206 protein-coding genes and 1 riboswitch (2 of these 207 only partly in view) are annotated in these 230,686 nt (G+C 50.7%); of the genes, 56 read left to right on the top strand and 150 right to left on the bottom strand.

Going from position 1 to position 230,686, the window contains the following annotated elements:
• From ACEN86_RS18260 to ACEN86_RS18405, 30 genes are all read right to left on the bottom strand, one after another.
• Nucleotides 1-303: the 5' portion of a TIGR03826 family flagellar region protein gene (locus tag ACEN86_RS18260; RefSeq protein ID WP_495631908.1), read on the bottom strand. It extends 111 nt beyond the left edge of the window; the window shows 303 of its 414 coding nt (coding positions 1-303); the start codon lies at nt 301-303; its stop codon lies off the left edge, out of view.
• Between the two features lie 540 nt (nt 304-843).
• Nucleotides 844-1,662, bottom strand: a complete 819-nt coding sequence (locus ACEN86_RS18265) for a ComFC family protein (RefSeq protein ID WP_495631909.1) — start codon at nt 1,660-1,662, stop codon at nt 844-846.
• Nucleotides 1,659-3,809, bottom strand: a complete 2,151-nt coding sequence (locus tag ACEN86_RS18270) for an ATP-dependent helicase ComFA (protein WP_495631910.1) — start codon at nt 3,807-3,809, stop codon at nt 1,659-1,661. Before ACEN86_RS18270 ends, ACEN86_RS18265 begins: the two co-directional genes overlap by 4 nt.
• A 210-nt stretch (nt 3,810-4,019) precedes the next feature.
• Complete coding sequence (locus ACEN86_RS18275) at nt 4,020-4,439, bottom strand: hypothetical protein (protein WP_495631911.1); 420 nt, start codon at nt 4,437-4,439, stop codon at nt 4,020-4,022.
• Between the two features lie 216 nt (nt 4,440-4,655).
• Nucleotides 4,656-5,384, bottom strand: coding sequence for a response regulator (locus ACEN86_RS18280; protein WP_127198398.1), 729 nt, complete (start codon nt 5,382-5,384; stop codon nt 4,656-4,658).
• A gap of 1 nt (nt 5,385) precedes the next feature.
• Nucleotides 5,386-6,549 carry a sensor histidine kinase gene (locus tag ACEN86_RS18285; protein ID WP_127198399.1) on the bottom strand — a complete coding sequence of 388 codons (1,164 nt, stop codon included), beginning with the start codon at nt 6,547-6,549 and terminating at the stop codon, nt 5,386-5,388.
• Nucleotides 6,550-6,599: 50 nt separating this feature from the next.
• A complete protein-coding gene (locus ACEN86_RS18290) occupies nt 6,600-9,302 on the bottom strand; it encodes a stalk domain-containing protein (protein ID WP_495631912.1) in 2,703 nt (900 codons plus the stop codon).
• A 412-nt stretch (nt 9,303-9,714) separates the two neighbouring features.
• Entirely contained in the window at nt 9,715-13,365 is a 3,651-nt protein-coding gene (locus ACEN86_RS18295) for an S-layer homology domain-containing protein (RefSeq protein WP_495631913.1), read from the bottom strand.
• 258 nt (nt 13,366-13,623) lie between these two features.
• Nucleotides 13,624-14,826, bottom strand: a complete 1,203-nt coding sequence (gene metK, locus ACEN86_RS18300) for a methionine adenosyltransferase (protein ID WP_433944340.1) — start codon at nt 14,824-14,826, stop codon at nt 13,624-13,626.
• Nucleotides 14,827-15,026: 200 nt separating this feature from the next.
• The gene (locus ACEN86_RS18305) at nt 15,027-15,308 is read right to left on the bottom strand and encodes an alpha/beta-type small acid-soluble spore protein (protein ID WP_495631914.1); all 282 of its coding nucleotides are present in this window, start codon (nt 15,306-15,308) and stop codon (nt 15,027-15,029) included.
• A gap of 114 nt (nt 15,309-15,422) precedes the next feature.
• A complete protein-coding gene (locus ACEN86_RS18310) occupies nt 15,423-15,962 on the bottom strand; it encodes a hypothetical protein (protein ID WP_495631915.1) in 540 nt (179 codons plus the stop codon).
• A 133-nt stretch (nt 15,963-16,095) separates the two neighbouring features.
• On the bottom strand, nt 16,096-18,756 hold the full coding sequence (locus ACEN86_RS18315; protein ID WP_495631916.1) for a hypothetical protein: 2,661 nt from the start codon (nt 18,754-18,756) through the stop codon (nt 16,096-16,098).
• A 335-nt stretch (nt 18,757-19,091) separates the two neighbouring features.
• Nucleotides 19,092-21,845, bottom strand: coding sequence for an Ig-like domain-containing domain (locus tag ACEN86_RS18320; RefSeq protein WP_495631917.1), 2,754 nt, complete (start codon nt 21,843-21,845; stop codon nt 19,092-19,094).
• A 501-nt stretch (nt 21,846-22,346) separates the two neighbouring features.
• Entirely contained in the window at nt 22,347-22,688 is a 342-nt protein-coding gene (locus tag ACEN86_RS18325) for a hypothetical protein (RefSeq protein WP_495631918.1), read from the bottom strand.
• 172 nt (nt 22,689-22,860) lie between these two features.
• Nucleotides 22,861-26,808 (bottom strand): S-layer homology domain-containing protein, encoded by a 3,948-nt coding sequence (locus ACEN86_RS18330; protein WP_495631919.1) that lies wholly within the window; start codon nt 26,806-26,808, stop codon nt 22,861-22,863.
• Nucleotides 26,809-27,015: 207 nt separating this feature from the next.
• Nucleotides 27,016-28,140 carry a glycosyltransferase family 4 protein gene (locus ACEN86_RS18335; protein ID WP_495631920.1) on the bottom strand — a complete coding sequence of 375 codons (1,125 nt, stop codon included), beginning with the start codon at nt 28,138-28,140 and terminating at the stop codon, nt 27,016-27,018.
• A gap of 112 nt (nt 28,141-28,252) precedes the next feature.
• Nucleotides 28,253-29,011 carry a WecB/TagA/CpsF family glycosyltransferase gene (locus tag ACEN86_RS18340; protein ID WP_495631921.1) on the bottom strand — a complete coding sequence of 253 codons (759 nt, stop codon included), beginning with the start codon at nt 29,009-29,011 and terminating at the stop codon, nt 28,253-28,255.
• Nucleotides 29,012-29,017: 6 nt separating this feature from the next.
• Nucleotides 29,018-30,154: a polysaccharide pyruvyl transferase CsaB gene (csaB, locus tag ACEN86_RS18345; protein WP_495631922.1), complete on the bottom strand. Its 1,137-nt coding sequence runs from the start codon at nt 30,152-30,154 to the stop codon at nt 29,018-29,020.
• Nucleotides 30,127-32,157 (bottom strand): DUF5693 family protein, encoded by a 2,031-nt coding sequence (locus ACEN86_RS18350; RefSeq protein WP_495631923.1) that lies wholly within the window; start codon nt 32,155-32,157, stop codon nt 30,127-30,129. The genes csaB and ACEN86_RS18350 overlap by 28 nt, the downstream gene beginning before the upstream one ends.
• A 119-nt stretch (nt 32,158-32,276) precedes the next feature.
• Nucleotides 32,277-34,001: a phospho-sugar mutase gene (locus ACEN86_RS18355; RefSeq protein WP_495631924.1), complete on the bottom strand. Its 1,725-nt coding sequence runs from the start codon at nt 33,999-34,001 to the stop codon at nt 32,277-32,279.
• A 27-nt stretch (nt 34,002-34,028) separates the two neighbouring features.
• On the bottom strand, nt 34,029-34,466 hold the full coding sequence (gene fabZ / locus ACEN86_RS18360) for a 3-hydroxyacyl-ACP dehydratase FabZ (protein ID WP_251376427.1): 438 nt from the start codon (nt 34,464-34,466) through the stop codon (nt 34,029-34,031).
• 426 nt (nt 34,467-34,892) lie between these two features.
• Nucleotides 34,893-35,093, bottom strand: a complete 201-nt coding sequence (locus ACEN86_RS18365) for a DNA-directed RNA polymerase subunit beta (protein ID WP_495631925.1) — start codon at nt 35,091-35,093, stop codon at nt 34,893-34,895.
• Between the two features lie 12 nt (nt 35,094-35,105).
• Nucleotides 35,106-35,927: a flagellar hook-basal body protein gene (locus ACEN86_RS18370; protein ID WP_495631926.1), complete on the bottom strand. Its 822-nt coding sequence runs from the start codon at nt 35,925-35,927 to the stop codon at nt 35,106-35,108.
• Between the two features lie 10 nt (nt 35,928-35,937).
• Nucleotides 35,938-36,813 (bottom strand): flagellar hook-basal body protein, encoded by an 876-nt coding sequence (locus ACEN86_RS18375; RefSeq protein WP_495631927.1) that lies wholly within the window; start codon nt 36,811-36,813, stop codon nt 35,938-35,940.
• 908 nt (nt 36,814-37,721) lie between these two features.
• Entirely contained in the window at nt 37,722-38,720 is a 999-nt protein-coding gene (locus ACEN86_RS18380) for a rod shape-determining protein (protein ID WP_495631928.1), read from the bottom strand.
• A gap of 316 nt (nt 38,721-39,036) precedes the next feature.
• Nucleotides 39,037-39,321: a sporulation transcriptional regulator SpoIIID gene (spoIIID, locus tag ACEN86_RS18385; protein WP_127198417.1), complete on the bottom strand. Its 285-nt coding sequence runs from the start codon at nt 39,319-39,321 to the stop codon at nt 39,037-39,039.
• 158 nt (nt 39,322-39,479) lie between these two features.
• Nucleotides 39,480-40,220 carry a peptidoglycan DD-metalloendopeptidase family protein gene (locus tag ACEN86_RS18390; RefSeq protein ID WP_495631929.1) on the bottom strand — a complete coding sequence of 247 codons (741 nt, stop codon included), beginning with the start codon at nt 40,218-40,220 and terminating at the stop codon, nt 39,480-39,482.
• 97 nt (nt 40,221-40,317) lie between these two features.
• Entirely contained in the window at nt 40,318-41,892 is a 1,575-nt protein-coding gene (gene spoIID / locus ACEN86_RS18395) for a stage II sporulation protein D (protein ID WP_495631930.1), read from the bottom strand.
• A gap of 277 nt (nt 41,893-42,169) precedes the next feature.
• Nucleotides 42,170-43,516 (bottom strand): UDP-N-acetylglucosamine 1-carboxyvinyltransferase, encoded by a 1,347-nt coding sequence (gene murA, locus ACEN86_RS18400; protein WP_495631931.1) that lies wholly within the window; start codon nt 43,514-43,516, stop codon nt 42,170-42,172.
• 314 nt (nt 43,517-43,830) lie between these two features.
• Nucleotides 43,831-44,088 carry a DUF1146 family protein gene (locus tag ACEN86_RS18405; protein ID WP_495631932.1) on the bottom strand — a complete coding sequence of 86 codons (258 nt, stop codon included), beginning with the start codon at nt 44,086-44,088 and terminating at the stop codon, nt 43,831-43,833.
• Between the two features lie 339 nt (nt 44,089-44,427).
• Here ACEN86_RS18405 and ACEN86_RS18410 point away from each other — a divergent pair, with 339 nt between their 5' ends.
• Nucleotides 44,428-45,123, top strand: coding sequence for a copper homeostasis protein CutC (locus ACEN86_RS18410; RefSeq protein ID WP_495631933.1), 696 nt, complete (start codon nt 44,428-44,430; stop codon nt 45,121-45,123).
• Between the two features lie 130 nt (nt 45,124-45,253).
• On the opposite strand, the gene ACEN86_RS18415 is transcribed toward ACEN86_RS18410, so the two are convergent.
• From ACEN86_RS18415 to ACEN86_RS18490, 16 genes are all read right to left on the bottom strand, one after another.
• A complete protein-coding gene (locus ACEN86_RS18415; protein ID WP_495631934.1) occupies nt 45,254-45,667 on the bottom strand; it encodes a F0F1 ATP synthase subunit epsilon in 414 nt (137 codons plus the stop codon).
• 171 nt (nt 45,668-45,838) lie between these two features.
• Nucleotides 45,839-47,239, bottom strand: a complete 1,401-nt coding sequence (gene atpD, locus ACEN86_RS18420; protein WP_495631935.1) for a F0F1 ATP synthase subunit beta — start codon at nt 47,237-47,239, stop codon at nt 45,839-45,841.
• A gap of 92 nt (nt 47,240-47,331) precedes the next feature.
• A complete protein-coding gene (gene atpG / locus ACEN86_RS18425) occupies nt 47,332-48,198 on the bottom strand; it encodes an ATP synthase F1 subunit gamma (RefSeq protein ID WP_495631936.1) in 867 nt (288 codons plus the stop codon).
• 175 nt (nt 48,199-48,373) lie between these two features.
• Complete coding sequence (gene atpA / locus ACEN86_RS18430) at nt 48,374-49,888, bottom strand: F0F1 ATP synthase subunit alpha (protein WP_495631937.1); 1,515 nt, start codon at nt 49,886-49,888, stop codon at nt 48,374-48,376.
• A 24-nt stretch (nt 49,889-49,912) separates the two neighbouring features.
• The gene (locus ACEN86_RS18435; protein WP_495631938.1) at nt 49,913-50,452 is read right to left on the bottom strand and encodes a F0F1 ATP synthase subunit delta; all 540 of its coding nucleotides are present in this window, start codon (nt 50,450-50,452) and stop codon (nt 49,913-49,915) included.
• Entirely contained in the window at nt 50,449-50,937 is a 489-nt protein-coding gene (gene atpF / locus ACEN86_RS18440; RefSeq protein WP_495631939.1) for a F0F1 ATP synthase subunit B, read from the bottom strand. The genes ACEN86_RS18435 and atpF overlap by 4 nt, the downstream gene beginning before the upstream one ends.
• 120 nt (nt 50,938-51,057) lie before the next feature.
• A complete protein-coding gene (atpE, locus tag ACEN86_RS18445; protein WP_127198428.1) occupies nt 51,058-51,282 on the bottom strand; it encodes a F0F1 ATP synthase subunit C in 225 nt (74 codons plus the stop codon).
• A gap of 78 nt (nt 51,283-51,360) precedes the next feature.
• A complete protein-coding gene (gene atpB / locus ACEN86_RS18450; RefSeq protein WP_495631940.1) occupies nt 51,361-52,179 on the bottom strand; it encodes a F0F1 ATP synthase subunit A in 819 nt (272 codons plus the stop codon).
• A 30-nt stretch (nt 52,180-52,209) separates the two neighbouring features.
• Nucleotides 52,210-52,590 carry an ATP synthase subunit I gene (locus tag ACEN86_RS18455; RefSeq protein ID WP_127198430.1) on the bottom strand — a complete coding sequence of 127 codons (381 nt, stop codon included), beginning with the start codon at nt 52,588-52,590 and terminating at the stop codon, nt 52,210-52,212.
• Nucleotides 52,583-52,837, bottom strand: coding sequence for an AtpZ/AtpI family protein (locus tag ACEN86_RS18460; RefSeq protein ID WP_495631941.1), 255 nt, complete (start codon nt 52,835-52,837; stop codon nt 52,583-52,585). Before ACEN86_RS18460 ends, ACEN86_RS18455 begins: the two co-directional genes overlap by 8 nt.
• Nucleotides 52,838-53,018: 181 nt before the next feature.
• Nucleotides 53,019-54,158, bottom strand: coding sequence for a non-hydrolyzing UDP-N-acetylglucosamine 2-epimerase (gene wecB / locus ACEN86_RS18465; RefSeq protein ID WP_495634348.1), 1,140 nt, complete (start codon nt 54,156-54,158; stop codon nt 53,019-53,021).
• Nucleotides 54,159-54,339: 181 nt separating this feature from the next.
• Nucleotides 54,340-54,969 (bottom strand): uracil phosphoribosyltransferase, encoded by a 630-nt coding sequence (gene upp / locus ACEN86_RS18470; protein ID WP_251376447.1) that lies wholly within the window; start codon nt 54,967-54,969, stop codon nt 54,340-54,342.
• 308 nt (nt 54,970-55,277) lie between these two features.
• On the bottom strand, nt 55,278-56,525 hold the full coding sequence (glyA, locus tag ACEN86_RS18475; RefSeq protein WP_495631942.1) for a serine hydroxymethyltransferase: 1,248 nt from the start codon (nt 56,523-56,525) through the stop codon (nt 55,278-55,280).
• A gap of 178 nt (nt 56,526-56,703) precedes the next feature.
• Nucleotides 56,704-57,291, bottom strand: a complete 588-nt coding sequence (locus ACEN86_RS18480) for a TIGR01440 family protein (protein ID WP_495631943.1) — start codon at nt 57,289-57,291, stop codon at nt 56,704-56,706.
• A 182-nt stretch (nt 57,292-57,473) separates the two neighbouring features.
• Nucleotides 57,474-57,555: riboswitch (ZMP/ZTP riboswitch) on the bottom strand.
• Nucleotides 57,556-57,616: 61 nt separating this feature from the next.
• Nucleotides 57,617-58,201 (bottom strand): low molecular weight protein arginine phosphatase, encoded by a 585-nt coding sequence (locus ACEN86_RS18485; RefSeq protein WP_495631944.1) that lies wholly within the window; start codon nt 58,199-58,201, stop codon nt 57,617-57,619.
• A 59-nt stretch (nt 58,202-58,260) separates the two neighbouring features.
• On the bottom strand, nt 58,261-58,821 hold the full coding sequence (locus ACEN86_RS18490) for a manganese efflux pump MntP (RefSeq protein ID WP_495631945.1): 561 nt from the start codon (nt 58,819-58,821) through the stop codon (nt 58,261-58,263).
• A gap of 214 nt (nt 58,822-59,035) precedes the next feature.
• Between ACEN86_RS18490 and ACEN86_RS18495 the strand changes: the two genes are divergently transcribed.
• Complete coding sequence (locus ACEN86_RS18495) at nt 59,036-59,488, top strand: DUF2269 family protein (RefSeq protein ID WP_495631946.1); 453 nt, start codon at nt 59,036-59,038, stop codon at nt 59,486-59,488.
• Between the two features lie 50 nt (nt 59,489-59,538).
• On the opposite strand, the gene ACEN86_RS18500 is transcribed toward ACEN86_RS18495, so the two are convergent.
• From ACEN86_RS18500 to ACEN86_RS18575, 16 genes are all read right to left on the bottom strand, one after another.
• Complete coding sequence (locus ACEN86_RS18500) at nt 59,539-60,399, bottom strand: DUF72 domain-containing protein (RefSeq protein ID WP_495631947.1); 861 nt, start codon at nt 60,397-60,399, stop codon at nt 59,539-59,541.
• 34 nt (nt 60,400-60,433) lie between these two features.
• Nucleotides 60,434-61,561, bottom strand: coding sequence for an L-threonylcarbamoyladenylate synthase (locus ACEN86_RS18505; protein ID WP_495631948.1), 1,128 nt, complete (start codon nt 61,559-61,561; stop codon nt 60,434-60,436).
• Nucleotides 61,562-61,813: 252 nt separating this feature from the next.
• Complete coding sequence (spoIIR, locus tag ACEN86_RS18510; protein WP_495631949.1) at nt 61,814-62,557, bottom strand: stage II sporulation protein R; 744 nt, start codon at nt 62,555-62,557, stop codon at nt 61,814-61,816.
• 186 nt (nt 62,558-62,743) lie between these two features.
• Complete coding sequence (locus tag ACEN86_RS18515) at nt 62,744-63,925, bottom strand: FtsW/RodA/SpoVE family cell cycle protein (RefSeq protein ID WP_495631950.1); 1,182 nt, start codon at nt 63,923-63,925, stop codon at nt 62,744-62,746.
• Between the two features lie 292 nt (nt 63,926-64,217).
• A complete protein-coding gene (gene prmC / locus ACEN86_RS18520; RefSeq protein WP_495631951.1) occupies nt 64,218-65,114 on the bottom strand; it encodes a peptide chain release factor N(5)-glutamine methyltransferase in 897 nt (298 codons plus the stop codon).
• A gap of 3 nt (nt 65,115-65,117) precedes the next feature.
• Nucleotides 65,118-66,185 carry a peptide chain release factor 1 gene (gene prfA, locus ACEN86_RS18525; RefSeq protein WP_127198443.1) on the bottom strand — a complete coding sequence of 356 codons (1,068 nt, stop codon included), beginning with the start codon at nt 66,183-66,185 and terminating at the stop codon, nt 65,118-65,120.
• A 456-nt stretch (nt 66,186-66,641) separates the two neighbouring features.
• Nucleotides 66,642-67,742: a redox-regulated ATPase YchF gene (gene ychF, locus ACEN86_RS18530; protein WP_127198444.1), complete on the bottom strand. Its 1,101-nt coding sequence runs from the start codon at nt 67,740-67,742 to the stop codon at nt 66,642-66,644.
• 210 nt (nt 67,743-67,952) lie between these two features.
• The gene (gene fni / locus ACEN86_RS18535; RefSeq protein ID WP_495634349.1) at nt 67,953-69,023 is read right to left on the bottom strand and encodes a type 2 isopentenyl-diphosphate Delta-isomerase; all 1,071 of its coding nucleotides are present in this window, start codon (nt 69,021-69,023) and stop codon (nt 67,953-67,955) included.
• Nucleotides 69,024-69,401: 378 nt separating this feature from the next.
• Nucleotides 69,402-70,886 carry a phytoene desaturase family protein gene (locus ACEN86_RS18540; RefSeq protein WP_495634350.1) on the bottom strand — a complete coding sequence of 495 codons (1,485 nt, stop codon included), beginning with the start codon at nt 70,884-70,886 and terminating at the stop codon, nt 69,402-69,404.
• The gene (locus ACEN86_RS18545; protein WP_495631952.1) at nt 70,883-72,229 is read right to left on the bottom strand and encodes a glycosyltransferase family 2 protein; all 1,347 of its coding nucleotides are present in this window, start codon (nt 72,227-72,229) and stop codon (nt 70,883-70,885) included. Before ACEN86_RS18545 ends, ACEN86_RS18540 begins: the two co-directional genes overlap by 4 nt.
• Nucleotides 72,229-72,975 carry a lysophospholipid acyltransferase family protein gene (locus ACEN86_RS18550; protein ID WP_495631953.1) on the bottom strand — a complete coding sequence of 249 codons (747 nt, stop codon included), beginning with the start codon at nt 72,973-72,975 and terminating at the stop codon, nt 72,229-72,231. The genes ACEN86_RS18545 and ACEN86_RS18550 overlap by 1 nt, the downstream gene beginning before the upstream one ends.
• Nucleotides 72,962-73,726 carry a carotenoid biosynthesis protein gene (locus ACEN86_RS18555; RefSeq protein ID WP_495631954.1) on the bottom strand — a complete coding sequence of 255 codons (765 nt, stop codon included), beginning with the start codon at nt 73,724-73,726 and terminating at the stop codon, nt 72,962-72,964. Before ACEN86_RS18555 ends, ACEN86_RS18550 begins: the two co-directional genes overlap by 14 nt.
• The gene (locus ACEN86_RS18560) at nt 73,717-74,637 is read right to left on the bottom strand and encodes a phytoene/squalene synthase family protein (RefSeq protein WP_495631955.1); all 921 of its coding nucleotides are present in this window, start codon (nt 74,635-74,637) and stop codon (nt 73,717-73,719) included. Before ACEN86_RS18560 ends, ACEN86_RS18555 begins: the two co-directional genes overlap by 10 nt.
• Nucleotides 74,625-76,106, bottom strand: a complete 1,482-nt coding sequence (locus tag ACEN86_RS18565; protein ID WP_495631956.1) for a phytoene desaturase family protein — start codon at nt 76,104-76,106, stop codon at nt 74,625-74,627. The genes ACEN86_RS18560 and ACEN86_RS18565 overlap by 13 nt, the downstream gene beginning before the upstream one ends.
• Nucleotides 76,103-77,653 carry a phytoene desaturase family protein gene (locus ACEN86_RS18570; RefSeq protein ID WP_495631957.1) on the bottom strand — a complete coding sequence of 517 codons (1,551 nt, stop codon included), beginning with the start codon at nt 77,651-77,653 and terminating at the stop codon, nt 76,103-76,105. Before ACEN86_RS18570 ends, ACEN86_RS18565 begins: the two co-directional genes overlap by 4 nt.
• A gap of 194 nt (nt 77,654-77,847) precedes the next feature.
• The gene (locus tag ACEN86_RS18575) at nt 77,848-78,762 is read right to left on the bottom strand and encodes a MerR family transcriptional regulator (RefSeq protein WP_495631958.1); all 915 of its coding nucleotides are present in this window, start codon (nt 78,760-78,762) and stop codon (nt 77,848-77,850) included.
• A gap of 226 nt (nt 78,763-78,988) precedes the next feature.
• On the opposite strand from ACEN86_RS18575, the gene ACEN86_RS18580 reads away from it, so the two are divergent.
• A complete protein-coding gene (locus tag ACEN86_RS18580; RefSeq protein WP_495631959.1) occupies nt 78,989-80,509 on the top strand; it encodes a phospholipase D family protein in 1,521 nt (506 codons plus the stop codon).
• A 148-nt stretch (nt 80,510-80,657) separates the two neighbouring features.
• On the opposite strand, the gene cls is transcribed toward ACEN86_RS18580, so the two are convergent.
• Nucleotides 80,658-82,166, bottom strand: coding sequence for a cardiolipin synthase (gene cls / locus ACEN86_RS18585; RefSeq protein WP_495631960.1), 1,509 nt, complete (start codon nt 82,164-82,166; stop codon nt 80,658-80,660).
• A gap of 196 nt (nt 82,167-82,362) precedes the next feature.
• Here cls and ACEN86_RS18590 point away from each other — a divergent pair, with 196 nt between their 5' ends.
• From ACEN86_RS18590 to ACEN86_RS18610, 5 genes are all read left to right on the top strand, one after another.
• Complete coding sequence (locus ACEN86_RS18590; protein ID WP_495631961.1) at nt 82,363-82,989, top strand: TetR/AcrR family transcriptional regulator; 627 nt, start codon at nt 82,363-82,365, stop codon at nt 82,987-82,989.
• Entirely contained in the window at nt 82,986-83,318 is a 333-nt protein-coding gene (locus ACEN86_RS18595) for a DMT family transporter (RefSeq protein ID WP_495631962.1), read from the top strand. Before ACEN86_RS18590 ends, ACEN86_RS18595 begins: the two co-directional genes overlap by 4 nt.
• Nucleotides 83,319-83,323: 5 nt before the next feature.
• Complete coding sequence (locus tag ACEN86_RS18600; RefSeq protein ID WP_495631963.1) at nt 83,324-83,638, top strand: DMT family transporter; 315 nt, start codon at nt 83,324-83,326, stop codon at nt 83,636-83,638.
• 93 nt (nt 83,639-83,731) lie between these two features.
• Nucleotides 83,732-84,664: a TetR/AcrR family transcriptional regulator gene (locus ACEN86_RS18605; protein WP_495631964.1), complete on the top strand. Its 933-nt coding sequence runs from the start codon at nt 83,732-83,734 to the stop codon at nt 84,662-84,664.
• A 30-nt stretch (nt 84,665-84,694) separates the two neighbouring features.
• A complete protein-coding gene (locus ACEN86_RS18610; protein ID WP_495631965.1) occupies nt 84,695-88,045 on the top strand; it encodes an efflux RND transporter permease subunit in 3,351 nt (1,116 codons plus the stop codon).
• A 250-nt stretch (nt 88,046-88,295) separates the two neighbouring features.
• Here ACEN86_RS18610 and ACEN86_RS18615 read toward each other — a convergent pair whose 3' ends face one another.
• On the bottom strand, nt 88,296-88,991 hold the full coding sequence (locus tag ACEN86_RS18615) for a TorD/DmsD family molecular chaperone (RefSeq protein WP_495631966.1): 696 nt from the start codon (nt 88,989-88,991) through the stop codon (nt 88,296-88,298).
• Between the two features lie 295 nt (nt 88,992-89,286).
• Here ACEN86_RS18615 and moaA point away from each other — a divergent pair, with 295 nt between their 5' ends.
• Nucleotides 89,287-90,294: a GTP 3',8-cyclase MoaA gene (gene moaA, locus ACEN86_RS18620; protein ID WP_495631967.1), complete on the top strand. Its 1,008-nt coding sequence runs from the start codon at nt 89,287-89,289 to the stop codon at nt 90,292-90,294.
• 98 nt (nt 90,295-90,392) lie between these two features.
• Here moaA and mobA read toward each other — a convergent pair whose 3' ends face one another.
• A complete protein-coding gene (gene mobA, locus ACEN86_RS18625; RefSeq protein WP_495631968.1) occupies nt 90,393-91,037 on the bottom strand; it encodes a molybdenum cofactor guanylyltransferase in 645 nt (214 codons plus the stop codon).
• 159 nt (nt 91,038-91,196) lie between these two features.
• Here mobA and ACEN86_RS18630 point away from each other — a divergent pair, with 159 nt between their 5' ends.
• The 3 genes from ACEN86_RS18630 (at nt 91,197) to ACEN86_RS18640 (ending at nt 94,071) form a co-directional block, all read left to right on the top strand.
• Nucleotides 91,197-92,414, top strand: coding sequence for an MFS transporter (locus ACEN86_RS18630; protein ID WP_495631969.1), 1,218 nt, complete (start codon nt 91,197-91,199; stop codon nt 92,412-92,414).
• Between the two features lie 148 nt (nt 92,415-92,562).
• On the top strand, nt 92,563-93,564 hold the full coding sequence (locus ACEN86_RS18635) for a LacI family DNA-binding transcriptional regulator (RefSeq protein ID WP_495631970.1): 1,002 nt from the start codon (nt 92,563-92,565) through the stop codon (nt 93,562-93,564).
• An 81-nt stretch (nt 93,565-93,645) separates the two neighbouring features.
• A complete protein-coding gene (locus ACEN86_RS18640; RefSeq protein WP_495631971.1) occupies nt 93,646-94,071 on the top strand; it encodes an SRPBCC family protein in 426 nt (141 codons plus the stop codon).
• Nucleotides 94,072-94,186: 115 nt separating this feature from the next.
• On the opposite strand, the gene ACEN86_RS18645 is transcribed toward ACEN86_RS18640, so the two are convergent.
• Together ACEN86_RS18645 and ACEN86_RS18650 are read right to left on the bottom strand one after the other, a co-directional pair.
• Nucleotides 94,187-94,789, bottom strand: a complete 603-nt coding sequence (locus ACEN86_RS18645; protein WP_495631972.1) for a nitroreductase family protein — start codon at nt 94,787-94,789, stop codon at nt 94,187-94,189.
• Between the two features lie 212 nt (nt 94,790-95,001).
• On the bottom strand, nt 95,002-96,690 hold the full coding sequence (locus ACEN86_RS18650; RefSeq protein WP_495631973.1) for a glutamine--tRNA ligase/YqeY domain fusion protein: 1,689 nt from the start codon (nt 96,688-96,690) through the stop codon (nt 95,002-95,004).
• Between the two features lie 203 nt (nt 96,691-96,893).
• On the opposite strand from ACEN86_RS18650, the gene ACEN86_RS18655 reads away from it, so the two are divergent.
• The gene (locus ACEN86_RS18655) at nt 96,894-97,367 is read left to right on the top strand and encodes a low molecular weight protein-tyrosine-phosphatase (RefSeq protein WP_495631974.1); all 474 of its coding nucleotides are present in this window, start codon (nt 96,894-96,896) and stop codon (nt 97,365-97,367) included.
• A 96-nt stretch (nt 97,368-97,463) separates the two neighbouring features.
• On the opposite strand, the gene ACEN86_RS18660 is transcribed toward ACEN86_RS18655, so the two are convergent.
• The 9 genes from ACEN86_RS18660 to ACEN86_RS18700 form a co-directional block, all read right to left on the bottom strand.
• Complete coding sequence (locus ACEN86_RS18660; protein ID WP_495631975.1) at nt 97,464-97,985, bottom strand: GNAT family N-acetyltransferase; 522 nt, start codon at nt 97,983-97,985, stop codon at nt 97,464-97,466.
• A gap of 201 nt (nt 97,986-98,186) precedes the next feature.
• Nucleotides 98,187-99,215 carry a LacI family DNA-binding transcriptional regulator gene (locus ACEN86_RS18665; protein ID WP_495631976.1) on the bottom strand — a complete coding sequence of 343 codons (1,029 nt, stop codon included), beginning with the start codon at nt 99,213-99,215 and terminating at the stop codon, nt 98,187-98,189.
• Nucleotides 99,216-99,417: 202 nt separating this feature from the next.
• Nucleotides 99,418-100,251 carry a carbohydrate ABC transporter permease gene (locus tag ACEN86_RS18670; RefSeq protein WP_495631977.1) on the bottom strand — a complete coding sequence of 278 codons (834 nt, stop codon included), beginning with the start codon at nt 100,249-100,251 and terminating at the stop codon, nt 99,418-99,420.
• Nucleotides 100,251-101,093: a carbohydrate ABC transporter permease gene (locus ACEN86_RS18675; RefSeq protein WP_495631978.1), complete on the bottom strand. Its 843-nt coding sequence runs from the start codon at nt 101,091-101,093 to the stop codon at nt 100,251-100,253. Before ACEN86_RS18675 ends, ACEN86_RS18670 begins: the two co-directional genes overlap by 1 nt.
• An 80-nt stretch (nt 101,094-101,173) precedes the next feature.
• A complete protein-coding gene (locus tag ACEN86_RS18680; protein ID WP_495631979.1) occupies nt 101,174-102,559 on the bottom strand; it encodes an ABC transporter substrate-binding protein in 1,386 nt (461 codons plus the stop codon).
• A 295-nt stretch (nt 102,560-102,854) separates the two neighbouring features.
• Nucleotides 102,855-104,072 (bottom strand): MFS transporter, encoded by a 1,218-nt coding sequence (locus ACEN86_RS18685; RefSeq protein ID WP_495631980.1) that lies wholly within the window; start codon nt 104,070-104,072, stop codon nt 102,855-102,857.
• 217 nt (nt 104,073-104,289) lie between these two features.
• Nucleotides 104,290-106,362 (bottom strand): molybdopterin-containing oxidoreductase family protein, encoded by a 2,073-nt coding sequence (locus ACEN86_RS18690; protein ID WP_495631981.1) that lies wholly within the window; start codon nt 106,360-106,362, stop codon nt 104,290-104,292.
• A gap of 233 nt (nt 106,363-106,595) precedes the next feature.
• Nucleotides 106,596-107,429, bottom strand: coding sequence for a formate/nitrite transporter family protein (locus ACEN86_RS18695; RefSeq protein ID WP_495631982.1), 834 nt, complete (start codon nt 107,427-107,429; stop codon nt 106,596-106,598).
• Nucleotides 107,430-107,653: 224 nt separating this feature from the next.
• Entirely contained in the window at nt 107,654-109,015 is a 1,362-nt protein-coding gene (locus tag ACEN86_RS18700; RefSeq protein WP_495631983.1) for an FAD-dependent oxidoreductase, read from the bottom strand.
• A gap of 413 nt (nt 109,016-109,428) precedes the next feature.
• Between ACEN86_RS18700 and ACEN86_RS18705 the strand changes: the two genes are divergently transcribed.
• A complete protein-coding gene (locus ACEN86_RS18705) occupies nt 109,429-110,088 on the top strand; it encodes an SDR family oxidoreductase (protein ID WP_495631984.1) in 660 nt (219 codons plus the stop codon).
• An 87-nt stretch (nt 110,089-110,175) separates the two neighbouring features.
• On the opposite strand, the gene ACEN86_RS18710 is transcribed toward ACEN86_RS18705, so the two are convergent.
• The 3 genes from ACEN86_RS18710 to ACEN86_RS18720 all read right to left on the bottom strand — a co-directional run bounded on the left by ACEN86_RS18710 (nt 110,176) and on the right by ACEN86_RS18720 (nt 112,520).
• Complete coding sequence (locus ACEN86_RS18710) at nt 110,176-110,586, bottom strand: YjdF family protein (protein WP_495631985.1); 411 nt, start codon at nt 110,584-110,586, stop codon at nt 110,176-110,178.
• Nucleotides 110,587-110,817: 231 nt separating this feature from the next.
• Nucleotides 110,818-111,615 (bottom strand): hypothetical protein, encoded by a 798-nt coding sequence (locus ACEN86_RS18715; RefSeq protein ID WP_495631986.1) that lies wholly within the window; start codon nt 111,613-111,615, stop codon nt 110,818-110,820.
• Nucleotides 111,616-111,656: 41 nt separating this feature from the next.
• The gene (locus tag ACEN86_RS18720) at nt 111,657-112,520 is read right to left on the bottom strand and encodes an ABC transporter ATP-binding protein (protein ID WP_495631987.1); all 864 of its coding nucleotides are present in this window, start codon (nt 112,518-112,520) and stop codon (nt 111,657-111,659) included.
• A gap of 651 nt (nt 112,521-113,171) precedes the next feature.
• Here ACEN86_RS18720 and ACEN86_RS18725 point away from each other — a divergent pair.
• Nucleotides 113,172-113,561, top strand: coding sequence for a MerR family transcriptional regulator (locus ACEN86_RS18725; protein ID WP_495631988.1), 390 nt, complete (start codon nt 113,172-113,174; stop codon nt 113,559-113,561).
• Between the two features lie 30 nt (nt 113,562-113,591).
• Here the strand turns inward: ACEN86_RS18725 and ACEN86_RS18730 are convergent, their stop codons facing one another.
• From ACEN86_RS18730 to ACEN86_RS18755, 6 genes are all read right to left on the bottom strand, one after another.
• Nucleotides 113,592-113,936 (bottom strand): DUF3243 domain-containing protein, encoded by a 345-nt coding sequence (locus ACEN86_RS18730; protein ID WP_495631989.1) that lies wholly within the window; start codon nt 113,934-113,936, stop codon nt 113,592-113,594.
• 88 nt (nt 113,937-114,024) lie between these two features.
• The gene (locus ACEN86_RS18735) at nt 114,025-114,951 is read right to left on the bottom strand and encodes a M15 family metallopeptidase (RefSeq protein ID WP_495631990.1); all 927 of its coding nucleotides are present in this window, start codon (nt 114,949-114,951) and stop codon (nt 114,025-114,027) included.
• 210 nt (nt 114,952-115,161) lie between these two features.
• The gene (locus tag ACEN86_RS18740; RefSeq protein ID WP_495631991.1) at nt 115,162-116,778 is read right to left on the bottom strand and encodes a DEAD/DEAH box helicase; all 1,617 of its coding nucleotides are present in this window, start codon (nt 116,776-116,778) and stop codon (nt 115,162-115,164) included.
• Nucleotides 116,779-116,960: 182 nt separating this feature from the next.
• Nucleotides 116,961-117,599: a ThuA domain-containing protein gene (locus ACEN86_RS18745; RefSeq protein WP_495631992.1), complete on the bottom strand. Its 639-nt coding sequence runs from the start codon at nt 117,597-117,599 to the stop codon at nt 116,961-116,963.
• A gap of 67 nt (nt 117,600-117,666) precedes the next feature.
• Nucleotides 117,667-118,500, bottom strand: a complete 834-nt coding sequence (locus ACEN86_RS18750; RefSeq protein ID WP_495631993.1) for a uroporphyrinogen-III synthase — start codon at nt 118,498-118,500, stop codon at nt 117,667-117,669.
• A 195-nt stretch (nt 118,501-118,695) separates the two neighbouring features.
• Nucleotides 118,696-120,699 carry a methyl-accepting chemotaxis protein gene (locus ACEN86_RS18755; RefSeq protein ID WP_495631994.1) on the bottom strand — a complete coding sequence of 668 codons (2,004 nt, stop codon included), beginning with the start codon at nt 120,697-120,699 and terminating at the stop codon, nt 118,696-118,698.
• A 310-nt stretch (nt 120,700-121,009) separates the two neighbouring features.
• On the opposite strand from ACEN86_RS18755, the gene ACEN86_RS18760 reads away from it, so the two are divergent.
• Together ACEN86_RS18760 and ACEN86_RS18765 are read left to right on the top strand one after the other, a co-directional pair.
• On the top strand, nt 121,010-121,792 hold the full coding sequence (locus ACEN86_RS18760) for a SpoIID/LytB domain-containing protein (RefSeq protein WP_495631995.1): 783 nt from the start codon (nt 121,010-121,012) through the stop codon (nt 121,790-121,792).
• A gap of 74 nt (nt 121,793-121,866) precedes the next feature.
• Nucleotides 121,867-122,496, top strand: a complete 630-nt coding sequence (locus ACEN86_RS18765; protein WP_495631996.1) for a hypothetical protein — start codon at nt 121,867-121,869, stop codon at nt 122,494-122,496.
• A 72-nt stretch (nt 122,497-122,568) separates the two neighbouring features.
• Here ACEN86_RS18765 and ACEN86_RS18770 read toward each other — a convergent pair whose 3' ends face one another.
• Nucleotides 122,569-123,321, bottom strand: coding sequence for a winged helix-turn-helix transcriptional regulator (locus ACEN86_RS18770; protein WP_495631997.1), 753 nt, complete (start codon nt 123,319-123,321; stop codon nt 122,569-122,571).
• Nucleotides 123,303-123,692: a Fur family transcriptional regulator gene (locus ACEN86_RS18775; RefSeq protein ID WP_495631998.1), complete on the bottom strand. Its 390-nt coding sequence runs from the start codon at nt 123,690-123,692 to the stop codon at nt 123,303-123,305. The genes ACEN86_RS18770 and ACEN86_RS18775 overlap by 19 nt, the downstream gene beginning before the upstream one ends.
• A gap of 178 nt (nt 123,693-123,870) precedes the next feature.
• Here ACEN86_RS18775 and ACEN86_RS18780 point away from each other — a divergent pair, with 178 nt between their 5' ends.
• Nucleotides 123,871-124,101 carry a YczF family membrane protein gene (locus tag ACEN86_RS18780; RefSeq protein WP_495631999.1) on the top strand — a complete coding sequence of 77 codons (231 nt, stop codon included), beginning with the start codon at nt 123,871-123,873 and terminating at the stop codon, nt 124,099-124,101.
• Between the two features lie 18 nt (nt 124,102-124,119).
• Here ACEN86_RS18780 and ACEN86_RS18785 read toward each other — a convergent pair whose 3' ends face one another.
• From ACEN86_RS18785 to ACEN86_RS18795, 3 genes are read right to left on the bottom strand one after another with little or no spacing between them, the layout of a single operon-like run.
• Entirely contained in the window at nt 124,120-125,586 is a 1,467-nt protein-coding gene (locus ACEN86_RS18785) for a GerAB/ArcD/ProY family transporter (RefSeq protein WP_495632000.1), read from the bottom strand.
• Nucleotides 125,587-125,590: 4 nt separating this feature from the next.
• On the bottom strand, nt 125,591-126,808 hold the full coding sequence (locus tag ACEN86_RS18790) for a Ger(x)C family spore germination protein (RefSeq protein WP_495632001.1): 1,218 nt from the start codon (nt 126,806-126,808) through the stop codon (nt 125,591-125,593).
• Nucleotides 126,805-128,682, bottom strand: coding sequence for a spore germination protein (locus ACEN86_RS18795; RefSeq protein WP_495632002.1), 1,878 nt, complete (start codon nt 128,680-128,682; stop codon nt 126,805-126,807). Before ACEN86_RS18795 ends, ACEN86_RS18790 begins: the two co-directional genes overlap by 4 nt.
• A gap of 213 nt (nt 128,683-128,895) precedes the next feature.
• Here ACEN86_RS18795 and ACEN86_RS18800 point away from each other — a divergent pair, with 213 nt between their 5' ends.
• A complete protein-coding gene (locus ACEN86_RS18800) occupies nt 128,896-130,452 on the top strand; it encodes an FAD-dependent oxidoreductase (protein WP_495632003.1) in 1,557 nt (518 codons plus the stop codon).
• Nucleotides 130,453-130,555: 103 nt separating this feature from the next.
• Here ACEN86_RS18800 and ACEN86_RS18805 read toward each other — a convergent pair whose 3' ends face one another.
• Nucleotides 130,556-131,068 carry a hypothetical protein gene (locus ACEN86_RS18805; RefSeq protein ID WP_495632004.1) on the bottom strand — a complete coding sequence of 171 codons (513 nt, stop codon included), beginning with the start codon at nt 131,066-131,068 and terminating at the stop codon, nt 130,556-130,558.
• A 195-nt stretch (nt 131,069-131,263) separates the two neighbouring features.
• Between ACEN86_RS18805 and ACEN86_RS18810 the strand changes: the two genes are divergently transcribed.
• From ACEN86_RS18810 to ACEN86_RS18820, 3 genes are read left to right on the top strand one after another with little or no spacing between them, the layout of a single operon-like run.
• Nucleotides 131,264-131,590 carry a PadR family transcriptional regulator gene (locus tag ACEN86_RS18810; RefSeq protein WP_495632005.1) on the top strand — a complete coding sequence of 109 codons (327 nt, stop codon included), beginning with the start codon at nt 131,264-131,266 and terminating at the stop codon, nt 131,588-131,590.
• Nucleotides 131,587-132,180: an HAAS signaling domain-containing protein gene (locus tag ACEN86_RS18815; protein WP_495632006.1), complete on the top strand. Its 594-nt coding sequence runs from the start codon at nt 131,587-131,589 to the stop codon at nt 132,178-132,180. The genes ACEN86_RS18810 and ACEN86_RS18815 overlap by 4 nt, the downstream gene beginning before the upstream one ends.
• A 2-nt stretch (nt 132,181-132,182) precedes the next feature.
• On the top strand, nt 132,183-133,025 hold the full coding sequence (locus ACEN86_RS18820) for a DUF4097 family beta strand repeat-containing protein (RefSeq protein ID WP_495632007.1): 843 nt from the start codon (nt 132,183-132,185) through the stop codon (nt 133,023-133,025).
• 129 nt (nt 133,026-133,154) lie between these two features.
• On the opposite strand, the gene ACEN86_RS18825 is transcribed toward ACEN86_RS18820, so the two are convergent.
• A complete protein-coding gene (locus tag ACEN86_RS18825) occupies nt 133,155-133,607 on the bottom strand; it encodes a hypothetical protein (protein WP_495632008.1) in 453 nt (150 codons plus the stop codon).
• Nucleotides 133,608-133,926: 319 nt separating this feature from the next.
• Here ACEN86_RS18825 and ACEN86_RS18830 point away from each other — a divergent pair, with 319 nt between their 5' ends.
• The 5 genes from ACEN86_RS18830 to ACEN86_RS18850 all read left to right on the top strand — a co-directional run bounded on the left by ACEN86_RS18830 (nt 133,927) and on the right by ACEN86_RS18850 (nt 137,436).
• Entirely contained in the window at nt 133,927-134,595 is a 669-nt protein-coding gene (locus tag ACEN86_RS18830; RefSeq protein ID WP_495632009.1) for a DNA-3-methyladenine glycosylase family protein, read from the top strand.
• 157 nt (nt 134,596-134,752) lie between these two features.
• Nucleotides 134,753-136,045, top strand: coding sequence for an ArnT family glycosyltransferase (locus ACEN86_RS18835; RefSeq protein WP_495632010.1), 1,293 nt, complete (start codon nt 134,753-134,755; stop codon nt 136,043-136,045).
• Nucleotides 136,042-136,752, top strand: coding sequence for a glycosyltransferase family 2 protein (locus tag ACEN86_RS18840; protein WP_495632011.1), 711 nt, complete (start codon nt 136,042-136,044; stop codon nt 136,750-136,752). Before ACEN86_RS18835 ends, ACEN86_RS18840 begins: the two co-directional genes overlap by 4 nt.
• On the top strand, nt 136,749-137,096 hold the full coding sequence (locus tag ACEN86_RS18845; RefSeq protein WP_127198493.1) for a DUF2304 domain-containing protein: 348 nt from the start codon (nt 136,749-136,751) through the stop codon (nt 137,094-137,096). Before ACEN86_RS18840 ends, ACEN86_RS18845 begins: the two co-directional genes overlap by 4 nt.
• Nucleotides 137,080-137,436, top strand: a complete 357-nt coding sequence (locus ACEN86_RS18850) for an EamA family transporter (RefSeq protein ID WP_495632012.1) — start codon at nt 137,080-137,082, stop codon at nt 137,434-137,436. Before ACEN86_RS18845 ends, ACEN86_RS18850 begins: the two co-directional genes overlap by 17 nt.
• 341 nt (nt 137,437-137,777) lie before the next feature.
• Here the strand turns inward: ACEN86_RS18850 and ACEN86_RS18855 are convergent, their stop codons facing one another.
• Nucleotides 137,778-140,009, bottom strand: a complete 2,232-nt coding sequence (locus tag ACEN86_RS18855) for an MMPL family transporter (RefSeq protein ID WP_495632013.1) — start codon at nt 140,007-140,009, stop codon at nt 137,778-137,780.
• A 282-nt stretch (nt 140,010-140,291) separates the two neighbouring features.
• Here ACEN86_RS18855 and ACEN86_RS18860 point away from each other — a divergent pair, with 282 nt between their 5' ends.
• Nucleotides 140,292-140,933 carry a TetR/AcrR family transcriptional regulator gene (locus ACEN86_RS18860; RefSeq protein ID WP_495632014.1) on the top strand — a complete coding sequence of 214 codons (642 nt, stop codon included), beginning with the start codon at nt 140,292-140,294 and terminating at the stop codon, nt 140,931-140,933.
• Nucleotides 140,926-142,458 carry a DHA2 family efflux MFS transporter permease subunit gene (locus ACEN86_RS18865; RefSeq protein WP_495632015.1) on the top strand — a complete coding sequence of 511 codons (1,533 nt, stop codon included), beginning with the start codon at nt 140,926-140,928 and terminating at the stop codon, nt 142,456-142,458. Before ACEN86_RS18860 ends, ACEN86_RS18865 begins: the two co-directional genes overlap by 8 nt.
• A 280-nt stretch (nt 142,459-142,738) precedes the next feature.
• Here the strand turns inward: ACEN86_RS18865 and ACEN86_RS18870 are convergent, their stop codons facing one another.
• From ACEN86_RS18870 to pdaA, 4 genes are all read right to left on the bottom strand, one after another.
• Nucleotides 142,739-144,625 carry an ABC transporter ATP-binding protein gene (locus ACEN86_RS18870; protein WP_495632016.1) on the bottom strand — a complete coding sequence of 629 codons (1,887 nt, stop codon included), beginning with the start codon at nt 144,623-144,625 and terminating at the stop codon, nt 142,739-142,741.
• On the bottom strand, nt 144,622-146,472 hold the full coding sequence (locus tag ACEN86_RS18875; RefSeq protein WP_495632017.1) for an ABC transporter ATP-binding protein: 1,851 nt from the start codon (nt 146,470-146,472) through the stop codon (nt 144,622-144,624). Before ACEN86_RS18875 ends, ACEN86_RS18870 begins: the two co-directional genes overlap by 4 nt.
• Nucleotides 146,473-146,516: 44 nt before the next feature.
• Entirely contained in the window at nt 146,517-146,990 is a 474-nt protein-coding gene (locus ACEN86_RS18880; RefSeq protein ID WP_495632018.1) for a MarR family winged helix-turn-helix transcriptional regulator, read from the bottom strand.
• A gap of 290 nt (nt 146,991-147,280) precedes the next feature.
• Nucleotides 147,281-148,120 (bottom strand): delta-lactam-biosynthetic de-N-acetylase, encoded by an 840-nt coding sequence (gene pdaA, locus ACEN86_RS18885; protein ID WP_495632019.1) that lies wholly within the window; start codon nt 148,118-148,120, stop codon nt 147,281-147,283.
• 191 nt (nt 148,121-148,311) lie between these two features.
• Here pdaA and ACEN86_RS18890 point away from each other — a divergent pair, with 191 nt between their 5' ends.
• Nucleotides 148,312-149,334: a site-2 protease family protein gene (locus ACEN86_RS18890; RefSeq protein WP_495634351.1), complete on the top strand. Its 1,023-nt coding sequence runs from the start codon at nt 148,312-148,314 to the stop codon at nt 149,332-149,334.
• Between the two features lie 66 nt (nt 149,335-149,400).
• Here the strand turns inward: ACEN86_RS18890 and bcaP are convergent, their stop codons facing one another.
• Nucleotides 149,401-150,801, bottom strand: a complete 1,401-nt coding sequence (bcaP, locus tag ACEN86_RS18895) for a branched-chain amino acid transporter BcaP (RefSeq protein WP_495632020.1) — start codon at nt 150,799-150,801, stop codon at nt 149,401-149,403.
• Nucleotides 150,802-151,123: 322 nt separating this feature from the next.
• A complete protein-coding gene (cidR, locus tag ACEN86_RS18900; protein ID WP_495632021.1) occupies nt 151,124-152,017 on the bottom strand; it encodes a cidABC operon transcriptional activator CidR in 894 nt (297 codons plus the stop codon).
• A 124-nt stretch (nt 152,018-152,141) separates the two neighbouring features.
• Between cidR and ACEN86_RS18905 the strand changes: the two genes are divergently transcribed.
• The 5 genes from ACEN86_RS18905 to ACEN86_RS18925 all read left to right on the top strand — a co-directional run bounded on the left by ACEN86_RS18905 (nt 152,142) and on the right by ACEN86_RS18925 (nt 156,648).
• On the top strand, nt 152,142-152,519 hold the full coding sequence (locus ACEN86_RS18905) for a CidA/LrgA family holin-like protein (protein WP_495632022.1): 378 nt from the start codon (nt 152,142-152,144) through the stop codon (nt 152,517-152,519).
• Nucleotides 152,516-153,202 carry a CidB/LrgB family autolysis modulator gene (locus ACEN86_RS18910; protein ID WP_495632023.1) on the top strand — a complete coding sequence of 229 codons (687 nt, stop codon included), beginning with the start codon at nt 152,516-152,518 and terminating at the stop codon, nt 153,200-153,202. The genes ACEN86_RS18905 and ACEN86_RS18910 overlap by 4 nt, the downstream gene beginning before the upstream one ends.
• A gap of 212 nt (nt 153,203-153,414) precedes the next feature.
• Nucleotides 153,415-154,371, top strand: coding sequence for a carbohydrate ABC transporter permease (locus tag ACEN86_RS18915; RefSeq protein WP_495632024.1), 957 nt, complete (start codon nt 153,415-153,417; stop codon nt 154,369-154,371).
• On the top strand, nt 154,368-155,195 hold the full coding sequence (locus tag ACEN86_RS18920; protein ID WP_495632025.1) for a carbohydrate ABC transporter permease: 828 nt from the start codon (nt 154,368-154,370) through the stop codon (nt 155,193-155,195). Before ACEN86_RS18915 ends, ACEN86_RS18920 begins: the two co-directional genes overlap by 4 nt.
• 70 nt (nt 155,196-155,265) lie before the next feature.
• The gene (locus ACEN86_RS18925; RefSeq protein WP_495632026.1) at nt 155,266-156,648 is read left to right on the top strand and encodes an ABC transporter substrate-binding protein; all 1,383 of its coding nucleotides are present in this window, start codon (nt 155,266-155,268) and stop codon (nt 156,646-156,648) included.
• A gap of 162 nt (nt 156,649-156,810) precedes the next feature.
• Here the strand turns inward: ACEN86_RS18925 and ACEN86_RS18930 are convergent, their stop codons facing one another.
• Genes ACEN86_RS18930 through ACEN86_RS18940 form a run of 3 tightly spaced genes read right to left on the bottom strand, consistent with a single transcriptional unit; the run spans nt 156,811 to nt 158,645 of the window.
• Nucleotides 156,811-157,008 (bottom strand): hypothetical protein, encoded by a 198-nt coding sequence (locus ACEN86_RS18930; protein WP_495632027.1) that lies wholly within the window; start codon nt 157,006-157,008, stop codon nt 156,811-156,813.
• A complete protein-coding gene (locus tag ACEN86_RS18935; RefSeq protein ID WP_495632028.1) occupies nt 157,001-158,080 on the bottom strand; it encodes a hypothetical protein in 1,080 nt (359 codons plus the stop codon). Before ACEN86_RS18935 ends, ACEN86_RS18930 begins: the two co-directional genes overlap by 8 nt.
• A gap of 10 nt (nt 158,081-158,090) precedes the next feature.
• Nucleotides 158,091-158,645, bottom strand: a complete 555-nt coding sequence (locus ACEN86_RS18940) for an NAD(P)H-dependent oxidoreductase (protein ID WP_495632029.1) — start codon at nt 158,643-158,645, stop codon at nt 158,091-158,093.
• 146 nt (nt 158,646-158,791) lie between these two features.
• Between ACEN86_RS18940 and ACEN86_RS18945 the strand changes: the two genes are divergently transcribed.
• A complete protein-coding gene (locus tag ACEN86_RS18945) occupies nt 158,792-159,433 on the top strand; it encodes an HlyD family secretion protein (protein WP_495634352.1) in 642 nt (213 codons plus the stop codon).
• 9 nt (nt 159,434-159,442) lie between these two features.
• Nucleotides 159,443-160,990 carry a DHA2 family efflux MFS transporter permease subunit gene (locus ACEN86_RS18950; RefSeq protein ID WP_495632030.1) on the top strand — a complete coding sequence of 516 codons (1,548 nt, stop codon included), beginning with the start codon at nt 159,443-159,445 and terminating at the stop codon, nt 160,988-160,990.
• A gap of 259 nt (nt 160,991-161,249) precedes the next feature.
• Here ACEN86_RS18950 and ACEN86_RS18955 read toward each other — a convergent pair whose 3' ends face one another.
• Nucleotides 161,250-161,459 carry a GyrI-like domain-containing protein gene (locus ACEN86_RS18955; protein WP_495632031.1) on the bottom strand — a complete coding sequence of 70 codons (210 nt, stop codon included), beginning with the start codon at nt 161,457-161,459 and terminating at the stop codon, nt 161,250-161,252.
• A 16-nt stretch (nt 161,460-161,475) separates the two neighbouring features.
• Nucleotides 161,476-161,805 (bottom strand): DUF6054 family protein, encoded by a 330-nt coding sequence (locus ACEN86_RS18960; protein WP_495632032.1) that lies wholly within the window; start codon nt 161,803-161,805, stop codon nt 161,476-161,478.
• 159 nt (nt 161,806-161,964) lie between these two features.
• Here ACEN86_RS18960 and ACEN86_RS18965 point away from each other — a divergent pair, with 159 nt between their 5' ends.
• The gene (locus ACEN86_RS18965) at nt 161,965-162,468 is read left to right on the top strand and encodes a ferritin (protein ID WP_495632033.1); all 504 of its coding nucleotides are present in this window, start codon (nt 161,965-161,967) and stop codon (nt 162,466-162,468) included.
• A gap of 79 nt (nt 162,469-162,547) precedes the next feature.
• On the opposite strand, the gene ACEN86_RS18970 is transcribed toward ACEN86_RS18965, so the two are convergent.
• Complete coding sequence (locus ACEN86_RS18970; RefSeq protein ID WP_495632034.1) at nt 162,548-164,026, bottom strand: diguanylate cyclase domain-containing protein; 1,479 nt, start codon at nt 164,024-164,026, stop codon at nt 162,548-162,550.
• 198 nt (nt 164,027-164,224) lie between these two features.
• On the opposite strand from ACEN86_RS18970, the gene ACEN86_RS18975 reads away from it, so the two are divergent.
• A complete protein-coding gene (locus ACEN86_RS18975; RefSeq protein ID WP_495632035.1) occupies nt 164,225-164,647 on the top strand; it encodes an RrF2 family transcriptional regulator in 423 nt (140 codons plus the stop codon).
• A 63-nt stretch (nt 164,648-164,710) separates the two neighbouring features.
• Nucleotides 164,711-165,355, top strand: a complete 645-nt coding sequence (locus tag ACEN86_RS18980) for a nitroreductase family protein (protein ID WP_495632036.1) — start codon at nt 164,711-164,713, stop codon at nt 165,353-165,355.
• A 203-nt stretch (nt 165,356-165,558) separates the two neighbouring features.
• Here the strand turns inward: ACEN86_RS18980 and ACEN86_RS18985 are convergent, their stop codons facing one another.
• Nucleotides 165,559-166,503, bottom strand: coding sequence for a DMT family transporter (locus ACEN86_RS18985; RefSeq protein WP_495632037.1), 945 nt, complete (start codon nt 166,501-166,503; stop codon nt 165,559-165,561).
• Nucleotides 166,504-166,755: 252 nt separating this feature from the next.
• Between ACEN86_RS18985 and ACEN86_RS18990 the strand changes: the two genes are divergently transcribed.
• The 5 genes from ACEN86_RS18990 to ACEN86_RS19010 all read left to right on the top strand — a co-directional run bounded on the left by ACEN86_RS18990 (nt 166,756) and on the right by ACEN86_RS19010 (nt 170,605).
• Entirely contained in the window at nt 166,756-167,838 is a 1,083-nt protein-coding gene (locus ACEN86_RS18990; protein ID WP_495632038.1) for a suppressor of fused domain protein, read from the top strand.
• 112 nt (nt 167,839-167,950) lie between these two features.
• Nucleotides 167,951-168,733 carry an N-acetylmuramoyl-L-alanine amidase gene (locus tag ACEN86_RS18995; RefSeq protein ID WP_495632039.1) on the top strand — a complete coding sequence of 261 codons (783 nt, stop codon included), beginning with the start codon at nt 167,951-167,953 and terminating at the stop codon, nt 168,731-168,733.
• Nucleotides 168,734-168,749: 16 nt separating this feature from the next.
• On the top strand, nt 168,750-169,070 hold the full coding sequence (locus ACEN86_RS19000) for a hypothetical protein (RefSeq protein ID WP_495632040.1): 321 nt from the start codon (nt 168,750-168,752) through the stop codon (nt 169,068-169,070).
• Between the two features lie 64 nt (nt 169,071-169,134).
• The gene (locus tag ACEN86_RS19005) at nt 169,135-169,632 is read left to right on the top strand and encodes an RNA polymerase sigma factor (RefSeq protein ID WP_495632041.1); all 498 of its coding nucleotides are present in this window, start codon (nt 169,135-169,137) and stop codon (nt 169,630-169,632) included.
• Complete coding sequence (locus ACEN86_RS19010; RefSeq protein WP_495632042.1) at nt 169,625-170,605, top strand: anti sigma factor C-terminal domain-containing protein; 981 nt, start codon at nt 169,625-169,627, stop codon at nt 170,603-170,605. The genes ACEN86_RS19005 and ACEN86_RS19010 overlap by 8 nt, the downstream gene beginning before the upstream one ends.
• A 38-nt stretch (nt 170,606-170,643) precedes the next feature.
• Here the strand turns inward: ACEN86_RS19010 and ACEN86_RS19015 are convergent, their stop codons facing one another.
• The 12 genes from ACEN86_RS19015 to ACEN86_RS19070 form a co-directional block, all read right to left on the bottom strand.
• A complete protein-coding gene (locus tag ACEN86_RS19015) occupies nt 170,644-171,606 on the bottom strand; it encodes a GGDEF domain-containing protein (protein WP_495632043.1) in 963 nt (320 codons plus the stop codon).
• A gap of 23 nt (nt 171,607-171,629) precedes the next feature.
• The gene (locus ACEN86_RS19020; RefSeq protein WP_495632044.1) at nt 171,630-172,538 is read right to left on the bottom strand and encodes an EAL domain-containing protein; all 909 of its coding nucleotides are present in this window, start codon (nt 172,536-172,538) and stop codon (nt 171,630-171,632) included.
• A gap of 120 nt (nt 172,539-172,658) precedes the next feature.
• Complete coding sequence (locus ACEN86_RS19025; RefSeq protein WP_495632045.1) at nt 172,659-173,246, bottom strand: hypothetical protein; 588 nt, start codon at nt 173,244-173,246, stop codon at nt 172,659-172,661.
• A complete protein-coding gene (locus ACEN86_RS19030) occupies nt 173,243-174,073 on the bottom strand; it encodes a hypothetical protein (RefSeq protein ID WP_495632046.1) in 831 nt (276 codons plus the stop codon). Before ACEN86_RS19030 ends, ACEN86_RS19025 begins: the two co-directional genes overlap by 4 nt.
• 11 nt (nt 174,074-174,084) lie before the next feature.
• Complete coding sequence (locus tag ACEN86_RS19035; protein ID WP_495632047.1) at nt 174,085-174,297, bottom strand: hypothetical protein; 213 nt, start codon at nt 174,295-174,297, stop codon at nt 174,085-174,087.
• Between the two features lie 139 nt (nt 174,298-174,436).
• Nucleotides 174,437-175,285: a collagen-like protein gene (locus ACEN86_RS19040; RefSeq protein WP_495632048.1), complete on the bottom strand. Its 849-nt coding sequence runs from the start codon at nt 175,283-175,285 to the stop codon at nt 174,437-174,439.
• A gap of 216 nt (nt 175,286-175,501) precedes the next feature.
• Nucleotides 175,502-175,972 carry a YfbM family protein gene (locus ACEN86_RS19045; RefSeq protein ID WP_495634353.1) on the bottom strand — a complete coding sequence of 157 codons (471 nt, stop codon included), beginning with the start codon at nt 175,970-175,972 and terminating at the stop codon, nt 175,502-175,504.
• Nucleotides 175,973-176,012: 40 nt separating this feature from the next.
• Nucleotides 176,013-176,258 carry a zinc ribbon domain-containing protein gene (locus tag ACEN86_RS19050; RefSeq protein ID WP_495632049.1) on the bottom strand — a complete coding sequence of 82 codons (246 nt, stop codon included), beginning with the start codon at nt 176,256-176,258 and terminating at the stop codon, nt 176,013-176,015.
• Nucleotides 176,248-176,814, bottom strand: coding sequence for a VanZ family protein (locus ACEN86_RS19055; protein ID WP_495632050.1), 567 nt, complete (start codon nt 176,812-176,814; stop codon nt 176,248-176,250). The genes ACEN86_RS19050 and ACEN86_RS19055 overlap by 11 nt, the downstream gene beginning before the upstream one ends.
• Nucleotides 176,815-176,901: 87 nt before the next feature.
• Complete coding sequence (locus tag ACEN86_RS19060; protein ID WP_495632051.1) at nt 176,902-177,366, bottom strand: hypothetical protein; 465 nt, start codon at nt 177,364-177,366, stop codon at nt 176,902-176,904.
• A 318-nt stretch (nt 177,367-177,684) separates the two neighbouring features.
• Nucleotides 177,685-178,311: an HD domain-containing protein gene (locus ACEN86_RS19065; protein WP_495632052.1), complete on the bottom strand. Its 627-nt coding sequence runs from the start codon at nt 178,309-178,311 to the stop codon at nt 177,685-177,687.
• Nucleotides 178,312-178,350: 39 nt separating this feature from the next.
• Nucleotides 178,351-178,950 carry a hypothetical protein gene (locus ACEN86_RS19070; protein ID WP_495632053.1) on the bottom strand — a complete coding sequence of 200 codons (600 nt, stop codon included), beginning with the start codon at nt 178,948-178,950 and terminating at the stop codon, nt 178,351-178,353.
• A gap of 91 nt (nt 178,951-179,041) precedes the next feature.
• Here ACEN86_RS19070 and ACEN86_RS19075 point away from each other — a divergent pair, with 91 nt between their 5' ends.
• Nucleotides 179,042-179,545, top strand: coding sequence for a GNAT family N-acetyltransferase (locus ACEN86_RS19075; protein ID WP_495632054.1), 504 nt, complete (start codon nt 179,042-179,044; stop codon nt 179,543-179,545).
• A gap of 110 nt (nt 179,546-179,655) precedes the next feature.
• On the opposite strand, the gene ACEN86_RS19080 is transcribed toward ACEN86_RS19075, so the two are convergent.
• The 6 genes from ACEN86_RS19080 to ACEN86_RS19105 form a co-directional block, all read right to left on the bottom strand.
• Complete coding sequence (locus ACEN86_RS19080) at nt 179,656-180,120, bottom strand: GNAT family N-acetyltransferase (RefSeq protein ID WP_495634354.1); 465 nt, start codon at nt 180,118-180,120, stop codon at nt 179,656-179,658.
• Between the two features lie 73 nt (nt 180,121-180,193).
• Complete coding sequence (locus ACEN86_RS19085) at nt 180,194-180,643, bottom strand: GNAT family N-acetyltransferase (protein WP_495632055.1); 450 nt, start codon at nt 180,641-180,643, stop codon at nt 180,194-180,196.
• A complete protein-coding gene (locus ACEN86_RS19090) occupies nt 180,640-180,948 on the bottom strand; it encodes a YciI family protein (RefSeq protein ID WP_495632056.1) in 309 nt (102 codons plus the stop codon). The genes ACEN86_RS19085 and ACEN86_RS19090 overlap by 4 nt, the downstream gene beginning before the upstream one ends.
• A gap of 21 nt (nt 180,949-180,969) precedes the next feature.
• The gene (locus ACEN86_RS19095) at nt 180,970-183,747 is read right to left on the bottom strand and encodes an S-layer homology domain-containing protein (protein WP_495632057.1); all 2,778 of its coding nucleotides are present in this window, start codon (nt 183,745-183,747) and stop codon (nt 180,970-180,972) included.
• A 65-nt stretch (nt 183,748-183,812) separates the two neighbouring features.
• Complete coding sequence (locus tag ACEN86_RS19100; protein ID WP_495632058.1) at nt 183,813-184,202, bottom strand: tautomerase family protein; 390 nt, start codon at nt 184,200-184,202, stop codon at nt 183,813-183,815.
• Nucleotides 184,203-184,251: 49 nt separating this feature from the next.
• Entirely contained in the window at nt 184,252-184,776 is a 525-nt protein-coding gene (locus tag ACEN86_RS19105; RefSeq protein WP_495632059.1) for a YfiT family bacillithiol transferase, read from the bottom strand.
• 197 nt (nt 184,777-184,973) lie between these two features.
• Here ACEN86_RS19105 and ACEN86_RS19110 point away from each other — a divergent pair, with 197 nt between their 5' ends.
• The 4 genes from ACEN86_RS19110 to ACEN86_RS19125 all read left to right on the top strand — a co-directional run bounded on the left by ACEN86_RS19110 (nt 184,974) and on the right by ACEN86_RS19125 (nt 187,867).
• The gene (locus ACEN86_RS19110) at nt 184,974-185,129 is read left to right on the top strand and encodes a hypothetical protein (protein WP_495632060.1); all 156 of its coding nucleotides are present in this window, start codon (nt 184,974-184,976) and stop codon (nt 185,127-185,129) included.
• 155 nt (nt 185,130-185,284) lie between these two features.
• Nucleotides 185,285-186,208 carry a GNAT family N-acetyltransferase gene (locus ACEN86_RS19115; RefSeq protein WP_495632061.1) on the top strand — a complete coding sequence of 308 codons (924 nt, stop codon included), beginning with the start codon at nt 185,285-185,287 and terminating at the stop codon, nt 186,206-186,208.
• A 352-nt stretch (nt 186,209-186,560) separates the two neighbouring features.
• Complete coding sequence (locus ACEN86_RS19120; RefSeq protein ID WP_495632062.1) at nt 186,561-187,406, top strand: alpha/beta fold hydrolase; 846 nt, start codon at nt 186,561-186,563, stop codon at nt 187,404-187,406.
• Nucleotides 187,407-187,411: 5 nt separating this feature from the next.
• Nucleotides 187,412-187,867 (top strand): PAS domain-containing protein, encoded by a 456-nt coding sequence (locus ACEN86_RS19125; protein ID WP_495632063.1) that lies wholly within the window; start codon nt 187,412-187,414, stop codon nt 187,865-187,867.
• 252 nt (nt 187,868-188,119) lie between these two features.
• On the opposite strand, the gene ACEN86_RS19130 is transcribed toward ACEN86_RS19125, so the two are convergent.
• From ACEN86_RS19130 to ACEN86_RS19160, 7 genes are all read right to left on the bottom strand, one after another.
• Entirely contained in the window at nt 188,120-190,015 is a 1,896-nt protein-coding gene (locus tag ACEN86_RS19130; protein ID WP_495632064.1) for an amino acid ABC transporter ATP-binding/permease protein, read from the bottom strand.
• On the bottom strand, nt 190,012-191,745 hold the full coding sequence (cydD, locus tag ACEN86_RS19135) for a thiol reductant ABC exporter subunit CydD (protein ID WP_495632065.1): 1,734 nt from the start codon (nt 191,743-191,745) through the stop codon (nt 190,012-190,014). Before cydD ends, ACEN86_RS19130 begins: the two co-directional genes overlap by 4 nt.
• Nucleotides 191,745-192,761 carry a cytochrome d ubiquinol oxidase subunit II gene (cydB, locus tag ACEN86_RS19140; RefSeq protein WP_495632066.1) on the bottom strand — a complete coding sequence of 339 codons (1,017 nt, stop codon included), beginning with the start codon at nt 192,759-192,761 and terminating at the stop codon, nt 191,745-191,747. Before cydB ends, cydD begins: the two co-directional genes overlap by 1 nt.
• Nucleotides 192,748-194,151, bottom strand: coding sequence for a cytochrome ubiquinol oxidase subunit I (locus tag ACEN86_RS19145; RefSeq protein WP_495632067.1), 1,404 nt, complete (start codon nt 194,149-194,151; stop codon nt 192,748-192,750). The genes cydB and ACEN86_RS19145 overlap by 14 nt, the downstream gene beginning before the upstream one ends.
• A 510-nt stretch (nt 194,152-194,661) precedes the next feature.
• Complete coding sequence (locus ACEN86_RS19150) at nt 194,662-195,375, bottom strand: nitrous oxide-stimulated promoter family protein (protein ID WP_495632068.1); 714 nt, start codon at nt 195,373-195,375, stop codon at nt 194,662-194,664.
• Between the two features lie 200 nt (nt 195,376-195,575).
• Nucleotides 195,576-197,267 (bottom strand): ABC-2 transporter permease, encoded by a 1,692-nt coding sequence (locus ACEN86_RS19155; RefSeq protein ID WP_495632069.1) that lies wholly within the window; start codon nt 197,265-197,267, stop codon nt 195,576-195,578.
• 5 nt (nt 197,268-197,272) lie between these two features.
• Nucleotides 197,273-198,058, bottom strand: coding sequence for an ABC transporter ATP-binding protein (locus ACEN86_RS19160; RefSeq protein ID WP_495632070.1), 786 nt, complete (start codon nt 198,056-198,058; stop codon nt 197,273-197,275).
• Between the two features lie 284 nt (nt 198,059-198,342).
• Between ACEN86_RS19160 and ACEN86_RS19165 the strand changes: the two genes are divergently transcribed.
• Both ACEN86_RS19165 and ACEN86_RS19170 read left to right on the top strand, forming a co-directional pair.
• Nucleotides 198,343-199,593 (top strand): ArnT family glycosyltransferase, encoded by a 1,251-nt coding sequence (locus tag ACEN86_RS19165; protein ID WP_495632071.1) that lies wholly within the window; start codon nt 198,343-198,345, stop codon nt 199,591-199,593.
• A gap of 111 nt (nt 199,594-199,704) precedes the next feature.
• Nucleotides 199,705-202,077 carry a stalk domain-containing protein gene (locus tag ACEN86_RS19170; protein WP_495632072.1) on the top strand — a complete coding sequence of 791 codons (2,373 nt, stop codon included), beginning with the start codon at nt 199,705-199,707 and terminating at the stop codon, nt 202,075-202,077.
• A 168-nt stretch (nt 202,078-202,245) separates the two neighbouring features.
• On the opposite strand, the gene ACEN86_RS19175 is transcribed toward ACEN86_RS19170, so the two are convergent.
• Both ACEN86_RS19175 and ACEN86_RS19180 read right to left on the bottom strand, forming a co-directional pair.
• Nucleotides 202,246-203,148 (bottom strand): LysR family transcriptional regulator, encoded by a 903-nt coding sequence (locus tag ACEN86_RS19175; RefSeq protein ID WP_495632073.1) that lies wholly within the window; start codon nt 203,146-203,148, stop codon nt 202,246-202,248.
• A 93-nt stretch (nt 203,149-203,241) separates the two neighbouring features.
• Nucleotides 203,242-203,535, bottom strand: coding sequence for a hypothetical protein (locus ACEN86_RS19180; RefSeq protein WP_495632074.1), 294 nt, complete (start codon nt 203,533-203,535; stop codon nt 203,242-203,244).
• Between ACEN86_RS19180 and ACEN86_RS19185 the strand changes: the two genes are divergently transcribed.
• Nucleotides 203,514-204,515 (top strand): YeiH family protein, encoded by a 1,002-nt coding sequence (locus tag ACEN86_RS19185; protein WP_495632075.1) that lies wholly within the window; start codon nt 203,514-203,516, stop codon nt 204,513-204,515. The two genes, ACEN86_RS19180 and ACEN86_RS19185, sit on opposite strands and share 22 nt — an antisense overlap.
• A 395-nt stretch (nt 204,516-204,910) precedes the next feature.
• Here ACEN86_RS19185 and ACEN86_RS19190 read toward each other — a convergent pair whose 3' ends face one another.
• The 5 genes from ACEN86_RS19190 to ACEN86_RS19210 form a co-directional block, all read right to left on the bottom strand.
• Nucleotides 204,911-206,515 (bottom strand): response regulator, encoded by a 1,605-nt coding sequence (locus ACEN86_RS19190; RefSeq protein ID WP_495632076.1) that lies wholly within the window; start codon nt 206,513-206,515, stop codon nt 204,911-204,913.
• Nucleotides 206,496-208,361, bottom strand: a complete 1,866-nt coding sequence (locus tag ACEN86_RS19195) for a sensor histidine kinase (RefSeq protein WP_495632077.1) — start codon at nt 208,359-208,361, stop codon at nt 206,496-206,498. The genes ACEN86_RS19190 and ACEN86_RS19195 overlap by 20 nt, the downstream gene beginning before the upstream one ends.
• A 304-nt stretch (nt 208,362-208,665) precedes the next feature.
• Entirely contained in the window at nt 208,666-208,842 is a 177-nt protein-coding gene (locus ACEN86_RS19200; protein WP_495632078.1) for a hypothetical protein, read from the bottom strand.
• 70 nt (nt 208,843-208,912) lie between these two features.
• Entirely contained in the window at nt 208,913-209,641 is a 729-nt protein-coding gene (locus ACEN86_RS19205; RefSeq protein ID WP_495632079.1) for a DUF6081 family protein, read from the bottom strand.
• A 68-nt stretch (nt 209,642-209,709) separates the two neighbouring features.
• Nucleotides 209,710-210,630, bottom strand: a complete 921-nt coding sequence (locus ACEN86_RS19210) for a prenyltransferase (RefSeq protein ID WP_495632080.1) — start codon at nt 210,628-210,630, stop codon at nt 209,710-209,712.
• A gap of 255 nt (nt 210,631-210,885) precedes the next feature.
• Here ACEN86_RS19210 and ACEN86_RS19215 point away from each other — a divergent pair, with 255 nt between their 5' ends.
• Entirely contained in the window at nt 210,886-213,255 is a 2,370-nt protein-coding gene (locus ACEN86_RS19215; protein ID WP_495632081.1) for a putative bifunctional diguanylate cyclase/phosphodiesterase, read from the top strand.
• A gap of 117 nt (nt 213,256-213,372) precedes the next feature.
• Here ACEN86_RS19215 and ACEN86_RS19220 read toward each other — a convergent pair whose 3' ends face one another.
• Nucleotides 213,373-214,353 carry an aldo/keto reductase gene (locus ACEN86_RS19220; RefSeq protein WP_495632082.1) on the bottom strand — a complete coding sequence of 327 codons (981 nt, stop codon included), beginning with the start codon at nt 214,351-214,353 and terminating at the stop codon, nt 213,373-213,375.
• Between the two features lie 86 nt (nt 214,354-214,439).
• The gene (locus ACEN86_RS19225) at nt 214,440-215,315 is read right to left on the bottom strand and encodes a GNAT family N-acetyltransferase (protein WP_495632083.1); all 876 of its coding nucleotides are present in this window, start codon (nt 215,313-215,315) and stop codon (nt 214,440-214,442) included.
• A 228-nt stretch (nt 215,316-215,543) separates the two neighbouring features.
• On the opposite strand from ACEN86_RS19225, the gene ACEN86_RS19230 reads away from it, so the two are divergent.
• Nucleotides 215,544-216,752: an ArnT family glycosyltransferase gene (locus ACEN86_RS19230; RefSeq protein WP_495632084.1), complete on the top strand. Its 1,209-nt coding sequence runs from the start codon at nt 215,544-215,546 to the stop codon at nt 216,750-216,752.
• A 214-nt stretch (nt 216,753-216,966) separates the two neighbouring features.
• On the opposite strand, the gene ACEN86_RS19235 is transcribed toward ACEN86_RS19230, so the two are convergent.
• The 8 genes from ACEN86_RS19235 to infC all read right to left on the bottom strand — a co-directional run bounded on the left by ACEN86_RS19235 (nt 216,967) and on the right by infC (nt 228,279).
• Nucleotides 216,967-220,353 carry a GH36-type glycosyl hydrolase domain-containing protein gene (locus ACEN86_RS19235; protein WP_495632085.1) on the bottom strand — a complete coding sequence of 1,129 codons (3,387 nt, stop codon included), beginning with the start codon at nt 220,351-220,353 and terminating at the stop codon, nt 216,967-216,969.
• Nucleotides 220,354-220,385: 32 nt separating this feature from the next.
• Nucleotides 220,386-222,566, bottom strand: a complete 2,181-nt coding sequence (locus ACEN86_RS19240; RefSeq protein WP_495632086.1) for a glycoside hydrolase family 3 N-terminal domain-containing protein — start codon at nt 222,564-222,566, stop codon at nt 220,386-220,388.
• Between the two features lie 300 nt (nt 222,567-222,866).
• Nucleotides 222,867-223,856 carry a LacI family DNA-binding transcriptional regulator gene (locus tag ACEN86_RS19245; protein ID WP_495632087.1) on the bottom strand — a complete coding sequence of 330 codons (990 nt, stop codon included), beginning with the start codon at nt 223,854-223,856 and terminating at the stop codon, nt 222,867-222,869.
• Between the two features lie 19 nt (nt 223,857-223,875).
• The gene (locus tag ACEN86_RS19250) at nt 223,876-224,694 is read right to left on the bottom strand and encodes a carbohydrate ABC transporter permease (protein WP_495632088.1); all 819 of its coding nucleotides are present in this window, start codon (nt 224,692-224,694) and stop codon (nt 223,876-223,878) included.
• A 48-nt stretch (nt 224,695-224,742) separates the two neighbouring features.
• Complete coding sequence (locus ACEN86_RS19255; RefSeq protein WP_495634355.1) at nt 224,743-225,633, bottom strand: carbohydrate ABC transporter permease; 891 nt, start codon at nt 225,631-225,633, stop codon at nt 224,743-224,745.
• 117 nt (nt 225,634-225,750) lie between these two features.
• Complete coding sequence (locus ACEN86_RS19260; RefSeq protein ID WP_495632089.1) at nt 225,751-227,010, bottom strand: sugar ABC transporter substrate-binding protein; 1,260 nt, start codon at nt 227,008-227,010, stop codon at nt 225,751-225,753.
• Nucleotides 227,011-227,411: 401 nt separating this feature from the next.
• A complete protein-coding gene (locus ACEN86_RS19265) occupies nt 227,412-227,615 on the bottom strand; it encodes a cold-shock protein (RefSeq protein WP_068620988.1) in 204 nt (67 codons plus the stop codon).
• A gap of 190 nt (nt 227,616-227,805) precedes the next feature.
• Nucleotides 227,806-228,279: a translation initiation factor IF-3 gene (gene infC / locus ACEN86_RS19270; protein WP_495632090.1), complete on the bottom strand. Its 474-nt coding sequence runs from the start codon at nt 228,277-228,279 to the stop codon at nt 227,806-227,808.
• Between the two features lie 65 nt (nt 228,280-228,344).
• Between infC and yxiS the strand changes: the two genes are divergently transcribed.
• Complete coding sequence (gene yxiS / locus ACEN86_RS19275) at nt 228,345-228,653, top strand: protein YxiS (protein ID WP_495632091.1); 309 nt, start codon at nt 228,345-228,347, stop codon at nt 228,651-228,653.
• A 6-nt stretch (nt 228,654-228,659) separates the two neighbouring features.
• On the opposite strand, the gene ACEN86_RS19280 is transcribed toward yxiS, so the two are convergent.
• Both ACEN86_RS19280 and ACEN86_RS19285 read right to left on the bottom strand, forming a co-directional pair.
• On the bottom strand, nt 228,660-230,630 hold the full coding sequence (locus tag ACEN86_RS19280; RefSeq protein WP_495632092.1) for a GTP-binding protein: 1,971 nt from the start codon (nt 230,628-230,630) through the stop codon (nt 228,660-228,662).
• 13 nt (nt 230,631-230,643) lie between these two features.
• Nucleotides 230,644-230,686, bottom strand: the end of a protein-coding gene (locus ACEN86_RS19285; RefSeq protein ID WP_495632093.1) for an SUI1 family translation initiation factor. Its footprint extends 434 nt past the window's final position; the window shows 43 of its 477 coding nt (coding positions 435-477); its start codon lies off the right edge, out of view; it ends in the stop codon at nt 230,644-230,646.

Below are 230,686 nucleotides of genomic sequence, written 5' to 3' on the forward strand. Positions count from 1 at the left end.
TCGTGTACGGCAGCCGTCACACATATTCCCATCCCGGATTAGAATCCCGCATACCTCACAGGGATACATCACATTCGGATTATTCTCGACCGAAATCCGGCCCTCTTTGATAAACTTGGTGATCTGCTTGATCGATACCTCTGTTGCCTCAGAAAGCTCATGAATGCTTGAGCCTTTATTCTCGCGAAGATATTTGAAACAGCGTTCATATTCTTCTTCAATCGCCTTAATACAGGCGGAGCATATATTCTTGAAGTTCTTGGCGTACAGCTTCCCGCAGCGAGGGCAATTGTCTAGATTCATGGAAATTACCTCTTTCGTTTCATTCTACTGTAAAATAACGCGGCTCACAAATTCCAATTAGTTCTATATACAGAGGACAAAAAAATAAAAAACGCTTAAGAAACGCTTGTTATTCTACAGATTACCTAAAATTACAACACCCGTCTATGCTTTATGTAAATAAAGCTGACTCTTCAACTATTAAAAATGCCCCACCAGCATGTCTAGTAGGGTAAGCATGCTTCTCAAAGTAAACTCAAGGCTACTTCTTCAGCAAAAGTCTCGGATATATTATATATCGGCAAAAACATCTAATAATTAATGATAATCTCTTCAATTCCTACTCAATTTTAAAAAGGTGCGCAGCATGAGCACAAATCCCACACTCATGTTCAGTTTGCGTGTGTTCTTCTAATTTTTTATTACGACGGAGGATTTGATTTAAGATACGTCTTCAACGATGTAAGTTATCTGCGCTGCGAATGGAACTCATCACAGGTATGATCATATTGGCCTTCTCCTGAATATTCAGGGGCTTTCGCGAGGATACATCGCCTTGGCTCATGATCTCGCCCAGGTCAGGCAGTAAATTTCTGCAGTTATTCCCGCCTCACGGCAGGTGGTCAGAAGAGCTTCCGAGCAATATCCAACTGTACTTCCCGTCGTATAAATATCGTCCACCAGCAGAAGTCTGAGCAGAGAGTCCTGTTGTGTTGACTCCCGGTTCCTTCTCCTATGTAATATGGACAATGCAAGGTCTTCCATCTGCGGCAGCGTACGGAATACGCCTTGCATACTATGAAGCCTCTGCCCCCTTCCCTTGAGGCTCATCTTCTCCGTATCACGCGTACGCTCGAGCAGGTCGATGAGCGGTACCCGTGCCGCGGCGGCTGCGCCTGAACCGAGCAGCTCCGCCTGGTTGAATCCGCGTTCAGCCAGCCTCTGGCTGCTTAGCGGCACATAGGTCACAGCGTCGATTCTCCAGTCCCTGCCCATTCCCTGGGCAGATACCATCTCCGACGCCAGTATCTTGTAGGCTTGGCCCATCATTCGGGCCAGCACAGGGGCATAAGCTTCGCGGCCGCGGTATTTATACTGCGCGAGCCACTCGCGCATCCTCGAATCGTAAGCTACTGCGCTGCGATTCAGGATGAAGGGCCTTCTCGCCACTCCAGGACGGGTACAGTCCGGACAGCCGATATGACGCCCGCATACCGGACAGCGCGGATGGCATATCCAAGGGATCTCCGCCGCACAGGTCCGGCACACTTCGGTGTACTGCCGATTCCCAGTCTGCATAGGTCTCCCGCACGCCAGGCAGATCTGACCCTTCGGGGCAAGAAGCTGATGCAGCGGAGACAAGAGACGACTGAGGTTCATGACAGCCCCTCCTTCGTCCTCGGTTTCAGATAACCGCTGCGCTTTGCTAATCGATTCATTGCCTTGATCTGATGTATAGCCCCTCGCTGGGAGGACGTCCACTGCGGGGAGGCAAAGATGACACTTCCATCCGGGTCCTCCTTGGATCTTCCCGCCCTGCCAGCCATCTGTACAAGCGAGGCTTCATCGAAGAGTCCGCTGTCCGCGTCAAGAATAAATACATCACTTCGCGGAACCGTGACGCCCCGCTCCAGAATAGTCGTAGTCAACAGTACACGAATCTGGCCCGAGCGGAAGGCTAGAACCTTGTCCGCCCGGCCTACATCCTGGGAAGACGTCCCGTCCACCGGGATCCCGCTGCCGAGGGCGGCTTGTAATATAGCTGTCAACGGTTCAATTTGACGAATGCGCGAGACAAAAACAAACACCTGGGCACCGCGGGCCACGGACTGTCTGAGTGCTTTAACGAGCTGCAAGGGCAGGCGCCTTCTGCTTAAGCAGCGCTCAACCGGTTCCGTCTCCACGTGGCGGGGAACCGGGAGGGGATGACCATGGTAGCGCGCAGGTACCTTGGCGTGCGGCAATCTTCCCGAAGCAGCTGCACGCTGCAGCAGCCGTGGCGGTGTTGCCGACAAGAAGATGAAGCTTCCATCCGGCTTACAGCTGTTCTCTGCGCCGAAGGCCAGCATGGGATCATTATGGTACGGGAAGGCATCCAGCTCGTCGATAATGACGAGATCAAATGCTTCATGGTAGCGCAGCAGCTGATGAGTTGTCGCCAGTACCAGACGGCTCGCCTCCCACCTATCCGTACTTCCTCCATAAAGCACAGCTACGGGCTCATCCGGGAACGCCTTGGCGATCCGCGGCGCCAATTCAAGCACCACATCTCTTCTAGGCGTAGCGACCAAAGCGCGTCCGCCCTGATCCAGCATATAGCGCAGCAGCGGAAAGATCATCTCCGTCTTGCCTGCGCCGGTCACGGCCCAGAGCAGGAACTGCGGCGGCCTGCTGACCGCCAGCCGCTCATTAGTCTGCGACCGCTCCTTCGCCTGGTGCTGCTCCTTCGCCTGACGGCTGTCCGCTGGTTCAGCTGCCCCTGCCATAGCTGCAGGAACCTCATGTATACGACGGCTTAGTACCGTTGCCGTTCTGAGTAGGCTTGACCTCGGCGGCGCTCCTGCGCCATGGCGCCGCCCGACTGAGCAGCCGCCTCCGGCAGGCCGCTCGGCCAAGAACCGCAGCGCGGCGGAAGCCGCCTCGCGCTGCGCGGGGCTAAGCCCCCACCGGTCCAGCTGGGCACCGGTGGGGGCTGTTCCTCCGGCCGCGCGGATGCCCGCGGCTTCTACCTGCGCGCCGCGCAGCAACAGCGCGCAGGCCCGGCTGCGCCCGAGCGCGAGGCAGGCCTCGCAGTAGGCGCAGGCCTCACTGCCGCACGAGGCGCAAGGCGCCTCGGCGAGTGCGGCGCTTCCGCAGCGGCGGCAGCGCGGGGGCTGCCCGCGGCGCAGCAGGCTGCGGCTTACGGCCGGAGCAACGCCGGCCGTAAGCTGCACTTCGCCAAGCAGATGCGCCAGCTGCGCGGCTCTCTGCCAGCCGCCTGCGAGCTGCGGCAGGCGGCTCATAAGCAGCTGCTTCAGCTCAGGCACGAGCAGCGAGCGCCCTTGCAGCGCCTGGGCGAACTGCCCGGCGTCTTTTAGATCATGGCTCCATTCCCTCATGGAGATAGAATCTCCCCGCTGGCACAGGATCCTTCCGGCGGGACTGTAGCCCTGATCCTTCATCCACAGCCAAATGGGCTGGATTCCGTCACTTCCTGGAGTCCAGCTTCTATCTGCACCTCTGTCCCTCCTCGTACTGAATACTGACTTTCCCCTTCCTCCCGCTCCCCTCCCTTTCACTCTCGTCTCCATTCGCTTGAGACAAGCAATCCACTCTGCAGGCCCATATCTATCCATCTCTGAATTACACTCCATATCGTCACGTAATGATACAGCCTTCCCCAAGGAGAGTTCACGTGCAAGTAGCAGCAGACACTCAGCATCACTATCTCTTCTAAATGTCCACCATAGCAGATCAGTCTCGATATCTAGACTAATGTAGCACTCCCATCCTCTCTGTCTACGAACCATATACAGTGAAGCTTTCATCTTCTTCCCCCCTTATCCCTAAGTTACATCTATATAAAACGTTGGCTAAAAGCTCATTCTCTGGACCCTGCCCGCTTAAATAAGAGGAACGCCTCCCTTTCTCCGCACACAAAAAAGCACACTCCGGGCCGCAGCCTCATGAGTGTGCTTCACACTGAATTATCATATAACGGAGCTTGCCCTTTCAGGGGCCAGCGCTTTTGGAAACGTTTAAACATGGACATATGGAATTTTGGCCGCCTCCATAGGCACTCTTAGATCAATAAGAAGTGCAGTCTCACCCTCAACCTGAGCTGCCTGCCGCCTCATATCGTCTTCACCTTGTATTCCGGATAAGCCATACACCGAGAGCTCCAGTTCACCTGAATTCTTGATTCGCTGGGTTATGGCCAAGGTGTCATCTTCCGACCCTTCGTCAAATACCGTTATCCGGCAGTCCCTTCCTCTTAGCCGGGCATACCAGGAGATCGCCCGAAGATACCACTCCATTTGCTGCCCATGATTGCGGGTTACCAGAATATAATGCTCCCGACCGGGCGCTCCAGCCCGACCAGAGACATACATTTTATGCATAAGATGCACCAGCACTGCGGCTAGACCATAACACAAAAAGATCCACACAGGAACCACCCTGCTCACCTCCTTATAGCGACAATATATGCCGCCATAAGGCTGTCGGTTCCACGTAATGCTGAGCAAATGCCCAGTTCCCCGGACAATCCGGCTATTACCCCCAGTTCCCCTTGAACCGGGAGGAGGACGTAGGCTGACTTATATAAATCCACAAAAATTCATATGCCTCATAATGCAACTCTGCTAAATCAAGCTCTTAGATGCAGGTATGTATTAGAGGGTTACCCATCCATACTTGATTGCATTAATAACAGCCTGAGTCCGGTCGTCCACTTCCATCTTCTGCAGAATGCTGCTGACATGGTTCTTAACCGTTTTCTCACTGATGAAGAGGAATTCCCCAATCATCTTGTTGCTGCGTCCTTCGGCCATTAATCTCAGCACCTCAGCCTCACGGCGGGTTAGCGGATTATCATCGCCTGCTACAAATTTCACGCCGGCTTCACGGATCGCACCGTCCTCAGCAATGGCTCCAGTCTCGTTCAAGTATTCCATCCGGCGAAGCTGGTGAATCAGCTTGCCCGTTACTTTAGGATGGATAAAGGCATGGCCTTCGGCTACAGAACGGATCGCATTAATCAGCGATTCAGCCTCCATATCCTTCAACAGGTAGCCTGTCGCCCCTTTGCGAAGGGTTTCAAATACATAACTCTCATCATCATGAATAGAGAGAATGATAACTTTAATCTCCGGTAGAGAGGCGCGAAGCTTCTCAGTAGCATCCACCCCGTTAAGAAGCGGCATATTAATATCCATCAATACAATTTCAGGATTAAAACGCTGGCAGCAATCCAACACCTGGGTGCCGTCACTGCACTCGCCTACAACCTCAATATCTTCTTCCATGTTCAGAATCCGCTTGAGGCCCTCCCGAAACAGTTGGTGATCGTCAGCTAAGAGAACTTTGATTGGTCGTTTGCTAGTATAAATTAGGTTATCCATCCTATTGCTCCTTTCTCTTCTCTACGTTAGTCGGGATATGAATGATGATTTTGGTACCCTGGTTCTCGGCGGATTCAATCTCCATTCTTCCTTCCAGCAGTTCAACACGCTCGCGCATGCCGATCAGCCCGAAATGAGAATGCTCCTTGGTCTTTTGCTCCAGGGATTCCACTCGAAATCCAAGACCATTATCCTGTACCACAATTTTGATCATTTGAGCCTGGTAAGTGATCTCCACCCCAACAAACGTAGGGTAAGCATGCTTTGCCGCATTGGTGAGGGCTTCCTGCACCAACCGGAAAATGGCTGCTTCCATGGCGGAAGACAGGCGCTGCTCTTTCCCTCTGGTCTCGAAAGTTGCACGAATTTTCGATTTTTCTTCATAGTCATGAACGTATTTACGGAGAGTCGGAATCAGTCCAAGGTCGTCAAGTGCCATAGGCCGGAGATTGAAAATAACTTTGCGCATCTCTTCCAGGCTGGCACGAACCTGACCCTTCAAGTCTACTATTTCGTCCTGGACCATCTTAAATTCCTGCTTCACAAGCATCCTTTCCACAATTTCCGTCCTAAGAACTAGATTGGCGAGAAGCTGGGCAGGACCATCGTGAATTTCTCTTGAAATTCTTTTTCTTTCTTCCTCTTGAGCCAAAATGATCTTCAAGCCGATGATTTGACGGTTCTTCGCAGATTCAAGAATCCGGGTAACTTGTCCAAGCTCCCCGGACAGATACTCCAGAACAACCCCCATTTGGCTGCCGATGGTCTCGGCACGTTCTACCGACTTCTCCACATTCCTTGCCCTTTTCTGAAGCTCGTCCCTCCGAGCTTTCAGGTACATCTCTTTCTCACGATAAATCATAAGATCCAGCTGAAGCTGAGTGGCCACCTCATACGCCTGTTTGATATCCTCTTCCTTGTACCGCACAAAATCCCGGCTGACTTCAGTCAGCCGGATTCGTGAGCGGCGATAATTCAGTTCAAGCTGGTCAACCTTCTCCACCGTCTCGGCGGTCTCCTTCATGACCAGCTGCACTTCATTATTAAGCGTCTTCAGCTCCTGACGGGCTGAATCGAGAATCTCGAACATCTGATGCTTGCTGTTCTCCATCACGTTGATAGCGTTCTTTATAACGCGGTCGATCGCGTCGGCTTGAAAATCCACTTGGGCAATTCTCCATTTCTTTCTTCCGGGTATATGTCAAACCTATCATATCATGATTGGAGGGTGATCGACTTCGTTTTCTGTTCCCATTTTACAGCTATACCTAGCTGTTCGGATACCAAACGTAGTGGGACCAAGGTCCTATTATTAATCAAAATCGGGGAAACGGCAACCTGCTTTCTTTTTCCATTAATAATAATGTCTTTGCTGCCAAGGGTTAAATCCATCAAGGTTCCACCCCGAAGCACGCTAATTCGCTGACTCGAAGCATCCCAATTGGCCTGTCCTCCGAAGTAATCGAGCACATACCGAATCGGCACATAAGTGACATCGCCCTTAACGACCGGAGCCACATCCACGGTGATCTTCTTCCCGCCAGTGGAGATAGTCTTCTGACCTACCGTCATGACCACCGTCGTACTCTTCATATTTGTGCTTCCGCCGAGATCCGGTACCGAGAACCCGATATTGTCAAAAGCCACACTGCCTGTAAGCGCACGTTCGTCCTGCCCGTCAGCCAGGTTCACCACATACACCCGCTTCAGCTTGGCCGATGAACCGAGTCCTGAGGAAGTCAGGTCAATATTCAGGGTCTTCCAGCCTGTCCAGTCAACCTGCCGCGCCAAATCTACATAGACTGACTTGCCGCCAACTTCGAATTCGGCGCGTGCCCAGTTCAGGCTGGAGTCTCCCATCACATCAATCGACATCGAGGTCGGATTTGCTGGAACACTTTTGCCAGTTGTTCCGTTTAGCTGAGCATAAGCGTACTTGTTCCCTGTTCCTCCGGTCAGATCATAATCGAGCTGAAGCACTTTGGAGCCTGCATGATCCCCTGTGCCCTGTACCACCTGTGCCTTGCCTTTCGCTTCTACCGGTAGTCCTGTGAAGGCAACCGGATAAGACACGTTCTCAAAGTTCTCCCACGTCTGCTGCCCCGCCTGGCTGAGGACGATCATAGTACTAAAGCCGTCGTATCTGGCGATGGCATAACCTACCTGCGCACCCGGCTTGACCGATTGCACAGTGATCGTGCCGTTACTCGCGCTGCCGCTTACACCAATGAATTCCCATTTGAGTGCTTCAGCAGGGACTTTTACCGAGCTGCCGTTCTTCAGCTCAGCAGTTACCGAGATATCAGCCGAAGTTCCTGCTGCAAGAGGCAAAGATTGCGTGCTGGCTGTAAGGCCGTTCAAGTCCGCTCCACCCAGTACATTCACCTTCATGCTGGTCTTGGCTGATCCGCTGACTGCCGTAATCTCCGCTGTTCCAGATTTCGCTGCCTTGAAGCTCTGGCCTGTCCAGACCAGGCTGCCAGTGCTTGACTTCCAGCTTGCCTGAATCCCGGATGCATCCACCGGATTGTAATACGTATCATAGCCCTTCAGCTTGTAGGCCGCTTCCTGACCGATCAGGAGCGAGCTTGCGCCGCTAACCTTAAGGCCTTTCAAAGTGCCTTGAGGAGCCTCGCTGTATACACCCAGACCACTCGCCACCAGACGCTGGGTCGTTCCTCCATTCGAGGTCCCGAAGGTCAGACCCACCTCGGTCTCGGCGAGCGGACGATTGACCATGGTCGTTGAACCTCCACCATCAAGGTCGAGGCCTTTCCACACGCCAATGCTGGTCATGAAGCCCTGAAGCTCGCTTAGCTTCATGCCGCTGCTGTTCCCGTTCTTCTGAGCCGTAATAATATAGGCGGTATGTCCATCCTTGGAATATCCTACTGCTGTACGGGCAACCGGGCTGCTGCCGCTGATTGAAGTGGTAGAACGGGTAAAGGCTGCTGCCTTACCGTTACTTACCAGCAATGTGTGACCGCCGACCATCATCTTCTGTGCGTTCGGGTCGAGCGTATTGCCGGTTGTGACAGAGCGCAGCTGATAATTGGCATCCACTCTCTGCCCCACGGCCAAGTGTGAAGTAATATAAGCTGCTGCGGTGCCATGGGCACGCAGAATATACGCTCCCTCAGGAACCTCACCCGGAATAGCCGCACCCTGCGAGATCTGCTGTACGACATTGTTCTGAACGAGCACCTCGGTTGGCGTCGTTGAGCTGTCTTTTGGCCGGTCTGTGGACTTCCAGGCACTTGTATATATATACAGCGCGTTGACATGACTGTAGCCTTTATCCGGCTCTGTACGGTAAGCTTCCTTGTTGATCCCGGCCAGCGGGAAGGTCGTTCCGTCTTGCGCACGGATACTGCCATCAAAGGTATACTCATCAATCGTCGGCGTTCCGCTCTTACTTACCGCAAAAGCATACATCCCCTGCAGCTCAGACGGACTTGTAATCATGGTCCCATCCGAGATAGAGGCTCCCATAGGAACGCCCTGGCCGTTCACATTGAAAAAGTCGGCATTGACTCCTGCTACGGCGCCGGTCTCCTTGGCCATACCCTGTACGGATTGACGGGTAGTTACCTGTCCTCCTTTACCGGTCATGACATCCAGCTTGACATAAGGATTAGTCAGATCGACCTGAATTACGTCCGCCAGTACTTTGACGGTAGATCCCGAACGATTAACGGCATATTGATAATGGGCCAGCTTCGCGCCCGATGTAATGATCTCTTCCCCCAGCTTCACTACCGGGCTTGCTGCTGCATAAGCACTTCCAGTTGGAACCGAGAGCGGTCCCAGACTTAATACAGGCTGAATCCAGATCAGCCCGGCTAAAGTAACTATAGCTAGACGCTTTCCTCTGCTGACGACGAACCCGGCACGCTTTTCTTGATTTCTATCAGTCATAATATTTAAGCTACTCTCCCATCTTCTTCTCAAAATCTAGTCATAGTACTCTCTCATCCTATTAATAGACTTTAAAAAAGCGGAAAAGTTACGAAATATAGCGAATTTTCTCTAGTTGTATTTTCTTCCATGATTTTGTTATTTTATTGAATTAAAGGGAATTGGTAGCGGGGGAGTAGGGGATTAAGACTAATCAGATAAGGTATTTTTCTTTGACTAATCATAGGACAATGCTTCCTAGTTAACTTGTGTTCCTCACACAATTCAGTTCAACTATGTATACAGAACAAGGACGCCTAGTTATGTAAATCAACAAGGCGCCCTCAAATTAATACGTTTATTTGCATGGTTAGATAGACTACCTTTAAAAAGAGATATAAAGTCCATCTGTAGTTGAATCACGCTTTAACTTTTATAAATACCCAAGCTTAGTTAGGACCCGCTTCAGCATAACTGCGGCTTGAGCCCGTGTGGCGTTGCCTTTGGGTTCGAAGGTTGTTGTGCTTGTCCCCTGAATGATCCCCTCTTGATAAGCCTTGGCAACCAAGTCCTGGGAAGAAATCTTCTTGCTGTCTTTGAACAATCTCAGCGTCTGCGACGGTGTGGTGCCGAGGATCACGTTGTATCCCGCAGAACTCAGCGCCCGGACCATCATGATCGCCATTTGCTCCCGGGTAATCGGGCTCCCCGGCTGGAATGTACCATCCGTATTCCCAGTAATGATGCCCGCATTAGCCGCAGCATTGATATAGGCGGCTGCCGAGGAAGATGAAGATACATCACGGAACCTGCTGCCCGAAGAGATGTCAGGAGTCAGGCCAAGTCCCTTAGCTATATATACGGCGAACTCAGAGCGGGTAATGCTCTGATTGGGCTGGAAGAGATTCGGGCTGCGTCCGTCGATGATAAGCTTGCTTGCCAGTTCGTTCACTTCGTTACGTGCCCAGTGTGTGTTCAGATCGGAGAACAGCGTAAGCCCCGTAGCAGGTCCAGCAATCATGTTAGCTGGAATGGATGCCGTCAATACGGTATAGCTGCCTAATCTAGATGCCTTAGAAGGCATGAAGGAACCAGTTCGTGCAGCAGCATCAAATTTCAGCATCGCTGTCTGAGCGGTCGGCGCACTTTTGCTTGTACGGACCATCAGTTTGCCGTTAAGGGTTAGCGCCTGAGCTACGGTTGGAGATACCACACTGACATAGACATCAACCGGATCCTCAACTGCCACGTAGGATACCCCGGCTCCCGTACTGACGGATTGCCCCATGAGTGAGGTTTTTGCTATCCGTTCAAGCTGTACGGTTAAATAAGTCGAAGAAAGTGTCGATCCGCCTGTTAGCCGAGATATATCGACAAATGATATTTTAGCGAGCGGCACTTCATAGATAACATCCCCATATCGGACCACAAAAGAGGGATTCCCACCGCGGGTATAAGCCTCTAACAGCGGCTGCAGCGGAATAGCTACCTTTGCCGCTCTCTCAGTTGAAGGCACTTCAAAAGCCAACGTACGCTCGAGACTTGACCCTGCCAGATAAGTATAAGCTTCTGACACTTTGCTGTTATCCAGGGTGTACTTGGAAATATCCTGTCCCGTACGAGAGCGGTCACTCGACTTCACCGCCGTACTTGAATTCATCACGAAGGCAGCTCTCCCGAACTCGCTGGACTGAAGCAGGGATAGGTACAAAGGCAGGCCGTTGTTAGCAGCGGCTGAATCTGATAGGTTTTGCAGAGCCATACGACTGAAGCTGGCAATCAACGTGTTGGAGCTGTCATAAATCAAGGTGCTGCCTTGGGCGTAAGACAGATCTACAACCTGCCCAGCCGTAACAGGTGAACTTAGCTTAATCGTGAGTGTACTGCCATCGAGCACGGCGGAGAGAATGCCCTTGGAAAGCTGATCCGCCATCACATAGAACTGGCTGGTTGGAATTAAGGTCGAACTGGATCTTAGAGAACTGTTATATACAACCGTAACTGTATCCCCTTTAATGGTAGCAGAGCGAATACCTTGTCCAGTTGAAGAACTATAATAGTTTACGCGTTCCTGATTAAGGTACCCCGCCAAGTTCCCGTTCAGGTCGCTAATTCCGTCCGCAGAAGGAACATAAGAGACCGTCACATTTTGCGTTACGGTAAATGAGGAAGCCAAGGTCAAGGTAACCTGATTGGCGCTAACCGCTATGGCAGTAACATAGACCGGCGTATTATTTACGAGAACCGAATACTGGCTTTTCATAGGTATCGCATTAGGCTTAAGCGCCTCATTATAAGTTAGAACAAGCGTGTTGCCAGTTCCCTCAGCCTTTGTAAATACAGGCGGCTTACTATCGTTGATATTCCGCACAAACAAATTACTGAATGCCGAAATTTTCTGACCTCTATAGTCCTGAATTGGATACGAACCCGGTGAATAGGATACCCTTACTACTTCTCCACTTCCTATCGGGCTGGATAAATTAAGATAGATTCGGTTACCGCTTTGTGAAATACTGCTAATCCCCCGGTAGGATCCATCCGAGCTGACTGAGAACTGGCTTGCGGCATAAATGGATACATTATTCAGGTTGTCACGGAATGCTAGAACAACCGTGCTGCCACTAGCGTACCCTTCCTCTGTCTGGGGCAGCGAGGAGTCCACCGCGTTCGCTACCTCACGTAGAGCGAAGGCGGCAGCTGCATTTTGATAGACGTCCTGAATAGGACTTACTGCACTGCCCGAGTAGCTGATGCGAATATTTTGACCGAGCGAGACTCCTGTCTCCAAGACCACATGGACCGAATCCCCGGCCACATACGCACTTGAGATACGACGCGACTCCCCATTTACGTATATCTGGAAACTTGAGGGCTGAAGACTCACCGTAGAATCCAGCGTCTTGTTATACTGCAAGCGAATCGTTGTACTATTAAACAATTGAGTGCTCTGCAGAACCGGAACTGTTGTGTCCTGTGCACCCGTAGTGAAGCCCCAGCTATAGTCCGCACTGCTTGGGTATGGATTCTTGTCACTATCCGTAAAAGCACCTACCGGTACCGTTACGGTATAACTTACTCCTGGTAACAAGGAAGTCTGGGGGGTGACCGTAATCGTATTGGTACCTCCGCCTGTTACATTGGATGAAGTCAGAGCTATACTCTGCGCCGTTTGACCAGAAGGCTTAATACTGATTGAACCATGATCCGGATAGACCGGACGGCTGAAGGTCAATTTAAGACTGCTGCTAGCCGCTACATTGGATGTAAGATTGGCTGGACTTACGGAGACCAGTTGTACCGCCGTACCCCGCACATTGAATACCCACCCCTGAGCACTTGTAATCCCGGCAAAAGCCTGATCATCGTCGTCTACGAACGCACCTGGATCAATTAGGACGTAATAGCGTTCTCCTTGGGTTAGTCCCGTTACGGAGAAAGTGGCGGTGTTTCCACCGCTTAGGACAAGCTCAGTTGAAGTGACAGGCAGAGACAACGACGTTGTGTTGTCTGAAGCCTTTTTCACCAGAATATTGCCGCTCTTTCCTTTGATAACCGGCTTGCTGAAAGTGACACTAAGTGTCTGGGAAGCCCCGTTCACAATAGCATTATTAACCGGCGAAAATGTAGTAGCCGTCGGCGGCACACTGCCGCTGGTCAGTGTCTTGAAGGTATACGAGTAGGCCGCTGAAGTATTTCCTGCTTCGTCCACAAAGGTACCTCCGGACAGACTCACCCTATAGTAGCTGCCAGGTGCGTACGTAATACTCGAAGTATCGATATTTCGAATCATGCTATAAGCATCTACCACACTTGGCGTCACTGGAATCGTTCCGACAACTGTTGATGTCCCGGCTGGGTCCTTGGTTACGGTGATCGTACCCGTCCCTGCCTTCACCTTCCTGTCGAACTGCACCTGCAGGCCCACCTTCGCCGGATCGATCCCCTTCGACCCGTTAACCGGTGTGGTCACCGAAGGAACAAGCGTCGGATCCTGCTGAATTGGCGCCGCAGCTGCAGCCACAGATACTACCATATTCAGCCCCATCATCAGCACCAACCATAAAGCTATTCTTCTCCTCACTCTAGCAACTTCTCCCTTCAAGGCCATCTTATATATTTGAAATATGTAATAATCCGCTCACGACCCTATGAACAGTCGTATATCTATTTTCGGCTAAAAGGCGCTTTAACTTTAGTTTCCTACAAAATTATCCAAAGAAAGAGAATGCATCCCGAGAGCGGTCCTTCTAAGTTCGTTCTATTTATAACAAAAAAAACGGGCATCCTCCACATCGCGGAGAATACCCGTCTTAACTTAAATGGTGTAATTGGCCTTGTCTTACAGACCCGCTTGCTCTTTGAGGAGCTCAGCCTTGTCCACACGTTCCCAAGGAAGATCCACATCCGTACGGCCGAAGTGACCGTAGGCTGCAGTCTGATGGTAGATTGGACGACGAAGGTCAAGCATACGGATGATTCCGGCAGGACGAAGGTCGAAGTTATTGCTTACGAGTTCGACAAGCTTCTCTTCGGACACTTTGCCTGTTCCGTATGTATCGACATTAATCGATACTGGTGTAGCTACCCCGATCGCGTAAGCGAGCTGAATTTCTACTTTGTCAGCAAGACCTGCGGCAACAAGGTTCTTCGCTACATAACGAGCTGCATAGGCTGCGGAACGGTCTACTTTTGTAGGATCCTTACCGGAGAATGCACCACCGCCATGACGAGCATAACCGCCATAAGTATCTACAATGATCTTACGTCCAGTCAGACCGGCATCCCCTTGAGGTCCACCGATAACGAAACGGCCTGTTGGGTTGATGAAATATTTAGTATCTGCATCCAGCAGTTCAGCTGGAACTACAGGAAGGATAACTTTTTCTTTGATGTCAGCTTGGATCTGCTCCAAAGTTGCTTCTTCAGCATGCTGTGTGGATACAACGATCGTATCAACGCGGGTCGGCTTGCCGTCCACATACTCAATCGTAACTTGAGTCTTACCGTCTGGACGAAGGTAGTCCAGTGTGCCGTCTTTACGTACTTCGGAGAGACGACGAGCGATACGGTGGGACAGAGCAATAGGAAGAGGCATAAGTTCAGGTGTCTCGTTCGTAGCAAAACCGAACATCAGACCTTGGTCCCCTGCACCAATATCAGCCGTTTCCTTATCCACTTGGGCAGGATCGCGGTTCTCCAGTGCCGCATTCACGCCTTGGGCGATATCCGCGGACTGTTCATTTAGTGACGTCAGCACTGCACAGGTATTATAGTCAAAACCGTACTTCGCACGGGTATAACCAATATCCTTGACGGTCTTACGTACGATAGACGGGATGTCTACGTATTCGGAACTCGTACTAATCTCACCAATTACAAGCACCAAGCCCGTAGCAACGGACACTTCGCAAGCAACGCGAGCATTAGGGTCATTAGCCAGAAATGCGTCAAGTACCGCATCAGAGATCTGGTCACAAATCTTGTCCGGGTGTCCTTCGGTAACGGACTCGGAAGTAAACAAATGTCGCCCTTTAATGGACATGAATTCTCAACCTCCCATATGGATAGTATGGCAATCGCCAACCGATCCTACACAAAAAATGAACCTTTTCCGCTCGGAAAAGGTTGAAGTACAAGCCTCAAAAGTCATATTAACGTATTTGTACCCCCCTGTCAATCAAGGGACCAGGCTTATTATTCCTTATTTCCGATTAATAATTGCAATGAATTTGAATACATTCTTTATAATGTAAAATGCCGCTCTGCATGCGCCACCAAACGCTTCGTAATCTCCCCGCCCACGGAGCCATTCTCACGCGAGGTCAAGTGACCCCAGCTGCTTGTCGTATGGCCATTTCCCATGCTTCCAAGCTCCCCGGCAAATTCAGTATCTGCCGAACCCATAGATCCTGCACCATAGCCGACCGGCAGACCGAACTCGGCTGCGATCTCATACTTCATTTGCTTTAAGGCTTCACGACTTTGCGGAACGATTTGACGATTTCTGCTGCTGCTGCTTGCCATTAGAATACACCTCCTGAGTAAATTGTATACAGGATTAGTATCTCTGCTTTGCGGACTTGTAGCCGTACGAATGTTTGTTATTAGAAGCAATTAATGGCGCTGCTGGTTAACAGGCTATTTTATGACATAACCGCCTCTGACCATGACAGTAAGACTCATCTTCTGTCCGTCTGCTACCTGAATACCCCGGCCTTCCCTTGGAAAAGATAACAGATGATTACTTACAGCTGGTTCTCCATTCGCAACATCCTTACCGTCTGTCAGATCTGCCACACCGTTAGCATCCGCGCTATAGATAATCGCTTTGCCTGCACGTACGATGAATTCTGCTCCGGCTTTCGCAATCAGAGTCTGTCCCGGCTTTAGTGTAACAACTTCAATGCCATCACTAGCAGCAGATCCTCCTGTCGAAGATCCTGTTCCGCTTCCGGTGCCTGGTGTTGGTGCAGTTGTCGTGGAACCGCTGCCGGCTGATCCACTTAGTGCCTTTTGAATCTGTTGATCCACATAACTCTTCGTTACTACCGGATCATCTGCGGTACCTGGCTGGTTGGTTACTCCAGCTCCTTCCGCCTGAAGGTTGAGCAGTGAGCCTGCCAATAATCCGCCACCAATTAAAACGGCTGCCGCCGTGATTTTCCATGTTCTTTTCATGAGCTGCCTCCTGCCATTTTGGAAGTTCTATTCCAACTCTTTTATTTCATACCATATCTCTACTAATGATAGAGGTTTTGCTAGGGAGAGACAAGCAAAATCCCCCAAGTGGGGGATCTTAGCACTCTATGCATCAGTTCTTCTTTGGCTCCTCCAGTGGAGGAAGCTGAGTTGTGTTATAAATGAATGACTGGCTTCCAAGTTTAATCTTTTGATCCTGGAACTCATCAAACACGCTTAATGTAAATGAGCCATACCTCATTTTGTCATAAATCCAATCATCAATACTGAAACTCAACGAACCATTTGAGCCTACTTTTAAATCTGTTACTGGCGAAACTTCTTTCTCAAATGTCCGTCCGCTGGAGTCTGTCAGTTCTAATAAAAACTTATGCCCTAAATCTCCGACATTGTAATCCATTGATTTATTAAGATAATAGTCCAGATTTACTCGCACAGTACTCGAACCATTCAAGAACGCATCAACTTTATAAATATTTAAGGTGTAGGGGAATAGAATAATATTATTAAGTAAAGTCTTAATACTGTTTGTCTGATCAAGATTAATCTCTAACGCGTTGACATTAATATATCCAGAAGGTTCTCCCTTAAGTGGTGTTAGTTTGTTATCTGTAATTCCTTCACCCAGAACTAACTTCAAGTCAGATAGATTTATAGTACTCGGAATTTTACTCCATACAGCAATTATACCCTTTTCTTTGGGGCCTGATGGACTATCTGATTGAATAGCCTTCGCTCCATAGGTTTGTCCATTAGGAGTCTTATAGTAACCCACCATCTGAGATAGATCAATTTGATGATCTTCTAGATTTTTAATTTCAATTTCAGAGTAGATAATGTTTGAAGTTGAACCCGGATATACCAGGGTACGTATAAGCTTCACCTCTTCTGAACGGCCTTTAGTTACTAATTGATAAGATGTATTTTTCTTGATCGTGTTTATCTCCGGAAGGCTGCCTAAATTCGTAAATTGGAACCACGGCGAAGTCGCCGCTGATGCAGTATCTCCCGATTTTTCGAGAAGAGTAATCTGTAATTGGGAAAAGTCTAGATCTGTTGGAATCTTGGAGACCACATAGAGATCTGTAGACTTACTTGTTCCTATTAAATTAACACCCAGTGTATTCACTAACTTCGTCTCAGAGTTGAGTTTCGCTGAGTCAATCGTGAACTGTCCGAGCAATTCTGGTAGAACTACCGTCTTGTTACTCTTATTACTTACAGTAATTTTTGCTGAAATTAAGTCTCCCTCACTCCAAGGCACACGCTGTACATTAGACAGTGTCAGACCAACAAGGCCTGTGTTAGTTTGAAGTAACTGTTCTACTCCTGTAGTGTTCTGCATCTGTGTTGCTTCGGGAAGAGCAAAGATACCTACAGGATAAGTAAATATACTATCCTTACCGGGGGCGGATCCATCTTTCCCAGTTGAATCTTTTGTTGCCTCTACATTGGAATCAGGGATATTAACAAACAACTGCATTTTTTCATCCACCATTGATGTTGGAACCGAGATATTTAATCTAATATTTCTTTCCTCTTCGGGTTTGAGTACTAAAGTATCCATTCCTTGAACTGAGATGGGGAGCTTATAACCACTAGACGTCTGCAAAATAAAATCATATTTAGGAACAGTCACAGTAGTGTTCCCTATGTTACGTACTGAGAATTGAATCGCCAAATCACTAGTATTGAAGCTCTGATTGATCCATACTCCCTTTACACTTGCTCCAAGCTTACCAGATGGAAGTGCAATTACCTTCTCTTTATATGGTTCCACCTTAATAGATTGATTCTTTGCTTGAGGTAACTGTAAAGTTGCAAGCGGTAGACTTAATTTCGTTGTCTCATCATCTTGGATAATTTGAAGCTCCAGATTTTTAAGAGGAATGCTTTTAGGGATAGCAGCCATAAGATTTAATTTCTTCGTATCCTGGGGCTGAATTCGATAATCTGTCCCCAAAGAATCGGCGGTTAATGGGTAACTGGAACCCCCGGATGTCTTAATTACCATCTTTACCTTGGGGTCCTCAAATAATTTATATCCAATATTCTGCAGATCCACATTCACACCCACATAATTATAATCGCCTGATAAATAGCTTGTGACTTGGCCTACCTTCATCTTCACTGGTGCCTCATTAATTCGAAAGGTTTTAGACTGACCAGCTGGTGTGGATATCAGATAGGATGAGGGTATCTTAAATGCACCTAGGCTGCTTTCATAGTTTGGTTGGCTGAAATCCCACTTCACAATTTGGAAAGCAAGGTCACTGATTTTAACGTTCCGCCCTACTTTAACGATATAGGTCAAGGTTGTTGTAGATCCTGGAGCAACGCTCTTCTTATTGCTATCGGAAGACTTAAGTGTCGCACTATATACGGAGCCGCCAGTCGAACGAACTCGGGTCCAGTAATCCGTCAGATCCAAACTTTTGGAGTTTCCATTGTTAAAGCTGAGAGTATAAGTAACAATACTTCCTTCATCTTGCGCCAGCAGGTTCACTTCAGACAGACGCACCGAACTGCTGCCACTTAGCTTAATCGCTGGCAAAGCATTAATGGTATGAACGACAGGAGCAGCCTTTTTAACTGCAGGCTTGGCTGTTGTCTTCTTTTGGGCAGCTATAGATGAAGGATAGTTAGAGGTTAAGGTGGCAAAAGAAGATGCGGTCGGTGTAATGGATGAGGCTTCAACCAGAGATCCAGTGGCCAAGCTACCTATGATTAAACTTAAGCCTAGGACAGTGGATGTATATGTAATTCTTTTCAAATCATCTTCCTCCTATGGGGATTTTAGGTTTATAACATATAGACGTTTTAAAATGGATAAAGTTTCTATTATTGGACTTTTTGACTTTGTTCCTGTATTAAACCTCTTTGTATTTGATAGGTAATAATTAATTTTGAATTACTGTTTGCGTTACAAAAAAGAACCTGATTTCTCAGGTCCTTTTTTATATAAAATCTTCTATTAGCTGATATCCAGTGTGTATCTAACAATTTCTAAGAAACATCTCAGTTACTGTCACTCATATTAATGTCTTTTATCATACTCATGACAATAAAAAAAGAGCCCGATTGCTACGGGCTCCTTTTCTTTAAAGATTAGTTAGCTGTTGCATAGTTTACTACAGTTACGCCTGTAGTGTTAGCAGTAAGAGTGTTAGCAGCTTTGTCTTTAGTAACTGTTGGAGAGTTAGAAGTAACAAGCTTGATTGCAGTACCTGCAGTGATAGCAGTAGAGATATCAGCTGCTTGTGTGCTTACTGTAAGAATCACTTTTGAATCCACAGTATCAATCGAAGCATTATCAAAGGCTACTTGTGTGTTTCCGATTTGCAATGCAAATTCGTCTTTGTCTACTGCAGAAAGTCCTTCGCTCAATTGAACTGTAACTTTGTAAGTGTTAGCTGCAGAACCATTTTGCAGGTAAGCAGCAGAGATCGTAGGTTGTGTTTTGTCGGCAACTGTAATTTGAGCGCTAGTGTAAGGGATAGTTGCACCAGCTTCTGTTTGCACATTAGAAGCAGTTACAACCAGATCGCCACCATTTTTAAGAACGGATGGAAGATCAGCAGCAGCTACACCAGTAAAGTCCAGAGTGACAGAGTCACCAATGTTATTACTTACAGTAGTAGCATTGACTTTAGTGATTACAGTTCCTGCTGGCAGTGCAGCGCCATTCAGCGTGTAATTAGCTTTGTTATCGGCAGCACCTGCTTTGAAGTTACCAGTTGCATTGTCGATCCCGAATACTACATCTGCTTGGTTGAAGTTAATAGTAACTTTGCGTCCTGTATCAGAGTTAACTCCAGTTGTAACGATAGATGCAGCTACAGCAGGAGCAGAAACTCCATTGTAAGTGAATTTAAGCGCCTGGGCGTCGTTCGTGTTACCGGAAGTATCAGTTACAGTACCTACAACAAGAGCCAGGTTGTAAGTGTCATTGCTAGGCAATACATCAGTAGTCAAGATAACTTTGTCATCTGTAGCAGAAGTGTTAGCAGACAGTACATTAACTTTAGTACCGTTAGACTTTGTAAGAATAAAGTCAGAACCGTCGAGGTCGATACCAGTTACTCTCTCAGAGAATGTAACTTCAAGCTTGTTGTTTGTACCAGGCAGCAAACGAACAGCTGTAATCGCAGGCTTAACTGTTTCTTTTGCAAGAGTTACAGTATTAGTTGCTGTAGATACAGCGTTACCTGCCAAGTCTGTCAAGTTAGCAACAGTGACTTTAACATCAGCTGAACTCTTGTCAGAAGTGATTGGAGATGTGAACAAAGTTACACGGAAAGTCTTTTTGTCGCTTTGACGAACTGCAAGACCATTTTGGGAAAGAATGTTATCATTGCTGTCTTTCACGATGATGGCATCAGCTGGAACGGAATTTGCCATTTCTTCGCTGAATACAACATCGAATTGCTTAGGATTTACACCTTTCAAAGTGTAAGTAGGCTTCACGTCATCACGTGAAATCAATACGTCGAATTTAGTTGGATTAGCTGCATAGTTACCAGCAAGGTCTCTCAATCCATTAACAGTTACGGAGTAAGATTTGCCTACTTCCAAAGCGTCAGCAGAAGCTGGAAGAGTGATAGTGAAGGTTTTGTTATCAGTTGAAGTTGCAGAAGCTACTACGTCTCCAACTTTCACCATATCAAGGTTCACATACTCATTGAAAGTAGCTGTGAATGTTCTTGTAGTAGTGTCCTTTGTTACGGCTTTGAAGCTTTCGAACGCTGGAGCTACTTTATCAACAGCTTGAACTGTTGTGGAGTAAGGATTGATCGGAGTAAGATCCGCTTCTCTCACACCAGATACGATAACGCTGTAATAGTTGTTCTGAGTCAGCGGGGAATTTGCAGTAATAGTTACAGTCTTACCATCTGCACTAAGGGTAGCAGCTGCAGTTGGAACGGCAGAAGATCCACCTACTGGAGTTACAGAAGTATTGATGTTATCAATGTTAACTGGTTTGTTATAAGTAACTGTGATATCTCTCAGGTTGTTGACTGTAACACTTTCAACTTTACCAGCAACGTTCACATAAGTAACAGTGTACTTGTAGTCTTTGCCGTTGTGAGGAACAGTGATTTCAGTAGCTTTACCTTCTACAAGCGGAGTTGACAATGTTACCTTCTCAACTGCGTTGTCAGAGAAAGTTACTTCAACGTGAGTTGGGTCAACAACTTTAGCGGAAGTTACAGTGATGTTAACTTTTTGGTCGATTGCATAAGCTGCTACAACCACTTGGGAGCGAGTTGCTGCCGCTTGGAAGTTAGTGGACTTGTCAAGAAGGCCAGCGTTGATTGCTGCTTGGACATAACCTTTAGCCCATGCAGATGCACCGTTGTCAATGCCAGTAGTAGGAACTTCAAGTTTCATTGCACGAACCAAGACAGTTGCCAATTCTTCAGCTGTAACGTTGCCGTTAAAGTCGAAGATTTTCTTAGCAGTGTCTTTACCTTGCATGATACCTGCAGCGGATACAGCTTCGATGTAAGAAGCAGCCCAGTTCTTAGCGTTGTAGTTCTTATCTTTGTAAGAGAATACGCCAGTAACTTCTTTAAGACCAAGAGTCTTAACAATTACTTTAGCAAGCTCTGCACGAGTGATAGTCTTCTCAAGGTGAGCAGATCCATCTGGATAACCGTTAAGGATACCTTTAGTTTTCAAAGCATCAAATTGTTGCTGTGCTGTAAGGGATTCAGCACCGAATGCTACAGATGCAAACATGGAGAATGCCATTGCTGTAGAGAGTGCTACGGATAAAATTTTCTTCATAACCTTTTTGTCTCCTCCTTGAATATCTTTCATATAAGAGTTTTCTTTAAATGTATAGCTCGTGTTACTCATTAGCCGATACACCCCCTTTCCCGAGTTGAGCGAATTACTATAAATTATGTCTGTGAACGGTGCCACAGAAACTTGTAAACTTTGGTACATGTAGAAATAGAGTAGTTACCTAATCCTACCTTGACATTATACAATGGGTCCCTAGAGGCGTAAAGATAATTTTTCTAGTAAATAGACAACTTTCCCTATGAGGAACATACTGGATTGTCTAAATTGGTCACCGTTGTTCATGTTCTACATCTTAAACGCAGCTAATCTCAAAAAGTTGCGGGTTGCGAAAAAAAAATAAAGTAATGTTAACACTTAGTATTCGCATCCTAAAATTCAACTTTCTTACAGCAATGGGGCTTTACGGGATTTAGTATAACATCCCTTTTAATGTCAGTCATTAAGCATCTTTTTCCAATACAATACCCCAATATTACCCACCCCAAACACAAAAAAAGAGACATCCATACGTGGATGTCTCCCTACTATATATAGTACAAAAAAGTTCAATTATTACCTTACTTTCATAGCTAATTCAATAATACGGGCACGCATCTGCGGATCGGAATTCAAATTAGCATACATATTCTCGATCGGCTGCTTGTTATCTTTGTAAGACTTCTCGTGCTTCATCGTCACATGTGACCAGTCAATTAGAGCATTCTCGGCAACGGTGAGCTCGTTGAATGCATCATGAAAGCCTGTCTCTACTACAAGCCCTTCCATAACCTCTTGCGTAACCTCTTGCAGCTTCTGAGTCTCTTCGATTTTCTTCTCCAAAACTTTCGCTCTATCCTCAAATTTCGTCTTTGCTTTCATATAATCCAGTTGAGCCTTCGATAATAACGGTTTCATGTGCATATTCACCCTTTTGCAAAAAATGTCTATTACTCTGTTATTGTATCCTAATCTCTGAATAAATACAAAAAGATGTAATTGGTAATTACATCTTGTCCCTGTATTACTAATGTCAATAATAGAATACCCGCCTGTAAGCTCACGCTCACAAGCGGGTATCGGAATCATACTAGCTTAAGTTCTTAGGGAAGATCTTGGTGCTCTTCAGAAGCAGCGCAACGGCGATCTTACCAGCTTCAGCCCGAGTAAGTGTACCCTTAGGGTTGAACGCATAAGTCGGCTTCTTCTGGCCAGCAACCGTCTGAGGGCTGCCGCTCATGATCTTCGCTTTGTTCACCGCATCAATGGAAGGCATGGAGTAAGCATCCATGGTTCCTGAGTCGGTAAATGCTTTGGCAAGGGTTGCCTTCAGTTTATCGTCATTCGTAGCTGTCTTCAGCTTCAAGGCTCTTGCAATCATAACTGCAGCTTGCTCTCTGGTCAAAGGCTGATCCGGACCGAAGAATCCATCGCTGAGCCCTGTTACAATACCGGCTCTTGCGGCTGTCTCCAGATGTTCAAAGTCCCAGGTAGGCGCTTTGACCGTTGGTTTGATATCGAAGAACGTTTGTTGATTGTTATCATAATTCAGCGGCAGGTTGAGCCCCTTAACAATCAGAGTGGCGAATTCACCACGTGTGGTGCGGTCATCGGCACCGAAGGCATCTGAGCGCAGGTTGTTCATGATTCCTTTGGCGTAGAGGCCATTCAGGTAGTTACGCGCCCACGGGTGATTCGTAATATCGTTATAACCAAGGCGAAGCTTCATGACTGTGTAATAACCGAACTCATCAAATGGTACGGAGATGGTGTGAGATTTCATGTCTACTTCTCCGCCAATGTTCTCCCATACCCCTTGATCGGTATAACGGAAAGCAGTAATCGTAGAACCTACTTCGTCTACAATGTTCTTATTAAAGCCAATCTTCATCGTACCGCGGTTAGAAGGCACAATCTTGCGTTCAGCTTCAAACTTGGTGAATTGGCCTTCCAGTGAGTAAGGAGCAAGACCATTCGTCGCCGGCTTGTAGCCGGAGGTTCCCAGGTCACCTTTCTCACCTACACCTCCGCTTATCCAGAAAATATCGGATACACGGCTGAAGTTGCTTGTATTAGCATTGGATGTGAATTTAAGCAGCAGTAGATCGTCGAGCGCTACGCTAGGAAATCCACTTACAACACCTGTGTTCGGAATCCCGAGCAGGTTGCCATAGTCATTGCGGCGTTCTACGACGCCGTCCTTTGGATCAGCGATACCAAACAGCAATTTGGTGTTCGGATAGAATTTCGTCACACTGTTCCCATCTGGGTTAGCAGTCTTCATGACAGTTCCTTTAGGGAAAGAAAGGTCTAATGACTTGTTAAACACACTGTACTTTGTGGCTACCTTCTCAGCCATGAACTGAGAATCCACTGCGACTGTACCTGTGTAATACACTGTAATTGTATCGTTAATGGTAGCACCGCTGCGTACGATTTGAATCTTGATCGTTGTTGCTTTATCCGGCTTCAGTCCTACATAGTCATACAAGAAACGGTTCCCTGTTCCAAGGTCAGGACGCTTGGTTGCTTCATCCTTACCAATAATGACCTTGGTTGCACCTTCTGCTTCAATATCAAAATGAACAAAGTTCTTGTTCACAATGTACTGCTTGCCAACCGTTGGCTGTGGAGCAAGAATGCGATAAGGCGAAACTTCACGCACAACCTCAAGACGCTGGTTCGCACGTGCTCCTGTAGCATTAATCATCTCCAGGTTGTACACATGGCTGCCTGGAGCATCAAAGGCAATATTACGAATACGAAGGATGAAGTCATCCTTATTTCCCGAGAAATCGTAAGTGTAAGTAGTACCTTTGTAAGAGAACGTTCCCGGTGCTTTCAATACTTTAGGATCACCCAGAAGACTATCTGTTGTGGAGCTAAAGAATAAGTCCGTTCCCAGGTTCAGGTTCAGTACAGTTGCTCCGCTGCCTCTAAGCACCAAATCGTATTTCTGCTGAGTTGTAGTATATTTACCATCTGCATACACAAACTCAGGGGATGGTGCAAAAATGTTGGTAATATCGTTATCTCCAGCAACATCCTTGGTGAACGGTGTGCGTGTATCCAAGGCGGCGTTCGGAAGAAACGCGTCGATTTTGGAGATATTTTTGTCAATAATGTAGATATGCAGTTCCTTGGTAACTACCCGCTTATTCCCCGCTCCATCCATGGACGTTCCTGAGAAGACAATTTTGTTATCTCCGTAGAAGAGAGGTCCTGAAGCCGTGATGTTCAGATCCAGCGCAAAAGAAACATTCGAGCTGTTCACTCCGAGTAAAGTATCTGCTCCATCGGTGCCAGTAGCAGCACCGGAATTAAGCGTTGTACCCGCAATCCCGTTCACAAAGTACTCCGCATTTGAGATATTCTCAAAGCCAATATACTTACCACTGATCGGAAGTTTGTTCGTTGTACGGGAATCGAATTCGAATGTCTGCCCATCTGTCAGGTTATCGATATAGATGTAGTTCTTGGACACATAGGAGATGTCCGCGTTATACCAAGAGCTGGATCCATTATATTGGAAACGAACCTTCTGCTGTCCATTTGAGAAGCCAGTTACCTGGTAGACCTCTTGATTCGCTGCCAGTCCTGCTACCGTAGCTTTCGTCAAGGTAACCTGTTTGGTTCCCAGCGGCAAATAATTAGCTACTAGTGTTTGGGTAGGTGTAGTATTCGATTCCACCAGGATGTAGAAATCCTGAGCATCTACATTGGCCCCATTCAGCGGCAGTTTAGTCGCCTTGGTGATGTCATCTCCTACTTTAAACTTCTCCAGATACTTCATGTCCGTAATCACGGTGTCACCAGGCAAGTAGCGGAATGTAGCTGGATAAGCTGCAGTAAGCGTACCGTAAGTTACGGCGACTGTAGCCTTCTGCTCTGTCAGCACTTGTGCCGGAGAACCTGAGTCAGTCTGAAGATTATAAGGAACATTGGTTCTGAACTTAACCAGACGATAGGCTGGAGTAATTCCATCCGGACCTGGAATGATCTTCTCATCACTCGCAGTACCGACACTGCCATCATCCTTCAGGATATCGAAGGAAAGCTGGCCTCCCCCATTAACGGTAATAACTGCTTTATCTTTGAAAGCATCAGATACATAAGGAACCAGGACCTGTCCAGAAATGATACCTGTTGTAACGCCTGTATCCTTCGTGAAGGTAGGCTTGTTATCGAGGATTGGAAGTGTCTCTGTTCCTACCGTTGCTTGCAGATCCGTGAATGGCTGTGTTTTATCAAAGAAGTACACGGTACGTGCTATAGCTACAGCGTCTGATCCGTTCTGGATCGACACCTTCAGGTCATTCTGCCCGGACTTAAGATTAAGAGTTGGAGAGAAGAATGTACCATCCTGAAGAACTGTGGCTACAAGCGCAGTACCTCCATTTACGGAAACGGTGACTTTATTAGTGTTCTGGGCTACCCCTTGGAGAGTAACGGTCTTACTGTCTACAACCACTTGCGTGCCTTCATTCAGAAGAATAGCTCCCTGGCTGCTTCCATAAATCTTCAAGGAATCAACATAAGGCACTTTATCATATAGCACATAGAAAATGTCGGAACGCTCAATGCTTCCCTGCATTCCTGTGAAGGTAATTTTGTTGAAGCCCGCGAAGAGTCCCAAGTTATTCGCAGAGAACTTCTGAAGATTCACGGGATCTGCAGTAACGGAGCTTGTGGTAAAATGAGTGCCATCCGGTACCCAGCGAACCCCGCCGCCGACTACAGGCTCGGACACTAGCTGCTCAACCTTAACCTTCATCGTATCTTTGGCGACATATGAGAAGGTACCGCCAATCGTTAACGCTGAATTATTGGTTGCATATACATTGCTTCGGTTAATTTGCTGAGCTCCTGGCTCAGTTGTAAGCAAAGCCGTCTGGCGTATCCCGCTCGAATCCGGAATGAAATAAGTAGCCGCCGATGAGGTAGCTGCAGTTGCTATTCCGGTCAAACCCGCCGGTAGCAAAGAAACAATCATTGTCAACAACATAAGCCATACTAACGGCTTCTTCACGCGCTGCATGTATGAATCTCTCCTTTTTGAAGTCAGTTATCTTATTTATCGGACAGGTGCGCGTGATTGTGAAGAATACCCGAGAATAAAATCCAGATTATTGGGATTTTGACTCCAATATGGATGGCCCGGACCTCCAGAGCTGGTTAACTAATACAAAAAAGTCCCGCGGCACCTTATGTGCGCGGGACTCATTCTTGTGAATATAATCTCGGATCAATCCGATCCTCGTTCCGTGCTCTCCTTCATTCGCAGCCTTGCGATGAAGTTAAGAACAGGACGCTTCGTCTTGCCAATCAAGCCTATGACTTCTGCACCGATCTGCAGGAAGAAGACCATGATGCAGATAACCACGAAGGTGACCCAGTTGGCCGAGTAAAGCGCGGCCGAGGACTGAATGATGGCAAGCACTCCGAAGAATGAAGCAATTCCGTAAATAATCAGGACGGTCTGACGATGGCTGAAGCCCAGCTCACGCAGACAGTGGTGAAGGTGTCCTTTATCCGGCGAGAAGATTGGCTTCTTCTGCATCCAGCGCCGCACAATCGCAAACATGGTATCTGACAAAGGTACACCGATTAGAATCAGCGGGGTCAGGAACGAGACAATGGCAACCTGCTTAAATCCTAGCAGGGATAACAGTGCCAAGCTGAATCCAAGAAATAGCGATCCGGAATCTCCCATGAAGATCTTGGCCGGATGAAAGTTAAAGTACAGGAAGCCCAAGATACTGCCCAGCAGCAGCAGACAAAGTACTGCTGTAATCTCATTTCCCATAATAAAGGCCATGACTGCAATGGTACCAATCGCAATCGCCGATACACCGGCAGCAAGCCCGTCAAGTCCATCGATCAGATTGATCGCATTCGTTACACCCACAATCCAGAGGATGGTGAACGGAATCGACATCCATGTCTCCACAGATGAGTAAGTGTGAAATGGAATATTAGCGAATTCAATCTTAATATCAAATCCAAACACTACAACACATGCCGTAGCAATTTGAATTAGTAGTTTTAATTTGGCAGACAGATCAAAGCGATCGTCCAATGCTCCTAGTAATACAATCATAGTTCCACCGACTAAGAAAGCTCCCACAAAGTCGAGGTCTCTGGAAGAGATATAACTATCCGGGATAAAAGGAAGTAGCGCGACTAATCCGATTACGAAAGATAAATAAATGCCTAGTCCACCGAGTCTCGGCATAACCCTGGTATGCACCTTGCGTGCATTCGGAACATCAACTACGCCAACCTTAATCGCGAATTTCTTCACCAGCGGCGTCAAGCCGAGCGCCAGAACGAGCGAGACGATAAACCCGATGATATAGATCATCAACATGTCAATTTCAACCCCCATTTTATCTACCGAATGAATTATACTCCGAATGCGAACAAACTACCAACTCTGTATTTCAGCAAAATTCCGCTAATTTTCAGAGGATTCCGCCTATTTATCGTACTTTCGTGAGGTTTTCTCCCTCACGCAGTACTTTGACGGTGAATTTCGGCAGCGCAAGCATTCTTCGAATCCTTGTAGGTTCGCGGAGAAGACGGTAGAACCACTCCAGATGCATCTTTTGCATGAATTTCGGTGCACGCTGAGTCCGCCCTGAAATCACATCAAAGCTTCCTCCAACTCCCATAATTACAGGGACACCGAGCTGCTCCTTATACTTGGCTATCCACGGCTCTTGTGTATCTGCCCCCCGGGCAACGAACAACAGGTCCGGCTTAGCCTTCACAATTTCACCAACAACCTCAAGGTCCTGCTGCGGACCAAAATAACCATCGCGGGTACCCACGATCTTCACTCTCGGATACTGCAATTGTAACCGTGCGGATGCTTCCTGAATCACTTCTGGCGCTGCGCCGAGCAGAAATACTTTCCAGCCCAGCTGCTCCCCCTGCTTCATCAGTTCATGCAGCAGGTCGAACCCTGCCACCCGCTCAGTCACGGGCTGTCCGCCCTTCCGGGCAGCCCACACTACTCCAGTTCCATCAGGTACAATCAGGTCCGCATGCTGCATCATGCTCTTATATTCAGGGTTCTCCAGTGCTGCCATCACCATGATCGGATTAGCGGTGATAATCTGGTGTGGCTGTCCGGTCTGTACGACTTCCGTCAAATACTTAACGGTATCTTCCATCCCCCACTTGCAGACTGGAATGCCAAATACAGATACCGTAGGTACACTTACCGGCTGCTTCATGTTGGTTCACCCTCTGTTCCTGTAAAATTCAGCAATCCGCTCCGCCGGACGGCGGGCTTCCTGCTTCAGTGTATCGATTCGTGATGCATTCCGGCTACGCCAGGATTCACCCTCCAGCAGCAGCCCCCGCAGCTCGGATGCCACAATCTGTGGATCAAGCTCATCGCTTGTTCCCACTGGAACGGAGCCCAGGCGGGCCAGAAAATGATCAATCTTCGGATCATAGGAAATACCCAGCAGCGGAACCCGCTGGGAAGCCGCATAGATCAGGCTGTGCAGCCTCATACCAATGAGGGCCTGACACCGGCTGACTTCAGCAAGCATTTCCTGCGGATTCACCGTCTCTGGTGCCACGCTGATGACGCTGCCCTGCGCAATCACTCCCTCCATTCGGTCAATGACAAAGCGAGAAGCTTCGTCATCCCCCGGAAGGTGGAAGGGCAGAAAGCGGAAGTGGACCGGCATGAGTGAGGCTAAGGCCGCAAGACCCGCAGCAAGCTGCGTGAGCTCCTTGCGTTCCGCATTCCAGTACCGCACGGAAACGCCGACGACTGGCAGGTCCTTCCCGGACTGCTCCGAAGTACCTGGCATTTGGATGCCTTCCGGTAGAGGAAGACCCATTACCGGGTCCGGTACCACCTCGATCTCGTCCCGGCTTAGTCCCATCGTTCCAAGCAGCTGTGCAGATTCATGATCACGAACAGAAATATAGCTGCATTTACGGAAAATCCCCTTAATAAAGGGATGGAACATCCCATGGTTCACGGGTCCGATCCCTTGAGCATAAATGAAGGTCGGCTTCCGGAGCCACTGCGCTATCTTTATAATGCCCAAATAATAGGGAATTGTGGTCATGCCGGTAGCATCCTGAAGCAGGCTGCCGCCGCCGCTGATCAGACCATCACTTTCCTTCAGGGCCCGCCGTACTTCACCAAGCTTCATCCGGTGCACGGCCTTAACCCCATACATTGAGGTGGTCCATTCCGGGTCGATAGATAGAACTACCGGCTCGATTCTGATGCCTGCCCGTGTACCCTCTTCTTCGAGCGCAGTCAGAATCGATTTGAGCACCGCCTCGTCTCCGCTATTGCGGAAGCCGTAATAACCGGAGATGACTAGTCTTGCAGCAGACGGGGTGACCATTTTGTCCAGCACCTTTCAACGATAATCCATATTCCAACGGCAATAAGCCCGATGATGATACCAAAGCCCATGCCCAGCAGTCCGCGGATCAGAGAGATCAGCACCGGAGAATGAATATGAGCAAAAGTATCCACCATAGATAACTGACCGATAGAGGCAATAATCAGCACATAGATCAGCTTAGGGAAACGCAGGGCTGCGAACACGCCCATAATGAACAGCGGATGGAACGCAAGGAATTCTTTATTTCTAGGACGGACTCCGATTGTATTCTCCAGGAATGAACGGAATGCAGCTTCGCCAGGCAGAAGACTGCCTGAGTTCCCTGTACGGGAAAGGTAGTAGAGCCCAACGGCGCCCAAGATAACCGCGCAGGCCACCCATAAGACGGTGATAGGCATACGAAGCCATCTGCGGAGCTCACTGTATACGGATTTCCCTTGATATAAGAAGACATACAATGCAACCAGGAATACCGGAACCACATGCAGCAGGCTAACGCCGCGGAACTGGTTCAGGACCAGGGCATAAGTTATGTTGTTCAGCAGCGCGATCACGAAAGGCACTGCACATAGTGACAATAACGAGGTCTTAATGAACAGTACAAGGCTGTGAGTCAACCGGCGGCCTGATGACATCATATAGTTCGCACGTTGAGTCTCCTGTACCTTCTTGATTGCCAGAAGCATGGCAATGGTTGGCGCGCTAATGGCCACGAGCAGGGACAGCATCTGCTCCAGCAGCTCCTGCTTGTGAATGACGAACAGCCCGGCGCAGCCCAAGAGGCCAATAATCAGAGCTGCCAGTGTCAGCGAAGGCAGGAAATAGGAGACAAGAATGCTCACGAAAGCTACGCCGCCCAGTACAACCAATGCCTTCAGCATTTTATCCCAAGTATGGGAAGTGACCGTAAAGGCTTCAGCCTGTCCGAGGTGGTATCCGTCCTTCTCGATCCGCTTGATTGCATTTCCCGGTTCGCCCAAAGTCTGGACAATGTTATCCACCGAGTCTGTGATTGTAGACTTCGACATATCCTTGCTAGGCATACTGTTGATATAGATCATACGGATCTTCCGATCCTTGACTGCCAAAGCAAATCGGTCAGCAAGTGTGTCTGTATCCAGCTTTGCATCCTTATCACTTAAGGAATATAGACGTACTACATTGTAATTAAGGTCGTAGGCCAGCTTGTTAAAGCCTGCCTGAGGCTTCTTGAGACCCTCTATAGTCACAATCCCCAGTCCGTGAGCTTTGAGCGAGTCGGCAAAAGCCTTCAAGCTCTTCTTCTCCGGATTATCAGTGAATCCTTTAACGGCATCCCCTTCAAACAGGATGTGCTTCACTTGGTTCTCCTGGAACATGGTAAGCAGCTTGTCTACCGCCGCCTGATCGTAAGGCATACTGTCACTCATACGCGGAAGTATATTAAACCCTTTGTCCCGCAGCATCTTCATGGCAATCGGATCAGGGGCAAAAGATTTGATTAGAGCATTTGCCATAGACGTATTAATGCGGATGGCTGTCTCGCCTGGTTCCCAGCTCCAAGGAGCCACATCGATATCGAATATTTTGAAAGTATCTTCAATTAAAGGCTGAAAAGTACGTGCATTCTCTTCGTTCGTAAATACGACATAAGTCTGATTCTCGGTTGCTGCGCTGGATAGAGGCAGCTTCTTCATGTTGATCAGATCCTGTGTGCTGTATACCATTACACGGTGGGATCTGGACAATTCGTCGAGATTGCTTTCAAACATCGCGATCGTGCTGACACCCGCTCCTTGCAGCTTATCCAGCTGTTCATTCAGATATGCTTCAGGATTAGGTTGATAATAAGAGCTTTCCAGCAAACTGCGGTAATTGAAAATAAGCTCCACGTTCTTGGCTGTCTGCTCGGTCTGAATACGGCCATAGATTAACGGCAGGGAAGCTACCATACCTACTACCACCAGAATCCATAGCCACTTGCGGGACACCTTATTCCACTTCTGCCATCTTTGATACACGAAGGTACCTCCTCATGAATAAACTCCGAAGCCCCTAACCCCAGCCCATAAGCGAGAGCACCAAGAGACTTCGGAATATTAAGTAAAAACGTTATTTCATTATTACATCCAAATGTGAATTAAGCGTCAACTCTGGCCATAACCTCGTCCTGCAATTTACCAAGTGTGCTCAGTGATTCCTCATTTGAAGAGCCCCGCACAGCAAAATACACTTTAATCTTAGGCTCTGTGCCAGATGGGCGCAAGCAGAACCATGATCCGTCTTCCAGAATGAATTTCAGCACATTCTCTTTAGGGAAGCCAAACAGCCCTTTAGAATAGTCCTCAACTTCCTTCACTTTAATGCCCGCCACTTCCTGAGGAGCGTGATCCCGCCAGTCCGTCATGAGGGACTGAATCTTGGCTACGCCATCCTTGCCTTTGAGCGTACGCGAGACAAGAGATTCACGGTAGTAACCAAATTGCTGATACAGCTCTTCAAGAACGTCGAAGAGGGTTTTGCCTTGTGTCTTGTAGTATGCCGCAGCCTCAGCAATTAAAGTCGATGCCACAATCGCATCCTTGTCACGGGCATAGTTGCCAGCCAGGTATCCGTAGCTTTCCTCATATCCAAATAGGAAGGTATGATCGCCGGACTGCTCGAATTGATTCATCATTTCACCGATATATTTGAAGCCCGTCAGCGTATTGAATACCGACACACCATAGTGGCGCGCAATCACAGCACCGAGCTCGCTGGTTACGATAGTCTTGACTACCGCCCCGTTAGTCGGCAGCTTACCGCTGGCTTTCAGCTGGCTGAGCAGATAATGTACCAGAATGGAACCGGACTGATTACCGGTCAAAATCTGATATTCACCATCCGCGTCCTTAACTACGGCTCCCATACGGTCTGCATCCGGATCTGTTCCCATAAGCAGATCTGCGCCTACCTTCTTCCCAAGCTCAATAGCCAGGGTAAAAGCTTCCCGTTCCTCCGGATTCGGTGACTTCACTGTGGAGAATTCCGCATCCGGCTTCTCCTGCTCAGCTACAATGTGGACCTGTGTGAAGCCCAGCTTATCCAGCACGCGGCGAACCGGAACATTACCTGTTCCGTGAAGTGGAGTATAGACAATAACCACATCTTTGCCAGCACCCGAGGCTAACATGTCAGGGTTCACGCTGGTAGCAGCTACCGTATCCGCGAACGCTTCATCTTCCGCATCTCCAAGCCAGACAAGCAGCCCTTGGGATTCCGCTTCCTCCTGAGTCAGACGCTTCACCTGCGCAAATGATGATACATCCTGGATCAAAGCAATTACTTCCTCAGCTTCGTGAGGAACGAGCTGTCCGCCAGATGCATTGTATACCTTATAACCATTGTATTCCGGCGGGTTATGACTCGCTGTGATTACAATGCCTCCTGTAGCTTTAAGCGTACGCACGGAGAAGGATAGCTGTGGAGTCGGACGAAGTGAACGGAACAGCTTCGCCGTAATCCCGTTCCCTGCCAGAACCAATGCGGCTTCAAGAGCGAACTCCGGCGAGAAATGCCGGGAGTCATGAGCAATCACAACCGAAGGCTTGCCCTCCGCCTGGGACTTGCTGTGGACATCCAGAATGTACTGGGCGAATCCTTGGGTTGCTTTACCTACAGTATAACGGTTGATCCGGTTACTGCCTGCGCCAATCACACCGCGGAGTCCGCCTGTGCCAAATTCAAGGTCTCTATAGAAGCGGTCTTCCAGCTCAGCAGGGCTGTTGTCCAGCAAGCGAAGCTCCTGTTTGGTCTCTTCATCAATCGAAGCATCCTGAAGCCAAGCCTGAACCTTATCTTGAATTGTCTGATTGATCTCGCTCATTGTCTCTACTCCCATTCTATTATTAGATTATTTCAATTCTCCATCCGAGAGGGCGAACATAATTTCACCTTCAGCTACCACCTTATCTCCTACTTTAGCAGTAGCGCGGCCTTTGCCGATCGAACCCTTCAGACGTATAATCTCAACCTCCAAGCGCAGAGTGTCGCCCGGAAATACCATATCACGGAAGCGGAATCCATCAAGGCCTGCAAGGAATCCAATCTTGCCTTTATTGCTCTCCACGCTAAGCATAGCGGCCGCTCCTACTTGAGCCAAAGCCTCTGTAATAAGAACCCCTGGCATTACCGGGTAACCCGGAAAGTGCCCTTGGAAGAAAGGCTCATTTATAGTTACATTCTTAATCCCTACGGCCCGTTTCCCTTCCTCCATTTCGATGATTCGGTCTACCAGTAGGAACGGGTAGCGGTGAGGAATAATGTCTTGAACCTGCCTATTGTCTAACATAATTATGTACTGCCCCTTTCATATTTGCCCACACACCGGGTAATTGTATTTAAACGGATAATTCCGTATAAAAACAAATGGCCAAGGCCAAACTGTAATTATCCTTCGTCTCTGCAGATGCGAAGGTTCAGATAAGGGGTTTATTCGCAGGGCTGCTGATCAGCCGTCTTGCGGATAGAACCCTTTTGCTTTTGCTGCTGCCCGGCAATCCTGCCTGCTTTGAGCGGATAGTCCTCCAACAATTATACCTTCTCCCTGCTCAAAAATAAAACTCCCGCTTGTGCGGGAGTTGTTACGAATTATTTACGTAAGAATTCCCGCAGTTGCGGGAGCCTTACGAACCTTATACGTAAAATTCCCGCAGTTGCGGGATCCATACCGGTGATATAAATAATGCAGGAATTCTCACTTTCAGCTGCATCACCTTTATGGGGCAAAAACCAAATCATAGACGTGACGCCAAGTACTCCACTGGAAAACCTCGCTCAAGCTTTGCTTCCCGAGCACGACATATCCTACTATCATACCGCCAAAAAGCGCCAGTAAGAGGATGAAAAGGAGCAGAAGAATGAACAGGCTTCTGCGCAGAGCAGGCCGCTTGGCTGCCGGTTTATTCTCTTGACTCATTGATGCCTCCACCTATCCACGCAAATTGTTCGCCAGATTAGTCATTGTATCACTTGATGTCAAGGCACGTGCTGAAAGCTGATACGCCCGCTGCACCTGAAGCATTTCCGACATTTCTGTCGCCAGATCCACATTCGATTGTTCCAGCGCACCTTGACGAATAGATGCCTGCTGATTCTGTGGAAGCGTATCGTTACCCGCAAGGACATCGGCCTCACTAGCGCCTGCTGTAAGAACGAACAGATTATCCGCTCTTTGCTCCAGGGCCTCTGGCCGCTGAGGGGACACGAGCTGAATCGCCTGCCCAAGATTCGTTGTCGTTTGGCCTAAAGTGGCTTTAATATTGCCGTGAGCATCGATCTGAAGCTTGGAGCCTGCAGGAACAGTAATAGGCGCGTTATTCTTGTCTAGTACATAGTATCCCTGGTTCGTTACCAAATATGCCAATTTGTTATCCTTGGGATCAGGCTGGATATGGAAGTCTCCTTCTCTTGTCCAAGCCTTCTGGCCGTTCGCCTGTACCGCGAACAATCCGTTACCTTGGATCGCAAGGTCGGTGTCGTTCCCCGTATCCTTGATCGCACCTTGGGAATAATCACGGGAGACACTCGTCATTCTAGAGCCGAATCCCACGTTAACCCCAAGCGGGGTAGCTCTGCCTGTCCGGCCCATCCCGGACTCCTGCTTCACAATGCTGGTAAGGGTATCTTCAAAGGTAGCCCCCTTGCTCTTATACCCGACCGTATTCACATTCGCAATATTATCCGCCAAGAGATCCAGACGCTGCTGGATTCCAGCCATGGAGACCGCGGAGCTAATCATGGAATTGTTCATTTAGCGCCTCCTACACACGGCCGACGTCATTGACGGCCTTGTCCATACTTTTATCGTAGAACTGAATAACCTTCTGGTTAGCTTCATATGCACGCTGAGCCGTCATTAAATCGACCATCGATTGAGCCGTGTTCACATTCGAACCTTCAAGAGAACCCTGACGCACGGTTACGGCATCAGCTGCGGCCATATTGCGAAGACCCGCCTTCTGCGGATCAGCCGCTTCATATACGCCGTTCCCGTTACGAACAAGCTCATAAGGGGATGCAGCTACTGTGATCTGCAGCTGTTGATTCGTAGGGACTCCATTATATAAAAAGTTACCTTTACTGTCTGTCTGGAGATCGTTAATAGGACGATTCAGAACAAGAGGCTGTCCATTACTGCCAAGAACCTTGAAGCCTGTAGAGCTAAGCAGCTCTCCAGCCCCATTCACATGAAAGCTGCCATCTCTCGTATAACGGATATTTCCGTTATTGTCTTGAACCGTAAAGAAGGCTTGCGGGCGATACACCACACTGCCATCCGCCTTTACGAATTTGCCGGACTGATCAAAAGCATACGGCTGCCCCGTTGCCTGGTCATTCAGTTCCAGGCTGGATTCCAGTCCGAAATCCGAACTTTTGCCAGTCTCCCGGAGGTCTCCCTGTGTGTAAGTAGGCTGTGTCTCTTCGGCGAACACGCCGGTATTCAGCTTGCCAATTTGTGTAGTGCCGGGTCCGTTCCCGCCTACCAGAGATATAAGCACCTCCGGAAATGAGCGAGCTGCTTCGTTCACCGACTTGTATCCTGGTGTGTTAATGTTGGCTATATTCTGGGTCACCGTATCGTGCATCCGCTGCTGGGTCATCATGCCTGCGGCAGCCGTGTAGAGTCCTCTTAGCAAATGGGAAACCTCCTTAGTTTTTCACAACCCTCCCAAACCCTCCCTTCCCTAAGGGAGGGCCCCAAGGATTTCATCCTCTGGACACCTGAAAGGGTGGGGAGTGGGGCAGGGTTAGTTGGACTTAGTGCTCATGGTGCTCTGAGTCGCTTGTCGTCCCTACGGGACACGCTTCTGGGTTGAGGTGTCTTGTGTATACATACTGATATTTAGCAATGCTGACTGACTTGGACTGACGTCTACTGTCTTTGGCTTGCAAAATCTTATTAGTTCCTAATATCTTAGCTAGGATGTCTGTATTGATTCATTGACTGCTTGTACTAAAATCAAGATCTTAACAGCTTGTTAATTGCTTAGTTACTTACTAGGCATTACATCTTAGGATCTTCCGTGGGATTAGAACTTCCTCTTATTAACATGGTGTTGCTAGGACGTGCTAACGAATCTTGTTTGTCTTCATCTACGAACTAGTACATGCTAATTAAACTTTGCTACAAATATTACTTTTGGCAGTTCTGTGTGCTTACGCTACCTTTTGGCTAGCTAAGAGTCTTACTTGGTTTACTTGCTTGGTTTGCTTTTGTGTTTTACTTACTTGTTTTACTTGCTGGGTTTTGCATACTTGCTTCACATAATTCGCTTGTTTGGCTTATTTGCTAGTCTACTTGCTAAATGTTTACTTACTGGGTTGTCTTGCCTAGCCGCGGACTAGAAGTCCAGCTAGTGTAATAAATCCCCTGTTTCTAATGCGTCAAATCTGGTTACTTAAGCTTTAGGCTTAGGTACTCAAGGCTTATTTATGTCTGAATAACATTGTGTACATAAGATTTATGGTTAGGCTTGATCGTGATGTGGATCATCTATATCCAATTGCCCGTAGGCAATAAGGTTCTCTGTTATATATCGGATGGTTAGAACTTTTTCTTAATAACTTTGTCCAAATTATCCAGCATAAGTCCGGTACCTTTCACGACGCAGTGCATTGGATCCTCTGCGATGACTACAGGTACACGGAGCTCATCGGCCAAAAGCTCGTCCAATCCATTCAGCAGAGCGCCCCCGCCAGTCAAGATGACCCCGCGGTCGATAATATCCGCGGACAGTTCCGGCGGAGTGCGCTCCAAGACTGATTTTGCTGCTGCAACAATCGAAGATACAGGCTCCCATAGAGCTTCCTGTACTTCTGTAGAAGATATCGTAATGGTAAGCGGAAGTCCCGATACCATATCTCTTCCCCGAATGTCGAGTTCAGCCTGACGGCCACCGGGACGAACAGTTCCGATTCCGATCTTGATATCTTCAGCCGTACGCTCCCCGATTAACAGCTTGTACTTTGTTTTGATATAACGAATGATGGCCGCATCGAACTTGTCGCCTGCCATCTTAATGGAAGAAGCGGTGACGATATCTCCCATAGAGAGTACCGCTACATCCGTAGTACCGCCTCCAATATCTACAACCATATTTCCGCTCGGTTCATATATATCCATTCCTGCCCCGATGGCAGCTGCCTTCGGCTCTTCTTCCAAATAGACTTCCTTAGCCCCGCTGCGTTCTGCGGCCTCACGAATCGCCTTTTGCTCAACCGAGGTAATGTTCGTTGGGGCACAGATAAGAATTCGGGGGTGACTGTACCAGCTCTTGCCGCCAACACGATTAATGAAATACTTCAGCATCGTCTCCGTGATCTCGAAGTCTGCAATGACTCCATCCTTCAGCGGACGGATTGCTACAATGTTCCCCGGTGTTCTGCCTACCATCCGTCTTGCATCTTCGCCGACAGCAAGCACACGCTTGGTATCGCTCTCAATGGTAACTACCGAAGGCTCGTCGAGCACTACACCTTTCCCTTTTACGTGGATAAGCACATTCGCCGTGCCCAAGTCAATTCCGATATCCTTGCTCATCATTACAAAGCTCCCCCAAAGCGTATTTTGAAATGGTAAAAGAAATCCTCATCTATGGTAACCCGTATTCGACAGAAAATCCGTTAGTTTTACAAAAAAGACCAGAAAAAATACCTCTTAAGTCCGTTCTGTATAGCCAAATTTCGGGATGAATGGATAAATTACCCGCATTCTCGTACCATATTTAAAAATATCATACTTTGGGGGACGTATTCAATCACAATCCTGTCTTTTTTAGCAGGAAAACAGCCCTGATCTTGTCGATTCCATGAAAATCATGCATAAAAATATTTGTGACGTTTGGAATACTAAATTAGGACTAATTTACTGCCGAAATGACCTCCCGTTTGGAGGGTGTTGTTTTTTTATACTTAATTTTGGTCGCCTCTCCTCCACGTAGATGCCGAATAGATTTGTGGTACTCCAAAATATGCTTCACCTGGTCAGCCAGATCCGGGTTGATCTCCGGAAGCCGTTCGGTCAGGTCCTTATGCACCGTGCTCTTGGACACGCCAAATTCCTTGGCGATCGTTCTTACTGTATGCCTCGTCTCCACGATGCAGCGGCCTATCTTAATGGTACGTTCCTTGATGTAATCATGCACGCTCCCGCCTCCCAACTCGAGATAGTTTGGTACAGTATATGAGGGGCGTGCCCATATATTCTTTGTTTCCAAGCCTGACAAGCCTTGGGATGGCCTATTTTTTGCATGACACACCAAAAAGACGGGGAATCTCACGATTCTCCGTCTGGGTAAAGCCATTATTTTTGTGGAAGCAGAGTGGCCGGGTTCACGGGTGTACCGTTCTCATATACGGCAAAGTGAACATGATTGCCAAGATCCTTCTCCAGCTCACTACGTCCGGCGCTAGCCAGCGTATCGCCTTGTTTCACTTCAGCATCTTTCTTCACTTTGACGTCAGCCAAGCTTTCGTACACTGTCTTCAGGTTATTGGCATTGGTAACCTCCACCACATAACCTGACAATGGAGTCTGTTCTACACGAGTAACTTTGCCGGCCAGTGCGGCTTTGACTTCAAAGGTCTTGTTGTCTCCGCGAGCCAGGTCAATCCCTGTGTTCGGGATAAACGTATCGTTGTACTTCACGATCGCAGCAACATGGTCCTCAGCTGAAGCGTCTTTGTCGTAAAAAGGTTTAACGACCGTAACATCGGCGGCATTTGCCACCGGCCATACAAGATCTTCCGGCGTTGCAACAGTAGGTACAGATTGACCTGCTTCATTCTTGCTTGAATCTACAACCGGTGTGTTATCCACATTCGCGGTTACCCCTGCAGTTTCCTTGACCTGCGGCTTATGGCTGGCATCCTGGTAGACCCACACTAAGGTTAGTATGATTGCCGCGGTGGCCATGTATGCTGCCGGGTATACCCACTTTCTTGACAACAGCCTTTTCCATGAGGACGCCTGTACTACCGGCTCTCCTAGTCCAATTTTAGGAGATTCCTCATTCTTTTGATTCTTCTGATTTTGATCATTCATAGTTTATCACCTCAGTAACAAGTGTTACCGGGGACAACTCTTTTATACTTCGGCTATACTATTTTTTTGAAAAATATTCCTGAGTGGTTGGTCCGCCTTATCCCTTAGGCAATAGCCTGGAGGCTTGGTCGAAGGAGATTCCGGTGTAATAGTGTTTGAGAATCTGAGTTACTGTATAACCTTCCCGGGCCATTCCGTTGGCCCCCCACTGGCTCATCCCAACCCCATGCCCATATCCGTAAGTGGTAATCTTGACCTGATCTCCTGCTATATCAAAACGGAATTGGCTTGAGCGCAGGCCCAGCTTCTCCCGGATCTCTCTTCCGCTGAACTTCCTCCCGCCTATCTCAGCTTCTTTAACTCTATGCCCTGTTGTACTAGACAAGATTTCAAAAAGATTCCTGCTATCCTGGTTCTGCCCTGCTGCTGCAGGCACGCTTGCCTGGTTAAGACCGAGCTTCTGGAACACACTGGTGAGCTTCAAGGTCACCGTCTCCTTATAAGTCGGGTCAAGCTTCGCATCCCAGGGACTTGCCACACTGCGAAGATAAGGAATCTTCTGGTTCCAATATTCTTCCGAATTCTCGGTATAGCCGCTGCTCGCAGAGAAGAAGGAAGCGGTAATAGGCTTGCCTTGATAGGTCATAATGATGCCTGCTGTATCCTGCACGGCCTTCTTGACTTTGGCCAGCTTGTCAGCTTCGCCGTCCTTCTTCCACTTCGCCAGGGCGGCCCGTGACAGATAGGCCTGATGGGCCACGGTATCTGTTACATTGGCGGCTCCGCCCGGTACGCCGCTGACGTCCTCATCCGCCAGCCTGCGGACGATAAAAGTCCGTGCGGCGATGGCCTGGGCCTTAAGTGCCTCCAGCTCGAAGGTGGCTGGCATCTCGGCTGCAAGCACGCCAGCCACATATTCTTCGAGCGGGAGTGTCTCCACCACGCCGGTCTTCGAGAGGTAGACTCGGACCGGTGTCTGGTCCGCCTGCGCCCGGGCAGCCGGCGCAGGCACCGGCTTCGCCGGAACCCGGACCGGCGCGGGCTGGGGCACCGCGCCCGGAGCATGCCCCCCGCGCAGGAGCGTAACCAGCGCGGGCAGTACCAGGGCCGCCGCCGTCAGCACGGCCGCGGCGGCCAAGATCTGGCGGTCCTTTCTTCCGAATCTGCGGAAGAAAGGACCGCGGGCCCAAACCCCCACGCGAACGCGAGTGCGGGGCGGCTCGCCCGCGCCGGGCGGCGGCGTCAGCGCGCCCGGCGGGCGGTGCCAGTGCGGGCCCGCGTCATGCGGGGCCCGCGGGGGTGCCGTTGGCCCCGCTGGCGCAGCCGCGGGGCCGGGGGCGGTTCGCCCAGCTGGCGAAGCGCTGGGCGTCCCCGCCACAGCTAGCCGCGGCGGCTCATCGCTATGCACCTGGGGTGCGGCCTGCCCGCTTTTTACGTCACCTTGCCGCTCCAATTCTCTTGGCGTCCCCCCATTGCCAGGAACACCTGCAGGCTTTGGCCGCTGACCGGCCGAATGAATCCTACGACTTTCTTCCCCGGCTGCTGCCGGTAGATATTCGGTGAGCTCAACACTATTCTCACCTGGTTTGATATCGCTCAAGCGGGTCTCCCTTGAGCCTGACCCATAACCAGGCGTTAATGTAACTTTTATAGAAGCTCTCTTCTCCTTCATGCTGTTCGTAACCCCCATCCTCCAACGAGCGTACTTAGCCAGCCTGTTCCCTATTGGCTGGTCAGGTTATTCTAGCTTTTGCTCGTTATATCTTTTCGCCAATATACTTATAGATATGAGTTTTAATCAGGAGGTAGAACCTGCATGAGATGGCTGTAGATCAGCTTGTATATTAAGACAAATCGATTCACTAGGAAGCGCAATGTCTCTAATGACATATGAAAAAAGAACCCCCGCCGTAGGCAGAGGTTCTCTCACTTATTATTTAGAATGTAATTTAAGCCAGTGTAGGCTGTACTTTAAAAATGCCCAGTTCTTCCTGAACGGTTGAAGACTTCTCCAAGCCTGAAGCTCCCACCTCTTCGTCCATGGATACACGCCAAATGTTAGCTCCAAGTCCTTGCAGCTTCTCCGCCAGATTCACATATCCGCGGTCAATGTGGTGTGTACCACTAACTTCAGTAGTTCCTTCAGCAACAAGTCCCGCAATGATCAGAGCCGCACCTGCGCGAAGATCCGTTGCACACACTTTAGCACCCTTCAGGTTCGATCCGCCTGTAACAATCGCGCTGCGGCCTTCTACCTTGATCTCGGCATTCATCAAGCCGAATTGCTCCACATGCATGAAGCGATTCTCGAATACCGTCTCTGCTACGACACTCGTTCCTTCAGATTTAAGAAGGAGAGCCATCATCTGAGACTGCATATCCGTCGGGAAGCCTGGATAAGGAAGGGTCTTCACATCTACAGAACGCAGCGGTTTGTTCGCAGTTACGCGAACTCCGTTCTCCTGGATGTCTATAGCCACGCCCATCTCCTCAAGCTTGGAGATGACAGGTCCGAGATGGTCCGCAATTGCACCTTCTACGAAAACATCGCCGCCAGTAATGGCTGCTGCGATCATAAATGTTCCTGCCTCTACACGGTCAGGAATGACTGTATGATCTACACCATGCAGCTTCTCGACGCCTTCAATGCGGATCACGCCTGTTCCCGCACCGCGAATAATAGCACCCATACTGGTGAGGTAATTCGCAAGATCGACAATTTCCGGCTCTTTCGCTGCATTTTCGATAATGGTGGTGCCTTCTGCAAGCGTAGCTGCCATCATAATGTTCTCCGTTGCTCCGACGCTGGCTACATCCAGATAGATCTTCGCCCCGCGAAGTCTGCCGTCAGACTTGGCTTCAATATAACCTTGACCCAAATTGATCTCAGCACCCATGGCCTCAAAGCCCTTGAGATGTTGGTCAATCGGTCTAGTTCCTATTGCACAGCCGCCAGGCAGTGAGATTCTTGTATGTCCCATGCGTGTAAGCAGGGGTCCCATGACCAGGAAAGATGCCCGCATTTTGCGTACCCACTCATAGGGAGCTTCACAGGATACGAGTTGCTGCGCATCTACCGTGATCACTTCCTGCTCGTATGTAACAGCAGCTCCTAGATGTTCCAATACTTTATTAATCGTCATCACATCATCAAGTGGTGGTGCATCTCTTATGATGCTGACCCCTTCTTCACCCAACAAAGAGGCTGCGATAATGGGCAGCACTGAGTTCTTAGCTCCGCTGACTTTGACGTTCCCGGTCAACACATTGCCACCGCGGACGATAAATTTGCTCATCTTGTTTCCCTCCGCGCGTTCATTTTCTCTCTTTTCAAACATTTGAAAAAAGTATCCCGCTAATTCACTAAGTTTCATGATAACATGGTTTATTTGCATGGCTCAAGAGTTTGTTAACATAAGAATATCGTTAGCGCTGTGTCTCACAAAAGCCCATCTGCGCTCTACAACCATAACCATATTCTCTTACCATACTGGGATAATTACGGAGCATAAGATCCATATTTCCATTGTTAACACAATGTTTCGTTGTTATTCGACATTTCACACTCACGGAATATTTCCTATGAGAGATATAACCAAACGTCTGAATATTAAAACATGTATCTAAGCATCCGAGTATAGCCCCAGTAATCCAGAACAAAAGAAGCAACGAAATGCCCCAAAATTACGGCCAGCAGCAAATGCAGCAGCTTACCTTGAGGTCCTTTGGGGTTGCGTACAATCAAATCCAGCTTTAAATTCTGCAACGCCCAGAAGGCTACTGCAATGCTAACCAGCGATACGATGATAGCTGTCAGACCACCCACAGCTATACTTGACGGCAATTGACTCACCGTATTTGAATCCACTCGGATTCCTCCTCGATCACGCTTATAATTTATGCGGGCAACCCAAAAACGGTTAATCACACCATAAATTATATCGGCTATTCGTGAGATAAACTGAAGACTGAAGTTCCTTCACTTTACCCACAGGATTTGCGCAATTTTTTAAATTGATTTTACAAAAACAAAGACCTTCTATATCATACTTGCCAAGCATGTAATAATCCAGCTTTTTTCATGCTTTTTCAAATTTTGTCACATGAAAGCGATTTATTTAACAAAGTATAACTATAAATGCTTTTACAATCTAATTAACAGTGAAATAACTTATGATCTAACACAGTAACCTACGGGGGAATTTTTATGAAACTTGAAGTCATTACCTATACTCTTGCCGATGCAAAAATTGCTCACGCCGCCGGAGCCGACCGGATTGAAGTCATCACAGCCCCCTTGGAAGGCGGTCTAACCCCCAGTCTCGGTCTTGTGGAAGAGATCCGTGAACACAGCAGTATTGATATGCGTATCATGGTCCGACCTCACAGCCGACACTTCTGCTACGATGCTGATGATGTCCAGACTTTACTTAGAGATACGCGCAGGTTCAATCGCTTAGGGATTGATGGATTTGTATTTGGTGCCCTCACGCCTGAACGTAAGGTGGATGAGGAACTGTTACATAGGGTTATTGAGGCGGCCGAGGGTCTTCCTATCACTTTTCACCGGGCATTCGATGAGACTGCAGATCAGGTGGAGGCGCTCCTAACGTTAAGCCGATTTCGTGAAGTCACCCATGTTCTAACCTCTGGCGCCAAGCCTTCAGCTGCCCAGGCTGTAGACACTTTACAGCGGCTTAGGGACCTAGCCATTGAAGCTGGCCATCTTGAACTTATTGCCGGGGCCGGACTAACCGTACATGGACTTGCTGATTTCATACGGGATACGGGTATCACCGAGGTTCATCTGGGCTCCGGCGTCCGGGTCAACAACCATATTCTTGAACCGCTTGATCCCGGCTTGATCTCGGAAGCTAAGGAACTGATTCAGCAGTCTCTCTGATTCTATATCCATTTCATGAGAGGTTAGGCTCTATACTTGTAACTAATAGATTCTCTATCTAATCAGGTACAAAAGAAAAAAAAGGGCATTCCCCTCGGTCACACGACCTGGGAAATGCCCTTCTTCATAACTATTCCTTGCCTCGGGAAGAGACGTTGATACGGGTAATCGCTCTTTGCAGTGCCAGTTCCGCACGGCGGTGATCCACAAGATCCTGGTTACCACCTGAGCTTAGACGTCGTTCAGCGCGCTCTCTCGCCGCTCTGGCACGTTCTACGTCAATGTCAGTTGACATCTCTGCGCTTTCGGCCAGAATGATCACTTTCTCCTTTTGCACTTCAACAAATCCGCCATGAACAGCTAGAGTTGTAGCCGTTTTTCCCGTTCTGATGGTGATCGGTGCCACTTTCAGCGGTGTAACCAAAGGAAGGTGACCGGCCATAATGCCCAGTTCCCCTTCATCACCACGTACAGATACACTGTCCACCTGCTCGGAGAATACGATGCGCTCAGGAGTAACAATTTCTAATAAAAAGGTGCTCACTTGCAACCCTCCTAAAAGCTACCCTGATGATAGCTATCTTCGTAAGCACTGCTTAGTCTTCCTGCAAGGAAAACTATATCGTTAAGCATCCCTCAGCTTGCCAAGAGATCGTCTTGTACTTGGATTAATTCTAATGCCTCTAGCAGATAAGCCTATGACACAGGCGTTAGCTTATAGGGACTTAGCTTTCTCCACTGCTTCTTCAATGGCACCAACATACAAGAAGGCAGCCTCTGGAAGTTCATCGTGCTTACCGTCAAGAATTTCTCTGAAACTACGAACGGTATCTGCAATCGGAACATATTTACCAGGGAATCCGTTAAATGCTTCCGCAACGTGGAAAGGCTGGGACAGGAAGCGCTGAATTCTACGGGCACGACCCACGATCAGCTTATCTTCCTCACTGAGCTCATCCATACCGAGAATCGCGATGATGTCTTGAAGCTCTTTATAGCGCGCCAAAAGCTGTTTAACACCTTGAGCTACGTTATAATGCTCTTCGCCGACAACCTCTGGAGTCAGAATCCGGGAGCTGGATGCGAGTGGATCTACGGCTGGGTAGATACCCATCTCGGAGATTTTACGCTCCAAGTTCGTTGTAGCATCCAAGTGCGCAAATGTAGTCGCCGGAGCCGGGTCAGTATAGTCATCCGCAGGAACGTAGATCGCTTGGATCGAAGTAACGGAACCCTTCTTGGTAGAAGTAATCCGCTCTTGCAATTGTCCCATTTCTGTTGCGAGTGTAGGCTGGTAACCTACCGCTGAAGGCATACGTCCGAGAAGGGCGGATACTTCAGAACCCGCTTGAGTAAAGCGGAAGATGTTATCGATGAACAGAAGCACGTCGCGTCCTTCTTCATCACGGAAATACTCGGCCATAGTGAGACCCGTCAAGGCAACACGAAGACGTGCACCCGGTGGTTCATTCATTTGACCGAACACCATTGCTGTTTTATTGATAACGCCGGAATCCGACATCTCATGGTACAAGTCATTACCTTCACGTGTCCGCTCACCTACACCGGCGAATACGGAAATACCACCGTGCTCTTGAGCGATGTTGTTGATAAGCTCTTGAATGGTTACCGTCTTACCTACACCGGCACCACCGAAGAGGCCGATCTTACCGCCCTTTGCATAAGGAGCAAGCAGGTCGATAACCTTAATTCCTGTCTCAAGAATTTCAGCTTGTGTAGAAAGTTCATCGAAAGCCGGTGGCTGACGGTGAATTGGATTCTTAACCGTAGTTGCTGCTGCGCCTCTGTTGTCGATCGTCTCACCAAGAACGTTAAAAATACGTCCAAGTGTGCCTTCGCCGACAGGTACAGAGATTGGAGCGCCTAAATCTTCAGCTTCGGTTCCACGTACAAGACCGTCTGTAGAAGACATGGCAATACAACGAACCAGGTTGTCACCCAAATGGTTGGAAACTTCAAGAATCAAATCAGTGACATTTCCCTGCTGATCGTTCTTCAAAACTTTAATGGCATTGAAAATCTCCGGAAGCTGACCACGGTCAAATTCAACGTCGACAACCGGACCCGTAATGCTGACAATGCGTCCTTTGCTCATCTCTTTCGTTTCCCTCCTCAAAGTTTGCGGAGCTAAGCCTTAGCCCTACTCAACATGCCGAGTACCCGCAAACTGTCATTAATACTTAATTATTAGGATTGAGCGTTCGCACCGGCCACAATCTCCGTAATTTCTTGAGTGATTGCCGCTTGGCGAGCGCGGTTATAGGTCAGTGTCAATTCACCGATCATTTTGCTTGCATTCTTGGTCGCATTACCCATCGCAGTCATCTTGGCCCCAAGCTCACTTGCTTTACCTTCAAGCAGAGCTCCGTAAATAATGGTCTCCGCGTACTTTGGAAGAAGCACCTGAAGAACACTTTCCGGAGAAGGCTCGTACTCGTAGCTGGCCTTCGCACCTGAAGCAGATGCAACCGGCTTTTCAAATGGAAGAAGGCGGTTAATGGTTGGCACCTGGGTAATCGCATTAATGAATTTGTTATAGCAAATGTAGATCTCATCGAACTGCTCGTCTTCAAAGCTGCGTACTGCCGCATAAGCCAAAGACTTGATATCGGCGAACGTAGGAGAATCTGATAGTTCTGTTACTTCCTCTACCACAGGAAGCTCTCGCCGTCTGAAATAATCACGACCCTTACGTCCTACAACAAATATTCCGTATTCTTCCTTAGAGGTATGGTTAGCTTTGATTCTATCCATAACCGCGCGGAGCATATTGGCATTATAACCACCAGCAAGTCCCGCATCGGAAGTAATAACGATATAAGCTGTTTTCTTAACCGGACGGGTAACCAGCATGGGATGTGAGATTCCTGTAGTACCCGCTGCAATTCCGTCTACGACTTCCTTCAGCTTCTCAGCATAGGGACGAGAGGATTGTGCCTTCTCTTGGGCTCTACGGAGCTTTGCGGCTGCAACCATCTCCATCGCTTTCGTGATTTGGCGGGTATTCTGAATACTCTTAATCTGACGCTTTATCTCGCGCATTCCTTTTGCCATGATTTCACCACCTCAAAGTTTTGGCAGCACCAAAACTAGCTTCGTAAGCCTCACTTCATTTTGGGACACCAAGGTTACTTCGCAAGGCGTATCCCTGGATTGGCCAACAGCCAAACTCCTGTAAACATGCGCCTTAGCTTTGAACTTGATATTCAAAGCTAAGCGCGTTGGTATATTAAGCCGATGCTGCAAATCCGTTTTTGAATTTCTCAATCGCGGCTTTCAGAGCTGTTTCATTATCTGCAGTCAGATCTTTGGTATCACGAATGGATTGCAGAACATCTGCATGATGGCTATCCATAAAGTTATGGAATTCGCCTTCAAAGCGGCGGATATCCGTAACTGGAATATCATCGAGATACCCTCTTACTGCGGTATACAAGCTGATAACCTGCTTCTCAACCGGAAGCGGCTGGTTAACCCCTTGCTTAAGAATTTCCATCAGACGTGCACCGCGGTTCAGACGGGCTTGTGTAGATTTATCAAGGTCAGAACCGAATTGGGAGAAGGCTTGAAGCTCGCGGTATTGGGCGAGGTCCAGACGGAGTGAACCGGCTACCTTCTTCATCGCTTTAATCTGAGCGGAACTACCTACACGGGATACGGAAATACCTACGTTAATCGCAGGACGCTGACCCGCATAGAACAAGTCGGACTCCAGGAAGATCTGTCCATCCGTGATGGAGATAACATTCGTCGGAATGTAAGCAGATACGTCAGATGCTTGAGTCTCGATGAAAGGAAGAGCTGTGATCGAACCACCGCCAAGCTCATCGCTAAGCTTAGCTGCACGCTCCAACAGACGGGAGTGCAGGTAGAATACGTCACCTGGGAACGCTTCACGACCTGGTGGACGACGAAGCAGCAAGGACAATTCGCGGTATGCCGCAGCTTGTTTGGACAAGTCATCATAGATGATGAGTACATGCTCACCCTTGTACATGAAGTACTCAGCCATAGCTACACCGGCATAAGGAGCGATGTACAGAAGCGGTGAAGGCTCAGAAGCAGAAGCGCTGACTACGATGGTGTAGTCAAGTGCACCGTGACGACGAAGCGTTTCAACCACGTTAACAACGGTAGATTGTTTTTGTCCGATAGCGACGTAGATACATTTAACACCGTTACCTTTTTGGTTAATGATTGCATCAATAGCAATCGCTGTCTTACCTGTTTGGCGGTCACCGATAATCAATTCCCGTTGACCCCGGCCAATTGGAACCATGGAGTCAATCGCTTTGATACCTGTCTGCATTGGCTCATGAACCGATTTACGGTCGATTACGCCTGGTGCGTTGTTCTCAACCGGACGGAATTCGGTCGTAGCAATTGGACCTTTACCATCGATTGGTTGTCCAAGCGGGTTCACTACACGGCCAAGCAAAGCTTCACCAGCAGGAACCTGCATGATTTGTCCTGTACGTTTCACTTGGCTGCCTTCGCGAATTTCGCTGTATGGTCCAAGGATTACGACACCGACATTGCTTTCCTCAAGGTTGAGGGCAAGGCCGAAGACGCCGTTATCAAATTCGAGGAGTTCGTTTGCCATTGCATTCTCGAGTCCGTGAACGCGGGCAATACCATCACCTACTTGAATAACGGTACCGACTTCAGCTACTTCGATTTCCGTTTTATATTGTTCGATTTGACTTTTGATCAGCGTGCTGATCTCTTCAGGTCTGATACTCAAGAATTTCACCCCTATCTTCAGTGCTTATCTTCGAAAAGACTTTTCAAGACGTTCTAATTTACCGGCAAGACTACCATCGTACAATGTGTCACCGATAACAACTTTCATACCGCCGAGCAAACTTGTATCAACCACGTTGTGAACGCGAATTTTCTTGTGAACAATTTCTCCGAATTCCTGAGCTACCTTGCGCTGCTCCTGTTCATCCAGAGAATAGGTTGTATAGACTGTGGCGTTGGCCAGGCCAAGCGCATCGCTGGAGATCTTGGTATAGCTAGCCAGCGTCTCCGGCAAAATATCCGCTCTGCCGCGCTCAATAATCAGCTTCAGGAACGAAATCACAGATTGTGACAGCTTCCCTTGAAGGCTGTTCTCAAGCACCTGCCATTTAGCATCCTCTGAGATGTTAGGAGAGTCAATGAAATTCAGAATCTCCTTATCCGAGGTCAATGCCTCTACAGCGGCCGTTAATTCCTGTTCCACTTCAAGTGTGCGGCCATCCTGTGCGGCAGCTTCATATAAAGCCTTGGCATAACGTTTGGCTACAACCGTTTCGCGGCTCATGATCTGCCACCGACTTCTTTAAGGTACTGATCTACCAGTTCTCCTTGAACGCTATCTTCCTTAACTTCCTTGCCAATCAACTTGGAAGCAATCTTCACGGAAGCTACGCCCACTTCTCCACGCAGCTGTTCAACAGCCTTGTTCTTCTCGTTCTGGATATCACGAACCGCTTCGTCTTTCAGACGTGCAGCTTCCGATCTTGCCAGTTCTACGATCTGAGCGGCTTGCTTACCACTGGTCTGCTTCGATTGTTCGATAATTTCGTACGCCTGCTGACGCGCTTCCTGGAGGGCTTGCTTCTGCTCCTCAACGTAGACGGTAGCCTGCTCACGAGTGCTAGCTGCTTCACTCAACTGCTGTTGAACGAGCTCGCGACGCTTCTCCATTACGGAGAAGAGCGGGCCGAAAGCATATTTGTTGAGCAAGATATACAGAATCAAAAACGCGATTAATGTAAATACAAAGGACTCCCAATGTAAACTCAAACCTGTCACTCCTTTCCGGTGCCGTAAGGTTCCTCTTTCAATAGTTCGAAATGCTCCGGTCTAAAAAGAAGGGCGCGGATGACTGTGGCCTTCCCCGCCAAACCTTTAAACATTTAATTATTAAGCTGCTCCGTAGAAAATGAACGCAAGTACTACCCCGATGATTGGAAGTGCTTCTACAAGGGCAACCCCGATGTACATCAAAGTCTGAAGGGATGATTTCGCTTCTGGTTGACGAGCGATACCTTCAACTGTCTTACTTACGATCAAACCGTTACCAATACCAGCGCCCAGTGCGCCCAAACCTACCGCGATTGCGGCTGCAATATATGCCATAACTCCCATTTCTAAGTCCTCCTCAGTAATTGTTTAAATTTATATTTCGGCTAAGAACAATCAAGCGCTGCTCTTAACAAGTTACATTTAGTGATCATCTTCAGCAGCATAAGTCTGCGAGATGTATAGAAGGGTCAACATTGTGAATACAAACGCTTGAATTGTACCGATAAAGATACTGAACGCCTGCCAAACAATCAAGCCGATTACCGAGAAGACGCCGCCTACAGGACCTATTGAGGTCAATCTCAGGATAACGGTGATCAGAACTTCTCCGGCAAAGATGTTACCGAATAGCCGCATACCATGCGTCAACGGTTTGGAGAATGTCTCAATCAAGTTGATTGGAAGGAAATACGGATACGGATGAACGTAATGTTTGAAATAAGCTCTCGTATTCTTGAACATTCCCAATCCATGAGACAGAAGGAACACCATAATAGCCAAAGCCATACTCGCGCTTGCATCCGCGGTCGGTGATTTCCACCAAGCCACTTCCACTTCAGGCTCTTCATTAGGATGCTGTTTGTGAATAGCTTCCATCTTCTCCGTGACCGACACTAGAGGTTGGCCAAAAATCTGCGCCTTCTCCGCATCGTGCACATCCGTAACAATCCCGAAAGGCAGACCCAGCATGTTACTTACAAAAATAAACATAATCAGAGTCATAGCCAAGGAGATAAAAGGTTTGCCCTTCTTCCAGTCCATGGTGCTGTTGGAAAGTCCTCTTACGAACTCAACCAGCCATTCCAAAAAGTTTTGCATTTTGCCAGGATTCTCAACCGATAGGTTGCGAGTGGCCAAGCGTGCGATAATAAATACAATCACGCAGCTTACAATTAACATTAAGACGATAGACAAATCGATATTTAGTCCGCCCAATTTAATAATTGGAGCTTCATGCATGTTTTCTCACCCCTTTCTCCGATAAAACGTTCAGTTTTCTTTCCGAGAAAATCGAAAGCCGATAAAAAGAATAAGAAACTGCGCCAAGACCAGACTACCAGCCACTGCGATTACATTAAAGTAACCGGGTGCTTTGAGAGCAAGCATAACGGCCAGAATGCTTAGGGCGGCACGAACTCCAAATCCCATACCACTGCGATTCCCCGCCTTGTTGGAAGCTACAGCCTCCGTTACTTTCTTCACCTTGTAGCCCAAATATAGGATGTTAATGAAGCTAACGCTCGACCCCAAAACCAACCCAAGAGCAACACTCCGATAAGACGGCAGGAATGCGGCGACCAGTAGGCAGAGGGCAAGAAAGTAAAGTGTCAGCATGGTTAATACCCTGCGGTATTTGGTCAGTTCATTCATCACTTTCCCCCATGACTGCTTTAATGATGGCAATGATACTTACAGCCCCGGCAAAGAGTCCAAGCAGCACTCCGAAAGCGGTCCCAATTCCCGATAAATTCCACATCTTATCAAGCCAAGATCCGACATAAAATCCGCCAAATGTACATGCAGCAAGACTACTTCCTACCGTAGTGACAAGCCCCATAGCTTTCAAAGGATTTCCCTTGTTATTACCGGGTTTTTTTGGCTTTTCAGGCCTGTTCATTATCATCCCAACCTTATAATCCCAGTTAATTTTACTTAATGTCACGAGACTTTGTCAATTGGCGGCTTACTGCGAAAACAGGCCTGAAAATATGAAAATTGTCACAGCATTTTCTTGTCAAACCCACGTAATCCGTACAGTTGAACTGTATACTGTACTGTTCACTTTTACAAACTATAACTTATAGATTTGTGAACGTTGTGTGAAATTTCTCCGGACGGGACTCGTCCAATCCAAAATGGTGACAAATTGCCTTGACGATTCTCTCAGATGCCTTCCCATCTCCATATGGGTTGGCAGCACGGCTCATCGACTCGTACACAGCTTGATCGGTCAGCAGGGTTCTTGTCCGTTCATATACCGTTTCTTCCTCTGTCCCAACCAATTCCAGAGTTCCGGCTTCAATCCCCTCAGGGCGTTCCGTTGTATCACGCAGAACCAGAACCGGTACCCCAAAGGAAGGAGCTTCTTCCTGCAGACCGCCGGAATCTGTCAGAATTAGATGCGTATGCGGATAGAAATTGTGCAGATCCACAACGTCCAGCGGATCAATCAGCTTGATGCGGGGATGATTACCCAGAATCTCGTAAGCTGGTTCCCGTACCGCCGGGCTCGGGTGGACCGGATAGACAATAGCAATATCCTCGAACTCGTCTGCAATTCTCCGTACAGCGTTAAAGATATTTCGGTGTGGTTCTCCCTGAGATTCTCTGCGGTGCGCCGTCATCAGAATCAATCTCTTGCCCTCAGCCCAGTCCAGTACCGGGTGCCTGTAATCCGACTTCACGGTATATTGAAACACATCTGTAACTGTATTGCCTGTGACATAAATGGTTGAATCATTCTTATTCTCTTTGCGAAGGTTGCCGGCAGACCAATCCGTTGGCGCAAAATGAAGATCCGCAATAACGCCTGTCAGCTGACGGTTCATTTCTTCCGGATACGGAGAAAGCTTGTTCCAGGTACGAAGGCCTGCTTCTACATGTCCAACCTGAATCTGCTGCAGGAATGCGGCATAGCTGGCCAGGAAGGTTGTCAGCGTATCCCCATGAACAAGTACGATATCCGGCTTCGCCTTACTTAGCACTTCCTCAAGACCCTGCAGCACCCGAATGGTAACATCGTTCAAAGTCTGGCGTTCCTTCATTACGTTCAGGTCATAGTCCGGATTAATCTGGAATACCTCTAGCACCTGATCCAGCATTTCACGATGCTGAGCTGTGACACAGACGATCGATTCAATCTTGTCCGGATGCTTCTGGAGCTCCAGAATGAGCGGAGCCATCTTAATGGCTTCCGGTCTTACACCAAAAATGGTCATCACTTTAATCTTGTTGTTCAAAACTGTAACCCCTTTCTATTTCCCTGAAAACTGGCCGGATCCGGGCCTGCTCCCCTTCAGGAGTCTTCTCCGGATCCCGTGGCACCAGGTTACTGTCAGGTAACCTAGACCTAACCTTCAGGCCAGCAGCTGCTATAAGGAGATCTTAAGATCTCTGCTGTTATTTGGTTCCGTATAGACGGTCGCCGGCATCGCCGAGACCCGGAATGATATACCCGTGATCATCTAGGCGTTCATCCATCGCTGCCACGTAGATGTCTACATCCGGGTGAGCGTCCTGAACCGCCTTAACCCCTTCCGGCGCGGCAATCAGATTCATCATCTTAATCTGCGTGCATCCCCGCTTCTTCAAGGATTCGATCGCGGCAATCGCCGAACCCCCTGTAGCCAGCATAGGATCTATGACAATCAGCTCACGTTCTTGAACATCCGTAGGAAGCTTAACGTAGTATTCTACCGGCTGAAGGGTCTCAGGATCGCGGAACAAGCCTACGTGACCGACCTTGGCGGCAGGAAGCAGCTTAAGGACTCCATCCAGCATACCCAGACCTGCACGCAGTATCGGAATAAGACCCAGCATACGGCCGGATATCACCTTTGACTCGGTCTCTGCAACCGGTGTTTGTACAATAATCGATTCGAGTGGTACATCTCTTGTAATTTCGTAAGCCATCAAAGTAGCGACCTCATCCACAAGTTCACGAAAATCCTTCGTGTTCGTGCGCATATCTCGAATAAACGTCAATTTGTGTTGAATCAACGGGTGATCACATATCACCAATTTTCCCATGGTTAGTCCCTCCGGTTATGTTGCTGCTGTGTTCTCTTCAAGAGGCCTGTCCCCTGTATGTATCAGCTTCTATACAGTCGAGCTAGTATAAGAGCGGCCAAATCCTGTTTATTATATCACTCCCTTGGGGCATTTTCACCTTTAAATGCACCATTTCCAGCCGCAATTACCAGATCGGACAAAATCACTTCAATTATTGCCCCGCTGTCCCTTCCGGATACCTGCACCTCCGCTTAACCAGTACCTCTAAATACAGCAAGTGGCTCCAGCACTGTCTAGTGCGGAGCCACCAAGGGTGTTAATAAAGATTAATATTTCATTTCCGGATACAGCGGATAACGGTCTGTCAAAGCTACTACTCTTGCACGGGCTTGTTCAAGCACCGCCGAGTCTTCAGGAGACTTCAAAGTCAAGGCAATGATACGTCCGATTTCAACCATAGCTTCTTCATCCATACCGCGGGAAGTTGCAGCAGGAGTACCCACACGAATACCGCTGGTAACGAACGGACTAGTAGGATCGAACGGAATGGCATTCTTATTTACAGTAATACCGATAGAGTCGAGGACATGCTCTGCATCTCGTCCCGTAATGTTCAGACCGCGGGTATCGATCAGCATTAAGTGATTGTCTGTTCCGCCGGATACGAGGTTCAGACCCTCTTCAACCAAAGTCTCAGCCAAACGCTTCGCATTCTTCACAACATTCTCCGCATAAGTCTTGAACGACGGCTGCAGAGCTTCACCCAAAGCGACAGCTTTGGAAGCAATAACGTGCATCAAAGGACCGCCCTGAATACCAGGGAACACTGCTTTGTCGATAGCCTGAGCCCATGCTTTCTTACACAGGATCATACCGCCGCGAGGACCGCGAAGTGTTTTGTGTGTAGTCGTCGTCACAAAATGAGCATGAGGTACCGGGCTTGGATGAAGACCGGCAGCAACCAGACCGGCAATATGGGCCATGTCTACAAAGAACAATGCGCCTACATCATTGGCAATCGAAGCGATGGCTTCAAAGTCAATAATGCGCGGATATGCGCTGGCACCCGCCACGATCATACGCGGACGGTGTTTGAATGCGGCTTTGCGCAGTTCGTTGTAATCGATAGTGAAGGAATCTTCTTGAACACCATAAGCTACAAAGTTGTAGAGCAGTCCCGATGCGTTAACCGGACTACCGTGAGTCAGGTGACCCCCGTGAGCCAGGTTCATACCGAGAACGGTATCTCCAGGCTTAAGGGCAGCCAGGTATACGGCCATGTTCGCTTGAGCGCCGGAGTGAGGCTGCACGTTCGCATGCTCAGCACCGAACAGTTCCTTCGCACGGTCACGAGCGATATCTTCTACGATATCCACATGCTCACAGCCGCCGTAGAAGCGCTTGCCAGGGTAGCCTTCAGCATATTTATTCGTCAGTACGGAGCCAAGAGCCTCCATAACCGCTTCACTTACGATGTTCTCGGATGCAATCAATTCAATATTGTTGCGCTGACGCTTCAGTTCCAAATTCATAGCCTCAAGTACAGCTGGGTCTTGTTTTCTCAAATGTTCCATGTTCTTCATCCTCCCATAATTTGTAGTAGTTGGACTCTTAATTACACGTGAGGCAGCCATGTGAAATGTTCTTACGATCGCTGTTGCTCCCAGATTTCTTGATTAAATGTATTAGGTAGAAATCCGGTTTCACACTCTTGCCTATGGGTAATTCTTAAGTTCAACTTATACAGCTTGATCAATCACAAAGATTAGAATCCTGCACCTGCGGCAGCACGTAGACGGCTCTTTCACCGCCAATCAGCTTCGGACGGCTCCAGGCTGCATTCACCCGGGCTTCCCCCACGTACCGAATGGTGGGACGGAAAGGAACTGCGACCCGGCGCAAATGCATGCCGATCATCGTCTCGCCGATGTCGATTCCGGCATGAGCTTCGATCGTCTCTGCAAGGCAAGGGTCCTTCAGCCGGCGATAGGCACCGGCAGCCATCGAGCCGCCTGCTTTGGGAACCGGGACCGCACTAACTTCGGTTAGATGCAGACGTTCGAGCAGGTCGCGCTCGAGGACAAGCGCCCGGTTAAGGTGCTCACAGCACTGGAACACGAGCTCAAAGCCGAATTTGGCCCGAACCTGCTCCAGTCCTTCATACAGCTCGGCTGCAATATCCTCGGCTCCATGCGTGCCGATTCGCTTGCCCGCCACTTCACTTGTACTGACCCCGGCCACTACAATCTTGCCTGGCCCAAGTCCTGCCGCCTCCGCGAGATCAGACAATACGATAGCCGCTTGTTCACGGATAGACAGCTCCTCATTGCCTTTATTCATTCACACATTCCTCCCATTTCAATCACAGGTATACAGCGTGCGCCAGAACGATATGGATCATGAACCGATTCAGCAGGAGACAACTCTTCCTGCACATAACGCCCTTATTATACCTAAAAATCGACAAGAAATCGAAAGAGAGAACGAAAAAAAGAGCAATACGCATCTAAAGAATGCGTGTGCTCTTTTGCCCAGGCGACCGGCCGTATACTCCGATGCTCCATCGTGGTTAGCCCACTCTCGTCGCCAGTCACATCGGATCTGCAATTTTCAACTTCATCATATAGCAATCACAGCCGCATTGCAAGCCAAATTAAAAGCCAAATTAATGAGAGCTGCGCTGCTTAAGCATATCCATAAGCTTGTCCAAAGCCGTACGAATTTCGGCAGCTGTACGATCGTAATCGTCTCTGGAGCCGCCGAACGGGTCAGATATATCAAAGACCGGTATTCTCTGCCGGAGCTCAATCATACGCTGTCCATCCGCTGCACTCATCTGCTGCCCTAGAGACATCTGCAGCTCCCTTGCAGCAAGCAGACTGTCCAGTTCCTGAATATCTGCCAGCACCTGCTCATCGTCCTCTACATATTCCTTAAGAGTATACGTCTTCCCGGCGGTTCCCGGAAAATACTGAATAACCTGCCTCTTATGCCCCTGAGTTAAGGTAAGAATCAGATCTGCCCATTCTGTAAGCTCAGCCCGCAGCGGGGTTGAAGTGATCTCGTCTTGAATCTGGTTCTCCCTCAGCACAGCCTCTGCATGATAGGAGATCTGTACTCCCTCCGCTGCCGACACGCCGGCAGAGCGGACCTCGACATCCACACCGTGTTCCACAGCCAGCTTGCGCAGCATGCCTTCAGCCATCGGGCTGCGGCAGGTATTTCCTGTACATACGAATAATATCCGCATACCTGTGTCTTCACCTCCGGTAGCTCTCTAGCTCCAAGATTCTATTTTCTACTATTGTATCAAAAGATAAACATCAGTCCAAATGCAAGAAGCACAGCTCCGCCTGCCGCTTCCCCATAATCGCCCAGACTATGGCTCACCTTGCGCCCCAGCATCAGTCCCAATACAGACATCAAGCCGCCGAAAAAGCCAAAGGCCAGCACGGTAAGCACCAGATTGCTGTGGAACATACCCAGCGATACGCCGACCGAGAAGGAGTCGACACTCACACTCATCGCGAACAGCAATACCCCAAGGAAGGTACGCGGATTCACAGCCTGCATCCCGCTGCCCCGTAAAGAGCTTATAATCATATGTGCTCCAAGCAGCACGAGCAGTCCCCCCGAGACATATCCGGCTACCTGTCCAAGCAGCATGCCCAAGTATTCTCCCGTAAAAATGCCCAGCAGCGGCATAAGGATGTGGAACAGGGCAATGACCAGGCTGATCCGCAGAACCTCCCGCAGACGGACACCCTTCATGCCGATCCCTATCCCCAATGAAAAAGCGTCCATTCCTAAAGCTGCCGCCATCATCACGATCGTCGCCAGTTCACCCAGCCGTTCGACTGCTTCATGCATCGATCATTCCCCCATGTCCGCAATTCCCGGCGCATCCCCTGCACCGAATCCCGTCTTTATACCAAATTATGCGGACAAGGAAGGGTTCATGACAGCTTATCCTCTATCCGGGACAAGGGATTTGGACTATGCAAGGTTTAGCCATGAAGAGGCATGAAGCCGAGACTTCCGCAGTAAATATGGGGTATCTATAAATCTGCAGGGGGTTGGAGAGATGGAGTCTATCGAAAAGTTATTGGTGCTCATTCATGTACTGGCGGCAATTATCGGGATCGGGCCGGCTTTTGTGCTGCCCCTCGTCACCCATTCAGCCAAAACAATCAGCCAGCTAAGGTTCGTCTATCATCTAAGTGACAAGATCAACAAGTTCCCCAAAGCTGGCGGGATTACGTTGTTAGTTACCGGCATTCTACTCATGCTAGTGGATCACACAGGCTTCAGCAAAATGTGGCTTAATATCAGTATCGTGCTATTCATCATCATCGAGATCCTTATCATCGGATTCATGGAGCCTGCCATGAAAAGGGCCAGCAAGCTCATCAGGCAGCACAGAGGGGAAGGCATCCCCCAAGGCTACCTTCCTCTGGCCGGTACCATCAACACGCTGAACCGTCTCGTACATCTCCTTACCGTGCTGATCATTATTCTTATGGTCATTCGCCCCTAACGCAGCGCACACAAAAAGGCTCAGCATCCAATGCCGAGCCGGTTCGTTCCCTATGCCTCTCCGAATAAGTCCATCTGACGCGGAGCGTTATTCGCCGGCTTCATGCCGAGAAGGGACATCATTTCCTTGGCGTTATCTGCCGCATCGCCGCCGGAGTTATTGTTGAATATCATATAAATATCTCCCGCGTCCTTCTTCTGCAGTTCGTTCAGGTGATCGCGCCATTCCTGCAGCTCCTCCGTTGAATAGCGGTACAGCGTTCGAATTTCCCGCCAGTTGGGAGCACTGCTCATCTTCCACCCCGCCGCGTTCCTCCCGTGCAGCCGGATAAAGGTCTTGCCCGGAGCACCAGGTTCAAGCACCGTGGGAACCGAACCGTGACCGATCTGAGGCTCGTCGCAAATAACATGGAACCATCCTTCTTCCCGCATGAACTGAATGGTCTTCTCCCGGGTATCCGCCTGGAACCAGCTTGGATTCCGGAACTCAATCGCGAGCGGGAGGTCTCCCATCCACTTCCGAATAGCCCGGAGCCTGCGGATGCTGTCCAGCGTACAATCGAACCAGGGCGGGAACTGAAAAAGCACGGCATTCAGCTTGCCCGCTTTCACCACAGGATCAATGGAACGAATAAAGGCTTCGAACATTTCCCCCGGCCCCGCAAATTTCTGATTCTTCCCCCGCGAGTGGCCTGTCATCCCTTGATAAGCTTTAACAAAGAAAGTAAAGTTCTCCGGGGTCAAATCGACCCACCGCTGAAAATTGGCCTGCGATTGTATGGCATAAAAAGAGCTGTCAACTTCAACCACAGGGAAGTGCTGTCCATAGATCCGCAGCTTCTCCCTGGCAGGCGTCCGAGCAGGATAGAGTTCATCATGATCCCCCCATCCGGTAACTCCTACGTGGATCATCACTATCCCCCGCCTTTCTTGGGTAAAAGGATTCTTATACGTCTATTACCTCATTCCCTGCGGCTTTAAGCAGACGATTCATTACAGCCAGGCCGACTCCCTCTTCGGGGCAGGCCTCGGCAATCATGAAGGTGGCGCCTTCTTCATCGAAGCGGCGCAGCCCCGCATAGAGCCGGTGCGCCGCGTTCGCAAGCGCACCCAGCGGGCCGAGCGAGATCACGATGCTCGCCCGGTAGCGGGGCAGGTGCTCGTCATACGCGAGCACCCCCGTCACTTCGCCGCGCGCCTCCGCCGCGGCGAGCTCGGCCTGGACCCGGGCCGCTACGGCCTCCGGGTCCTCCCCACGCACGATGCGCAGGCTGCCGCGCGGCGCATAGTGCGTGTACTTCATGCCCGGCGATCGCGGCGCCGGGCTGTTCTCCTCCCGCCCGCCATGCAGGGCGGGATCGGTGTGCACGCTTGCCGCCACGCGGGCAAGCGCCTCGGCCGTGACCGAGCCGGGGCGAAGCACGGTCACGGTGCCGTCCGGGCCGGCCTCGGCCACGGTGGACTCGAGGCCCACACCGGTGGGCCCGCCGTCCACGATGCCGCCGATCAGGCCGGCAAGGTCCTCGCCCACGTGGCTTGCCAGCGTAGGGCTCGGGCGTCCTGACCGGTTGGCGCTGGGGGCGGCAACCGGGCAGCCTGCGGCGGCGATGAGCCGCAGGGCGATAGGGTGGTCCGGCATGCGCACGGCCACGGTGGACAATCCCGCTGTTACGCGCGGGGAGACCGCACCGGGCCTTACCGGCAGCACCAGCGTGAGCGGGCCGGGCCAGTAAGCTTCCATCAGCCGGCGCGCCGTATCGTTCACGTCCAGAACAATCTCGTCCAGCTGGGACAGTTCCGCGATATGGACAATGAGGGGGTTGTCCGACGGTCTGCCCTTGGCGGTGAAGATCCGTTCAACCGCTTCATCGCTGCGTGCATCAGCGCCAAGGCCATATACTGTCTCCGTCGGGAAGGCTACTGTCCTGCCGGCACGCAGAAGATCCGCGGCCTCCTCAATCGCCTCATTCAAATCATGTTCAGAAAACTTATGGCCGAGGTCGGTGGCATGAGTTGCCGCACTGGTAACGTTCCAATATTTTGTAACTATATTACCGTTCTGCTTAGATTCCATTAAGATCCCAATCTTTCTGTATCAAATTTAGCTGCACACTCTTACATACGAAAAAGCGCCTCATTCTCCCAAGTATAGTGCGGTGCACCAGACTGCGGCAGAGTGAGAGCACTCTAAATGCTGATATTACTACTGATGATTTATATTAGTTAGCTTACTTCCAGAGAATGAATGAATAAGTGCTTGTAACAACGAATATTCTACCATAATTGCGGTATGAAACAAACGATAAGGCCGGGCAATCGATGTATTTCAGGAAAACAAACTGCCAATCCAGTTGAAAAAGCCGCTGAGCAAATCCCACAGAAAGAACCGAACCTCCGGAGCCTTGGATTCCGTCTTGGAATCGGCCTTCGCGCCGGACCCCTTACTCCCCGCTGCAGATGCGGTCTTAACCTGCTCCCCCGCCTTAGGGGCGGCATCTCCCGTTCCGGCGTCAATGAAGCAGAGCGGAGGGAACAGGACGCACCACCAATTCTGGCCTTCTCCGGTCCCCAGCGTTACACGAACAGCTTCATAATCACCCGCTGGATAGACCTCCCCGCCATACAGCTTGGTAGGGAAGGGAACAATCCCAAGCTCCACCTTATAACTGTAAGATTCGCCATTAGCCCGGAGCGTCCGGCCCACTTGCTCCCCAATCTCGGGAAGCTTGGCACGAACAACCTTACGCGCTTCTTCAAGGCTCTGCGGATGCTCCAGCTGCTGGACCCACCCATTCATTTGCTCGACAACGGCATCCCGGACATGACGCTTCACGATCTGATCCTCGGGGCGATCGGAATTAGCGAGAATACGAAGCCGGATCGAATCCTTGGGAATCTCCGTCTTGGCTACGGCTGCGTCCGTCTTCTGCCCTTCCCAGGACATGAGCAGGATTGCCATGCATAAGATAAGCAGCAATGTACTGCGAACGCCGATTCTTCCTCTACTGGTTCTCTTATATTCCTTAGTATCCCTGGTTACCCTGGTCTCCCTATTACGATTCAACGTCATTACGAGCTTCCCCCTAACCGTGTGGTGCTGATGTCTATCAGTATGTCCGGTTAAGAGATTAATAAACCTATGAATCTATCTTTTCTCGTATTTCGCCTATAAAAAAACCACCCTGCTCAGCCCCTGGGAAGCAGGGTAGCAAGGCGGTTAACTTCGGCATAAAATTTTAATCTACTCAGGCTGAAATCAGCTAGAGCGGGTTAGCGAGGCTCGCGGCGCCCGCGGAATATCATCGTCCACTTCATGACCATGAATGCGCACGCTCATGGCAAGCCCCAGACTAGCCATATTGATCAGGAGAGAGGTACCCCCGTAGCTGATAAATGGCAGCGTAATCCCCGTCAGCGGCATCAGCCCCATGAACATGCCAATGTTCTCGAAGATTTGGTACAGCCACATCGCCACGATACCCACGATCAGCAGGGGTCCGGTCTTGTCCTTACATTCCAGAGAGATCAGAATCAGCCTGTGGATGAGTATGAAATAGAGCAGCAGCAGGACCGAGCAGCCAAAGAAGCCAAACTCCTCGGCCACCACCACAAAGATGGAATCGGAGTACGTATACGGCACTCGGCCGGACTGTACATAAGGGCCCTTCATATATCCGTTGCCGAACATGCCTCCGGCAGCAATGGCCACACTGGCATTCTTCGTATGATAAGCCGCATTCTTGTCTGCCTTCTCCGGCAGCAGCCAGGGATCCATCCGTTTCAGCCAGTGCTCCTTATCTGTCTGCTTCAGCGTGGTGGCAATCTGATCATGGAACGTGATATAAGTCTTGATCCCTCCGACAACGGCTACAGCCGTAATGACCAGGATGATCAGGGCATGGGAATACTTCAGCTTCCCGATCCACAGCATGCCAAGCAGGATCACCAGATAGCTGAGACCGTTACCGATATCATTCTGCTTCATGGCCAGAGCGAAAGGGATAAGCGTAACCAGACCCAGCGGCACTACATCTCTCCAGAACAAGAGACGCATGCGGTATTTACGCATCAGCAGAGCAGCGAGCGTAATGATTAGCACCAGCTTGAACAGCTCGGCTGGCTGCAGGCTGATGAATCCCAGATTCAGCCAGCCCTGTGCTCCGTTGAGCTCTTCCCCTTTGAAAATAACGATAATCATAAGAATACAGCCCGCTCCAAATAAATACAGGAAGTATTTCGTCAGCAGCCTGAAATCAATCAGCATCATGCCAAAGAAGGCCAGAAAGCCGACAATATAGAAAAAGATCATTTTCGTATCAACGCCCTTGAACTTGGGCCATGCGGCAACTCCGCTATGGATAAGAGTGACACTTAATATCCCGAAAATGAACACAATAAAAACAATCGACCAATCCACTTTCTTCCACTTGTTAAGCATGAAGCGGCTCCCTCCAGCGTTCCCCGGGTACAGCATTTACCACTGTTCTTCCAGAAGCTATCTATATTTATATATTTCCTATCCCAAACTGTTATTCGCCCAAATCTCTGCCCACACAGAGAACCTTGTAAAAAAGCCTGTAAATCTAATGGTACACCATCGCTTAGCCCATGAACAAGCACAGCTCGATCTGTTAATTCTAATATAGAGTAGGCAGTCTATGAAACGCAAATTAACTGGGATAACCTGCAGAGTTTGCCTATTCAAGTTCAGCAACTGTGAACAAGCCGCATCAAGCCCTGTTACCCCGAGCAATTCCCAGTACATGCCGGTCGATTCCCGCGAGGTCCGGGATGGTCACAATCTCATCCCAGTGACCGGCTGACCGAAGAAGCTCCGCGACATCCGCGGCCTGTCCCATCCCGAGCTCAAAGCCGATAAGCCGCGGCGGAGCGGGCAGAAGATGGAGCTGCTCCATCATGATCCGGTAGGGAGCGAGCCCGTCGGGGCCTCCATCGAGCGCCAGCCTGGGCTCGAAGTCTCTGACTTCGGGCTCGAGGGTCTCGATCTCCTCCGCCGGAATGTAAGGCGGATTGGAGACGATAATATCAAGCGGCTCGCCGGCGAACGGTTCAAGCAGGTTCCCCTGCTTGAACGTAATATCGGCTCCGAGCCGCGCCGCATTCTCCCGCGCAAGCGCAAGCGCATCCGGCGACAGGTCGCCGGCAGCCAATTGCCACGCGGGACGCAGATGCTTCAGGGCAGCCGCAATGGCGCTGCTGCCTGTCCCGATATCGGCCGTGCGCGGCGATCCGCCCGGCCAGAGCTTGTCGCCTTCGGCGGCAATGGCTTCCACGAGCAGCTCCGTCTCGGGGCGCGGGATCAATACGGCCGGGGTGACCTTGAAGGTCAGGCCGTAGAATTCCTGCTCCCCGGTAATGTACTGCGCGGGCTCCCCCGCCGCCTTCCGGCGCACGGCTTCTTCCCAGGCGGCCGCATGCTGCGCCGGGAACGGATCCCGCAGGGCCATCAGATACTCGGCCCTGCTCACCTTCAGCACATGCCGCAGCAGCAGCTCGGCATTGGACTCCGGTTCATGCACCCCGGTCGATGCTAAAAAAGAAGAAGCCTCCTTAAAGGCTTCTATCAACGTAATTCCTGAAGACAGCTTGAACTTATCTATATTCAAGGATTATTCTCCTTTGTCCATCATTTCTGCCTGCTCGGCAATGGTCAGCGCGGAGACGAATTCCTCAATCTCCCCGTTCATCACTTGATCGAGCTTATGCACAGTCAGACCGATCCGGTGGTCGGTTACACGGCTTTGCGGGAAATTGTACGTACGAATCCGTTCACTGCGGTCACCCGTACCTACCTTGCTCTTCCGCTCTCCAGCGAACTTCGCTTCTTCCTCTTGACGCTTCACATCGAAGATACGGGCCCGGAGTACCTGCAGGGCCTTCTCTTTGTTCGAGTTCTGTGATTTGCCATCCTGACAAGTAGCCACAATCCCGGTAGGGATGTGTGTAACCCGGACTGCCGATTTGGTGGTGTTAACGGATTGTCCGCCAGCACCGCTGGAGCAGAACGTATCCACGCGGATATCCTTGTCATGGATTTCAATATCGAAATCCTCTACTTCCGGCATTACCGCCACGGTGGAGGTAGAGGTATGAATACGTCCGCCCGACTCCGTAGAAGGAATACGCTGTACCCGGTGGGCACCGCTCTCGAATTTCATTTTGCTGTAGGCTCCGCGTCCGTTGATCATGAAGATGACCTCTTTGAAGCCGCCCAAATCACTCGCGTTCACATCCATCACATCGACGCGCCAGCCTTGGGAATCGGCATAACGGGTGTACATCCGGTACAAGTCAGCCGCGAACAGAGCCGCTTCATCGCCGCCCGCCGCGCCGCGGATCTCCACAATAACGTTCTTGTCATCGTTCGGGTCCTTCGGAAGCAGGAGGATATGAATCTTCTCCTCCAGCTCTTGCTGGCGCTTGGTGAGTTCATCAATCTCCATCTTAACCATTTCGCGCATCTCATCGTCCAGCTTCTCGGCCTGCATGGCTTTCGCAGCATCCAGTTCTTCCATGACGTTCTTATATTCGGTAAAAGCCTCATAAGCGGGCTGTAAGTCTGATTGTTCCTTGGAATAATCCCTAAGTTTCTTCGGATCACTGGCTACATCTGGATCACAAAGCAGCTCGCTTAATTTCTCATAACGATCAGCAAGGGATGAAAGTCGATCTAACAAGGAAAGCACCTCTCTTCGCATACATAATTTCCTGATAACTTTGTTAAGGTAAACGACTTTTTATTATAGCATGGTTTTGTCCATTTGAATAGATGGCTGCACCTGGGCCGGGACGAGAATCCTTCGGCAACTTAGGAAAATCTATCCTGTATTCTTGTGCAGGAAGGACGTTTTTACTCATGTGAGTTAAGCCCCGAAAGTGAGCTCCTCCAAGCAGAAATATCATGGATTTCATACCCTATATTATGTAACTCGTGCCTCGCATGCGCTTTATTCCCTTCATCCTCTCACAACAAGCTGGCTGGCTGTACCCCTACAGATAAAAAAGCCCCGTCCGTATGATGAAGCGTCTCTCTCAAGATCACCGGTTAACCGACGGGTCGCCGATGTCTGCAAGAGGCGCTTGACCATGAAACGGGCGGGGCTGTTAGCTTCATGCTCTTAAATAAATAAGACCTATACGTTGAAACGGAAATGCATCACATCGCCGTCCTGTACGACATACTCTTTGCCTTCAAGACGAAGCTGACCGCGCTCTTTGGCTACGTTCATGGAGCCTGCGGCAACCAGGTCATTGTAGGAGACTACCTCGGCCCGGATGAATCCGCGCTCGAAGTCGGAGTGAATAACTCCCGCTGCTCCCGGAGCTTTGGTTCCTTTGCGGATGGTCCAGGCACGAACCTCCTGAACACCGGCGGTGAAGTAAGTGTAGAGTCCGAGCAGACGATAGGCCGCTTGAATCAGGCGATCCAGACCGGAGGCATCAAGGCCCAGCTCCTCCAGGAACATCGCTTTGTCTTCGCCTTCAAGCTCGGCAATCTCCGCTTCTACCTTCGCACTGATCGGCACCACTTCCGCGTTCTCGGCAGCGGCAAATTCTCTTACCTGCTGTACGAACGGGTTGCTGTCCGCTTCTGTAACTCCATCTTCACTAACGTTAGCCGCATAGAGAACCGGCTTCAATGTCAGCAGATGCAGATCGCGCACGATCGCTTTCTCGTCATCCGACAGCTCGATGCTGCGGGCAGGCATATCGTTATAGAGCGCTTCTTTGACGCGCTCAAGCACTTCAACTTCTTGGGCGTACTGCTTGTTGCCGCCCTTCATATTTTTGCGGGAGCGTTCAATCTTCTTCTCCACGCTGTCCAGATCAGCCAGAATCAGCTCCAGGTTAATCGTCTGGATGTCGCTGATCGGGTTGATTTTGCCGTCCACATGGGTAATGTTCTCATCCTCGAAGCAGCGCACAACATGCACAATCGCATCCACTTCACGGATGTGAGCAAGGAACTTGTTGCCAAGGCCTTCCCCTTTGCTGGCGCCGCGCACAAGCCCGGCGATATCTACGAATTCGAACGCCGTAGGCACGGTGCGGTTCGGCACCACGAGCTCGGTCAGCTTGTCGAGCCGCTCGTCAGGCACTTCGACTACGCCTACGTTCGGATCGATGGTGCAGAACGGATAGTTCGCGGATTCGGCACCTGCCTGCGTGATCGCATTGAACAGTGTCGATTTGCCGACATTCGGCAGACCCACGATTCCTGCTTTTAAAGCCATATCTATGACAACTCCTCATTATTGTAATTGCTCAGTCTTCTTCAACCATAGTACATATACCCCGGAAATATTTCAAGGATAGCCGCTGAAAAAACCTCAGATCGCCATAACCCGCTCCTTAGGGATAATCTGCCGGACCCCGCAGGAGAGATGTCTTCAACAAGAAAAAAACCAATCCGCGAAGGATTGGCCTATCGGGAAAACCCCGTCCTACTTGCGAATCAGCCGCCCCGTTGTCTTAAGCGCAGCAATATCGGCTGCGCCGATTCCGAACATTGCGGTCCGCAGTTCGAACTCCACCTGGCTGAGCACCTCATCAAGCTGCTGCTCGGAATGGACCGCCGGACCCAGAAGCGCCCGGCCAAAGCCGGCCATGTCCGCGCCAAGCGCAAGGGCCTTGGCGGCATCCACGCCCGTGTGCAGCCCGCCGCTGCCGATGAGAGCACATCCGGGAAGCGCCGTGCGCACCGCCCGGATACACTCCGTCGTCGGGATTCCCCAGCCGGCGAAGGCCTCAGCGGCAAGGCGGCGAACCGGATCGCTGCTGCGGAATTTCTCCACCTGGCTCCACGAGGTGCCGCCAGCGCCGGCCACATCGATGAACGCAGCGCCGGCCTCATGCAGCCGGACGGCGGTGTCAGCATCGATGCCCCAGCCGACTTCTTTTACCCCTACAGGTACATTAAGATTCCTGCACAGCTGCTCAATCCGCTGCAATAACCCGCCAAAGGCCGTATTGCCTTCGGGCTGGAATACTTCCTGCAGTCCATTCAGATGAAGGACGAGCATGTCCGCCTCCGCAATCTCTACGGCCCTCCGGCAGTCATCCAGGCCAAAACTGTAATTCAGCTGCACGGCACCAAGGTTGGCGATGATCGGAATCGTAGGTGCCTTATGCCGTAAGGCAAACGTCGCCGACAGCTCCCCATGCTCTACGGCCGCCCGGACCGAGCCGACGCCCATGGCCCATCCCCGGCGCTCTGCGGCTTCGGCCAGCCGTTCATTGATGCGACCGGCTGTCTCGCTTCCGCCTGTCATTGAGCTTATGAGCAGCGGGGTTCTCAGGCCCCGCTCCAGAAAGCGGGTTCTCAGGCTAATCTTGTCGAAGTCGATCTCCGGGAGTGCATTATGCCGGAAAACGTACTGATTGAAGCCGCTGGTTAAGCCGGCGGCATTGACTTCTTCCTCCAGGCAGATGCGTATATGCTCGGTTTTGCGGCCGGAGGTCAGAGATAGGGCTGCACCTGTCGTGTTATCTTCAGTAAAGGCCGATTGCTGCACTTGACTGCCGCCTGCAGACGTCCCGTCTACCTCTAGGCTGACCATGTTCGGCTCATCCCTCATATCCGGCAGGTCCGCCATATTCTGCATTCCCGGCGTCTTTTCCCTATCTGCATTATGTCCTATGTCAGCCATGCTCGGCTTGTCCATCCTATCTGGTTGATTGGTCAGCCTGGCTGCGCTCGTCCCCCTGCCCGCCAGACTCCTTCTTCTCCGTCCGCCCCGTACGCTAAAACGTTCTTTCATCCGCGCCTCCTACCGGCTGCTGCCGTTCATTACTTGTCTATATCGCAGCATAACATATCCGTGTGTGATTGCTATTATAATTCACCTATAAAGAACTACCTAATCTACATCCTCAGCCTGTGTATTTATGGCTCACCGTGTCTCTTTTGCAATGTAGTCTGCCACCAGCTGCCCAGACAAGGTGACCATGGGAGTCCCTCCGCCTGGGTGTGTCGTGCCGCCCGCGAACCAAAGTCCCTGGATATCCCTGCTGCGGTTAGGGGGGCGAAAGAAAGCCTGACGCATACTATTCGAAGAAATTCCATAGATGGCCCCCCGATAGGCATGCGTATCCGCGGACAGATCAGCCGGGGTGTAGGTCTCCAGAACATCGCCTTGCCGTATTCCCGTTAATCCGAGCCGATCAAGCTTGGTCAGAAGGAACTCGGTGTATGCTTCTTGCTCCACAGTAAAGTCCCAGCTGTCCGACAGATAAGGCGCATTGGCCAAAATGAACAGATTGCTGCCTCCTGCCGGCGCGCCAAATCCGTCCGAATAAGAAGAGTTGCATATATAAATGGCCGGGTCCGATGGAGGCCGCTTGTATTCAAATATATCCTTGAACTCCCGCTGGTAATCGGCCGGAAAGAATACGGTATGGTGAAGCAGCTGCTCATACTTTACAGGAATGCCCGCCATGATGACAAATCCGGATAAGGAGGGCTCATAGGCGGCAATCCTCCGGTCAGACAGAGAAGGCCGGTCCCGGCCCGCGATCAGCTGCGCGGATGCGCTAAGCAGATCCCCATTCATAATAACGAGCGGAGCTTCATAGAAACCCCGGTTCGTCTCCAGTCCCGCTGCACGTCCGCCGCTGACTCTCAGGCTAGTCACCTGCGTTCCCGGCTCAATCCGCACACCCAGCTCCTCAGCCAGCCGCCGGAATCCCCGAATAAGCTCATACGTCCCGCCTTGAACGCCGAATATTCCCTGATCCGCCTCAACATGGGCCAGCATGGCGAATATCGAAGGCGCTTGGTACGGAGAAGAGCCTACATATGTAGCATAACGGCCAAACATCGAGAGCGTATTCGGGTGGGTGAAGTAACGAAGCAGCAGCTTCTGCAGCGTCAGCTGCGGACGGACTCTAAGGAGCCCAAAGATCATATCGGGAGTAAGCTTATCCTTCCAGGACAAGGGAAGTTTATTCAGAAACCGCTCTTGGGCGTAGCGATACAGCTCCCTGGATTCCTGAAGAAAGTCAATATACCGAAGAGCGTCCTGCGGACTGAATCTCCCGATCTGCTCCTGCATGGCCTGTTGATTTGAAGTCAAATCCACCACATTTCCATCTGCAAAAACGTTTCGGGTGCGCGGTTCAAGCGGATAGAGTTTTACGTAATCGTCCATGTTTTTGCCGGCCTGCCTGAACACATTCCTGAATATCTGCGGCATGGTGATCGTGCTGGGCCCGCGGTCGAACTGGTACTCCCCCGCTGTGATCCGCTGCAGCTTGCCGCCAACCTGCTCCTGCTGCTCCAGCACAGTTACCTCATAACCTTGACAGGCGAGCCGAATCGCGCAGGATAATCCTCCAAATCCGGCTCCCACAATCAGTGCCTTCCCTCTCCTTGTCATGAGTAGTGCCTGCCTTTCCATATATAGCCTTGACCGCTGCTCCCCGCTCTCCAGGAAGCCGCCGCAATCGCGATGAACGCTGCCGCGCTGGCGGGCATCAGTATACCTTCCCATATCGGCCTGCCGCTTCGGCCATCACTAACCGCCTTGATCCCCATCCCGAGAATGACCGGGATTGCAGCAAGTCCGGCCGTCTCCCACCAGCCAAGAATGAGCGACAGAATCAGGATAACAGCGGGAAGTACGTAACCCAGCAGGTATCCTGTCATAATGCTTCCAAGCAGGTACCCGCTGCGGGATACACCCTCGTAGATGTTCTTCTTGTACCCATTCCAGACCTGCTGTGCACCGTCATACATTCTCATGTCCGCGTACTCATGAATGGCGCAGAGCAGGACGGGGTCTCCAGCTTCCTTGACCCGCCGGGCCAGCATCATATCGTCCAGCAGGGAGGACGCGATCCCTTCGTGGCCTCCGGCAGCCGTGTAGCTGCCTTGGTGAATGCACATGAAAGCTCCGTGTGCCGCCACGAACCGGGGGTCACGGCTCTGTCTAACCAGACGAATCGGGAGATGACAGGCAATGACCAGAGCCATCATCGGCACGGCAAGCCGCTCCAGCCATGTGCCGGTCTCCTGGCGGGGAAAGCCGGTGATCAGCCCGCGCCCTTGAAAGTCCGCTTCGGCCATTACTGCTTGCAGCGCATCAGGCCGCAGCCGCACATCCGCGTCGAGGAACAGCCACCACGTGCCTTCGGCGGCCTGTGCCAATTGGTGACAGGCATAGGATTTGCCCATCCACCCCGGCGGACGATCTGCTCCCCGGATCACACGAACCCGGGGGTCCCGCCGTGCTGCCGCTTCAGCGATCCTGCCTGTGGCGTCACTGGAGCGGTCGTCAAGGACGATCACTTCCAGCTCCATGCCCCCGGTTCGGCAGCCGAGAACCGAGGATAGACAAGCAGGCAGATTGTTCTCCTCATTCCGTGCAGGTATCAAAACGGAGATCACCGGCACATTCGGGGAAAGGAGGGAAATGTGAGGATGAAGAGAGCCGGGAGCTTGTGAAGTCTGACCAGGTTCCGCCTCTGCTGCAAGCTCTGCTCCTTCTAGTGCATGCCCAGCCCTATCTGCCGAACAACCGATCCTAGGCACTGTATGCCAAGCCTCCGCCGGGGCCAACTCCTTCTCTATCTCCCTATGCTGAGCCTTTCGCACTTCAAGCCCAGCCCCTCGTGCATCATTCTTCCGCAGTGGCAGCCTCGGAAGCTGGGCTGTATTCCAGCATACAAAGATTAGCTGGACAGACAACAGACCTGCCAGAGACATCCATAGTATGTACATTACAGCCCCACCCTTCTTCTGGCATCGTCATAAATCTCGCTTGTTGACCGGCCGGTCTTCAGCAAGGGGACATATCCCCTTGGCGTCTCTCCGCCAGCTTCCAGAATCTCCGCCTTGTGCTGGTTCAACTGGGTCTCCAGGCTGCTGCGGAGCAGCTCGGCAGCGGCGGAAGACTCCATGCTGTGCCACGGCTCCGTAACGGGAATACCCACTTTCATGAAGGCATCCGGCTTCGTCCCCAGGAAAAGTCCATGATACAGCGTAACCGGAATAACGACCGTATCAGGACAGCGCTGCAGCAAATAACCAACGCCGCGGCGGAATTCAACCGGCCGTTGTTCGAGCGGCAGCAGCTCTCCCTGCGGGAACATCCAGACTCTGCCCCCGCTGTGGAGCAGCTGCTCGGTATACCTTAAGGTACTCTTAAGCGAGCCGGGGTTCAGCTTATTAATGGAGAAGGCCCCCAGCTTGCGGAAGAAGCGGTACTTCTGAAGCTGTTCCTCCTCCATCATCATGTAATGATTCCCGGCGGACTGCCTGCGAATCGCGTGGTAGACAAGGAGCCCATCCCACCATGAGCTGTGGTTCATGATATACAGAACCGGGCGCTCCAGCTCCAAATCGGAAGCCGCATAATCGAGCTGACCGCTCAGAGCGATGGAGCGGAAATGCTTTTTCAATAAATAGTGGCGGTTGTACCCGTCAAATAGTCTTTGAAAGGCGGCGGATTTGTCAGCTTGGAGCATGACGGCAGCTCCTCTCGGCCATCAGTATTCCCGCTGCTGCAATTGCGGTGCAGATCCAGAAGTCCTGCCGGAGCGCCACAAGGCCGAACAGGAGTAGAATCATCTGGTACAGAAGCTTGCCCTGCCGAACTCGGGCGGGACTAAGCGGCTCCTGCGGCAGGATACAGGACAGCAGCGCCCCAATCCCGAACCAGCATAGGAAGTTGCTCCATGGCACTCCGTAGAATCCTCCGGCGGATGACCAGTTCCAGTACCCGCTCTGCTGAGCAACGGGATCCAGAACCAGATCGAGCAGCACGGCCCATGCCCCTGTCTCGGCGGCTCTCGCCACTCGGGAAGGGCTTCCCGCAGAGCGCCTGCGCCCACTCATAAGGAATGCATTCACGACAACGGCGATCCAGGCAAAACCTAGAGTCACAGGAACGCCCATAACCAGCGGACCCAGCACATCTGAATAGCTGTAACTGCCGAACAGCCAGCCGCTGTTCACCCCAATCCATTCCACAGCCATACCGCAGAGCCAGATCAAGACGGCTGCAAGCCCGAGATAGACGGGTCTGCGCCTAATGACTGACCGGTCGGACAGTTGGTTATAGACTTCAGCCTTGTATAAGATGCTCAGGGCATACCCTGCATATAGCACCAGGAACAGTCCATTTGAGAACTTCAAACTTACCGGTACCCCCGTGAATATCAGAAGCACGGCTCCTACGCTGTACCAGACCCAAAAGATCCGCGAAATCACAGCCATCCGGCGATGTCTCCCGCCTGCCTCTGAGTGTTGTATCTCGTATAATCCGGCCCGGCTGCCGGTGAACTTCCAAAATGCTTCATTTGCACTCTGCGGTAGATTTGGGATTTGACCCTGTCCTTCACAAAAGCCCGCTTATGAAACACGTCAAACCCATTGTTTTTGACCGAGGTCAGGATCGCTCCATATAGAACTGCCGATAATTCCACCGCAAATGCGCTTTCCGGCGGATAAGCGTCCAGACGCTCCATCCCCTCCTGCAGCCACTTGGCCGCAAGCTGCTCCAGATCAAGAATCAGCGAGATCCACTTTCCATTAATCTCGCCGCGCAGCAGCTCATCCTGGGTGTAGCCGTGGCGAACCATAAGCTCAAGCGGGATATACCTCCGGCCGCGCGCGAGGTCTTCTCCGACATCTCTAACGATGTTCACAATCTGCATCGCCTTGCCGAGTGCGATACCGGATTCTTTTACCGCCTCGTTGTTCTCATCGTCCGTATCCCGCAGTACAGGCAGCAGCATCTCCCCTACGGTTCCGGCGACCAGGTAGCAATAACGCTCCAATTCTTTCATCGTATTATAGTGGGTAAAGGACAAGTCACTCTGCTGCCCCTCCATCTGACGCAGGAACGGCTCCTTCGTGAGTCTTGGGAAAGAGGCGAACAGCCAGCGCAGAGCCGGCCAGATAAAATGACCTTCCGCCTTTCTCAAATTCATAAGCCGCACTCTCAATTCCTCCAGGGTATAAGGAGAGTGTTCCGGTTCATCGACACTGTCGTCAATCATCCGGCAGAACGCATAGATGGTGAACACCGCCTCGCGGCGCGGACTCGGCAGCCCCTTAAAGGCTTCATAGAATGAGGAGGACCTCTCCCTCATCAGATCTTCACACTGTTTCATTAGGGTATCCATTCGATTCCCATCTCCTTTAACATTTGCTCGGATGCCATTCTGGCTCCCTGCATGACGATCGGAACCCCGCCGCCTGGATGAATCGAAGCGCCCGCTGCGTATAGTCCACGGATGCTGTAGGGCTGAGGCTGCGGCCTGTAGACCCCGGATTGCCTAAGTACCGGAGCAATCCCGAAGCTGCCGCCCCCGTACAGTCCGTCTGCTGCGGCATCCTCCGGCGTGCGGACCCTGCGCCAGGCTATCGCCTGCCTCAGGCCCGGGAAGCCCCGCTGCTCCGCGTTCTCCAGAACCCGGTCAACGAGCGGCCCCGCCGCTTCGGACCAGTTCAGTCCGGGCAGATCGGGAGGAACCGGGATAAGCATATAGAGGACACTCTCCCCAGGCGGCGCTGCCTCTTCATCAAGCGCAGCCGGGTTAAATACATAATAAGAAGGATGACTGGGAATACGTCCCTGCTTAAAGATCTCGTACATATTATTCATCAAGGACTCCGGCAGGAAGAACTGGTGTGCTCTCCGCTCAGCCCATCGGCGCTTAACACCCAGATAGACCAGCACACAGCCGGAGGAGGGCTTGAACATTCTCTTGCGGGAGGTCGTCTCGCCTTCTCCAAGCAGCGCCCCTAGCCCCGGAAATTCGCCGTTGTAGAGGACAGCATCATATTCCTGCTGCTCTCCATCCACTACTACGCCGCGGCAGACACCCTCTTTTACGACTAATCGCTCAATCCGGCTGCCAAGCTTCACAGCTCCTCCCCGTGCCCGGAGCTCCTCTTCGAGCAGGGCGGGCAGCGATGCGTACCCGCCCTTCAGCATCCAGACCCCGAAGGCATGCTCCGCATAGGGCAGCATGGTATAAATGCCGGGCGTCTGATGCGGAGCCCCGCCGATATACAGGCTCTGCAGCGAGAAGGCATCCTGGACTTCGCTTGTGCGAAAGTACCCGGACGCAGAGGCCCGCAGGCTCTGGTACGCCCGAAGCCTCCACATCAGCCGCAGATTGTCCGGGGTGAAGAAGTCGCGCTGGCGGGGAAAGGAACGTTCCAGGAACGAGGCTCTCCCTACGGGATAGAGCTGCCCCATCCGGTCCATGAAGCGGTTAAACCCTGCTTCTTCGCCCGGAAAGACCCGCGCTAGCTCTGCGCTCATCGCCTCCCGCTCCCGGTATTTCGTCAGCATCCTGCCGCTGGCATAATGAATGTCATACAGGGGCTCGCATGGAAGCAGGGTAATCCGGCTCCGTGAGACACCGGCCTCCTCCAGTAGCGACCCAAGCATATCCGGCAGCAGAACGATGGTCGGTCCCTGATCAATTCTGTAGGCCCCCTCCTGCTCAAAGGCAAGGCGGCCACCCACCTCTTTCTTCTGCTCATACAGCGTCACATCCACACCATGCCGGTTCAGCATAAGGGCAGCGGTCAATCCCCCAATTCCACCGCCAACCACAGCTGCCCGCTTCATCCGCTTCATAAGGCGCTTCCTTTTCCGGATAGAGCAGGAGTACGGGTCCCAGCCGTCTTAAGCTCTTCATCCTGCTGCATCAGCATGGAGACACTGATCTTCGCGGATTCAAAAATAGTCGGCAGTCCGCTCCCCGGATGAGTGCCTCCCCCAACCAGCCACACCCCGTCCGCTTCCTCGAACTTGTTGTGCGGACGCAGCAGCATCATCTGGTTCAGCGAATGGGCCAGATTGAAGGTAGCTCCCTGGTACACATGAAGCTGCTCTTCCCAGTCCTGGGGCGTGAAGAATAACTCCTGCTCGATTCTCTCCCTAATCCCGGCAAGCTGGGGAATCCTCTCCAGCCGTTCCAGCACGGATTCACGGTAAGCAGGTCCTTCCTTGGACCAATCGGTGTCCCCTGTCAGGTTCGGAACCGGAACCAGTACATACAGCGACGATTTGCCTGGTGGTGCAAGCGTGGAATCAAGCACGGACGGATTGTGGATATACAGCGAGAAGTCGCCCGATAGCTGCTTGCGGCGTGTAATATCCTCTACATTCCGGCGGTAGTCGTCTGCGAAATACACCGAGTGGTGCGGCAGCTGGATCTCCCCGTCGACGCCTAAGTACATCATGCAGGTAGACAGCGAGTACGACTTGCGCGAGAGCTTATCCGGCGTATATTTCTTAAGCTCTCCCGGTTCGAACAAGCGGTTCATGGCAGCTGCAAAGTCGGCATTCAGAACGACGTGGTCGGCCTGAATCGTCTCTCCGCTGTCCAGAAGTACGCCCTCGGCCCGCCCATTTCGGGTGATTACACGCTTCACTCCTGTGGACAGCCGGATCTTTCCGCCATATTCCCGGATAATCCCGGCCATCGCCTCGAATACCTGATTGATCCCGCCGATCGGGTGGAACAGCCCATAGCGGTGCTCCAGATAGGAGAGAATCGTGAACGTTCCCGGGCAATCCCAAGGGGACATGCCCAGGTATTTGGCCTGGAACGTGAACGACAGCTTCAGCCGCTCATCCCGGAAATACCGGGACAGCCGGTCATATACTGTCTCCGTAAGATGCAGCCTCGGCAGCGCCTTGAATATATCTGCCTTGAAATAATCCCTTAGCGAAGTAAAAGGCCTCTGAAGAAGCGGCATCACGCGGCCAAATTTGATCTCTTCTTCCTTCATGAACCGCCGATAACCGGCTTCTTCTCCCGGGAACAGCTCTGCAATGGAAGCTGCCGTGGCCTCAGGATCGGCTGAAGGGGTAAATACCATATCTCCAAAATGCAGCGCGTACAAAGGGCTAAGCTCCTTCATGACCACGTAGTCACCAAGTGAGCGGCCCGCTGCGGTAAATAATTCTTCTAACAGGTGCGGCATCATCAGGAAGGTTGCTCCGCGATCGAAGTGATACTCTCCCAGCGTAATCCTGGACGAGCGGCCTCCGACACGGTCGTTCTTCTCCAGCACCTCAACTTCATAGCCTTGACTCGCCAGCAGCATCGCAGCTGCAAGACCTCCCGGTCCGGCCCCTACTACGACCGCACGCCTTGCGATAGGGTGATGGGCCATATCCCGGCCACCTCTTTCCTGTCTATTCTTTAGACGAAGATTATACAAATATCATACAAATATTATACCTCGTTGTAAATGATGAATCTTTCTTCTTATATGCGGCTAATTTGCGGACGCAAAAAAGCCTCCACACCCGAATGTGTACCTCTGTCTAAGTGACAGTGGCAATGAACAGGTAAGGAGGCTTGCGTTTATTCAGATGTCTTGTGAACCAGCGACTCTAACCAGTCTTTCCATTCCTCGGCCGGCAGCTTAATAACCGACTCCGGATACTTGCATTTGGGTGCCCGTTCATAAGCCTTGCCCCCAAGCGCCATCGTGATATGGGGACAAGCCGCCTTCAAACGGCCGACCAACTCGTCAGTCTCTTCGATTAGAGACGGATCCGTCAGAGACAGACAGACTAGTGAAATGTCCTGATTGCTGATAATCCGGACCAAATCGTCCTCCGGGGTATCCGCACCCAGATAGAGGACCTCTACGCCATGCTTGCGCAGGAACAGAGAAAACAGCAGGAGGCCTACCTGATGCCGCTCGCCCGGCGGACAGAAGGACAGTGCCTTGGGCATCAGATGATGGATGGGGAACAGGTGGAAGAATTGAAAAAAACGCTGGGATATAAGCTGGGTCATGTAGTGCTCCTGCGCGACACTCGCCCGCCCGTGCTCCCAGGCATCTCCCACCCTGATCAATACGGGCACCAGCACATGGTAGAACATGGCATCATAGCCGTACAGAGAGAAGCCGAAATCGATCAGCGCGTTCGCCCTCTCGCCCTGAAAGGAATGCAGCGCCTGATAGATCTGCTCCTCCATCTTGGCGTAGGCCGTCTGATCGCCTACCTTGGGATGCTCCTGCAGCAGCATAGAGGCCTCATCCTGCTCTTTCTTGCGGCTTTTAAGCATTTTGACGGCCTGTGAAATACTTGCCCCCTGCTCCTCAACCTGCCCCTTAAGCCATTTCAAATCTTCCACATTCTCTTCTGTATATAAGCGGTATCCCGCATCCGTACGTTCGGGAATTACCGCCTCATAGCGGTTCTCCCATGCACGAATCGTAACCGTTGGAATATTCAGCATCGCTGATACTTGTTTGATCGAGTACAACCCTTTCACTCCACTCTGGTTCTTTTTCCGTGACTGTCCTTCTTCTTGTTCCAGCATACCAAACATTGTACAAAAAAAGTACATTCATTATACACCCAGAGAGCGTCAGGGCAACATATTATTATTTCGGCTGCGGATAGAGCCTGTTTTCCAACTGTTGGATTGCTTCAACAGTACTGCAATTACGTTAATAGGAAATAATAAGCAGAAGAGGAGGAAGAGGACTATGGCGTCTATATTCAAACAGCATACCCCACCACCCCGTCGTTCCGGGAAAAGACGCTTTTTCAGGGGTTTCCTTATCGCTCTTGTAGTGCTCATTGCATGGCTGGCCGCCGTGATGATCTATCAGACTCATAAGCCCCTTCCCGCGGGAACTTCTTATGAGAGCCCCCTATACAGCGTAGACAATGTGGATTTCTTCTATGATCTGACCTACCCGGACGGTAAGGGCGGCGTCCGCCAGGAGCGGCATATCGTTGACCGGATGCTTCAGATGATTGGCGAAGCCCGTGAATATGTAGTGCTCGATCTGTTCCTGTTCAATGATTATGTACATAAAGGTCAGAGCTATCCCGATGTGAGCGGAGAAATGACCCGCAGGCTGCTGGCACAGAAAAAGAAATATCCCCAGCTCAAAATCGTATTCGTGACGGACGAGATCAATACGAATTATGACTCCGCCCCTAACCCCCTGTTCGAGCAGCTTAAGCAGGCTGGGGCTCAGGTCATTATTACAGATGTTAATCCGCTGAGGGACTCGACCCCGGCCTATTCGGCTGTATGGCGGACGTTCTTCCAGTGGTTCGGACAGTCGGGCACAGGCTGGATTCCGAATCTTATGGCTTCGGATGCACCTGATATAACAGCGCGTTCGTATCTGAAATTACTTAATGTGAAGGCCAACCACCGAAAAGTTATCGCTACCGAGAACAGTGCGCTGATCTCCTCGGGCAACGTGCACAATGCCAGTGCACTGCACTCCAATATCGCTTTTGAAGTACGCGGAGATATTACCCGGGATATCCTCGCTAGCGAACAAGCCGTAGCTGACTTCTCCGGCGGAGGGACTCTGCCGAAATGGAACGGCTCTTCTTCTTCGGCCAAGCCTTCCGACAAGCCGGCTGGTTCATCCGAAGCTGCTTCAGCCCCCCTGCAGATCCGATATCTGACCGAGGGGAAGATTTATAAGTATCTGCTCCAGTCGATTAAGGAGACGAACAAAGGAGATACCTTGTGGATGGGAATGTTCTACCTGGCGGATACGCAGGTCATGAAGGAGCTGGTCGAGGCCGGACATCGCGGAGTTCAGATCCGGTTGATCCTCGATCCGAACCAGAATGCATTCGGTCAGGAGAAGATCGGACTTCCCAACCGTCCGGTGGCGGAAGAGCTGCTGGGGCGGTCTGGTCAGAATATGCAGATTCGCTGGTATAACACTACGAAAGAGCAGTACCATACGAAGCTGCTCTATATCGCCAAGCCAAAGGGCCCCAGCATCATCATGGGCGGCTCAGCGAACTTTACAGCCCGCAATCTGAATGATCTGAATCTCGAGAATGATCTCTGGATAGCCGCGCCGAAGGGCAGCAGACTGACCCAGGAGCTGGACCACTACTTTGGCCGGATCTGGTACAACGAAGGGGCTGAGTTCAGCCTGGACTTCAGTGCATATCATGAGCGCTCTGTCTGGTTCAAGGATGTATTGTACCGGCTCCAGAAAGCCCTGGGATTCACGACGTATTGAAGATGTTTCATTTGAACTCCATTTGAGTGTCGTTCGAGCGCCCGTGCAAGCGGCATTTTCCCAACCCTATCGCAAATAAATGGCCGCCCCAATAGGGACGGCCATCTTTAGGTTATGCAATTCCGCGGCTTCACTAGCCATGTCTTCCCTAAAGCAGCGGTGACATCAGCCGGGCTGCCGATTCCATAAGGCGGACAACGACGCGCTTCTTCATGAAGGCTTTTCTCTCAATCAGCTTGGTAGAATGCAGATCCCGCTCGAAGTCCTCAACGATTTTGCGGACACTGTCGCTTTGAACCAGAAGTGTACTGACCTCAAAGTTAAGGTGGAAGCTCCGCATATCCATATTCGCCGTGCCGACCGAGGCCACTTCTCCATCCGCAATGAGCAGCTTCGCGTGCAGAAAGCCCTTCTCATATTCATAGATCTTCACACCAGCTTCAAGCAGAGATGGGAAGTAGGAATGGGAGGCCAGATAAGGCAGCCATTTGTCCGGCTTCGCCGGGAACAGGATACGTACATCGAGACCCGAGATTGCCGCTACGCGCAGAGCGGTCAGCAGATCTTCGTCCGGTATGAAATAAGGTGTTGCCAACCATACGGACTCTTTGGCCGAGGTAATGATGGAGAAGAAGATATCCTTGAGAGAACGGTTCGGATTGTCCGGACCGCTGGGGACGATTTGAACGGCACCGCTGCAGCCCCGCTCAAGCTCGGGCGACAGATATTCCAGGCCGAGAATCTTCTCGCCGGTGACGTACTTCCAGTCCTGGAGAAAAATAATCTGCAGCGATCTCACCGCTTCTCCCTTCACAAGCATATGGGTATCCCGCCAGAAGCCGTACGTCTTGCTCCGGCTTAAGTACTCATCCCCGACATTCAGGCCGCCCATGAAGGCCGTGTTCCCGTCGATTACGACGATTTTGCGGTGATTGCGGTAGTTCACCCGGCTGGACAAGGCCAGGAACCGGACTTGCCCGTAAATGCCGATCTGAATCCCGGCTTCCCTCATTTCATTCAGGAAGACCTTGGACAGGCCGATGCTCCCCACCGCATCGAACATAAAGCGGACCTCCACGCCCTCCCTTGCCTTCTCAATAAGGGTCTGCTGAATTTCGCGGCCAATCTCATCCGCACGGTAGATATAGTACTCCATGTGAATATGATGCTTCGCCATCTTCAGCTCCTTCAGCAGCGAGGAGAACGTCTCCTCGCCGTTGGTGAGTATGCGCGTACGCGTGGCCATGGAGAACGGGGTGCGGGCGATTTTGTGAGACATCTTAAGCAGCTTCTGCTGTCCAGGGGTGAAGGCCGACAGATCGAAAGCCGCATGCAGGTTATTGTTATCAATCATTTCATAAGCTTTCTGGTCGTTCATCGCTTTCTTGTCGAACTTCCTCCGCTTGAAGTAATTCTGGCCAAGCAGGAAATAGAGAATCAAGCCAACCACCGGCAGAAGAACTAGCAGCAGGATCCACGCCAAAGTGCTGGAAGGATTCCGGTTCTCCATAAAGATGGCAAGCCCCACCGTAATAACCGTCAGCGTCTGAAAGACACTGACCAGCGTGCCTCCGAACTTGCCGAAGAATCCAAAGCCTAAAAAATAAAAGGCAAATAAAATTGCCGTAATGAGTATGATTTGCAAGCCACGTCTCATGCATGATCTCCTTTTCTTCGATGGATCGCCTTTCCAGACATACTTCCATTTTACATGAACCTGACTATTCTTCCTAACCCTATTCCACCTTAATTAATATATCGATATAAGTTGTCTGAACCTTACACGCCTTGACAGTAATAAGCATATGTGAAAGAATCAACCTACCGATCGTTAGGAAGGTAGGTATACATTCATGTCAATTGGTAAACGGCGAATACTGGAGGCCGCCCTTGCCCAGTTCGCAAGGGACGGCTACGAAGGCGCCTCCCTGCAGCATATCGCTGAGGCGGCCGGCATCAAGAAACCGTCCATTTACGCCCATTTCAAGGGCAAAGAGGATCTATTCCTGAGTGTGCTCAACCGCGTGTTCAAGGAGGAAAGGCACCGGATCGTGCATTTTTTCCTGAGCCGTCAAGGTGACCCGCTGGAGGAAAGGTTGCGGGGTCTATTCCTGATGTTACAGGAAGAATATGAGCGGAATAAGGATACGAAATTCGTGATGCGGATGCTCTTTTTCCCGCCACATGCCGTATATGAAGAGGTCACCCATATCATCTATCCATTCCTGGATTCTCTGGAGAGCAAGCTGATCAAGCTTATGGAGTCAGAATCCCGCATAGGTACATTCACGGTTATGGACATCCACCAGGCAGCTATTGCCTATATGACCTTGGCAGACGGGATCATGGTGGAGCTGCTGTATTCGCAGCCTGAAAGATCCAAGAAACGTCTTCAGGCCGCATGGCCTATCTACTGGGCCGGAATTACCGGCGGCAGAGCCGGATTGATGAATCAGGATCAGAAGGAGACAAGCATATGAACAGACACTGGCTTTACGTCCTATTGGGCGGAATTATAGAGGTAGTATGGGTAAGCGGGCTTAAGCACGCCGATACCTGGTGGTATTGGTTAATTACCGGAGCGGCTATTGCGCTCAGCTTCTGGCTGATTATTGAAGCTTCCAGACGGCTCCCGGTCGGGACCGTCTATGCTGTTTTTACAGGTATAGGCACAGCAGGTACGGTCATCACGGAAATGGTTGTCTTCGGCGAGCCCTTCAGGTGGTCGAAGACTCTGCTGATTGCACTGCTCCTGGCTGGGGTAATCGGCCTGAAGCTGATGTCGGACAACACACATGAGGAGGCGTAATCGTAATGGCCTGGATCGCTCTTATTATCGCCGGGTGCTGTGAAGTATTCGGTGTCATTGGAATCAAGCAGGTTACCCTGCGAGGGAATCTGCTGTCCTATGGTCTACTGGGGATCGGATTTCTGTGCAGCTTCTCCCTGCTCTCTTACGCGATGACTACTCTGCCTATGGGAACAGCCTATGCTGTATGGACGGGAATCGGCACGGTCGGAAGCGCCTTGGTAGGAATGTTCTTATACAAGGAACCTAAGGAGTGGCGAAGACTCGTCTGCATCGCTGTCATTCTGGGGTCATCCGTGGGACTTAAGCTGATTCACTAGAACAAATTTGTATCCGGGAATTAGAGTGTAATATACTGTAAATGACTAAGTGGTCAGATGAAGAACCCAATGGTCAGAAAGGAGTCTAAGCAGTTGTCTGAGAAAGCGGCGGATAAAAGAAAATACATCATTCGTACAGCCATGGAGCTGTTCTCGGTCAAGGGATCCTCGGCAACCTCCATGCAGGAAATCGCCGAGCATTGCGGAATGTCCAAGGGGAGCTTGTACCTCCACTTCAAGTCAAAGGTGGAACTGGAGATCAGCATCTACAACCACTGTTATCAAATGCTTCAGGAACACCTGATTGAGGTCGATCAACAGACCGGTCTATCAGCGAAGGAAAGCCTTCGGAAGCAGATTGAGGTCCTGCTCAGCCTGGTGCTGGAGCTGCGGGAATTTCTTCTGATGCAGCTTCGGGACTGGGTAACCCACGGCAAGAAGAACATGGAGCCGCAGTGTGTGAAGGACAACAATCTCATGCTGCTCAATTGGGCGCAGACTAGGCTTGAGCGTGTCTACGGCTCCGCGATTGCTCCTTATGCTGCGGATCTTACCTTGTTCCTCCATGGCTCGTTCGGTTCCTATATACGACTGCTATTTGATCCAAGAATCAGCATAAGTATACAGCAAATGTCCGAGCACCTGATGTTCGCACTGGATCAATTGAGTGAAGGATTCCTGCAGAAGCGCCCGCATCCTCTTTTCTCATCAGAGATGCTGGAACAGTGGGCACATGAGGGAATCTCGGGATTGGCTTCGGACCAGCACCCGCTCCAAGTCATCAAATCCATGAAGAATAGGGTGAAGAATCTCAGCCTGCCTGCTGAGCGCAAGGAAGAGGTGCTGGACTCGCTGCACATTCTGGAACAGGAAATTGTGGAGCTCCAGCCCCGGCGCGTAATTCTGCAGGGGATGCTCAGGAATCTGGAGAACATTCCGGAGCTTGAAGAGAAGTTCAGAGAGTTGGAAGCTGCCATGCTTCTACATACGAATTCAAGACAAGGCCCGTCACGCACGGGTGATTAGAGAGAAAATGAGAGGAGAAGTTACCTACGTATGAAAGGAATTATTAATTTCTCACTGCGAAACAAATTCGCGGTCTGGCTGCTAACCATCATTGTTGTAGCCGCAGGTCTGTACAGCGGACTTACCATGAAGCAGGAGACGATCCCGAATATCAATGTGCCATACTTAAGCATCTCGGCCGTGTATCCAGGTGCAGCACCCGAGAATGTGGTAGAGGAGATTACCAAGCCTCTGGAGCAAAGACTGCGGAATGTGGAAGGCATCAAGACCATTACGTCCACCTCCATGGAGAATGCCTCATCTATTATTCTTGAGTTTAACTATGGAGCAAATCTTGACAACGCTTCGGCGGCCGTACGGGAAGCGCTCAACAGCGTAACGCTTCCGGACGGTGCCCAGAAGCCGCAAATTACCCGCTTCAGCCTAAGTTCTCTGCCTGTCATCTCACTCAGCCTGAATGCCAAGAACGGCAATAGTCTGGAGAACCTGACCCGGACAGCCGAGAATGATGTTAAGCCTGCACTGGAGAAGCTGGAAGGCGTAGCTTCCGTCCAGGTAGCCGGTCAATATGTGAAGGAAGTTCAATTGAAGTTCAATCAAGACAAGCTTAAGGAACTCGGCCTTACCGAGGATACGGTAAAAGGGGTCGTGCAGGCTTCGGCCGTTCGTGTCCCGCTCGGCTTGTTCGAGATGGATAAATCTCAGAAGGCTGTCGTTGTGGATGGAGCCATCACCACAGTGGAAGACCTGAAGAATGTAACCATTCCCGTAACTCCAGGCGGCGGAGCCGCTGGGCAGAGCTCTGCGGCGGGCGGCGCTGGCGCACAAGGCGCAGCAGGCCAGAGCAATGCCGCTAGCGGCGCTGGCGCGCAAGGCGCAGCAGGCCAAGGCACTGCTGCGAGCGGCGCTGGTGCACAGGGCGCAGCGGGCCAAGGCACTGCCGCGGGCGGCGCTGCGAACGCGGGCAATGCCGGTGCTGGGCAGACGGCTGCGCAAGGTACCGCCGGAGCAGCCGGGATCCAAGCTGCAGCAGTACCTGCATCCATACCTACAGTTAAGCTGTCGGACGTAGCCACGATTAATGTCGTGGGCAAAGCCGAATCCATTTCCCGTACCAACGGCAAGGAATCCATTGGGATCCAAATTGTAAAATCCAATGATGCCAATACGGTAGATGTCGTTAACAAAGTCAAGGACAGAGCGGCATCGCTGAAGTCCGAATTCAAGGATCTCGATCTCACCATTCTGATGGATCAAGGCAAGCCGATTGAGGACTCCGTGAACACCATGCTTAGCAAAGCGGTGTTCGGTGCCTTGTTCGCGGTGCTGATCATTCTGATCTTCCTGCGCAATATCCGCTCTACCATCATTTCGATTATCTCAATTCCACTGTCGCTGCTCATTGCCGTACTGGCTCTGCGTCAGATGAATATCACACTGAACATGATGACCCTTGGGGCCATGACCGTAGCCATTGGGCGGGTAGTCGACGACTCTATCGTCGTCATCGAGAATATCTACCGGCGTCTCTCCCTGACCGGCGAGAAGCTTAAGGGCAGCGAACTCATCCGCGAAGCGACGCGCGAGATGTTCATCCCGATCGCGTCATCCACGATCGTTACGATTGCGGTATTCCTGCCGCTAGCCTTCGTTAGCGGTATGGTGGGCGAGCTGTTCACCCCATTCGCACTTACGATGGTGTTCTCGCTGCTCGCGTCCCTGCTGGTGGCTATTACCCTGGTGCCAGCACTCGCTCATACCTTGTTCAGAAATGGTCTTAAGAAGACCCATGATCCCGAAGAGAAGCCAGGGGCGCTGGCCCGCGGCTATCAGAAGGTACTGAACTGGGCTCTGTCCCACAAGCTGATTACCTTCGGAGCAGCAGTTCTGCTTCTGATTGGCAGCTTGTTCCTGACCAAATACATCGGTACCAGCTTCATGCCGGAGCAGTCCGAGAAATATGTAATGGTCACCTATTCACCAGCGCCAGGCGATACGCGTGAGGATGTCGAGCAGCGTGCGCTGAAGGCCGAGAAGTTTATTTTGAAGCAGCCAGGTTTGGATAAAATACAGTATTCAGTCGGGGGCACCAATCCGCTTAGTCCCGGCCCTTCCAACTCCGCCTTGTTCTATGTGATCTATAAGGAAGACACCAAGAAGTTTGAAGATGTGAAGAAGAAGCTGGTCGAGGATCTGAAGGTACAGGTCCCTGACGGAACCTGGAAAGAAATGTCCGGCATGAGCGGCGGCATGGGCGGCAGCAAGCTCGCCGTACAGGTCTTTGGCGACAATCTGAAGCAGATCCAGCCGGTATCGGATCAGATCCTCAAATGGGTAAATGAAGACAAGGCTCATTTCGACAAAGGCGACTCCAGCTTGTCCAAAGCCTATGATCAGTACACCCTGGTCGCCAATCAGGAGAAGCTAAGCTCGCTTGGCCTTACGGCCGGACAACTAGCTATGAAGCTCAGTCCGCAGCGTGAGCGCCCGGTTCTGACCGAGGTTCAGATCGACAACAAAGACTACAAAGTATATATCGAAGCCGACAATAAAACGTACAAGAGCCTGCAAGACATCGAGAACGAAACGCTAATGTCTCCACTTGGCAAGGAAGTAGCGATTAAGGATGTTGCAAAAGTAGAGAAAGGCATCTCACCTAACTCCATCATGCGTATTGACGGCAAAATGGTGATCGAGGTGAGTGCCAACATCATCTCTACAGACGTTAGCAGCGCCTCCAAAAGCCTCCAGGACAAGGTTAACGCCTACGACAAGCCGGATGGCGTCACTGTGGAATTCGGCGGTGTCACTGCCCAGATCAACGACACCTTCACCCAACTAGGTCTGGCCATGGCGGCCGCGATCGCGATCGTATACTTCGTGCTCGTAGTCACCTTTGGCGGCGGGCTTGCGCCTTTCGCCATCCTGTTCTCGCTGCCATTCATTGTCATTGGCGCACTGATCGCTCTACTGATCGGCAAAGAGACCCTGAATGTATCCTCGCTTATGGGAGCGCTCATGCTGATCGGGATCGTGGTTACGAACGCCATCGTCTTGATCGACCGTGTTATTCATAAGGAGCGTGAGGGCCTCTCGACACGCGAAGCACTTCTGGAAGCGGGAGCAACCCGGCTTCGTCCGATTCTGATGACCGCTCTAGCCACGATTGGCGCTCTGCTGCCGCTGGTCTTCGGCCTTGAGAACAGTGCGGGAATCATCTCTCGCGGCCTCGGCATCACGGTTATTGGGGGACTTATCAGCTCGACCCTGCTGACCCTCGTCATCGTGCCGATTGTGTATGAGTTCCTGATGAAGCTCCGCAGAGGCGGCAGATCCAAATCTGCAGCCAATACCAAAGCCAAAGCCGCAGCCAAAGCTTAAGATTCGAATGAAGATCAACTGCTCTTCATTCGGAAGTGAAGAGCGATAATAAGAAAGGGCCGTATCCCAAGTAGATGACTCTACAAGGGATACGGCCCTTTCTCATATATAACTAGCTTCCACTTCTCCAGCACGGAATCTCCGCTGCTGGTCCATACTAGCAAGGTAAGGTCTATTACGCGGACCATGCCTCAGCTTACGGCTGCCATTCACGAGTGTCACCCAGAAGCTGCCCTAGCGCTATTCTCAATCACGAACTCAGCGCGGCTCTCCAAGAACGCAGCATCTCCAGATCCCTTGGAAGAAAGTCGGACATCAGTACGGACAAGCCTTGATACAGCGGGGTTCTTGCCTCTCTGTGCAGCGACTCCGCGAAGGCGGGCGCCCACTGAAGCAGATGCGACTCCAGGAACCAGAGCTGCATGTCGGCAAGCTCTGTGCATTTATTCTTAACGCAGCCAGCCACAAGCATCCGATCTGCTAGCACCGACATGAATTCAAGCTCAATCGCCATATGATCGTCCCGCTCGTTGTGCAGCTTGTTGAACACAACCCCGCACTCACAATAGACTGTTCCGAGCCCAGAGGTTTGCCTCAAGGCTTCTAGCCCCTCCTCTCTTGCCCGAAATACTCCTTCTGTAAAAGGCAGTACGGCCTGACTCCCTATGAACAGTCTCATATATTCATCCGCTTCCTCATAACATACCTGCCGAAGCTTTCTCTCATCGATACTTTCCAAATAACCCTTCAGCATCCGGGCTCCCTCACCCGATATAACGGGTCCCTTCAGCTTCCCTTGACGGCGGTACTGTGCGATTAAGGAAAGACGCGGCTCACGTCCAAGAAAATCAACCAGCAGCTGGTACACCCAGCCTCTTCGTTCCAGCCACAGCATCTGCTCCTCGCTTGCAGTAACCCCATTCCCGAACACGGTCGTTGTCATCATAAGTCAGCTCCCTAAATTCACTTATAGGTAGAGATACCGCCTTCTTTCCCTCTGATTGACGACGTCTCTTCTCCTTCATTATAGCCAATACAGATCTTCCCAAGTGAATAGATTCACACATAAAAATGACATTAGCGTGAACACGCTTTCAGAATGTTTTTTATTCCGTGAGGTGTTCAATCTTTTTTCATCAGAATGCTCTATTACTTGCTTCGTTAATCATTAAAATGAATTATAATATAAGAAGTATTATTAGTTGAACACCAGTACCATATCGAAGAAAGGGTGAATCTGGATGGAAATGCTGCAGGATTCTTTCGGACGGATTCACGATTACCTCCGGATTTCAGTAACGGACCGCTGCAATCTGCGCTGCGTGTACTGTATGCCTGCCGAAGGCATGGTATTTCAGCCGCATGAGGAAATCATGTCCTATGAGGAGATTGCCGAAGTCGTCTCCGCCTTGGCGCCGATCGGATTGCGCAAGATCCGGCTTACCGGGGGAGAGCCGCTTGTGCGCAAGGATTTGGAGCAGCTTGTCCACATGCTGTCCCAAATCGAGGGGATCGAAGATATCTCGCTGACCACGAACGGCATTTTCCTGCCCAAGAAGGCAGGCCTCCTCAAGGAAGCCGGGCTGAACCGGATTAATATCAGCCTCGATTCACTTCACAAGGACAGATATGCCGTCATCACCCGTGGTGGCGACGTCTCCAAGGTGCTTGAGGGGATTGCGGCCGCAGAAGAGGCCGGTCTTGAGCCTATCAAGCTGAACGTGGTGCTGATGAAAGGCTCGAATGACGATGAAATTCAAGACTTCATTGCCATGACGCTGAACCGCCCTATTCATGTGCGGTTTATAGAATATATGCCCATTGGCAGCGCTACAGATTCCTGGCGTAAATCGTACTTGCCTCTTGAAGCAGTTATGGAGGTATGCAAGGAAGCCGGCTGGGAGACTGAAGCCGCAAGCCAGCTGAAGGGAAATGGCCCTTCACAGAACATGAGGGTTAAGGGTGCCGTAGGTACTTTCGGTCTGATCCACCCGGTTAGCGATCACTTCTGTGACAACTGTAACCGGCTAAGGTTAACCGCGGACGGCCATATCAAGTCCTGCCTGTACTGGTCGGAGGAGTTCAACATCCGCAAGGTCACTGGCAAGAATGATCCTGACGCCATCCGCTCCATGTTCATTAACTCGCTGGGGACGAAGCCGAAGAACCATGAGATGGCGCTTGCTCTGGAAAAGAAAGAGCAAAGCAACACCCCAACCTCACGCCGGATGTCCCAGATCGGCGGATAAGCAGTGGTTGTCCCTGACCCGGCAGCGCCGGTCACGGAACAGCCCCATAAGCAAGCCGCCCGCTCAATTTGATGCGGGCGGCTTCTTTTGTGATCCAACTACTCTGATCTGGATTCCTCATAAATCCGGCACGCCTTCTCATAGTCTCCGGGCCGGTTCATGTTGTAGGAAAGCATCTCCTCAGTCAGCCCCGCTTCCCTACACAGCTCTGAGGCCGGAATATAGGCTGCCCGAAGCGATTGTGTCCACGGGATGAGGCGCAGCTGATTCTCCCGGAGAGCTGCATCAAGGCTTGGAAGCACGGAACGCTTATACATCGCAAGCAGCGGCAGCACCCCATCCGAGGTGCGCGGGATCAAGGCTTCGGTTAGTTCACCGCCGCAGGAATCTTGCTCTCGTGCCTGTATGGCCTCCGCCTCTATTCTAAGCCGCCGTAAGGCGGCCGTGTTCAGGAACGGCATGTCACAAGCCGTAATAAGATTCCACGAGCTTCCCGAGGCCGATAGTCCCGCATGAATCCCCGCAAGCGGTCCAGCCTGCCTATAGCAATCAGGCACAATTTCTTTGCCGAGATAACGGTAGGGAGATTCGTCGTTGGATACAATAATCAATCTGTCGGTAATTTGTTCCAGATTCCGAACCAGATTCTCGATCACCGGGTGATCACCAATAGGAAGCAGCGCCTTGTTGCTTCCCATACGGCTTGAACGTCCTCCTGCAATCACAATGCCTGTGACATCCATGAATGATCCCCTTCCCTTCGTGCCATAATTAAGAAAATTCGATAAAACCTGGTTTGTATCCCTTTCCGTCACATGATACATTGATCTTACCCAATTTATTTAGCGACCATGATCTTCTTTACCCGAGTTCAGGCTGCTATCTATGCAAGCCAGAAAGGAATGGCGCGTTTGCGACCTCAACACACGTCACAACCCATACCATCATTACTTCCTCTTAAGCTGCTTAATTTCTTCGTTTATGGGGCTATGGTTATTTTCTCTGCCTTTTTTCAATTATATTTGCAGGAAGCCGGAATGAACAAGCTGGAGATTGGTCTGCTGCTCTCTATGGGCCCGATTATATCCCTTGCCGCCAATCCGTTCTGGAAATACAGCAATGATCGTCAGCAGAATACGAGGTACGTGCTTCTTCTGATGATGTCCGGCCTCTTGCTCGTCGGTTATCTTATATTTCTGGTAGACACCTACCGCATGCTCTACTTGACCATGATCTTGTTCTACTTCCTCCAGACGCCGCTGCTTACGCAAAGCAATACTTTAACCCTGTGTTATACGGAAAGCACCGGACGAAAGTTTGAGTCCTTCCGGCTTTGGGGATCCTTGGGCTGGGCATTTATTGCCGTAATTGCAGGAGCGGTTATGGACTTTTCCGGAGCGCTAGGCATGTTCCTGCTGTTCACTCTAATTCTGGTTCTGGCCGCAAGCTCCGCGCTGATGCTTAAACCGCTCCACCGGGCTCCGGATACGCCATGGCTGAATCTGTGGGAATTCACCCGCTCCCTCAAGAACAAGCACTTCGTATCTTTTGTAATACTGGGTATGCTTGTGGCTGTGCCCAATTCCATGAATGCCATGTTCATGCCTTTATTCATCACGGATCTGGGAGGTTCTAAGCTTTACGTCGGTTTGGCGGTATTCGTGTCTGCGATTCTGGAAGCGGGCATTTTCATACTGCTGCGGAAATATATGCGTAGAAAAATCACCCATCTCATGATCTGCATGTTCGTGGTTAGTCTGCTGCTCGCTCTAAGGTGGATGCTCATGGCCGAGGTGACTACTTCTCTTCAGATTGTACTCATTCAGATCTTGCACGCAGTCACCTTCGGCGGATTCTTCTATGTAGGTACCCAGCTTACTACCCTGTTCCTGCCAAGACCCTACCGATCCTCAGGACAGGCTGTATACACCCTGCTCCTCGGAGGAATATCCGGCATGGTAGCCGGGGTATTCGGGGGATGGCTGTACCAGTATTTTGGAGCGGTGACTATGTACAAAATATGTCTTATGCTAACCTTATGCGGAGCTCTAGGCTTCGCCGCGATGGGATATCGTCTATACCGGCATGGTTACACCCCGGTTATTCATCACAAAGAATAACAGACAATCCATGAGACCGTTACGCCCTGGAGTCAGGTAACGCCGGTCTGAAGCGGATTGTCTGCTGCTTGGGAGTGAACGTTCTTCCCATTTTTAATATAATGTATGAAACGCATTTCAGAGCAAGGAGTTTGTGAGATTTATTATTATGGCTTTATGGGAGGTGAGATCCATAGCCAACATCAAAGAAATCGCCAAGATCGCCGGCGTCTCTGTAGCTACCGTATCTCGTGTTCTCAATAATCACCCCTATGTTAAGGAAGACAAGCGCAGAGCGGTGCTTGAGACGGTTGAACGTCTTCATTATTCCCGTAATATCAATGCTCTGCATCTGCTGAAAGGCAGAACCCAGATTATCGGGGTCATCCTGCCCACGATTAATCATTCCTATTTCGGTGTGATGATGGAAGGGATTGCCGAAGAAGCGCTTAAGTCGGGTTATCAGCTTATGGTCTCTCAGACAAGCTATCAGCCTGAAGAGGAGCAGCGAATGCTGGAAATGATGCGGAACAAACAAATTGACGGGGTCATTATTTGCTCCCGTTCCCTGCCTCTGGAGCATCTTGAGGCTTATATTCCGTATGGGCCTATTGTGCTCTGTGAAGAGATCGGCGAGAGCCCCATATCCTCCGTATTCCTGAATCATTATCAATGCTTCCAGGAAGGAATTCGGTACTTGTGGAGCAAAGGCCACACATCCATCGGCTATTCGATAAGCAGGATGGAGGGACCCAGCAGCAGCAAGCGGTATGAAGCCTACTGTGATATCCATGCTGAACTTGGCATTCCGGTTAATCCGGGCTGGATTTATGACCACTGCCTGGACATTGAAGACGGGGTGCTCCTGGTACGCCGTATGCTGGAACAGTCAGACCGGCCCACAGCGCTTATTGTGACCAGCGGCCAGGTTGCTGCCGGGATTCTGCTTGAAGCCGGACGCCAGGGGCTAAGAGTGCCTGAGGACCTCGCCATAATCAGCTTCGATAATATGCCCATCTCCGAAGTTCTGGGTATTACCACGATGGATAACGGGATTTATACGATGGGAGCAAGCGCCATGACCATCGCTGACGAACTGATTCGCGAAGTGACCAGCGGTCCTTTGACCAAAGAGATTTCTTTCAAGCTGATCGAAAGATCGACTGTATAACCAATGCCTGGATCTCTGCTAAAAGGATAATTAATGAGGAATGACGAAGTTAATATATTTATTTTAAAGGAGGGTGGAGTAATGGCTAAAAACATTTCTAAAGTGATCATTAATGCTTCTTTGAGTAAAGTGTGGGATGCTCTTGTGAGACCAGAGTTGGTTAAACAATGGCAATATGGCAGCAATCTTTTAACAGATTGGAAAGTCGGTAATGAAATTCGCTTTTACAGCGAGTGGGAAGGAAATGTTTATGAACAATGGGGCAAGGTCTTAGATTTCTCACCCTATTCTTTGATTAAATATAGCCTTTTTGCACCACGTCCAGGGTTGGAAGATAAGCCAGAGAATTATTTCGTTATGAGTTACATACTACACGGTGATGGAGACTCAACGGAGCTTATTATTGAACAGGATGACAATAGACCCGAAATAAGCACTCATGAATCTAACAAGGATGACGATAATCCGATTTTACTTGAACTAAAAAAATTGGTAGAAGCCCAGTAACCTCATACAATAGTGGAACCTTAAAAGAAAATACGTTAGTTGCTAAAAGGAGGAAACCCTGATGAACAAGGTTTCCTCCTTTTAGCAAAATTAAAGTTTAAAGAGAGAGAGAACTTTATTTAAATACTTTCACGCGCTCTTCAAGCGGCTGGAACTGCTTCTCGCCAGCTGGTGCTGCAACTTTACCGAAAGGAAGCTGAGCTCTAAGTTTCCAGGATTCCGGAATTCCCCATTCGGCTACGATTGCTTCGTCGATGATCGGGTTGTAGTGCTGCAAGGAAGCGCCTAGACCTTCTTGTTCAAGCGCGGTCCATACTACGAATTGCAGCATACCGGAGGATTGCTCGGACCAGATTGGGAAGTTATCCGCATATGCTGCGAACTGCTGCTGCAGCCCCGCTACTACACTCGTATCCTCGAAGAACAAGACGGTACCATAACCCGCACGGAATGATTCCATTTTCTCCGCAGTAGACTTGAAATTCTCTTCATTATTTACGATTTTCCGAAGGATCTCTTCAGTATGGTTCCACAGCTTATCATGCTGCTCACCAAGCAGGACAACTACACGTGCACTTTGGGAGTTGAAGGCAGAAGGAGTATGTTTCACAGCTTCGTTCACGATTTCTTGAATTCTTTCGTCAGAAATAGGAGATTCTTTGCTAAGGGCATAGATACTACGTCTGTTTTTCACCGCATCGAAGAATGTATTTGACATGTTAAATACCTACCTTCTTTTAGTTAGTTATTTACTTTTAAAGTGTAACACACGTTTTAACTCGAAAACAACCTTTTTCCTAGTTTCCCCAAATGAATTTACGCGTATCCCACTTAAAATTACCCGATCCTCCTCATTGTATGCAGTAAAAAGAGCGTACTTTCGTATGTCATATACGAAACGTACGCCCTTTAAAGTATAAATCCAGCAGATTATTGTGATTTTGGCAGCTGGAACGAGCTCTTCAGCGATACAATCAGGTTGAACACTGGCTCTCCCGGCTTGGAATGCTTACTGTCCACATTGAAGTAACCATGACGGAAAAATTGATACTTGTCCTGCGGCTTCGCTTCCTTCAGCTCGGGCTCCACATACCCCTGAACGATAGTCAAGGAATTCGGATTGATCTGATCCAGGAAGGTCTTCTCTTCTGCTCCTTCGGAGTCCGCTTCATCTTCACCGGTCTCTTCCAGAATCAGAGGCTCATAGAGACGAAACTCGGCTGGAATCGCTGATTCGGCATCCACCCAATGGATCGTTCCCTTAACCTTGCGTCCGGTAAACCCGGTACCGCTCTTCGTCTCTGGATCATAAGTACAATGAATCTCCACTACATTACCGGCTTCATCCTTGATGACCTCATTACACTTGATGAAGTAAGCGTGCTTCAAGCGGACTTCGTTGCCAGGGAAGAGACGGAAGTATTTGCTCGGCGGATTCTCCATGAAGTCATCTTGTTCAATATACAGCTCCCGGGAAAATGGAATTTGACGATTGCCCATTTCCGGATTCTCCGTGTTGTTCTCGGCTTCAAGCAATTCTGTTTGGTCTTCCGGATAATTCGTGATTACTACTTTTAGCGGGTGAAGTACCGCCATGGAACGCGGCGCCTTGAGCTTAAGATCCTCCCGAATAAAATGATCCAGCATCGCGGTCTCTACTTGCCCTTGAGCCTTCGAGATACCGGCTTCATAGACGAAGCTCTTGATCGCATCCGGGGTATACCCGCGGCGGCGCAGACCGGAGATGGTTGGCAGACGGGGGTCATCCCAGCCATCGACAATGCCTTCATCTACGAGCATCTTAAGCTTGCGCTTACTTGTAACGGCCGAGGCCAGATTCAGACGGCCAAATTCGTATTGATGCGGTGCATGAGGCATCTCGGTCTCTGCAACCACCCAGTCGTAGAAAGGCCGTTGATCTTCGAACTCGATTGTACACAGGGAATGGGTAATCCCCTCAATAGCATCTTCCAGCGGATGCGCGTAGGCATACATGGGATAGATACACCAGGTCTCTCCTGTATTGTGATGGGTAGCGTGCGAGATCCGGTAAATGACAGGATCGCGAAGGTTAATATTCGGTGATGCCATGTCGATCTTTGCACGCAGGACCTTCTCCCCGTTCTTGAACTCACCGGCACGCATGCGGGTGAACAAGTCGAGATTCTCTTCGATCGAACGGTTGCGGTAAGGGCTGTCTTCGCCTGGCTCTGTAAGCGTGCCGCGCTTCTCACGAATCTCGTCTGCGCTAAGGTCGTCCACATAGGCCTTCCCCTTCTTAATCAGCAGCACAGCACGGTTATACATTTCCTCGAAGTAATCGGAAGCGAAGCGAAGCTCTTCCCAATCGAATCCGAGCCATTTCACATCTTCCTTGATCGAATTAACATACTCAACATCTTCCTTGGCTGGATTGGTATCATCGAACCGCAGATTCGTTCTGCCCCCGAATTCGTCCGCCAGGGTGAAATTGATCCAAATGGCTTTGGCATGTCCGATATGTAAGTAGCCGTTGGGCTCCGGCGGGAAGCGGGTGACAATCTCCTTCACCTTGCCGTTCTTCAGATCTTCCGTAATAATATTTTTTATAAAATTCGGAGGTGTGCTTGCATGGGTCACAGTATCTCCACCTTTCCATTTGGTTTCCCTTTAGTTTATTTCATTTAAATATACCGATAACTGCACAATAGTTCAATGACTCCACCTTACATGTGCACCTCGCTGCATGAATCCTTTGATATTCTCAGCCAACTTCGTTATAGTGTCAATAAAAAGACGATACTTGCGTCAAAAATGAACTTCAGGAAAAGGAGCTGCATCACATGGTAAAAGTACTATTCGTCTGCTTGGGCAACATCTGCAGATCACCCATGGCGGAAGCCATGTTCAGACATCTGGTCAAGCAGGAAGGCTTAGAGGAGCAATTCCAGATCGATAGTGCAGGGACAGGGGACTGGCATATTGGCAACCCTCCGCATCAAGGTACTCTGGACATTTTGAAGAAATATCAGGTTAGCTCCGAGGGGCTTTTTGCAAGACAGATTACCGGTCAGGATATGGAACAGTTCGATTACATCATTGCTATGGATGAAAGCAACATTCAGAATATGTACAAGCTCTCCGGTAAGCAGGGAGATCCTAAGACTTTTCGGCTGCTGGACTTTACGAAGGAGCTTCCGGTCAAGGATGTGCCTGACCCTTACTTCACGGGAGACTTCCAGGAGACCTACGATCTGCTCACCCAGGGTCTTCAGGCTTTACTGTCCCATATCAAGCAGGAGAAGGGCATCTCATAATTTCGCCTGGTACAACAGGACTCCGCTTGCGCCTCAAGGACAGACCCCGGTGAAATGAGTCTCGCCAACGTGCAGCATGGAGGATAACCCTCTATCTCAGAATTCCGGCCCTTCGTTCGCCTTCAGCTGTGGAACCGGGTACCACAGCAGAATGTCATCGACATACCTGCCATTCAGATAGAACTCCTCCACGAGCCTGCCCTGCTCCATAAAACCGCAGCTGCGATAGAATTCAAGCGCTCTTCCGTTCGTCGCCAGCACCCGAAGACAGAGCTTGCGCTTTCCTTGCAGGGCAGCATACTGCTTCATTCCCTCCATCAGTGTACGTCCGATTCCATTCCGCTGATAGGAAGGATGCACCGCAATATTAATTTCGTACACATGGCAGTTGCTCTGAAGCGGCGTGGGGCACAAGAAGCCCAAATATCCGCATACGATCTCCCCGATAACCGCAACCAGCTGGGAACCCGGGGGGTTCTGCTGCAGGAAGCTCTCCCGGGTGACTGGCTGCAGAACGGCAGGTGTCGTCTCTGAATTCCATACAAGCTTATCAATTTCAATCAGCTCCGCCGCATCCCTAAGCTCGGATACACGGATCGTCGCATGGTCTAACTTCATCCTCTGTTACCTCCATACCAGCTACATTTCTCCCCCGATCTCGGCCGCACTAGCGGATTCGAGAAAACAATCGGAAGAGGGGCAGCAGCCGAAAATCTAAGCATTCCTCGCCGAAAGTCTAAGTATTCCTCATAGCTACGATATACTCAATAAGACAGCCACTCGGAAATACGTCATCTAAAGACAAAAAGAACCCAGCTCTTATGTTAAAAGCCGGGTTGATTCCCTGACAATGAGCTCCGCCGGGAAAATTTTATGAGCATGCGTAACCTTTTTATTAATCATATCGAACAATATGCGAATCGTCTCTTCTGCAATTTCTTCGACCGGCTGCCTGATCGTTGTAATGGACGGATTATAATAGAATGAGATATCCACCCCGTCAAATCCGGCCACAGAGTAATCCTCCGGCACCCTTTTGCCGCCTTCGACCAAAGCTTTGCATGCCCCAATGGCCATACTGTCAGATACGGCGTAGATAGCCGTGAACTCTGCTTTGGATGCCAGCAGCTCCTTCGTTACTACATAGCCATTCTCCATGGAATAGCTCTCGATATCTTCCTTCATACACAGCACCAGTTGATCGTTCAGCTCAACTCCATGATCCTCCAGCGCCTTCTTGTAGCCCTCATATCTCAGCTTCCCGATACTTACATCATCCATCGGAGCTGTGATGATTGCAATCTGCTTATGACCCAGACTGCACAGATAATCCACCATCTTGTAGCTTTCCTTGAAGTCATCCACCGCGACATAAGAATATTCATCCGGATCGAATTCCTCAGTCATCCCTATGGTGCTGAGCACAAATGGCACGGTCAACTGATCCAGCTTTTCTCTGGGATGCAGGAAGTTACCGCCGAGGAATACAATTCCCTTAAGACGCTTCTCCTTAACCAGTTCAATCGCAACTTCGATCTCGTCCTGATTCTCATCTACCCGCTGGATAATGAACGAATATTTCTTGGTCTGAATTTCCTTCTCAAATACCTGTATCATCCGGTTGAAAAATGCGTTGGTGATCCCTTTAATAAGCACGGCAATCGTCTTGGAAGCGGAGCGCTTCAGATTTCGCGCACTATTATTGGGGACATAATGGTTCTCTTTAATCACCTGCATAATCATGGCTTTTGTCTCTTCGTTGATGTCAGGATGATTATTAATAGCTCTTGAGACTGTCGTTACGCCAACACCGCACATTTTTGCAATATCTATAATCGTAATAGCCATATTTATTCTTTCCTTACGCTGTAGTCTCCATGGTACATGCAGCTACATCTTTTGTTTTTTGTCATCATAAATATAGCAATTAAAGCACCAATTGACAATAAACTGCTAGGGCTTCCAGAATCCCGTTATCTCATCAAAATAAAAAGCAGGGTACTCTTGATTAACTCAGATCAAGAAAGCTACCCTACTAATTTATTGACTTTTAACCTTTAACTGCTCCAGCCACTACACCTTCAATAATATACTTTTGACAGAATAGATAGAATATGACAATTGGCACAATAGCCAACACGAGCATAGCCATCATCGCACCCATATCAATGGAACCATATCCGCCTTTAAGGTATTGAATTGCCAGAGGAATCGTCTGCCACTCTGTACCAATGACTAATTTAGGAAGCAGGTAGTCATTCCAAATCCACATTACGTTAAGGATGGCTACTGTAATCGCAATCGGCTTCAAGATCGGGAATACGACTTTGAAGAACGCCTGAACCGGACCACAACCGTCAATCATAACAGCTTCTTCAACCTCAAGAGGTATGGATTTCACAAATCCACTGAACAGGAAGACGGACAGACCTGCACCAAAGCCCAAGTAGATGAAAATAATTCCGATCGGGTTATCGAGGTGCAGCATGTTAGCTGTCTTCACCATCGTAAACATAACCATTTGGAAAGGAACGATCATCGAGAATACAAAAGCATAGTATATAATACTTGAAAACTTTCCTTTAACACGGGTAATATACCAGGCGGTCATCGCAGTCAATAACACGATAACTGCTACCGAGAATACCGTAATGAACACCGACATCCCAAATGCACTGAAGAAGTCTGTCTTCGCTACCCCACCTGTATAGTTATCCAATCCAACAGATGTTGAGCCCTTCGGTAATTCAAAAGGTGTATCACTGATAAAGAATTTCCCTTTGAAGGAGTTCATCAGAACGATGAATATAGGAGATAAGAATACAACAGACAGAATCAGCATGATAATGAAAATAATATAATCTTTCGCACGTGCCTTTTGCATCAATTCTCAACTTCCTTTCTTCTGGTTATGACGAGTTGCACCAAGGCAATAAGTGCTACCAGGACGAAGAAGACAGTCGCTTTCGCCTGACCTACGCCTTCCCAACCGACTCTACCATAGAAAGTATTATAGATATCCAGAGCCAACATCGTAGTTTGCTTTGCTGGAGCTCCGGCCGTGAGTGCCAAGTTTTGGTCAAACAGCTTAAATGAGTTAGACAAGGACAAGAACAAACAAATTGTAATGGAAGGCATTACCATTGGCAGTGTTACACTGCGCAGAATTCTGAAGCGGTTCGCTCCATCAATTTGAGCCGCTTCCATTAAGTCTTTAGGTACGTTCTGAATACCGGCAATATAGATAATCATCATGTAACCGATCAGCTGCCAGTTCATGAGAATAACCAGTCCCCAGAATCCATAGGTTGCACTAGAAGTCATTGTAAGATCGTAATGAATAAGAACACCGTTAATAATAAGCTGCCAGATATAACCTAGCACGATACCGCCTATCAAGTTAGGCATAAAGAAGACAGTTCTGAAGAAATTCGTGCCTTTTTTTCCGCGAGTCAAAAGAAGACCCAGCAAGAAAGCGAGCACATTGATCGAAATTACAGACACTACTGTGAATTTGACTGTAAACCAAAGAGCATTAAGGAATTCCTTGTTAGAGAATGCTTTGACGTAATTTCGAAGCCCTACCCAAGTAGCATCGTTTACCGTAGTAAACTTTGTAAAGGACAAATAAATACCCAGTATGAATGGAATTACAAAAATAACTAAAAAAGCTAGTATGGTTGGTAATGCAAAAAGAGCAAAATATTTTTTTATCGACTTTTGCATATTCCTACTCCTTATCCAGGATTAATGGTTATGCCACTGTGAACCTTCGGGCGCACAGTGGCATAATTTAGATCTCTAATTTATTTTTCTTTTTCAGACTTCCAAGCGTCTTTAACGATCTTCTCTACATCAGCCCACTGCAGACCACCTTGAACATATTGCAGCAATGCATCACCAAAGGTGTTCTTGAAGTCTTCACTTGGGAATGCAGCGAAGGTCCAAGGTACAGTGTTCAGACCTTTGCTCATCCAGCTGCTAACTTCTTTAGCAAGCGGATCTGCTGGTCTTTCGTCCTCTTTGAATGTGTTGAAAGGAGCGATGAAACCAAGCTCTTTAGTTACATAGTTCTTACCTTTGTCACTAGAGAACAACCATTCCAAGAAAGCGATAGATGCTTTTTGCTTCTCAGGAGATACTTTGCTGTTCACTGCGAAGTAGTTCTCAGTACCGATAGCCAGACCTTGCTTCTCTTCCCCTGGAACGCCAGTGTAGATAGGCATGAACTTAACATCATCAGCTTTAACTACGTTACCGGATACGCCATTGATTTGGGACCAGCCCCAGTTACCGTTTTGAACCATTGCGGATTGACCAAGAGCAAATTCAGCCATAGAGTCAGCTACAGTTTTGCTACCCAGCAATGTTTTCTTAGTTACAGAGTTATTAGTGTACAGGTCGAAAATGTTTTGGAAGTTCTTGCCATACTTGAATGTAATTTCGTTGGATTGAATTCCAGCTTGGATTGGATCCTTAATGGAAGTGTTATCCTTGAATTCATAGTACAAAGGAATGTTAGCCAAGTGAGACTGCCATCTCCATTGCTCACCTGCACCCAGGGAAGTAGAGGAGAATACGCCTTTAATACCAAGCTCATCTTTCTTCGCTTGCATGTCTTCAACAACCGCCTTCAACTTGTCAAAGTTGTTGACTTCTGCTACAGAAGTGTATGGAACCGCTTTATTTGCAAGTGCAAAGTACTTCTTCATGATCGCGTCATTGTAGATGATGCCGTAGCCTTCTACAACGTAAGGGATACCGTACACGCCTTCACCGTCTTTAACAGCCAGGCTGTTGTCTGTCAGGTAGCTGTACAATTTGGTATCTTTCAGATCCAAAGTGTAGTCTTTCCAAGATTGGTAACCCACAGGTCCGTTAATTTGGAAAATTGTAGGGGCATCTGATTTCGCGATTTCCGATTTCAGCGTAGTCTCATAAGTACCGCTCGCTGCAGTTACAACTTTAACTTTAACGCCAGTCTCAGCTTCGTAATCTTTAGCGATCTTGTTGTAAGTTTCAGCAATTTCAGGCTTGAAGTTCAGGAAGTAAATCTCTTCTTTAGCCGTCTTAGTGGAACCTTCGCCTGCATTTTTTGCCGGCTCATTATCTTTGCTGCTGCTGCAACCTACAGCAAGACCTGCGAGCAAAGTCATGGAGAGCATGAGCGTTAGCCATTTCTTCATCTTCATTCTTCTATTTCCCCCTTGTTTATTACATTTTATTTCGCGAATTGAATGCGTTTCCGTGAATATAATCAGAAACTGATGGTAACGCTTCCGATAACCTTATCGGCATCCATTCCGGTAACGTTTTCAATTGCAGTGTTATAGTAACATATTAAAATTTACTTGGCAATAAATTTATTGTAACATTTAGAGCCAGTCGACAAAGTTCCTCAGGTTCGCAGAGGTGCCCTGGCTCACCAACAATTCTACTAATTCCTGGCAACTCCGCATGTGGACTTCTCATTCAGCTGTAATCAGATTATGAAGAGATCTCCTTGCCGTATGGACTGCGGTTCAACCATGCGTGAATTTGGAAAGAACCCACAGACAATGCGGCGATAATCACGGACAGCCAGGCTACCGGGCCAAGCCCGCCCGAATCATAGAGCACCCCCATGGCATATGGGCCGACCACTCTTCCCGCTACTCCCATTCCGCCTACCAGTCCCAGATAGAACGGCGCGTTCTTACCGGAATGATCGGAGATGAAGGCAGGAATTGCCGGAGAGATCAGCATCTCGCCGAAAGTAGTGAGCACCATGGCCATAACGAGAACCGGATAGGACTGTACACTGAGAATACAGATGTAGCCCAGCATGTAGAATACTGCACTTCCAATCATTTGTGCCTGGGACGTCCCGGCTACTGTCTTCTTCAGCCAACTGATGAAGGGTTGTCCCGCAAAGATCAGTACTCCGTTCAGAGTCCACAAAATACTGTAATTCCACTCCGGAAGCCCCGCTGAAATTGTGAAGGGAGCTACCCCGTTGTTCCAGATGCTGTTCCCCAGCCATAGGAAAAGAGAGCCTGTACCCATGAAGAAATACACTGGGTACCTTCTAATCAAGTCCCCGACTCCCTGGTTCGAGCGGGAATGTCTGCGCCGCTCAAGATGAAGTCCGCCCGCGCCCTTCTCCACTTTGTTGAGATAGAGATAAAAGAAACCCGCAAATACAAGTGATGTCAGTCCATTCATTACAAAGCTCAAGTTATATGAAATCTGGGCAAGTACACCACTGAGTGAAGTCCCCAAAGCCACTCCAAGATTATTGGCCACATATATGACATTGAACAATTCTCCGCGCCGGTCTGCAAACCGGAAACCCACAAAGGCCTGAATGGCAGGCAGCGACAAAGCATTGCAAAATCCGACCATCAGCATCAGGAGCATAAATACCGTAAAATGCGCACTTGTAAGCGGAAGAAGTCCCAGAGCCAGCGCATTAAGGATAAGGGAGCCTACAATCAGCCGCTTAACCCCCACCCGGTAATAGAGGGCTCCGCCAAGTACCTGTCCAGCAATCCCGCCTATTGACTGAACTAGTATCACAAGCCCTGCATCGGTCATACTATGCCCCAGCTCTTTGAAAATATACATGGTAATCAGCGGCCACATTAATGCACTGCCTGCAGCATTAATCAAGCTGGCCAAGAGAAACACCTTCACTTCTCCCGGATATGTCTGCAACCATCTCATCTCTGACACTCCTATCTGTCTTCTTGATGAGCCAAGTCTGCAATCAAGCAAAAAGAAGCCCGCACAAGGGCTCCTTCCAAGGATGTTTATGTTATCCAGTCGCCTATTTCTAATCGTCAGTCTTCTGCTCAGATTATCAGTATCCTTCATAACCAGCGACCCTGCAAGCACACAGGCTGACGCTTTACATCAGTAACATGCAGGGTCAAATCACTCTTTAGCATTTCTTCACATCGACTACGGTGGAGAAGAAGGTAGCTCCTCCTCCCATATCCGAAAGCCGGCTTGGAGTGAGCGCGTTGGCACGCTGTCTTCCCCCATCCGCTTCCCACCATAGACCCTGGCTGACCACTATACCGGGAAGCATCTTGTCTGTGACCATTGCTTGGACTACAAAGCTGCCGCGGTCATTCCATACCGTGACCTTATCGCCATCATCAATCGCTCTATGCTGCGCGTCGACAGGATGAATTTGAAGGGTAGGGCCTTTCTCCAGTGACATCAGCTTCGGTACATTCGCGAAGGTTGAATTCAGGAAGCTGTGATTCGGCGGAGATATGAACATCAGCGGATAGGCCGCTTCCTGTTCAGGGCGGCGCTGTCCGTCATAGCCCTCATGCAGCGGGACATAAGTCGGGAGCGGTGGCAGACCGGCTTCGGCCAGCTGCGCAGAGAACAGCTCAATCTTGCCGGATGGAGTGGTCAGCCGTTCCAGATAGTGTGCCCGTTCTTCTATATTGAGCTGCACGAACCTGTGGTCCTTCAAGGCTTCGTACGTAACCCCTTTAAGATACGGATTATCCTCATACTGCAGGGCTGCCTGAATCATCTCGTCTTCTGTCTCCTGGAAAGCCTCTTCTTCAAAGCCCATGGCCTCCGCCAGCAGCTTGAAGGTCTCGACATTGCTTTTGCTCTCCCCGGCCGCAGGAATTACCGGCTCCTGAAGCTGTACATAAGTATGCCAGTATGAAGTATACAGATCCGTGTTCTCGAAGGTTGAAGTAGCCGGAAGCACTATATCTGCATATTTGGCCGTATCCGTAATGAACAGGTCATGAACAACGGTGAACAGATCTTCACGCCGAAGTCCCTGCACTACTTTATCTGTCTCCGGAGCCACAACAGCCGGGTTCGCACAGTAGACGAACATGGCATGAATCGGAGGGTCGAGCTCCAGCAGAACATCACCGAGCTGATTCATACTGACGATTCTCGCGTCCGGATTCGGCCGCAAATCAGGCCGTTCAAGAGCATTACTGTCCACAGTTCCATACGGCCCGTTGGATTTGAAGGCGCCACCTCCCTTAACCAGCCACTGACCGGTCAGCGCAGGCAGGCAGGTAATGGTTCTTACAGTCATACCGCCATTGTCATGATGCTGAAGTCCGTTGCCAATATGGATATAAGCCGGGGAAGTCTCCCCGTACAGCAGGGCAAGCTCCACAATATCTTCGGCTGGCACACCTGTAATGGAGGCCACAAGCTCAGGCGTATACTCCCGAACATGCTCGCGCAGCTCCTCATGGCCTACGGTATACTTGGCCATGAATGCCTCATTCACCAGCCCCCGATCGAACAGCACATGCATCATGCCCAGAGCAAGGGCTGCGTCTGTTCCCGGATACAACGGAATGAACCAATCGGCCCGCTCTCCGGTCCGGTTGCGGTGCACATCGATCACAACCAACTTCGCCCCGCGCTTGCGGGCTTTCTCGATGATCGGAATCATATGCATATTCGTGCTTACAATATTGCCGCCCCATACAATGAACAGCTCGGCTTCCGCAGCATCCTCGGGAATCGTTCCTCCGCCGAACCCCATGGTGTATTTGAATCCCGCGTTGCCTGCGGCATTACAAATCCCCTGCTGGAGCTTGGTGGATCCGATCCGGTTGAAGAACCTGCGGTCCATCCCGTCAACACTGAGAATACCCATATTGCCATAGAAGCTGTAGGGCAGGATGCTCTCGGGCCCATGTTCCCTGATCAGCTCTTTGTACCTGGAGGCTATCTCCGTTACAGCTTCCTCCCAGGAGATCCGCTTGAATTTGCCTTCCCCCTTCGCCCCTACCCGCTTGAGCGGATAGAGCACGCGCTCCGGGTGATATATCCGTTCCGTCATATTCCGTACTTTATTACATATGGCTCCCCTGGTAATCGGATGCTCAGGATTCCCGGTCACCTTGACAATTCTTCCTTGTTCTTTATGCAGTAATAACCCGCAGGTATCCGGGCAATCCAGCGGACACACTGCGGGGAATATTCCATTCTCTTGTTCAATCAAGCTCATCTCTCCCTTTAACCTGCTCAGGATCTATCATAAAGGGAGATCTATCCGACTGCAAAAAAAATTATTCTAATATCTGTTTCAATTTAAGGGAGAGGAGGTAATTATACGTTAAAGTGCATTTGTTCCTTGAACAGATTAGGTCTCTTCAAGGAACACTCCCTGAATTCAGCATAAAGCAAGGTTACTCCCCCTAACCCTGCTTTATGCTGAATTTTTTATATGGTCCAGGAAATTTACACGGCACTCTTACGAAGAGGCTCTGTGCCTTTTAGTTCCTGCAGGGCCGCTGTCTTCCCCTCGTTGCTGCGAAGATAAGCAATGTAATAGGCTGCTGCGACGAAGACGGATCCGCCTACCAGGTTACCAAGCCATACCGGAACGAAGTTCCCGAAGTATTGGGCCCACGTATAATGACCGGCGAAGATCGCTGCGGGGATCAGGAACATGTTGGCTACAACGTGCTGGAATCCGATGGCTACGAAAGACATCGTAGGGAACCAGATGGCGAGGATCTTGCCGCTCATGTTGTCTGCACCGTACGACAGCCAGACCGCTAGCGCTACCAGCCAGTTACATCCGATCCCGGATACAAAAGCCTCCACAAAAGTCGCATCCAGCTTGTGACCGGCCATCTCCACTGTCTTGGCCAGATAAGGCCCGGTCTCGGTCAGCCCAACAACATGGCCGAAGAAATAAGCCACGAATAAAGCCCCCGCAAAGTTGCTTATTGTAATAAGGATGAGGTTAACGGCACCCTCACGAAGAGTTATCTTACGGGCCATCCCGGCAAGGGGAACCGCCATCATATTCCCGGTCAGCAGCTCACCTCCGGCAAGCAGTACAAGTACCAGACCAACGGGGAACACAGATGCGCCGATGAAGGTAGCGAAGCTGCCCCATTCCTTGGGCGCACTCGCAATAACACGAATATCAAGCAGAAATCCCAGGGCAATGAATGCTCCCGCCAAAAATCCAAGAATCAACATCGTTACCAGCTTGTTATGGGCTTTGTGTGTACCGTTCTGAACCGTTATCTCTGCAATCTGGTTCGGTTTATAATAAGCCATAGCCAAGGCCTCCCTCAGTAGATTTATCTCTCACTCCAATCCTATTGTAGAGCGTGCCCCCAGCGTAATAAGTAATAAAAATCACACTTAGTGAATAATTTCACATATCATCAACACTCCCTTTTTTCCTACAAAAAAGCTGCCTTCCCTTGAGAAGACAGCTTGATAATTACCAATTTACAGCTTGCTTATACACCTATTTATCTGTGATTATGTTGACAAGATTAGGCGTGAGCCGGCTCCTTCGAAGGTACAGGAGGAAGCGCCTGAAGCCCTGCAGTGTTCAAGAAGTTCCATGGCTTGTTATAATGCGGCTGGAAGAAGAAGTCGATAAAGGCCAGCTGTTCCATCTTCATTTGGTTCTGGATGCAGACCGAGATCGTATTGATCGATTGGGTAAGGTCCGCCTTCGACATGAGCTGTGCCCCGAGAATGCGCCGGGTTCCTTTTTCAAATACCACTTTCAGCTTGACCGGTTCGTGTGTAGGCATGAACTCAGGTCGGTAGTTCTCATTGATGATGACCGCTTCGGCATCGATACCGGCTTCCCTGGCCGCCACTTCAGTCAATCCAGTTCCTGCGATATTGTCTTCATAAATCTTGATTCCCGATGTTCCTTGAGTTCCCATATAAGACACGGTTGGCTCCACCAGGTTGCGGGCTACCAGCGTTCCCATCCGGACCGCATTGGTTGCAAGCGGAATGTAAGCATACTTCTTCGTAGGGTTATAGAAGACCGCGCAGCTGTCGCCAGCGGCATATACATTCTTTTTGCTGGTCTGCATGAACTCATCCACGATGATCGCACCGTTATCCAGCATATCCACTTGACCCTTCAGGAGACCTGTATTCGGACGGAAGCCGATACACATGATAACCAGATCCGCGTCATACTCTCCTTTGGAGGTTACAACTTTCGTGACATTGCCGTTCTCGCCTACGAACCGGGTCACTTTCTCACCGAGTGCAAGCTTGATGTCATGGGCCTCCAGATTCTTCTCAATGGCATCTGTAAATTCCGGATCCAGATATTTGCTGAGAATGCGTTCTTCGGCATCAATCAAGGTAACTTTCTTGCCATTCAGCTGAAAAGCTTCTACCAGCTCCACGCCGATATATCCGGCGCCTACCACCACGATATTACGCGATTTCTCAGCTTTCTCGATAATGGTGTTGGAATGATTCCAGTTCTTCGAGAGAACGATATTGTTAAGCTCACTGCCTTCGAATTTGGGTACAATCGGCCAAGAGCCTGTGGTTACGATGAGCTTATCATAGCTATCCTCGAGCTCTTCCCCGGTCCGCAGGTCACGTGCAGTCAGTACGCCGCGGTCCGTATCCACACTCACGACTTCATGAAGCATTCTTGTCTTCACACCCAGTTCGGCAAGCTGCTCAGGCGAGGAGTAGAACAGGCCTTGAGGGTCTTTGACCATACCGCCTACATAAAGGGCAATCCCGCAAGACAAAAAGGAAATATTGTCGTTACGTTCGTACACGGTGATCTCGGCCTCCGGATACAACTTGGCGGTGTTAACAATGGCTGCGGTTCCTGCGTGGGTACATCCGATAACTGCTACTTTCATGATTTCTTCCTCCTCCATATTTATAAGCAAAATGTATTTAATCCGTTTTGATGTTCATCTGATTGTGAAAAAGTTCACTTTCAAAGCTGTAACCTTGTGAATTAATTCACCTTATGTTGCTATTATAGTGTGATTTTTTTCACATTGCAATAGGGAAAGCTGTTATTCACATAACGTTCACAATCAGCGGCGTTTTTACCCTTATTTTTAGTTGCATAATTCCAGGTATAATATGGAGGTTCCTGTTCGGCTTATTAGCCTAAGCCGTTGTAATTCTAGTCTCTCCGCAGAGCCTGCGGCCTATCCTCTTCCTGATTTCTTTTAAAAGGGGGATTATACGGGTAATGGAATGAATACAGGGAAAGATAACTATAGGTTCATGAGACGTGAATTCGGATAAGGAGGCCAGGTTCATGAAGACCATTTTTGTTGCCGGAGCCCATGGGGGGACCGGACGGCGGATCGTACGTGAATTGATCGATGCCGGTTATCGTGTGCATGGATTGGTAAGAACAGAAGAGCAAGCAGCAGCTATTCGGGAATTCGGTGCTGAGCCTTTTATCGGGGACCTGAACGGGGTATTCTCAGAGGGACTTAAAGGAGCAGATGCAGTGATCTGCGCTGTAGGTTCAGGAGCCTCAGGCAATCCGGAGGAAGTTGATCATTTGGGCACTGTACGGCTTATTGAGCAGACCATGCTGGAAGGTATAGACCGCTTCGTTCTGATCAGCTCGATCGGCACCCTTGCCCCAGAGCAAATGCCGGATCTTCTGAAGCCTTTCCTGCTTGCCAAACGGCGGGCCGAGAAGGTACTGGAGGAGAGCAAGCTGAATCATACTATTATTCGTCCGGGCGGACTTACCAATGAACCTGCAACCGGGCGGGTTAGGGCAACTACCGGAGTTACCCAGTCCGGGCGGATCTCCCGGGATGATGTTGCCAAGGCGGCGGTTCTAGCCTTATCCCTTCCCCCAACTGAATCCTGCGAATTTGAACTCGTGGAAGGAGAAGTCCCTCTCGAAGATGCGCTGATGCAGCTGGATTCCATGAAGAAGGACCGCGCTCCCGAATGATTGAACCAGCATATCGTCCATGACAAAATAAGCCGTCTCCCTGTATGGGAACGGCTTATTACTTGATACAGCGCACAGGAGACCGGTTCAGCGTCCCCTGTGCTTGTCCTTGGCTTTCTGCCTTGCGATCTCCCGCTTACGTTCCTTCATCTCTTCGCGCTGCGCCTTGCCGATCACCCGCTTCAGCTGCTTCCGCTCCTCCATCTGCAGCTTAATCGCCTGCTCGGCATAGGTCCCGACGCCATGAGATCTGCTCTCCTCGGCTGCAAGCCTCTGCAGCCGCTTGGGATTCACCCGGCGCGTGGGCATCTGCTTGCCTTCCACTTCGGCCGTCATCGATTCCATCAGTGGAGCCAGTTGCTCGCTGATAAATTCAAGCACCTCGGCATCAGCAGGCTCAGAGCCGAATATATACCGGCCAGCCCGGACTTTGCCTTCAGCTTCCTCCTGCACTACACCTACCCAATATGGACCTTCGTAATACACTGTTAACTTCATACCTGTTAACCCCCTCTGTTCATACGAAAGCGAAGGACATCCCGAGGGGGAAGGTTACTGCTCCCTTACAGCTGAGCGGATGACACACTGAGGGCCATAGAGAGGTCCGGACTACCAACCGGACTGTGTTTTTACGCCTTCATGGTTATGATACGAAAAAGCGCGTGCAGCTGCAATCCATTTTGTGCATAGAAAAAAGGACCGCTCCCATGAAGAACGATCCCCCAATTCTTAGTTCGGCTGCGCTGCAGCCTTGATGGAAGCAGCCTTCTCTTCGCGCTGCTGACGAGTTAACTTTGGACAAGAGTAGCAATAGCCATGGCCTGTGTCCGTCCGGTAAGCCAGACAGCAGGTGGGCTTCATCTGCGACAGCTGACCGGGATGATAAGGATCATCAATCCATTTCGGCTTGTAATCGAAAGGGTTCCTGCTGACTCCAAAGATGGAGGAATCAACTTCCTGTATCAGATACTCATAATCCTCCTGCAGTCGGATGCGATCCGCTTCCTGTTCCAGCGTACCGCTAATATGCCTCAGATAATAGGCGACACCCAGCGGCAACTGTCCCCAGATCTGAGCTGCCCGAAGCCCCGACACGCTGGCAAGCACCCCGATTACCGGACGAAGAGTATCTCTATAGAAGCTCTGAATAGCCTCTGACCTCCAATTGTTCCTGTCCTGTGCCGGCCAGGGGTGCTCAGTCGTGCTCTGCAGCTGGAAGAGAACAGAGGGGTATCCGTTCCTTCTACTGAGATGCAGAGTCAAATTGGCTAATGAGAAATCCAGCCTGACTTCACTCAAAGAGATCATATATTGGAGGGTGACACACAATCCTCTCCATGCGGAAGCGAAATAGGTGACAGCCACCTGTATATCCTGTCCCTTTATCTCAATCTGGTAGGCCTTAAGGAAAGCCTCTGCCGACTCCACCGCAAGTAATTCGGAGGCCGGAATGCTGAGAATCGCATCATGGGGATGTTCCCTAACTATGCCGAACAATTGTTCAAAAAGTTCATAATCTAGCTTCACGAATGTCCCTGCCTTCATTGTGACTTGGCTAATATGCGCGGCTATCTTGAGGATGCAGCTATCATTCCCGGATTACCTTGCTGAGCAAAGGACTTCCTGGCTGGCCGTGTCTCATAGGTGCGGGGAGCAAGATCGTACGGTAGGCACAGAGGAACTCCGCTGCGGGGGTCTGTTACAATATCGGCTTCAATACCAAATACCTCACGCAGCACATCCTGGGTCACCACCTCTTCAGGAGTACCGGCTGCTATCGCCTGACCCCGCTTAATCGCAATAACGTGATCGGCATAACGGGCCGCGTGGTTCAAATCATGTACCACCATAACGATCGTGCGATTCGCTTGATGGTTCAGGCGTTCAAGCAGATGCAGAACCTCAAGCTGATGTGCCATATCCAGAAATGTAGTAGGTTCATCGAGGAACAAAATGTCCGTCTCTTGTGCCAGAGCCATCGCAATCCAGGCACGTTGACGCTGCCCGCCGGACAGCTGATCAAGCGGCCGGTTAGTGAATTCCAGCATTCCTGTGGCTTCAATCGCCCACTCAATCACCTGCTTATCCTCACTTCGCAGGCTGCCAAATCCCTTCTGATAAGGGAACCGGCCATAAGAGACAAGCTCATATACGGTCAGGCCCTCAGGCGCAGTCGGATTCTGCGGAAGGATAGCCAGCTGCTTGGCTACTTCGCGGGTAGACTGTCTATGAATGGACTTGCCGTTCAGAATGACACTCCCGCTTTTGGGCTGCATAATCCGGGCCATGGTCTTAAGAATGGTCGATTTCCCTGAACCATTCGCTCCAACAAGTGCTGTAATCTGGCCATCCGGAATATATACATTCAAATCTTTTACGATTAATCGGTCTTCATAAGCTATATCCAAGTGTGAGGTCTGTAAAGATACCATAACTATTCTCCCTCTCCGGTAAGCTGTAGTTCAATCAAGCCAAGTGATAATCATTATCAGTATATACTTAAAGATACTGATAATGATTATCAGTGTCAATGATTATTTTCCTCTAGACTGCTCGTTTATCCCTGAAGTTACAGACAAACTGTTATTTTTAAAACATAATAGGAGCTGGATCTAAACACCCCAGAGATGTAAGCACAGGGCTATGAGCAAGATTCCGCAGGTAACGATATAGTGTCGACCATCGTTCTTTCCATATAGAGCGATTCCATTAAAAACACGGGAACCCACCACGAATGCTGCGCTACCTAGTAATATGCCTAAAGGGATGCCCTTACTTAATTGAGCCAGACCGAGCAGCAGCATTGCAGCGTGAGCAATCATGAACAATGTAAGAGACCACTTTTGGAACGAGGTGAATTCTAAGGAGAGGTTCGGGGTTTCGGTATTCCTTCTGCGAATAATAACGGTCCCCGCTCCAGCCACACTCAATCCGCCAAACAAGATAAATATTAGACTACTAACCATAATACCTCAGTCCTTTCAACCATTTAGCATCAGCTTATAACGTGGGGTCAACCCCATGGCAACCTTCAATTTTGATGATTTTAGTTGTCTGGATGAGAAAAGAGGAGTAGGGAGCTTTTGAAAATAAGTGAGTTCATCAAGCAAGCAGGAACTACGAGGGACACTGTACGTCACTATGAAGAGCTAGGATTAATCCGGCCAGAATGGGTTCATGGCAGAAGAGAATATACGGAGAAGCAGCTATCCGATATGGACGCTATTAAAGAAATGAAATCCATGGGCCTTGAGCTGAAAGAGATTGAAGTCATCATCAGCCTTAAAAGTGACAGGGGCTGCGGTTCGGAGGCTTTGATCCAAGGTGTGATTCACAAGCTGACAGGTCAATTCAAAATTCTTCTTCAAGAGGAAGAGAGGCTGAGACAGTCTAGGCAGGCAATCGATACAGTGCTACACGAACTGAGGAAATTATACACCCAGCATGCAAAAGAGCAGCCTACTCCTGATTAAGGAGAGCTGCTCTTCTATGTTGAATATTAATTAATCTGCTGCTTGGGCAAGACGAACGAGCAGATGCGCAAGCTTGTGGCGCTGATCCTGATCGCCGACTTTCCAGAGCTCCTGCAGAAGCTTCTCTTCGCTGTTGCGCGGCTCTTCTTTCTCGGCCAGGTAACCCGCGATTTTCTCAGCAGCCTTAGCCATCATTTCTTCGCTAAGTCCGATATTCTGAGCAAGTTCAATTCTTTCAGAAAGATATTTTTTGAAGGATTGGAAATCGCTCAAAATTTTATCTTTTTGGCTATCATCCATCCGATCCAACGCATTATCGACCTTATTCAACGCAACTTCGCCTTCTTTGTTAACAGCATGTTCTTGTTCAGACATGGTACTGCCTCCTTTGGCTGATTGAATGAGTTGTACGTATACATACCTTCATAACCCATAGGATTGATGGATGAATCATTGTTACCAGTTACGGAGTCCCAGATACTTCCACAGCATCGTAGTATTCCTCAAGCGTAATTCCTTTGCGGGCCACGTCCTCGGCAATATCTTTGCCCACATAACGAATGTGCCATGGCTCGTATTTGTAGCCTGTAATGGATTCCTTGCCTTCCGGATAGCGGATGATGTAACCGTACTCCTGGGCATGCTCCTTCAGCCACTGCGCTTCCCTGGTTCCTCCAAAACACGATTCCGCCGCACACTTGCCGTCGCTTCCGGTTACGTCTATAGCCAGGCCCGTCTGATGCTCGCTGTAACCTGGTACAGCGCTGTAAGTTTTGGCCTTCTCCAAGCCGTCCTTCTTCACATAACGGTTGAACAGACTGGTCTGTGTCTTCTTGGAACGGTACGCCGATACCCCAGCCAAGTAAATTCCGTCCTTCTTGGCACCAGCGAACATCTCCTCAAGAGCGGCTGCCGCCTCTTTGCGCATCTTGCGCTTGTCGATCTTCTCGCTGAATGTGAACGGTACGTCCGGGTATACCAAGTCCTTTGGCTCATAGCCGTCCGGCAGGCCAAACTGCTTGTTCACAAGGACTGCTTCACTTTCCGGGTCGGCTGCAGTCTGCTTAAGGCCTTCACCTGTTCCGCCAGACTTCGTGGTATCCGGCTTATCCGTTCCCTCGTTAGTATTTCCCGATTGGGTTCCTGAAGATTCAGAGGGAGCGGCGGCCGGTTCTGTAACTTTCCCTTGGTCCGTCACCGTTCCTCCCGTCTGCTGGGATGGAGTGGATTCAGGGGTCTTGGTGCTGGAAGCCGCATTATCCTGCCCGCATCCGGCTGATAGGGCTGCTGTAAGTATAAGTGCAGCTGCGGTCATGGCCAGGCGGGCCTTACGGCTTTTTGGGCCAGACTCTGCTTCTTGAGACTGTATCTCCTCACGATGGTTCTTCATTCCTTGTGGTTCCTCCTGTCATCCGGAATCTTCCGGTTCTCTATAATATATTTAGACTGTTCCAATCGGCAAAAGGTTACATAAGATGCAGTGCGGCCAACCTGGGACTGCCTTCCTGCGAAAAACGCCCTGCTGGCAACGGCCAGCCTCCTTGCAGGGCGCACACAGCAAAAGCCGGCTCAATATATGAGCCGGCTGCATGCACGGGCCTTACCGCTTGCCGCCTCTGCGGCTGCGGTCACTGCCGCTGGCACGGCCGCCTCGGCCGGCCTGCCCGGCGGATCCGCCCGGGCGCGGCTTCGAGCCGCCGCGCCCGCGGGAGTCGCCGCCGCCAGGGAACGGCGGCGCGTCACTCCGGCCGGCCGAGCTGCGCCGGCCGCTGGACTGTCCGCGGCTCTCGCTGCTCGCGCCGCGGCTGCTATTGCCGCGCTCGCCGCTGAAGCCGCGCTCGCCCCCGCGAGCACTATCGCTGCGCTCGCCTCGGCTGCGCTCGCGTCCGCCGCTGCTGTCGCTGCGTCCACGTCCGCTGCTGCCGCTCTGACCGCGCTCGCGCCCGCCACTTCGGCCGCCACTGCTGCGGCCGCCGCTTCTACCGCCGCTGCGCTCACCGCGGCGGGAGCCTTCCCGCTCCCCGCCTGTTCTGGCGCGGCCTTCTCCTTCTTCGTGGCTCACCGAGGACTTCTTCAACGCCGTGAAGGAATGGCTTGACGGCTCGTAGCGCTCACGGTCAATCCGCTGGTTAATACCGCGCTCGATATCCCGAAGCTCAGGCATGTCCTTCGGCGCTACAAAAGTAACCGCAAGGCCCTTCTCTCCGGCACGGCCTGTCCGGCCAATCCGGTGGATATAGCTCTCGTGATCCTGCGGAACATCATAGTTATAGACATGGGTCACCCCTTCAACATCGATCCCGCGGGCCGCTACATCCGTAGCCACCAGGAACTGGAGCTTCGCATTCCGGAATGAACGCATGACCTGCTCCCGCTTGGCCTGGGAGAGATCGCCGTGTAATTCTCCAGAGATATACCCTCTCTCCTGCAGCGCTTGATTCAGCGCCTTGGCCCGAACCTTGGTGCGGCAGAAGACTACAGCTAAATAAGGATGATCCCGCTCCATCATGTCCACGAGAGCATCCTCGCGTGTACGATCCGTACATTCAATGACCAGCTGACGGATATTGCCGCGTGGAATATGGTCCTGCTTGGAGGCAATCCGCACATCCTGCGGCTCCTTCATATACACCTTGGCCAAATTTCTTACCTTCTCCGGCATTGTTGCCGAGAACAGCATGGTCTGCCGGCTTCTTGGGATGGAGCGCATAATATTCTCCACTTCCTCGAAGAATCCCATATGCAGCATTTGATCCGCTTCATCCAGCACCAGCATTTTTACCTTATCCAGCTTGAGTGCCCCGCGTCTCATGTGATCAAGAAGTCTGCCCGGTGTACCGATAACTAATTGGCAGCCTCCCTGCAGCTTCCGCAGCTGGCGATCCACATCCTGGCCTCCATAAGCGGCAAGCACGGATATCCCCTCACGTCCGGCAGCAAGTTTGCGGGCTTCAGCTGTAATCTGGATCGCAAGCTCCCGGGTCGGCGTAATCACCAGAGCTTGGGCGTTATCCAGCTCGGGGCGGATCTTCTGCATAATCGGGAGAAGGAAGGCCAGTGTCTTCCCTGTCCCCGTCTGGGCTTGGGCAATCAGATCATGGCCCGCGAGAAGCTTCGGAATCGACGCTTCCTGTACAGGCGTAGGGTTCGTAATCCCCTGTTCCTGCAAAATATCATAAAAAGCGGGCAGAAAGCCCCAGTCTTGAAAAGTTGTCAATATCCATTCACCTCATAATTCAGTTAGTCATACATTCTTCATGCTCATTGTAACAAGGATGCTCTCTACACACAAAAGACCGATCCGCCCCTTGCCAGGCGTTCCGGCCTTTTCACTAATTCCAGTATAACACGGTTTGGCTAACGTTAAGCCTTTAATTTGAACACTTATTTACCCCTAGCCTAGCCCGAGATGCGCGCCGCCCATTTTGCAGCTTGAAGCAGCAGCTTGCGGTACTCCGGATGCTGGAAGGCGGGCTGATCATTCCCCGGCATCAAGTACACCACACGTCCCAGTCCATAGGCATGTGCCCATGCTGCAGGATGCCATTCCCCATCGGCATTATACTCCAGCAGGATCGTCTTCTCTGTAAAAGGATCGAACTCGAAGCGGTAAGGCTCATCTTCGATCTTGAAGCCTTCAATCCCCTGAGTAATATCATGTCCCGAATCGGTAACACGGAGCTCGAGGGTTTGTCTTGAACGGTGCGCGGTATGCTTGGCTCCGATGAGCTGGGCAATCTCGTAACGGGTATCCATGATAATTCCGTTATGCAGAATAAGCAGGCCCCCGCCTCCGCTGACAAAGGACAGCAGACCTCCTGTCTGCTTCAGAGACAGCTTCTCTGTCCAGCTGTCGAGATAGGATATGCACAGGTCAAATGCACCCAAATTGTTATATTCAAACATATGATTGTTCTCACTGCAGTGCACGCTTAAATAATCCTGCAAAGTATGGGTGATTTCCGCATCCACACCTTGCAGAGGATGAAACTTGGGATGCGTGTAGTCCCCGATCAGCAGCGCTTTTTTCTTATTCATAGGTCATCTCCTCACGCAAGGGGTCTTGTTAGGAACAGACTCATGCTGTTCTTAGTTCAATCATTCGTTACTTACGCTCATAAAAAGGTTCGCTTTCGCCGGCATAATACCGTGCCAGCTCAACCATCATACTGCCCATCCGTTCCTCCCTAGGGGCAATAATCCGCGGAATCCCCGCTTCCACAAGGCCTTGCGCAGTTACCTTCCCAACGGCTACCGCTGCGACCGGCCCGCTGAGGGCTTCGATTAATTCGGTTAATCGGCCGCTTCGGTCGGCGTAATCCATCAGGAATCTGACCTGCGGCGTGCTGGTGAAGGTGACCGCATCGATCTGGCCTCCGAGAATGCCAGAGAGCAGAAGCTCCAGACTTTCGTCTGTCGGTGGAATATGCCGGTAAGGCAGGATCTGCAGCGTTCTTGCCCCCTGCTCCTCCAGCCACTTGATCAGCTTGGGCGCAGGATCGCCATGAAGCTGAATCATGACCGTCTTCCCATGAAGATCATATGCGGAGAAGGCCCGGATCAAACCTTCCGTACTGCCGTCGTCGTCCCGTACCAAAGGCTCAAGCTGCCTTTTCTTCAGCCCGTTCACGGTCTTGTAACCTCGCGCGGCAATCGAGCTATTCCGGAGAAGATCCCAGTATTCTGCCGCAATCCCCATATCTTCTGCCATATCGAACAGGGCATCCAGACCCACACCTGTCGTAAATACGGCCCAGTCCGGACGATTCTCCACCCAGGCTATCAGGCCGCTCTGCAGATCCTGATCATCGAGGAATACCGTCCCCTGTGCCGGCAGGATCAGCGGGATACCCCCCATATTTTCGACCAGTTTACTTAGATCCTGTGCCTTCCTGGGACCTGTAAGTGCGATTCTCTTCCCTTCAAGTCTCCTTGCCATCGTTCTCCCCCCAGTGCTTAACCGAGGCTAAGCCTTTCTACTGCTACCAGCTTATACGAGACGGAAAAGGTTGTAAATCGTCCTAAGGTATTCTTTCCGTTAAACGCAGCTTTTAATATACTCCTGGATGACCAAAAAGACTGTGGTCAGGTTAGCTTGGTAACCTGGCAAACAGTCCTTTTGGCCTTATTTTCACTAAGAATTACGAATCTTGAACTTGCCTACAAGCTCCTGCAGCTGTTCAGCCATCCGGCTGAGATCGGCTGATGAGGAAGCAATCTCCTCTACAGAAGCCAGCTGCTCCTCGGCTGCCGCAGAAATGGTCTGCGTGTTCCCCGCCGATTCTTCAGAGATCCGTCGGATCTCGGTAATGGAGGCATTCACCGTCCGTGCCCCTTCAGCCAGCTGGACAGCGGCTTCATTTACTTCATCCACTTTGCCCGCTACGCCCTTAACCGCTTTTCGGATTCGTGAGAACGAGCGTCCTGTCAAATCTACCGCCAGGATTCCCTCTTCTACCCGCTTGACCGCATGGTCCATGGAATTCGTTGCTCTCTGCACTTCTCCCTGGATTCCTTCAATCAGGTCACCAATCTGGTGGGCCGATTGCTCAGAATCCGAAGCCAGCTTACGCACTTCTTCAGCAACCACGGCAAAACCGCGTCCATGCTCTCCGGCCCTGGCTGCTTCGATGGATGCATTCAGTGCCAGCAGATTCGTCTGCCGGGCGATCCCTGTAATAACGCCGACTATACCTCCGATATGCTCGGTATGATTGCTCAAGGTCTTAATTACCTCAGCCAGCTCTTCTACAGTCTGGTTAATATTCTCCATCTTCTCAACGACACTGATGACCGAGGTATTCCCTTCTTCGGCAGCATGAATGGTCTGACCCATCTTGCCGCTCACATCTTTCAGATTATCGGACATGGTAAATACCTGGCCTGTCATGTCTTCTACCCCGTCAGAGCCAGTCTCCACACTTTGGAGCTGACGCTCGCTCCCCGCAGCGACCTCCTGGATGGTGATCGTCACATGCTCAATCGCACGCGTCGTCTGCTCCGCACCCGCGGAAAGTTCCTCGGCCGATGTGCTTACGTTATGGGTAGTCTCTTGAACATGAAGGATCATGTCCCGCAAATTCTGCACCATAACAGAGAAATTCCCAGCCAGATCACCAATCTCATCATTGTTCATCACTACCACGTCGGTCGTAAGATCCCCCCGGCTCACGCTCTCCGTCTCTTTCTGGAGTCGTTGAATGGGCCTAATAATAGAACGTACAATGAAGACAATCACAGCACCCGCCAGCGCAAGAGAACCCAGAAGCACCGATATCGAGACAACAAGACTGGTTGATGCCGAGCTGTTAATCTCATTTTGATCCCGGATCCCCGCAATTCTCCAGCCTGTGGAGGCATTCTCCACCGTCAGGATTTTAAGAGACTGGTCGTTCCCTGTATAGTTGATCTCGTCCATATTGCCATCGGATTTATAGATCTCGTTGATATAAGCTTCCTTGGCGGCTGCACCCTGCTTGCCATTCGGGTTCACCACATACTGCTTCTTGCTGTCCAGGATCACGACGTACCCCGTCATTCCGAGCTTCATCGCTACGGACCTTTGGAGCACCTGAAGATTGATTGTCATGCCCAGGACACCGGTTCCGTCTTTCAATTGACGGGATATGTATACAACAGGGGTCTTCTCTTTGGTAATAAATACCGGGCTGATAAATGTGGTATCCGCCGTTTGCATCGGATCACTGAACCAGGAGCTCTTCAGAATCTCGGCTGGTGTATCTGCCATTTTCCCGTCGGTCGTCTGGATCAGGCTGCCCTGCTTTGTTGCGACAAAGACATTGTCCACATCCGTGTTAAGTCCCAAATACTCGTCCAGTTCCCCTATTAGTTCCTGCTTACCGTCTCCTGTCAGCGTTTCCGGTGTAATGTTCCTACCCAGAAATTCAACATTTAACATTTTGTCGGAAATTTTCTCATCAACCAGCTGGTTGATAAGCTTGACGGTCTCCTTGGAGTTATTGGTAACCTCCCCGATCAAGGATTCCGCAGAGGTCACAAAAATCACCGTGCCAATCAGGATGCTTGGAATCAGCAGAATTCCCGTAAATGCCAGAATCAGCTTCTTCCGAATCGTAAATCTGTTTTTTCTCTTTTTCTCTTTTTCTTTTTTGTTCAAGAGAAGTCTCCCTCCTTCTAATAGCTCATTCTTATCGAACTACCCAACTCTATCCAAATATTTTATCGGCAGGTCGCTTCATATTTTTGACAAAAAAATAGAGACCTGTCTATTAGATCAGGTCTCGCATTAGCTCGACTATTTGTATAGAACTCAGGAGTAACTGCTAATCAAGCTTTAATAAAACAATAAAAATGAAAAAAATGGGAAAATAGTAATTGTTAGTATAAACGTTATATGTTAAAATCTATATAGATCATTATGGATGCGCACCCATATTTTACCAATTTCAATTATGGGAGAGATAGATGTGAGTTTTTTAAAAAAGACACTAGTAATTGGAACAATATCTACTTCTTTATTCGCTGGTAATTCCTTAATTCATGCTGATGCTCCTTACCCGCATGCTGGTCAGGACCGCCCTGCAAATTCGACAGGTATATCAATCCCATACACAGAAACCATCACACCGAATGCAAGCAAATCGGCCAGTGGAACAGACGTTACGCCAATGGGAGTTGTTCCGGTTACAATATTCCCGGAGCCTACCCAAATCAGCGTTTCGATTTATGATCGTTCATCAACAGGTGCAGAGATTGCCGGCACTTACCACAAAACGGTTACTGTAGACTTTGAGACTTACGTTAAAGATGTATTGCCTAATGAGTGGTATGAATCTTGGCATACAGATGGAATGGAGTCTCTAAAGGCAGGGGCGTTAGCGGTTAAGACCTACGCGTGGTATCATATTAAGCATCCTAAGGATAGCAATCATAATGCCGCTGTCACTAATGGGACTACTTCTCAAATGTATACGGCTGGCTCCAATCAACCCTATTGTAACCAAGCCGTAAATGCAGTAGACAAATTAGTTATAGGGAATTATACACTTAACTCAAACGGAACTTATACAACCAAATTGGTTGAAACAGGATACCTTGCGGGTCAGACAACGCCTGGCACTATCATGGGCCAAAAGGCTTCTTATGGTGATGCAAAGGCCGGTATGTCTTATACAGATATCGTAGCAAAATGGTATAAAAATCTCGGCATAAAGGTATGCCCTCAATCTGTCGCAACCCCGGGTTCCTAATAACTATCATGTCAGGAGATTAAGGAAGTTGTTATCTTTAATCTCCTTATCTCTACTATGAATGAGGGGAAGTTATGAGAACATTAGCGTTAGTAGCAATCCTGACGTGTGTAATGCTGTCAGGATGCAGTATAGGTGAAAAGCAGTCAAATCACGAAGCTGCCAATAAAGTGAACACCCCATCCTCAAAAGTCACTGCCTCACAACCCGTCACTCCATCAGTGCCTAAGGGGCTCATCATGAACAGCGACTCAAATTATATGAGTAAAGAGGGGCTTCAAATATTCACGACCCCACCCACTGAGGGTCCGGCAAAAGTAGCCTGGGATTTCTTTAGGTTACAGGGTGAACAAAAATACGATGAGGCCTTATTGCTTCTTGACGGCGTTGATACAAAGGATAAAATTTGGGCAGATTATGGTTCAAAACCCAATGATCCGTACTTGACGGAAGTCATTGGTTCTAGCTTTGTTAGATGGACGGATATTACTGATATTAATTCCAAAGAAACAGAAGATAACGGAGCCATTGAATATAAAATTATCTATATAGAGGTTAACTTCAAATTACGTGGTAAATTGACCGAGGAGCAGACGGGCATGCGAAATGGCCTGAATGTATATGCTGTCCATGTTGTCAAGTATAAAAAAGATGGCCCGTGGCGAATTTCCTTACTTGGCGGGACTCCTCCGCTGGAAAAGTAACAAGCTAATTCAGTACGGAACATGTGAATGACTGAGCCCCCTGTCACGATGATGACAGGGGGCTCAGCATGTTTAATCAGCCATTCTGTACCCAACACCACGTACCGTGGCGATATAGGTCGGATTAGATGCCCGGTCGCCCAGCTTGCGGCGAAGGCTCTTGATATGAACGTCTACCACGTTGCTTCCGCCAAGAAATGAAGTATCCCATATATCACTTAACAAATCCTCACGGGACAGGACGGCTCCGTCGCTAAGCAGGAGCTTCAGCAGCAGATCATATTCCGTCTTGGTCAGTTCAATTCGTGAGCCGCTGCGGTAGACCGACATCTTCTTGCGGTCGATCCACAGATCTTTGTAGATTGCCGGGGATGTACCGCTCAGAAGCAGAGAAGCGGGCGCTTTCTTGCTGCTGTTCCGGATAATACGCTGCGCATGATATAGAACCTCCTGGGTTCTGGCTGGCCATACCAGCAGCTCCTGCTGGCGAAGCCGGTCATCCATCCGCGGCAGCATGGATTCCTTAATAAGCAGCAGGGTTGGAATCTCATCCGTATGCTGCGTCATTAAGGTCTTCAGGGCAGCTTCATCCTCCTTTTCACGGTAGGAGGTGAGATCAAGAATAAGCAGATCGGCGGACTGGGCATTCCGGATTCCCTGCTCCAGATGATGGAATACCATCACATCGAAGCAGCCCTCGGACAGATCGCGGACCAGTTCGTGGAGGCCTCTTGGAAGCGGGCTGACGACGATGACCCGCTGGGTAACCGGACAGAAATCCGGCCGTAAATCTTGCTCCGCTACCTTCATTTCTTCTGTTGACATTGTCCGCATACCCCCCCAAATACGACATGTGCATGATGGACATCGTACCCGGTCTCCCTTGCTACGTCAGCACTCCACGCCTCCGGAATCTGGGTCATCACTTCATCTACACGCCCGCACACCTCGCAGAGAATATGCTGATGATCGTCCAGCTTCGCATCATAACGGCTGGCAGCCTCTCCAAGCTTAAGCTCCCGGATCATTTCCTTGTCAGTCAAATATCTAAGTGAATTATATACGGTACCGTAGGCAAAATTATGACCCTGCTCAACCAGGCGATTCATAACCTCGGCTGCCGTAGGATGATCATTTGAATTCCGGACCACTTCATAGACAGCCCGGCGCTGTGTTGTTAGGTTCAATGATTTCATACTTACTCATTCCCTCAATTGTATTTAGAATAAGTATAAATATAAAAATCTTACCTGTCAACGGATCTTCTATCTCAGGCTGAATGACCGCCCTCTGCTCCTCACATACTACCGATATGAGAAAGAGCCATAATCCTATGGCTAATGCAAGGCAAATTATACGGGGGGCTTGATCCACATGTTTAAGAAGTATGCTGTGATTGGTCTGATGTCTGCCCTCTCCCTGGGCATGATGCTGATGATGGATATCATCGCCGGGCAGCGCTGGCAGGATACACTCAGTAATATTAATTATCAACTGATTAGCGGGGCTGAGAAGTTAATCGCAATCATCTTAATAGCCGGCTTGCTTGTCCCGGATCTGATCAAAGTCATTAGGAACATGCGGAAAAAGCGTTCCAGCAGCTGATCTTCCAAAGTTCCCGATTCACGGAGCTTCTGTGTCAGGGGCTTGTCCGGCTTCGGAACCCTGTTCAGGGACCGAGCCCTGATCCCTGCCGGGTTCCGGTTTAGAACCCGGCTGCCGCCTCTTCCCAGACGCTTGCTGCTCTCCCTGCGGCTGCTCCGCACCGAATTCCTGCTGCCCTCCCTGCGGCTGCTCCGCATCAGATCCTTGCTGTTCTCCCTGCGGCTGCTCCGCATCAGATCCCTGCTGCCCTCCCTGCGGCTGCTCCGCATCAGATCCTTGCTGTTCTCCCTGCGGCTGCTCCGCATCAGATCCTTGCTGTTCTCCCTGCGGCTGCTCCGCATCAGATCCCTGCTGCTCTCCCTGCGGCTGCTCCGCACCAGATCCCTGTGGATTTTTAGAAGTCTTGCGCCACTTGTAAATCCACCCCGCAATGCACAGGACTAGTGGTATGACTGCGAAGAAGAAGGGGTCAATCCGGTACAGGATGTTGGCGCCTTCCTCCAAATGCTCAGGCAGACTTTTCGCCACCACTAAAGAAATGAGCAGAACTAGGAGGGCCATGGGATAGATCAGCTTGCGATAAGCCATTTTGAATAAATCGGCGGTTCCGATCAGAGCCACGTAGAAATAGATCCCCACCTTGAAAAAGTCATCAATAATCAAGGTCATGACAATGAGAATATCGTTACGCTGGATGAAATCGGATATTGAAGCTTTGCTGATGGTTGTCATTAGAGGCAGCGGAGAGCGCTCAACCATATCTACACCCAGCACCGCCACATTAATAACCGAGGTATAGCTCAGAATAATCCCCGATATCAGAATAGCTATATAACCTGCCTTTACCCCCGTCTTGGCATTCCCCAGATAAGGCAGAATCATGGAGAAGCAGATAATCTCACTGAACGGAAATGCATAACTTTGACGATAAAAGGTCTCAAGTACGGGGCCAATCCCCTTTTCAAGTATTGGAAAAACCCGTTCCATCTCAATAACTCCCGATAATATCAGCAGAACAGAACTGAAGCTCCCGATCAAAATAACCACAACTGCAAATATGATTGCGGTTCTGGCCAGCACCTCAATCCCTTTGTGGATGACATAAGCCACTGACATGATCATCAGGGCATTTACTACCAATAGCGGAGTCTGCTTAAGAGCCGTTGAGAGCATCAGGGCACCCCCGTCGCGCAGGTCGCGCCCGGTCTGGTAGACGAAGAACACGATGAACACCAGTCCGATGACCCAGCCTAGGTATTTGCCAAATAGAATCTGGGTATAGGCGGTTGGAAGCATGCCGGGGAACATTCGGTAAAGAAAGGCAAAGACCGCGAAAAGCAGCAGGCCATACCCCATCCCAAGCAGGATGGAGAGCCAGGCATCTTTTCCGGCCCGCATGCCTAGATTGACTACCAGCGAAGTTCCAAGCTGGAACAGGAGCATCAGGGCGAAGAGCTGGAAGGAGGTTATGCGGTTCTTTTCCATTCAACTACTCCTCCTCCTTGGTGATCTGGCTCCGATAAGAACGGTCTCTCATGCCCGAGTAACGAATCACGGTCTCCACGTTGTACTCTACGTCCAGGTGTGCAAATACATCTGACCAGTGGGATTCCAAAGCCCTCCACGCCTTGGGATTCGCCCGTTCAATTACGGAGCCGAAACCAAACACATCACTCTTGATCTTCTTGGCCTCTTCTACAGCAGACTGCATTTCTTGCGTAATCACTTTGCTAAGTTCCTTCTCAAGCCGGTTCAATACCGTGTCTTGTCTCACGTCCAGATCACAATTCAGTTCTTTTATGGAGGCCTGCGGCTTTACCGAGATTTGAATTACCGGGTGCTCCGGATCTTTAAGGTCAGCCTTCACTTTGGTTCGCGAACGGATAATTTCATAAGCTATAAGCCCTTTATTGTCCAGGCATCCGGTTACCATGGCGGTTTGTTTGATTTTGTCGCTCACCCAGATGAGTCCCCGGCTTTGATGCGGATTCATCCAGGTCACTAATTTATCTCCCGCGAAGATTCCTACCCCTTCCAGCTGAAGCATGCCCGGTGTATTAATCTGCTCGATGTTCGACTTGGTGGGTGCAGTCTGAAGATCGCCATCCACTTTGACTCCATTAATAATTGGACCCCCGCCCGGGATTTGCAGGGCACGGATAACATCGTCAATTTCAACCCGGTAATTGTCGCCCAGCAGTCTGGAAGATGCCTGTGATTTCTGAGCCAGGTCACTGGATGGGATTTTGCCGATGGGTGTCATAACATTCACGATATCTGAGGCCATTTGGCCCTTGGCCAGATACACCTGAGAAGTTGTCCTGATCTGAGCATCACGCTCCATATAATCCAGCACATCCTTAATCCCCGACCTTGCAAGCTCTTCGGAAAAAATAAGAGCATTGATATGCCCCAGGGAGAGATACCTTGGAACTTTACGCGAAGCCTCCCGAACCGCTTCAAATACCGTTCTCCCCTCACCCTGATAAACAGCGACCGGGGCGCCGCCCCGGCTGTATTTCCCGGAAATCTCATCCGCAATGATGACCTGTAGAGATACCTTGTACTTCGGCTTATCTCCCTGCTGGAGGTCAATGCCCATCCCCGACACTACCGCCCGCCGATTTAGCTCAATGCTGTCCCAGCAGCCGGAGAGTAACAGCATGACCGCTGCCAGTGCAATAAGCCCGATCCATCTTCTGATCATGATGTCTGACTTCCTTCCCCTTCGGTATTGGAGGAATTTGAACTGTCATTGCCCGGAAGCTCGTGCATGGCCTTGCCCCACCTGCCAGGCTTCCCGCCCTTTTGGCTGCCCAGAGGCTCGACCTCAAGCTTATTCTCTGCCTTTCGCTCATCACTAGGAGTAAGCGGCTGATTCTCGTACTGTGAAGGGACTTGGCCTGAGCCTTGACCTGAGCTTTGACTTGAGCCTTGGCCCGAGCCTTGGCTTGAGCTTTGAACTGAGCCCTGGCCTGAGCCTTGGCCCGAGCCTTGACTTGCCTGCTTGCCGCCTTGCGGCGAGGCGGGCTTTTGCTGTGACCCGTTTTTTCGCAGCGCCCAGAAAGGAAAGATAAGAACGGCATCCTTCTGGCTCGACAGTACGAACGGACTAAACGGACTCAGAAAGGGCATGCCGAAGGAGCGCAGGCTGTTCATATGAGCAACCAGGACGATAAGCCCGAGCGTGATCCCGTAGAAGCCGAACATTCCTGCAAGAATCATGAAGAAAAAGCGAATCAGCCGCCCGGCGATGGACAGATTGTAGGCAGGTATGGCAAAGCTTGCAATCCCTGTGAGCGCAACCACGATCACCATCACCGGGGTAATAATCCCGGCCTCTACCACCGCCTGCCCCAGAATCAGGGCCCCTACAATGGACACCGTCTGGCCAATTGCCCTGGGCATACGAACGCCAGCTTCCCGAAGGATTTCGAATGCTGTCTCCATCAATACCGCCTCCACAAACGCCGGGAAAGGTACTCCTTCGCGCTGGGCCATCAGGCTGATCAGCATTTGCGTAGGAATCATTTCATAGTGAAACGTAGTGAGGGCGATATAGACCGCTGGTCCGAGTATAAGAACAATAAAGCTCAAGTAGCGAACCATTCTCATCAGGATGCTAATGTCATAGCGCTGCGCATAATCCTCGGCGGAATGGAAGAACTGCGGGAAGGTCGCGGGCATGATCAGTACAAACGGAGTGCCTTCAATAAAGAGCACCACTCTTCCTTCCAGCAGGTTTCCAGCCGCTACGTCCGGCCGCTCTGTATTGAAGACCGTAGGAAAAGGGGTGAACGTATGATCCTGGATAAATTCCTCAATATAGGCTGATTCAAGGATAGATTCTGTGTCGATACTCTGCAGCCTGCGCCGCACTTCGTCTACCAGACGTTTCTCGGCGATATTTTGAATGTACATGATTGACACCCGGGTATTCGTGACCTTTCCGACCTTCATGTTCTCCAGCCGGACGTCAGGGGACTTAATTCTCCGTCTGACCAGTGACACATTGGTAACTACAGATTCCACGAAGCTGTCCTTGGGGCCTCGAACGACCAATTGGGAAGTCGGTTCTGTAATCGAGCGGGCCTCTCCTCCCTGAGTACCCACGGAGATCACTTTCTCGCACCCATCCAGCACAATGACTGAGTTACCGGACAGAATCGACAGGAGCATGTCCTTCCACTCCGTAATGACCTGGACTTCTCCAGAGGAGATTGTCCTTTGCAACAGAAACTGAATCCAGCCTTCCGTATCCTGGGGATCAGGCTCCTCATCGGCCGTATTCAGCAAAGACTCTGTAACGAATTCATTCACCATATTGTGGTCTACGAGCCCGTTCATATAGACCAATGCAGCTTGCTTGGCAGTCTTCTTGCCCACCACCAATCTGCGGATCAGGACATCCGAGCTGTCCCCGAAATCCTGTCTGATCCGCTCCAGGATCTGGTCCAGGTCCCCTGAGGCCGGGAAGCTGACCTTAGAGGAATCGTCGCTGTTTTGTGGCCGTGAGGGCTCCGCTGTATAACTACTGCGGACGCTTCGTCCGCCCCGTCTGGGTGTCCTGATGCGATTCATGGAGTCTCCTATTCCTTTCATACTCTTTAATTCCATTATTTACTTCGCGCGACCTTAATATACGAGTATGAATAGAGACCGCCCGCCCCCGCTCCCCGGCCGAATCTCTTCTTGGCTTGCTGCCACTATAGAAGGGCATCCGTTTCTAATGCCTGAGAAATGGTAATAAATGATAACAAGGTTTTTCCATATTGATTAGGAGGCTAAAAATTCATGAACAGTTCCCTTCCACCGCACAGTGATCTCCCAAGATTCCCAGAGTCCCTGTGGAGAAGTACAACGGACCTTCCCACCTTCGATAAATTACGAGAGACCATCTATACCGACGTTGCGGTCATCGGGGCAGGAATTTCCGGTATAACTACGGCCTATCTGCTCGCCAAAGAGGGGGTACGGGTAACCCTGGTCGAGATGAACCGGGTGCTCGAAGGCACAACTGGCTATACAACAGCCAAGATTACAACGCAGCACGGAATGATATATGACAAATTGCTTCATCACTTTGGCGAGGAGCAGGCCCGGCTGTACCATGATGCTAATGATGAGGCCATGGAGTTCATCCGGCGGACCATTTCGGAGCATGGCATTGATTGCGATCTGGAGAAGCAGGATGCCTATCTGTACGCCGATACCGAGGATTCCCTCAAGCAGCTTCAGAAGGAATGGTCCGCTTATGAGAAGCTGGGACTGCCTGGAGAATGGACAGAGTCAATCCCCATTCCCCTTGTAGTTCAGGGGGCTATCAAGATGCCGGATCAGGCCCAGTTCCATCCCCTTCACTATTTGCGCACCATGCTCGATTACATCGTGAACCACGGTGGTACGATCTATGAGCAGACCACGCTCAGCGGCGAGCTGGAGCAGAAGGAGGACGGAGTTCTCCATTTAAAAACCTCGGACGGCTATACGCTGAAATGTAATCAAGTGGTTGCGGCTACTCACTTCCCTTTCTACGACGGCGGCGGACTCTTCTTCTCCCGCCTGCATGCGGAAAGATCCTACGTAGTGGCTATTGAGCCGGAGACTTCTTATGCGGGCGGCATGTATATAAATGCCGGCTCTCCAAGCAGATCGCTTCGCTCAGCCAAGCTGGATGGACGCGACGTTATTCTGGTCGGGGGAGAGAATCATAAGACGGGGCAAGGACTGTGCACCATTAAATATTATGAGAACCTGGAACTGTTCGGGGGAGAACTGCTTGGAGCCAAGCGGATCCCTTACCGCTGGTCCGCACAGGATCTGATCACCCTAGATGACGTTCCTTACATCGGAAGGCTTAACGACAATCACCCGAATATCTATGTAGCGACCGGATTCGGCAAATGGGGAATGACGAACGGAACCCTATCCGCGCTGCTGATCCGGGACTTGATTCTGAACCGCGAGAACCGCTATACAGAGCTGTTCAGCCCATCCAGATTCAAAGCAGATCCGAGCATCAAGAACTTTGTGGTACAGAACGCGAATGTGGCCAAGGAGCTTATCGCCGGCAAGGTAGATATCATCCACCGTAAGGCGGACGATCTTCAGCCGGATGAGGGAAGTCTGGTTCACCATCTGGGGAAAAAGGCCGCTGCCTACAAAGACAAGGACGGCAAGCTGTTCATCGTCGATGCCACCTGCACCCATATGGGCTGCGAGGTGAATTGGAACGAGGGCGAGCGTACATGGGACTGCCCGTGCCACGGCTCCCGGTATGACCATAAAGGGAAGGTCATCGAAGGCCCGGCTACTGAGCCGCTGAAACCTTATGATTCACAGCAGCATTAGGCGGGATCTGCGGTAGAGTAACTAACAAAAATGACGTACAACACGGATTCGTGTTGTACGTCATTTTATTTCGGTCTGATTATACTGCATTTGACTCCTCTTCTCATTCGGCAGCTCCGTCTCCATATTTATGATCCCATTGAGTCTTCCAGTTGGCATAAGATAGACCTGTCTGCTCCTCAAGCGTCTTGCCCTCCAGGGAGTAAACTCCGCCAGTCATTTGATCGGAATGGGGAAAAGAGTATCCGCCAATGACCCGGCCTTCCGTCATCATGATGCACACCCCGGTATCGAGGCGGTAAAGCTTAGATAAAGGATGGTTCCCCACAATAAAACCGTAGGTGGTAATTTCCCTGCCGAAATACTTCTCCGGCGGTTCATGCTGAACCGACCAGGCCTGTGACTCCCACACTTCCCCTAGCAGAGATTTCGTCAAAGTATAAGATTTCAGCGGGCTCATATAGCCTATAACCTGATAACCCTTCGACTTGACAAATGCCTCAGCCGCCTTCTCATCTCCCCGGTATAGATGCGGCTTAGGGTGATCCCGCAGCAATGAGCAGCCCGCAGAAATAAGAGCAAGTAACAGCACAATCCCTAGCCCTACCCTTCTCACTATTTCCCCCTCCTTAACATTACCTGTATAACGCTCCCATTACCGCCAAAGTTGCAAGCCACTAAATCTTACGTAATTATTAATTTATACTCAGTATGTTGCATTGTTCAGTAGTGCATGATACGATTTAGCTCAGATACTAATCAATGTTCAGTACTAAGGATTACACCACACATGAAAAAGAGGGGATGTCCCTTGGATATCAGTATCCAATTCAAGAAAGGTGCTCTGGAGCTGTGCGTGCTCGTGCTCATACATGAACGCGACCGCTACGGATATGAGCTAGCGCAATCCGTCTCCGAGCACATTGAAATCGCCGAGGGCGCTCTATATCCGCTGCTTCGCAGGCTGGTCAACGAAGGCTACTGCACTACGTATCTGCAGGAATCTACCGGTGGACCTCCGCGTAAATATTACAAGCTTACATCAACCGGTGAAACCCACATGAAGACTTTAGTCACCGAATGGAAGCAATTCGTATACAGCGTATCGAGATTAATCGAGAGAGGGCCACTATTATGAAAAAACATGAGTTTCTTACCCAGCTAAGTGCGCAGCTATCCCAGCTGCCTCCGGAAGAACGGTTGGAGCTGCTTGAGGATTATGAAGCCCACTTCGCCTTCGGCAGGCAAAATGGAAAATCGGAGGAAGAGATTGTAAGCGAGCTTGGTCACCCGCATGAACTGGCCAAGGAAGCGCTTGGAGAACGGTTCATCACACAGGAGCCTGTGTACTGGTACCATGACTCCAGGAAGGAGCCGCAGCATTCGGCAGCCCCCGCTCAGCACCGGGGCAGAAGTATGACAGCTCAGGTGTTCATACTGATTGGTATGTTCTTCATGAATATCGTGCTCGGTCCGCTGATGATTGCATTCTGGGCAGTCGTCATCTCCATTATGGCGGCAGCTTTGGCGGGAATCGTAAGTCCTGCACTTCTAGCTCTGGATATGGTCTTCCACACCGTGTCACCGGCCAAATGGTTCGCAAGCATCTTCATGGTCGGACTAGGAATCCTGCTTGGTGTAGGTGTCAAAGGTCTACTTAAGGGGGCACTCTTCACAACGCGGAAATACCTCAGCTGGAATTACCACCTTGCCAAAGGAGATGCATAATCATGAAGAAATTTATTGCGCTAGCCATCCTTCTTATAATTATTGGGGCCGGAGGAATGGCTGCTAACAAGTTCGCGTTCGGCGATGATCTTCCTTCTTACCATAAGAAGTGGACTCTCGGCGCCGGGGAGCTCAAAGAGCTGGTAATCAACAGCAGTTCCGCTTCTATAGAGGCGGAGTTCATCCAGAGCCAGGATGGCAGCAACTACGTAGAACTTTCGGGGAAGATGAATCAGAATGTAATCAATAAGCTTGGGCACGTAGACGTGAGTGGAGGAAGACTTGAGCTTGACATGTCTAACGATTCTGAATTCCGGTTCTTCAATGTGAATTTCCAATCTACCCAGCAGCATATCATCGTTGCCCTATCCGATCCCGCCGAACTGGCCAAAGTCCAGGTTACTATGGATTCATCCGATTTGGATTTCAAGGGAATTCAAGCTGATCAGATTAATATTTCAGGCAGCTCAGGCGTGATCAAGCTGAGTTCGGTCAAAGCCAAGACGCTGAAGGCATCCGTAGAATCGGGCATTATTACAGCGGAGACAGTTCAAGCCGACGTTCAACTCAGTGCTGAATCGGGCAATCTTGAGCTTGAGCATTGGGTGGGGAACGGCAGCTTGAAGACAGAATCAGGCAGTATCCGGATTCAAGATCAGAAGTCCACGCAGCTTGATCTGGAAGCTGAATCAGGTACGATTGATGTAGAGGCCAATCCGGACTTCAAAGGGTTCTACGACGCGCAAGCAGAGTCGGGAATGGTAAATGTCCCTGATTCACCTCGAACAACCACCGATGTAATCAAGGCCCGTGTTGAATCGGGAACCATTTCCATACACGATTAGAGTTAGTCGCTGTGCACTGTGATCGGAGATCCTACACCTAAGAACATACATATGAACTAAGCGGCGCTAGCAAAAAGAAGAAGAAGAAGGAGGACGCCCAAGGGCGCCCTCCTTCTTCTTGCTGACTCACTATGCGATTTCTTGTGCAATTGCTTCCCTGTACGATTGAAGCGAGACGTAAATCATGGTCTGCAGCACACTTTGATCCGCTTCGGAGAGAATCTCCTCTGCATAATGCCAGGCGTTCTCCTCGATCAGCAGCGCAATCTTCTTCCGCTCCAGCTCATCCTCGCACACATCATAACGATCGGAAAGTGCGGACAGATGCATATCTGCGGAGTGCCCCAGCTCATGGGCGAACACAATCTTTAATACCTCTTCATATCGTTCCAGTGATCCAAAAATATTCAGACACTGCTTCTTAATCTCATCCACGTACATCGTAATGCTGTGATTATTCATGCTATATTTGCCGCCCACATTCCGGCCGCCGGGGAACCGGTTCCGAATGCGGACGGTGACTTGACTGCCTGTTCTCGCCACCAGCTCATCGAAAATCTGCTTCGCTATAGTTCTATTCAATAGACTCCCCTTATTTCTTCGTGATTTGCCATTACGTATAGACTTATTAAGACTATTATAATGTAAGTCAAAGGGATTTAGAACTATAAACTATCTATTACCCCAAAAAAACATCTATTAAACACCTTGTTAGCGCACAATTTATAACCTGCGGTTATCCCGCTTGAAAACCGTTAACAATCCGGCTAAACTAAAGGTATTATGAATAGCGGGATGACATAAAGGGGGTTGCAGGAAGAGACTGCAGCCCTCTCTTTAGGTTGTAAGAACCCGGCCTTACCGGAGTTCACCTAACCTGACTTAAATGGAGGTGGCTGACATGAAATTTGATGGGCTAGACCCTAGAGCTGCAGCACTAAGCGATTCAGACCCCCGCCTTGGGGAGCTGATCCGCAGAATTGGAGGCATTAGCCTCCGCGTGGAAGAGGATCCCTTCGTATCCCTGGTCAGATCGATCATCAGCCAGCAGATTTCCGTGAAGGCCGCGACAACAATCCGCGGCCGGGTGCTTGAGCTGACGGGTGAATTCACACCGGAAGCCATTCAGCAGCAGGACGATCAGGCGCTGCGTGCAGCAGGTCTGTCCGCCTCCAAGGTGATCTACCTGCGCGATCTAAGCAGCCGGGTTCTGTCCGGAGAGCTGAATTTCGCCCTCTTCCCTTCCATGACCAATGAGCAAATTATAGAGGCGCTGACCGCTGTAAAGGGAATCGGTAAATGGACCGCGGAGATGTTCCTTATTTTTGTCATGGCCAGGTATGATGTGGTGTCCGGAGGGGACGCGGGTCTGCAGCGCGCAGCCAGATGGCTCTATGGGCTGGAGGAACGGAAGGATAAGAAGTACCTGGAGCAGGTATCTCATCTATGGACACCTTACGGGGCCATCGCCGGCCTGTACCTGTGGGAGGCGATTAACTGTGGGGCGGTAGACTCGGCCTCCAATCTGGAGGAATGGATCCAGACGCTCCCGCAGCCTGACTTCGAATAACCGGGAACGGGATAAGCTTCCAGTAACTTTTTACAAATATAAAACGTTTGAAAGATAAGCATGGAACTTTCACGGAATTTGCGATAACATGGACAATGGGCTGCTTAGGTAAATCCTGTAATTTTCCATATATTTATAGAGTGGGGTTGAAATTAAATTGTTCTCTTTATCCGAAGTCAGCCGTCCTGCCAAACGGTTCCTTGCGGTGTGCATCGCATTGGTGCTCGTTCTCTCCTGTATCATTGTACTGAGCTATAACAATTACTTTCTGCTTGGCGATCTGGTCAAACGCAACAATGATGACGTAAAGTACATTCACAGTGCCAAGCTGCTGCTGAATCAGGGGATACTCGCCTATAATTCGGGCGAGCAGCCATCTGCCTTCATTATGCCGGGAATGCCGATTCTGCTGGCAGGCGTGATGGCTATTTTTGGACAAGATGATGTGGGCGTTAATGCCTTCCGTATTCTTCAGTGTGTCATGCAGGCTTTCTCTGTCTATCTGATCTTCATTATAGGCCGCCGTGTATTTAATACTCGAATTGCCCTGATCACTGCAGCGATCTGCGTGTTGTATCCGCCGGATTACTTCTCTTCGGGCAGCATTCTGTCCGAGACTACGTTCCGTACAATTCAGCTGCTGCTGATCTGTCTGGCCTTTATTGCAATGGATAAGCGCAAGACGGTCTGGTATGTCCTCATCGGCCTACTTGTCGCGGTGGCCGCTTACTTCAAGCCGCATGCGACCTTGTATCCAGCCATCTTCTTCATTCTATGGTGGAAGCAGCGCACGCCTTGGAAGGACATCGTTAAGTATGTTACGGCCATGGCTGCAGTCTATATCGTATGTCTATTGCCTTGGTGGATAAGAAATATGATCACCTTTGACAAGTTCATTCTGTTCACCAACTCGGGAGGAAGTCCCTTCCTACTCGGAACCCGCATTCACGGAGCGCTGCCTCCTGCCGGATTCTTCGTAGAGCATCCTGAGTATGACCCGAAGACGGTCTTCCAGGGCGCTGACAGCAGTGCTGTTACCAAGGGGCTCGATATTATCAAGTACGGCTTCGTCCATGACCCGCTGAATTATATTTATTGGTATACTTTAGGCAGATGGGTCGAGCTGTATATTCACCCGTTCTATTCCCGGCCTTTCTGGCCGATCACACGTCCGGTGATGAATGTGCTTCAAATGATTATGATGGCGGTAAGTATGATTGGACTCGTCTGGGCGCTGATCAAGCATCCGATGAAGCGGATGCTGCCGCTGCTGCTTACGCTCGCTTATTTTACACTGATCTATCAGCCATTCGTAGCCTTTAACCGTTATGGTTATCCTAATGAGATCATATTGTTCTTGTTCGCGGCTTATCTGATTGACCAATTGATTGTTATGAGACAAAAAGAACCATTGCTTAACGCAAATCAGGGAGGAACAGGCATCCGATGAAGATACTCATCATTATTCCGGCATATAACGAAGAAGGAAGTATTGTGCGGGTTATCCGTGATATTAACAAACATGCGCCTGAGGCGGACATTGTCGTCGTGAACGACGGGTCCACCGATCGTACCGAGGCGCTAGCACTGGAAGCGGGAGCACATGTGCTGACTATGCCTTTTAATGTGGGAATCGGGGGCGGCATGCAGACCGGCTATATGTACGCTCGCAATAACGGCTATGATGTGGCTATCCAGATGGATGCGGACGGTCAACATCCTGCCGAAGAGCTGCCCAAGCTGATCGCCAAAGCCTCCGATCACGATCTTGTGATCGGCTCCAGATTCGTGGAAGCTACATCCTATCGCTCGTCAAGTGCGCGCCGGGTCGGCATCATCTTTTTCTCGAAGCTGGTGACCCTCGTAACCCGTCAGAAATTCACGGACACCACCAGCGGCTTCCGCGCGGCTGGACGCAAAGTGATCAATCTGTACTCCAACTATTATCCGATGGATTATCCTGAGGTTGAATCGATTGTATATCTGAAACGCAGGGGCTGCCGAATTACGGAAGTCTCCACCGAAATGCGCTCCAGGGAGACCGGCAAGTCATCGATTACCCCAATCAAATCCGTCTATTATATGATCAAGGTAACGCTCTCCGTGCTGATGAGTGCAGTCCGTTATGATAAACCGAAAGCCGGTGAGATCGGGTGACTATCTATTTCCTGTCCGTAATTCTATCGTTCTTATTCCTGGCTATTGTGCTTGAACTGGTTCGTCACCAGAAGCTGAAGGAGCAGTATTCCCTGCTCTGGATTCTGTTCGGAGTACTCTTGTTCATCATATCGCTTAACGTGCGGTTCATTGAGACCATTGCTTCCTGGCTTGGTGTCAAATATGCGCCTGCCATGCTGTTCCTGTTCGGACTGCTGTTCTGCTTCGCCTTCATTCTTCACTTGACGCTGGTCGTGACGAAGCTATCCAATCAGGTGCTCAGACTGACACAAGAGCTGACGATCCGCAAAGAAAAGGAGTCCCGTCATGGACAAGATGATTAGTTACGCCTACCTGCTCGGCAATATTCTACTGCTGGTCACCGGGCAGATTCTGTTCAAGATTGGCCTGCAGAAGAATGGCGGCCTGTCCGGTATGGGACAGTGGGCGAAGCTGGTCTTCTCGCCGACCATCCTCGGCGGGCTTGCCCTGTACGGAATTGCCACCCTACTCTGGTTCGCGGTGCTGAACCGGCTGCCGCTTACGGTGGCCTATCCGATGCAGAGTCTGGCTTACGTATTCGCCATGGTGGCTGCTTACTTCATCTTCGGTGAAGTGATCACGGTGACCAAGATTGCAGGTGTGGCCGTAATTCTGGTGGGTGTGTACCTGCTGGCGAAGTAATGGATGACGCATGACACAGTTAAAATATCCACCTGTTAGGGTGGTCGTAACTACAGGGAATGCTTGGACTTTCGGCCGCTGCCCGCCTCCAGATTTCTTGATATATACCCAATTGTGTGGTTAAAATCTGGAGACAAAGCATATGCTTCCGATGTAGCTTTCTTTCAGAAAGCTTGTAGGCGATCGCGTTCGCTCCTACAGTTCCAAGCTTCCCCTCCATTACTTCCTCCTGAACGTCAATTTGTATAACTGCGTTTGCATATAGGTTAGCAAGAACACGAACAAGGCGCTCCCTTATCCGGGAGCGCCTTGTTTAATGCTGTTTCACGCTATTTAGCTACTTACATTCCTCGCTCTGCAGGGGAGCCAGACCGTTCCTCGACCGGAACGTGCTTGCCCGGCCAGAAGGCCCAGCGGCCGAGCAGGACGGTGATGGCCGGAACCAGGAACGGCCGCACGATGAAGGTATCCAGCAGCACGCCGACAGCCGTGATGATGCCGAAATGCACGAGCACCTGGATCGGCAGGCTCGCGAGTACCGCGAACGTGCCGGCGAGTATAATGCCGGCTGAGGTGATCACGGAGCCGGTCTCGCTGACGCCTTGCCGGATCGCCTCTTTGAGCGGCATATGCTTTCTTTTCTCCCAAATGCTTGAGATCATGAAGATATTGTAGTCTTCACCCAGAGCCACCAGGAAGACGAAGGAATACAGCGGAATCGAACCCTGGATCGCATCAGCTCCGAGGCCGTAATGAAGAATAATCCACCCGAGGCCAAGCGCCGAGAAATACGACAGAATGACAGTAAGCACCAGGTACACCGTTGCTACCACAGAGCGCAAATAGAGAAGCAGCAGCAGGGTGATTAGACCAATGACAACCGGTATAATGACGCGCGTATCGCGGTCACCGGTAACCTTGGTGTCATACTGCGTTGCCGTAACGCCGCTGATCCAGACGGACTGGTCAGGTGCCGGAACGCCCGCCGCCCTTAGGGATTGCTCTGCCGCAAGACGCAGGTCCGGTATACGATCCATAGCCTCCATAGAATAAGGATTCAGATTGAACTGCACGTCATAGGCAAGAATCTGCGGATTCTCCTTGCCCTTCTGCGGCTCGCCAACCTGATCCACATAATCCAGAGCCTTCAGCTTCTCACCAAGATCCGTCTGTTTGCCTTTCGTATCCACCATCAATTTGACCGGAGCAAGCTCCCCCTTCGAGAACTGCTTACCTATGATATCGAACCCTTCTCTGGAAGCCATGTCCTTCGGAAATGAAGACAGGATATCATAAGTAAATTTGATCTGTGACGAGAATGAAGCGAGAACACCGAGCACGAGAACCGTGATAATCATAACGGCCCACGGTCTGCGTACGACAAAGCTGCCAATCCGCATTTTGCCTGCCTTCCGCTCCCGGACGGGTCTGCCTTTGGCCCGCGCGCGTTCCTGTTCCATTTCCGGTGTGCGCGGAATGAACGGCCAGAAGGACACACGTCCGAAGATGGCCAGCAGCGCCGGTACCAGCGTAAGGCTGGCTATACCCATAATAAGAATGGAGATACTGAACGGTACGGCAAACCGGTGGTAAGAGCCATATTCGGCCAACAGCAGTGCGAACAGGGACAGCACTACCGTGAACCCGCTCATGGCAATCGCACCCGAAGAGCCTGTAATGGCCCGAAGGAGCGCCTTGCTCTTGCTGCCTTCTTCATGCAGCAGCTGACGGAACCGGGAGATCAGGAACAGACAGTAATCAGTTCCGGCCCCGAACAGCAGCACGGTCATAATGGATATAGACTGCGAGTCGGCTACGATCCATCCTTTATGTGCCATAATGCCAAGAACCGGGCTCACTACGCCATAAGCGAACCCTACCGCAATAAGCGGAATCAGGGCCAGGATAGGTGAACGATAGATCAGAAGCAGAATGACAAGCACCAGTACCACAGTAGACAAGAGCAGCGAGAAGTCTGCATTCTTGAACAGTCCCGTTGCATCAACCGAGATTCCGACAGGTCCGGTGACTCTCGCACTCATCTCTCCACCAGCCGTATCTGTTACCGCAAAAGGATCGCTGCCGAACTCCGCAGCGGCCTGACTCTTGAACTGATCGAGGCTCTTCTTGAGCTGATCCGTCTCTGCCGACTTATCAAATATAATCGGTGCAGCCAGCGTGCTGCCATCCTTGGACAGCTGCGCCTTCAAGGCAGGCAGCGGCGCTTTATGAAGCGGTACAATGAAAGTCTGCTCCGGGAGCGGCGACTTCTCCGCCTGCTCTGTGAGCTTCTGGATATGTACCAGATCTTCGTCCTTCAGGCCGCCTTCCCTGTGCCATACGATAATTGCAGGCACACCTTCCCCTGTAGGAAATTCACGGCTTGCCACCGCTTCAGCCTGAACGGACGGCTTGCTGTCCGATAAATTCGGGGAGTTGTTAATCTCCTCTTTGTTCACTCCCGGCCATATTACGCTCAGCAGCGCAGCCAGAAGCACCCATATCCCCAGAACGATCCATTTACCGCGCCGTCCCGAGACCCAGGCACCGAAACCTTTCTTTTGCTGATCCACTGTATTCCCTCCCCATATGATTCGACCATTTCTACACTCTAAGAGTTCTAAACCCCAATTCCAAACTACGAATGACCCGCCGGTCATTTCCAAGTCATATTATATATACCCACTGTGTGTTTACGCAACCCAAGAAAAAAAGAATTCTTTCTGAGCCTTCAGAATCTATATGAAAATGCAACTTGCTCCGTCCTATTGATAATTAATTCCGAGGAATATATTGACAAATAAAATCCCAGCGTTTAATGTTGACTTAAAGTTAAGTCAAAGGAATGAGACACCATGCCACGATCAAAAGAAGACAACCAGAAAATACGTGAAGAACGGATCAAAGAAATTAAGAATGCAACCATTCGCGTCTATGCATCCAAAGGCTTCCTTGGAACCCAGATGGATGATATTGCGAAGGAGGCGGGCCTCGCGAAAGGGCTGCTGTACTACTATTTCAAGAGCAAGATTGAGCTATTCCAGTATGTGTTCAACTCTCTAATGGATGAGGCCTTTCAGTTCTCGCAGGCACAGACTTCTGAGGAAAGGAATCTGGAGCAGTCGCTTGAGGCCTTCATTCATTTCTTCCTCTCCTCAGCCTTCGAGAGGCCGGTATATCCACTGGTCTATAAAATGCTCCCGGAGGACTTAAGCCATGTATTCCCAGGTAATGCTCAGGAAATGCAGCAGGCCTTCTTTAACCGTTTTAATAGGCCAATGCTAGAACGATTCCGATCCGCTATGGACAGAGGGGAAATTCCAGAGGGGAACCCCATGATGCAAGCACTCTTGTTCACCAGTGGAGTCCTGACGATTTCTCACCTCATCGCAAGCAGGCCGTCCATTACAGAGGGGAAAGATCGAGATCAAGTCATTGAAGAAATGAAGCAGCAGTTATTTTACGGAATATTTGGTAGGGGGAATAGAAGTGAGTAAACCTTTAAAAGCAAAAGGCTCCATTGTGGTATTCGCCATGGCATTGGGACTCTTGATGGCATCGCTGGACAACACGATCGTCTCGGCGTGCATCAGCAGTGTCATTCAGGATTTAAAAGGATTCGAATCGATAAGCTGGGTATTTACAGCTTACATGCTGGCGTCGACCAGCACGATGCTGATCTTTGGCAAGCTGTCCGATATCCTGGGCAGAAAGCTATTTTACCTGATCGGCATTGCCTTTTTCCTAATCGGGTCTGCCTTGTGCGGTCAGGCGCATACGATGGGTGAACTAATTGCATTCCGCGCGGTTCAGGGAATTGGTTCAGGCGCCTTGTTCCCGATCAGCTTCTCCATTATCTATGCTTCATTTCCGGATCAAAAGCAAGCAGCTAAGCTTACCGGCGTATTTGCCGGAATATTCGGGATTTCTTCTGTGTTCGGACCACAGCTAGGCACCTACATCACGACACACCTTAGCTGGCGCTGGTGCTTCTATATTAACGTTCCACTCGGTGTAATCTCGTTCTTGCTCCTGTTGTTCGCTGTCAAGGAGTCCAAAGCGGCCAGAAAACCTTCGATCGATTATCTGGGCACCTTCCTGCTTGTGGTCTCCACGTTATCCTTGATGCTGGCTCTTAATTTGGGCAGCAAAGATTACGCCTGGAACTCATGGCAAGTTCTCGGAATGTTCGCGGTGAGCCTTGTAGGTATCGTTCTGTTCGTGATGACGGAAATGAGAGCCAAAGAGCCGATCCTGCCGCTGGCCATCTATAAAAATTCCGTAGTCCGCGGGATCAGTATCCTGTCCTTTATCCAGGGCGTTGTTATGTTCTCGGCGATCACCTATATCCCTATCTTCTCTGTTGCGGTCTTGGGGCAAGAGGACTCCAACTCTCTATTGACACCGCTCATGCTCTCCCTCCTGGTTGGGGCCATTCTGGCGGGCGGACTCATGTTCAAGCTGTCCTACCGTGCTCTGCTCGGAGGATCGTCTCTACTGGGTGCAGGATCCATATATTTCCTTATGACCGCAAGCCATTCGGCAAGCTCCTGGTACATGATCTCTATTATGATCGTGATGGGCATCTGCTCCATAGGGCCGCTCATGAGCATTTCTCAAATGGGCATCGCCCAAAATGTAAGTCCTGAATACATCGGCCTATCTTCGTCTCTGGGCGGCTTCTGGCGCAACATCGGCGCGGTCGTTGGCACTTCCATTACAGCTACGGTAGTCAACAGTCAATTCAAGTCTATTCTTGAAGGAAAGGCGGCTTCAGCTCATATCCCTTCTGACAAAGTAGATTCACTCGCAAATCCGCAGCTGATTATGAATGCCAAAGGTTCACTTCCTGCACCCTGGATCCATACACTTCAGGACTCACTGGGAACAGCGATCAATCACGGCTATATTGTGTCGTTCTCGTTCGCGGTACTGGCTATCTTCATCTCGCTCATGATCAAGGGCAAAGCAGCACCGCGTACTTTGGAATCCGAGGCGGCTGTTAGTTCTACCTCATCATAACCATCTCTAGTTGATTAAAAGCCTAAGAAGGTGTTCCGGGCTGCGCCGCGCGAACAGAGCGATGTTCCACTCGCTGTTGTTGTTTCCAGATTTACTGAAGCAGTTCCAGCGGTGTAAATCTGGATACAAAGGCGGCAGCAACGCAGGTCATCCGTTCGTAAAAACATAGTTCATAAACGCCAAACAGCAAGTCTCCAATACCTTGGAGACTTGCTGTTTGTTTAGTTTCAGGACTGAGCTGACTCTTAGTTATATATTAACTGTTACCATAATCAAGTCGTTACCCCGCAACCTCTTGAGCACTTCTGTTATTGAACTGGCTGTTGTACAGGTCGGCGTAGAAGCCGCCCTTTTGCAGCAGGTCTTCATGGGTACCCTTCTCGATGACTTTCCCATGATTCATCACCAGAATCAGACTCGCATCCCGGATGGTAGACAGGCGGTGGGCGATAACAAAGCTGGTTCTGTTCTTCATCAGCTCGTTCATCGCTTTCTGGATCAGCACCTCGGTCCGGGTGTCCACGCTGCTTGTCGCTTCATCCAGAATCAGAATGGACGGATCGGCGAGGATAGCCCGGGCGATGGTCAAGAGCTGCTTCTGTCCCTGGGATATATTCGATGCTTCTTCATTAAGAATCGTATCATATCCATCAGGAAGCGTGCGGATGAAGTGATCCGCGTGTGCCGTCTTGGCTGCCGCAACGACTTCCTCTTCCGTAGCTCCAATACGCCCATATGCAATATTGTCCCGAATTGTCCCGTTAAAGAGCCAGGTGTCCTGAAGAACCATTCCGAACAGGTTCCGCAGATTCCCCCGCTTGAAGTCGGTAATATTCACGCCATCTACAGTAATCCGGCCCTCATTCACTTCATAGAAGCGCATAAGCAGGTTAATAAGGGTAGTCTTACCTGCCCCAGTCGGTCCGACAATCGCAATCGTCTGTCCCTGCTGGGCCTCAATATTCATATCCTCGATTAGCATTTGCTGATCATTGTAGCCGAAGCTTACATGCTCGAAGGCTACGTCTCCACGAACTTCAGCAAGCTCCACTGGCCGCGAGGCCTCTGGTACTTCCTCTTCCTCGTCGAGCAGCTCGAACACCCGTTCAGCCGAAGCCACTGTCGATTGAATAATGTTGGCGATGTTGGCGGTCTGCGTAATCGGCATCGTGAACTGGCGTACATACTGGATAAAGGCTTGAATATCCCCGATGTCCAGCGCTTTGCGGGTGACCATGATCCCGCCAATGACACTGATTAGGACATAGCCGATATTTCCGATGAAGCTCATAATCGGCATGATTAACCCTGAGATGAACTGGGCCTTCCAGCCGGATTCATACAACCGCTCATTGATCTGGTCGAACTTCTCGATTGACTTCTCCTCGCGTCCGAACGCTTTGATAATCCGGTGACCGGTATACATTTCCTCTACATGCCCGTTCAGTTCCCCTAAATTGTGCTGCTGGCCGATAAAATGCTTCTGCGATTTCCCGCTAATCTTCTTGATCGCCAGAAAGCTCACAGGCAGCGTCACTAGTGCGATCAGTGTCAAGAGAGGACTGATCGTCAGCATCATGACGATAACCCCAATAATGATAAGCACCGAGGTAATCAGCTGCGTCAAGCTCTGCTGAAGCGTGGTGCTGATGTTATCCACGTCATTCACGGCACGGCTTAGAATCTCCCCGTTCGTACGGGAGTCGAAGTATTTCAGCGGCAATCTGCCCAGCTTGTCATTCACATCCCGCCGAAGATCATAGACTGTCTTCTGGGATACCCCGGCCATTAATAACTGCATAATATAAGTGAATCCGGAGCTAATGACATACAGCACAAGCAGGAACAGAATAATTCTCCAGATATACCCGAAATCAATATGTGCTCCCGCTACATGCATCATCCGGCCTTTAATTCCTTCAAACAGCTCGGTGGTGGCCTTCCCCATGATCTTCGGGCTTATAATGCTAAATATTGTACTCAGCACAGCCATAAATATCACAGCGATAATCTGAGACCGGTGCGGCTTCAAGTATTTTAACAGTCTACGCAGCGTTCCTTTGAAATCCTTGGCCTTCTCTCCCGGAAGAACCATGCCCGGTCCTCCTGGTCCATGACCTCTGCCGAATCCCCCGCCTGGAGGCCCTTGTCTGCGCGGTGTACTCATGCGATCTCCTCCTCTGACAGCTGGGAATATACGATCTCGCGATACACTTCACTGCTCTCAAGCAGCTCACGGTGGGTACCCATTCCCGCAATACGGCTCTCATCCATCACAATAATCCGGTCGGCATCCTTAACCGTGCTTACCCGCTGAGCCACAATAATGACGGTGGATTCCCCCGTCTTATCCTTCAAGGCCGCCCTCAGCTTGGCATCTGTCTTGAAATCCAGAGCGGAGAAGCTGTCGTCAAAAATATATATCTCCGGTCTTCTGACGAGTGCTCTTGCAATGGACAAACGCTGCTTCTGACCGCCGGATACATTGTTCCCGCCTTGGGAGATGGTTGCCTCATAGCCTTTCTCCATCTCTGAGATAAACTCCTCAGCCTGCGCAATACGCGCCGCCTGCTCCACTTCTTCGTCTGTCGCCGCTTCATTACCGTAGCGGATATTATCCGCAATGGAGCCGGTGAACAGCACGGCCTTCTGGGGCACGAAGCCAATCTTGGCCCGAAGCTCCTCTTGGGGAAGGTCACGGACATCCTGGCCGTCAACCAGCACACGGCCGCTGCCCACATCATAGAAGCGCGGGATCAGGCTGATCAGCGTGGTTTTCCCCGAACCGGTACCCCCAATAATAGCGGTAACCTCGCCCGGCTCGGCTCGGAATGAAATGCCGGACACTGCAGGCTGCTCCGCTCCCGGATAGCTGAAGCTGACATTGTCGAACTCAACGTATCCCTTCAAGCTTGGGACAGAGGCAGCATAATCTCCTGATTCCTCAGATTGCTCAAGTTCATCTTGTTCGTTAGTTCCTTCGGCTTCCTCAAGTTTCCTAGACTCCGCACTCACTGCGGAATCAAGCCCCGTGCTGCCAGAAGTCTGGGCAGGCTTCCCGTCCTTTATCACTGTCAGGGTATCCAGAACCTCATTAATCCGGACAGCCGAGGCCGACGCTCTTGGGACCATGACGAACATGATGGACACCATGATGAACGAGAACATAATCTGCATGGCATACTGCAGAAAAGCGATCAGATCGCCCACAGCCATACTGCCGTTATCTATACGGATTCCTCCGTACCATATAATCGCAATGGAGGAGACGTTCAGCACGAGCATCATGGTAGGCATCATCGCCGCCATAACCTTATTTACCTTGATGGAAGTCTCGGTGAGGTCAAAGTTAGCCTTCTCGAACCGCTTCGCCTCATGCTCGGTCCGGTTGAACGAGCGGATGACACGAATCCCGGTCAGGCCTTCGCGGAGGACCAGGTTGAGGCGGTCAATTCTTTTCTGGATAATCTTGAATAACGGAATCCCTCTCCCCGCAATCAGGAATATCGCACCCACGAGCACCGGAATAATCACCACAAATACGAGCGAAAGCGTCTTATCCTTCGACATCGCCATGATAATGCCCCCGATCGCAAGCAGCGGCGCACTCACCATCATGCGCATCATCATCAGGAGAACCTGCTGAATTTGTGTAATATCATTCGTCGTACGCGTAATGAGTGAGGCCGTGCCAAGCTTATCGAATTCCTCCAGCGAGAACTTCTCTACATGCGAGAACACCTTGCTCCGCAGGGTCTTGCCAAAGCCGGTAGCCACCCGTGAGGAGAAATAGCTGGCTGCGATGGAAGTAATAATACCTCCGAAGGCAACAAGCAGCATGAATAACCCGATTCGCCAGATATATCCGATGTCTCCTTTGACAACGCCGTGATTCACAATATCCGCCATCAGTGTCGGTAGATACAGCTCAGACAAAGACTGAAGAAACACCAGTACAATGACAAATATCAGTGGAATTCGGTATGGCTTCAAAAAACGAAAAATTTTGATCATATACGCTTCGCTCCCCCTCCCACAGCTTAACCCTGTGTGTCTGTTTACTGACCGTGCTTCTCTTCTTCCCGGCCCGAAGAATCACTCAGGAACCGGGTGACCTTCTCAAGCAGCTCCGCCAGCTGCTCACTCTGTTCCTCACCCAAATGCTCATATAATTCATAGAACCTTCCAAAGAAGGACTCCATCGCTTTGTGTGTTAACTCGTCGCCTTCCGGGGTCAGCTTGACCCGGACAACTCTTCGATCATGGGGGTCCATGCTGCGTTCTACAAGTCCGCCGGCCTCCACACTGTTAATCAGCTGGGTAACCGTTGGCGAAGTTACATCCAGAGCACTGCTGAGCTCCGATACCGTCAATCCCTCCTTATGGCTCTTCATACCTCTCTTGATATAAAAGAGCAGCTTCATCTCACTTGGCTTACACTGCCCTACTGAGGGTCTGCGCCAATCCGCCCTGCGGGCACGGTTAAAAGCTTCGAACAGCCTTTGTACCTTCGGATTCTCGTTGATGTCCACTTATTCACCCTCTTTGGATTTGTTTGCACTGTTTAATAATTAGGTAACCTATTATATTGCAAACCTAATTATATTCCTGTGTTTGAACCAAGTCAATTATGTTATTCCTGTTTATATAGATAACGAAAAAGTCCCCCGATCGGGGGACCCTTGGTAAGTCTCTAAATTTCAACCCTCTCACAATTTTACCCGTTACACTGCCTAGTCCTGCTCAAGATTTGCTGCAAATTAACCTTTGTATCGCTTCGATTCCCAGCTGCACTCTCTGAGGCTCACCTGGCGGCTCAATCTCACTGCTTCGCCTTCGAATCAGGCTCCACTGACGGCTTAGGTCCCTGCGGCGCCCTCTGCTGGCCAGGCAGGTCCTTCAGGCTCTTGAACGTGTAGCCCTGTCTTCGGGCTTCATCAATAATAGCTCCAAGGCCGTCCGTATTGTCCTTGGAAATGGCGTGAATCAGCAGCACCGCGCCCGGATGCAGCTGGCTGGTCACCTTGCGGAAGGCGTAGTCTGCACCCTTCTGATCATTCACATCCCAATCCTTATAAGCCACCGACCAGAACACATTCGTATATCCATACTGGCGCGTAACACTCAGGGTTCGGTCATTGAATATCCCTCTCGGCGGACGCAGGAAGGTCATCTCCTTCACGCCGGTCACTTCCGTTACGGCCTGCTTTACCTTATCCAGCTCTTCCTTGATGCGTTCATTGGATACCGTCGTCATGTCCGGATGGCTCCAGGAATGATTGCCGATGATATGTCCTTCCGCAGCCATCCGTTTGACCAGTTCAGGCTGATCCTTCACATAGTGGCCGGTAATGAAGAACGCTGCAGGCACCTTTTTCTCCTTGAGTGTATCCAGGATTTTGGAGGTATAGCCTTTATTCTCATAGCCGTTATCAAAAGTCAGGTAGATATCCTTCTTGGTGGTGTCTCCAGTAAAGACGGCCCCATTCTTATCGATGATATCCTTGAAGCCTTCCTCGTTGATGGAGGGAAGACTTCCATTTACGCTCTTCTTGAACCCGAAATGAAACGGCCCGTCTGCTCTGGCCGTATTACCTGATGTAACTATGCTTATTCCCAAGCACATGCATATGGCTGCCGCCATCCATACCCTACGTTTCATGGTGTTCTCCCTTTGTCTATAGTCGTGAGTTGTCTGTTTGCATAGCAATATGATCTTAACTTTTGTAAATTAAGCCGCTTCTATACCTGAGTGACCGCAACTTGGTTCATGAATCCCAACACAGAAAGGCATGAATTCCATTGGAAGAACAGAATACTCCGAATTCTCAAAAGAAAAGCGCTCTCTGGCGGATGGGCGGCCTGCTCGCCTTAATCCTTGCTAAAGCGAAGACGCTGCTTGCAGTCCTGAAATTCAGCAAACTGGGCGGAGCCCTGATCTCCATGGCGGTGTCCATAGGGGCGTACGCCATCCTTTATCCTTGGGGCTTTGCCGTAGGCCTTGTCCTGCTCCTGTTCGTCCATGAGCTGGGCCATGTGCTTGCCGCCAAGCGGAAGGGGCTTCCCGTATCCGCACCGCTATTTATTCCTTTCATCGGAGCCTTAATCGCGGTGAAGCGGAATCCGCGGGATGCCCAGACCGAAGCCTATATTGCGCTTGGCGGCCCCATTCTCGGGAGTCTCGGCGCCTTAATTACGTTTGGCGCTGCTTATTACCTGGACAGCCCTCTGCTGTATGCACTAGCTAATGCAGGCTTCTTCTTCAACCTGCTTAATCTGCTGCCCATTCATCCGCTCGATGGTGGCCGAATTGCTACGGCAGTTACCCGCTGGCTGTGGCTGGTGGGACTGATCGGCGGGCTGTACGTGATCATTGAATTGAGATCGTTCTTGTTCTTCATTATCTGGGCTCTCTTCGCTTTCGAGCTGTATGAGAAATTCGGACGCAAGAAGAAAAAGGCAGCCCGTTCATTAAGGGGGGCCTTCGAGGTACCGGTAGAACATCTAAGAGAACAGGGATATCTCATCCCTGGAACAGGACACCGGAGAGACCTGTCTTATACCACGTACAGCGAGCTTGACGGGCAGCAATATGTTAAAGCGGTATGGGAGGGACTGGACTTCGAGGGCTTGATCGCCCTGCCGCAGCAGGGCCTGATTCAGCGAGTACAGGTCGTTCATATTGACCACGTGAATAAGGAAGACGGCCTGCACCTGGCCATTCAGTGCCAGGTCGATTACGAGATCTTCGAAAACAACCAATATTATGATGTTCCGATGTCTGCCCGTATAGGTTACGGAATGACCTATGCCCTGCTTGCAGGGGGACTGGCTGGAATGATGTATGTGGTTCATCAGTTAAGCAATCTTACATGAGCTGCCCCAAACAAACAGAGGCTGGCACCCGTCTTTACGACAGGTACCAGCCTCTGTGCTATGCTACTATTCGTCTTGTTCCGGCTTCGCAAGCCGGCTGTTTCTGATTCCAAATGAAAAGTATACAACCAATCCGATGACCATCCAGATCAGGAAGGCTTCCCATGTTACGAGCGGAAGGCTGAACAGCAGATAGCCGCAGAAGATGATCGCAAGCAGCGGAATTACAGGTACCCAAGGCACCCGGAAGGAGCGCTGCAGATCAGGACGGGCTTTCCGCAGAATAATAATCCCAATGGCCACCGAGATGAACGCGAAGAGCGTTCCAATACTCACCAGATCCGACAGTCTGTCGAGTGGAAGCACGCCTGCGAAGAATGCAACGATAATTCCCGTTGCCCATGTGCTGATCGTCGGCGCCTTGGTCTTCGGATTAAGCTTGGACAATTTCTTCGGCAGCAGGCCGTCGCGCCCCATTGCGTAGAGCAGACGAGTCTGCCCGTATAGAAGCACGAACAATACAGTAGTGATGCCGATAATAGCTCCGAGCGAGATAAATCCGGCAATCCAGTTCTGATGAATGAATTGAATGGCGAAGGCCACCGGGTTCTTCACGTCAAGCAGCTGGTAAGGCACAATCCCGGTTAGCACGGCGGTTACAAGCACGTACAACAGAGCGCACACGATAAGGGAAGCTATGATCCCTCGCGGGAGATCTCTCTGCGGATTACGCACTTCCTCCGCTGCGGTAGCCACTACGTCAAAGCCGATATACGCGATGAACGCGGTAGCTGCGCCCGTCATCACGCCCCCGAAGCCGAACGGCATGAATGGTGTCCAGTTGGACGGCTTCACATAGAAGACCCCAACGACGAGGAACAGCACGATGACTGCGATCTTAATTACTACCATGATCGTATTCAGCCGGGTTGATTCTTTGGCCCCGCGGGAGACTACAAAAGTCAGCAGCAGAGCAATGATGATGGCCGGCAGATCGATATAGGTGCCTTTTCCCGTATCAAGAGCACTGCTCAGAGCATGCGGGAAATGAATGCCAAAGCCCGACATCAGCCCCTGGAAATAACCTGACCATCCGCTGGCTACCATTGAAGCAGCAAAGCCGTATTCCAGAATAAGATCCCAGCCCAGGATCCAGGCGATGATCTCTCCGAAGGTAGCATAGCTGTAAGTATAGGCGCTGCCGGAGATCGGGACCATGGAGGCCAGCTCCGCGTAGCAGAGCGCACAGAAGGCGCAGACCAGTCCCGCAATAACGAACGACAAGATCAGAGCGGGGCCTGCGTGCTGGGCAGCTGCCACCCCGGTCATGACAAAGATCCCGGTTCCTACCACGCATCCAATGCCCAGCATTGTAAGATCGAATGCGCCCAGTTCTTTCTTTAGAGTATTGCCTTTCTCCTTAAGCTCCATCATTGATGAGATGGACTTTTTCCTCATAACATTCATCCAGATTCCCCTACTCTATAGTTAGTCATTGTGCTTAGGAAGAAATACGACATCTCGTATCATATTTCGCTATTATAAGGAATTTAACCAAACAAAAGAAGAATAAGCTGTGAGGTAATATATTACATTAAATTTTTATTAATATTATGATCGCACAAAAAGCACCCCAAGCGGATGCACTCATGGAGATTGCAAGACTTTGGGGACTCAACAGGCAGGCTTGGGCCACACCAAATACAAGGGCAATCGGCCCCGTAATTATGGATGAAAGTTCCTTTTGCCGCGGCATGCTGCTCCGGCCGATAAGATTACCTCTCGTACCTTATCCATCCCCTCCAGTTAAGACTTCCTGGGCAAAACGGATCCATTCCCTTGCCGCGAACGACAGATAGCGGTCCTCCCGCCAAATGATGCCCAGCTCCCAGGGGATCACCGGGTCAACCAGAGGCAGAATCGTAACCCGGGAAGGGTCCACCTCCCGGCACACGGTCTCGGGCAGAAGTGCAATGCCCAGGTTAGCCGCGACCATCTCACTGATCAAGTCCCATTGAGAGCTCTCATAGATGACCCGGGGCTGAAACCCAACGCGCACACATTCCGTGATAATCCGGTCATGCAGGACAAAGTCCTCCCGGAATAACACAAAGGACTCCTCTGTAAGCTCGGTTAAAGGCGCTGTCTCCTTGCCGGCAAGCCGGTGAGAGGGGTGCACGATCAGATTCAGCTTCTCTTCCACGAAGGAGAAGCACTCCAGCCCTTCCACAGTGACGGGCAGCACGGTAATACCTACGTCCAGCGCCCCGCTGTCCGTATCCGCCTCCACCTTCTTCGCCCCGTCTTCAAAGAGCTGAATGGTGATGTCCGGGTACCTTTTATGGAACTGTCCGATGATCTTTGGGAAGAAGCTGGCCCCTACCATCGGCGGAAGACCGATGCGGATGTGCCCTTTCTTCAGATTCCGCAGATCATCCAGCTCGGCCGTCATGCTGTTGAAGGATTTGACGATGTTCTGAGCCTGATTGACCATGATCTGTCCGGCATCCGTCAGACTGATTCGTTTGCCAATCCGGTCGAACAGAATGATGCCGAGCTCTTCCTCCATCTGCCTGATCGTCTTACTGATGGTCGGCTGTGTAATGTACAGCGATTCAGCCGCTTTGGTGAAGCTCTTCAAACGCGCAACCTCGATAAGATATTGCAATTGACGGATATCCACGGGGACCACCTCATTTTCTATCATAGCCATTTGGAATGTGAAACATTCAATATATGCATTATACCTATGAAAGAAATTGATGTAAAATTTCAGTATACACAGAAAATGAAAAGAGGCTTTCGCAATGGGAAAATTAAAGTCCTTGTTGATGGGTGTTCTGCAAATTGCCATCCTGTTCTTTATTTCCATGGCTATGAATAAAATTGTGGACCTGCTCCACTTGAATATACCTGGAAGCATCCTTGGGATTGTGGTCATATTTACACTGCTGAAGACCGGTGTCTTGAAGCTGGAGTGGATCGAGAAAGGCGCCAATTGGCTGCTGGCCGAGCTGCTGCTGTTCTTCATCCCTTCCGCGGTAGGCGTAATGAAGTACATTCCCATGTTAGAGAGTGATGGAGTTCGCATCCTGATTGTCGTTATTTTTAGTACATTTATTGTCATGGCCAGCTCCGGTCTTACCGCATCCCGGATTGCCAAACGAAAGGAGAAGAAAGCATGATTACGGGTCTGCTCTGTCTGATCATTACGATAAGCCTATATTTTGTCTGCAAAAAATTGTACGGATTCAAGCCGCGTGTCTACCTATCCCCACTGCTGGTAACGCCGCTGATTCTGGTTATCGGGCTTCTGCTCGTACATATTCCATATGAAGCCTATAACAGCGGGGGGAAATGGCTCAGCAGCATGCTGCAGCCGGCCACGATTGCTTTTGCCGTGCCACTGTTCAAGTATTATAAAGTCCTTAAGAAGCATGCGGCCCTGATTCTGATCAGCGTCCTGTCCGGTTCCATTGTCGCCATGGTATCATCCATGCTGCTCGCACAGAGCATGCACCTGGATAACGCGCTGGTGAGCAGCCTTGTACCTCGCTCCGTCACTACTCCCATCGCGATGAGTGTCTCCGAGGTGATTGGCGGCGTGCCGAATATTACGGCCGTATTCGTGATTATCACCGGGCTGCTCGGCTCCATTATCGGTCCGATGATCGTGAAGATGTTCCGGATTGATAACGAAGTTGCGCGCGGTGTCCTGCTGGGTACAGGCGCTCACGGAACCGGTACCTCCAAAGCCTTCGAGCTGAGCTCGCTGACAGGCACCATCTCCAGTATTTCGATGATTGTCGCCGCCTTGTTCACGCTTGGGGCAGCTCCGTTCATCATTTCGATGCTGGCCCGTCTATAGCCAGATCCAGTTGTGTATTAAGAAAGCTCTGTCCCCCGGAACAGGGCTTTTTTTGCGTGCTCAAGCGAGCGTGCATAAGATTGTATGCCCTGAATCAAATGCGCGTAAACAGCAAATTTTACATGGCACAAAGTTTAACACCAGGCACATGTCCCCTTAACGTGTCTTCTCTACACTGGACAAAGATGACTTAGTAAGGGGGAATTTGCTGCATGAATTTGCTTGAAAGAGAGGCTCCGTTAACGCCCCGCAAGGTCTCACGCTCCTCCTGGACTGCCGCAAGAAGGCTGAACCTGTCCCGCCTGAAGGAGAATGTGCTGGCTTATATATTTCTCGCTCCATCGCTGCTGCTCTTTGGAGTCTTCCTGCTCTATCCCATGCTGAAATCCATCTATCTTAGCTTTCACCTGACAGACCCACGCGGACGCATCGCCGCTTATGTAGGGCTGGATAACTTCAAGAAGCTGTTCTTATCCGAAGCCTTCTGGAACGGGCTGGCTGTAACCGGCAAGTTCGCCCTGCTCACTGTACCGACGGGCATTGTACTGGGACTTATTATGTCAGCACTGGCTCACGCCCGGCTTCGCGGCATGCGCATCTTCCAATTCATCTTCTCGCTGCCGCTCGCCGTATCGGTCAGTACGTCATCGGTGATCTGGATGATGCTGTTCCATCCCACCATGGGCATGTTCAACTACTTCCTGAGCCTTGCGGGAATCTCTCCCGTTCAGTGGCTTACCGACCCTTCTTGGGCGCTGCTGTCCATTGCTGCCATGACGCTATGGATGAATTCAGGCTTCAATTTCATTATTCTGCTTAGCGGACTTCAGGGCATATCCGAGGATATTTATGACAGTGCCAAGATTGACGGCTCCGGGCCGATACGGACCTTCGTCAAGCTGGTCATGCCGCTGCTGTCCCCGACGATCTTCTTCCTCTTCGTCGTCACTGTGATCAGCTCGCTGCAGTCTTTTGGACAAATCCACATTCTGACCAAAGGCGGCCCGGCCGGATCGACCGAGGTTCTCGTCTATTCCATCTATAAAGAAGCGTTCGTGAACTATCAATTCGGAACTGGGAGCGCGATCTCCATTGTGCTGTTCCTCATTATTCTGCTGCTGACCTTCATTCAATTTGTATTTGCCGAGAAGAAGGTGCATTACCAATGAGCTTAAGCCGGACACTTTCACGGGGAACCGTCTATATGCTGCTGTGTCTGCTCAGTTTATGTATCATCTATCCGCTTCTCTATACGTTCCTGTCCGTCTTCATGACGCCGGATGAGACCAGCCAGTACCCGCCAAAGATTCTTCCTTCAAGCCTGTATCTTGGCAGTCTGGAGGCTGTGTTCCAGCTCATTCCTGTAGGACGGTTCATTCTCAACAGCTTCCTCGTCTCGGCCATCGTTATGGCGGGACAGGTGCTGACAGGCAGCATGGCCGCCTATGCCTTCGCGTTCATCTCCTTCAAGGGCAAGGCCTTCTGGTTCGCCGTCTTCATGTCGACCCTGATGATTCCCTGGGAAGTCACGATGATCCCGAATTTCCTGCTGATTAAATCCTGGGGCTGGCTCGACTCTTATCCGGGCATGGTCGTTCCCTTCCTGGCCTCGGCGTTCGGCGTATTTCTGCTTCGCCAGTTCTTCTTGCAGCTGCCGAAGGAATTATTCGAAGCCGCCAGAATGGACGGATGCGGGCATCTGCGGTATTTCCTGCATATCGCCCTGCCGCTATCTAAGCCGGCGCTGGCCACGTTGTCCGTCTATGTTTTTCTGAATACGTGGAATATGTATCTATGGCCCCTGCTTATTACGAACACCGCCCAAATGCGGACGGTTCAGATCGGGATCAGCATGCTTCAGTTCGAGGACTCCACAGCCTGGAATGTTGTCCTCTGCGGGGTCGCTCTAGTTCTTCTACCTTCGCTTCTGCTTATTGTATTCGGGCTGAAGTATCTGGTCCGGGGGCTTACAGCAGGCGCCATTAAGGGTTGAACCGGTAATTCCCGTCCATGTGACGGCTTACAAATTATAAATATACAGGATAAGGGAGAGATCAACGGAAATGACAAAGTATGCACTTCGAGGATGGCTCATTCTGGCTTCCATCGCCATGATGCTAATGGTGTCCGCTTGTGGCGGAACAACGACCGGCTCATCGGACACCGGGACCAAGGCGGAAGCTGCGGGAGAGAGCACACCGGCAGGCGGCGGCTCCAAGACCAAAGTAGTCTGGTGGCACTCCATGGGCGGGGAACTTGGCAAAGCGGTCGACCAGCTCGTAGCGGATTTCAATAAGTCTCAGGACAAAATTGAAGTTGAAGCCGTATTCCAAGGGACCTACGATGAGAGTATCAATAAAATGAAGGCATCCATGGATTCCGACAGCGGTCCGTCGATGATCCAGGTGTACGAGATCGGCTCCCGCTTCATGATCGATTCCAAGGCGATTACGCCGGTACAGCAGTTCATTGATCAGGATAAATACGATCTGAGCCAGCTGGAAGAGAACATTTCCAAGTACTACACATTCGATGGCAAGCAGTACTCCATGCCTTTTAATACATCCAACCCGATTCTGTATTATAACAAGGACCTGTTCAAGGCGGCTGGCCTGGATCCCGAGAAGCCTCCGGCAACCTATGAGGAAGTGAAGAAGGATGCAGAGATTCTGAGCGCAAAAGGGCATCCGGCTTCATTTGCCATATATGGCTGGTTCCTTGAGCAATTCTTCGCCAATCAGGGCAAAGAGTATGTGAACAACGGTAACGGCCGGACATCCCCGGCGACGGAATCCCTTGTGAACACAGATGCCGGTGTGAAGACACTGGAATGGTGGAAGAGCATGATCGACAGCAAGGCAGCGATTAACCTCGGCCGCAAAACCGATGATACGAAGAAGGCCTTCATCGCTGGCCAAATCGCCATGACCTTGGATTCTACGGCATCTCTTCGCGGAATTGTAGATGGTACACAAGGCAAGTTCGAGGTAGGTACGGCATTCCTGCCTAAGCCGGATGCCTCAACAGACGGCGGCGTTGTAGTCGGCGGAGCGAGCCTGTGGATTCTGAACAACAAGCCGGAAGCCGAGCAAAAGGCGGCATGGGAGTTCATCAAGTATCTGGCCCAGCCGGATACCCAAGCGAAATGGCACATTGCTACCGGATACTTCCCGATTACGAAAAAGGCCTACGACCAGCAGATTGTCAAAGACAACCTGGCCAAATATCCGCAGTTCCAGACTGCCGTGGATCAGCTTCATGCTTCCAAGCCAAGCACGGCTACCCAGGGCGCAGTCATGGGCGTATTCCCGGAAGCACGTCAGACGGTAGAGGGCGCGATTGAGGAAGTGCTCGGCGGCTCCAAGCCGGCCAAGCAAGCGCTCGATGACGCAGCCAAAGCAATCACGGAGAAGATCAGCAACTACAACCTAACCGTTCAGAAGTAGGAGTATACACAAGAAGAACCGCATGGCCCTCCCCCTGGGCTCTGCGGTTCTTCTTTTTTTTTGTAATTGTTATGCTTGGGTTGTGCTTGGGTTGTGCTTGGGTTGTGCTTGGGTTGTGCTTGGGTTGTGCTTGGGTTGTGCTTGAGTTGTGCTTCTGTCAGCTTACTTAGTCATAACCTGCCTGCCCAGATTTTTGTTGACCCACCGGGCTATTTCGGTCTCACTGCCTGCACCCAGTTCTTCCGAGAATTCAGCATCCAACCGGCTGCTGGCAACCTTTCCTGCGAAATTTCGCAGAGCCGAGCGGTAGGCCTCATCAGGCATTTGAAGCTCCCTCTTGGTACTTGGATCGTTATTCATTCTTGCCGCCCCTTTCACTTTGATCTGCAGATTTCTTCTCCAGAATGCTCCGAAGAGCTTCGCGGTAGGCCTTATCTCCGCTGTCATTGCCAGCATCTTCGCCCTCCGGCTGCGGCCTCGCGGCCCGTTCCGGTTCGGCAAGCTGCCTTAGCGCCTGGCGGTAATGTTCATCGCGGGTAGTCGTCCCAGTCCCGGTCCCCGATCCCGATCCGGTTCTGGACAGAACCCGATCTACAGCTGCTCCGGCATCATCCCTATGAGGAGCTCTGTCTGGAGTATTAGCGCCCGGACTCGGATTATGTGCGGCTCTGTCCGAAGCACGAGCACCCGGCTGTGACTCTGGCCGTGTATTCGGTGACGGATCGTGCTGCCGTCCTGGTTCGTACTGCGGCTTAGTAATTTGTTCTGCAATCGTACTATGGCCGCGCTCCGCAACATGTTCTGTTGTCGCTCCCGTCGCTCCTTGACCATGCTCAGTAGTGTGTTCTGTTATCGCTTTGTGGCCATGCTCGGCAGCGTGTTCTGTTGTCGCTGTGCGACTAGGCTCTGCAGCGTGGTCTGTTGTCGCTATACGACCATGCTCTGTAACGTGTCCTGTTGTCGCTGCACGAGCATGCTCTGCAGCGTGTCCGACTGCAGCTCCACGATCTGAGTCTACGCCTGATGCCGCTCCACCATCCTGTGCTGCAACATGTCTGCCTGCCACTCCGTCATCAGACTCCACAATCTGTCCGGATGGTGCTCTATGACCAGGGTCCACACCGTGCCCCGCTGCCACTCCGTGACCAGGCTCCGCACTCGTTCCCAGTGCACGGAGCTCCGGCTCATCTTCAAGACTTCGCTCAGCTACGGGCTCCAAGATTTCATTGATCTGCATCACGGTTGGATCGAGCCGGGCAGGATCTCCAGATGCCGGACGGACTGCACGGTCCGACAACGCGGATCCATCCAGAGAGCCCTGTCCTTCCCCGGTTCTTCTCTGCTGCTCTCTCACCCTTCTGCTGGTACGAATATTGAATATAACGAGGAATATTACCCCTATGACCACCAAAGCTGCAAATGCGTATTCCATAGAGCGCCCCCTACCTGGTCTGTGCATCCGATAATTTTGCCGCAACGTTCGCGGCCCTCTGGCCCAAAGCTCTTCCAAGTATCAAATCCTTCTCAGACGGCAGATTAGGCGGATCATAGGGAGACAGCTCTACAGGACAGGTCACTCCAACCCCGTAATAAGAACCGTACAGGGCATTCTCCCGGATATTCCCCGGAAGGCCGACGATGATCATGCCTTGATGCAGCATCGGAACAATCAAATTCAGCAGAGTTGCCTCAACTCCCCCGTGTACGGTTGCGGTTGTACAGAACACGGCTCCTACCTTGCCGACAAGCTTGCCCTGCGCCCATAGATAACCCAGCTTATCGATCCAATTCTTCAGCCCGCCGCTGATCGACCCGAAATGTCCCGGGCAGCCCCAGAGGATCGCATCCATCTCGGTCAAGTCCTCTACTCTTGCGTCCTTAACGTGGTGCAGATGAACCTTGGCACCTGGAATTTCAGCTCCCTGAGCCACTGCTCGTGCCAATGCTTCAGTATGGCCGTTATCACTGTCATATACGACATAAATATTCATATCCATTCCCCTTTACCTTCTGTCCTTGCGTGTATAGGTATGCCCGGAATTACTGAGAATCATTAGCTCTCCATACTGAATAAGGGAAGAACTTTCAGGAAATCCTCTTCACAGGAATGAGAGCATGAACTTTAACCAAACAAGGAGGGGCTATTCCTATGAGTTCTCGTGCGATTCTGGTCAATATTCTGGTTATTGTGGTCATCCTGGCCGGGGCAGGGGCAGGAATCTACTATTACAATCAGAACGCCAACTATGTCAAAACAGACAACGCTCAAGTGGCCGGGCAGCCCATCAGCATCAATGCACCGGCAGCCGGCAAGCTAATACGGTGGAATGCCAAGGTCGGTCAGGCCTACAGCGCAGGCGAGCGCCTGGGTTCTGTTCAGTCTGCGGCTGGAGCAGCTGATATCACGCTTCCGGTGTCCGGGACGATCGTGCAGCAATCCGGAGTGCAGAATGCTCTGGTCGCGGCGGGTACGCCGCTTGGACGGGCCTATGACTTCGATAACCTCTGGATCACCGCCAATATTGATGAGACCCGGATTAACGACATTAAAGCCGGACAGAGCGTGGATGTGTATATTGACGCTTTTCCAGGCACCGTCATTTCAGGCAAGGTAGACAGTATCGGACTGGCCACTGCAGGAACCTTCTCCCTGCTCCCGACCTCCAACACCAATGCCAACTATACCAAGGTGGCTCAGGTCATTCCGATTGTAATTACCGTAGAGGGATATAAGGGGCTTGGTATTGTTCCAGGCATGAACGCATCGGTAAGAATTCATATTTAGGGGGCACCTATGGAAAATATATCGCTCGGCCGCACCCTGACCGTTCTTATGCTGGGCGCGTTCATCTCCATCCTGAACCAGACGCTTCTGAATGTGGCCATTCCGCACCTGATGAACGACTTTAACGTGTCAGCTACCACCGTTCAGTGGCTGTCGACCGCCTATATGCTGGTCAACGGCGTTCTGATCCCGATTACCGCTTTTTTGATTGAATCCTTCGGAACCCGGTCTTTGTTCATCTGGGCTATGGCCATATTTGGTGCAGGGTCCGTTCTATGCGCAGTGGCCCCTACCTTCTCCATCATGCTGGTCGGCCGCATCATCCAGGCCGGCGGCGCGGGCATCATCATGCCTCTTGTGATGAATGTATTCCTGACGGTCTTTCCGCCCGAGAGGCGGGGTGCTGCCATGGGGACCATGGGGATTGCCATGATGTTCGCCCCGGCTATTGGCCCGACCCTGTCCGGCTGGATCGTAGAGCACTACACCTGGCGCATCCTGTTCATCATGGTCATTCCGCTGACGGTGCTGGATATCATCTTATCCTGGCTCTGGCTACGCAATGTCTCCAAGCTGTCATCACCCAAATTCGATATGCTCGGCACCCTCTTCTCCACTATTGGATTCGGGTCCCTGCTGTATGGCTTCAGTTCTGCGGGCAGTAAGGGCTGGAGCAGCGCCACGGTCGTCATTACCCTTGTGCTGGGTGTCCTCTTCATCCTGCTCTTCATCTTCCGGGAGCTTGGAATGGACAGTCCCATGCTGGAGTTCCGTGTGTTCAAGTATGATATCTTCACGATCTCTACCTTTATTGGCTCTACCGTAAATATGACTCTGTTCGGGGCCATGCTGCTCCTGCCGATCTATCTGCAGAATATCCGCGGCTTCACACCGCTCGCGTCCGGCCTGCTCCTCCTTCCCGGCGCCCTGCTGATGGGCGTGATGTCCCCGATCTCGGGGAGCATCTTCGACCGGATCGGCGCTAGGCCGCTGGCGATCATCGGCCTAGCCATTACCGCGCTCACAACCTTTGAGTTCAGCAAGCTGACCTCGGATACTACGTACGGTCATATTATGATGGTCTACACGGTGCGCAGCTTCGGGATGTCTCTCCTGATGATGTCTGTACAGACCGAAGGGCTTAACCAGCTGCCCCGGCACCTGGGGAGTCACGGCACGGCCATGTCCAATACGGTCAGGCAGATTGCCGGCTCGATCGGGACCGCCCTGCTCGTCACGGTCATGACCACGAAGTCCACTGTCCATCTGGCTGACTACGGTAATGCAGTCACAACCAGCAACCCTTCCGTAACCGAGCAGATCGGCAGTCTCAGCCAGACGCTCGCAGCCGCGGGTGGACTTCCGCCTGAAACCGCTCAGGGAGCGGCTCTCCAGGTCGTCTATGGTCTTGCATCCAAGGAATCCGCCATTCACGGGATTAACGATGCTTTCGTAATTGCCACCTGGATTGCTGTCATCGGTCTTGTCCTGTCCTTCTTCCTGCGCAGATCGGTGAAGCCTTCCGCTCTGAAGCCGATCGATATGCGGAAGCCCTGACCTTATCACTCTCGCTGCACATAGCAAAGGACCCCACGGCGTAATTATCGCGCGGGGTCCTTACTTGTTTGTATGAAAGTCATTTTTATTTAAGTATAGGAATAAGGATGTTAAATTCAGGGTCTTCGGAATACGGGTCCTGATCAATCGGGTACTCTTCGCAGTGGGTAAGGTCTCCCGGAGCCTTCTTGTATCCCTTCTGGAATCTCATGAACAGCTGACACCGACAGAACAGAGTAATGGGTGAAGCCTTCCTCCGTTACATGGTAGGCTCCGTTACATGGTAGGAGAGTCCGAGCAGGGCATCCGGATCGGATACATGCTGAATCTCCTGCCGGCACTCATGCATCTGCTGGATAACCTGACGAATGCCCCCTGCTCCTGCCTCGGCAAAGGTGCCCTCCCACTTCATTCCCACGGTCTGAAAAGCCGGCTTCTCCACAATCGTAATATCATCGCTTCGAATCATCTTCAGCTTCGCCCCTCTAATCCACAATATACTCGCTCAAAATACGCTCCACACTTCCAGCGAAATCGTCTGAGGCTCCCCAGTCAAATTTAAAGATCATCCCTTCCGATGAACCGGTCGAGATGGCTCTGACCTCCGTCGTTCCATAAATGTTGTCGGCGATGACCACAAGCGCAACCCGATTCTTCACGCGAAAAAAATACTTCTCGAAGATCAGCGTTCCGATCTCCTTGCCGTCACCCAGATCATGAGACTCCTCATGGATCAGATCGGCATCCAGGCCCTCTTTTACCAGTTCCCGTACATCCCTTGGCGTCAAATTCACTTTGAACCTGCTTTCGCTCACCTTCTTTGCATCCTCCCTGTGTAAGAGTTGTTAGCGCATCGACTAAGCGGTAGTATCTCTACTATCCAGCCTAACACTTCCCGGGGGTGCGTTTCAAATATCGGGTATGGTAGTATAAGGATGATGTTACATATCCAATACAGGAAGGGCGTGGACGACTTGGTAAAAGAATCATTATACGAAGCTCTGAACGAACAATTTAATTTTGAACTCCATTCTGCGCATGTCTACCTGGCCATCGCCGGCTACTGCTCGGCCGTGAATTGGGATGGCTTCGCCAACTTCTTTCTGGTCCAGGCCGAAGAAGAGCGGTTCCATGCCTCCAAGATCTATAAGTTCCTGAACGACCGCGGCAGACGTGTAATTCTCTCCGCGCTTGAGGAGCCCAAGAACGATTACGATTCGATTCTGGATGCCTTTGAACATGCCTACAAGCATGAGCAGGTGAACACCCAGCGGATCTACCGTCTATCGGACCTTGCTCTGGATGACCGTGAGCATGCCACACTCCAGTTCCTCTCCTGGTTCATTGAGGAGCAGGTGGAAGAGGAAGCTCTGTTCGATGGCATTATTCAGAAGCTGAAGCGGATTGATGTGAACAGCACGGCATTTTTCGAGCTGGATAAGGAATTTGGCGGACGTTCGTTCTCTCCGGAAGCCTAACTATCCTTGGACAATTCAAGAAGAACAACAAGAAAGAGGGCTCTTCGCCCTCTTTCTTGTTGTTCCATAGACTCGTATGTTATTCATATATCGTATAGTTGTTGCTGCCCTTCTCTTTGGAGCGGTACATCGCTATGTCGGAGTGTCTCATCAGATCCTCCGGAGTTAGGGCATGGCCCGGATAAATGGCGATCCCGATGCTTGTTCTGGGCTCAAGCCGGACTTCCCTTATAGTAAGCGGCTCGGTAACAGCGGCCAGCAGCAGCTTTGCGCAGTCGTGTATCTCCTGCTCCGACTCCCATTGTGGCAGCAGGGCAACGAACTCATCTCCACCCAGACGTGCCAGAATCATATCTCCCCGTTTCATCCGCTCCATCCGCACCGCTACGGTCCTGAGAAGTTCATCCCCTACATCATGACCATGCGTATCATTAATTTGCTTGAACCCGTCCAGATCGAAGAACATGAGCGCCATACGCCGTTCAGGGTGGTGGAGTCCCTGCATAGAGGCAGCAAGCTTCTCTTCAAATGTTCTTCGGTTAAGCAGCGAGGTCAGCCCATCATGACTGGCCAGATATTCCGACCTCTCCAGGGCAAGCTTCAGCTCGGTCATCAGTCTGCTGTTCTCCATCATCACCGTGACCTGTCTGAGCGAAATGAGCAGAATGGAGACCACGATTCCACTTACGACACTATCATTCAGGCCAACCTCCAACAGCATCAGGACAACCAGGCTGCCGAGGACAATATAAGGGAGCAGCATCGTCCTTGTTATACGCTGATCCGCTTCTCCTTCCGCCAGAGCCTCAACCGATGAAGGCTGAGCTGAATATATACAGGCCAAGGTCAACAGGAACGTCGCGGCTAACCAGAACGGATTGAGCAGATTGTCCACTTCATAACCTGCCAGGTCACCAAAAATAAGATACAGCGTATCCCCCACAATATATACCAGGAATCCCGTAGTTAGAAGCCTATTCACCTCTGAGCCGAACTTCGTTCTCCTATTGTAGATTAATAGAATATTCAGGAGCAGTATTGTTAAATCGCTGATTGGATAAATCAGATCTACGACAAGCGTAGTGAATTCACCGGTCGAGGCGACCAGCGGCAGTATGACATACTTCCAGCTGATCGAGAAGGTGCCTACCAGAATAATCGCCATATCCAGAGAATACCTAAGCCCGTATAGCGTCTGCTTACTGCGGACAACGAGAGCTGCGATAAAGGCTATGGACTGCAGGATCCAAAAGATATCCGCCTCACTCAAATCAGGCGTAGGCGTATGAAGCACCCAGTCGTAGTAAACCCAGGTTGACTGAGCAAGGAATTCACCAAATAGACCCAGTGAGATCAGGAACCAGAACAACTTCTGTTCTCCTGAGAGTCTCCTAATCATGGTCATACAGACCAGAATCGCCAGGAAAGGAGCTATCATCATGAGCCAATCGGAGATTACCGTAGCCTCTGGGTATAGCAGTACGAGAGCTGCTTCGGCAAGAGTATATAAAATAAACAGGATTGCAATTTTGTGTCTTAGACTATACAGACGATTCATCGGACATCGACCTCACCATTCATGCACATTCTAGCTGCAGTCCTATCTTATACAGTAGCGTAACGCAAGTAAAGAAGCCCGGCCAAAATTTCATTGCCGATGTCAATGCCTATCCATTACAAACTGTGCTTGAAATTACAACAGTTAGATTATATACTGATGGGGAGAATTACCAGGAGAGGGGATCTTCATTACACCATGTCCATCGATAAAATAATTGGCTCCCCTAATTTCAAATGGTTTGGTCTTGCTGTCCAGGCCTTGGTTGTGCTCTCGGAACAGCCTTCGTGTTGTCCGAGCGGTAAAATCGCCTGCCAGCTGCATTCCGAGGCTACTCTACTCCGCCGGATTCTCTCCAGACTCGCTTGTGAAGGCATTCTGGAGACAAGAGAGGGCCGAGACGGCGGTTACCGGCTGAAGCGGGCACCCGAAGAGATCTCGCTAAAGGACGTCTACCTTGCCTTGGAGGAGAAAGGCCCCTGCTGCAGTGAAATGCTCGAGACAACGGGCGACCATGACTTCGGAAGAGACATGCACGAATCATTTAAGGCCATCGTTCAGGAAGTCAACGACCAGGTGCTTCAGGTGTTGGAGAAATACACCGTGGCTGATTTGCTGTAGATTTTTTTGGGTTTAACTGTGCATTTATCTGCACAGTATATTATATATTTAGGAGTGATTCAGATGAGTAACCAAGTTCAAACCGTGCAAGATCTTTACACCGTAATGAAGGAAAGACATTCCGTTCGTTCCTACGACCCGTCCGTCCGCATTTCCCGTGAAGAAATCGCTGAAATGCTGGAGCTCGCCTCTACCGCTCCGTCTTCCTCCAATATTCAGCCTTGGCGCTTCCTTGTCATTGATGACGAGAAGCTGAAGGAAGAGCTGGTTACGATCGCGAACGGCCAGAAGCATGTTGCTGAAGCCGCAGCCGTGATTGCGGTTCTTGGAGATCTGGAATCCTATAATAAGGCAGACCAAATCTACAGCAAGACTGTAGAAGCGGGCCTGATGACCGAAGAGAACAAGAACGCTATGGTTCAGCGTATTGTCCAAATGTACGGCGGCCTGCCTAAAGACAGACTTCATGGTATCAACCTTCTGGATGCCGGCCTTGTCTCCATGCAGCTTATGCTGATCGCCAAAGCCAAAGGCTATGATACCGTTCCAATGGGCGGCTTCAATGCAGAGAAGTTTAAGGAAGCCTACAACCTTCCAGACACTCTGGTACCTGCGGTACTTATCGCCATTGGTAAGGCTGCGGCTCCTGGGCGTTTCACCGGAAGACTAAGTCTGGATGAGACTACGTTCTGGAATTCTGTGAACTGATACTAATTAGCCGTCTAATACGGAATTCAGCATTCCAAAAAAACATATATCAAGCCCCTCCAAGCCGGGTAAACAGCGGCCGGGAGGGGCTTGATTTTGTTAGCTGCTTCGTTCACGCCTTTCGAGGTCTGTGAGCGCCCGAGGCGTTGGCCTATGTTCCCGAGTTCTTATTAGGTGTGATGGCCGCTATTACAATCTACTCCCTATGCCTCGTCGATGTCCCCGCCCCGCTTCTTCCGGGTCAGCATCCCCTTCGGCAGACACACGCCGATCACACCCACCAGAATCATCACCGTTCCAATGAAATGATAGTACAGCAGCGTCTCATGCAGTATAATCGCTCCCGCCCCAATGGTCACGACAGTGGATAATTGGTTGAATACACTCATCTTGGAGGCTTCAATCCGGGAGATCGCATAGTTGGAGAGCAGTGAGGTGCACAGGGATGACAGCACCGCCAAATAGAGAATGGCAGTTACGAAGCCTGCATCGGTGAATGGCTTGAAGTAGGTATTCAAAGTCCCTTCTGCTGCATGTCCGGTGAGCGATATCACGTTAAATACGATGAAACCAATGCTGATCATTACGAAGGATACGTCCGAAAGCTTCAGGCTCTTCATCCATTTTCTCGCAAGTACGGTGTAGATCGCTGAGGACATAGCCGATAACAAGATCAAGATCAGACCTGCCGCGTTAACCGAATGGGCCTGAGTCCCTTTCATCACGAAGATGAAGACTACGCCGGCCACGGACAGAAGCATACACAGCTTCTGCAGGAGATTCGCGCGTTCTCCCAGCAGCAGCGAAGCCAGGATCATCGTTAGAATGGGAATGGTCGCCGTAATAATCCCCGCTTCGGACGAGGAGGCATAGACCAGCCCAAAGGTCTGGAAGGCGAAGAAGAGCGCCGGATAGAAGATGGCCAGCGGCAGAATCCGCAGCATACTGCCCCAAGGGACGGAGAGCCGCTTACGGCCCAGGAGCAGCATCAGGACGGCAGCCATCAGGGACACCGTGAACCGGTGTGCGAGAATATCTGCCGGTGCCGCGTTCTGAAGCGCGATTTTCACGAAAATAAAAGAAAAACCGATAATGAGTGCATTGGCAATTGCGGCCGAGTAGGCCTTCACGAGTGTATTTTTGAACATGTATAGGTTCCTTACCGTCTGCCATGCAGACTGAGGTTTCAGGTGCACTATTTATTCTATATGGGTTCATGGCAAGCAACAATACAATCGCTGGAAAAATTATACGGTATCTCGTATCCGATCAGGCAAACGCGTAGAGGACTAAAGTGTCATTTTTACCGAATATGCCCTCAAATTCTTCGTATTCATGTTAGAATATATCGGACCAAATCTGAATTTGACGAAGGATATTGCTGACAGGAGGCCTACGTAATGAGCCACGAAGATCACGAGCTGGAGGATGACCAGGCACCCGGCTGGGATGCCATTGATGCACAGATGCAGAGAATTTATGGTGATCAGGAGCCGAAGCATTACGGGACCCTGATTCCTTATATGCTGGGAGGCCAGGACCCGCTTGACGGGATCAGCGCCTATGTCCAGAATGAACCGGTGCCGCACTGGCACTTCGTCACGTATGGATTCTCGGAATTATATGAGAAGGAATCGGAGGATACCGAGTACAGCGGATACGGGTTTGAGCTGACGTTCCGTCTGCTGAAGGGGCCGGATGAGAGCGAGCCTCCCGCGTGGGCGCTGAACCTGCTGCAAAATATGGGCAGATACGTATTCGGCAGCGGCAATGTCTTCAGATCGGGCGATTATATGGACGCGAATAGCCCGATCGCGCTGGAGCATGACACGCAGCTGACGGCACTTGCGTTCATAGATGACCCGGATCTTCCTGAGATCACCACGCCGAATGGCAAAGTGAGCTTCCTGCAGATGGTCGGAATCACGCATGACGAGCTGGAATCGATGCAGGCCTGGAACACTACCGCGGTGCTTCGGGAGGCGGCGGAATCGGGAAAGCTCCCTCTCTATGTTACGGACCTGTTCAGGCCTTCCCTTCTAAGCGATGCGGAGCTGAGCGAGAAGATTCGGCTGGGCGCAGCCAAGGACGGCTCAAGCACCGGATTCCTGTTCGTGGATCAGCTGGACTGGCAGGAGCAGAAAGGGCTGTTCCGCGGAACTACATATACGCTGGTCATTGGGGCGAAGCAGGCCTCTGTCATTAGCAAGGTTCTGCCTGGCCGGTTACTGAAGGGGAATCCGCTTACCCTGTCATCCTCCGAGTGCAGGGTCGCCTTCCGCCCGGGGGAGAGCTTCGGCGTAGATGTGCAGGAAGACGGCTTGGACCTGATTCTGAATGAAGAAGCTGTTCGCGAGCTGAGCGGAAGGCTTGAGCCGGTGGCGCAGGAATTCAAGCTGAGCACCTGCAAGGGACTTACCGTCAAGATCGTGCGGACCTTGATCCGGGACCAGGATGGCCAGATCGTGGAGACGATTGGCTGAGCGGAGAGTATCGCGATTCTTTTATGTTTATACCATCTTAGTAACGGTCTGCTGTTATATAATAGATTCTATGAAAATATTACCTGGTATCAGGTTTAGGAGTGTTCAAGCGTTGAAGAAAAGCTATACATCTCTACTTGCTATGCTGGCCCTAATGGCAGCTCTCGTCTCCTCGGCCAGTGCAGCCGGGTCCTCCGTGGCAGTGGCCCAGTCAGGAGCAGGACTAGGATCAAGCTCAAGCTCAGCTGAAAGTACTCAAGTCAAGAAGACTTATGTCATCTGCATTGACCCGGGGCATCAGCTGAAGGGGAACAATCAAAAGGAGCCGATTGGACCGGGCGCTTCTGAGAAGAAACCGAAGGTCAGCTCGGGAACGCAGGGCGTAGCCACCAAGAAGCCAGAATACGTGCTGAATCTGGAGATCTCCCTGAAGCTGAAGAAGGAGCTGGAGAAGCGCGGCTACAAGGTCGTCATGACCCGCGATAAGCACAATGTGAACCTGAGCAACAAGGAGCGTTCCGATATCGCCAACAAGGCCAAGGCGGACCTCTTCATCCGCATTCATGCCGATGGGGATAACTCCCCGAAGACGGAAGGGTTCAGCGTGCTGTATCCGGCCCAAGGCAACAAGTACACCAAAGCTATCTATGCGAAGAGCAAGCTGGCGTCCGAGTATATCCAGCAGGAGATGAAGAATGCAACCAAGGCCAAAACCAAGGGCGTGGTTCCCCGCAGCGACCTAACCGGCTTCAACTGGTCGAAGGTTCCGGTAACCCTGGTCGAAGTTGGGTTCATGACCAGTCCGTCTGAGGACAAGCGGCTGTCGACCTCCGCTTACCAGGACAAGCTGACTGCCGGGATTGCAGGTGGCGTGGACAAGTACTTCCACAAGTAGGTGAGGAAGCCAGCGAGTGAGTAAGTGTTCTGCGCTAAGTGGGTGGGTGAGTGAGCGGCAAGGAATGAGCCCATTCATATGGTATCTACATTCAATGAATCATTCGGCCCGCGCGGTGCGCGGGCCTTTTGTATGTCCGGGGCTTGTGGCATGTCTGAAGCACTGGGCTTCGCTTCATCAGCAATTCAAGCAATTCTATGGGCTGACAGATAGGGTTCCCGCCTTAGTAGATCATCAAGAAGCCCTGTTCCAGCAGCGATTAAAGGTCCCTCGTCTCTCGTACCATGTTGCGGCCGGACAATACGTCAGATACCCGAATATAGAGGGTGAGCTGTAATTTCGGGAGAAATTGTATACTTTTCATGCTGCACCAGCGTTATAGTGCCGGAAGGAGGGAAGAGATGACCCCTGCGCAGAGGGAATGGACCCAGAATCAAATGAACAAGATGCACAGCTATCTAGTGAAATTGGGCGCTTCAAGCGAGGATGCCAAGGACATTGTACAGGACACGTTCACCAAGGCGCTCCTATACGAGGATTCCATCAAGCCGGACAAAATGTCCGCCTGGCTGTTCAAAGTAGCCATCCATGCCTACTACGACTTGTGCAGGCGCTCCAAAAGACAGGCCTCTCTTCCCTCCTTGGAAGAGCTGGTCTCCACTGAGCTTCTGCCAGAGGAATGGCTCACTAGCCAAGAGGATCGCCAAGAGGTGCAGGAAGTGCTGGAGAAATTGTCTCCCGTGCACAAGCAGGTGCTGGAACTCAGATACAGGCAGGAAATGAGTTATAAAGAAATCGGCGAAACCCTCGATCTGAAGCCAAATAACGTAAAGACCTATCTATCGCGGGCCAAGAAGCAGTTCGCCAAAATATACAGGAGGTCGGGTAAGCATGAGTGAACATGAGCATGACAAGCTATCGCCGGAGAAGGCTTTTGACGATGATTCTGTGAATCAGATGTTTCGCAAAGCCAGATGGAAAAGTATATTGCGAAACACCTGTATTTCAGCTGTTGTCTGTATTGTGCTGTTCCTGGGTGGTTACATTCTAAATCTTCAAATAGCCAATAAGGCTGGCTGGGATGCCTATACTCCCATTGAATTAAATAAACGCATCACCGGTCCGAACTTGTATGTTGAGGGGCCTCGATTTCAATACAGTCTTCTTGGAGGAACATTCGACTATCGAGAGTTCAAAATTATCGAAAATCGTGTCATTCCCTGGAATGATAATTTGCTGAAATACAATGGGTTCCAGGGCAGCGCTACCGTTTTTCCTGGTAATACAATGAGAGTTGTTCAGGTCAGGGAGGATGGACAGAACCGCTATTTTAATAACCAGAGCGGTGAACGTGAGATGCTCTTTTATCATCCAGCTATGAAATATGATCATTACTTTAATGACTTGCCTCTATTGAATAAGATGAGAGATGACCAGTATATCGAGATGGGATTATCTTTCAATAAGGGATATACGCTGAGCCAAGTGGATCAGATGCTGCCTCAGGGTGTGCATGCATCTTGGTACTGGGCGGACAGCTATAACGAAGATGATTTTAAGCTTTTGAAGTTCAAGGCTGAGCCGGAACAGGCTGAAGAGTTGTATGGGTTCCAGGCTTACATGGAACCAGGCGATTATACAAGAAGGACTACCGAGGAGAAGTTCCTGATGGATATCCAGACTGTCATAGATTCCAATAACGATTACTATTCAGAGCAAGCTGCCCATGCCCTTGCAGCCGTGAAGTCACACCAGCAGTCGGGCATGATTATCGGCGTCGTCGTTACAGGAACTAGGGATCAGCTGAAATCCCTTCAGAAGCTCCCTTTCATCAAGGCAGCGACCCTTGGGGCGACAGTCGATATGTATTAATCCAAAAAAAGCCGCATTCTCTGCGGCTCCCCATCTCTCTAGCACAAGTTGGGCTGTCTCTCTGCATTCGTGTAGTAGCAGCTGAACTTGTGCTTTTTGCATATTTTCTTGATTCGGGCGGATTCGCTTACAATCTCCTCAATACTTGCGAATTGGCGGAACTCATTGGTGACCACGGCGATTGAGATGCTGACCAGCGGAATGGACTCGACCTGGCCGGATCGGTTCTCACTGATCACATACTGGCGCTCCAGGTCCTCTGCGGAATAAAACCCTTGTATCGTCTCATCGAACTGCCGGATGATATGGTTACAGACTTCCTCGTAGGCAAAGTCATTCAGGATCGCAATGAAGTCATCCCCTCCAATATGCCCGACAAAGGCATCAGACTGGGTTACACTGCTGCGCACAATGGAAGCCGTAGCCTGAATCAGCCTGTCCCCTTCCTTGAAGCCGTAGGTATCATTATATGCTTTGAAATGATCAAGATCGAAGTACAGGACACTAAAGGCCTCCTGAGCGAGCGACAGCTTCAATCTCTCATCAATGGTAAGGTTGCCTGGAAGTCCCGTGAGCGGATTCAGGAAGCTGGCAATGGTCGCCTGGATTTCGGCAAAGTTCAGCAGCAGGTTACGGATGCTGACTACGCCGTGAAAATGACCACCGCGCGTCACAATCACATAGTCATAGAGCTCCTCTTCCTCCCGCGCCATGGCGAGCCGGCTTACTTCGGTAATATTCTCGCTGTACTCTACAATCAGCGGACTTTGGTTCATGACCAGCTCCACCGGACGCCCCATATACAGATTGTATCCGTACAGCGTACCAATCTGTTGATAGAATCTGGCCCTCATCACCAAAGCAGCCGGCTGGCTGCCGTTCTGTACAACGACACCCTGAAGCTTAGGGTTATTCTTGAAGATTTGATCCACCTTCTCACATTTCGTGTTCACGTAGACGTGGGGTATCACTTCCGCAATCTCTCCAATTTGTGAAATCATTCTAAGCCCCCTTGTACAGTATTTCAAAAAGAAACGGCCGCCTGTGCCCCGGAACCCGGGACCGCACCCAGGGTCAGTTCGCGGCTTGGCCGGCCCAGCGCATAGCCCTGTCCCATATGCACTCCCTGCTCTCGCAGGTAAGCCAGCTCCTCCATCCGCTCAATTCCCTCGGCAATAACCTGAGTACCCGATTTATTCGCATACTCGATAAGAATCATCACGATCTGCTGCTGCACCGGATTCAGATGGATATCCTGAATAAGAGAACGATCCAGCTTCACATATTCCGGCTTCAGATACACCAGTGTCTTGAGGCTGTTGTAACCTGAACCGGCATCATCTATTGCAATCCGGAAGCCTTGAGCCCGGTAGGAGGCCAGGACCCCTTCGTAGGATTCATAATCGGTTACGGCCTGCTTCTCGGTCAGTTCAAATACGATCTGGCTGGGTGATAGTCCATACCCGGCTACTAATTCAAGCAGTTCACCGCTTGTAATATGCTCCTCGCTCAAGGCGTACGGATGAACATTCATGAAGATCAGGGAGTTATTCCTCTCTGGCAGACCCGCCGCCTTCTCCCGGAAGCTTCGGAGTGAAATATGTCTGCAACCCGTCTCGAACAGGGAGACCTGGTCGGTCTGCCCCACAAAGTCATAGAACTGCTCGGTTGTCGGGAACAAATCCGATGCGGCAGGTCTGTTCAATATTTCATACCCCACGTTCTCCCCCGTATCCAAGTGAAGTATAGGCTGGAAGAAGGTGGACAGCGCCTGATTTCTCATAATGTGATGGAAGGCTGCGAACCTTCGATATTCCATAATCTCTTTCTTCCGTGCTTGATTGAGATATTGGAAATAGGTGAACAGACTGCTGCGAGGTAGTCTGGAAGTATGGGGCTTGGCCATCGTGCACTCCTGCTTTCTTCTGTACAATTATACTCCTATAGTAGTACACGTCTGATTCAGAAGATGCAGCGGAATGTTATCCGAATATTAAAATTGTGAAAATAGTACCATTTTGATGAGTGCTTGTCATGTCTGCATTATAAAAATTCAGCTTAGGCTTGCACCAATATACTCCTTGGCATACCGATAGAACAATCTTAGGAACAGGAACTCGGCTATAATAGTGAGCAGCGCGCATATAGGCAATATAGTGGCGGCCCACATATAAGTTCCATTCAACAAGAAAGGCAGGATGATCAGCATACTGACATTCACAATCAGATAAAAGGTGCCGCGCATAGCCGTGATATGCCGAAGGTCGCGAAGCTCATAGGTCCAAGCTACGGCAATAAGAGCCTTAAATATCCAATAGACTAGCAGCGTATGCAAGAGCAGCAGGGCTGCCGGGATGAGGTTCAGCTGCATCGAATTTTGATTGATGTGCAGGAAGTTGATCCCACTCCCTTGAACGGCCTCGGGCAGTGAGGCGAAGATCAGCACGTAGGATGTCCATTTGGCCTTGGTGAAGAAGGCCAGACGGCGGCTTATCTCCCGCAGAGCCAGCGCTATCATAATATATCCAATGAAATCAGGCAGAACATCAACCCCGAATAGAAAAATATTAAACAGGGTGAATACGAATCCCCAGCCAAGCTGGCGGAAGGCTCTGGATAAAGGTGGAGTTATCCCTATCATTGTGGTTCACCTCCTGAACGGACAAGCCGCTTCATTTGTTCATCAGTTAGGTTGAAATTGGTGTTGATCACTACAGACTGGGTGACTCTTCGGCCATCCTTAAGACGAAATTCAAGCCTGCACTGAGGCTGATAATCGGTGTACGACACCTGGCTATCCTCAGGAATTTCCCATTTGTAGGAGATAGACAAGCCATCCCCCTTCTGCTTGGCAATCGGGTATTTCAGAGATTCAATGGGCTTATCGGACAAGTAGAGATGCAGGTATGGCTTCAGGCGGTCACTATAGGTGAAATCGATGCGTTCTAATACAGCTGGCTTCATCATCGTTCCAAAGTTATATCCCGTTCCATCCGAAGAGGCCATGGTTGAGGAAAAGTTAACCAGCTGAACATCCGAATCTGGTAGAATTCTAATCTCACCAATCGGGACTTTGTGCGGCGGGCCCTCATCATAGAAGACGGTCGCCTCCTTAATCGTAATGGGAGTCTTGATGGGCGAGTCCGGTCCTTGGAAGTTTAAGCCCGCGTAAGCCTTCATTACAGTCTGATAGGTCCCGTCCTTCCAAATAGATAAATTGAAGCGGAGCTGGGGCAGTTCATCAATCTGCACCCCCGTCACTTTCTTGGAATCATGCTTGTTCTCCAAATAGACCAGCTCCAGACTTCGGCCCTGCTCAGCGTTCATACTGACGTAACTCTTCAGGAATAGCGGCTCCTCCAGCTGCATGCTCCGGTAATACCACAGATTCCCGCCCCAGCTCCCGAAGATGAGCAGGAGAATAACGGTCCAGGCTGCTATTTTCTTCGGTGTGGATATAGTTCTCACTTTGACACTCCTCATGTATTCACCCAGTCCAAGAACATCTTCCCGATCAGCAGAATAAGAATCACTGAGCACAGACGCAGGAAGCTCTTTCCTCTCCAGCCTAGCTGGCCCTTATTGTAGAGCTTCAAGCCGAAGTACAGCCATTCCCAGAACTTCTGGGGAAAGATCAAGGCAAAGAAGCCAACAAAAAAACCAAAAGCAATAGTAACTATAACGAAGCCCATAGCTTCCCTCCAGAATAAATTACTTTGCGCCAAATCGTCATGTCATCTTGATAATTTTACCATTAAGTAGAGGGTGATATCTTGTATTATCCAAAATAAAAAGCGGCCATGTGAGGACATGACCGCCTTCTTATATGCCTTAAGCTAATTTCTCAATTACAATCGAAGCACTTACTGTTGGTGTACCACCGCCAATTGCATTTTGCAGTGTCACGGTACCTGTAGGATCGATACGGTTCAGTGTCAGAACTCCACCGGCGGATAAAGCAGTAACTACTTGCCCTGTGTATGGGTTATTTCCTGCATTTGATCCATAGTTACTGCATAGAACCAACGCTGCTGGTGCTGGCCCCGCCGGATCGAAGAACAATCCAAAGGCACTGTTGCCCGCGGTCGGGAATACCTCCCAGGTAATCTTGTAGATCCCGCTTGTATTGATGACAATCGATGAAGGAGGGCTAAAGGTAAGCGCCGTAGCATTGATGAGCGAGTTGTTGAACGTAACCGCTCCTCCCTCACCACCTGCGGTTGGAGCGGGAGCTACGGTCTGCGCCTCATCACTGCACAGGAAGGCGAAGTCGGAAATGCCGCCCGCCGGGCCGGCTGGTCCCGCTGGGCCGGCTGGGCCTGTTGCCCCGGCTGGACCGACTGGACCCGCTGGGCCTGTTGCTCCGGTCTCCCCTTGAGGTCCGGCTACGCCCTGTGGACCGGCAGGTCCCGCTGGGCCTACCGCACCTGGAATCCCCTGCGGTCCAGGCAGACCCTGCGGTCCGGCTGGGCCCTGGATTCCTTTGGGTCCTTGCGGCCCTTGGGGCCCTGGAGGACCTGGTACAGGGGTTACTTCTACAACAGGTGGCGGGCAGCTCACCTGAACGACTTTCTTTTTCACAATAACGTTCTTACAGTGCTTAACTTTTCTTCTACAGATATTACACGGTCTGCCATGTCTTTTTCCATGTGACTTAACGTGGGATTGCTCAGTGCTCATTAGGACACCTCCTCAGGATTAGAGTACATCCTACGTGCATCCGCCCCCCATGGCATGTGCTCCCACCCAGCACCCGGCCGGGCATCCATCCATTTTCCGGATAAAGGGGCTTCAGCGGATCAAGGTTTGTCCTGAGAATCCAAGCAACCGTTGGCTAACCGGGAGGGGAGGCGTTGATTCGCTCGGGTGCCCTCTCTACCTCTCCCTGCAGCCGTTCTAGGAAATGTATAGCAGCATGGCATTGCCCCGCCGGACCGCCTCCATATAGTATTCTTTCAGATCTGCATAGTAAAAGAGAACATAATCCATCTCTTCTTCACTGGACCAGTCTTCAGAAGGGTAGATCTCAAGTTCATTCATGGCAGCCGAGTCAAAACGCTGCTTCAGATCCTCTTCGGTAATGTTCACCAGGGTCAGCGCCACCTCTTGTACTTCCTTCTTCGTCAAGTACCGGGTCTTCCCGTACCCGAGATCTTCACCAACCTCCTGCCCGCCAAAGATGACATTGAACAGGGGAGGCTCACCCTCCCAGGCGCTTCCGTTCAAGAGGTAATGAATCGCATGCCAGGATTTATCCAGATCCAGCCCCTCTACCTCCTCATCAAACACTACGGCCTCCGGATCCACCTCTCCCTTGATAATAAGATCCAATGTTTCCTCAGAGATTTGCTTCAGATTGCCAATCATGCCCACGGTTTGCTCCACTCCTTTGTGTTCAATGTAGCTGTTAGCCGCCGAACAGAATATCCATAATCGTGCCAAGTGTCCCCGATTTGTGCCCTCTAAGCACATCGGGATCATAGACCTCAACGAACCCGCAATGCGTACAGGAGACAAACAGGAAATGATTATGTTCAATGTCAAAAATCTTACTCAGACCCGTCCCGCTCATCGCCACTTCCCTTACACGGCAATCGGCATTGCCGCATTTCGAGCATCTGTAATTATTGATAATCGTCTGTTCAATATTCATGATCTCCGTGACCTCCTGAACTAAATTTTGGGGCAGCCCATTTCGAATAAATTAGGGATCCCGCAGCAAAACCAGCCGTATTCAGCATAACATCATCCACATCGACCGACCGCGGGTAGATCAGGTGCTGCTCGGTAAGCAGCCATTGGAGAAGCTCAATGCCTAACGATAGTATCAACCCGGTCAGGATCAGGTTCACCTTATTCCCAAGCCTCCATCTATACGCCGCGTAACAGCCAAGCGGAAGCAGAAGCAGCACGTTTCCTCCAATGTTCTTCATTCCCTCGTACCAAGAGCTGCCGAGCAATTCCAGCATTCCCCTGAACGGAACCAGATTAATGATGGCTTCCTGTCCATCCGACTGCATGTGGAGGATAGCTCTTGTACCCACTGGAATGGGAAAAAAAGCCACGGCCACCACGCCGCATCCATATAAAGCAGCCAGAACGCTCTCCAGCATACGGATCACCGGCCTGCGGAGGATTAGATTTATGAAGATGACGATAGGTATAACGAACAGAAGACCTAAGAGCATCGCTTGGCGGGGGCTAACCATAATTGTTCTCAGCCCTGTATCTCACAGTTTCACCTCTTTACTTATACCCGTAGGCCAGACTCTGCACCACATATTCTGGAAATACAGTTATGGCACGAGCTCATAGGACTCGACCAGATTGACCGGGGCCGTTCCCGGATTGTCGCGAAGGTGACGGCCTTCTTGAACGATCACGGCTGCACCTAGCTCCTTGATCCAAGTACCCTGGGCGTCTTTATCCTTGGAGACCGAAAGCGTGTATGTCTTACCGTCAAGGGTATTCATCTCACACTTGAAGCCGCCTCCCTCCGTTATATCGACATCGGCTGTGAGCTTTGCTGCCGAGAACTGCTTATCTTTCTCCACAATTTGAACCGCAGAGTAGACCTCTGTGCTGTGCTTGGTGATCAGCAGCTTGGGACCTTGACCTATATTCAGCTGGATTACCGTCCAGCTGGCCATGGGCTCACTATGCTCATACTCCTGAATGGCCTGACCCCTGGTCTCGAATAGCTTAAGCGGTTCGGTTACTGTTCGTTCTGATGAACTGCACCCTACTAATCCGGCTAACAACAGAATAGCTCCAAGCCACAACTGTCTGATAACAACACCTACTTTATTGGATTGTCAGGCTGAGGCTGCAGCCTCATATAAATAGAACACGGCCCGGCTATGGATCGTTATGCTCCTGGCCGGGCCGTGTGTGTGAAATTTTGGGTACCCCCATTATAACCGGATACCGAGCTAACTTCTGCGCTATTCTTCACATCTTTGCAAATTCCCGCCGGGCACACCCGCCGGTACATGAACGTCAAGGACAACCAGTCCTACGTGGATGCCGCAGCCTTCACGCCTTTGATTACGGCCGAAAGATTTGCCGTCTTATCCCCGTTACCAAGCTCCGTTCGCAGGGGTAACGCCCCACTCCAGATAAAATTGTCTCAAATACCCCTCCATGAACTCATGTCTGCTCTGTGCAAGCTCTTTGGCATACGAAGTGTTCATCAGGTCTTTCAGCTTGAGCAGCTTATCATAAAAGTGGGCAATCGTAGCCTCGCCCGAATTTGATTCAGGGTCATACATCATCCGCCCCCTGGAGCCTCCATAGGCAAAAGTCCTGGCAACTCCAATCGCACCTATCGCATCCAGGCGATCAGCATCCTGGACTACCCGCCCCTCCAGGGTCCGCATGGGCGGATTACCACCGCCGTTATAGGACATGGTTCCAATGATCTCCATCACCTCATCGGTGATTCGCTGCTCGGTCACATGGGCTGTGAGCCACCTATGAACCTTGTCCAGCCCAGCCTGCTTCGATTCATTCAGCTTCACATCGGCAATATCATGGAGCAGTGCTGCAAGCTCACAGATATAGACATCAGCCTGTTCCCGTTCCGCGATGTCCAGTGCAAGCTTCCTCACCCGGTCAATATGCCACCAGTCATGTCCGCTGGGATCTGATCCCAGTTCTTGTCTCACATACTGCTCGGCGGATTGAATTACGCCCTGTTGGTCCATGGTTCACTGCTCCTCTATGCTCTAATATATTCTGCTCTATCAATACCGCTGCTTGAATCTATCCAGCCACCAGTCTTTGGAGCCCAAATAGGGGCCGTCAATCGGCATGATAATATAACCTTCCACCGGTTCCAATGGGGTAGCTATCCCTGTGTAGACTAAGTTCACGCTCAGCTCAAAAGGCTTAACCTTTCTCCCCGCGAGCTCTTCATACTCCTTGACATATCGATTCACCTTGGGGAAGTTCTCCCAATAGTACATGGCCACCTGACCGCCTGCGGGGCTATTCCACCAATGCTCAAAGGCTGGCCAGGAATCCATGCAGCATTGCTGTAACAGCTCCCCGTCAATATCACTGAAGTGGTATTCGGCTAAGCCTATTCCCAGAACAGGCCGGTCAGTTTTATTCCTATAGCTGCTCGCGAGCAGCATGACCACTTGATTCCACCATTGATCCCACTGCTCTTTAAGATCCAGCTTGTCCTTTTCGTCCAGTCCTGGATCTTTCGGTGTAGGCCATAGCCTCTGGTGTTCTTTACCGGAGTCTACAAATAAACCATACACACAACCAACATAGATAGGAAAATTTAATATATATTCCCCTGACAGGCCTATAGTCCACCCGCTTGGCGATTCCATTGCCTAAGCTCCTTCCGTAGGTGATATAATACAAAATTAATACTGAATCGTTTACCCTGAAGTATCTAAATGGAATGGGGGCATAGACATCTTGATATCTTTACGAAAAGTTCAAACTGCCGATCTGCAGCAGCTGTTAATTATTGAGAATGAGGGCTTTTCGAAGGAAGAAGCTGCTACCAAGGAAGCTTTTATAGAGAGAATCAAGTTAATTCCGGATACGTTTATTGTGGCGGAAGAGGATGGTTCTATTCTTGGCTACGTTAATGGCCCGATCATTGCCCAGCCCTATATAACGGATGACCTATTTAAGGAGATCAGCGAGAATCCAGAGCGCGGGGGTTACCAGAGCATATTAGGACTGGCCGTGTCCAGCCAGACTAGAGGTCAAGGCATTGCTAAGCTTCTAATGGCGTCAATAGAAGACCTTGCAGTAGAGAATGAAAGAGAAGGAATCACACTCACATGCAAACAAGAGTTAATATCTTTCTATGAAAAACTCGGATTTGTTAACCACGGCTTATCGGAATCACAACATGGTGGGGCGAGCTGGTATAACATGCTCAAACCAAGAGAGCGTATGAACTGTCGTTAAGCCAACGTACAGTAATTCGATCAGACAAGCGGCAGCCTGACTTTATAGTCCAAGGCTGCCGCAAAATTCACTTGTGTACAGCGCGAACAGTACCGTTATTTCGCTCCATTTCACAGTCTTTTCCCATAAATCAAAACCGGCTTGCCCCCCATTTCGCTGCTCTTCACCTCTTCAAATCCTTGTCCACGCCAGAATCTGTGCGCCGGCTCATGGTCTACAAGCACTCCGATTCTGAGCTCCGCTACACCCCGCTTCTTCATCAGATCATAGAACTTCTCCAGGGCCTGCTTCGCATACCCATGTTCCTGATACTCTTTCTTAATAGCGAGCAGTCCGAGCCATGGATATCCGTCATTCGGGTTCTTCATCAGCCAGTCTATAACCCCTACATAAGTATGTTCCACTTCGATCAGGAATCTTTCCGCGCCGATCTGAGCAGATTCGTTCCTCTCCTCCAGGATCTCCTGGATAGTCAACTCTTCCTTGCCATTCGAGACCAGGTTGAATGACGGATTAGAATTCATAATCGCAAGCTCAGCCTCTAAGTTGTCCGCTGAACATTCCACAAAATTCATCACTTCAGTTCCTCCACGCTCTAATTCCTAATCTATTAAAGCTTTCCCATAACTGTGTCTTGATATAGTGTTCTTATCCCAAATGAAGGTCGAGCAACGTCTCCCCTTCATAGACCTCACCCGTCTCGACAAAGCCAAGCTTCTTGTATAATTCATTAACTACCGTATTATCGGGCACATGAGAGATTCTCAGGTGGGCGGCAGGATCCCGCTGCCTGATGAGTTCGATGATCTCCTTAAGCGCAGCTTTCCCATAGCCATTTCCCTGGTATTTCTCATCGACCATAAATCTAACAATCCAATAACAGCCATCCTCCGGATAAGGCTCCTGATCGAACAGCGCAAAGCCCACCATGACATGACCATGATAGATCCCGAACGGCTTGGAGGAGGGTTCCTCTTGAGCCTTTTGCAAAGAGTTGACGTTCGGAGCCACAAACCGCACCTGATCTTCTCTCGGCTTAAGACGAATACACTCTGCCTTATTATCTTCGGTAATCGGGATAAGCTTAATCTGATTCATAGCTGGCCCCCCTCACCGTTGTCCATGTAACTCCCGAACGAATCGTCAAACTTGGTAATTTGAAACTCCGTAATCTCGTATTCGGCGATTTTGTGCTGGTAGAAGGGGTCTTCTTGTATCAGCCTCTGCACTTCTTGCTTGCTGGAAGCCTTGGCGAGGATGATTCCCCCTGTGCGGGGGACCTTCCTGCCGGAGAAGATGAACCGCTTCGCTTCATACTGCTTGTTCAGGAACTGTACGTGCTCCTCAATATACTGATCTACAACCTCCAGTGGCTGCAGGTAATGAAGACTGATGATGAACATGGATGACTGCCTCCTATACGATTACTTTATCGAATCCAGCAAGGAATTCACCTCAGGCTGCGTTTTTAATGACCGTAAAATAAGCACTAGTGATTCTGCGCGCGTTGCAGTATTATCCGGAGCAAAGCGGTGGTTGTTCATCCCCTGGATAATTCCTGCCTGTGCGGCATCCTCGATAAGGCTCTGTGCCCAGTGTTCTGTAGTGTCAGTGAATTGTCTAGACCCGCTTGTCTTCAACTCCTTAAGATTAAGCAGACCTGCTATCATACGCAGCATTTCAGCACGCGTTATATTGCGGGAAGGCATGAAGTCCCCGTCCCCATAACCGTGAATAATTCCGTTAGATGCTAGCGTGTGTATATAATCGGCTCCCCAGTTACCCGAGGTGTCTGTGAAAGATATATCAACATGCCCGGGAGTGAGGTTAAATGCCCGAACAATCATTGCGCTGAACTCGGCTCGCGTAATTGCGGCATCTGGCCTGAACATGTTGTTCTCATCTCCTTCGGCAATCCCCAGCCGAACTGCAAGTGAAATTTCCCCGCTCCCCCAATGTGAAGAAGTATCCTTGAAAGAAGGCTGAGCTCCTGAAGTTAACGCCTTCTTGATATAATCCAAGATTCGATTCACATCTACAACCTCGCTAAATGCGTGACTGACGGGAGCCGCAGGTACCTGAGGAACCTGTGGTGGCTGTGAAGGAACCGGAGTTGTCTGGGTTGGAGGGGTATATCCGCCACCACCGCCGGTATTCGGGTTGGCTGCCGGAGTGATCGTCAGATTAATGCTCACCGATTGTCCCCCGAAGTTAGCCTGCAGAATCGTGTTTCCCGCTGCTGTACCGCTGATTAATCCATTTACTACGCTGGCTATAGCTGGTGATTTCACAGTCCAGGTTACCTGGGGAGTTACATTCACTTGTACCTGATTCGAATACGTTGCCGTGATCACCGTCTTGGCCGATTGGCCTGCCTGGATCGACATCGTATCCGGACTGGCACTAAGCTTCACGACCGTTGGTTCAGCAACGCTCACCATTCGTTCTGCTGATGCGCTGTCTGACTGGCCATCGTTCACAGAGAAACGGATTGTCCGGCTAGCAGTATTTGGAGTGAGGCTGTTATTAGCGTAGGTTACCGAACGTAGCGCAGACTGCCACTGGGCAAGGGTTGCCGCCCCCCCTTGGGAAGTAAGCGTTAGAACTCCGTTCGCTGCATCGTAATTTTCCGCTATATTTCCCATCTCTGCGGGTTTGTTGACGAAAGCCAAGCTATCTTCCGAACCATGAAAGTTACCGGATATTGCTACTTTGGCGCTGGCAAGACTCGTATTGTCCAGGTCAGACACCGTGACTTCCGGATCAACAATAACCGGGAAAGATTCACCCGATGTTGTTCCCCCGCCGGTAGTAACTTTAGGAGTCTGATTCGTCGCTATGACCTTGACAGTCCGGGTCGCTATACCGCTGTTGGAATTACCATCGTGCGCTGTAAAAGTAATGGTTCTATCCACTGTACTAGGAGTAACTGCGGTATTTGTATACGTTACCGATTGCAGAGCAGCTTGCCACTCCGTCACGCTAGCAGTGGAATTTCCTGAAAAGAGATATAGGACTCCCGTATCTGCGTCATAGGTAGACGAAATATTCCCCATCGTGGCTGGGTCATTATGGAAAGCTAACATGTCCTCTCCAACTTTGAAATTGTCAGTTATATCCACAGTTGCTGAAGAGAGGGAAGTATTGTCAAGCTCGGTAACAGTGATCCCCGGATCAATACGGATCGGAGTGGAAGCCTGGTTATCCCCGGATATGAAGCTGGATGTTCCGCTGCTGGGAGTCAGAACGAGGGGCTGATTCTTTTGTCTGAGTAGCATCCTAGATCCATAATTGCTGTTGTTCATACCATCATTTACGATAAAGCTAATAAACCGGCTTGATGCACTTGGTGTAATCGCCGTATTAACGTAGGTTATTGATCTTAGGGCAGCCTGCCACTGAGCAATAGTGGCTGTTTGACTCATAGAGATAAGTGTTAGAACTCCCGTAGAGGAATTATAAGAACCCTTGATATCTCCAAAGTTAGACTCATTTTCCGTGAAAGTCAGTGTGTCCTCGGAGCTATAGAAGTTCCCGAATATAGTGATCGTTGCACTGAAGAGGTGGTCACTGTCCACATCGGAGACTGTAAGACCGGAATCAATAATAACCGGGTCTGACGAGAAAGTTACGCTGCCACCGCTGGACGTTAGAACAGGGCTTTGGTTGGTTGCAGTTACATTCAGCGTCCGGGAAGCGGCCTCGCTAACAGAGACACCATCACTTACCGTTATGCTTAGGGTTCGGGGTGCTGTATTCGGAGGGGGCTTCATCGCCGTATTGGTATAGGTCACCGCCCTTAAGGCAGCTTGCCACTGAGCCACCGTTGCCGTAGCCCCTGAAGATGTCAGTGTCATTACCCCTGTTCCTAAATTATAACTGGCCATAATATTACCCATAGTTGACCCGTCATTAATAAATAACAGCACATCTTCATTAAGATGGGCGTTACCTGTGATCGCAACTGTAGCGCTGGATAAGGTAGCGCTGTCTGGATCCGAGACCTGAATAAAAGGATCAATCTTGACCGGAGTGGATAATGCATTATCGGCCTGAACAAATTCAGCAGACCCCTCACTCGCAGTTACAATGGGTATACTTCCTGCTGCATAAATGGATTGGGGATAACTCATCGTTACAACTAAGAATACGAGCAGTACCTTCCAGACTAGAAATATCTTTTTATAGTATTCTTTTCTCATAACACACACCTTAATAAGAGATTGATATTACATCAGGCAAATCTTTAGGATAGATTCCCTTTCCCTCACACATTCACTTTATAGTTCAGCTGAAGCTCGTCCCCGGGCAATCCCCGGATTCCCCAATTATGCTTGGGCGTCTCAAATATCGTGATCTCCACATCGTTAGGCTCGATCTGCAGCTCGCTCGATATCCGCTCGAACAGCAGCGCGATCAGCTTCTTCTTGGATTCCACCGTTCTCCCCTCAAAAATACTAATCTCGATAATCGTATATTGATCCGAGCGATCCTCCGAGAATAGGAAATCCTCCTGCTCCAGATGAATAAACCGGTGGAATCTCTTCCCCGCCGGATACTGAAAGGCGTCAACCACGCAGCCATGAATGATCGAGGAAAGCTCCGCCTGGATCGGCTTCAGCTGCTCCTTAATTCCGTACACCTTGATCTGGGCCATGATTAGCCTCCTTCTTCTGCATAAGATAGACGAAAATAGAGTATGTATCCTAAATGCCCAGCCGCTCTCTTAAAGCCGTAATATGAGCGGTATGGTGCTTGCCATGCCAGGCATACACGCCCAGCGTATAGTCCAGCCGGCTCGATTTCTTTGCTTCAGGATGGTAGAACTCCCGCTGATAATCGGATTCGCTCATAGAGTTCAGGACGATCACCCATCTCTGATGCAGTGCCTCAAGCAGGCTCAGCGAAGGCTCAATATCTCCAGTTAGGGAGTCTTGCAGATTAGCCCAGCGGTCCTCGTAATAAGGCTTGATCGCAGGGTTCTCTTCGGTAAGAGCCAGCTTGAACCTGATATAACTGTTCATATGGCTGTCAGCTACATGATGAACCACCTGTCTGATCGTCCAGCCTCCATCCCGGTACGGAAGATTCAGCTGATCTTGACTTAGCCCCTGAACCGCTTCCCTGAGCTTGGCCGGAAGCTCTTCAATGTCCCGAATCCAGTCTGCTCTCTGGGCCTGTGAAACTTCCCCCTCGAATGCAAATTTGCCAATTGGATATCTCATGTCCATTACAAACACCCTTTCTGAAATCACGTTAATTGGGTACTTCCTGTATCTGGAATCTATATAACAGTGTACCAGACCCCCGCCCGGCAGGAAATAATGAGAATAATCCCGCAGCTCAATATCCCCTTGTCGTTTAGGAGGAACCCCTTTTCGGGTAAGTTAGGAATAGATCGATTCTGAAGAAGAAGGGAGGGCTTCGCATGAAGGTTATTATTACCCAGCAGGAAGCCATGGAGAAGGGCGTGTGGAAGGAAGTCGCCACCCTATTCGGGGTTGCCCAAGAGGACGATGTCTGGCCTAACGAGACCTACATACTGACTGAGGAACAGGCGCGGCAGCTGGGATTCATCAGCTAAGTCTCTTTGAGCTCAGAAATGAGTAATTTACTTGTATAGCCAAAATTTATAACCTCTTCACCTATCCCCTATGATAGACTTGGAAAGATCGGGTCACCCATTTATTACCATGTCAGGCCTGATTAATATGTCTATATCAATTATGGGGGATTATTATGAGTTCGTTACAAGTTACACCGGCCCGTATGGCTGATGCCCAGGCCATCACCGATCTTATTATCGCTTGCGATATCGATGAGTACGGCGTGCCTGATATTGTACTTCAGGATACGCTGGATATTCTTCAAGGACTTACGCTGGAGACGGATACGTGGTTAATCCGGGACGACACCTCCGCGATGATCGGCTTCGCCTTCTGGGAACAGCAGGCCGAGGGGAAGCTGATCTCCTATGGTTATGTTCATCCAGAACATAAAGGACGCGGAATAGGCTCAGAGCTGCTTCGCCATCTTGAACAGCGGAGTAGGGCAGCGATGGCTTCCTCAGGTAGCTTTGATGGAACATGGACGCTGTCGAACGTCATTCCGGCCTTGAACGAGCAGGCAACAGGGCTGCTGACGAACCGTGGATATCAATTCGTGCGCCTGTACAGCCGCATGAATATCGACCTCACGGAAGCCCCTTCCGTACCCCTGTCTGTGCCGGGGATTGGGATTTCACCATTCCGGCAAGGTCAGGATGAGGCCTCCATCTTCGAAGCCTACCGGGAATCTTTTCGGGGCAGCAGACTCTATACCGAGAAGACAATGGAAGCTTGGCTGGAGGAACGAACCGGAGCGCACCACGACCGCAGTCTTTGGTTCACCGCTTTTGAGGACCGTGAGATAGCCGGGTTCCTGACCAGCAAAAATTTTGGAGATCACGTCTATGTCGATTTCCTGGGAGTAAAGCCTTCTTATCGCAAAAGAGGCATTGGCCTCGCGCTTCTGCAGCACGTGCTGCAAGCAGCCTACAGCAAGGGCATCACCAAGGTGATGCTCAGCGTGGATGCGGCCAGTCTGACGAACGCGCACAAGCTGTACGCCCGAGCTGGCATGGAGGCCTTATTCCAGATGGCCATGTACAGCAAAACACTTTAATGAAGAGAGCTTAGGCTGAGGGGCCCTTCATACAGGGGGGCTCATACTAGCCGGGCTATTGTAAATTTGTGGAGGCCAAGGGCGCTCGCCGCCTGCCTTGCAGAAGCCAAATCTCTATACTCTTTCAACTCTCTGGAGGCAATAACAAGGCCGAGATTAAGTCTACCTCCACGTCAACAAAGGCTGCTCCCCCAGCCAGCTAGTGCTAACCGGGAGCAGCTTTATTTTATCGGACAATTAACATTTTATTCCATATACGAACGAAGGAGTGGACCCGTTCGTCTATCTGCTTAACTAAACGTGTTACAATAATGATATAGACGCTTGACAGATCCACCGAAAGGAGTTCGTTATGGCTGAAGATATACTTAGACGTAACAATGTAAATTTACAAGGCAGCGGTACGACAAGTATGATATTCGCACATGGGTTCGGTTGTGATCAGAATATGTGGCGGTTCGTTGCTCCCGCTTTTGCAGAAGATTACCAGACTATATTATTCGATTATGTTGGCTCCGGGAAGTCGGATGCATCAGCTTATAACCCTGTCCGGTATGGGGACCTGAACGGCTATGCCCAGGATGTGATCGAGATTTCCGAATCACTCGGCCTGAAGGGGGCCGTATTCGTGGGTCACTCTGTCGGTGCCATGATTGGCATACTGGCTTCAATCCAGAGGCCGGAGTTATTCAGCCAATTGATCCTGATTGGCCCTTCGCCCCGGTATATTAATGATCTTCCCGATTACATCGGAGGATTTGAACGAAGCGACCTTGAAGACTTGTTCGACTTGATGGACAAGAACTATTTCGGCTGGGCCGGCTACCTTGCTCCTGCCATTATGGGGAACTCAGAACGCCCCGGACTTGCTGCTGAGTTAGAGGAAAGCTTTTGCAAAGTGAACCCGGCTGTTGCACGTCGATTCGCGGAGGCCACCTTCTATGCGGATAACCGGGAGGATCTCCCCAAGGTGACGACTCCTTCCCTTATCCTGCAAAGTACGGAGGACATTATTGCCCCGCTGGAGGTGGGGGCGTATGTCTATCACCGTATTCCGGACAGTACACTCCAAATCATGGAGGCGACCGGCCACTGTCCGCATATGAGTCATCCTGAAGAGACGATCAGGCTGATCCAGGAGTATCTGGCCAGCCATAGCAGCACGCCTACCCGCCCTCTTGAACAAGGGAGGATCTAATACTCATGGATGAGCGGTTAGACCTTGCCCCCTGCGGGTATCTGTCCTTGTCGGAGGATCATACGATCCTTACCGTGAACAAGACCCTTCTTCAATTGCTTGGATTCGACCTGCACGGGCTGCGTGATTGCCATATTGAATCCATCCTCACAAGATCCAGCCGCATTCTGTTCCAGCTCTACTTCATGCCGCTGATCAAGCTGAACGGGAAGATTGAGGAAATGTACCTGGTTCTTCAATCCGCAAGCGGAATTGAAGTGCCGGTACTTCTGAGTGCCGTTCGGCGGGAAGAGGACGGCAGACCGGTCCACGACTGTATGCTAATGGTTATGCGGCGCAGAATGGAATACGAAGAGCAGATCTATGCGGCCGAACAAGCCGCCAAGAAGGCTGGCGAGGAGCTCGGGCGTCTTCAGGCCGAACTTACGAAGAAGCGGAATGAGCTGAGCAGCCAACTGTGAACGGCTGATTGGCCCGCGATGCAATTATAGATAGAGTCAAGCTGGCTGTCGTATTTTCACGATTCCACAGCAAAAAGGCGGTGTCAGACAAGGTCTGGCCCGCCTTTTTGCTATGTGTTGATAGCTGCCCTAAGCTTACGGGCTCCATCGATCCTCGTTAGTCTCTCTGAACTTCAGCCACAATCTCCGTTACCCCACGCTTCTGGCTCTGCTCCTGAGATCTCGATCCAGCCAGCCTCGCCCGCTGCTTCCTTACGGCACCAGAATCGGCCGATCCATATGATACAGCTTGCGGTAGCGCGGATAGCGCTTCATCAGCTCTTCATGCGTACCTCTCATTTCAATCCTGCCGTTCTCCATAAAAATAATCTCGTCCATCTTCTCCGTCCCCGCCAGATGGTGGGTAACCCAGATCAGCGATTTGCCCTGAGTGGACTCCAGAATCGTCTTCATCAGCTCCCGCTCTGTCCGCGGGTCAAGTCCTACGGCCGGCTCATCCAGAATGACGACCGGCGTATCCTGAAGCAGAATACGCGCAAGGGCCACCCGCTGGCGTTCTCCACCGGAGAATCGCTGGCCGGTCTCCCGCATCGGGGTGTCATATCCGGCAGGAAGGCTATCGATTAATCCGGCAAGCTGCGCCTGCCCGGCCGCACGGCGGATCTCCTCATCCGAGGCCTCAGTCCGGCCCAGCCGGATATTGTTCGCCACGCTGGTATCGAATAGATGCGGGCGCTGATTGAGCACGGAGATGACCTCCGGAATATGGTCTTCGAGGTCATCCGCGGCCATCCCGTTGATCCGCACAGCTCCCGCATCCGGTGTCAGCGTTCCCTGAATAAGCCCGAGCAGCGTGGACTTCCCCGCACCGCTGCGTCCAATCACCGCGATCCGCTTGCCCTGCGGAATATCCAGCGAGATGCCGCAGACCGCAGCCTCAGCAGCTCCCTCGTAGCTGAAGCTCACTTCATCCAGCCGAATATGCGCTGCTGCCGGCTTGGCGAAGCTGTCGCTGGCAAGAGCACCGGCTCCGCGAGCGGCTCCCGGCTCAAGGCCCCGCTGCGAGGCTTCGGCGGCTCTGGTTGCGGCGGCCGCTTCGGCAGCTCTGGCGGCTCCGACGGCTTCGGTGCCTCCGGCAGCTCCGGCCACAGAAGCCGCTTCACCCCGGCCCGCGGTCCGAGCCGCTCCCTTACCGCTAGCTGCGGATATTCCACTCAGCCGGTCCAGTGAATTCCGGTACCGGGGCAGCTTCTCCACTGCCTCAGATACGGGGAGGAAGACGTCCATCAGCGGGAACACAACCAGCACAAAGGCGGCGATCAACGTCCCATTCATGCTGCCCTCGGCCGTTCGCCCAGCTGACCAGATCATCATGAGCAGAACGCCGCCCAGCACGACAAGCTGTCCCAGCAGGGCTCTTACTCTCGCCCATCTCTTAAGCGCGCGATCCGCCCGAGTAATCCCGGCTTCATCCGCTTCATAAGAGGCCAGGAAGTCCCCCGTCCTTCCGCTGACAACCCAAGTGCCCAGTCCCATGACGGCATCCGTCAGCGTCTGATACAGACGGCTGCGTTCCTGCTTCATCCGCTCCTGAGTCCTTGCGGTCATGAGCAGAGAGGCGAAGGGAAGCACGCCTAGCAGAATTAGGAGCAGTCCCGCCGTCATCAGCGCGAATGTAGCATCGAACCGGCCCAGCGCAGCGATTACGGCCGCATACATAACCACCGCAATTGCACCCGGAAAAGCGGTGCGCAAATATACATTTTGTAGCTGCTCAATGTCCTCTGCCAGTACGCCCAGAATGTCTCCGGTCCGGTACTTGGAGCGAATGCTCAGCGCATCTGGCTCCAGCGTGTCATACAGTCTCACCCGCATCTTAGACACAATGCGCAGCACCGCGTCATGTCCGGCCAGCCGCTCCACATAATGCAGAACAGCCCGGCTTATGCCGAATGTCCTTACCCCCACGATGGGAACATACACGAGCAGGATATTCTCGGGGCGAAGCGCCGACTTCGAGATCAGATACCCGGAGGTGAACATCAGCATCGATGCCGCACTGGCTGTCAGCACACCAAGGATAATAATCAGGATGAACCGCCCCAGATGGGCCTTAATATACGGCTTCAGCCAGCCTTCACGTCTCATGCTGCCCCCTCCTCCTGCTCTCTAACCAGCGCATAATAAGCACCTCGCTTAGTCATTAGTTCATCATGGGTTCCCACTTCTGCCACCCTCCCATGGTCCATGACCACGATCACATCCATATCCGGCATCCAGTGCAGCCGGTGGGTCGCTAGAACAACTGTCTTCCCTTCAAAAAGCTCCAGCATCGTCGCCTTCAGCTCATACTCGGTCTCTATATCCAAATGAGCTGTCGGCTCATCCAGCAGGATGACCGGGCGATCGCTGAGGAAGGCCCGGGCAAGCGCAACCCGCTGCTCCTGCCCTCCGCTGAGTCGCCTTCCCCCGCCGCCGATCATCTCTTGGTATCCTCCGGGCAGACTCTCCGCAACCGAGGTAAGCCCAGCCGCCCGGGCAGCCTGCTTCACTTCATCCAGAGAGGCTTCAGGAGAATAGAACTTCACATTATCTTCAAGCGTACTGCTGAAAATGTAAGGCTGCTGCGGTATATACATGGTCTGCTTCCGCCAGACTGCCTCTGATAAGGAAGGCATGATCCGTCCATCCAATTCCACCCTGCCTGCGGTCGGCCCGAGGAATCCGCCCAGCACATCAATTAGCGTGGACTTGCCCGCTCCGCTCTCGCCAATGATCCCCATCTTCATGCCAGCCGTAAGCTGAAGGCTAACCTCTTCCAGCGAGGGTTCTGCCCCCTCCTCGTGAGTCACGTTCAGCCCGGACAGGGTCAATCGGCTCTGCGGAGTCCAGCTGTAATCCGGCTCAAGCACGCCATGCTCGCTCAGTTCCTCGCCGGACTGGCTGTTCAGGATCGCCTGCATGGCCTCCCCAGCCTCCTTGCCGTCCAGGGTAGCATGGAAGTCGGCCCCTACCATCCTTACGGGAAGGAAATACTCCGGTGCCAGAATGAGCACGGTCAACGCCGGTAACAGCACCATATTGCCGTTAACCAGGCGCAGCCCCAGGCTTACCGCAACGGAAGCGACTGACAGCATGGTGAAGAAATCCAGCGCGAAGGAGGATAGAAAAGCAGTGCGCAGCGTCTTCATCGTAGCTGCCCGGTAGCTGCTGCTTACACGGTCAATGGACTGACTGTGCGTCCGGCTGCGCCCCAGGAATTTCAGGGTTTCCAGACCACGCAGGGAATCCACAAAGTGGTTCGACAAGACTTTGTACGTCTTCAGCTGACCTTCCGTCTGCTTGCGCGCGGCGAGCCCGACCAGGATCATGAAGACGATCAGGATCGGCATCGTCAACGTCAATATAACGCCCGATGCCGTGTCCAAGGTGTAGATGAAGCCAAGAATCAGCACCGGAGTGAACCCGCCGGCCAGCATGCGCGGCAGCAGCAGTTCAATATAGGTGCGGAATTTAGTGACTCCCTCCAGCACCAGGGTAACGAGATTGCCCGTCCCTTCCTTGCCGGCATATCTCGGTCCGAGCGCGAAGAGCTTGGCCATCAGCTGGCTGCGCATCCGCGCGCCTGTGAGCTCGGCGAATCGTGCCGCGATAGCCTGCTGGAAGTAGACCGTAATCTGACGTACGGCAAAAGCACACAGGAACAATACGGCTGTGCCGTATTGTTCCTGCAAAGGTTCGCCTGCGAACAGGGCTGAGACAGCTTCTGCCAGCCACTTGGCCTGCAGGATAATCGAGAGAGTCTGAATCAAGGTCAGGCCGGCCATAGCTGCCATGACCGGACGTATGCCCTTGAGACCCAGCAGTTCGCGTCCCATTAGTACTCCAGATGTTCTTTCTCGTGAACCCGCTTATGGAACACGAAGTAGCTCCAGATCTGGTAGCCGAGAACGAAGGGCAGCAGGGACAAGGCAACGATGGTCATAACTTTAAGCGAATAATGTCCGGAGGCCGCATTGTCAATGGTCAGGCTGAAAGCGCTGCTCAGCGAGCTGACCATGACCCGCGGGAAGAGTCCAAGGAAGACCGAAGCGATGGACAGGGCAATCACCGTTCCGGTCATGCCGAACGCCCAGCCGTCTCTTTTCCCCGATATGAACCATCCGGCCAGCAGGTAGGCCGCAAGCCCAAGAACCGCCATTATTGCGAGCGGTACTCCCCGCACTTCGAACACATCGGTCATCGTATACGTTAGAATCGCGAACAAGACAAGCAGCACGGCCAGCGGAATCAATGCAGTCTTCGCCTGCTTACGCGCACGGTCCCGCAGCTCTCCAGTCGTTCTGAGCACTGTGAATAGAAGTCCGTGAACATAACAGAGCACTACTACCACGATCCCGCCGACCAGCGTATAGAGATTGACCATATCGAAAAGGCCGGCCTTCATCTCCATGTTCTGATCGATCGGCAGTCCCTTCAGAAGACCTGAGAAGACCACACCGAGCAGGAACGGCGGCAGGAAGCTGCCGGCGAAGATGGCGATGTCCCAGGTCTTCTTCCACCGCGCGGAATCCACCTTGCCTCGGAATTCGAACGCGACCCCGCGTCCGATTAGGGCAAGAAGGAGCACCACCAGCGGGGTATAGTATCCACTGAACATGGTGGCATACCAGTTCGGGAAAGCCGCGAAGATCGCGCCCCCGGCGGTCAGCAGCCATACTTCGTTGGCATCCCAGAATGGGCCGATGGAGTTAATCAGAACCCGGCGGTCCGTGTCACTCTTGGCCAGCACCTGCGTGGCCATGCCTACGCCGAAGTCGAAGCCCTCCAGGAAGAAGAAGCCGATGAACAGCACCGCAACGAGCACGAACCATAATTCATTAAGAGACAGCATGATATTCCTCCTTGCCAAATGGATCATGAGTATGGGAATCCGTCTGCTCTCCGGCATTCGGGCCCTTCTTAATCGCGCGGACGAACAGATAGACCAGCACAGCGGCAAGAGCCGCATAGATGAGGCAGAACGCGATCAGGGAGAACAGCACCTGCCCCGGAGTGACGCTAGGGGATACACTGTCCTTGGTCTGCATAAGTCCGAAGACGGTCCATGGCTGGCGTCCGAATTCCGTCATCACCCAGCCGGATGTATTTGCAATGAAAGGCAGTGAAATGCTGAAGAGCATGATACGCCAATACCAGGTGTTAAGACGTTCCAGACGTTTCTTTGCAGCCAGATACACCCCGTAGGCACTGAGCACAATCATCAGACAGCCTGCGGCAATCATGATGCGGAAACTCCAAAAGGTTGTACGTACCGGCGGAATGTAGTTGCCTGGACCATAGGTCTTCTCATATTGGGCCTGCAGCTCGTTCATCCCCTTCACTTCTCCGGAGAACTTGCTGTACGATAGGAAGCTCAGCAGATAGGGAATTTTGATCTCGTATTTGTTCTCTTTGGTAGTCGGATCAATCGAGGCCACGACCGTCCACCCTGCCGGATCTCCGCTCTTGCCCCACAGACCTTCACTGGCAGCCATCTTCATTGGCTGCGTCTTAACCAAATATTGAGCCTGTTGGTGACCGAAGATCGCGGTCAGGAAGGAAGAGACCAGCGCTACAATTACGGCAATTTTGAATGATTTCTTGAAAAAATCCACATCCTGCTTCTTCAGCAGCTTATATGCGCTCACCCCGGTAATCAGGAAAGCTCCGGTTGCAAAAGCGCCCAGCACGGTATGAGGGAATTCCACCCACAGCTGTCCGTTGCCGATCAGCGCGAAGAAATCATTCATTTCCGCCCGGCCGTTATTTATTGCGAAGCCCACCGGTCTCTGCATAAATGAGTTGGCGGCAAGAATCCAGAAGGCGGAGATGGTTGTGCCAAGGGCCACCAGCCAGATGCTGAGCAGATGCACCTTCGGGGATAATCGATCCCAGCCGAAGATCCACAGTCCAATGAAGGTGGATTCCAGGAAGAACGCGAACAGCGCTTCCACTGCGAGTGGTGCACCGAACACGTCCCCGACGAACCGGGAGTAATCCGACCAGTTCATCCCGAACTGGAACTCCTGAAGAATGCCGGTAACTACCCCGACTGCAAAGTTAATCAGGAACAGCTTCCCCCAGAACTTCGCCATTCTTTTGTACTCTTCTTTCCCCTTGACTACATACATCGTCTCCATCATGGCGATCAGCAGAACCAAGCCAATCGATACTGGAACGAAGAAGAAGTGAAAAATTGTGGTTGCAGCAAACTGGATGCGTGCAAGCAGTAACGTATCCATTTCTCTCTTTCCCTCTTTCTGAATTTTGTTGGTTGTTCAGGTGTTGCTTCTGGTGTTGATTGGGTCTTAACTGAGGCATCATTGGGCTTGAATTCATCTAATTCAGGCAAAAGTGACGCCGTTCTTGGTGTAGTTCTTGCATCACGTGTGATCCTGGTCACTATTTTCGCAAAAATTTTCTTTTGCGCTTGTGATAATTATCACATCCATTTGCTCAATTCAGACAGATTTGTGACAGAAATCACATAATGCTGCATAAATTAAAGCTGAAATGCTTATATTTTGGCATTTGTGTTAACTCCGAGGAATCCTTGAACTTTCGGCCGCTGTTATCTCAAAGGCGACCCTATATGCTCCTTCAGTTCCAAGCTTCCCCTCCGTTACTTATGCCCTGTATGTCAATATTTCGAACGCTTTATATGTGTTCTTGTCTAAAAGAAAAAAACTGCCCTCCAGCAGATTGAACTGCTTACAGGACAGCCTATATCAGGTGTTCACAGATGTACCTCGCTAAGAGACAGGATAATTATGCTTATGCTTGTCCCCGCGCTGATCCAGCAGATGCCATATCGCAAGCACAGGATGGCTCATCAGCATCCGGGGACCTGAGTACCTCATCACTTCTTTAATCTGCAGCCGCTGCTTCGGCTTGTAACAATGGACCGGGCACTCTACACATGTCGACTTCTCTTCTCCGAACTGGCAAAGGCTCAGCCGCTTCAGCGCATATTCATGCAGTATATAACACTCTCGGCACAGTCTAATGGTGCGGCTGCCGTTGTCACACAGATGGTAACGGCTTGCCCGGTCATGATGACCGGAGCAGTACCGTTCGATCATGAAGCTGACGGTCAGCTTCTCGCGCCTGATTCGGGGCCCGTTATTCTCTGCCTTACGCACCGGATTCGGCTTGGCCGCAGTCGGCCGCACTGGCTCGCCCAGCCGGCCGCTTGCTCCACTTGTTCCGCTTGCTTCGTTTCTTCCGCTTACCCCGATTGCTGCACTTTCGCCACTTGTATCGCTTGTTGCTTTCGCTCCACTGGTTCCACTGGTTCCACTTGTTCCGCTTGTTCCGTTTGTTCCACTGGTTCCGCTAATTCCACTGGTTCCATTTGCTCTGTTAGTTCCGCCAGTTCCATCTGCTCCACTTGCTCCGCTCATTCCGCCGGTTCCAGTTACCCCGCTTAATCCGCCTAATCCGCTTGTTCCCCGTCTATGTTCCATACGCTCCTCCTGGGCAATTAATCTGACCTTATCCGCATTGTATCCGCTTATCCCCAGGAGGGCTGTGATTCCGCCAACATTCCTCTCGGCCCACTCTGCCAATTACATGGCAGGATGAGGAAAGGCATGGTCAATGTAGGATTCAAATTGAGCTTAAGACGTAACAAAGCCGCCTTCCCGAAGGAAGGCGGCCTGGACCATCACCCGTCTACATCTTGCCCGTTATTCATATGCAAGAACGGACTCCGGCGGAAGACCGTCCTCCAGCCAATCACATTCAGCACCAGCAGGAGTCCCATGTAGATATAGACTCCGTAAGCCATCCATGAACTGAGGTAATGAATTCCGGCAAAAACACCCAAAATCAGCATAAGCGGAATCGTCAGCATTGCTTCCTTTTGCTGGGTGGCCTCAAAGGCTTCCGAGAACGGCAGCGCCTTCCGAAGCACCATGAAGCAGATCAGCGTATACAGCGGCAGCATCAGCAGCACATCCAGCAGATCCGGCAGGATTCTCATGCCGAAGATGGCGAGGAAGATGAGGCTCTCCAGAATGAACATCGGAATCAGCAGCCTAGCCAGGAAAGCCTTGAGTGTTCCCTTATAGATGGGTGCCGTATGGCTAATCGGGGCGATCTGGTAGATCCATGACCCTTTATATCTGCCTGAATACTTCAGCATCATGACGACCGTGGGGACAAGCAGCGCACAGAAATAGATGAATAAATACATCTGGCTCGATGCAATCCCCTGGAGTCCGCCCTCATGGATGTTCATGAAGAAGAAGATGAACGGGAAGATAATGGAGAAGCCCAGTGTCGGATACACCTTCAGCTTGAAGTCCCGCTCCGTACTCATCATTTTGGCGGCGAATCGGAAGAAGGTCTCCTCCTCCCGACTGCCGCTGACCCATTTGGCTATCAGATCGGTCAGCCTTCCCCCTGCGCGACCTGCGCGGACGCTCTGATCGGACAGCTTCTGCAGATTGCGCTCAAAGGCAGGCATCATCTGGATATAGATGAAGAGCATGAGCACGGGCACCAGAATGACCAGCAGCGTGAAGATGAGGTAGTGGCTCTCCCTTGCCCCATGCAGGACGGCCTCGAACGGGGAGCCGAACCAGATCGGGAACAGGAAGATCTGCCACCACTTCGGCTGGAAGTGCACCGTGAGATTCACCAAGTTGAACAGCCGGCTGACCAGCTGATAACCGACCGTAATCCCGATCGAGAGCGCAATTTGCACATAGTTGATCATATCCTTCAGCTTTTCCCCGTCAAAGAACTTCAGCACGAAGAAATAGAGCACTGCGGTCAGCACCACAATCAGAATATCCATCAGGATGATCTCGACGAGATAAATCAGGAAGAACAAGACACCGTGCCCCACAAGGCCAGCAATGAGCGACGGAGCCGCCAGTGTCCCGGTCACGAAGAACATATAGATGAGGATATGAATCAGCTTCGCCATATTGATCGTCTTCCGGTCCACCGGCTTGGTGAACAGGATCGTCTTATCCCGGATATCGAGCAGCACGGAGGAGAAGTCCGAGATCAGCGAGGTCATGACCAGGAACATCATAATGCCGAACACAATACTCATTTGAAAAATATAATTATCGCCAAGCAGAACAATAGGCACCAGCATCAGCCCCATCAGCCCATACAGCCAAAGTGACCGTATAAAGGAATTACCCTCCGCTTTATTCTGATTGCCAAGGCTGGTGTCCCTCTTCTTCATGCCATTCCCGCCCGCCACAATCGTCGGGACTCTTCGCGCATCCATCATTAGCTTGATCTGCAGGATGGATCTCATTATCGGATAGTCAACACCCGTCTTCTCGAAGACCCCTCGGAATAGATCGAGTCCTTTCAAAATCCGGCTTTCTATCATGCGGCTCAAGCCTCCTGTACGGCAGCGACGAACGCTTCCGCAATCTGCCTGTGCTCATTAAAGCCGGTCAGCTGATTGAAGATCTGCTCCAGCGACCCTTCCCTGCTCCGGTCCTTCAATTCGCTAAACGTTCCATCGGCCAGAATCTGTCCCCCGCCCAGCAGAACGATCCGGCTGCTGATCTTCTCGACGACATCCATGATGTGGGAAGAGTAGAAGATCGTCTTCCCCTGCTCTGCCAGCAGAGTAAGAATTTCCTTCAAGACCATCACGCTGTTCGCATCTAGGCCGCTCAGTGGCTCATCAAAGAACAGGATATCCGGATTATGCAGCAGGCTAGAGATAATCATCACCTTCTGCCTCATCCCCTTGGAGTAGGAGCTGATCCGGGAATTATAAGCTTCCTTCAGTCCGAAGCAATCGACCAACCTTCTGGCCTTCTCATCTGCAGCCTCCCGTGTAAGTCCATATAGCTCTCCGATGAAGGTCAGGTACTCCTTAGCCGTAAGCGTGTCGTAGATTTCAGCAATCTCGGGTACGTAACCGATTCTCCGTTTGTAGCTGATATCTCCGCTTGAGATATCGGTTCCCAGGATCTTAACCTCTCCTGTATATCCTTCAACAAGCCCGAGCATAATCTTCACGGTCGTGCTTTTTCCTGCTCCGTTGGGTCCTATGTATCCTATAATCTGACCTTGGAATACTTCCAGATCAATGCCGTTCAGTACATACCTGTCCGAATACTTCATCCGCAGATCGCGGATCGTAATCACCGGTTCTCTATTGTCCATTACCAAGCTCCTCTCCCTTCACTTCAGCTATTTTACCATATGTTTCTAAATATATAAGTGAAACTCTTAACCTACGTTCCATGTAATTTCCTGCTGGGTTGGCGAATTATGTTATATACCTTTATACTTATTGAGGTTGCTATTAAGTAGGAACATAAGACTATCCATAACTCTATGGATTGAAGTTTTGTCCGTATTACTAACCCGTTTGGAAATAATAGCAACTTTTCACAATTTTGCGCGTTTATATATTACATGATGAGAAAGGGAGAGTTCTGATCCTGATGCAATCTTTTTGGTCTAAGTCTTATCGGGGCAATAAACCTGCTGTAATTATTCTGCTGCTTGTTATTTTTATATTAGCAGCTTATTTGAGAGTTGATTACCTCCGATCTGTCCAGCACACCGTCTCCACAGACTCCAAGCAGTACGACATTATGGTCAAGCAGATTCTGGAGAAGGGAGTCTATGGCTACCGAAGCACCGAATCCAATGCCCAGGTATCGCCAGGTCTGCCTATGTTCATGGCGGCTATCTACAAGTTAGTAGATTACAAGACCCATGATCCGGCTCCTTACATTCGTTATATTCAGGTCGTGCTCAGCCTTATAACCCTCTTTCTCATTTACCGGTTGGCTAGACGCATGGGCGGGTTAGCAGCCGGACTTTTGGCTGCCTTTGCGGGCGCCATTTACCCTCCATTCATCTGGAGTAACGGCGCGGTACTTACCGAGGTACTGTGTACCTTCTTCCTTGTCTCTTACTTGTATCTACAGATTATTGCTTTCGAGAAGAAGACATGGAAGTGGGCTTTGGCCAGCGGCGCCCTGATCGGGCTGACCGTGCTGACGCGGCCGGAATTCCTGCCGCTCATCTTTGTATGTCACGCAGTCTACTTCCTCTGGACAAGGAAATGGAAAGACACGCTTAAGCTGCTTTTAATCACCTTGATTGGAGCAGGTATTATCCTGTCCCCATGGGTAATCCGCAACATCATTACCATGAAGCAGGTCATTATCGTAGCCACTCAAGTGAATCCATTTGCTGCGGGAACCTATCCTTACAATAACTATCTGGACGGCATGGTAGACCGCCACGGCAAGACCCAGATGGAAGTAGCCAAAGAACGCCTCAAGGTGGGCTTCACCGAGAAGCCATGGCTGTTCCTGAAATGGTATACCATCGGAAAGCTGGATTACATTTACGGGAAAATGTATTTTGGAGCCGGACACAAGCCTTATTATTCGGTCTTCCCCTACGCGATCCGGAATTTGTTCCACCAGTGCCTGGTTCTATTCTTCTTAGTTGCCTTAGTTGGCACCGTCCGCCGTTTCCGCAGACCTGAATTTCTGCTGGCTTCAACTGTGGTGGTCATGTCCCTCATCCGGCTGCTGTTCGTTCCGGAGTTCAGGTACAATTACACCGCCATGCCGGTCATCATTATACTGGACTGCGTAATTGGAGTCGCCATCATCCGGTGGGTATACAACCGCTATAAAGGACGTAAGAATCCAGCCCCGGCTCTATCCGAGTAAGACACAACATCTCATCTTAACCCTATGACAATACTGGATAAGCACATGAATTTATTCGTGTGCCTCCTTTTCTATTGTCTAAAATCAGAATTTAAAGGAGTACATTTGCTAATGGATTTTAAAAAGGCTACCTTGGTCACTGCCCTCATCATCTCCCAGATCGCTGCGGCGATGCCGGCAAGTGCCGAAGCTGTATCCTCGCAGGTGCAGCCGGGAGCGGCAGCCGGGGTACAATCCCTGACCTCCACCTCACCTGTTACACTTGAGACTAACGGAACAACAAGCACGGACGGCTCCGCTTCTTCCACGGGTGGAACCCAGCAGACTCCGGCAGTTCAATCAAGCAATCAGCCTGGCGAGACCATCACTTCATCAACGACCCAGCCAGCCCAGCAGGATCAGACATCCGGTGCCCCGGCCACTTCAACTCCACCTGCGGATAGCCAGGGAAGTCAAGGAAGTGGAAGTGCTCCCGCAGAGGGGGCAGGCACAACGGATTCCGGGAACGGCGCCTCCAGTGACAGCTCACAGCCGCCAGCCGGCGGCACGCTCACGATTCCCGGTCCTGCTTCCAGCCCGGCAACCTTGGCTCCTGCCGCTGCCGGCAGCGGACAGCTCGTTCTATATATGGACAGCAGCCGGATGGAACAGGATGGCCGGGTCTATACGGCCACGCATCCCATGACCGTGAAGAAGGGAGTCTCTTACGTCGGCATCCGCTCTTTGGTAGACCGGGTCGGTTACCAGCTTGCTTATGACGGAAAGACCAAAGAGACCATTATTACTTACGCAGGGAATGAACTCAGATTCAAGACAGGCAGCAGCCTCTACCGGGTCAATGGGGTCTCCCAGAAGATGCGGGGTGCCTCTTATCAGGACAAAAATGTATTTATGGTTCCTCTAACCGCCATTACACAGGCCCTGAATATTCCTTATACCGTGAGCGGCAAAAAGGTCATTGTACAGCTGTCTACCAAACCGATCGCTACCTTCTCGGTACAATCCGGTGATATTTTTGCCGGCCAGACAGTGCTGAACTTTGTTACCACAAGCTACTCTCCAAAGGGACTGCAAATCGTGAATGAACGTTGGGAGGGCCGCCCCGATCAAGATATGTTCCAATCGGCCGGTACCTATCCAGTCACATACTCAGTTCAGGATTCCAGCGGGCAATGGAGTGCTCCATTTACTCTGAATATCAAGGTAGTTAACCCAAATCTTCCGCCGGTAGCTCAGTTCGTCACCGACAAGACTGAATATAAGATGGGGGAGCTAGTAACCGTTACCGATCAAAGTACAGATGAAGAAGGCGCGATTACAGACCGGAAATGGACGAATAAGCAGCTTGCATACTTCACCCCGGGGCCTCAGACCCTCTCGCTCACGGTTACAGATAAGCACGGGGCTACGAATACGATAGAGAAGACCATCAATATTACCAGTGAGACTCTATATACGGAAGATCAATTCTATAAGCTGTTCACACCGGTCGGACAGAACTTCCAAATCAATGGAGCAGGTGTACTGAACTACGACAAAATCCCGTTCACTTACACAACCGAGCCTTACACGCTGTTCCGCGACAGCGGACCGGAATCAGTTACAAGTGAAGGTATTCTGTATCAAGATACCATTGTGGGTCTAACCCGCTTCATGATTCATCACCGCAACCGGCTGGGTGAGAAGGCCAAAGTGTATTTGGTAGCCAAGAATATGGACTCCCAAAGCGCGAAGATTGATTATCTCAGCTATGGCACCGCCGGACCCAACCAGCATCCGGAGCTGACAGGCCGCTTGTCGGTGCAGCGTTATTTCGAGAACTATCAGACAGGCAGCAAGCAGAAGACGGTCATGCTGGCTCCAGGCGAGTCCCGGGTGATCTTCGAGGACCTGAGTGCTACCGCCCTCAGCCAGGAGGATGTCATCTCTCTGTTCGGCGACTTGTACAGCGATTCCCAGGTCCAATATACCGTCATGATCGTGAAGGCCAATAACGATCCGCTCAAAGCCCTCAATACCCTGCCATCGCTGGATCCGAAAGAGTCCATCATCCGGGGAACCTTCGCGGATTCCACTCGTGTCTTCGAGTACGGTGAGCTTGTCGGCAAGACGAATATGCGTCTTAATCTAACCGATAACACGGCAGATCCGTTCCAGACGGGAACCGATGGAATCATGGGTACTCCGGCTACGAACTCAGGCAACTACGGTGTAATGTACAAAATAATTCTTCACCGCGTGGCTCCAAACACCCTGATTACGTTCAATCCGCGCGGAGGCCTCTACATGGGCGCCGCCATGGTGAACGGCAATGTGGTCAGCTTCTCCCATACAGGTTCGGTCAACGTACCGAATCAGACCAGCGTCCTCTATAGAACGAAGGACTATGAGGAGAACGTAGAGATTTGGATTACCCCTTCAGCAGGAAGCAATATGCCATTCGCATTGCTACTTATGCCGATGCCTCCTATGAAGCAGCAGTAAAGGCAGCCTAGATTCAATCGTACATTCTTGCTCTTATCACATATATTTGCTTTATTCCTGAGTAACAGCCAACAGCCGCTCCCCTTCGCAGTGATCTGCGAGAGAGCGGCTGTTTTTGGTATGCTTGCAAAGCTGGCCGAGCCTAAGGAGCTAAGGGCTTGCCGGGTATCAATGCAGGCTGCTCTTGGCTGGAATATCCTGATCCAGAAGAAGACTCGTAAAGACCTCCACTGCTTTCGTCTTGAACTCCGTATTCAGCATAACCCAAGAGAAGTGACGGGTTACCGGGGCTTCAGGAAGACGCAGCACGGCCAGGCTCCCAAGGGATATCTCCTTGCGAACCACCCACTCTGAGAGCAGGGTTAACCCCAGTCCGGCCTCTACGGACTCTTTAATAATCTGAGTGCTGCCGAACTCTACCATCTCCGGGGGCTGGATGCCCAGGTTGCTGAACATTTTATCCGCGGCATCCCGGGTCCCCGATCCAGGCTCCCTCAGAATCCAGGGCTCGTTGGCAATATCCTGGGCGGAGACGTTACTATGCTGACAAAGCCAGTGATTACCTGGAGCAATAATATACATCAGATCCTCGGCAAAAGGCTGCACGGTCAGCTTCTCATGCGAGAGCTCCCCCTCAACAACCCCGATATCCAGCTGGTGGTTCAGCACCGCCTCTGCAATCTCCTTCGTGTTCCCGATCGAGATGCGCGGCTTAATCAGCGGATAACCGGATCTCATCCGGGCAATGACATGGGGAAGGATATATTCCCCATACGTATAGCTTGCACCGATGGACAGTTCTCCTCCCGCATGATGCATAAGGTCGTCTACCAGGCTGTGCATTTTGAAATATAGCCCCTTCATCTGCAGCGCATATTCATAGACGATCTGCCCCGCTTTAGTCAGCTTGACATACTTGTTCGTCCTGTCCAGCAGGCGGGTTCCCATGCTTCTCTCCAGCGACTGGATATATTGACTCACCGCAGGCTGGGTCATATGCAGCTCTTCAGCCGTCCGGGTGAAATTCCCGCGTTCCACAGCCGTGATGAAGACCAGCAGTGCTTGATCCATGCTGCGCCTCCTCCCTTTTAAGTTGATCATAATTAAATACTTATGCTAACTATCATATCAATTTATTTTCCTTATGATCAACTCTAAGATAAGCTAATCACATATCCCGCTTGCAGGAGGTTCAATTAATGAGACCGCTTCGAATAAGTTCAGCACCAGCTGCTTCTGCTGCTTCAGATTCATATTCAGATTTAACGTCAACTTCCAAATTAAATTCAAATTCATGTTCAAAATCAGATTCAAATACAAATACAAATACAAATACAAATTCAGGCTGGGCTTCAGCTTCCTCCCCAGTCCAAGTTCCATCTTCACCCTTACCTTCGCTTTCGAAATGGAGTAGTCTCCGGGCTGGATCTGTTCGTATGTTAAAAGGTCCGCGCTCAAGTTATCCTTCCCTGCTGCTGGGAATCGGCTTCACGGCCCTGATTGCGCTGCTGGGCTGTGCGCTCGCCCTTCTCCCCGGCCTCCAGCGGATCGGACCGATGGCCTGCGCCATTCTGCTGGCCGTCATCTACCGCCAGATGTTCGGTTATCCTAAGGCCTTAGCCGCCGGTATTCAGTTCTCCTCGAAGCGCCTGCTGCGCCTGGCGATCATCCTGTTCGGCCTGAAGCTGAACATCGCCACAATTGCCCATCAGGGCATGGGCATGCTGCTTCGGGACCTCGGCGTAGTCGCCTTCTCCATCCTGGCAACCTTATGGATCGGCCGGAAGTTGAAGGCCGATATTCCGCTCACCTTGATGCTCGGTATCGGCACAGGTGTCTGCGGGGCCGCGGCTATCGCAGCGGTATCGCCTATTCTGAAGTCCAAGGACGAGGACACCGCCGCAGGCGCAGGGCTGATTGCGCTAATCGGCACGGTATTCGCCGTGGCGTACACGCTGCTTCAGCCGCTGCTCCCGGTCAGCAGCGAGCAGTATGGCATGTGGGCTGGGCTCAGCCTGCATGAAATTGCCCATGTGGCGCTGGCAGCCGCACCGGCAGGGCAGGATGCGATGGCCATGGCCCTGCTAGCCAAGCTGGGCCGCGTGCTCCTGCTGGTACCGCTCAGCTTCGTCCTCATATATGTAATGAGGCGTTCGGGAACCGTGCAGCCAGGAACCCGGATTCAATTCCCCTGGTTCCTGGCAGGTTTTATTGGTATGAGCCTGCTAGGCTCCTTCGTGATAGGCGACTGGGTGCAAGTTCCGGTTGGATTAATGAATGCGGTCTCCAGATTAACCACGTTCCTCTTAACTACAGCCATGGTTGGTTTGGGTCTGAATGTTGACCTTGCCCAGCTGCGTTCACGGGCACTCCGGCCGCTTCTCGCCGCCGTTATTACATCGGTACTGCTCTCTCTTCTTACCTGGATAACCATTTAACTCGATCGCCTCATAACAAAGAGCAGCATGGGGAGATGCTCCCCATGCTGCCCTTTTCACGACCTTCTCCTAGCCTTCTAGCTTGATGGCTTCCTAATCCTCCTTGCATAGCTTCCATAGCTTTCATAGCCTATATATCATCTATATCATTTAAAACTCCCTTAAACTCATAGTTTCATAGCTGTTCCGTAGCTACCAAGGCTTCTATATCATCTGTATCTCCCATACCCTCAAAGCTTCCATACCCTCATAGATTCTATGGCTATCATAGCCTTTGGCTTCCATGCCCTCTATATCTCACAGCTTCCAGGGCTTCCACAGCTCTCTTTAGCCCTCATTAAACTCCACGCCCGCCTTCAAACTTTGCCTAGCCCCACATCCCGCATCCCGCATAGTTAGCGGGACTTCCGATATTCCCTCGGCGTCATCCCGGTGACCTTCTTGAATACGCGGCTGAAATACTTCTCATCCTGAAACCCCACCAGGCTTGAGATTTGAGACAATCGAAGGTCCGAGCTCTTCAGCAGCTGCTTCGCCTTGTCGATACGCAGATTCGACAGATAGTCCGACAAGTTCTCGCTGGATACCAGCTTGAACTTGCGGGAGACGTTCTCCCGGCTGATGAAGAAGCGGTCTGCAATATGCTGAAGGGTAATCTCTTGATGATAATTGGAATGGATATACTGTTTGATATCCTTCACCAGCTGACGATCCAGCTTCTTCGAGCCTGAGAACTCACTGGAAATACTGCCTAGGGTATTTGCAATCTGATCTCTCCAGTATTCTATAGAGAAATTCCCGGCTTCATCATAAGGCAGCTCTATTCGTATCAGCGGCAGTTCAGACGGCTGCCGCTCGCTGAACAGTTCCTTTTGCCAGCGGAGCACTTCATCTGTAAATTCTTGATGCCAGCTCTCCAGCTGCCCGGCTGTAATCACGTGCATGCCGCGCATATGAAGATACCACTCATGAACCGCCTCATTGATCTTCTCCGTGACACCGGATATAACAACGTATTTGAATCGCTCCATATAGGAGAGGAAGGGACTTTGAATCTCGTCTTCTCCGCTGAGGGCACGATATTCATGAATCCGCTGGTCTCTTCGCAGAAGATTACGCCCTTTGATCGCATTCTTCGCCTCTTCAAATGAGATCTTTATCCCTTCCGGGAACGCATGAACGCTGCTCCAGCCCATATCGAACTGAACCTGGTAGGTCCGCTGCATCGCTTCATTAATCCGCCGAAGATACTCCTCAACCGATTCAACGGTACCGTAAAATAAAAGAACTACATCAGCTCCTGGGTTCAGGTACCGGAACGCATGCCCGCAGCGGCCTTCTGCAAGCACTTCGTTGCACACGTTCACGGTCACATATGATGCCAGTTCTAGATCGCCATGAAGCCGATTCAGGAACCGGCGGTTCACGGGATACAGCGACAGTGCCGCAATCACTACCTGCTCCGTATGAAGGCTGAACCCCAGCTCTTCTTCAAGCCGCTGCGGGTTCAATTTGGAGTAAGGAATGGCTCCCGAGACCCAATCGGTCAGCAGCTTATCCCAGTAGATAGGGCGCAGCACATTCAGCTGGATCTCCTGCTCAAGCGAACGGACCCATTCCTCCTCCTCCTGCTTCCACATGCTCAGCGCCCGCTCTGCGGCCGCAACCAGCTGCCTGCTGCTCAGAGGCTTCAGCAAATAATCCGTACCTCCATACATAATGGCAGGCTTCACATAGTTGAAATCCTGATAACCGCTAATGACAATGGTCTTGGACCTCGGGGAGTTCTCCTGAATCCATTTCAGCAGCTGCGAGCCATCCATTAAGGGCATAACCATATCTGTGAAAATAAGCACCGGGCGTTCGGACTGAATAATCTCGATGGCTTCCTTCCCGTTCCCGGCTTCATAGACATCCTTAATACCGTAATTCTCCCAAGGTATGAAATAACGGACCGTCTCCCGTACATGCATCTCGTCGTCAACGATTAGAGCCTTCATAAGTCCCTCCTTCATCATGATCCTCACGCAGCTTCACAATAGGGAAAGCCAGCGTAACCGTGGTTCCGGCATATTCATTGCCCGAGATATGAATCCTGGCTTCTTCCCCGAAATATAACTGCAAGCGGGCCAGCACATTACTAAGCCCAATACTTTCAGATAGCCGGCCTCCGCTTCCCATAACAGCGCTTTCAATTTCGCGTATTTGTTCCACCGACACCCCTGCTCCATTGTCCGATACGGTAAGTGTCAAGTCTCCAGAAGGACTTATCGCACTACTGATCATGATCCGCCCGTCCCGGATGCCTTCATTGAACCCGTGCTTGAAAATATTCTCCACAATAGGCTGCAGAATCATCTTGGGAACTCCAATATGCCGGGTCTGCTCCGCAATATCCAGTATGACCGTAAGATTCTCTTCTCCGAAACGCCCCTTCTGAAGCAGCAGGTAATTCTCCACGTGCTCAAGCTCCTCCTCCAGAGTGACCTCCGTCTTGCCCGTCGCCATGGTATAGCGCATCATGCTTCCCAGAGAATAGATCTGGTCATACACCTTCGGCGCATTATACTTCAGGGACATCGATCCAATGGATTGCAACGCGTTATACAGGAAATGCGGATTGATCTGTGCCTGCAGCGCCTTAAGCTGATTGGTCTTGTTCGCAAGCTCCAGACGATATTCGGTTAGAATCAGGTCATTGATGGTCTTGGTCATGTCCGTCATTTTCCGGGCCAATATGCTGAATTCATCCCCGGATTCCATATCGATCTTCGCATCGAGCTGACCTGTCTGGACCTTTTGCGTATAAGTAATGAGCTGTTTGATCGGTGTGGTGAACCGGATCGAGATCCATACCGCCGCACCTATGCCAATAATCAGAAAGAACAGTCCAATCCACGCATTAATCTCCGTTATATGTCTGGCGTCACTGTACAAATTAGCGTTCGGCACCAGCTTGATGAGCGCGCCTGTGAAGAGTGGACTGGTCACCCGCTTGAAGAATACGATTCCTCCGAAATCCTTATCATTCCAGTAGAAATAACCTTCGTTCCTGTCAGCAGGAAGGCGGCTCCATCCGGCCTCCAGCTGGCCTCCACTCCCACTCTTCTCCGATGTATATAACACCTTCCGGTCTTCATTGACCAGATAGAACTTCTCCGTTCCAGGTGTGAACATGGAGCTCGCAATATCTCGAAGTTCATTCAGCTTGAAATCGATCGACAGATTGGCCATCACTTCATTACTCGGCGTGCGGTAGATCGGATAATGGACGCTGAATACCTCGGTGGTCTCTGATTTCAGGCTCGGAATGACATCCCTCTGCCCGTACCTGTGATCCAGATGGGTAGGCTCCAGAAATGACCTGTTCCTCCCGGATGGGTCCTTCTGCGGGACGTATCCAGGGTTCTTTTCTCTGCGGAACATGCCCTTAATCAGCGTATTGGATTCCTGATTGGCCCGGATGAACAAGTGAATCTGATAGATATCCCGGCTCGACTGGAATAAGTTATAGAGCTGACTCGCAACGATATCCCCGTTGTCTGTAAGGCCATGACCCGTGTCCGGCGAATCCGTAGGCCTCGTGTTCTGAATAACGGTGAACAAGGAGCTCGGCAGATTAATTCCACTGTAAATGGATAGAACCAATTGATTGATTCCGCCAAAATAGTTGGATAGGTTCGTCCCGCCAAGAGTCAGCAGCTTGTTGTTCTCATTTATCGATTTCTCCGTCACCGATTCCTTCGTATACAGGTAGGAAGCGGTTAATGAAATACCAGTTGGCAGTACGGCGGCAAGCAGAAGCAGCGACATCAGCTTGGTTCGAATGCTCTTCTTTTTGAACACCTTCCACCCACCTTTTTTTCCCAACATATTATCAGAACTCGGCCATATATTCCACCTTTATTAGCAAGAATAGTAGGGGAGAATTGCTGGTGCCTTCACGGTGATTTGGACCAAAGTATCAGTACCTAGTGAAAGAGAACTATCGCGAGAACACTAATCGGTTTGCATACCGCATGGAGTGGTTGCCCATCACGTAGACCTATCGGTTCAATAGCTGAAAATAACCCCTACAAACAAAAAGCTGCAGCCCTCTGTTGAGGCTGCAGCTTGTGTGTAAGTATAGTGAGGAAGACGGTTAAGACCGCTATTCCTCCTGCTTGCTCACGTACTCATTGGGAATATCTTTGCCCTCTGCGTTGTGGTTCTTGAACTGGCTGAGGCGGCCTGCTCTAAGCTCACCGCCGCGCACATCGCTCACGCTTTGGCCGTTATTATCCAGGCCCTTAAAGGTCTTCGGGTCGTTCTGTTCCGGATGTGTCATGTCTGCTCTCCTTCTTCACAAATTCGTGCATCATGACTGTATAATGCCCTGGTCCGGCAGAAACCATGCGTTATTCCTTAATCGTTACCGTTACCGGGGACCACTCGGCCGTTACCGTCTGGCCATGGACCGAGACACTGCCTTCCGGTGTCAGGTCCTTCTCGGTCATGATCCCCAGCGCAATCGTGAATTGATTGAACTTGATCGGAACCTGCCGCTCTCTGCGGATTTCTTCGCCGTTTAAGTAGAAGATTACCTCATCATTCCCCCGGTTATACGTGATCTTGTACGTATTGAACTCACGCGCCTTGAAGTTGGTCTCCTCCTTGAAGATGCAGAAATACTTGGTCTTGTCGCTCTCCGGCACCTGCACACCCGGGAACGGAAGCACGGCATAGACACTGGCATACTTATCATTGCCTGCGAAGAAATCCAGCGCAGCCCCAGTCGTAAAGTCCAGCAAATTCACAGATACGTATCCGTCATACAGATCCCCAGGGGCTGTTCCCTGGGTACGGGAGCGGATCTGCAGCTCGAAGCTGACTTCGCCTGCTTCCGGCACCTTGATCTCCTCTACGGAATAATACATATGCTTGGCATTATCCAGGATCTGAATATGATCATTCTGGCGGCTGAGCGGGGCACGTACATACAACATGCCATTGCGCACAATAACTACAGCTTCCGGTTCGCGATAGGCCCAGAACGAGCCGTCCGGCAGCTTGAAGCCGCCTGTTGTCCAGACCTCGCCCTCAGACAGGATCGTGTGAAAATCTCCAATTACCTTTTGATTGTCCATGTTAGTCATATCTCCTCTTACGATTGATGGTCCATATGAAGTCTGGCCGAGCATCTATCATGATTCGATCAGGAAATGAAGCCTTGCAGGAGCAGCGCCGCGCTCATTACGGCTCCGCAGCGAATAGAAGCCTTCATGGAAGCTCCCATCAGCGGCAAATATGCCGGAGAAGGATTATGCTTGCCAAGCTTCGTGTAGGCCTGATACAGCGGAATCGCTGTGATTAGGGCAAGCAGCCCGTAGATCGGAAGTGCGCCAGCTGCGACACACACCAGAACCGATGCATAGGCGAGATAGAGCAGCACTTTTGAGAACCGAAGCGCTCTCTCCTCCCCCCACACTACGACAAGTGTATTCTTCCCCGCCTGTCTGTCCGCCTGCCAATGCAGGAAATGATGGTTGAACAGCACGAGAGTGGTCAGCAGCCCTACAGGCAGAGACAGCAGTACAGACTGGACACTCATCTCCCGAGTCTGTACATAATAGGCACCCATGACCGGCAGAATGCCGAAGGAGAGGAGGATTGCGATCTCGCTCAATCCTTTTCCCCTGTAACCGAATTGAATAGGCGGGGCTACATAGAAGTACGCGATCAGACCGCCAAGTCCTGCGAATACAAGTACCGGCCAGCCGCTATAGAGCGCAAGTCCAATCCCGCATACAGCAGCCAGACCGAGCATGGTCCAGGTTATGGAGGCAAAGGTCCGCTCGGACATCACTCCACCTGCTAGAAAACCTGAATTCGTGCTTATGGCATCAGGGGTATCCCGGGCTACGGTATCCGTCCCGCTACGGTAATCCCATAGATCATTAACCATGTTCGAGAATAGGTGTGCCGCACCGGCCCCAATCAGGGTAATTACAAAGAGGAACGGGTGAAATACCCCTTTCCATACAAATGCCCCAAGTGCCCCCAGAATTACAGGCACGAGCATAACAGGTATAACCTGAAATCGGGATGCCTTCTTAAATAATGTCCACTTGTCCAACTGTGGCCATCCCCTTTCTAAATAATGCTAAGAATATGATCTATCTCACACTTACAATTATACAGGAAGCGAATTGCTTTTGAAAAAGAAAATATGCGCCAAAAGACCAAGTTCCTACGCCAAAAGTACTATATCGTGTTAAACTTATAAGACTAATTGCCGATATAAGTTGTAACTGCCTAAATGATATGGTTCTCTCTCATATAGTGATCCAGAACATAATTTTACATACTTTCAGGGGATTGGAGAAAACTGATGACCATTTTAACAAACTCTATCATAGCAGACCTGATTCCGTTCCTCTTCCTTTTCTATATGGCCGTAGAGGTTCTCTTGCGTCAGCGCAGCAACCCGCTTCACCAGCTTACCATGATTCTGATCTTCTCCTTGGGACTTATCTTTCTTTTTAATTTCCTGACACTTCAATCCCCTTTGGGCAATGAAGCCAATCTATATGCATCCCTTCGGTTTATATCCTCATTCCTGACCATGTCGCTTTCACTCTATTTCTTCTGTGAAATTGGCCGGCTTGAATCCAGAGCCTTGATTAGACATACGCTCTGCCTTTTGCCCATGTTGGGCATATTCTTTGTTATCCTTCCCATTAACGGTAAGCCTGCCATCCACATTGCAGAAATTAATCATGTACGCACCACGGAGTTCAGCAATTTCTTCATGATCGTGCTTGTGCTCTTAATCTTATATGCCCTGATTGTTCTGCCTGTAATTATCCTTATTGCCAACCGCAAGAATCGCAAGAACAAGCTGCTGATTCAGGAACGCTACCGGGTACGTGTCATCCTAACCGGCTCCACGCTGACCGTGGCGCTGCTGGTAATCTTGTTGATAATCAATCAGCTTGTCAGAAATACCGGGCTTCATCTGTTCGATTCCCTGTCCAGCTATTGTGTGTTTCCATGGATTATTGCCGTTCGTTACTCCATGGTTCGCTTTGACTTTCTGGCCTCGGCTGGCCGGCGTTATGAGCTTCTCTTCGAGTTATCCCATAACGGGATTGCCCTCCTGGATGAGAAAGGGATCATCGTCGAGACGAATCAGGCCTTCCAAAGCCTGCTTGGGTATGACTCCAATAAGTTGAAGGGGCTCTCCTTCCACATGCTGCTTCCGGAAGGAGAAGCGGACCGATTCATCGCCCTGTATCCGGATTACTTCCAGAATCTGAAGCCGTTCCACACCGAAGGTGAACTTAAGCACCTGGACGGCACGCTGAAGTTCGCCGAGATTCACTGCGACTTCCTGGAGACTAATGGAAAGGTGCTCTCTTTCCTCGTTACTCAGGATATTACTGCCCAGAGGAACACCCAGCGCGAGCTGACCGAGCTTGCCTATCATGATACATTGACCGGTCTCGGGAACCGGAGACTGCTGCAGGATCGAATGAGTACCACGCTGGGAGAAATTCATTTCAAGAACAGCAAAGTGGCGATTATCTTGATCGATCTCGATCAGTTCAAGTGGATTAATGATACTTTGGGCCATTCTTCAGGGGATCAGATGCTGCAGCAGGTTGCCGCAAGCCTCAAGAAGCATCTGCCGCAGAACTGTGTCATCACAAGGCTTGGTGGCGATGAATTTGCTATCATGATTGAGGATTTAAGAGAGGAATCGGATGCGATTGATTACTGTAATGTGTTAATCGAGGTCTTCAAGGAGCCTTTTGCGGTAGCGAACAAGCTGTACACCGTTACAGCAAGTATGGGTATCAGTATTGCGCCGCGGGACGGAACCGAGATGGACACCCTGCTCCAGAATGCGGACATGGCCATGTACGAAGCCAAGAAAGCGGGACGCAATCAGATACATATGTTCAACAAGGACCTGCAGGAAAAGGCTGACCGGTATCTGGCCGTCTATAACGGACTCTCCAAGGCCATCGCTAATGGCGAACTTAGCCTGCATTATCAGCCCCAGATTGATCTGCAGACCCAGCGGGTGCATGGGGTAGAGGCGCTGCTGCGCTGGACCAGTCGGGAGCTCGGACCGGTATCGCCAGCGGAGTTCATCCCGGTGGCGGAAGACACCGGACTTATTCTGGCCATCGGTGACTGGGTACTCAGCGCTGCTGCCCATCAGGCGAAGTATTGGGTCGACCGGGGCTACAAAAATTTTGTGGTAGCCATCAACATTTCCGCACAGCAGCTCAGGGACCCGCAATTCGCAGTGAAGGTAATTAACACACTTCGAGTTGTCGGTCTACCTGCCCGCAATTTGTGTCTGGAGATTACAGAGAGCACGGCGATCATCGATCTGGACACTTCACAGCGGCTGTGCCGGGAACTAACCGATCTGGGAATTACTTTGGCCATGGACGATTTCGGAGTAGGGTACTCCTCGCTGAGCATGCTGAACAGTCTTCCGCTTCATTATCTGAAGATTGACCGGTCGCTGGTGACTAACATTGCGGTCAGTCAGCGGGATTCAGCTGTGGTAGGAACCATCATCGAGCTGTCCAGGAACCTGGATATGAAGGTGGTAGCTGAAGGGATTGAGACGACCGAACAGCTTCGCCTTCTGGAGCAGCTTGGCTGCCATGAGGCTCAAGGCTACTTGTGCGGAAGACCGATGCCCGCAGATGACTTGACCCGGTTCCTGGAAGGCAAGTAAGAGTTGACCGCACACCGGCACTGGCTTAGAAATAAAGGGACAGTCCCATTAGCCAAAAGTATGGCTAGGGGCTGTCCCTTTGTTATAAAGTATTAGATCCTGTGCCCAAGGCTTATCCTACCAGGCATAAGCACGAGGCGCCTCGGCACCTGGGCCCGGGAAGATTTCGTCCAGCTTGCGGAGAGTACTCTCGTCCAGCTTGATCTCTACTGCACGCAGAGCATCTTCAAGCTGTTCTGTTGTCCGCGGCCCAATAATTGGCGCAGTCAGAGCAGGATTATGGAGCGTCCATGCCAATGCTACGTTAGCCTCGGTCTCCCCAAGCTCCTTACATAGAGCAGAGAATGCTTCCAACTGAGGACGAAGCGATTCAATTCTCTCCTTCTGATGAGAGGTCCGAGTCCCCCGGTCGGACTTCAGTGCGCTTCCGCCAAGCATCCCGCCATCCAGCGGACTCCAGGCTATGACGCCGATCCCCAGGTGCTCTGCGGCAGGAAGAACTTCAAGCTCGGGCAGACGGCAGAGCAGGCTGTATTTGTGCTGCTCCGATACAAGGCCGAAGAAATGGCGCGACTTCGCAGCGCTCTGTGCCAGCGCAAGGTCCCAACCGGCAAAGTTGCTGGAGCCCACATAGCCGATTTTCCCCTGGCTTGCCGCAACCTCAAAGGCTTCCCACAGTTCATCCCAGCTTGCGCTGCGATCTACGTGATGCATCTGATACAGCTCAATATGATCCGTCTGAAGCCGGCGCAGAGAGTCCTCAAGATGTCTGCGGATTTTGTAAGCGGACAGTCCGGCCGCATCGTTCGGGCCATCTGTCTTGTCACTCATCTCACCATATACCTTGGTACCAAGGATGACTTTCTCCCGTCGGCCTCCGCCCTGCTTGAACCAGCGGCCGATAATTTCCTCGGTCCGTCCGGCATTCTCGCCCCAGCCATACACATTGGCTGTATCGAAGAAGTTAATTCCGGCTTCCAGCGCCATATCCATAATACGAAAAGCATCCTTCTCGTCTGTATCCACGCCAAAATTCATCGTTCCAAGGCATAGACGGCTTACCTTCATTCCACTTCTACCCAGACTCCGAAACTCCATTCTCTGCACGCTCCTTCTTGATAGTAGAATCATACATATCCTATTATATAGAGCCTAAGAGCCATATTCAAAAATTAATATAACGCTTACATCACCTTCTCCATATACACGAGTTCGACCTCCGCAGCGAATCCGGCCTCGGTCAGAACCCCCACAAGTTCCGTATGGCTCTCCTTAAGATTAATAACTACCTTCTTGGCGTCTCCCTTACCCGGATCGAACACCTGACCCAGCATATATTTGTAAATCTGCAGGCTGCTGGCCTGGTCCGAATGAACTTCGCATTGGTACAGCGCAATGGATACGAGCTCGCCTTGCGGATTATAATTATGTCTAAATATCGCGTAGCCTACCGGCTCGCCGCCGAGATAGACAATCAGAGATTGGCCGCCCTTCGCACTCTGCCACTGGGTCTGCCAGGCGCCGGCGCTATTATAGAACGGAAGCCTGGATGCCGCGATCGGCATATCTGTAATGGTAGTCAAGGTGGAGTCTATGCCGGATTCCGTCTCCAGATCGACCGGGCTATTGCTGCTCATATGCAGAAGCTTGTCCTTGATGACATATCCGAATTGCTCATACAGCTTAATAGCCCCTTTATTTTGGACAAAAGCCTCCAGTGTCGCCAGGTGCACCCCTGCCTCAAGATACGCCTTCATGCTCTCTTCCATCAAAAGCTTGCCCAGCCCCTGTCCCCGGTACTCGGGAGCAATTCCGATGCCTCCGTTCCAGCTGGCTATTCTGCCATCTACAGTTCGGATTCCATTCAGGTTAATGCCGACCGGCTTATCGCCATCCAGCATGATGTTGGATAGATCCAGGAGCAGATCCTCATTAATTAATCTGGTAACGAAAGCCTGAAGAGGCATGGACACATTCACATAATACCCCTCAAACCCTTTCTCCCAAGCCTCCAGCACGATCTTCATCGGCACCTCATGCAGTCTCTTAAATGTAACCATGCTCCCACCCCTTCAGCAGATATGGATTCCCGTGTAGGAATCTTTATTCGTGTCGTTCATTCGTATCTGTTCATTAGAATCAGCTTACAATACCGCTCCGCATAATTCCAATCCCCTGCTCCCTTTCCTCCGGTCCAGCCTGGTTCAGCAGATTGACGGATAGGGGAAGTGACTATATAGTAGGGAAAGTTGACAACTGGAATATTTTAACGGTTAGGAGCGATCCTTGTGAACACTCGTCCATTTCAAATCTTTAAGTCGCGTCCCATTCTAGCACCGGCGCTGCTGTTCGCCCTGGCCTTCGCCCTGCGTGTGATTTATGTGTTCGTAACTAGTACCCAGAGCTTCCTAGAGGGGGATGCCGGGCGGTACTTCACTATGGTTGAACAGCTGCTGTCCGACCAGGTCTATGGGTACGGGAGCGAGGAATCCAATGCAAGGGTGACCCCTGGCTTCCCCTTGTTCGCCTATTCCATCTACTCGGTATTCCCCTTCACGCCGAACGTCTTCAAATGGATACATATTCTGATCGGTGCGGCTACCATTTTCCCGGTATATTCGTATGTAAGTTCGGTCTCACGTCCCCTGCTGGGATGGCTGGCCGGGTTATTCGTGGCGGTGTATCCGCCCTTCATCTATATGACCAACCTCTTCCTGACTGAGACACTGTTCATCTTCCTGCTTGCCTGTGTCTTCGCCAGTTGGCAGTGGATGATGAACAAACCTTCGATCGGGCTGGTTATCTTAAATGCTGCGTTGCTTAGCTGGGCTATTCTAACCCGTCCAGGAATGCTGCCAGTCCTGATTATGGCTGTGCTGTTCCTGCTGTTCACCAAGCCTGCCTGGCGTGTACTCGTTCCTTATCTGTTAACCGTAGGGGTCTGCTTCCTCCCGTGGGTCCTCAGGAACTGGATTGTTCTGGACGAGTTCACCCTGCTAGCTTCCGACAGCGGCAATGCCCTCTTGTCCGGTGCCTATCCCTATTTCGTGGAGAACCCCAACTACAAGGAAATGTACAGTCTCGGTATGAGTCAGACACAGTATGGGGTAAGGGTGATTCTTAGAGGATTTAAGAATCATTTCCTGGAGTATCTCAGCTGGTTCTCTTTCGGCAAGCTGATCTATACGTTCAAGTCCATGTGGGTCAGCAGCACGCTGAACTTCCCGCAGCTCTATATGTACGGCGGGGTTCTGCTCCATTATCTGACCTTACTGCTGTCTCTCATCTCGGTTCCTTATCTGCTCTTCAAAAAGAACTTTCTGGCCTTTGCCTTCACCGGCATGCTGCTGTTCCAGTTGCTCTTCATCCCGACTGCCCGCTATGGTGCGCCTTTCATGCTCCTGATGGCGATGCTGGTCTGTGCGGCAGGATATACATTCTGGATCAGCCGCAGTCGCAAGCCGAATTACAGGGTGCCTGCCGGATCGGCGGGCTAACCTTTGCACGAAGGCGGCTTTAACGAGAGCCAATCACTGTTCAGCCGATCAGTGCGAGAAGGGCCACTATGAGGAGGTTTACTATTAAGGCACATCCTTGTAAGACCAGCCTCACCCGAAAAGAAAAGTCTCCGGGCCGCGTTTACTTCCGCCGGAGACTTTTTGCATCAATTTTAGTTCATCAATAGATTTGAGTACGTCACCTTACCTGTCCTTACATATATATATCTACGGTCGTGCCTGCCGTAGAGCGAAGACGTTCGAAATCCGCCCGCCGAATACGAAGGCCGCCGCTGCGGTAGCGGTTGTCTGTCTTCAGGGCAGGAACGTCTTCTCCCCCCACAGTAACCTTCCGCAGGACTCCATCTGACCAATGATATTGGAACTTTACCGGCTCTCCGCCATATTCATAATCGAACTCCAGTCCATCCAGCTCAGCTGGGAGCACCGGATCAACGACCAGGTCGCCCCCCTCCTGGCGAATGCCCAGCGCATTCGAGATCAGTTGATTCATGTAGATTCCCGGTCCGCTGGAGTAGATTCTCCAGCCGCCTTTCACAGCTACACCCCCGTCCCTCAGCTCTTCAAATCTCTGCTGCGCTTCATAGCGAGTAGCAAATTTGCCGTCGGAGCTGCTGAAGTACGAATTACTCTGCCTCAGCTCCGCATTCGGTACAACCTCCTGAATGCCTACAGGGTTGATGGCGGCAAGTCCGTGCCAGACCTGATCCCCTTTTCCCAGCTTAGCCATAGCTTCAATGTAGCGGATATGCGCATGAACATACTGAAGACCGATCTCCCGCCCGAAATTGGCAGCCTGCTCTGCGCGCTTAAAGTGGATACTGATTCCACCCGTATACTGGGCCGGGCGATTCATCAGCCTCACTCCGTCCGGACAGAGAAGATGCTCCTGGATCAGCCTATAATGCGAATCTGCCTGTTCTGGAGTCAATAGCTCACTAATCATCCCCCTTGTCATCGGAAGCAATCTGTACTGAATCCCTGTCTCCTTGTCAGAAGGGTGCACCATCAGCTTGGCTTCATCTGGATTCTCCAGATAGACAAATCCCGGAATCACTCCGGTATTCAGCATATAGGCGTTAAAGTCCCGCTGAATTCCTGTCGACATCTGTTCCAGGCCGGCTGCCATATCCTTATCGGACTCCTGCAGCGCCTGAGAGAGCTGGCGAATGGCCTGATAGGTTAGCGCTACAGTCCAGCTGCTGACCATATACTGCTTAAGCTGCTCGTTCGCGGGCTGCAGGGTGTCATCCCAGTCCCCGTCGCCATAGGCAGACAGATGTGTACCATGCAGGAAATGCTCCTGAATATATCGCAGCTGTTTATTTACATGCTTGCGTAGAGGTTCAGTCTCTGTAAATGCAAAGCCGGTCTTCCGGGTAAAAGGAACCTGCTCATCCAGGATCCCATAATCTTTGGTGGCTGCTAGGTAATCACTCAGGACTTTGAGCGGCCAGACAATAATATCCCCGTGGCTTTCTTCCTGCTGGATCCGGGTATACCTGTCGAACATGAACCACTGCGGCCAGTTGCCGTCCTCTTCATATTGATGCGAATATACCGTAAGCAGAATTTCACGGACCTGCTCATACTTATGCGCAGCCATGAAGAACTCGGCCGGCCCCTGACATACATCGCGGGTCCCCCAAGCAGCGCCGCCGTACTGTTCGAGTCCATGCGGAACCGAATAATGGACCAGCATATTATGCGTGTACCACCAGGCCAGCGCGTTAACCTTGAATAGGTCGCCTTCGCCCTCCTGCCCCCGGGACAGCCGGAAGCCATTCATGACCCCCGCATAGAACCTTCGGTACTTCGCAATCTCTTCCTCCACCTTGCGATACTGGGCTGGCAGCTCATCTCCATGGAGCTGACCCTGCATCGTGATTGCCCATGCTGCGGATTGTGCAAGCTCCAGAACGACCAGGGAAGCTGCACCTTGAACCTGCCCTGATAGGAGTGCACGCTCATCCTGAACAGCAAAGTCTGTACCTTCCACTACCATCCGGTAAGCCAGATTCGGATAGACCTCTACGCTGAGAGATGCCCGATTGGCCTGGAAGACTATCTGATTCCCTTGATGAGTCATGTGATAAGGAACCTCATATTCGGCCACATTCATGGAGATTTGGTTAGACACCAGATAACGATAAGCCCTGCCGCTGACCGAACGAACACTCAGAATGACTTCGGGCGAGTCCACTACCGTGTAATTAGTGATGACGAGCGTATCTGCAGCGGTCTTGTAGTACCACCGAACATAATTGAATCCTATCTCGAATAGAGAAGGCATGGTAAGAAGACGGTACACCCCATCCAGCTCTACATAGATCCGCTGGCCGGATGTCTTTGGAACATTCAGCGCGTTCCGGGCATTGGTCATCATTTTATTGAAATTGGTGTTCCCCACAACTAGCTGGGAGTTAAAAACTCCGTACATGTAGGAAGTCGTAGTTATCACCTGATCATTCATCCGTGCATTATCGCCGCTCATCAGAATATGACCATGCGGTCGCTCCACACGCAGCTCCTTCTCCTTCAACACTACATGCTCATAGGTATCTGTGAAGAAAGATAACAGTGTCTCTCCCTCATATTCTTCTTGACGGCGATTAGGGAACAACTCATCAAGCTCTTCTTGGAGCAGCGGCAGTACCTGAACGGGTTCACCAAATCCCGCATGCCTCTTCACCTCTTCAATAGGCTGCATGCTTTCTTCATGAAATGATCCGCTCACCTCATCCCAGGCCTCACGAATCTCATCGATATATTCAAGAGAAGAGGTGGCAGCCGGATGATCCGGCTTGAACAAGCCGTAAAACACCCACTCGGCCTTTCCTTTCAAATGTACCCGCTCAGATTGCAGGGCAGTATAAGCGAATTCATACTGATAAATTTCATTAGCCAGCTTCGGTGCAGACAGTACCTCCGGTCGATTGGTCTCTTTGTAGGACAGCCCGAAGAACTGGAATCCGTCTGTAGAGAAGCCTGCTGTTCTGGTAAGAGAACCTTGCTGGATATACGGGAATCTGCCCCCCTGCGGCTGGTTCTGCCTTGAGCAGATGACATATCCGAGCTGGTCATCTTCAAACACATTATGGTCAATGTACTGTGACAAGTAAGCTTCGTTACTGCGGACGGCGGCGGGATCAGCAATCCCGATATCCTGTCCATAAATGACATCCACCTCGGCCTCTAAGCCATTTCCCTCCAGCTGTACATCCCAGAACCATATCCCCCGCTGAGCCAGCATGAATTTAACCTGGTAGGTGAGCTTCCCCGTCTTCCCATTCTCTCCCGCGATGCTTGGCTGTACTTCCCCTTCCCATACAAGCTGCTGCTTACTCAGCTGCCGGATACGGCCTCCCGACTGAACTCCCAGAAGCGGAAAGACCTGAATTCCATGTTCCTCGTGTACCCTCAAATACAGATTATTTAACGATCCATCAACCGGATTGCTTAACCATTGATTAATCATAGTTTCGCCGCCGAGAGCTTGATAGAGATCCCCACTATTCAGAAAGGTGAACTTCAGCAGCTCGGTCTCCAGGAGAAGCTTTGTCACTGATGTCGTCGTCAATCTTCTCACATCCTATTCTCTCTTTATCAATTCTATTTCAGAAGCCTGAATTCAGTTCCCGTCACGTCCCGGCTGTTAGAGCCGATATAGACTCCGAATCTTCCGGCGTCACTCTTATACTGCAGATCTGCGTGATGGTATCTAAGCTGCTCCTCTTTTAAGGTAAAAGACACCTCGGTCATCTCGCCCGGCTCAAGGCTCACTTTTGCCCAGCCCTTCAGTTCCTTGAGCGGCCGTACAACCTCACCGGACCAATCCCGCACATACAGCTGCACAGTCTCTTCACCCGCAGCGCTGCCTGTATTAGTCACAGACACCTTAACCGTTAAGTCTTCGTGTCTGGTTAGCGTCTCGGACGAAAGCTTCAGCTCACCATAAGCGAACGTGGTGTAACTAAGTCCATAGCCAAAGGGAAGCAGCGGCTCATTCGGGATATCCAAGTACTGAGACACGTAACGCTCCTGCGCATCCGGTGCCCCTTGGGGGCGTCCTGTATTGAAATGGTTATAATACACCGGAATCTGCCCAACGGAGTAAGGGAAGGACATGGTCAGCTTCCCGGTAGGATTTACCCTGCCGAACAGAATATCGGCAATGGCCGCTCCGCCTTCGCTTCCGGGATACCAAGCTTCGAGCACCGCATCTACCTCTTCATAAATACCGTGAAGATCCAGAGGCCGACCATTAAAGAGGACCGCGACCATTCTTTTGCCAAGCGGCTTCAATCTGGCAATCAGCTCCAGCTGGGCCTCGGGCAGCCTGATATCCGTGCGGCACCCGGCTTCACCGCTCCACTCGGAATCTTCACCGAGCGCAAGTATGATGACATCGGCATCTGCGGCAGCCTCAATAGCTTCGTTAACCTGATTCTCATCGATCATCTCCAGGCTGCAGCCTGCGGCTACCTTGAGTCCTCCGGCAGTAACGATATCCTGAATGGCCGTATCCAGACGGACGGCATCCTCCTTGGAACCAAGCCAAGACCAGGGGCCAAGAATATCTCCGCTTGAAGCCAGTGGGCCAATCAAGGCAATCCGCTCCTTCGGATTCAGCGGCAGCACCGCCTCGTTCTTTAGCAGCACGCACGATTTGGAGGCCAGCTCGCGGGATACACGCCGATGCTCCTCACAGAAGATGATCTCGCGTTCCGCGTCAGGATCTGCTCCGCGCAGCGGGTTCTCGAACAAGCCCAGCTTCTGCTTAAGCTTCAGAATTCGTAGTACCGCCTCGTCGATAAGTCCTTCGTCGACCTGTCCGCTTTGCACAAGCTGAGGCAGATGATGCGCATAACAGCCGGTCATCATTTCAATATCGACTCCCGCCTGAATCGCTTTGTAAGCAGCCTCTGCCTCATCCTCGGCAACGCCATGCGGAATCAGCTCCTTCACCGCACCCCAATCGGAGATTACTACTCCGTCAAATCCCCATTCCTCTCGGAGAAGCTCCCTCATCAGCTTCCTGTTGCCGCTGGAAGGTATTCCGTCCACGGTGTTGAAGGAGGTCATCACCATTTCGCAGCCCTCATCCAGCGCGGCCTTATAAGCCGGCAGATAGAATTCGCGAAGCTGTCGTTCTGACAAGTCCACCGTATTGTAATCACGGCCGCCTTCAGACAGCCCATATGCGGCAAAATGCTTCACACAAGCCGCTACCCGCTCCTGTTCTCCGGCAAGATCACTACCCTGGAACCCTATCACAAAAGCTCTCGCAAACTCGCTGTTCAGATAAGGGTCTTCGCCGGTTGACTCCATTACCCGTCCCCATCTAGGGTCACGAACCAGGTCTACCATAGGCGCAAAGGTTACATGTACGCCTGATACAGCTGCTTCCCTGGCAGCAATCTGTGCGCTCTTCTCGGCAAGATCCAGATCCCACGAGCAGCCAATCGCAAGCGGTACCGGAAAGATCGTCTTGAAGCCGTGCACAATGTCGGCCATCACCAGCAGCGGAATTACATGAGGATTCTTCGCCAGATGTGCCTGCTGGATGGCAATAACCTCCTCCGCGCCCGCCAGGCCCAGCACAGAGCCCGCTCCCTGGATCATAGCTTCTGTGATTCCGAGTGATTTCATCGGTCCTGTGATCTGCCCTCCGCCCGCAGCTCCCTCGAAGAAGGGAACAGCTAGCTGCATCAGTTGAGCTATCTTCTCATCCAGTGTCATTTTGTCGATATAGCCGTGCAGATCCAGGCCATGCCTTACCCGCTCAGTCATATGTAATACCTCCCCGCTGTGCAATTCTAATTAAATTCCTCTTATGATTTTGAATCGTTTTCATAGGAAAATTTACCAATTTATAAGAATTTAATACACTATATTGTTTGCATAATTCGAAACGTTTCACCTGTAAGACGACGAAAGCCCTTATCAAGACTCAGGACGGCTTTGGTTCTACTCTCTTCAACTGACACCGCTGCATCCTTTATCTCAATACTGCGCCCCTTCATACCGCATCCCTTGTGTCTATGACCCAGCCAAATTGCCGGAATCACCTTAGTGCTTCCGGCCTCTAAGCTACAGTCTGCGTACAGAATCTCGTTCCACGAGTTCAATCTTCAGTTTGTAGGAATCGTTAACTGCTTCCCCGTCCAGCATCTGGAACAGCAAATGTCCTGCTAGGGAGCCTGCCTCCTGCTTGGGCTGGCGAATCGTAGTCAGCGGAGGGTGTACATATTCGGCAAGCTGGATATCATCAAATCCAATAACCGAAATATCCCCCGGCACCGAAATTCTACCTTCTTGAAGCGCTTTGAGTCCCCCAATTGCCATTTCATCATTCGCGTAGAATACAGCGGAGGGCAGCTCGCCCTGCATCATCATCATCTTGGTAGCATTGTATCCGCCCTCACGCACAAAATTCCCGCTGAGCCGCCATTTAGCTTTCTCCTCAAGACCTGCTTCGTGCATGGCCCGTAAATAACCCTGATAGCGGAGTACATTGTCACTTGAATTAGATGGCCCGCTAATATAGGCAATTGTGCGGTGGCCAGCCTCTATTAAATGCCGGGTTGCATCGTAACCTCCCTGTTCACTGTCCACCCGGACATTGATCAATCCACTGCCGATCAGCTCCCGGTCCATTACAACGATCGGGAATCTCTCACCAGCGGACTCCATTAGAATTTCATCAGTCATGTTATGAGCAAGCACTACAGCGCCGTCCACTCTCCGCTCACGAAGAAATCTTACCGCAGTGGAGTCCTTACCGCCCATAGAGCTGCACGCAATCAGGTCATATCCGTTAGCCAAGGCCACGTCCTGGATACTGCGAATCAATTCTGAATAATAAGGTCCGGACAGATCCGTCAGAATGAGGGCTATCGTGTTCGTACGGCTTCGCTTCAAGTCCATGGCAAAACCATTCTTGCGATAATTCAGCTGCCGAGCTGCCTCGAGCACTTTCGCCCTTGTCTTCTCCGCCACCTTGATATCTCCATTCAGCGCATATGAGGCTGTAGAGAGTGCAACTCCCGCTAGTTTAGCCACGTCCTTAATCGTTGCCATTTGCATAGTCCCGCCCTTCTTATTTCATACCGGAAATAGTAGCACCTTCAATAATATGTTTCTGGAAGAATGAAAAGATAATAATAATTGGCACAACCATAAATGCCGCGCCTGCCATTTGCAGACCAAAGTTGGAGCTGTATTGACCTTTAAGCAGGTTGAGTCCAACCGACAACGTATACAGACTCTCATCATTAGCTATGATCAGCGGCCACAGGAAGCTGTTCCAGGCTCCGATGAATGTCAGAATCCCCTGTACCGCAAAGACAGGCTTCACAATCGGCAGGATCAGACCAAGGAAGATCCGCAGTTCTCCCGCACCATCCAGCCGAGCCGCTTCAATCAAATCCGAAGGAACAGTAGACATGAACTGGCGGAACAGGAATATGCCGAAGGCCCCGACCAGCCCTGGGAGAATGATTCCGGTCATGGTGTTCACGAGCCCCATCTCATTGATGATCAGGTAAGTTGGAATCATGGTAACCTGTCCTGGAATCATCATGGTAGCCAAGATTAGATAGAATAACGTGTTCTTGGCCGGAAAGTCGAACTTGGCGAACGCATAGCCGGCAATCGCATTCAGAAACATGCCGACAAAGGACCAGAATACGATGAGCAGTGTGTTTTTGAGATATACGAAAAATTGAATTTTGACGAACAGATCCACATAGTTATTCCAAGTCGGATGATGTGGGATCAGGGTCGGCGGGAAGACAGTGAACTCATTCTCCGGCTTGAAGGACGACGTGATCATCCATATGAACGGTATCATCATAAGCAGTCCGCCCAGAATGAGCAGTGCGATCATTACCCCTTTTTCCAATTTCCTAGCTGCCATTCTCGAAGCCCTCCTTTAAATTACACAGACCTTAAGCTGCGGAACCGATTAATATTCCACATCCTTCTTCTTGACCACGAATTGAAGGATCGTCGCAATAATAATGAAGATGAACAGCACGAACGAGCCTGAAGCCGCATAGCCGAAATTGCTCAATTTGAATCCGTTATTGTAAATAAAGAGTGCCATGGACATGGTTGCATTAAGAGGTCCACCCTTCGTCATTACAAAAGGTTCTTCAAAGAACTGAATCCAGCCAATCAGTGTCGTAATCGTCACGAAGAAGGTAGCAAATCCAAGCAAAGGAACGGTAATATGAGTGATCTTCTTCCATCCTGTGGCACCGTCAATTTCTGCGGCCTCATAGTACGTACGGGGAATACCTTGAAGTGCAGCCAGGAAAATAATCATATTCATGCCAATCCCCTTCCATACGGCAAGCAGGATCAGCGAGTATTTGGCAATATGAGGGTCCAGCAGCCATTGCTGGGCCGGCAGGCCGAGCAAAGACAGAATATAATTGAACAATCCGTAGGAACTGTTGTACAAATAACCCCACACAACAGCTACCGCTACAATATTGGTGATCGACGGCAGATAGTAAACCACGCGAAACGTTTTAAATAACCAGCTTGTGCCGTAATTGAGCAGCATTGCGATGCTCATGGAAAATATAACCACAAGGGGCACACCGATAATAACATATATAATTGTATTATAGATAGACTGTAGAAACTCAGGGTCTTTGAACAAATTCACGTAGTTGCGGAACCCGACTCCATTAATGCTGGAGTGATCGGCGAGTCCGATAATATCCATATTCGTAAAGCTGATGACCAAGGCAATGACAATGGGAACAATTGAGAACATCAGTAGAAGTAGGATCGCAGGTGCGATGAACAGATAAGGGTATTTATATTTGTTAAACTGCTTGAGCATATGGTTCACTACGATTCACCCCCGGGAGCCTTATTGAATTTGAAAAATGCGTATAGCCGGGACCTTCCTTGCAGGCCAGTCCCGGCACGCCCTAGCCATAACGGATCAAGGAATGAATTACTTGTTCCCCAGAATTTCGTTAGCCTTGTCGTTCAATTTATTCAGTTCAGTCTCGGGGTCTGCTCCGCCAATGGTGATCTGCTCGAAGGTAGCAATAATGGCTTGACCAATGGATTCCCATTCTTTGATTGCTGGTGTTGGACGGGCATTCTCAAGCTGCTTACCGAAAGCGGCAATCAGAGGATCTTTGAATCTGTCGTCTTTCCATGCGTCCTTAACAGAAGGAAGAGCTTCATGAGACTTGTCATACCATTTGAGCTGAGTTTCCTTCTCAGACAGGAACGCAATCAGCTTCACTGCCTCATCCGGATTCTTGGAGTATTCAAATACGGACAAGTCCGAACCGCCGATGGAAGACATGTTAGTCTTCTTGGCAGGGAGTGTGGTAACAGCCCATTTTCCATCGATCTCAGGAGCCTTATCCTTGATTCCCTGCATCATCCAAGGGCCACTGATGAACATGGGCAGTGTGCCGTCTTTGAAGGCTACGTTAATATCCATGTCAGAACCTTTGGGTGTCAGTCCTTCATCATAGAAGCTCTTCAGGAACTTAATCGCTTCCACATACTCTGGCTTGTTAAACTGCGGCTGACGGTTGCTGTCAATCACTTCACTGCCGTTCTGCCAAGCGAAAAGCGTGGTATATAGAGAGTCCTTATCCATAGGCATCGCATATTTACCAGGTCCGCCTTTAGCAACCAGCTTCTTGCCCGCATCCTTCAGCTCATCCCAGGTCTTCGGACCTTCCGGATAGCCTACATCAGCAAGCAGATCTGTACGATAGTACAGCGCGCGTGTCTCCACATACCATGGGATACCGACGGTCTTATTATCGAACTTCGTTGTAGCGATTGCTCCATCATAGAAATTCTCCGGCTTCAAGCTTGGATATTTATCGATGTAAGGTGTCAAATCTTTCAGCGCTTTCGCTGCCGCGAACTCCGGCATCCAGGTCGTACCCATCTGTACTACATCCGGTCCGTTCTGTGAGGCTACCGCAGTCAGAAGCTTATCATGAGCCGCATCCCACGGAATAGATTGAACAGCCACTTTGATTCCCGGGTTCTTCTCTTCGAATTCCTTAAGCAGTACAGGAAGGGCTTTATTCTCTCCGCCCATAGCCCACATTTTGAGAGTCTTGGTGCCACCTGCTCCTTCTTGTCCTGAACCACTGTCTTTGGAGCCGCCGCAGCCTGCCAATACGAATGAGAAAGTGAGCAATGCAGCGAATGCAGTCATCCATGATCTTTTCTTCATTACCTTCACCTCGACTGTAGTATTTGCCTTGCCAAAAGATAAACATGTAAACACTTACATCGAAACGTTTCGATTTTTATCGAAAAAAATATTCGATTCTCTTTCTACCCGACAACCCTCATTAACCCCCTTGAAAAGGCTTGTTTACTGACTTTTACGGTCTTTACTACTTGGTTTTGAGTAAGAATGATACACATAAAAATCTAACTTATGAGTAACACAGTTGTAAAAATTGAAACGTTTCAATAACCACATTATAATCTGCCTTGATAGCGATTTCAAGAAGTATTTTATTGATTATAAAAATTAGTTCTTTCTTATGTATTCCAGTGAATCCTGCCATAACAAAAAAACATCCCTTAACCAATTGGTTAAGGGATGTTCGTTAACTGTAAGAAATATTACAGTTTTACAACGTTCTCAGCTTGTGGTCCACGGTTGCCTTGAACAACGTTGAACTCAACGCGTTGGCCTTCGTCCAAAGTTTTGAATCCTTCGCCAGTGATTGCGGAGAAGTGTACGAATACATCGTCGCCACCTTCAACTTCGATGAAACCGAAACCTTTGTCTGCGTTAAACCATTTAACTGTACCTTGTTGTGCCATGTGTATTACCTCCAATAATTTATTTAACATGTTTCTTTTTATTCTTTAAAATAAAAAATTCACACATTGTAAAAGGTTCATGCATTTGTATGATAACCCTTTACAATGTGTAAATGAGGTTAACGCGCTCAAGTAACCTCATTATAGCTTATCCATTTTTAAAAAGCAAATCGGTGCAAAAATAAAATTCTCAACCTGGATTTACTTGAACATCAGCTTGTTTACCGCTTACATGGATTCCTGAATTCGGCCGCCCCAGAGGCTTCAAATCACGGAGCAGCTCTTCCAGAAGCGCCTTGGCCGCCGCCCCTTCCTTACCGGAGATCTTAACCACCAGCTGAACAGAATCGCCCGATTTCAAGATGCGCTCGGCCTGCTGCTTCTTGGTCTCGTAATCATGCTCCTCAATTCGCGGGGTCAGCCGAATTTCCTTGACCTTGGAGGGCTGGCTCTTCTTGCGCTCCAATCCAGCTTCCTGCTTGGCGGCACCTGCCGAGATCAGCCGGCATGGCGGAGGGCTGCTCATCATGGAAGTACAGACCAGATCCACTTTAAGCCGCTTGGCCATGGCAAGCGCTTCAGATGTGGGCATAATTCCGAGGTCCTCGCCGTCCACACCGGTGAGCTGGACCTCGGAAGCCTTTATTTTATGATTCATAATCATTGTGATACCACCCGCCCTTTGGCTATAATATACGTTACCCAATATTAAAAGGAGCTATTCCCACTATGAGCCGTAAAGAGATTGAAGAACAAATTATACAGAACTATCAGCGTGACGAACAGATGATGATCCTGATCTTCGCACAGTGGTGTGTGAATCATGGGCTTGACCCGGCAGAATTGTATGGTCGGGCTTACCCGCAGCAGACGGCCAACGCGGCTCTCCAGCAGGGGATTGAACTGACAGTCCCTAAGGAAGAAGCCGGTGAAATTCCGCATGATACCCTGCTAAGCGTCCTGTCCCTATACGGGAACGAGGACCTTGCCTTTGTCGTTACAGAAGAGATCGAGAAGCTTCCTAGGAAGAATAAATAATAAGAGCTATAACGCCTTACGCACACTCAAAATATACTTGGCCTGATCGAGCGGGTTCACCCCGCGCCGAGGCCGCTCCGCCTTAATATCCGCTGGACACTCCTCATAACCGTCAAAGAAGGTTATGATCGTGCCCCGGCCTTTCGTAAGCGAGCCTAAGGTGACCGGATATTCCATCGATTCGGCCAGCGGCACCCTGCCTTCAATCGTCATCCGGTCACCGCGAAGCTCAGGCGCACCGAATACGGCCCGCATCTGCACAAGGTCGTTCATGACGCGCCCACCGAATTCCTCGGGGACCACGATGCGGAACTGAAGAACCGGTTCCAGCAGCCGGGTTCCCGCGGTTGCGAGCCCGTTCATCAGGCCCATCGGTGTGGCTACGGCGAAATCCAGCGGATGCGTGTGCCAGACGTGGTGCTGACCCTCGACCAGTGTAATCTTGAGGTCCGTCACTTCCCAGCCGTACAGCCCCTGCTGAAGTGCTTCAGGCACCCGGCGGGCCACTTCGTTCTGGTACTGCGGCAGGAGATCCTCGGTACGAACAATCGCCGAGTACTGTATGCCGCTTCCCCGCTCCCCGGGTTCAATAAGGAACCGAAGAATCGCCCAGCAAGGCTTGGGCATCGTATATGCGATGTATCCCTCTGCCGATTGTATGGGCGTTTCTTTGTAGATGACAGACGGCTGGCTGAAGGTCACGTTCAGCCCGTATCTTGAGCTTAGCAGGCTTGTCAGCATCTCCAGCTGAATCGGCCCCATAATCTTCACATGCAGCTCCCGCTCATCCTGCAGCCACTGCACATCCAGGAGCGGGTCTTCATCCGACAGCTCCTGAAGTGCCTGTACCACTCCCCTGTAGTCCTGTTCATTCTCCCACTGGGCTTGAACTGTAAGGAGCGGCACGGCAAGCCGTGCCTCCTCCGGAATCGCTTCAGGACTTCCGAGAATATCCCCGATCTGAACCCCGGTTAGACCGCAGACCGCCGCAATATCCCCGGCCTCCAGCAGGCCTACATCCTCGGAGCGGTTCCCTTCGACCCTTCGGATCTGGGTAATCTTCTCCTGAAGCTGCCGGGTATGATTGCGAATCACATCGCGATTGCGCATAGATCCCTCATACAGTCTGACAAAAGCCATCCGGCCCATCGTCTTATCCCGCTCAATCTTGAACACGATACCTGACACCGGGGCTTCAGGGTCTCCTCCTGGCCCCGGCAGATACGCTGTAATCGCATCCATTAATGCGTGAATGCCAATCCCCCGGGCAGAGGCGCCGAATAAGACCGGATAGGCCGCACCGATGCGGCTGAGTCTCTCCGCTTCTGTCTTCCACCGGTCAAGCGGGAGGCTGTCCCCGCCGAGGTAATACTCCAGCAGCGACTCATCCTTGTCTGCTACCGATTCAATCAGAATCTGCTGAGCTTCTGGATCAGATTCGCTGCGCCATAAGTCATTCACCGCTCTGAAGTCCTGCTCACTCCCTACCGGAGCCTGCACAATCAGCAGATCCCGGGAGAGATACCGGCGAATGTCTTCCAGCACACGGCTCGCATCGGCTCCGATTCGGTCCATCTTGTTCACGTAGAGAAGGGTAGGAATGTTCAGCTTACGGAGCGCATTCCAGATCAACTCCGTCTGCGCCTCTACCCCTTCGACTGCGGAAATAATAAGTACCGCACCGTCCATTACACGCAGGGAACGTTCAACTTCGGATAGGAAATCGACGTGCCCCGGTGTATCAACCAGATTAACCCGAACGCCTCCCCATTGATAAGAAGTCGTTGCTGCCCGTACCGAGATCCCGCGTTCCTTCTCGATATCCAGCCAGTCGGTCACGGCTGTACCCGAATCCACACTGCCGAGACTGCGGATACGTCCGCTCTCGAACAGAATATGCTCGGTCGTTGTTGTCTTGCCTGCGTCCACATGGGCGAAGATGCCCACATTACGCCGATTCTCGGAGGGGTTGCTCATGTGAATATTCCTCTTAGTCCCTTTCTACGAGGTACTTGTTCGTCATGTAGTGGGCA

The organism is Paenibacillus sp. Paensp111, from assembly GCF_059492195.1.

What these genes read in the sequence shown, in the direction of transcription:
- ACEN86_RS18265 (WP_495631909.1), bottom strand. Translation starts at nt 1,662, where the DNA reads ATGAACCTCAGTCGTCTCTTGTCTCCGCTGCATCAGCTTCTTGCCCCG.
- ACEN86_RS18270 (WP_495631910.1), bottom strand. Translation starts at nt 3,809, where the DNA reads ATGAAAGCTTCACTGTATATGGTTCGTAGACAGAGAGGATGGGAGTGC.
- ACEN86_RS18280 (WP_127198398.1), bottom strand. Translation starts at nt 5,384, where the DNA reads ATGGATAACCTAATTTATACTAGCAAACGACCAATCAAAGTTCTCTTA.
- ACEN86_RS18290 (WP_495631912.1), bottom strand. Translation starts at nt 9,302, where the DNA reads ATGACTGATAGAAATCAAGAAAAGCGTGCCGGGTTCGTCGTCAGCAGA.
- metK (WP_433944340.1), bottom strand. Translation starts at nt 14,826, where the DNA reads ATGTCCATTAAAGGGCGACATTTGTTTACTTCCGAGTCCGTTACCGAA.
- ACEN86_RS18305 (WP_495631914.1), bottom strand. Translation starts at nt 15,308, where the DNA reads ATGGCAAGCAGCAGCAGCAGAAATCGTCAAATCGTTCCGCAAAGTCGT.
- ACEN86_RS18310 (WP_495631915.1), bottom strand. Translation starts at nt 15,962, where the DNA reads ATGAAAAGAACATGGAAAATCACGGCGGCAGCCGTTTTAATTGGTGGC.
- ACEN86_RS18320 (WP_495631917.1), bottom strand. Translation starts at nt 21,845, where the DNA reads ATGAGTAACACGAGCTATACATTTAAAGAAAACTCTTATATGAAAGAT.
- ACEN86_RS18325 (WP_495631918.1), bottom strand. Translation starts at nt 22,688, where the DNA reads ATGAAACCGTTATTATCGAAGGCTCAACTGGATTATATGAAAGCAAAG.
- ACEN86_RS18330 (WP_495631919.1), bottom strand. Translation starts at nt 26,808, where the DNA reads ATGCAGCGCGTGAAGAAGCCGTTAGTATGGCTTATGTTGTTGACAATG.
- ACEN86_RS18335 (WP_495631920.1), bottom strand. Translation starts at nt 28,140, where the DNA reads ATGTTGATGATCTATATCATCGGGTTTATCGTCTCGCTCGTTCTGGCG.
- ACEN86_RS18340 (WP_495631921.1), bottom strand. Translation starts at nt 29,011, where the DNA reads ATGAAGCAGCCGGTAAGTGTACCTACGGTATCTGTATTTGGCATTCCA.
- csaB (WP_495631922.1), bottom strand. Translation starts at nt 30,154, where the DNA reads ATGGTCACCCCGTCTGCTGCAAGACTAGTCATCTCCGGTTATTACGGC.
- ACEN86_RS18355 (WP_495631924.1), bottom strand. Translation starts at nt 34,001, where the DNA reads ATGAGCGAGATCAATCAGACAATTCAAGATAAGGTTCAGGCTTGGCTT.
- fabZ (WP_251376427.1), bottom strand. Translation starts at nt 34,466, where the DNA reads ATGTTAGACAATAGGCAGGTTCAAGACATTATTCCTCACCGCTACCCG.
- ACEN86_RS18365 (WP_495631925.1), bottom strand. Translation starts at nt 35,093, where the DNA reads ATGAGTCAAGAGAATAAACCGGCAGCCAAGCGGCCTGCTCTGCGCAGA.
- ACEN86_RS18370 (WP_495631926.1), bottom strand. Translation starts at nt 35,927, where the DNA reads ATGAACAATTCCATGATTAGCTCCGCGGTCTCCATGGCTGGAATCCAG.
- ACEN86_RS18380 (WP_495631928.1), bottom strand. Translation starts at nt 38,720, where the DNA reads ATGATGAGCAAGGATATCGGAATTGACTTGGGCACGGCGAATGTGCTT.
- ACEN86_RS18390 (WP_495631929.1), bottom strand. Translation starts at nt 40,220, where the DNA reads ATGAATGATCAAAATCAGAAGAATCAAAAGAATGAGGAATCTCCTAAA.
- spoIID (WP_495631930.1), bottom strand. Translation starts at nt 41,892, where the DNA reads ATGAAGGAGAAGAGAGCTTCTATAAAAGTTACATTAACGCCTGGTTAT.
- murA (WP_495631931.1), bottom strand. Translation starts at nt 43,516, where the DNA reads ATGAGCAAATTTATCGTCCGCGGTGGCAATGTGTTGACCGGGAACGTC.
- ACEN86_RS18410 (WP_495631933.1), top strand. Translation starts at nt 44,428, where the DNA reads ATGAAACTTGAAGTCATTACCTATACTCTTGCCGATGCAAAAATTGCT.
- atpD (WP_495631935.1), bottom strand. Translation starts at nt 47,239, where the DNA reads ATGAGCAAAGGACGCATTGTCAGCATTACGGGTCCGGTTGTCGACGTT.
- atpG (WP_495631936.1), bottom strand. Translation starts at nt 48,198, where the DNA reads ATGGCAAAAGGAATGCGCGAGATAAAGCGTCAGATTAAGAGTATTCAG.
- ACEN86_RS18435 (WP_495631938.1), bottom strand. Translation starts at nt 50,452, where the DNA reads ATGAGCCGCGAAACGGTTGTAGCCAAACGTTATGCCAAGGCTTTATAT.
- atpE (WP_127198428.1), bottom strand. Translation starts at nt 51,282, where the DNA reads ATGGGAGTTATGGCATATATTGCAGCCGCAATCGCGGTAGGTTTGGGC.
- atpB (WP_495631940.1), bottom strand. Translation starts at nt 52,179, where the DNA reads ATGCATGAAGCTCCAATTATTAAATTGGGCGGACTAAATATCGATTTG.
- ACEN86_RS18455 (WP_127198430.1), bottom strand. Translation starts at nt 52,590, where the DNA reads ATGAATGAACTGACCAAATACCGCAGGGTATTAACCATGCTGACACTT.
- ACEN86_RS18460 (WP_495631941.1), bottom strand. Translation starts at nt 52,837, where the DNA reads ATGAACAGGCCTGAAAAGCCAAAAAAACCCGGTAATAACAAGGGAAAT.
- wecB (WP_495634348.1), bottom strand. Translation starts at nt 54,158, where the DNA reads ATGACCATTTTTGGTGTAAGACCGGAAGCCATTAAGATGGCTCCGCTC.
- upp (WP_251376447.1), bottom strand. Translation starts at nt 54,969, where the DNA reads ATGGGAAAATTGGTGATATGTGATCACCCGTTGATTCAACACAAATTG.
- glyA (WP_495631942.1), bottom strand. Translation starts at nt 56,525, where the DNA reads ATGGAACATTTGAGAAAACAAGACCCAGCTGTACTTGAGGCTATGAAT.
- ACEN86_RS18480 (WP_495631943.1), bottom strand. Translation starts at nt 57,291, where the DNA reads ATGAATAAAGGCAATGAGGAGCTGTCTATCCGTGAACAAGCGGCTATC.
- ACEN86_RS18485 (WP_495631944.1), bottom strand. Translation starts at nt 58,201, where the DNA reads ATGCGGATATTATTCGTATGTACAGGAAATACCTGCCGCAGCCCGATG.
- ACEN86_RS18490 (WP_495631945.1), bottom strand. Translation starts at nt 58,821, where the DNA reads ATGCATGAAGCAGTCGAACGGCTGGGTGAACTGGCGACGATCGTGATG.
- ACEN86_RS18495 (WP_495631946.1), top strand. Translation starts at nt 59,036, where the DNA reads ATGGAGTCTATCGAAAAGTTATTGGTGCTCATTCATGTACTGGCGGCA.
- ACEN86_RS18500 (WP_495631947.1), bottom strand. Translation starts at nt 60,399, where the DNA reads ATGATCCACGTAGGAGTTACCGGATGGGGGGATCATGATGAACTCTAT.
- ACEN86_RS18505 (WP_495631948.1), bottom strand. Translation starts at nt 61,561, where the DNA reads ATGGAATCTAAGCAGAACGGTAATATAGTTACAAAATATTGGAACGTT.
- spoIIR (WP_495631949.1), bottom strand. Translation starts at nt 62,557, where the DNA reads ATGACGTTGAATCGTAATAGGGAGACCAGGGTAACCAGGGATACTAAG.
- ACEN86_RS18515 (WP_495631950.1), bottom strand. Translation starts at nt 63,925, where the DNA reads ATGCTTAACAAGTGGAAGAAAGTGGATTGGTCGATTGTTTTTATTGTG.
- ychF (WP_127198444.1), bottom strand. Translation starts at nt 67,742, where the DNA reads ATGGCTTTAAAAGCAGGAATCGTGGGTCTGCCGAATGTCGGCAAATCG.
- ACEN86_RS18540 (WP_495634350.1), bottom strand. Translation starts at nt 70,886, where the DNA reads ATGACAAGGAGAGGGAAGGCACTGATTGTGGGAGCCGGATTTGGAGGA.
- ACEN86_RS18545 (WP_495631952.1), bottom strand. Translation starts at nt 72,229, where the DNA reads ATGTACATACTATGGATGTCTCTGGCAGGTCTGTTGTCTGTCCAGCTA.
- ACEN86_RS18550 (WP_495631953.1), bottom strand. Translation starts at nt 72,975, where the DNA reads ATGCTCCAAGCTGACAAATCCGCCGCCTTTCAAAGACTATTTGACGGG.
- ACEN86_RS18555 (WP_495631954.1), bottom strand. Translation starts at nt 73,726, where the DNA reads ATGGCTGTGATTTCGCGGATCTTTTGGGTCTGGTACAGCGTAGGAGCC.
- ACEN86_RS18560 (WP_495631955.1), bottom strand. Translation starts at nt 74,637, where the DNA reads ATGGATACCCTAATGAAACAGTGTGAAGATCTGATGAGGGAGAGGTCC.
- ACEN86_RS18565 (WP_495631956.1), bottom strand. Translation starts at nt 76,106, where the DNA reads ATGAAGCGGATGAAGCGGGCAGCTGTGGTTGGCGGTGGAATTGGGGGA.
- ACEN86_RS18570 (WP_495631957.1), bottom strand. Translation starts at nt 77,653, where the DNA reads ATGGCCCATCACCCTATCGCAAGGCGTGCGGTCGTAGTAGGGGCCGGA.
- ACEN86_RS18580 (WP_495631959.1), top strand. Translation starts at nt 78,989, where the DNA reads ATGGCGTCTATATTCAAACAGCATACCCCACCACCCCGTCGTTCCGGG.
- cls (WP_495631960.1), bottom strand. Translation starts at nt 82,166, where the DNA reads ATGAGACGTGGCTTGCAAATCATACTCATTACGGCAATTTTATTTGCC.
- ACEN86_RS18590 (WP_495631961.1), top strand. Translation starts at nt 82,363, where the DNA reads ATGTCAATTGGTAAACGGCGAATACTGGAGGCCGCCCTTGCCCAGTTC.
- ACEN86_RS18595 (WP_495631962.1), top strand. Translation starts at nt 82,986, where the DNA reads ATGAACAGACACTGGCTTTACGTCCTATTGGGCGGAATTATAGAGGTA.
- ACEN86_RS18600 (WP_495631963.1), top strand. Translation starts at nt 83,324, where the DNA reads ATGGCCTGGATCGCTCTTATTATCGCCGGGTGCTGTGAAGTATTCGGT.
- ACEN86_RS18610 (WP_495631965.1), top strand. Translation starts at nt 84,695, where the DNA reads ATGAAAGGAATTATTAATTTCTCACTGCGAAACAAATTCGCGGTCTGG.
- ACEN86_RS18615 (WP_495631966.1), bottom strand. Translation starts at nt 88,991, where the DNA reads ATGATGACAACGACCGTGTTCGGGAATGGGGTTACTGCAAGCGAGGAG.
- moaA (WP_495631967.1), top strand. Translation starts at nt 89,287, where the DNA reads ATGGAAATGCTGCAGGATTCTTTCGGACGGATTCACGATTACCTCCGG.
- mobA (WP_495631968.1), bottom strand. Translation starts at nt 91,037, where the DNA reads ATGGATGTCACAGGCATTGTGATTGCAGGAGGACGTTCAAGCCGTATG.
- ACEN86_RS18630 (WP_495631969.1), top strand. Translation starts at nt 91,197, where the DNA reads ATGGCGCGTTTGCGACCTCAACACACGTCACAACCCATACCATCATTA.
- ACEN86_RS18635 (WP_495631970.1), top strand. Translation starts at nt 92,563, where the DNA reads ATGGCTTTATGGGAGGTGAGATCCATAGCCAACATCAAAGAAATCGCC.
- ACEN86_RS18640 (WP_495631971.1), top strand. Translation starts at nt 93,646, where the DNA reads ATGGCTAAAAACATTTCTAAAGTGATCATTAATGCTTCTTTGAGTAAA.
- ACEN86_RS18645 (WP_495631972.1), bottom strand. Translation starts at nt 94,789, where the DNA reads ATGTCAAATACATTCTTCGATGCGGTGAAAAACAGACGTAGTATCTAT.
- ACEN86_RS18655 (WP_495631974.1), top strand. Translation starts at nt 96,894, where the DNA reads ATGGTAAAAGTACTATTCGTCTGCTTGGGCAACATCTGCAGATCACCC.
- ACEN86_RS18660 (WP_495631975.1), bottom strand. Translation starts at nt 97,985, where the DNA reads ATGAAGTTAGACCATGCGACGATCCGTGTATCCGAGCTTAGGGATGCG.
- ACEN86_RS18665 (WP_495631976.1), bottom strand. Translation starts at nt 99,215, where the DNA reads ATGGCTATTACGATTATAGATATTGCAAAAATGTGCGGTGTTGGCGTA.
- ACEN86_RS18670 (WP_495631977.1), bottom strand. Translation starts at nt 100,251, where the DNA reads ATGCAAAAGGCACGTGCGAAAGATTATATTATTTTCATTATCATGCTG.
- ACEN86_RS18675 (WP_495631978.1), bottom strand. Translation starts at nt 101,093, where the DNA reads ATGCAAAAGTCGATAAAAAAATATTTTGCTCTTTTTGCATTACCAACC.
- ACEN86_RS18680 (WP_495631979.1), bottom strand. Translation starts at nt 102,559, where the DNA reads ATGAAGATGAAGAAATGGCTAACGCTCATGCTCTCCATGACTTTGCTC.
- ACEN86_RS18685 (WP_495631980.1), bottom strand. Translation starts at nt 104,072, where the DNA reads ATGAGATGGTTGCAGACATATCCGGGAGAAGTGAAGGTGTTTCTCTTG.
- ACEN86_RS18690 (WP_495631981.1), bottom strand. Translation starts at nt 106,362, where the DNA reads ATGAGCTTGATTGAACAAGAGAATGGAATATTCCCCGCAGTGTGTCCG.
- ACEN86_RS18695 (WP_495631982.1), bottom strand. Translation starts at nt 107,429, where the DNA reads ATGGCTTATTATAAACCGAACCAGATTGCAGAGATAACGGTTCAGAAC.
- ACEN86_RS18700 (WP_495631983.1), bottom strand. Translation starts at nt 109,015, where the DNA reads ATGAAAGTAGCAGTTATCGGATGTACCCACGCAGGAACCGCAGCCATT.
- ACEN86_RS18705 (WP_495631984.1), top strand. Translation starts at nt 109,429, where the DNA reads ATGAAGACCATTTTTGTTGCCGGAGCCCATGGGGGGACCGGACGGCGG.
- ACEN86_RS18710 (WP_495631985.1), bottom strand. Translation starts at nt 110,586, where the DNA reads ATGAAGTTAACAGTGTATTACGAAGGTCCATATTGGGTAGGTGTAGTG.
- ACEN86_RS18720 (WP_495631987.1), bottom strand. Translation starts at nt 112,520, where the DNA reads ATGGTATCTTTACAGACCTCACACTTGGATATAGCTTATGAAGACCGA.
- ACEN86_RS18730 (WP_495631989.1), bottom strand. Translation starts at nt 113,936, where the DNA reads ATGTCTGAACAAGAACATGCTGTTAACAAAGAAGGCGAAGTTGCGTTG.
- ACEN86_RS18735 (WP_495631990.1), bottom strand. Translation starts at nt 114,951, where the DNA reads ATGAAGAACCATCGTGAGGAGATACAGTCTCAAGAAGCAGAGTCTGGC.
- ACEN86_RS18745 (WP_495631992.1), bottom strand. Translation starts at nt 117,599, where the DNA reads ATGAATAAGAAAAAAGCGCTGCTGATCGGGGACTACACGCATCCCAAG.
- ACEN86_RS18750 (WP_495631993.1), bottom strand. Translation starts at nt 118,500, where the DNA reads ATGGCAAGGAGACTTGAAGGGAAGAGAATCGCACTTACAGGTCCCAGG.
- ACEN86_RS18765 (WP_495631996.1), top strand. Translation starts at nt 121,867, where the DNA reads ATGAGAACATTAGCGTTAGTAGCAATCCTGACGTGTGTAATGCTGTCA.
- ACEN86_RS18770 (WP_495631997.1), bottom strand. Translation starts at nt 123,321, where the DNA reads ATGTCAACAGAAGAAATGAAGGTAGCGGAGCAAGATTTACGGCCGGAT.
- ACEN86_RS18775 (WP_495631998.1), bottom strand. Translation starts at nt 123,692, where the DNA reads ATGAAATCATTGAACCTAACAACACAGCGCCGGGCTGTCTATGAAGTG.
- ACEN86_RS18780 (WP_495631999.1), top strand. Translation starts at nt 123,871, where the DNA reads ATGTTTAAGAAGTATGCTGTGATTGGTCTGATGTCTGCCCTCTCCCTG.
- ACEN86_RS18785 (WP_495632000.1), bottom strand. Translation starts at nt 125,586, where the DNA reads ATGGAAAAGAACCGCATAACCTCCTTCCAGCTCTTCGCCCTGATGCTC.
- ACEN86_RS18790 (WP_495632001.1), bottom strand. Translation starts at nt 126,808, where the DNA reads ATGATCAGAAGATGGATCGGGCTTATTGCACTGGCAGCGGTCATGCTG.
- ACEN86_RS18795 (WP_495632002.1), bottom strand. Translation starts at nt 128,682, where the DNA reads ATGAATCGCATCAGGACACCCAGACGGGGCGGACGAAGCGTCCGCAGT.
- ACEN86_RS18800 (WP_495632003.1), top strand. Translation starts at nt 128,896, where the DNA reads ATGAACAGTTCCCTTCCACCGCACAGTGATCTCCCAAGATTCCCAGAG.
- ACEN86_RS18815 (WP_495632006.1), top strand. Translation starts at nt 131,587, where the DNA reads ATGAAAAAACATGAGTTTCTTACCCAGCTAAGTGCGCAGCTATCCCAG.
- ACEN86_RS18820 (WP_495632007.1), top strand. Translation starts at nt 132,183, where the DNA reads ATGAAGAAATTTATTGCGCTAGCCATCCTTCTTATAATTATTGGGGCC.
- ACEN86_RS18830 (WP_495632009.1), top strand. Translation starts at nt 133,927, where the DNA reads ATGAAATTTGATGGGCTAGACCCTAGAGCTGCAGCACTAAGCGATTCA.
- ACEN86_RS18840 (WP_495632011.1), top strand. Translation starts at nt 136,042, where the DNA reads ATGAAGATACTCATCATTATTCCGGCATATAACGAAGAAGGAAGTATT.
- ACEN86_RS18850 (WP_495632012.1), top strand. Translation starts at nt 137,080, where the DNA reads ATGGACAAGATGATTAGTTACGCCTACCTGCTCGGCAATATTCTACTG.
- ACEN86_RS18860 (WP_495632014.1), top strand. Translation starts at nt 140,292, where the DNA reads ATGCCACGATCAAAAGAAGACAACCAGAAAATACGTGAAGAACGGATC.
- ACEN86_RS18870 (WP_495632016.1), bottom strand. Translation starts at nt 144,625, where the DNA reads ATGAGTACACCGCGCAGACAAGGGCCTCCAGGCGGGGGATTCGGCAGA.
- ACEN86_RS18875 (WP_495632017.1), bottom strand. Translation starts at nt 146,472, where the DNA reads ATGATCAAAATTTTTCGTTTTTTGAAGCCATACCGAATTCCACTGATA.
- pdaA (WP_495632019.1), bottom strand. Translation starts at nt 148,120, where the DNA reads ATGAAACGTAGGGTATGGATGGCGGCAGCCATATGCATGTGCTTGGGA.
- ACEN86_RS18890 (WP_495634351.1), top strand. Translation starts at nt 148,312, where the DNA reads ATGGGCGGCCTGCTCGCCTTAATCCTTGCTAAAGCGAAGACGCTGCTT.
- bcaP (WP_495632020.1), bottom strand. Translation starts at nt 150,801, where the DNA reads ATGAATGTTATGAGGAAAAAGTCCATCTCATCAATGATGGAGCTTAAG.
- ACEN86_RS18905 (WP_495632022.1), top strand. Translation starts at nt 152,142, where the DNA reads ATGGGAAAATTAAAGTCCTTGTTGATGGGTGTTCTGCAAATTGCCATC.
- ACEN86_RS18910 (WP_495632023.1), top strand. Translation starts at nt 152,516, where the DNA reads ATGATTACGGGTCTGCTCTGTCTGATCATTACGATAAGCCTATATTTT.
- ACEN86_RS18915 (WP_495632024.1), top strand. Translation starts at nt 153,415, where the DNA reads ATGAATTTGCTTGAAAGAGAGGCTCCGTTAACGCCCCGCAAGGTCTCA.
- ACEN86_RS18920 (WP_495632025.1), top strand. Translation starts at nt 154,368, where the DNA reads ATGAGCTTAAGCCGGACACTTTCACGGGGAACCGTCTATATGCTGCTG.
- ACEN86_RS18925 (WP_495632026.1), top strand. Translation starts at nt 155,266, where the DNA reads ATGACAAAGTATGCACTTCGAGGATGGCTCATTCTGGCTTCCATCGCC.
- ACEN86_RS18930 (WP_495632027.1), bottom strand. Translation starts at nt 157,008, where the DNA reads ATGAATAACGATCCAAGTACCAAGAGGGAGCTTCAAATGCCTGATGAG.
- ACEN86_RS18935 (WP_495632028.1), bottom strand. Translation starts at nt 158,080, where the DNA reads ATGGAATACGCATTTGCAGCTTTGGTGGTCATAGGGGTAATATTCCTC.
- ACEN86_RS18940 (WP_495632029.1), bottom strand. Translation starts at nt 158,645, where the DNA reads ATGGATATGAATATTTATGTCGTATATGACAGTGATAACGGCCATACT.
- ACEN86_RS18950 (WP_495632030.1), top strand. Translation starts at nt 159,443, where the DNA reads ATGGAAAATATATCGCTCGGCCGCACCCTGACCGTTCTTATGCTGGGC.
- ACEN86_RS18955 (WP_495632031.1), bottom strand. Translation starts at nt 161,459, where the DNA reads ATGATTCGAAGCGATGATATTACGATTGTGGAGAAGCCGGCTTTTCAG.
- ACEN86_RS18970 (WP_495632034.1), bottom strand. Translation starts at nt 164,026, where the DNA reads ATGAATCGTCTGTATAGTCTAAGACACAAAATTGCAATCCTGTTTATT.
- ACEN86_RS18975 (WP_495632035.1), top strand. Translation starts at nt 164,225, where the DNA reads ATGTCCATCGATAAAATAATTGGCTCCCCTAATTTCAAATGGTTTGGT.
- ACEN86_RS18980 (WP_495632036.1), top strand. Translation starts at nt 164,711, where the DNA reads ATGAGTAACCAAGTTCAAACCGTGCAAGATCTTTACACCGTAATGAAG.
- ACEN86_RS18985 (WP_495632037.1), bottom strand. Translation starts at nt 166,503, where the DNA reads ATGTTCAAAAATACACTCGTGAAGGCCTACTCGGCCGCAATTGCCAAT.
- ACEN86_RS18990 (WP_495632038.1), top strand. Translation starts at nt 166,756, where the DNA reads ATGAGCCACGAAGATCACGAGCTGGAGGATGACCAGGCACCCGGCTGG.
- ACEN86_RS19005 (WP_495632041.1), top strand. Translation starts at nt 169,135, where the DNA reads ATGACCCCTGCGCAGAGGGAATGGACCCAGAATCAAATGAACAAGATG.
- ACEN86_RS19010 (WP_495632042.1), top strand. Translation starts at nt 169,625, where the DNA reads ATGAGTGAACATGAGCATGACAAGCTATCGCCGGAGAAGGCTTTTGAC.
- ACEN86_RS19015 (WP_495632043.1), bottom strand. Translation starts at nt 171,606, where the DNA reads ATGATTTCACAAATTGGAGAGATTGCGGAAGTGATACCCCACGTCTAC.
- ACEN86_RS19025 (WP_495632045.1), bottom strand. Translation starts at nt 173,246, where the DNA reads ATGATAGGGATAACTCCACCTTTATCCAGAGCCTTCCGCCAGCTTGGC.
- ACEN86_RS19035 (WP_495632047.1), bottom strand. Translation starts at nt 174,297, where the DNA reads ATGGGCTTCGTTATAGTTACTATTGCTTTTGGTTTTTTTGTTGGCTTC.
- ACEN86_RS19040 (WP_495632048.1), bottom strand. Translation starts at nt 175,285, where the DNA reads ATGAGCACTGAGCAATCCCACGTTAAGTCACATGGAAAAAGACATGGC.
- ACEN86_RS19045 (WP_495634353.1), bottom strand. Translation starts at nt 175,972, where the DNA reads ATGATTGGCAATCTGAAGCAAATCTCTGAGGAAACATTGGATCTTATT.
- ACEN86_RS19050 (WP_495632049.1), bottom strand. Translation starts at nt 176,258, where the DNA reads ATGAATATTGAACAGACGATTATCAATAATTACAGATGCTCGAAATGC.
- ACEN86_RS19055 (WP_495632050.1), bottom strand. Translation starts at nt 176,814, where the DNA reads ATGGTTAGCCCCCGCCAAGCGATGCTCTTAGGTCTTCTGTTCGTTATA.
- ACEN86_RS19065 (WP_495632052.1), bottom strand. Translation starts at nt 178,311, where the DNA reads ATGGACCAACAGGGCGTAATTCAATCCGCCGAGCAGTATGTGAGACAA.
- ACEN86_RS19070 (WP_495632053.1), bottom strand. Translation starts at nt 178,950, where the DNA reads ATGGAATCGCCAAGCGGGTGGACTATAGGCCTGTCAGGGGAATATATA.
- ACEN86_RS19080 (WP_495634354.1), bottom strand. Translation starts at nt 180,120, where the DNA reads ATGAATTTTGTGGAATGTTCAGCGGACAACTTAGAGGCTGAGCTTGCG.
- ACEN86_RS19085 (WP_495632055.1), bottom strand. Translation starts at nt 180,643, where the DNA reads ATGAATCAGATTAAGCTTATCCCGATTACCGAAGATAATAAGGCAGAG.
- ACEN86_RS19090 (WP_495632056.1), bottom strand. Translation starts at nt 180,948, where the DNA reads ATGTTCATCATCAGTCTTCATTACCTGCAGCCACTGGAGGTTGTAGAT.
- ACEN86_RS19095 (WP_495632057.1), bottom strand. Translation starts at nt 183,747, where the DNA reads ATGAGAAAAGAATACTATAAAAAGATATTTCTAGTCTGGAAGGTACTG.
- ACEN86_RS19100 (WP_495632058.1), bottom strand. Translation starts at nt 184,202, where the DNA reads ATGGCCCAGATCAAGGTGTACGGAATTAAGGAGCAGCTGAAGCCGATC.
- ACEN86_RS19105 (WP_495632059.1), bottom strand. Translation starts at nt 184,776, where the DNA reads ATGGACATGAGATATCCAATTGGCAAATTTGCATTCGAGGGGGAAGTT.
- ACEN86_RS19110 (WP_495632060.1), top strand. Translation starts at nt 184,974, where the DNA reads ATGAAGGTTATTATTACCCAGCAGGAAGCCATGGAGAAGGGCGTGTGG.
- ACEN86_RS19115 (WP_495632061.1), top strand. Translation starts at nt 185,285, where the DNA reads ATGAGTTCGTTACAAGTTACACCGGCCCGTATGGCTGATGCCCAGGCC.
- ACEN86_RS19120 (WP_495632062.1), top strand. Translation starts at nt 186,561, where the DNA reads ATGGCTGAAGATATACTTAGACGTAACAATGTAAATTTACAAGGCAGC.
- ACEN86_RS19125 (WP_495632063.1), top strand. Translation starts at nt 187,412, where the DNA reads ATGGATGAGCGGTTAGACCTTGCCCCCTGCGGGTATCTGTCCTTGTCG.
- ACEN86_RS19130 (WP_495632064.1), bottom strand. Translation starts at nt 190,015, where the DNA reads ATGAGACGTGAAGGCTGGCTGAAGCCGTATATTAAGGCCCATCTGGGG.
- cydD (WP_495632065.1), bottom strand. Translation starts at nt 191,745, where the DNA reads ATGGGACGCGAACTGCTGGGTCTCAAGGGCATACGTCCGGTCATGGCA.
- cydB (WP_495632066.1), bottom strand. Translation starts at nt 192,761, where the DNA reads ATGCTGTCTCTTAATGAATTATGGTTCGTGCTCGTTGCGGTGCTGTTC.
- ACEN86_RS19145 (WP_495632067.1), bottom strand. Translation starts at nt 194,151, where the DNA reads ATGGATACGTTACTGCTTGCACGCATCCAGTTTGCTGCAACCACAATT.
- ACEN86_RS19150 (WP_495632068.1), bottom strand. Translation starts at nt 195,375, where the DNA reads ATGGAACATAGACGGGGAACAAGCGGATTAGGCGGATTAAGCGGGGTA.
- ACEN86_RS19155 (WP_495632069.1), bottom strand. Translation starts at nt 197,267, where the DNA reads ATGATAGAAAGCCGGATTTTGAAAGGACTCGATCTATTCCGAGGGGTC.
- ACEN86_RS19160 (WP_495632070.1), bottom strand. Translation starts at nt 198,058, where the DNA reads ATGGACAATAGAGAACCGGTGATTACGATCCGCGATCTGCGGATGAAG.
- ACEN86_RS19165 (WP_495632071.1), top strand. Translation starts at nt 198,343, where the DNA reads ATGCAATCTTTTTGGTCTAAGTCTTATCGGGGCAATAAACCTGCTGTA.
- ACEN86_RS19170 (WP_495632072.1), top strand. Translation starts at nt 199,705, where the DNA reads ATGGATTTTAAAAAGGCTACCTTGGTCACTGCCCTCATCATCTCCCAG.
- ACEN86_RS19175 (WP_495632073.1), bottom strand. Translation starts at nt 203,148, where the DNA reads ATGGATCAAGCACTGCTGGTCTTCATCACGGCTGTGGAACGCGGGAAT.
- ACEN86_RS19185 (WP_495632075.1), top strand. Translation starts at nt 203,514, where the DNA reads ATGTTAAAAGGTCCGCGCTCAAGTTATCCTTCCCTGCTGCTGGGAATC.
- ACEN86_RS19190 (WP_495632076.1), bottom strand. Translation starts at nt 206,515, where the DNA reads ATGAAGGCTCTAATCGTTGACGACGAGATGCATGTACGGGAGACGGTC.
- ACEN86_RS19200 (WP_495632078.1), bottom strand. Translation starts at nt 208,842, where the DNA reads ATGACACATCCGGAACAGAACGACCCGAAGACCTTTAAGGGCCTGGAT.
- ACEN86_RS19205 (WP_495632079.1), bottom strand. Translation starts at nt 209,641, where the DNA reads ATGGACAATCAAAAGGTAATTGGAGATTTTCACACGATCCTGTCTGAG.
- ACEN86_RS19215 (WP_495632081.1), top strand. Translation starts at nt 210,886, where the DNA reads ATGACCATTTTAACAAACTCTATCATAGCAGACCTGATTCCGTTCCTC.
- ACEN86_RS19220 (WP_495632082.1), bottom strand. Translation starts at nt 214,353, where the DNA reads ATGGAGTTTCGGAGTCTGGGTAGAAGTGGAATGAAGGTAAGCCGTCTA.
- ACEN86_RS19225 (WP_495632083.1), bottom strand. Translation starts at nt 215,315, where the DNA reads ATGGTTACATTTAAGAGACTGCATGAGGTGCCGATGAAGATCGTGCTG.
- ACEN86_RS19240 (WP_495632086.1), bottom strand. Translation starts at nt 222,566, where the DNA reads ATGACTGAGCGGGTAAGGCATGGCCTGGATCTGCACGGCTATATCGAC.
- ACEN86_RS19245 (WP_495632087.1), bottom strand. Translation starts at nt 223,856, where the DNA reads ATGGCAACGATTAAGGACGTGGCTAAACTAGCGGGAGTTGCACTCTCT.
- ACEN86_RS19250 (WP_495632088.1), bottom strand. Translation starts at nt 224,694, where the DNA reads ATGGCAGCTAGGAAATTGGAAAAAGGGGTAATGATCGCACTGCTCATT.
- ACEN86_RS19255 (WP_495634355.1), bottom strand. Translation starts at nt 225,633, where the DNA reads ATGCTCAAGCAGTTTAACAAATATAAATACCCTTATCTGTTCATCGCA.
- ACEN86_RS19260 (WP_495632089.1), bottom strand. Translation starts at nt 227,010, where the DNA reads ATGAAGAAAAGATCATGGATGACTGCATTCGCTGCATTGCTCACTTTC.
- ACEN86_RS19265 (WP_068620988.1), bottom strand. Translation starts at nt 227,615, where the DNA reads ATGGCACAACAAGGTACAGTTAAATGGTTTAACGCAGACAAAGGTTTC.
- infC (WP_495632090.1), bottom strand. Translation starts at nt 228,279, where the DNA reads ATGATTATGAATCATAAAATAAAGGCTTCCGAGGTCCAGCTCACCGGT.
- yxiS (WP_495632091.1), top strand. Translation starts at nt 228,345, where the DNA reads ATGAGCCGTAAAGAGATTGAAGAACAAATTATACAGAACTATCAGCGT.
- ACEN86_RS19280 (WP_495632092.1), bottom strand. Translation starts at nt 230,630, where the DNA reads ATGAGCAACCCCTCCGAGAATCGGCGTAATGTGGGCATCTTCGCCCAT.